Source organism: Steroidobacteraceae bacterium (assembly GCA_041395505.1).
Classification (GTDB): Bacteria; Pseudomonadota; Gammaproteobacteria; order Steroidobacterales; family Steroidobacteraceae; genus JAWLAG01.
Map to the genome: position 1 here is coordinate 1149444 of JAWLAG010000001.1, position 230686 is coordinate 1380129.

General features: G+C 60.8%; 182 protein-coding genes, 11 tRNA genes, 1 pseudogene and 1 riboswitch (1 of these 195 running past the window's edge). Of the genes and pseudogenes, 124 read left to right on the forward strand and 70 right to left on the reverse strand.

The window, feature by feature from the left end; genetic code table 11:
- Positions 1–118: 118 nt before the first annotated feature.
- Positions 119–817: a hypothetical protein gene (locus R3E77_05295; GenBank protein MEZ5498833.1), complete on the reverse strand. Its 699-nt coding sequence runs from the start codon at positions 815–817 to the stop codon at positions 119–121.
- A 169-nt stretch (positions 818–986) separates the two neighbouring features.
- Here R3E77_05295 and R3E77_05300 point away from each other — a divergent pair, with 169 nt between their 5' ends.
- The gene (locus R3E77_05300; protein ID MEZ5498834.1) at positions 987–2204 is read left to right on the forward strand and encodes an ATP-binding protein; all 1218 of its coding nucleotides are present in this window, start codon (positions 987–989) and stop codon (positions 2202–2204) included.
- 141 nt (positions 2205–2345) lie between these two features.
- Here the strand turns inward: R3E77_05300 and R3E77_05305 are convergent, their stop codons facing one another.
- On the reverse strand, positions 2346–2762 hold the full coding sequence (locus R3E77_05305; GenBank protein MEZ5498835.1) for an SRPBCC domain-containing protein: 417 nt from the start codon (positions 2760–2762) through the stop codon (positions 2346–2348).
- Between the two features lie 311 nt (positions 2763–3073).
- Between R3E77_05305 and R3E77_05310 the strand changes: the two genes are divergently transcribed.
- Positions 3074–3505 (forward strand): type II toxin-antitoxin system VapC family toxin, encoded by a 432-nt coding sequence (locus R3E77_05310; protein ID MEZ5498836.1) that lies wholly within the window; start codon positions 3074–3076, stop codon positions 3503–3505.
- Between the two features lie 470 nt (positions 3506–3975).
- Entirely contained in the window at positions 3976–5184 is a 1209-nt protein-coding gene (locus R3E77_05315) for a hypothetical protein (protein MEZ5498837.1), read from the forward strand.
- Positions 5185–5233: 49 nt separating this feature from the next.
- On the opposite strand, the gene R3E77_05320 is transcribed toward R3E77_05315, so the two are convergent.
- On the reverse strand, positions 5234–6295 hold the full coding sequence (locus R3E77_05320) for a hypothetical protein (GenBank protein ID MEZ5498838.1): 1062 nt from the start codon (positions 6293–6295) through the stop codon (positions 5234–5236).
- Between the two features lie 254 nt (positions 6296–6549).
- Here R3E77_05320 and R3E77_05325 point away from each other — a divergent pair.
- The 3 genes and pseudogenes from R3E77_05325 (at position 6550) to R3E77_05335 (ending at position 9658) form a co-directional block, all read left to right on the forward strand.
- A pseudogene (locus tag R3E77_05325) lies at positions 6550–6687 on the forward strand (transposase).
- A gap of 246 nt (positions 6688–6933) precedes the next feature.
- On the forward strand, positions 6934–7641 hold the full coding sequence (locus tag R3E77_05330) for a hypothetical protein (protein MEZ5498839.1): 708 nt from the start codon (positions 6934–6936) through the stop codon (positions 7639–7641).
- A gap of 907 nt (positions 7642–8548) precedes the next feature.
- Complete coding sequence (locus R3E77_05335; GenBank protein ID MEZ5498840.1) at positions 8549–9658, forward strand: class II histone deacetylase; 1110 nt, start codon at positions 8549–8551, stop codon at positions 9656–9658.
- Between the two features lie 246 nt (positions 9659–9904).
- Here R3E77_05335 and R3E77_05340 read toward each other — a convergent pair whose 3' ends face one another.
- Positions 9905–10255 (reverse strand): helix-turn-helix domain-containing protein, encoded by a 351-nt coding sequence (locus R3E77_05340; protein MEZ5498841.1) that lies wholly within the window; start codon positions 10253–10255, stop codon positions 9905–9907.
- A 114-nt stretch (positions 10256–10369) separates the two neighbouring features.
- On the opposite strand from R3E77_05340, the gene R3E77_05345 reads away from it, so the two are divergent.
- The gene (locus R3E77_05345; protein ID MEZ5498842.1) at positions 10370–10909 is read left to right on the forward strand and encodes a hypothetical protein; all 540 of its coding nucleotides are present in this window, start codon (positions 10370–10372) and stop codon (positions 10907–10909) included.
- Positions 10910–11009: 100 nt separating this feature from the next.
- On the opposite strand, the gene R3E77_05350 is transcribed toward R3E77_05345, so the two are convergent.
- The 6 genes from R3E77_05350 to R3E77_05375 all read right to left on the reverse strand — a co-directional run bounded on the left by R3E77_05350 (position 11010) and on the right by R3E77_05375 (position 16042).
- Positions 11010–11636: a hypothetical protein gene (locus R3E77_05350; protein ID MEZ5498843.1), complete on the reverse strand. Its 627-nt coding sequence runs from the start codon at positions 11634–11636 to the stop codon at positions 11010–11012.
- Positions 11633–12334, reverse strand: a complete 702-nt coding sequence (locus R3E77_05355) for a HupE/UreJ family protein (GenBank protein ID MEZ5498844.1) — start codon at positions 12332–12334, stop codon at positions 11633–11635. The genes R3E77_05350 and R3E77_05355 overlap by 4 nt, the downstream gene beginning before the upstream one ends.
- A gap of 4 nt (positions 12335–12338) precedes the next feature.
- Complete coding sequence (locus R3E77_05360; protein MEZ5498845.1) at positions 12339–12725, reverse strand: hypothetical protein; 387 nt, start codon at positions 12723–12725, stop codon at positions 12339–12341.
- Between the two features lie 31 nt (positions 12726–12756).
- On the reverse strand, positions 12757–13443 hold the full coding sequence (locus R3E77_05365; protein MEZ5498846.1) for a DUF4198 domain-containing protein: 687 nt from the start codon (positions 13441–13443) through the stop codon (positions 12757–12759).
- Between the two features lie 276 nt (positions 13444–13719).
- Positions 13720–15285: a carboxylesterase family protein gene (locus tag R3E77_05370; protein MEZ5498847.1), complete on the reverse strand. Its 1566-nt coding sequence runs from the start codon at positions 15283–15285 to the stop codon at positions 13720–13722.
- 28 nt (positions 15286–15313) lie between these two features.
- On the reverse strand, positions 15314–16042 hold the full coding sequence (locus tag R3E77_05375) for a hypothetical protein (GenBank protein MEZ5498848.1): 729 nt from the start codon (positions 16040–16042) through the stop codon (positions 15314–15316).
- 428 nt (positions 16043–16470) lie between these two features.
- Between R3E77_05375 and R3E77_05380 the strand changes: the two genes are divergently transcribed.
- From R3E77_05380 to R3E77_05395, 4 genes are all read left to right on the forward strand, one after another.
- On the forward strand, positions 16471–18198 hold the full coding sequence (locus R3E77_05380) for an aminotransferase class V-fold PLP-dependent enzyme (protein MEZ5498849.1): 1728 nt from the start codon (positions 16471–16473) through the stop codon (positions 18196–18198).
- Between the two features lie 576 nt (positions 18199–18774).
- Positions 18775–20400 carry a SulP family inorganic anion transporter gene (locus R3E77_05385; protein MEZ5498850.1) on the forward strand — a complete coding sequence of 542 codons (1626 nt, stop codon included), beginning with the start codon at positions 18775–18777 and terminating at the stop codon, positions 20398–20400.
- Between the two features lie 546 nt (positions 20401–20946).
- A complete protein-coding gene (locus R3E77_05390; protein ID MEZ5498851.1) occupies positions 20947–22197 on the forward strand; it encodes a hypothetical protein in 1251 nt (416 codons plus the stop codon).
- Positions 22083–23681, forward strand: coding sequence for a hypothetical protein (locus R3E77_05395; protein ID MEZ5498852.1), 1599 nt, complete (start codon positions 22083–22085; stop codon positions 23679–23681). Before R3E77_05390 ends, R3E77_05395 begins: the two co-directional genes overlap by 115 nt.
- 114 nt (positions 23682–23795) lie before the next feature.
- Here the strand turns inward: R3E77_05395 and R3E77_05400 are convergent, their stop codons facing one another.
- Positions 23796–24959 (reverse strand): M20 aminoacylase family protein, encoded by a 1164-nt coding sequence (locus tag R3E77_05400; protein MEZ5498853.1) that lies wholly within the window; start codon positions 24957–24959, stop codon positions 23796–23798.
- A gap of 177 nt (positions 24960–25136) precedes the next feature.
- Here R3E77_05400 and R3E77_05405 point away from each other — a divergent pair, with 177 nt between their 5' ends.
- A complete protein-coding gene (locus R3E77_05405) occupies positions 25137–26567 on the forward strand; it encodes an aldehyde dehydrogenase family protein (GenBank protein ID MEZ5498854.1) in 1431 nt (476 codons plus the stop codon).
- 2 nt (positions 26568–26569) lie between these two features.
- Here the strand turns inward: R3E77_05405 and R3E77_05410 are convergent, their stop codons facing one another.
- From R3E77_05410 to R3E77_05430, 5 genes are all read right to left on the reverse strand, one after another.
- Positions 26570–27895 (reverse strand): FAD-binding oxidoreductase, encoded by a 1326-nt coding sequence (locus R3E77_05410; GenBank protein ID MEZ5498855.1) that lies wholly within the window; start codon positions 27893–27895, stop codon positions 26570–26572.
- 13 nt (positions 27896–27908) lie between these two features.
- Entirely contained in the window at positions 27909–29186 is a 1278-nt protein-coding gene (locus tag R3E77_05415) for an FAD-binding oxidoreductase (GenBank protein MEZ5498856.1), read from the reverse strand.
- A 39-nt stretch (positions 29187–29225) separates the two neighbouring features.
- Complete coding sequence (locus tag R3E77_05420) at positions 29226–30356, reverse strand: alanine racemase (protein MEZ5498857.1); 1131 nt, start codon at positions 30354–30356, stop codon at positions 29226–29228.
- A gap of 38 nt (positions 30357–30394) precedes the next feature.
- Positions 30395–31651 carry a heparan-alpha-glucosaminide N-acetyltransferase domain-containing protein gene (locus tag R3E77_05425; GenBank protein MEZ5498858.1) on the reverse strand — a complete coding sequence of 419 codons (1257 nt, stop codon included), beginning with the start codon at positions 31649–31651 and terminating at the stop codon, positions 30395–30397.
- Between the two features lie 101 nt (positions 31652–31752).
- Positions 31753–32994 (reverse strand): DUF418 domain-containing protein, encoded by a 1242-nt coding sequence (locus R3E77_05430; GenBank protein ID MEZ5498859.1) that lies wholly within the window; start codon positions 32992–32994, stop codon positions 31753–31755.
- 164 nt (positions 32995–33158) lie between these two features.
- Between R3E77_05430 and R3E77_05435 the strand changes: the two genes are divergently transcribed.
- The gene (locus R3E77_05435) at positions 33159–34781 is read left to right on the forward strand and encodes a long-chain-fatty-acid--CoA ligase (protein ID MEZ5498860.1); all 1623 of its coding nucleotides are present in this window, start codon (positions 33159–33161) and stop codon (positions 34779–34781) included.
- Between the two features lie 39 nt (positions 34782–34820).
- Here R3E77_05435 and R3E77_05440 read toward each other — a convergent pair whose 3' ends face one another.
- Positions 34821–35168 carry a hypothetical protein gene (locus R3E77_05440; protein ID MEZ5498861.1) on the reverse strand — a complete coding sequence of 116 codons (348 nt, stop codon included), beginning with the start codon at positions 35166–35168 and terminating at the stop codon, positions 34821–34823.
- A 145-nt stretch (positions 35169–35313) separates the two neighbouring features.
- Here R3E77_05440 and R3E77_05445 point away from each other — a divergent pair, with 145 nt between their 5' ends.
- The 5 genes from R3E77_05445 to R3E77_05465 all read left to right on the forward strand — a co-directional run bounded on the left by R3E77_05445 (position 35314) and on the right by R3E77_05465 (position 38762).
- Positions 35314–36021, forward strand: coding sequence for a DUF6683 family protein (locus R3E77_05445; GenBank protein MEZ5498862.1), 708 nt, complete (start codon positions 35314–35316; stop codon positions 36019–36021).
- 16 nt (positions 36022–36037) lie between these two features.
- The gene (locus R3E77_05450; protein ID MEZ5498863.1) at positions 36038–36421 is read left to right on the forward strand and encodes a zinc-binding dehydrogenase; all 384 of its coding nucleotides are present in this window, start codon (positions 36038–36040) and stop codon (positions 36419–36421) included.
- Positions 36422–36447: 26 nt separating this feature from the next.
- Positions 36448–37776 carry an aspartyl/asparaginyl beta-hydroxylase domain-containing protein gene (locus R3E77_05455; GenBank protein MEZ5498864.1) on the forward strand — a complete coding sequence of 443 codons (1329 nt, stop codon included), beginning with the start codon at positions 36448–36450 and terminating at the stop codon, positions 37774–37776.
- 222 nt (positions 37777–37998) lie between these two features.
- A complete protein-coding gene (locus tag R3E77_05460) occupies positions 37999–38199 on the forward strand; it encodes a DUF2892 domain-containing protein (GenBank protein ID MEZ5498865.1) in 201 nt (66 codons plus the stop codon).
- A 74-nt stretch (positions 38200–38273) separates the two neighbouring features.
- Positions 38274–38762: a hypothetical protein gene (locus R3E77_05465; protein MEZ5498866.1), complete on the forward strand. Its 489-nt coding sequence runs from the start codon at positions 38274–38276 to the stop codon at positions 38760–38762.
- A 36-nt stretch (positions 38763–38798) separates the two neighbouring features.
- Here the strand turns inward: R3E77_05465 and R3E77_05470 are convergent, their stop codons facing one another.
- The gene (locus R3E77_05470; GenBank protein MEZ5498867.1) at positions 38799–40781 is read right to left on the reverse strand and encodes an alpha/beta fold hydrolase; all 1983 of its coding nucleotides are present in this window, start codon (positions 40779–40781) and stop codon (positions 38799–38801) included.
- A gap of 149 nt (positions 40782–40930) precedes the next feature.
- On the opposite strand from R3E77_05470, the gene ygiD reads away from it, so the two are divergent.
- Complete coding sequence (gene ygiD / locus R3E77_05475; GenBank protein ID MEZ5498868.1) at positions 40931–41701, forward strand: 4,5-DOPA dioxygenase extradiol; 771 nt, start codon at positions 40931–40933, stop codon at positions 41699–41701.
- A 126-nt stretch (positions 41702–41827) separates the two neighbouring features.
- On the opposite strand, the gene R3E77_05480 is transcribed toward ygiD, so the two are convergent.
- Positions 41828–42097, reverse strand: a complete 270-nt coding sequence (locus tag R3E77_05480; protein ID MEZ5498869.1) for a hypothetical protein — start codon at positions 42095–42097, stop codon at positions 41828–41830.
- Positions 42098–42496: 399 nt separating this feature from the next.
- Here R3E77_05480 and R3E77_05485 point away from each other — a divergent pair, with 399 nt between their 5' ends.
- Positions 42497–42934, forward strand: coding sequence for a GFA family protein (locus R3E77_05485; GenBank protein ID MEZ5498870.1), 438 nt, complete (start codon positions 42497–42499; stop codon positions 42932–42934).
- 61 nt (positions 42935–42995) lie between these two features.
- Here the strand turns inward: R3E77_05485 and R3E77_05490 are convergent, their stop codons facing one another.
- Together R3E77_05490 and R3E77_05495 are read right to left on the reverse strand one after the other, a co-directional pair.
- Positions 42996–44726 (reverse strand): D-aminoacylase, encoded by a 1731-nt coding sequence (locus R3E77_05490; protein ID MEZ5498871.1) that lies wholly within the window; start codon positions 44724–44726, stop codon positions 42996–42998.
- 72 nt (positions 44727–44798) lie between these two features.
- Positions 44799–45452, reverse strand: a complete 654-nt coding sequence (locus R3E77_05495; protein MEZ5498872.1) for a glutathione S-transferase family protein — start codon at positions 45450–45452, stop codon at positions 44799–44801.
- 587 nt (positions 45453–46039) lie between these two features.
- On the opposite strand from R3E77_05495, the gene R3E77_05500 reads away from it, so the two are divergent.
- Positions 46040–46627 (forward strand): carboxymuconolactone decarboxylase family protein, encoded by a 588-nt coding sequence (locus R3E77_05500; protein ID MEZ5498873.1) that lies wholly within the window; start codon positions 46040–46042, stop codon positions 46625–46627.
- Between the two features lie 54 nt (positions 46628–46681).
- Here the strand turns inward: R3E77_05500 and R3E77_05505 are convergent, their stop codons facing one another.
- From R3E77_05505 to R3E77_05515, 3 genes are all read right to left on the reverse strand, one after another.
- Positions 46682–48388, reverse strand: a complete 1707-nt coding sequence (locus R3E77_05505) for an NAD(P)-binding protein (protein ID MEZ5498874.1) — start codon at positions 48386–48388, stop codon at positions 46682–46684.
- A 264-nt stretch (positions 48389–48652) separates the two neighbouring features.
- Positions 48653–49021 carry a hypothetical protein gene (locus R3E77_05510; protein MEZ5498875.1) on the reverse strand — a complete coding sequence of 123 codons (369 nt, stop codon included), beginning with the start codon at positions 49019–49021 and terminating at the stop codon, positions 48653–48655.
- A gap of 236 nt (positions 49022–49257) precedes the next feature.
- Positions 49258–51480, reverse strand: coding sequence for a TonB-dependent receptor (locus R3E77_05515; protein MEZ5498876.1), 2223 nt, complete (start codon positions 51478–51480; stop codon positions 49258–49260).
- Positions 51481–51595: 115 nt separating this feature from the next.
- On the opposite strand from R3E77_05515, the gene R3E77_05520 reads away from it, so the two are divergent.
- Together R3E77_05520 and R3E77_05525 are read left to right on the forward strand one after the other, a co-directional pair.
- On the forward strand, positions 51596–52285 hold the full coding sequence (locus tag R3E77_05520) for a TetR/AcrR family transcriptional regulator (GenBank protein MEZ5498877.1): 690 nt from the start codon (positions 51596–51598) through the stop codon (positions 52283–52285).
- A gap of 66 nt (positions 52286–52351) precedes the next feature.
- The gene (locus R3E77_05525) at positions 52352–54196 is read left to right on the forward strand and encodes a DUF885 domain-containing protein (GenBank protein ID MEZ5498878.1); all 1845 of its coding nucleotides are present in this window, start codon (positions 52352–52354) and stop codon (positions 54194–54196) included.
- 34 nt (positions 54197–54230) lie between these two features.
- Here the strand turns inward: R3E77_05525 and R3E77_05530 are convergent, their stop codons facing one another.
- From R3E77_05530 to R3E77_05540, 3 genes are all read right to left on the reverse strand, one after another.
- Positions 54231–54392 carry a hypothetical protein gene (locus tag R3E77_05530; protein ID MEZ5498879.1) on the reverse strand — a complete coding sequence of 54 codons (162 nt, stop codon included), beginning with the start codon at positions 54390–54392 and terminating at the stop codon, positions 54231–54233.
- A 339-nt stretch (positions 54393–54731) separates the two neighbouring features.
- Positions 54732–58289 carry a hypothetical protein gene (locus R3E77_05535; protein ID MEZ5498880.1) on the reverse strand — a complete coding sequence of 1186 codons (3558 nt, stop codon included), beginning with the start codon at positions 58287–58289 and terminating at the stop codon, positions 54732–54734.
- 220 nt (positions 58290–58509) lie between these two features.
- A complete protein-coding gene (locus tag R3E77_05540; GenBank protein ID MEZ5498881.1) occupies positions 58510–59778 on the reverse strand; it encodes a chloride channel protein in 1269 nt (422 codons plus the stop codon).
- A gap of 217 nt (positions 59779–59995) precedes the next feature.
- Between R3E77_05540 and R3E77_05545 the strand changes: the two genes are divergently transcribed.
- From R3E77_05545 to R3E77_05555, 3 genes are all read left to right on the forward strand, one after another.
- Complete coding sequence (locus R3E77_05545; protein MEZ5498882.1) at positions 59996–61213, forward strand: hypothetical protein; 1218 nt, start codon at positions 59996–59998, stop codon at positions 61211–61213.
- An 82-nt stretch (positions 61214–61295) separates the two neighbouring features.
- Complete coding sequence (gene tadA, locus R3E77_05550; GenBank protein ID MEZ5498883.1) at positions 61296–61775, forward strand: tRNA adenosine(34) deaminase TadA; 480 nt, start codon at positions 61296–61298, stop codon at positions 61773–61775.
- Entirely contained in the window at positions 61762–63156 is a 1395-nt protein-coding gene (locus tag R3E77_05555; GenBank protein MEZ5498884.1) for an MATE family efflux transporter, read from the forward strand. Before tadA ends, R3E77_05555 begins: the two co-directional genes overlap by 14 nt.
- Here the strand turns inward: R3E77_05555 and mltF are convergent.
- Positions 63135–64535, reverse strand: a complete 1401-nt coding sequence (gene mltF / locus R3E77_05560) for a membrane-bound lytic murein transglycosylase MltF (GenBank protein ID MEZ5498885.1) — start codon at positions 64533–64535, stop codon at positions 63135–63137. The genes R3E77_05555 and mltF overlap by 22 nt on opposite strands.
- A gap of 54 nt (positions 64536–64589) precedes the next feature.
- On the opposite strand from mltF, the gene R3E77_05565 reads away from it, so the two are divergent.
- Positions 64590–64682 (forward strand) — tRNA-Ser (locus R3E77_05565).
- A gap of 802 nt (positions 64683–65484) precedes the next feature.
- On the opposite strand, the gene R3E77_05570 is transcribed toward R3E77_05565, so the two are convergent.
- Positions 65485–66453: a hypothetical protein gene (locus R3E77_05570; GenBank protein MEZ5498886.1), complete on the reverse strand. Its 969-nt coding sequence runs from the start codon at positions 66451–66453 to the stop codon at positions 65485–65487.
- Between the two features lie 88 nt (positions 66454–66541).
- Here R3E77_05570 and R3E77_05575 point away from each other — a divergent pair, with 88 nt between their 5' ends.
- A complete protein-coding gene (locus R3E77_05575) occupies positions 66542–67717 on the forward strand; it encodes a cupin domain-containing protein (protein ID MEZ5498887.1) in 1176 nt (391 codons plus the stop codon).
- Here the strand turns inward: R3E77_05575 and tagH are convergent.
- Positions 67714–69018 (reverse strand): type VI secretion system-associated FHA domain protein TagH, encoded by a 1305-nt coding sequence (tagH, locus tag R3E77_05580; protein MEZ5498888.1) that lies wholly within the window; start codon positions 69016–69018, stop codon positions 67714–67716. The two genes, R3E77_05575 and tagH, sit on opposite strands and share 4 nt — an antisense overlap.
- 109 nt (positions 69019–69127) lie before the next feature.
- Here tagH and R3E77_05585 point away from each other — a divergent pair, with 109 nt between their 5' ends.
- On the forward strand, positions 69128–69472 hold the full coding sequence (locus tag R3E77_05585; protein ID MEZ5498889.1) for a DUF1820 family protein: 345 nt from the start codon (positions 69128–69130) through the stop codon (positions 69470–69472).
- Between the two features lie 17 nt (positions 69473–69489).
- Positions 69490–73407, forward strand: coding sequence for a phosphoribosylformylglycinamidine synthase (gene purL, locus R3E77_05590; protein MEZ5498890.1), 3918 nt, complete (start codon positions 69490–69492; stop codon positions 73405–73407).
- 3 nt (positions 73408–73410) lie between these two features.
- Here purL and R3E77_05595 read toward each other — a convergent pair whose 3' ends face one another.
- Positions 73411–74124 (reverse strand): hypothetical protein, encoded by a 714-nt coding sequence (locus tag R3E77_05595; protein MEZ5498891.1) that lies wholly within the window; start codon positions 74122–74124, stop codon positions 73411–73413.
- Positions 74125–74233: 109 nt separating this feature from the next.
- The gene (gene ettA, locus R3E77_05600; protein MEZ5498892.1) at positions 74234–75907 is read right to left on the reverse strand and encodes an energy-dependent translational throttle protein EttA; all 1674 of its coding nucleotides are present in this window, start codon (positions 75905–75907) and stop codon (positions 74234–74236) included.
- 123 nt (positions 75908–76030) lie between these two features.
- On the opposite strand from ettA, the gene R3E77_05605 reads away from it, so the two are divergent.
- The 10 genes from R3E77_05605 to R3E77_05650 all read left to right on the forward strand — a co-directional run bounded on the left by R3E77_05605 (position 76031) and on the right by R3E77_05650 (position 85248).
- Positions 76031–76993 carry an acetoin utilization protein AcuC gene (locus R3E77_05605; GenBank protein MEZ5498893.1) on the forward strand — a complete coding sequence of 321 codons (963 nt, stop codon included), beginning with the start codon at positions 76031–76033 and terminating at the stop codon, positions 76991–76993.
- Between the two features lie 27 nt (positions 76994–77020).
- Positions 77021–78277 carry a serine hydroxymethyltransferase gene (gene glyA, locus R3E77_05610; protein MEZ5498894.1) on the forward strand — a complete coding sequence of 419 codons (1257 nt, stop codon included), beginning with the start codon at positions 77021–77023 and terminating at the stop codon, positions 78275–78277.
- Between the two features lie 21 nt (positions 78278–78298).
- Positions 78299–78823: a transcriptional regulator NrdR gene (gene nrdR / locus R3E77_05615; GenBank protein ID MEZ5498895.1), complete on the forward strand. Its 525-nt coding sequence runs from the start codon at positions 78299–78301 to the stop codon at positions 78821–78823.
- Complete coding sequence (gene ribD / locus R3E77_05620) at positions 78820–79929, forward strand: bifunctional diaminohydroxyphosphoribosylaminopyrimidine deaminase/5-amino-6-(5-phosphoribosylamino)uracil reductase RibD (GenBank protein MEZ5498896.1); 1110 nt, start codon at positions 78820–78822, stop codon at positions 79927–79929. Before nrdR ends, ribD begins: the two co-directional genes overlap by 4 nt.
- Entirely contained in the window at positions 79929–80534 is a 606-nt protein-coding gene (locus R3E77_05625; GenBank protein MEZ5498897.1) for a riboflavin synthase, read from the forward strand. The genes ribD and R3E77_05625 overlap by 1 nt, the downstream gene beginning before the upstream one ends.
- The gene (ribBA, locus tag R3E77_05630; protein MEZ5498898.1) at positions 80534–81661 is read left to right on the forward strand and encodes a bifunctional 3,4-dihydroxy-2-butanone-4-phosphate synthase/GTP cyclohydrolase II; all 1128 of its coding nucleotides are present in this window, start codon (positions 80534–80536) and stop codon (positions 81659–81661) included. Before R3E77_05625 ends, ribBA begins: the two co-directional genes overlap by 1 nt.
- A 232-nt stretch (positions 81662–81893) precedes the next feature.
- Positions 81894–82343, forward strand: a complete 450-nt coding sequence (ribH, locus tag R3E77_05635; protein MEZ5498899.1) for a 6,7-dimethyl-8-ribityllumazine synthase — start codon at positions 81894–81896, stop codon at positions 82341–82343.
- Positions 82344–82790, forward strand: coding sequence for a transcription antitermination factor NusB (gene nusB, locus R3E77_05640; protein ID MEZ5498900.1), 447 nt, complete (start codon positions 82344–82346; stop codon positions 82788–82790).
- Between the two features lie 9 nt (positions 82791–82799).
- Positions 82800–83759 (forward strand): thiamine-phosphate kinase, encoded by a 960-nt coding sequence (thiL, locus tag R3E77_05645; protein ID MEZ5498901.1) that lies wholly within the window; start codon positions 82800–82802, stop codon positions 83757–83759.
- Positions 83760–83931: 172 nt separating this feature from the next.
- The gene (locus tag R3E77_05650) at positions 83932–85248 is read left to right on the forward strand and encodes a serine/threonine-protein kinase (GenBank protein ID MEZ5498902.1); all 1317 of its coding nucleotides are present in this window, start codon (positions 83932–83934) and stop codon (positions 85246–85248) included.
- A 40-nt stretch (positions 85249–85288) separates the two neighbouring features.
- Here R3E77_05650 and folE2 read toward each other — a convergent pair whose 3' ends face one another.
- The 4 genes from folE2 to R3E77_05670 all read right to left on the reverse strand — a co-directional run bounded on the left by folE2 (position 85289) and on the right by R3E77_05670 (position 89326).
- A complete protein-coding gene (folE2, locus tag R3E77_05655; protein ID MEZ5498903.1) occupies positions 85289–86104 on the reverse strand; it encodes a GTP cyclohydrolase FolE2 in 816 nt (271 codons plus the stop codon).
- 108 nt (positions 86105–86212) lie between these two features.
- Positions 86213–88120 (reverse strand): 1-deoxy-D-xylulose-5-phosphate synthase, encoded by a 1908-nt coding sequence (dxs, locus tag R3E77_05660; GenBank protein MEZ5498904.1) that lies wholly within the window; start codon positions 88118–88120, stop codon positions 86213–86215.
- Between the two features lie 29 nt (positions 88121–88149).
- Positions 88150–89100 (reverse strand): polyprenyl synthetase family protein, encoded by a 951-nt coding sequence (locus R3E77_05665; protein ID MEZ5498905.1) that lies wholly within the window; start codon positions 89098–89100, stop codon positions 88150–88152.
- Positions 89069–89326: an exodeoxyribonuclease VII small subunit gene (locus R3E77_05670; protein ID MEZ5498906.1), complete on the reverse strand. Its 258-nt coding sequence runs from the start codon at positions 89324–89326 to the stop codon at positions 89069–89071. The genes R3E77_05665 and R3E77_05670 overlap by 32 nt, the downstream gene beginning before the upstream one ends.
- A gap of 175 nt (positions 89327–89501) precedes the next feature.
- Between R3E77_05670 and R3E77_05675 the strand changes: the two genes are divergently transcribed.
- From R3E77_05675 to parC, 5 genes are all read left to right on the forward strand, one after another.
- Positions 89502–89915 carry a rubrerythrin family protein gene (locus R3E77_05675; protein ID MEZ5498907.1) on the forward strand — a complete coding sequence of 138 codons (414 nt, stop codon included), beginning with the start codon at positions 89502–89504 and terminating at the stop codon, positions 89913–89915.
- Positions 89916–90021: 106 nt separating this feature from the next.
- The gene (locus tag R3E77_05680) at positions 90022–91359 is read left to right on the forward strand and encodes a heterodisulfide reductase-related iron-sulfur binding cluster (GenBank protein ID MEZ5498908.1); all 1338 of its coding nucleotides are present in this window, start codon (positions 90022–90024) and stop codon (positions 91357–91359) included.
- Positions 91349–91963 (forward strand): DUF3501 family protein, encoded by a 615-nt coding sequence (locus tag R3E77_05685; protein ID MEZ5498909.1) that lies wholly within the window; start codon positions 91349–91351, stop codon positions 91961–91963. The genes R3E77_05680 and R3E77_05685 overlap by 11 nt, the downstream gene beginning before the upstream one ends.
- Before the next feature lie 74 nt (positions 91964–92037).
- On the forward strand, positions 92038–93939 hold the full coding sequence (parE, locus tag R3E77_05690; protein MEZ5498910.1) for a DNA topoisomerase IV subunit B: 1902 nt from the start codon (positions 92038–92040) through the stop codon (positions 93937–93939).
- Positions 93903–96203, forward strand: coding sequence for a DNA topoisomerase IV subunit A (gene parC, locus R3E77_05695; protein MEZ5498911.1), 2301 nt, complete (start codon positions 93903–93905; stop codon positions 96201–96203). Before parE ends, parC begins: the two co-directional genes overlap by 37 nt.
- A 10-nt stretch (positions 96204–96213) precedes the next feature.
- On the opposite strand, the gene R3E77_05700 is transcribed toward parC, so the two are convergent.
- Entirely contained in the window at positions 96214–98271 is a 2058-nt protein-coding gene (locus R3E77_05700) for an EAL domain-containing protein (protein ID MEZ5498912.1), read from the reverse strand.
- Positions 98272–98516: 245 nt separating this feature from the next.
- On the opposite strand from R3E77_05700, the gene efp reads away from it, so the two are divergent.
- Positions 98517–99083, forward strand: coding sequence for an elongation factor P (gene efp / locus R3E77_05705; protein MEZ5498913.1), 567 nt, complete (start codon positions 98517–98519; stop codon positions 99081–99083).
- 11 nt (positions 99084–99094) lie between these two features.
- On the opposite strand, the gene R3E77_05710 is transcribed toward efp, so the two are convergent.
- The 4 genes from R3E77_05710 to R3E77_05725 are packed head-to-tail and all read right to left on the reverse strand — an operon-like array spanning position 99095 to position 102000.
- Entirely contained in the window at positions 99095–99562 is a 468-nt protein-coding gene (locus R3E77_05710) for a GAF domain-containing protein (GenBank protein ID MEZ5498914.1), read from the reverse strand.
- Complete coding sequence (gene epmA / locus R3E77_05715) at positions 99559–100524, reverse strand: EF-P lysine aminoacylase EpmA (GenBank protein ID MEZ5498915.1); 966 nt, start codon at positions 100522–100524, stop codon at positions 99559–99561. The genes R3E77_05710 and epmA overlap by 4 nt, the downstream gene beginning before the upstream one ends.
- On the reverse strand, positions 100517–101383 hold the full coding sequence (gene asd, locus R3E77_05720) for an archaetidylserine decarboxylase (protein ID MEZ5498916.1): 867 nt from the start codon (positions 101381–101383) through the stop codon (positions 100517–100519). The genes epmA and asd overlap by 8 nt, the downstream gene beginning before the upstream one ends.
- Complete coding sequence (locus R3E77_05725) at positions 101380–102000, reverse strand: SCO family protein (protein MEZ5498917.1); 621 nt, start codon at positions 101998–102000, stop codon at positions 101380–101382. The genes asd and R3E77_05725 overlap by 4 nt, the downstream gene beginning before the upstream one ends.
- Between R3E77_05725 and prmB the strand changes: the two genes are divergently transcribed.
- From prmB to R3E77_05790, 13 genes are all read left to right on the forward strand, one after another.
- Complete coding sequence (prmB, locus tag R3E77_05730; protein ID MEZ5498918.1) at positions 101999–102919, forward strand: 50S ribosomal protein L3 N(5)-glutamine methyltransferase; 921 nt, start codon at positions 101999–102001, stop codon at positions 102917–102919. The genes R3E77_05725 and prmB overlap by 2 nt on opposite strands.
- Complete coding sequence (gene aroC, locus R3E77_05735) at positions 102919–104022, forward strand: chorismate synthase (GenBank protein ID MEZ5498919.1); 1104 nt, start codon at positions 102919–102921, stop codon at positions 104020–104022. Before prmB ends, aroC begins: the two co-directional genes overlap by 1 nt.
- Positions 104023–104040: 18 nt before the next feature.
- Positions 104041–105066 (forward strand): aspartate-semialdehyde dehydrogenase, encoded by a 1026-nt coding sequence (locus R3E77_05740; GenBank protein MEZ5498920.1) that lies wholly within the window; start codon positions 104041–104043, stop codon positions 105064–105066.
- Between the two features lie 98 nt (positions 105067–105164).
- Entirely contained in the window at positions 105165–108128 is a 2964-nt protein-coding gene (locus R3E77_05745) for a FimV/HubP family polar landmark protein (protein ID MEZ5498921.1), read from the forward strand.
- 14 nt (positions 108129–108142) lie between these two features.
- Positions 108143–108943: a tRNA pseudouridine(38-40) synthase TruA gene (truA, locus tag R3E77_05750; GenBank protein MEZ5498922.1), complete on the forward strand. Its 801-nt coding sequence runs from the start codon at positions 108143–108145 to the stop codon at positions 108941–108943.
- A gap of 20 nt (positions 108944–108963) precedes the next feature.
- The gene (gene accD / locus R3E77_05755; GenBank protein ID MEZ5498923.1) at positions 108964–109830 is read left to right on the forward strand and encodes an acetyl-CoA carboxylase, carboxyltransferase subunit beta; all 867 of its coding nucleotides are present in this window, start codon (positions 108964–108966) and stop codon (positions 109828–109830) included.
- Between the two features lie 16 nt (positions 109831–109846).
- A complete protein-coding gene (gene folC / locus R3E77_05760) occupies positions 109847–111103 on the forward strand; it encodes a bifunctional tetrahydrofolate synthase/dihydrofolate synthase (protein ID MEZ5498924.1) in 1257 nt (418 codons plus the stop codon).
- Between the two features lie 16 nt (positions 111104–111119).
- Complete coding sequence (locus tag R3E77_05765) at positions 111120–111692, forward strand: SPOR domain-containing protein (protein MEZ5498925.1); 573 nt, start codon at positions 111120–111122, stop codon at positions 111690–111692.
- A gap of 90 nt (positions 111693–111782) precedes the next feature.
- Positions 111783–112289, forward strand: a complete 507-nt coding sequence (locus R3E77_05770) for a CvpA family protein (GenBank protein MEZ5498926.1) — start codon at positions 111783–111785, stop codon at positions 112287–112289.
- A gap of 21 nt (positions 112290–112310) precedes the next feature.
- Positions 112311–113819: an amidophosphoribosyltransferase gene (gene purF / locus R3E77_05775; protein ID MEZ5498927.1), complete on the forward strand. Its 1509-nt coding sequence runs from the start codon at positions 112311–112313 to the stop codon at positions 113817–113819.
- A gap of 8 nt (positions 113820–113827) precedes the next feature.
- Positions 113828–114958 carry a DUF4147 domain-containing protein gene (locus tag R3E77_05780; GenBank protein ID MEZ5498928.1) on the forward strand — a complete coding sequence of 377 codons (1131 nt, stop codon included), beginning with the start codon at positions 113828–113830 and terminating at the stop codon, positions 114956–114958.
- Positions 114959–114968: 10 nt separating this feature from the next.
- Positions 114969–116225 (forward strand): protein kinase, encoded by a 1257-nt coding sequence (locus tag R3E77_05785; protein ID MEZ5498929.1) that lies wholly within the window; start codon positions 114969–114971, stop codon positions 116223–116225.
- On the forward strand, positions 116222–116854 hold the full coding sequence (locus R3E77_05790; GenBank protein ID MEZ5498930.1) for a tRNA-(ms[2]io[6]A)-hydroxylase: 633 nt from the start codon (positions 116222–116224) through the stop codon (positions 116852–116854). The genes R3E77_05785 and R3E77_05790 overlap by 4 nt, the downstream gene beginning before the upstream one ends.
- On the opposite strand, the gene R3E77_05795 is transcribed toward R3E77_05790, so the two are convergent.
- Complete coding sequence (locus R3E77_05795; GenBank protein ID MEZ5498931.1) at positions 116816–117589, reverse strand: UDP-2,3-diacylglucosamine diphosphatase; 774 nt, start codon at positions 117587–117589, stop codon at positions 116816–116818. The genes R3E77_05790 and R3E77_05795 overlap by 39 nt on opposite strands.
- Positions 117590–117635: 46 nt before the next feature.
- Between R3E77_05795 and gltX the strand changes: the two genes are divergently transcribed.
- Together gltX and cysS are read left to right on the forward strand one after the other, a co-directional pair.
- Positions 117636–119036, forward strand: a complete 1401-nt coding sequence (gene gltX, locus R3E77_05800; protein MEZ5498932.1) for a glutamate--tRNA ligase — start codon at positions 117636–117638, stop codon at positions 119034–119036.
- The gene (cysS, locus tag R3E77_05805) at positions 119033–120523 is read left to right on the forward strand and encodes a cysteine--tRNA ligase (protein ID MEZ5498933.1); all 1491 of its coding nucleotides are present in this window, start codon (positions 119033–119035) and stop codon (positions 120521–120523) included. The genes gltX and cysS overlap by 4 nt, the downstream gene beginning before the upstream one ends.
- A gap of 1 nt (position 120524) precedes the next feature.
- On the opposite strand, the gene folD is transcribed toward cysS, so the two are convergent.
- Positions 120525–121382 carry a bifunctional methylenetetrahydrofolate dehydrogenase/methenyltetrahydrofolate cyclohydrolase FolD gene (gene folD, locus R3E77_05810; protein ID MEZ5498934.1) on the reverse strand — a complete coding sequence of 286 codons (858 nt, stop codon included), beginning with the start codon at positions 121380–121382 and terminating at the stop codon, positions 120525–120527.
- A 128-nt stretch (positions 121383–121510) separates the two neighbouring features.
- Here folD and R3E77_05815 point away from each other — a divergent pair.
- From R3E77_05815 to R3E77_05900, 18 genes are all read left to right on the forward strand, one after another.
- Positions 121511–121587 (forward strand) — tRNA-Pro (locus R3E77_05815).
- A gap of 49 nt (positions 121588–121636) precedes the next feature.
- Positions 121637–121713: transfer RNA gene (locus R3E77_05820), tRNA-Arg, on the forward strand.
- A gap of 21 nt (positions 121714–121734) precedes the next feature.
- Positions 121735–121809 (forward strand) — tRNA-His (locus tag R3E77_05825).
- 11 nt (positions 121810–121820) lie between these two features.
- A tRNA-Lys gene (locus R3E77_05830) sits at positions 121821–121896 on the forward strand.
- A gap of 136 nt (positions 121897–122032) precedes the next feature.
- Entirely contained in the window at positions 122033–122449 is a 417-nt protein-coding gene (locus R3E77_05835) for a DUF192 domain-containing protein (protein MEZ5498935.1), read from the forward strand.
- A 21-nt stretch (positions 122450–122470) separates the two neighbouring features.
- On the forward strand, positions 122471–123874 hold the full coding sequence (locus R3E77_05840; GenBank protein ID MEZ5498936.1) for an FAD-dependent oxidoreductase: 1404 nt from the start codon (positions 122471–122473) through the stop codon (positions 123872–123874).
- The gene (locus R3E77_05845; protein MEZ5498937.1) at positions 123858–125369 is read left to right on the forward strand and encodes a glycosyltransferase family 39 protein; all 1512 of its coding nucleotides are present in this window, start codon (positions 123858–123860) and stop codon (positions 125367–125369) included. Before R3E77_05840 ends, R3E77_05845 begins: the two co-directional genes overlap by 17 nt.
- 9 nt (positions 125370–125378) lie before the next feature.
- Complete coding sequence (locus R3E77_05850) at positions 125379–126353, forward strand: glycosyltransferase family 2 protein (protein ID MEZ5498938.1); 975 nt, start codon at positions 125379–125381, stop codon at positions 126351–126353.
- Positions 126346–127341: a lysylphosphatidylglycerol synthase transmembrane domain-containing protein gene (locus tag R3E77_05855; protein ID MEZ5498939.1), complete on the forward strand. Its 996-nt coding sequence runs from the start codon at positions 126346–126348 to the stop codon at positions 127339–127341. Before R3E77_05850 ends, R3E77_05855 begins: the two co-directional genes overlap by 8 nt.
- 39 nt (positions 127342–127380) lie before the next feature.
- A tRNA-Leu gene (locus tag R3E77_05860) sits at positions 127381–127465 on the forward strand.
- Between the two features lie 14 nt (positions 127466–127479).
- The gene (tig, locus tag R3E77_05865) at positions 127480–128790 is read left to right on the forward strand and encodes a trigger factor (GenBank protein MEZ5498940.1); all 1311 of its coding nucleotides are present in this window, start codon (positions 127480–127482) and stop codon (positions 128788–128790) included.
- Positions 128787–129413 (forward strand): ATP-dependent Clp endopeptidase proteolytic subunit ClpP, encoded by a 627-nt coding sequence (gene clpP, locus R3E77_05870; protein ID MEZ5498941.1) that lies wholly within the window; start codon positions 128787–128789, stop codon positions 129411–129413. The genes tig and clpP overlap by 4 nt, the downstream gene beginning before the upstream one ends.
- 138 nt (positions 129414–129551) lie before the next feature.
- Entirely contained in the window at positions 129552–130874 is a 1323-nt protein-coding gene (clpX, locus tag R3E77_05875) for an ATP-dependent Clp protease ATP-binding subunit ClpX (GenBank protein ID MEZ5498942.1), read from the forward strand.
- Between the two features lie 156 nt (positions 130875–131030).
- Positions 131031–133430, forward strand: a complete 2400-nt coding sequence (lon, locus tag R3E77_05880) for an endopeptidase La (GenBank protein ID MEZ5498943.1) — start codon at positions 131031–131033, stop codon at positions 133428–133430.
- 98 nt (positions 133431–133528) lie between these two features.
- Positions 133529–133603, forward strand: a tRNA-Val gene (locus R3E77_05885).
- A 21-nt stretch (positions 133604–133624) separates the two neighbouring features.
- Positions 133625–133701 (forward strand) — tRNA-Asp (locus tag R3E77_05890).
- Positions 133702–133716: 15 nt separating this feature from the next.
- The gene (locus R3E77_05895) at positions 133717–135627 is read left to right on the forward strand and encodes a SurA N-terminal domain-containing protein (protein ID MEZ5498944.1); all 1911 of its coding nucleotides are present in this window, start codon (positions 133717–133719) and stop codon (positions 135625–135627) included.
- A 24-nt stretch (positions 135628–135651) separates the two neighbouring features.
- Complete coding sequence (locus R3E77_05900) at positions 135652–136965, forward strand: dicarboxylate/amino acid:cation symporter (protein MEZ5498945.1); 1314 nt, start codon at positions 135652–135654, stop codon at positions 136963–136965.
- 62 nt (positions 136966–137027) lie between these two features.
- On the opposite strand, the gene R3E77_05905 is transcribed toward R3E77_05900, so the two are convergent.
- The 4 genes from R3E77_05905 to R3E77_05920 are packed head-to-tail and all read right to left on the reverse strand — an operon-like array spanning position 137028 to position 140667.
- Positions 137028–137885 (reverse strand): mechanosensitive ion channel, encoded by an 858-nt coding sequence (locus R3E77_05905; protein MEZ5498946.1) that lies wholly within the window; start codon positions 137883–137885, stop codon positions 137028–137030.
- Complete coding sequence (locus R3E77_05910; protein ID MEZ5498947.1) at positions 137878–138099, reverse strand: LapA family protein; 222 nt, start codon at positions 138097–138099, stop codon at positions 137878–137880. Before R3E77_05910 ends, R3E77_05905 begins: the two co-directional genes overlap by 8 nt.
- Positions 138100–138105: 6 nt before the next feature.
- The gene (locus tag R3E77_05915; GenBank protein MEZ5498948.1) at positions 138106–138900 is read right to left on the reverse strand and encodes an enoyl-ACP reductase; all 795 of its coding nucleotides are present in this window, start codon (positions 138898–138900) and stop codon (positions 138106–138108) included.
- 30 nt (positions 138901–138930) lie between these two features.
- Entirely contained in the window at positions 138931–140667 is a 1737-nt protein-coding gene (locus R3E77_05920) for a LysM peptidoglycan-binding domain-containing protein (protein MEZ5498949.1), read from the reverse strand.
- A 157-nt stretch (positions 140668–140824) separates the two neighbouring features.
- On the opposite strand from R3E77_05920, the gene R3E77_05925 reads away from it, so the two are divergent.
- Genes R3E77_05925 through pgi form a run of 7 tightly spaced genes read left to right on the forward strand, consistent with a single transcriptional unit; the run spans position 140825 to position 147870 of the window.
- On the forward strand, positions 140825–141547 hold the full coding sequence (locus R3E77_05925) for a methyltransferase domain-containing protein (protein ID MEZ5498950.1): 723 nt from the start codon (positions 140825–140827) through the stop codon (positions 141545–141547).
- Positions 141544–141981, forward strand: coding sequence for a ribonuclease HI (rnhA, locus tag R3E77_05930; protein ID MEZ5498951.1), 438 nt, complete (start codon positions 141544–141546; stop codon positions 141979–141981). Before R3E77_05925 ends, rnhA begins: the two co-directional genes overlap by 4 nt.
- Positions 141982–141990: 9 nt before the next feature.
- A complete protein-coding gene (gene dnaQ / locus R3E77_05935; GenBank protein ID MEZ5498952.1) occupies positions 141991–142719 on the forward strand; it encodes a DNA polymerase III subunit epsilon in 729 nt (242 codons plus the stop codon).
- 54 nt (positions 142720–142773) lie between these two features.
- On the forward strand, positions 142774–144078 hold the full coding sequence (gene tviB, locus R3E77_05940; protein ID MEZ5498953.1) for a Vi polysaccharide biosynthesis UDP-N-acetylglucosamine C-6 dehydrogenase TviB: 1305 nt from the start codon (positions 142774–142776) through the stop codon (positions 144076–144078).
- Positions 144078–145127, forward strand: coding sequence for an NAD-dependent epimerase (locus tag R3E77_05945; protein MEZ5498954.1), 1050 nt, complete (start codon positions 144078–144080; stop codon positions 145125–145127). The genes tviB and R3E77_05945 overlap by 1 nt, the downstream gene beginning before the upstream one ends.
- 9 nt (positions 145128–145136) lie before the next feature.
- Complete coding sequence (locus R3E77_05950; GenBank protein MEZ5498955.1) at positions 145137–146306, forward strand: DegT/DnrJ/EryC1/StrS family aminotransferase; 1170 nt, start codon at positions 145137–145139, stop codon at positions 146304–146306.
- A gap of 1 nt (position 146307) precedes the next feature.
- Positions 146308–147870, forward strand: coding sequence for a glucose-6-phosphate isomerase (gene pgi, locus R3E77_05955; GenBank protein MEZ5498956.1), 1563 nt, complete (start codon positions 146308–146310; stop codon positions 147868–147870).
- Here the strand turns inward: pgi and R3E77_05960 are convergent.
- A complete protein-coding gene (locus R3E77_05960) occupies positions 147867–149783 on the reverse strand; it encodes a capsule assembly Wzi family protein (protein MEZ5498957.1) in 1917 nt (638 codons plus the stop codon). The two genes, pgi and R3E77_05960, sit on opposite strands and share 4 nt — an antisense overlap.
- 95 nt (positions 149784–149878) lie before the next feature.
- Between R3E77_05960 and R3E77_05965 the strand changes: the two genes are divergently transcribed.
- From R3E77_05965 to R3E77_06040, 16 genes are all read left to right on the forward strand, one after another.
- Positions 149879–151339, forward strand: a complete 1461-nt coding sequence (locus tag R3E77_05965; GenBank protein MEZ5498958.1) for a capsule assembly Wzi family protein — start codon at positions 149879–149881, stop codon at positions 151337–151339.
- Between the two features lie 2 nt (positions 151340–151341).
- A complete protein-coding gene (locus R3E77_05970) occupies positions 151342–154260 on the forward strand; it encodes an SLBB domain-containing protein (GenBank protein MEZ5498959.1) in 2919 nt (972 codons plus the stop codon).
- Positions 154261–154328: 68 nt separating this feature from the next.
- Positions 154329–155240, forward strand: coding sequence for a hypothetical protein (locus R3E77_05975; GenBank protein ID MEZ5498960.1), 912 nt, complete (start codon positions 154329–154331; stop codon positions 155238–155240).
- A 64-nt stretch (positions 155241–155304) separates the two neighbouring features.
- Positions 155305–157299 (forward strand): asparagine synthase (glutamine-hydrolyzing), encoded by a 1995-nt coding sequence (asnB, locus tag R3E77_05980; GenBank protein ID MEZ5498961.1) that lies wholly within the window; start codon positions 155305–155307, stop codon positions 157297–157299.
- Between the two features lie 167 nt (positions 157300–157466).
- The gene (locus tag R3E77_05985; protein MEZ5498962.1) at positions 157467–159389 is read left to right on the forward strand and encodes a heparinase II/III family protein; all 1923 of its coding nucleotides are present in this window, start codon (positions 157467–157469) and stop codon (positions 159387–159389) included.
- A 218-nt stretch (positions 159390–159607) separates the two neighbouring features.
- Positions 159608–160792, forward strand: coding sequence for an oligosaccharide repeat unit polymerase (locus R3E77_05990; GenBank protein ID MEZ5498963.1), 1185 nt, complete (start codon positions 159608–159610; stop codon positions 160790–160792).
- A gap of 125 nt (positions 160793–160917) precedes the next feature.
- Positions 160918–162123: a hypothetical protein gene (locus R3E77_05995; GenBank protein ID MEZ5498964.1), complete on the forward strand. Its 1206-nt coding sequence runs from the start codon at positions 160918–160920 to the stop codon at positions 162121–162123.
- A 53-nt stretch (positions 162124–162176) separates the two neighbouring features.
- Positions 162177–163406, forward strand: a complete 1230-nt coding sequence (locus R3E77_06000; GenBank protein ID MEZ5498965.1) for a hypothetical protein — start codon at positions 162177–162179, stop codon at positions 163404–163406.
- A complete protein-coding gene (locus tag R3E77_06005) occupies positions 163367–164608 on the forward strand; it encodes a Gfo/Idh/MocA family oxidoreductase (protein MEZ5498966.1) in 1242 nt (413 codons plus the stop codon). The genes R3E77_06000 and R3E77_06005 overlap by 40 nt, the downstream gene beginning before the upstream one ends.
- Before the next feature lie 53 nt (positions 164609–164661).
- Positions 164662–166788 (forward strand): bi-domain-containing oxidoreductase, encoded by a 2127-nt coding sequence (locus R3E77_06010; protein ID MEZ5498967.1) that lies wholly within the window; start codon positions 164662–164664, stop codon positions 166786–166788.
- Positions 166789–166942: 154 nt separating this feature from the next.
- Positions 166943–168448: an alginate lyase family protein gene (locus R3E77_06015; protein MEZ5498968.1), complete on the forward strand. Its 1506-nt coding sequence runs from the start codon at positions 166943–166945 to the stop codon at positions 168446–168448.
- Positions 168448–169704, forward strand: a complete 1257-nt coding sequence (locus tag R3E77_06020; GenBank protein MEZ5498969.1) for a glycosyltransferase family 4 protein — start codon at positions 168448–168450, stop codon at positions 169702–169704. Before R3E77_06015 ends, R3E77_06020 begins: the two co-directional genes overlap by 1 nt.
- 172 nt (positions 169705–169876) lie before the next feature.
- A complete protein-coding gene (locus R3E77_06025) occupies positions 169877–170962 on the forward strand; it encodes a hypothetical protein (GenBank protein ID MEZ5498970.1) in 1086 nt (361 codons plus the stop codon).
- Positions 170963–170974: 12 nt separating this feature from the next.
- Positions 170975–172315, forward strand: a complete 1341-nt coding sequence (locus R3E77_06030) for a UDP-glucose/GDP-mannose dehydrogenase family protein (GenBank protein ID MEZ5498971.1) — start codon at positions 170975–170977, stop codon at positions 172313–172315.
- 30 nt (positions 172316–172345) lie between these two features.
- Positions 172346–173770, forward strand: a complete 1425-nt coding sequence (locus R3E77_06035) for a mannose-1-phosphate guanylyltransferase/mannose-6-phosphate isomerase (GenBank protein ID MEZ5498972.1) — start codon at positions 172346–172348, stop codon at positions 173768–173770.
- Positions 173771–173819: 49 nt separating this feature from the next.
- Complete coding sequence (locus R3E77_06040; protein MEZ5498973.1) at positions 173820–175166, forward strand: phosphomannomutase; 1347 nt, start codon at positions 173820–173822, stop codon at positions 175164–175166.
- Here R3E77_06040 and R3E77_06045 read toward each other — a convergent pair.
- The gene (locus R3E77_06045) at positions 175159–176691 is read right to left on the reverse strand and encodes a putative Ig domain-containing protein (GenBank protein ID MEZ5498974.1); all 1533 of its coding nucleotides are present in this window, start codon (positions 176689–176691) and stop codon (positions 175159–175161) included. The two genes, R3E77_06040 and R3E77_06045, sit on opposite strands and share 8 nt — an antisense overlap.
- A gap of 98 nt (positions 176692–176789) precedes the next feature.
- Positions 176790–176878, reverse strand: a riboswitch (cyclic di-GMP riboswitch).
- A gap of 140 nt (positions 176879–177018) precedes the next feature.
- Here R3E77_06045 and wecB point away from each other — a divergent pair.
- The gene (gene wecB, locus R3E77_06050) at positions 177019–178107 is read left to right on the forward strand and encodes a UDP-N-acetylglucosamine 2-epimerase (non-hydrolyzing) (protein MEZ5498975.1); all 1089 of its coding nucleotides are present in this window, start codon (positions 177019–177021) and stop codon (positions 178105–178107) included.
- A gap of 21 nt (positions 178108–178128) precedes the next feature.
- Here the strand turns inward: wecB and R3E77_06055 are convergent, their stop codons facing one another.
- Positions 178129–182985, reverse strand: coding sequence for a fibronectin type III domain-containing protein (locus tag R3E77_06055; protein ID MEZ5498976.1), 4857 nt, complete (start codon positions 182983–182985; stop codon positions 178129–178131).
- 137 nt (positions 182986–183122) lie between these two features.
- Positions 183123–185426, reverse strand: coding sequence for a PQQ-dependent sugar dehydrogenase (locus R3E77_06060; GenBank protein ID MEZ5498977.1), 2304 nt, complete (start codon positions 185424–185426; stop codon positions 183123–183125).
- A gap of 13 nt (positions 185427–185439) precedes the next feature.
- Here R3E77_06060 and R3E77_06065 point away from each other — a divergent pair, with 13 nt between their 5' ends.
- The gene (locus R3E77_06065) at positions 185440–186639 is read left to right on the forward strand and encodes a VanZ family protein (GenBank protein MEZ5498978.1); all 1200 of its coding nucleotides are present in this window, start codon (positions 185440–185442) and stop codon (positions 186637–186639) included.
- On the opposite strand, the gene R3E77_06070 is transcribed toward R3E77_06065, so the two are convergent.
- Genes R3E77_06070 through R3E77_06085 form a run of 4 tightly spaced genes read right to left on the reverse strand, consistent with a single transcriptional unit; the run spans position 186621 to position 190866 of the window.
- Positions 186621–187532 (reverse strand): NAD(P)-dependent oxidoreductase, encoded by a 912-nt coding sequence (locus R3E77_06070; protein ID MEZ5498979.1) that lies wholly within the window; start codon positions 187530–187532, stop codon positions 186621–186623. The genes R3E77_06065 and R3E77_06070 overlap by 19 nt on opposite strands.
- A 2-nt stretch (positions 187533–187534) precedes the next feature.
- Entirely contained in the window at positions 187535–187906 is a 372-nt protein-coding gene (locus R3E77_06075) for an EamA family transporter (GenBank protein ID MEZ5498980.1), read from the reverse strand.
- Positions 187903–189675, reverse strand: a complete 1773-nt coding sequence (locus R3E77_06080; GenBank protein ID MEZ5498981.1) for a hypothetical protein — start codon at positions 189673–189675, stop codon at positions 187903–187905. The genes R3E77_06075 and R3E77_06080 overlap by 4 nt, the downstream gene beginning before the upstream one ends.
- A gap of 9 nt (positions 189676–189684) precedes the next feature.
- Positions 189685–190866 carry a UbiA family prenyltransferase gene (locus R3E77_06085; GenBank protein ID MEZ5498982.1) on the reverse strand — a complete coding sequence of 394 codons (1182 nt, stop codon included), beginning with the start codon at positions 190864–190866 and terminating at the stop codon, positions 189685–189687.
- 254 nt (positions 190867–191120) lie between these two features.
- On the opposite strand from R3E77_06085, the gene rhlP reads away from it, so the two are divergent.
- Positions 191121–191987 (forward strand): rhombotarget lipoprotein, encoded by an 867-nt coding sequence (gene rhlP / locus R3E77_06090; GenBank protein MEZ5498983.1) that lies wholly within the window; start codon positions 191121–191123, stop codon positions 191985–191987.
- 3 nt (positions 191988–191990) lie between these two features.
- Here rhlP and R3E77_06095 read toward each other — a convergent pair whose 3' ends face one another.
- On the reverse strand, positions 191991–193577 hold the full coding sequence (locus tag R3E77_06095) for an FAD-binding oxidoreductase (protein ID MEZ5498984.1): 1587 nt from the start codon (positions 193575–193577) through the stop codon (positions 191991–191993).
- Positions 193578–193610: 33 nt separating this feature from the next.
- Complete coding sequence (locus R3E77_06100; protein ID MEZ5498985.1) at positions 193611–194495, reverse strand: alpha/beta fold hydrolase; 885 nt, start codon at positions 194493–194495, stop codon at positions 193611–193613.
- Positions 194496–194604: 109 nt separating this feature from the next.
- On the opposite strand from R3E77_06100, the gene R3E77_06105 reads away from it, so the two are divergent.
- Together R3E77_06105 and R3E77_06110 are read left to right on the forward strand one after the other, a co-directional pair.
- Positions 194605–195636 (forward strand): DUF1838 family protein, encoded by a 1032-nt coding sequence (locus R3E77_06105; protein ID MEZ5498986.1) that lies wholly within the window; start codon positions 194605–194607, stop codon positions 195634–195636.
- Between the two features lie 6 nt (positions 195637–195642).
- The gene (locus R3E77_06110) at positions 195643–196971 is read left to right on the forward strand and encodes an MFS transporter (GenBank protein ID MEZ5498987.1); all 1329 of its coding nucleotides are present in this window, start codon (positions 195643–195645) and stop codon (positions 196969–196971) included.
- Here R3E77_06110 and R3E77_06115 read toward each other — a convergent pair.
- The 7 genes from R3E77_06115 to R3E77_06145 form a co-directional block, all read right to left on the reverse strand.
- Entirely contained in the window at positions 196968–198422 is a 1455-nt protein-coding gene (locus R3E77_06115) for an NAD(P)/FAD-dependent oxidoreductase (GenBank protein MEZ5498988.1), read from the reverse strand. The genes R3E77_06110 and R3E77_06115 overlap by 4 nt on opposite strands.
- A gap of 4 nt (positions 198423–198426) precedes the next feature.
- Positions 198427–198858 (reverse strand): c-type cytochrome, encoded by a 432-nt coding sequence (locus R3E77_06120; protein MEZ5498989.1) that lies wholly within the window; start codon positions 198856–198858, stop codon positions 198427–198429.
- Positions 198859–198893: 35 nt separating this feature from the next.
- Positions 198894–199913 carry an alpha/beta hydrolase gene (locus R3E77_06125; protein MEZ5498990.1) on the reverse strand — a complete coding sequence of 340 codons (1020 nt, stop codon included), beginning with the start codon at positions 199911–199913 and terminating at the stop codon, positions 198894–198896.
- Positions 199900–201318, reverse strand: a complete 1419-nt coding sequence (locus tag R3E77_06130; GenBank protein ID MEZ5498991.1) for an MFS transporter — start codon at positions 201316–201318, stop codon at positions 199900–199902. Before R3E77_06130 ends, R3E77_06125 begins: the two co-directional genes overlap by 14 nt.
- Positions 201315–201734 carry a hypothetical protein gene (locus R3E77_06135; protein ID MEZ5498992.1) on the reverse strand — a complete coding sequence of 140 codons (420 nt, stop codon included), beginning with the start codon at positions 201732–201734 and terminating at the stop codon, positions 201315–201317. The genes R3E77_06130 and R3E77_06135 overlap by 4 nt, the downstream gene beginning before the upstream one ends.
- Before the next feature lie 44 nt (positions 201735–201778).
- Positions 201779–202672, reverse strand: coding sequence for a fructose bisphosphate aldolase (locus R3E77_06140; GenBank protein MEZ5498993.1), 894 nt, complete (start codon positions 202670–202672; stop codon positions 201779–201781).
- A gap of 53 nt (positions 202673–202725) precedes the next feature.
- Positions 202726–202800, reverse strand: a tRNA-Val gene (locus R3E77_06145).
- Between the two features lie 114 nt (positions 202801–202914).
- Between R3E77_06145 and R3E77_06150 the strand changes: the two genes are divergently transcribed.
- The 13 genes from R3E77_06150 (at position 202915) to R3E77_06210 (ending at position 218880) form a co-directional block, all read left to right on the forward strand.
- A tRNA-Ala gene (locus R3E77_06150) sits at positions 202915–202990 on the forward strand.
- A 10-nt stretch (positions 202991–203000) separates the two neighbouring features.
- Positions 203001–203076: transfer RNA gene (locus R3E77_06155), tRNA-Glu, on the forward strand.
- A gap of 160 nt (positions 203077–203236) precedes the next feature.
- Positions 203237–204619 (forward strand): TIGR03013 family PEP-CTERM/XrtA system glycosyltransferase, encoded by a 1383-nt coding sequence (locus R3E77_06160; GenBank protein ID MEZ5498994.1) that lies wholly within the window; start codon positions 203237–203239, stop codon positions 204617–204619.
- 2 nt (positions 204620–204621) lie between these two features.
- On the forward strand, positions 204622–206697 hold the full coding sequence (gene prsK / locus R3E77_06165) for a PEP-CTERM system histidine kinase PrsK (protein ID MEZ5498995.1): 2076 nt from the start codon (positions 204622–204624) through the stop codon (positions 206695–206697).
- A complete protein-coding gene (prsR, locus tag R3E77_06170) occupies positions 206697–208073 on the forward strand; it encodes a PEP-CTERM-box response regulator transcription factor (GenBank protein MEZ5498996.1) in 1377 nt (458 codons plus the stop codon). Before prsK ends, prsR begins: the two co-directional genes overlap by 1 nt.
- Positions 208074–210866, forward strand: coding sequence for a tetratricopeptide repeat protein (locus tag R3E77_06175; GenBank protein ID MEZ5498997.1), 2793 nt, complete (start codon positions 208074–208076; stop codon positions 210864–210866). It begins immediately after the preceding gene.
- The gene (locus R3E77_06180) at positions 210866–211504 is read left to right on the forward strand and encodes a polysaccharide export protein (protein ID MEZ5498998.1); all 639 of its coding nucleotides are present in this window, start codon (positions 210866–210868) and stop codon (positions 211502–211504) included. The genes R3E77_06175 and R3E77_06180 overlap by 1 nt, the downstream gene beginning before the upstream one ends.
- A gap of 11 nt (positions 211505–211515) precedes the next feature.
- Positions 211516–213108, forward strand: a complete 1593-nt coding sequence (locus R3E77_06185) for a GNVR domain-containing protein (protein MEZ5498999.1) — start codon at positions 211516–211518, stop codon at positions 213106–213108.
- A 23-nt stretch (positions 213109–213131) separates the two neighbouring features.
- Positions 213132–214034 (forward strand): P-loop NTPase, encoded by a 903-nt coding sequence (locus R3E77_06190; GenBank protein ID MEZ5499000.1) that lies wholly within the window; start codon positions 213132–213134, stop codon positions 214032–214034.
- Positions 214003–215340, forward strand: coding sequence for a hypothetical protein (locus R3E77_06195; protein ID MEZ5499001.1), 1338 nt, complete (start codon positions 214003–214005; stop codon positions 215338–215340). Before R3E77_06190 ends, R3E77_06195 begins: the two co-directional genes overlap by 32 nt.
- A gap of 107 nt (positions 215341–215447) precedes the next feature.
- Entirely contained in the window at positions 215448–216866 is a 1419-nt protein-coding gene (xrt, locus tag R3E77_06200; GenBank protein ID MEZ5499002.1) for an exosortase, read from the forward strand.
- Positions 216859–217737, forward strand: a complete 879-nt coding sequence (locus tag R3E77_06205) for a DUF3473 domain-containing protein (GenBank protein MEZ5499003.1) — start codon at positions 216859–216861, stop codon at positions 217735–217737. Before xrt ends, R3E77_06205 begins: the two co-directional genes overlap by 8 nt.
- Positions 217738–217791: 54 nt before the next feature.
- Entirely contained in the window at positions 217792–218880 is a 1089-nt protein-coding gene (locus tag R3E77_06210; protein MEZ5499004.1) for a glycosyltransferase, read from the forward strand.
- A 6-nt stretch (positions 218881–218886) separates the two neighbouring features.
- Here the strand turns inward: R3E77_06210 and R3E77_06215 are convergent, their stop codons facing one another.
- Both R3E77_06215 and R3E77_06220 read right to left on the reverse strand, forming a co-directional pair.
- On the reverse strand, positions 218887–220206 hold the full coding sequence (locus tag R3E77_06215) for an NAD(P)-binding protein (GenBank protein MEZ5499005.1): 1320 nt from the start codon (positions 220204–220206) through the stop codon (positions 218887–218889).
- A 68-nt stretch (positions 220207–220274) separates the two neighbouring features.
- Positions 220275–221750, reverse strand: coding sequence for a lipopolysaccharide biosynthesis protein (locus tag R3E77_06220; protein ID MEZ5499006.1), 1476 nt, complete (start codon positions 221748–221750; stop codon positions 220275–220277).
- Positions 221751–221969: 219 nt separating this feature from the next.
- Here R3E77_06220 and R3E77_06225 point away from each other — a divergent pair, with 219 nt between their 5' ends.
- The 4 genes from R3E77_06225 (at position 221970) to R3E77_06240 (ending at position 226720) form a co-directional block, all read left to right on the forward strand.
- Complete coding sequence (locus R3E77_06225) at positions 221970–223187, forward strand: glycosyltransferase (protein MEZ5499007.1); 1218 nt, start codon at positions 221970–221972, stop codon at positions 223185–223187.
- 48 nt (positions 223188–223235) lie between these two features.
- A complete protein-coding gene (locus tag R3E77_06230) occupies positions 223236–224267 on the forward strand; it encodes a FemAB family PEP-CTERM system-associated protein (GenBank protein ID MEZ5499008.1) in 1032 nt (343 codons plus the stop codon).
- A 108-nt stretch (positions 224268–224375) separates the two neighbouring features.
- The gene (locus tag R3E77_06235) at positions 224376–225608 is read left to right on the forward strand and encodes an O-antigen ligase family protein (protein ID MEZ5499009.1); all 1233 of its coding nucleotides are present in this window, start codon (positions 224376–224378) and stop codon (positions 225606–225608) included.
- A gap of 389 nt (positions 225609–225997) precedes the next feature.
- Entirely contained in the window at positions 225998–226720 is a 723-nt protein-coding gene (locus tag R3E77_06240) for a hypothetical protein (GenBank protein ID MEZ5499010.1), read from the forward strand.
- Between the two features lie 3 nt (positions 226721–226723).
- Here R3E77_06240 and R3E77_06245 read toward each other — a convergent pair whose 3' ends face one another.
- The 4 genes from R3E77_06245 to R3E77_06260 all read right to left on the reverse strand — a co-directional run.
- Positions 226724–227977: a glycosyltransferase family 4 protein gene (locus R3E77_06245; protein MEZ5499011.1), complete on the reverse strand. Its 1254-nt coding sequence runs from the start codon at positions 227975–227977 to the stop codon at positions 226724–226726.
- Positions 227974–229113, reverse strand: coding sequence for a glycosyltransferase (locus R3E77_06250; GenBank protein ID MEZ5499012.1), 1140 nt, complete (start codon positions 229111–229113; stop codon positions 227974–227976). Before R3E77_06250 ends, R3E77_06245 begins: the two co-directional genes overlap by 4 nt.
- A 66-nt stretch (positions 229114–229179) precedes the next feature.
- On the reverse strand, positions 229180–230289 hold the full coding sequence (locus R3E77_06255) for a glycosyltransferase family 4 protein (GenBank protein MEZ5499013.1): 1110 nt from the start codon (positions 230287–230289) through the stop codon (positions 229180–229182).
- On the reverse strand, positions 230286–230686 hold the end of the coding sequence (locus R3E77_06260) for a DegT/DnrJ/EryC1/StrS family aminotransferase (protein MEZ5499014.1). The gene runs 667 nt beyond the window's last position; the window shows 401 of its 1068 coding nt (coding positions 668–1068); its start codon lies beyond the right edge, outside the window; the stop codon is at positions 230286–230288. The genes R3E77_06255 and R3E77_06260 overlap by 4 nt, the downstream gene beginning before the upstream one ends.

A 230686-nucleotide genomic window follows, 5' to 3' on the forward strand; every position in this document is an offset into this window, starting at 1 on the left:
GAGCGATGTGCAGAGCGGCAATCAGAACAAGGGGTTGCGGGGCTGGGAAATGATTGAGTGGGAGTGAGGGGCGGCACGCTGCGTACCTGGTCTCACCGCTGACGCAAACGGCGCGCGCTCAGTCGCTGAATGACTCCGCGCCGTAGTTGGGGCATTCGGCGACCGCCGCGGGCTCCGCCGGGGCGCGCGCGACTGTCGCCAGCCAGCATTCGTCGTATATAGAGCAGTAGCAGTACTCGAGTGTCGTCGCAGGTGCGTTTGCCAGGCGAAGCATCGCCTTCACCGGTGCGTCACCGCTCACCTTGACCAGTGTGGCCGCCTCGCCGGCGCGCAGCACGCGCCGCGAGACGACGAGCTGGTCGAACGGCACGTCGGGTACGCCGGCGAGCGCCAGCGCCTCGCCCCAGTTGCGCACGACGTGGCCATCGAGCTTCACGCGCATCGCGCGCAGCTTTGCGGGACCAACACCTGCATTCGCCAACTCCAGCGCGAAGGTGGGCGAGCCGTCCTCGTGCCCGGTCCACAGCGTGCTCTGCACATAGGGCCACACGACGGCGGCCGCCTGACGCCGCACGGCTTCGGACTCGGTGATCGCCGCGTAAAGAGCCACGGCGCCAGTGAACACGCCAGCGACCGCGAGCACCGATTGCAACACGGACAGGCGCATAAAAATGCGCTCCGTGCGCTTCAGGTGGCCCGGCTGGTGCGCCGCTGCGCCGCGCAGGCCAGGGACTCCGATGTGATCTGGCGCGGACTCGCGGTTCGTCCGGGATTCGTCGGGTACGCCGCTGCGTGCTTCGGGCTCGTTCTCCGCCAACGGTCATGTGCCCCTGACTGCTACGGTAGGGTGATCATAACGGCCCGGCTGCGCCGGCCACAACCCGGTCCAACGGTCGGGCAGGGAAAGAGTGGGGTCGACGCGGAGGTACTTTGAACTTGCGGTGCGCAGTTGATAATTTACATCGTGAATGATTATCATCCACGGCATGAAAACCCTTCCCAGGCTGGTCGGCACGGCCCTTTCCGAGCGACTGCGGGTCATGCCAGCCGTCGTCGTCACGGGGGCCCGGCAGACCGGCAAGAGCACTCTGGTCGAACAGCTTGTCACCGGAAAGCGGCGCTACGCCACGCTCGATGATCTGGATGTGCTCGACGCCGCGCGGCGCGACCCGGAAGTCCTTGTCGGCGGGCCGGGGCCCGTCACGCTCGATGAGGTGCAACGAGAACCGGAACTGCTTCGCGCCGTGAAGCGGGCGATAGATCGGGACCGAAAGCCAGGGCGATTCCTGCTCACGGGCTCCGCCAATCTCCTGCTGATGCGACAAGTCTCCGAATCACTGGCCGGCCGTGCCAGCTATCTCACGCTCTGGCCGATGACACGACGCGAACAGCGCGGCCTCGGGCAATGCGGCCGCTGGGACGACCTGTTCGCCACGCCCGATGCCGGGTGGCGCGAGTTGCTGGCCGACGAAAAGGGCAGCCCCGAGGATTGGAACATGCTGGCTCGTCGCGGCGGCTTTCCGACGCCGGCGCTGGAATTGGCCACGTCCTCGGATCGGCGTATCTGGTTCGACAGCTACGTTCGCACCTATCTCGAGCGTGACCTTCAGGATCTGGCCGCGATCACGGGATTGCCCGACTTCAGGCGACTGATGCGGGCTGCCTGTCTGCGCATCGGGCAACTCGTCAACCAGACGGAACTCGGTCGCGACGTTGCGCTACCTCAGCCCACCGTGCACCGCTGGTTGAATCTCCTCGAAACGTCATATTTGCTGGTGCGCCTGCCGGCCTACACCGTGAATCGCACCAAACGCCTCATCAAGGCGCCTAAGATCTATTGGGGAGATACAGGCCTTGCGATGCATCTGGCCGAAGTCGAGGCGCCGGCCGGCGCGCATCTCGAGAACCTCGTCCTGCACGATCTACTGGCGTGGCGCGATGCGCGCGTCGAGCGCGCGGAGCTGGGCTATTGGCGCACGTCGATTGGAGAGGAAGTGGACTTCGTGATCGAGGCGGACGGCAAGCTGCTGCCGATCGAAGTGAAGTCGACAGCGCGTCCCAGACTTTCCGATACCGCGCACTTGCGCACGTTCCGTGCCGAGTATGGCAAGAAGTCGCGAGCCGCACTGCTGCTCCATACCGGCAGCAAGATTGAATGGCTGGCACCGCATGTACTGGCCGCGCCGTGGTGGGCCGTTCTGTAGGGAGGATGAGCGCTAACAGGGTCAGTCAATCGGGATCTATCGCCTTCCTTCGCACCCAAGCGGCATTTTGGGATTCCCCCCGTAGTCCAGACACCGTCCTAAGGTAGCCCTGCAGTTTCCGCTGCACCGCGTGTCCAGTGCTCACGGTGTCTCGAGTAGCGACTTGAGTGCACCCAGAATGGCAGGCCACCCTTCGCTGCATGCGGCGAAGACTTTGCTGCTTGGTGGGAAATCACGATGTAAAACTTGCACTCGTGTGCCATTCGCCTCTGACGAGAGCAGTATCGTCAATAATGAAGACGGCTCGGTCTTGAACTCACCGAACATCGGTCGAAACGTGTGCTCTATCAGTCGATTCGGGATCACCTCGCGTAGTTCGTGTTCATCTACCACCTCGCCATCGCGTCGATAAAGAACGGCCGCGCCCTTCTTCCACGCCGATTCGATTCGGGTGCCTCCCCAGTACTTCACCGTGACTTCTGGATCCGTCAGTGCTTTCCAGACCTGTTCGAGTGACGCACTGATCAGCACCTGTTCATCAATCACTTGCGTTTCCATCAGCGGGCTCCAGATGTGCAGAGATTTCGTGTTTGGTGAAGCCGAACGCCCTGGATCGGCGACGCGCCCCTGTCGAGTCCCGATCACCACTCTATTCCCAACCGCCCTCGCTGCATCCAGTTATCAGGCGCCGGCACGTCGCAAGGACCTGCGAGCATCGTCGCTCATGCCTGGAAGCACGTTCCTATCGGTGGCAACAGCCTTGAGTAAATCAAACAGTCGGATGCCCTCAAAGCTCTGGATGCAGGCGTTCAGCATACGGTACACCATAGCGCGCGGATGGGCGAAGAAGCTACCAACGAGTCGCAGCGATCACGCCAGCTGATCGGGGCTCCGGCAAGAAGGCGCAGGCAGAAGAGGGTGACAAACCCACCGCACCTGCGGTGCGCCGTCTGCTCTCCGAGGCGGATGTAATCGTCACTTCCGATCTTACCTTGATCGAGTGTGATCGCGTATTGCTGCGGGCGCTGGCGCTCAAGGAATTGACGGAAGGGGACGCCGCCGATCGTCGAGCGCACCTCGTGGCGGCGGCTGCGCATTGGCAAATCCTGCGAATCGCGGCCGAAGTTGTTGATCGCGCGCGCCAACCCTTTCCCACTGATTCGATTCGGACACTCGATGACATCCACCTCGCATCTCTTCTCGTAGCACGTTCCGCGGTCTTGGGCATGCGACTACTGAGTCTCGACGAGCGAGTGCGCCAGGCGGCAAAAGGGCTCGGCGTCGCCGTGGAGCCAGTGTAAGTCACAGATGCTGTGAACAGGTCAGCGGGTGGACACCGAGCGTTGGCGCGTGACTGCAATTGGTTGCACGCGCCGGTGCGAGTAACCGCGCGCGAACAGGCCTTGTTCGACCAGATAGGTGCCTAACAATCGGTGGCCGGCCGATTCCAATACTCGTATGGATCAGCTGCCGACCAGGCATTCTCTTCAGGTGTCCGCCCAGGGGCGGCAGTCGGCCGTTTGAACTTCCCATCACCCCGTCCTATCCTGTGCGACGGCGGTGAAGCAACATCTCTTGACCGCAACTCGCGGCGAACGTCGCAGGTCGGGGGTTTCCTTCCCGCCAAGGCAGGGCGCTTCAGGTCGCAGCAGAAAGCGCGAGCTGGCTCGCCCCACAAGATCTGCGCGCGGACCTGAGGCGATGCAAGCCTGAGGCCGCAGGGGCAGGGGCAGGGACCGGGAGGAGCACCATGATCGCGGTTGAGAACTCAATGAGGTTGCTTTTAGCGGTCGCAATTGCGTCGGCAGGCTGCGTCAGCGCCGCATTTGCGGCGCCGGGCGACCCAGTAAAGCCTGTCGTGAGGCCCCGGCCTACGCCGCCGGTTGCTTCGCCTAACATCCAGGCGCCGACCGCGCAGCAGGGCGCGGCGAGACTGGTCGCCCCGAAAATCGGCGGTGGGGTTTCGACGCTCGTTACCGCGAAGCAGACTTCGGCGACGAATCGGGTCCTGGTCGCCACGAACGCGCCGCTTGGCGGCGCAGCGCTTTCGACATTCTCGCTCGGTTTTCTGAACGGCGATCACAAGATCCGCGAAATAGCCGTATTGCAATCGGAGGGCAGGGCCTCGGCGACCTTTGCGGACCAGGATTCGAACGATTCTTTCGGCTTCAGTGCCCGCTGGTATGCCGCGGGCTATCCGCTCGCGACCGTCAGCGCGGTCGGCGAGGGTGAATTCGATATCGCGCTGCCCCGGCCGCCAGATGGATATGTACCGCTGCTCGCGGGCTTTTCGTTGACCCGGCAAAACCGGACGGACGCCAACGTTCGCGCAATCGGCGTCCGACTGACGCCGGATCTCAAGTTTGTGCGCGTGACGCTGCTCGACGATCAGGGGCTCGATGTGCGCGACTACGAAGCCTTGGCAGGGGCGGGATTCGCTCTCAGTCTGGCACCGGTTGGCGGTATCGAATCGGCAGTGGCCACTGGAGCCGCGATCACCGGACTGGCGGCGGCGAGAGAGTTTGGCAAGAAGGGGCTGCGGCGTTTCGCCGCGACTGTGCAGATCGCATGGGCGCCCCATGAATCCATCCGGCGGCGCGGGAGCGCATCGGGATCGTTGCCGACGAAGATTGACTCCGGGTCGCTGCCAGCGATAGGCACGTGCCGAAGCACTGCCCCCGGAACAAATTGCCCGAAAACTGTATCTCCTTGGTCTTCCCGACCTGCTTCGAATTCCCCTTCCTGCCCGCAGCAGCTAGAGGAACGGATAAAACTTCGCCAGGAACTTGATCCTGCGAACTGCGCAACGGACGAAAAATCCGCGTTGACCGGCTTCCTATTCCATTTCCAGCGGGACGACCATCACCTCATGCGACTGGCCTCCGGAATCGGTTCCTATTCGACGGTAGCAGTTGAATTCAGGGATTCGAATGGCGACGACCCGATACAGTGGTTGGTCGACTACGCGGTCGTGAAATAGCACATCGTGGCGGTCCGTCTCGTCCGCCGTTCAAAATGGCTAATCGCTCTTACCGGTTCTCGCGCCACTCAGTCACCGATGCTTCATTACCCTCGGCCCGGCGTAGTAGCAAGATGGGCCAGGACTCGGAAAATTGATAGGGGCGGGCGCCTGGAGTCCGGAACAGCGCGGAACTTTGGACCTTCCCATCAACTTCCGCATAAACGGCCACCGATTTCATGTCCCAGTTATCCGACGTGCAGCCCAGACAAAGGTTTTGCTGCAGGTGGATCATGACTTCGCGGATTTCATCGATTGGGACGGGTCGTCGCAGATTGATCGTTACGTCAGACCATTCGCCCTTGCTCCAAGTGGCGTACTCCCGCACCTGGGTGTCCGGATACCCTCCCTCCTTGGCTCGCTCCCACGCCGAATCAGTTCGCACGCCGTATTTCCCAGGCCCACCCAATTCGCCTGACTGACTCCTGTGGCCAGTGAGGAACTCGCCGTTCTTGCCGATGACCGCGACGTAGACAATGCTGCTTTGGCGCGCGTCATCTTCGCCCGTAATAAAACGGAACATGAGTCGCGAAACGATCGTGGGCAGGACGATCTCGGCCTGCATGACATCGGATGCCCGCGATTGCGGAACCGCCCTGGAATTGGTCATGGCACGATCATCGACTGGGCGCTGCATTGACTGCGGTTGTAGCTCAGCCGGTGCCACCTGACTCAGCGGCGGCGCCGGCTGGTTCCACAGACAAGCGCTGCGCGCCGCAGTGTTGTCGAGTCCGGCGGCAATTCTCTTCTCGAAGCAATCGATCGATGCTTGGTGATCCAGCGTGCCGGCACATAGCTCGAGCGCGTCTTGCCAACGCCAGCGATCGCCTTGCGCGTGCTTGACGCCCGCGTGCATGACCGTCTTGAAACAGCGGGCAGGCTCCGTAGAATCCTTCGCGCCGGCACAGAGGCGCTCTATGTTTTGTTCTTGCCAGCGCACGTTGCCCGAATAGTTCCAGGGCACCTGACCCTGCACTGCACTTGCGCAGATCGAGGCCTCCGACGCATTTGTGAAGGCCGGAGTTAGCAGCAAGCCAATCAACGATAGGGAAACAGTCCGGTTAGCCGCCATTGATGTGCCCCTGTGCGAAACACTTGGGTAATAGTAGCAAACGCCCGTACCGCGACGGCACCGCGCACATCGTGCTCGAGCCGATTGACTTCATGGTAAGGCTGGCGGCCATCGCATCAATACAGGAAGCGAAGGCCAGCAGACTGGCTAACGCAGCGACCGCCGTTTGGGCGCATGAATGAAATATTAACGACATGACGTTTGCAGCTCGACACCGCGTTGCCGATAATTGTCGCGACGCAAGGGGTACAGCGTCAATCCATCTGCTGCGCAAGGCCGGCCTCACGTGTTCCAGTGCTGCGACGGACGCGGTGACGCTGGTGCAAGGCTTCGGCTCGGCGCTGGACGACAACGTGCACTGCCACATACTGTTTCTGGATGGGGCTTACCTGACCGTTGGCGGTGGCCAGCTGGTGTTCCGGCATGTCCTCGGTCCCGCTCGCTGCTGCCGAGGATGTTGGACTTGCGAAAGGAATCCTGGGCGATTTGCCGTCCGATGACGCGGAACTCGCGCCCCGCCTGCGAGCGTGACTACGCCCGCCACCTCCCGGCGTGCTTGACTGAACTGTGAAGTCCCTTCCGCCGCAGAGTGACCTGTACATGTCAAGATTCACACGGGTTTCAACAGGGGAATCCCGATGCGTAACCGGGTTGCATCATTCGTGGCCGCCGGGCTGTACCTCGTGTCCGTCCACATGGCTACACCGGTCACGGCCGCGCCGAGTTCCAGCGACCTGGACAATGCGGAGCAGCTGGTTTGCGGACGGAACCAATTCCTCAAGGGCACGATGGCCGCAGCCGAGCAGGATCAAGGAAAATCCGTGCCAATAGGCCAGGCTGCACCAGGGGCAATTAACGACCCGGCCAGGCGGGCGACCGCGCAGCGGGTACTCGACAGCAACATCCGGGCGGCGCAAGCGGGTCAGGTGGAGAACGCCCGGAGGGCATTGGCTGAAAGCCAGGCCGAATATCAGAATCTGACAGGACACACGTTCGACACTTCAAAGTGCGATGGCGGGCGCGTGCGCCTGACGCATGCCGCGCAGGACAGGCAGCGGCATGAGGCCGAGCAGGCGACGCTGATTGCTGCTCGCGACAAGGAGTGGGCGGCAGGCACCGCAGATCAGTTCGAGGCTGCCCGACGCTCGCGCGCATGCGACGCCAGGAAGTCGCTGGATTCGAATCCAAACTATTCCGGCAGCTTCAGGCCGGGCGTTCCCGAGTCGGCGCGCATCCGATTCGAATCGGAGGCGCAGCAGCTCCGGAAGACCTACGAGAATTACGCGCAACAGTACCAGCGCGAACATGGCAGGGCCTTCGATCCCGCCACCGGCTGCCAGAACTAGCAGGACAACCTGCCTCCATGCAAGCGGACGATCGAGGGATCGGGCGCATCACCATTATTTTCAACGCAGAAGTTCTCGCGGTTGCGCCAGTTCGGCCGCCGCGATGCGCTCGACGATGCACTTCTACGCGATGTCCGGCAGGCCCCGCACGGCCCGAACGGTATTGAAACCGATTGTGTCGATGACCAGTGTCCTGCCTTCCCAGTGCCCAATCGAGTCACCGTCGGTGATCTGTTGCTATTGACAGTCTTGCTGATCAACGCAAGACCTGCGTTTGCCGAAAAGCTCGTTGCGCCGAATTGCGACCGGATGTAAGCATGGACAACGGATGTCATCTGTTCACATGCCGCCGGAATCCAATTCGCCGATGCTTCTACCGATCCAAACAAAGAAGCCAGCCTGCGCATCGATTGCTGCGCGGGCGTCGGATGTCTGGCAGTCGGCAAGTCGGCGCGTAACGAAGAACAGAAGACTTGTGCTTTGGCTGATTCGCGTGTGATTCCGTTCTTCGGGTTCGGCTACAAGGAGTGGAGCGATTACGATCCGGCGCTAGGTCACAAGTATATGGTCGATTGCCGCATGGTCGATTACTCATCGACACCGGAGATCGGGCACAATTGCAGTAATAGAGCGGACCATCTGAAGAAGCCAACATGAGAGGGCTCAAATCGGCGGCTTGGCGGAAGAGCGGCTGGCCAGCCTGGTGCGTTGAGTTCGTGGCCGGAGCCGTATTATCATTTTGAGTAGCTGGAAAGGTACCGTGGATCAAAGGCAGACTTTGCGCCCATGCAGAGGCAGTCTGTCCGCGCTCGGCCGAGCCACCGACAATCGAACCGCCCAGAGGGAAACGACCGGCGCTGGCTGATCCGGCTTTCATTCGCTGGTAACTCATTTTAGAGGTTGGAGCATGACCAAGACTAGTTTTCACTCGGCTGAGGAAACCTTCTGGCATTCGGTGGGTGTCCACGCGTTGTTCTTTCCCCTCTCACGCTGGGTGCAGCCGCCAAACAACGGCGGCGGGGCGGACACTTCGGACAGCAAGCGCCGTCTCGTCAATCTCATGGATACGTCCGGACTGTCAAAGCAGTTGCGGCGGCCCGAAGCGGTGCCTGCTACAACTGAAGACTTGTTGCGCGTGCACGGCAAGGCCTATCTTGACGCCTTCAAGAAGGCGAGCGACGCCGGCGGCGGCGAACTGGGTACATTTGCGCCTTTCAGTGTCGGCGGCTATGAAATCGCGGCTCTCTCGGCTGGCCTCGCACTGCAGGCAGTCGATGATGTCATGTCGGGCGCGTCGCGCAATGCCTATGCCCTTTGTCGTCCGGCCGGGCATCACTGCCTGCCCAACGAGCCGATGGGTTTTTGCCTGCTGGCCAACATCCCGATTGCAATCGAACACGCCATTGCCAAGCGTGGCTTGAAGCGCGTCGCAGTGGTTGATTGGGATGTCCATCACGGTAACGGTACACAGAGCATCTTTTACGATCGCTCGGATGTCCTGACAATCTCGATTCACCAGGAAAACTGCTTTCCGCCTGGTTATACAGGCGAGCAGGATGTCGGCACTGGTGCGGGAACCGGATTCAATTGCAATATTCCCTTGCCGGCTGGAAGTGGACACCAGACCTACATCGAGGCGATGGAAAAAATAGTCGTTGCGCGTCTCGAGGCCTTCAAGCCGGAGCTGATCATTGTCGCCAGCGGGCTCGATGCGAGCGCTGTCGATCCGCTTGCACGCCAGTTGTTGACCAGCGAAAGCTATCGCGCGATGACCCGGATCATGATGACTTCGGCCGACAAACTATGCAAAGGCCGATTGGCCGTCGTTCACGAAGGCGGCTATTCAGAAGCCTATGTTCCGTTTTGCGGGCATCGAATCATCGAACAATTATCGGGTGTGAAAACCGAAGTGGAAGATCCCGAGCTGGAATTCTTCAGTAGCTGGCAGCCCAGCCCGAAGGTGCAGGCATTCCAGTCGCAGTTCGTCGATGACCTGAGGCGCCTGCTGGTCGTTTGACGACCAACAATGCAGATTGCCCGGCGCGTGGCATGTTGCCTGCGATACGGGATCCTCAGCGCACGTGCGCTGCGTAATCTGTCGGTTACAGCGCTATCGCTCGAACTGGAATCAGTGCAAATTCTCGTGGCGGCAGTGGAACGCGGGATGCCATCTGGCCAGGAGCGACTAAGAATGCGACAGAACTTGGCGAGATACCTTCCGACAGGTTCGTCTGTCGCGGGCGGTGAGACGTTTTCGCGCGCCCTAGACCAAATCCCCGCGCCGTTGCTCCAGATGGCGCTGCCCCCAGTCATGGATGGCATCGATCAGATGGCGCACGCTGCGGCCGTGGGCTGAGATCGCATAGACGACCGGTTTTTCGTGGATTTCGCGCGCGATCAGCCCTTCCTGTTCGAGGTTGCGTAGCGCCTCGGTCAGCACTTTGTGCGAAATGTCCGGAACAAGGCGCTGAAGTTCGCCAAAGCGGCGCGGTCTCTCATAGAGCCAGTGCAGCAAGATCAATGACCACTTGCCGCCGATCGCCGAAAGCGCTGCACGCATCGGGCAGTCCAACGGTACTGGCTGTCCGGGGATCTTGACGTGTGAGATATTCATCAGGTTACCTCGAGGTGCGTTGCGCGTCGGCTGCCTTGAGAGACATCATGAGATATTCAGGATGGATTTCTCAAGATGACCCCTGGCACCTGGCCTTCGCGACCGCTCCTGTGTTTGCTCCTTCTTGCGTGCTCCCTTGTAAAGACCGTAGCGCAAGCCAGCCATGACGGTGCACGTGACTTCGAATGGGAAATTGGCGAATGGTCCACACGGGTTCGAGTACGCGCGCCGCTGTCCCGGGCAGCGGAATGGATCGAATTCACCGGAACGTCGAAAGTGGTCGCTTTGGCTAACCATCGTGCCAATGTGGTTGATCTTGCTGTGGCAAACGACCAACGGCCGATCGAGGGGGTCTCCTTGCGCCTCTACGATCCTGCGTCGCAGCAATGGACCCTTCATTTCGCCAGTATTGCAGATGGCAAGTTAACGCCGCCGGTGAGCGGCAGCTTTGAGAACGGGCGGGGCGTTTTCTTCGGTTGCGACCAGGTCAATGGTCGTGCGGTGCTCGTGCGGTTCGTAATCTCGGACATCACGGCGAACACGGCCCGGTTTGTTCAATCCTACTCGGACGACGGCGGCCAGACATGGGTCGATAACTGGATTGCGATTGATACCAGGCGCAGTGGTGCGATCGAGTCAGGCGCCGGCAAGTGAGTTGTCGCCAGGGCTGACCATCTGGAGAGTTGGTCTTCCGAATTGCCCGATTGGTGTGGCGCGCGATTTATCAGGTGCGGTCGCGAACCGGGTCGCGAATCTACCGGCTCGGCTCTATGCCGCGCTCGTTGCCGTATTCGCCGGCCGGAATCAGGTCGTAGAATCCCGTAAGCCGCAAGCGCACGGTGATCGGGTCGTCACCGCGGTTCTGCAGGAACCAGCCGTGTACTCCGTCCATCGGAGCGCGCAGTGCGCCGTTCGATGTCAGGCCGGTTGCCTGACGGTATTCAATCACCTGCTCGGGCTCGGCGCCAGGTACGTCGCCGTGGAAGTCAGTGTAGGCGTCGATGGGCGAGCGTGCCCCTTCGATCTGCAGCGAATAGAGCAGGGTCGCGCCCGCTTTCATTCGCACCTTGAATTCCAGCTCGTCGGCAAAATCGAGCGGGATCACGAATTCCTCGCTGCGCGGCGCTGCGGCCTGTTCCTGCAGCGGTGCGGCCCCGCCGAGGGGAACCGCCATCGCGGTGTTATCGTTCGGGATCGCCGACGGCTGGACCGGCGCGCTCAGCGACAGCTTTGTAAGTCCGGTCAATCGGCCAAAGCCAGTCGGGTCGCGGCCGAACTCAGCGGGCAACACCGTGGTCACGAAAATCAGCGTGGCAGCGAGCAACGCAATTGCAGTCGCGCGACCCAGCCGGCGACCGGATACGACCAACCCCTGGTTCATACTGCGCTCCGCGACAGGAAGTAGCCCGCAAGCTGGTACTGCGTCAGCAGAAAGCCCGCACCCATTAGTACAACATTGGCGGCAAAAGCGTGGCGTTTGAAACCCGGTGAGCGCCGCCAACGTGCCATGACCAACACGATCACCGCCAGTGCGCAGAGCTGGCCGAGCTCCACGCCGACATTGAACGACACCATGTTGGCGACCAACCCCTCGCCGGCAGGTTTCAATGCGAGCAGTTTGGTGGCGAGGCCGAAGCCATGCACGAGGCCGAAGCCGAGCACCGCGAGGCGGGCGTCAGGCTGCACACCGAATACGGTGCGGAAACCACCGAGGTTGTCGAATGCCTTGTACGCGACCGACAGCCCAATCACGGCATCGACCAGCCAGGGGCTCGCGCGCACTTGGCCAAACACTCCGGCTAGCAGGGTAATCGAATGGCCAATGGAGAACAGCGTGACGTAAAGGGCCACGTCGCGCATGCGGTAGAGGAAAAAAATGACGCCAAGGATGAACAGAAGATGGTCGTAACCGGTGACCATGTGCTTGGCGCCCAGGTAGATGAATGGTGCCACCTGCGCGCTCGCGCTCTCGGCGACGAAGGACGCGTCTGAACCCGAGACGCCGTGCGCCAGCGCCGCGGGTGCGCTGCTCGCGAGCACCAGCCAGCAGAGGTTGGACTGCCAGCGCGCCGACTTCATCCTGTCAAGGAATAGCGAAGTTGGCAGCGACGCGTGTCTGACCGTCGGCGAGGATCACCTGGACGCTGACGCGTGTGCCGGTCACGAGCTTCACGCCCTTGGCCGTGAGGGCGCCGTTGCCGTCCGGCACCAGATCCGATTCGGACCGCGTGTCTTCGTGGCGCGCAATGAGTTTTCCGCCTGAGCCGCTGAGTGGTGTGCCTTCGGCCTCGTCGCGCAGGTATATGCGCGCGCCGTCAGCCTCGACAACCAGTTCTACGATCGTCTCGCCCATGGACTTGACGAGGCCTCCGTGCATCGCCTTGTGGTTGCCGTGTGCGAGAGACAGTGACGGCGAGGCGAGTGCCAGGCACAGGGCCATGAGCATGATGAAGCGATTTGCGTTTCTCATGGTATGCGTGTCTCCGGGGCCAACTTCGTGCTCACTCCGGAGCATGCGGCAGTGTGATCGTCAGGGTAGCGAGATGCTCGAGGTGGTCGACCTTGCTGCGATCATCCGGTTCCGACTTGTAGATGGCCGTGATGACGTTCTGACCCTGGTTGCGGACACGAAACGTCGCTGTGCCGTCGGCGCCGGTCTCTAGAGGCGTCGCGTCGGGGTCGGTCACGTAGTCGCGAAGCACCTGCGCCCCGGCAACCGGTTTGCCCTGGTACAGCACGCGAACGGTCAGCGGACTGTCGTAGAGCGCGGGGATCTCGCCGACAGGCAGGATCTGCAGCGTCTGGCCCGGCAGGGGTCCGAGCGGCTTCAGCAGCGGCCCGGAAATCGAGACGGCGTACTTGTAGTTCTTTTCCGAGACGGTGGCATCCGGGACTTCATCACGGCCCTTCTTGAGCCACTCGCCGTCCGGGCGTTTGCTCCAGATGCCGTTGAACAACACGGCCGCGACGACGCTGACCGGAGATTCGCTGTTGACCAGCAGCAGCGGGCCGGCCACGCGCAGTTCGGTCGGTACCGGTTCACCAGCCTCATCGTAGCCGTCGATGCGCTCGACGAGCGGCAAGCGCTTGACCGAATCGAGGTCATCGGCGCCGACGCCGTAGATCAGTGCCAGTTGTGTGGCGCGCTGCGAGAACCAGATGCCATGCGCGTTCGCGTCGACAGCCATGAGGCTGATAGTGGCCAACGCAGCGAGCGCCATACGAGTTGCGACCTGTCGACGATATACCATATGTAATGCTCCGCGAGAGTGGCGACTTGAATGTAAGGCTATTATACGTGCCCCGAAGATCGTACTGATTTACCAACAAGCAACGTCGCGAACTGCTGATTCTCTCGGCCCAGACGGCAGAATCTTCGACGTTGCCGGCTGCGCTGCGTTCACCCCGCACCGGGTCGATTCATGTGAGCCTTGGGAGTTGCTCGGCACCCGCTGTCATTCCGTTCAGGGGATGTCCGCGATGCGCTTGAATCGCGTGATGTGAAAGTCGAGTCGTTCCGCAAGTATTCCGGGCTTCATTCCGCTACCCGCTTCGCCGAATTCAAACCAGTTGTCGTCCCCGGTGCGATAGGCGTCCCAGCGGGGCAGGCCGGTGCCATTGGGATCTCCGGTCTTTGCGAAATTCGTCCAGTACGTCGCGATCTGTCGGCTCACTCGGTAGTCCGCAGCAACCGCCCCAGTCTCGAACTGCGCCAAGGCCTCGAAGACATAGGGCAGCTCGTCGGCGTGACGAACACCGGAGTAGAAATCCCGCGCAGCCTCGGTCCGATATGACATGTAATAGAGAAAGGCGGGTGCGCCGACACCGCTGCCTGCCCGCGACATGTTGGCGGCGAGGTACTTTGCAGCAGCCAGAAAACGACTGTCGCCGTACCATTGCTGTGCGTATCCAGTCTCGGATTTCTCGCCATACAGGATCCTGAGTTGATCGCGGGAGACATCGGGCGCGATCTGCGACATGGCATTCGGCTCGGCACGGACGCCGAACCCCTCATGACTGTTGGCGCCCAACAGAAACGGCACAGGGTGCTGGCGGCCTTCGGCGAACATCTTCGCAATCGAGTCCGGAATGACGATGCCGTCGACGAAGGTGACCCCGTGTCTGAGCAGCAGCTTTGTGTCGAGTAGCTTGTCCACCGGCAACGCGCGCAGCCCCTTGGCGTCAATCGTTTCGGGAATGCCCTCAGCGCCAAGGAATGCCTTCGCCAGTACCATCGCCGACGGCCGTCGCGGCAGCGAAGTCTCCATATATGTGTCGAGCGATGTGCCGGTGGCACCAGACTGGCTGATGGCGCGCGCAAACAGATCCTTTGCAAGCGGTGAGACCATCAGTTGCGTGACAGCGCCGCCGCCCGCGGACTCGCCGAAAATCGTGACATTGGCGGAATCACCGCCGAACGCGCCAATGTTTCGCTGTACCCATTTGAGCGCAGCGATCAGATCGAGTATCCCATACAGCCCCATTGGTTCATCGGGATAGTTCGCATCCCGGTCGGCCTTGAGCGCCGGATGCGCGAAAAAACCGAGTCGGCCGAGACGGTAATTGACGGTGATCAGTATGACGCCGCGTTTTGCGAGCATCTTGCCGTCGTAGAGTTTCATCGTGCCTGATCCACTGGTGTAGCCGCCGCCATGGATCCAGATCATCACGGGCAGCTTCGCGGCGCTGCTCGGCACCCAGATATTGAGGTAGAGGCAATCCTCCGACCTGGCGCCCGGTGCGTAGGTGGAGGGGTCGTTCACCTGCGGGCATCTCGGACCGAGTTCGCGGGCATCGCGAATGCCATTCCAGGCGCGTGGTAGCTGCGGAGCACGCCAACGCAGGTCGCCGACTGGCGGCAGGGCGAACGGCACAGCCCTGTAGATGTCGATTCCACCGGATGTCCTGCCGCGAAGCGCCCCGGTGTCGACAGTGACGATCGGATCTTTCGCAAGCGCGATGCCGGCCAACAACCACCCGCCGATTGCCAGTACCAGTGGATGCAGCTTGCTCGCGTAATGCCGGCTCAATGTCGCCCGTTTGTGCATTAGCACCGAGCTAACGCGGCGTGGTTGCGATATCAAGTATGGTCATTTGTTCGGCCATCTCGGTTACCGCTGGCTTCCACACTTCGTAGTAATACTTGAGGAAAACATCGCTCGTTTCGTATGCCCGATTGTGCGCCCAGTTTTTGAACATCATGTTGGCGCAATAAGTGAATTGGGCGGGATACACCAGCCGTTCCATTCGAAGGTCCACGACATAGGGCATCTCGCTGATGCGGCGGTACCAGGTCAGCAGGAATTGGTTGGCCTCGTGCGAATTGGGTGCATATTTCAAGTTGAAGCAAACCTGCAGCCGAATCGGATTATTCGTCGACCAGCCTGGCGGCAGGTCGGCGAGACGCGTCGGGTGGTCCTTGAACTGTTGCTCCGGAGATTTGACTGGCGCCGGGTCGATTGGTGCTTCAGCGTCAACCGCCCAGGTGCCCGAGGCAATACACAGGCAACAGACCGCCAGGCTGGCTGAACGGATTGTCATTTGGGTCACTCTCCAATTGCGATTTCCGAGGCGTCGCGGACAACGTTGGGGGGACTCAATTGAAAAACCGAAGATCAGCATGGTCGCGGCCAAAAGGTACCAGATACCGTGCCTGCGCAGCACGTCCTGCCAGCAGGCGGGCCCGTGCCGGATAGGTCTCCCGCATACGTGGAATCGCTTGGCGATAATGTCGAGCTGCTTTTCTGGGCGTATCGGACGTGACGTGAGGAATACATCGAATGGCACAGAACTTCGAGGGTCGCGTTGTATTGGTGACTGGTGCTGGGAAGGGTCTTGGCCGCGCCTAGGCGCACCGGTTCGCGGCACATGGCGGTACCGCGTTCGCAGACCAGCACGACGTCGTCAATGAGAGCACCGCCGATGCGCTCACTGGAACAGAGCTCGGTCTCTCAAGCAGAAACTTTCTCCTCATCATACTCCGATGGTGCAAGCTTCGCAGAGGAAACGGAAATCGAAAGCTCGACCCCTCGGACGATCACGTACGTTCAATGCACCGACATACGGGTGGCGACGCGTTTGAGAAGGCGCGGCAGTCTGTGCGCTCGCTCAAACTATTGATCTGGCAACCAATTGCTGGAATAAGAAGGTAATATTCCAAGTGGGCGCATTTACCGCCGTGGTGTGATGGCCCGATGTGAGAGATTCCGCCTGCCGTGCTCCCGACCAACCTGAGCTTCGAATTCCTCAGAGACCAAGTCGTTGGCGCTGACTCTACCTTCCATACGCCCTTCGGCGAACGGACGATGGTCTATTGCGATTACACCGCGTCCGGTCGTTGCCTTCATTTCATCGAGAATTACCTGCTCGGCGTGCAGCGAAACTATGCCAATACGCATACCGAGGATGACGTCACAGGTCGGAACATGACCCGTCTGCTGCACGAGGCGGAAGCGGTCATCAAGCAATCTGTCAATGCGGGCCCGGACGGCCGAATCGTTGCGGTCGGAACCGGCGCTTCCGGCGCGATCGACAAGGCGCAGCAGATTCTTGGTATCGCCTGCCCGCCGGCGACCCACCAGCGCATACGCGATATGCTCGATGAGTGCCTCGACGAGGAGGGTTGCCGATGTTTCGATGATCACCTGCGTAACCAGTCGCCTGTGGTCTTCGTCGGGCCATACGAACATCACTCGAACGAGATCTCCTGGCGCCAGGGAATCGCGACAGTGGTCGAAGTGGATCTGGCCGCGGATGGTGGCGTGGATCTTGCGCATCTCGAGAGTCTTTTGAAAGCGCCCGAGTATTTGGGTCGTCCCCGAATCGGCTCGTTCTCGGCGGCGTCAAATGTCAGCGGCATGCGGACACCGGTTCACGACATCGCTCGATTGCTGCATCGACACGACGCAATCGCGTGCTTCGACTTCGCCGCCTGCGCGCCGTACGTGCCGATCGACATGAATCCGCCGAATACGGGCGAGGGCGACGCTTCGCTCGATGCAATCTTCATTTCACCGCACAAGTTTCTGGGCGGGCCGGGGTCGAGCGGGATCCTCGTGTTCAACCGCCGGATTTACCCCGTCGACCTGCCACCGACGGTCGCGGCAGGGGGTACCGTTGATTATGTCGGGCCTGATGACCAGGATTTCATCCGCGACATCGAAGAGCGGGAAAAGGCCGGGACGCCGGGCGTCATGCAAACCATCAAAGCGGCGCTTGCATTTCAGGTCAAGGACGCGCTCGGCACAGAGCGCATCGCAGGACGTGAGCACGAATTGCTTGCGCGCGCCATGAAGCATTGGGCGGCGGAGCCACATCTCGAGATTCTCGGCAATCCCGATCCCGCGCGTCGTATTGGTATTGTCTCGTTCAACGCACGGGACCCGCGCGGACGTTACCTGCATCCAAAGTTCGTGACGGCACTGTTGAATGACCTGTTCGGTATTCAATCGCGCGCTGGTTGCTCCTGCGCAGGTCCCTACGGTCATCGACTGCTGGACATTGACCTCGAGCGATCCCAGCGCTACCGCGAGTGCGTCGGCGCCGGTCATAGCGGGCTGAAGCCAGGCTGGTGCAGGGTGGGTTTCCATTTCACCATGGACGAAGTGGACGCGGACTATGTCATTGATGCGGTCTGCTTTCTCGGTCGCCATGGCTACAAATTTCTGCCTCTCTACAATTTCGACCTGCACACCGGCGCTTGGACACACAAGAACGAGTGCTCAAACTTCGATTCGTTGTCTTTGGAGCAGGCTCTGAATACACCGACAGTCCAGAAAACGGCGATGTCGGCAGACCGACGCAAGCGCCTGTACTGTTCCTATCTGCAGGAAGCGCATGCGCAAGCGGAGCACCTGGGCGACCCTGCCGGTCACGAGAAGCGTTTTGAGGGTGAATTGGGAGAATTGCAGTTCTTCGTGCTGGATAGACGCTCCGTCAGCTGACACAACTTTTCGAACCTTGCAATGGCTGTCTGTTATCTCGAGGCGATATATAGTGTGGGAAAGCGACGGACTAACCGCTTCGCCCGAGCTCGGCGTCGCGCCACCGATACCCCGACTGTCGCATCGCGTTAACGACGCAGTGGGTACAGATTTGGAATTTAACCCCGAGTTGAGTGTGAATCGGGCGCATACGAATAACGCACTTGCGTTGGTTCGAACCCTGGCAGGCCGGCCGGAAATCGAATCTTGTTCTCGATGGGCTCCACAAAGATCTCGCTTCCCTATTTCGCAAGGCTATTGCTGCGACCAGTTGCAGCCGACTCATTGCATGGATGATTTGGATTTCCGGGTTCAGCGGACTCACAATGGCGGGGTCCGTGATTCGATACATTGACGCCGCCAATTTGCGGCGAGTTCTGTTCGCCGCAATCAGGGTAGAGCTCGTGGACTTCGGCTCTTCAGTCTTGACTTGGAAACGTAAGCGAATCGGCCAAGCGAAAAGAGCTGTCAGATGGAATTATACGAAACCAGCGTCCTGTTCAATATTTTCTTGGGGATTCCAAAATTGGTGCCAGCATGCCTGCATTCCTTGTTCCCAATTTTGACCTGACGCACTGGCGTGGCGACCTTTTCGGCGGCGTTACTGCCGCAGTCGTCGCGTTGCCGCTTGCGCTCGCCTTTGGCGTCGCGGCCGGGGCTGGCCCGGTGGCGGGTCTCTACGGAGCCATATTCGTTGGATTCTTCGCCGCTCTGTTCGGTGGTACGCCCACGCAGATTTCCGGGCCGACGGGACCGATGACAGTCGTGAGCGCAGCCATATTCGTGCAGTTCCATGACCAACCCGCGGCGGCTTTCACCGTGGTGATGTTGGCAGGGCTGCTGCAAGTCCTGCTAGGCATGCTCCGATTCGGCCGATTGATCAACCTGGTTCCCTACCCTGTGACCTCCGGCTTCATGAGTGGCATTGGGGTGATCATCATCTGCATGCAGCTCGAGCCCTTGCTCGGACACGCTGTATCGCGAAATGCGGTCGCGGCGCTTGCACACCTTGGCGATGACCTGCGCCATCCTGTCGGGTCTGCGGTCATTGTCGGCACCGTTGCGTTCATCGTCTCGATGTTTCTGCCGAAGTCCATCGGGCGCATCGTACCGGCGACTTTGCTCGCTCTATTGGTCGGAACACTGCTTGGGCTCTTTTACTTTCACGATGCACCACAACTTGGCGCCATACCGAGCGCACTGCCCAGCTTGCACATTCCAGTAGTGCCGTTCGCGCAATTGCGCGACGTCGTGCTGTCGGCTGCGGTGCTAGCGATTCTAGGCTCGATTGACAGCTTGCTGACATCATTGGTAGCAGACAATGCCACGCGAACCTTTCACGACTCCGATCGTGAGCTGGTCGGCCAGGGTATCGGCAATTTTCTAGCGGGACTCGGAGGCGGCCTGCCCGGTGCCGGCGCGACCATCCGCACGTTGGTCAATATTCGCTCCGGTGGACGGACGGCGCTCGCCGGAATGACCCATGCCCTGGTATTGCTGCTGTTGGTACTTGGCCTTGCGCCGCTGGTCGCGCACGTGCCGCATGCCGTCCTCGCTGGCATTCTCCTCAAGGTCGGGATCGATGTGATCGACTGGCCTTTCCTGCGACGAATGCCGCGCCTGCCACGCAGCGCGACCGCCTGCATGTTGGTGGTCCTCGTCCTCACGGTGGTCATCGATGTCATCACTGCTGTGGCCGTTGGTCTTGTCATGGCGAGTCTGTTGTTCATCAAGGAGCTGGCCGATGTGCAAGCCGGTGCGATCCGGGCACTGACGAATGCACCTCAGGAAGGCGGAATACTGACGGACGCCGAAGCTGCGCAGCTCGCCGAGGGCGCCGGGCGCATCCAGTTGCTGCACTTGGCGGGCCCGATGAGTTTTGGCGCTGCCACCGAAATGATGCGCCGCATCTCCAATGCCATGCAGGTGCGTGTTCTGATCGTCGACATGACGGACGTACCGCTTCTCGATGCAAGCGCTGCGCTCGCGATCGAGAGCATTATTGCGCAGGCGGCCCAAAGCGGTCAGCGCGTCGCGCTTTGCGGTTTGCGCCCGCGCGTCGCGGCTGTCATCGACCGACTCGGAGCGGGGGTCCTGGCAGATGCGCCACGATTTGGCGCGCGTGCCGAAGCGCTCGACTTTGCATTGGCGGCGGCCAACTAGAGCGGAAGCGGCTCTTGCCGTACAAGCTCGCAACGCTGCAAAGTTTCTCGAATGTCCGCCGTGGTTCAACGCAGCCATCCCAGCCGAGATGCACGTGGCGATTCCGATCGAGTGCCCGATACACCATGTCATTGAGATCCTGCGGCTCGGTAAGTGCGCCAAGCGCTGACATCGATTCGACGAAAACCATGGAGACGACTCTCGGAATTGCGCAAAGGCTGATCAGCGGAAGCCGCAGGACTCGTAGTGCTCGATTTGCGCATCGTAATCGAGACTGCGGCGCAGTACTTCGTGCATGCCTTCGCCACGTACTGACCTGCGGTGCGATCGTGCAGTCAATCTGGTCGCGGGCTGCGCAGGTGCTGGCGCACTCAGCGCGTCAAGGCAATTTAAACCACTACCCGTGGCCGAATCGTTGAGTATTCGACGTCGCGCCGTGTGCGCGTTTTGCCTGGGAATTCGATGCAGCCGGAGAGACTCCCGAGTCACCGCTGGCGACGTTTCGCTGGCATGTTCCTTTGCTTGCTCGTGGGATTGCATGGGCGTGTGTTGCTGGCGCAGGGCGCACCGTCGACCGCGGTTTCTCCGCAAGTTGTTGGTCCAACCAAGCAACCTGCTGCCGCTTCAGGGCTGTCAGCGCGTCCGCCTCCTGTTGTCGAATCCTGGATGCCCGGGAAATTCGCGATTCAGGGAGATCGTATCCGGGTTTTCGGGACTTTCGTGCCCCGCGAGCTGAGCGCCTGGTTCGCAGTCTCCAAGGTTCCATTGCGTGTGGTTGGCCAGTCCGGATGGCCTGACAGTGGTACGCCTGGCCACGAAAACGTCTATTGGGTCGATTTGCAGGTACCCGCTGACTATGTAACCAGCGGAGAATCTGTTGTCGGTCGTCACGGTACCACTGGTCGCAGCGCAGTGATGATCGATGCGCTGAAAGTACTGAAGCGACCGCGTGTCAAGAGCTGGCGAATCATTGGCGATCCCGTCGTCCACATTTTGAGCGACTATCGCGGCGAGCCCGCGACGCGAATCGAAATTGATATGCTTGATTTCGATCCCGATCTGGCGCGCGAGCAATTCATCGGTCGTCTGCTCGATTTCGCTGCTTGTGCGGGGGACGAACCAGAACCGGGATATGACGTGGTGGTTACACCCTCCCGGCTTACTTTTGACGTTACTTTTCGCCGACCCTACGCGGGGCGCACGTGCCCGATCGTACTCTTCCCGTACGGCGGAAGGTCATCCTTTCCGACGCGTCGCGCATCAATGAACGCTGGCTCAGTGAGGCTGCCGGCCCTGGCAAGCTACACGATCGACAATACATCGGATCTGCTCAGGTACACGACAGCATCTGGAAAACGACTGCAGGCCGGCGCAAGCAAGGGTTTGGTGCCATGTCAACTTGCGTCGATCGGTAGCGCCGGAACTTTCCCGACGGGTGTCGTATTGGAAGGCGGGGATCTGACATTTCAGCTGCGAAACGGTCTTCTGGCCGAACAGTGCACCTTCACCACGACACCAGCGCTCGAGGTGCGCGACGGCTGGCTTGTGGCGGACGTGGTCTGGCAATTTACACGTTCACCGGTCTGCGGTGCGCAGGAATACGGCCAACAGCAACCAAGTCATCAGCTCGTGACTTCACTCAGCGACGAGCGCTTTCTTATTCCGGTCACGTTCGACGCCTGGTGCAGGGTCAACGAAGCGGATCCCGCGCGCAACGGTTACTTGTACGAAGCCCGGCTTGCCCGCGTGGAATTAGTCGGGCCGCCCGGGCAAACCTGGCAAAACGCTTTCAAGTAATTGTGAGTAGTTCGTTCATGAAATTCAAAGTTCCGCCGCTCCTGAAGTTCACTGTCGCCGCGGCATTATTTGTCGGACACCCTGGACATGCAGGTGAGACGTTGCCGCTCCAGCGCAAGCCGCTCCTCGGTGTACCCGCCCCAGCAATACCCGAGCTCGAATTCGCCGCGACAACGACGCACTTCGTGCCCGTCTTGGTCGCACCCAACGGCTCCTTACCGGCGAGCGATTTCCAGGTCGTGACCACTGGGGGAACGGCACCGATACGATTTTCCATCGCAGGTGCCAATGCATCTCTTTTCCAATTCGTCACGGCCAACACCGGCATCCAGGTTACGCAGTCACAAGCGCAGGCTGCGGGGCAGCTTCTCGAGGCGCGGATCAATCCGCAGTCGGCAGGCGTTCAGACCAGGGTGATACGTTTCATTGGTCGAACGCCTGCGAAAACCGTGCCGACGGCAATCAGTGCAATGATTATCGCCACTGATGCCCTCGGAAAGTCCGCCACGATGGAAATACCGGTTCACCCCTATGCACCACGCGTGGCGCCGGTCAGTTTCAATCGAACAGCCAATCAGACGTCGCAATTTCGACTGACGGTGCTCGGACTCGGCGCGGCATCTGTCGCACGCCTTGAGAAGGTTGGAAGCGCCTGCAACTACAGCGAGAATCCACGTATTGTTTATCCGGCCCAATCGGTACAGGGCGGTAGCGTAACCTTCGCGAGGACAGCCAGTTTTCGTAGCGCGATAGACACCTGCAGCGGCCTGACTGCAACACTTTCCGTTCGCTTTCCAGGGTCCGCGGATTTTGGAGCTCCGGTCACGGTTTCGGTGCCACCATTTGGATTTGCGCCGCGCCAGCGATACGTGTTCGAGGACACCTGGGAGCTACGAAACCTGTTCAGTTTTTCCCTTGCCGCAGGTCACATAGGTACCTGTGGAGGAAATTCGCTCGGATTCAATGGGACGCACGCTGTTGGTATAGTTCAATCGTCGAACGACATAGCGTTCAAAATTCGCAGCGGCCCGCTCGGAACAGAATGTGATTTCACTTCAGCAGCGAAACGATTGCCCGATGGATTTGTCCTTGCCGAGCTCGACTTCGTTCGAACCGAAGGGCCAAATGACTCTCCGACCAATGTAACCATGATGGAGCCGCGGCGATATTGCGGTATTGGAGGCTACGGAGGCACGGCAGGTGCACCAGTGAAATTTGATTTCTCGCGCGGTAAGCACGTCCTGGCGTCGGTAGACAACGCGGACGTAAGAGAGAGCGAATTCGTTCTCGAAGGGTGGGACCGGCCCTTGTCAACTCCCGATGATGTGACCTTCGACGTCGGTTCGGATCTTAACTACGCCGTCATGTTGCAGCCTTGGTATCTCAAACTCAAATGCGTCATCACGCCCAGTAATTCCGAATTCATCACCGTGCGTCTCAACCGCGTGGTTTTCACCGGACCGCCGGGGGTGTCATTTCCCTGATTTGACTGCTGGTGATCGTCGGCTCGGACCTGCGCCTTGGCTTGGTCGCCTTCGCTCCGCTCTTGTCATCGCGCTCGCGCTGGCGGTCGTTCAATCGACACGCCTGTTGCACCTTCATGACAGGCGTCTCTCGGCCAGCGTTGCCAGCAAGGATGCCCCGGCGACCAGGACGTCATCATTAAAATCGAATTCAGGGTCGTGTAACGAGGCACGGTGCGATGCGGAGCCCTGGCCGAGCCAGACATAGGCGCCTGGTACCTTGCGCAGCATGAACGCAAAATCTTCGGAAGTGGCTGCCGGTGCGTCCGCGCGCAGAGCTTGGCCGAAGAGTGCGCGGCCAGCCTCGAGTACATGCTCGGCGCATTGCGGATCATTGATCACGGGCGGGTAGTAGCGGACATAGTCCACGACCGCCGTGCAACCCGAGGCTTTCGTCGCCGCCGCCACCAGCTCACGCAGCGCAGCTTCGAGCGTGTCCTGTACTTGCGGATCGAAGCTGCGTACGGTGCCGGTGATTTCAACCTTCGAGGGCAGTACATTGTGTGAATTGCCGCCTTGAATGCGGGTGATCGACAGCACCGCTGGTGCACTCGGGTCGATGCGCCGCGCAACCAGGGTGTGCGCGCCGGTCACGATCTGTGCCGCGCAGAGAATCGTGTCCGTAGCCAGGTGCGGTAGCGCGGCATGCCCGCCGGTGCCCGTAATCTGGATGTCGAAGCGGTCGGCGGCTGCCATGATCGGGCCGGCTCGGGTTGCGACCGTTCCTGCAGGTAGCGCGGGCCAATTGTGCAAGGCGTACACCTCTGCGCACGGAAATCGCTCGAAGAGACCATCATCGATCATCGCCTGCGCACCGGCTTTGCCTTCCTCCGCCGGCTGAAAAATCAGATTTACGCGACCATTGAAGCGGCGCGTATCCGCAAGATAACGGGCTGCACCCAACAACATCGCCGTATGGCCGTCGTGTCCGCAGGCATGCATGACGCCCGGATGCACGCTCGAATAGCTGGCGCCTGTGGCCTCCTGGATGGGCAGGGCGTCCATGTCCGCGCGCAATCCGATCGCACGCGTGGCGCTACCCGCCGTAATTACGCCGACCAGTCCGGTACCACCGATACGCTCGTGCACTTCGATGCCCCAGGAGCGCAAGCGTTCGGCGACCACGCCTGCGGTGCGGCGCTCTTCATAGGCAAGCTCAGGGTGACGATGTAGGTCGCGTCTGACGCGGCGCATGTCCTCAGCCAGTGCCGTCATGCTCGTTATGAGCGCAGTGTTCATCCCATGGGCTCCCGGTGCTTTACCAGCCTGCAGCAGGCGGGCGTGTTACTGGCATTCTATGCTGATTCGACCTCGAGAATCGGCATTGGTACAGATCGCGAAGTCCCGGAATGGGGAAAATGGGTGTCGTGTCTGTGTTGCAGTAGGCAATTGCCGTGCGAAATGGGGCGATGATCGATGACAGTCGCGCATGAGGATCACTTCTATATAGATGGCAAGTGGCAGCCGGCCAGTACGGCCGAGCGCGCACCGATTGTCAATCCTGCGACCGAGCAGGTCATAGCCGAGGTGGCGCTTGGCAGCGCCGCGGATGTTGGCCAGGCGGTGGCCGCCGCCGCGCGCGCCTTCGCGACCTATTCGCAGTCACCCGTTGAAGAGCGCGCCCGGTTGCTCGATCGTGTTTTTGCACTCATCAATCAACGCGCCGAGTTGTTCGTCAATACCATGGTCGCGGAAATGGGTGTTGCGATCAGCTACGCGCGCACAGCCCAGTTGCACTTTGGTGTCGAACACATCCGGGTGGCTGCTGAGGTCGCACGGCAGTACGAGTTCCTGCGGTATCAAGGCACGACTGCCGTGGTTCGCGAACCGATAGGTGTATGCGGCTTGATCACCCCCTGGAACTGGCCGCTCTACCAGGTAACCGTGAAAGTCGCACCGGCCATCGCCGCGGGTTGCACGATGGTGCTGAAGCCTAGCGAGCTCGCACCATTGACCGCAAATCTTTTCGCGCAGGTGCTGCATGATGCCGGTACGCCGCCAGGTGTATTCAACCTGGTCAACGGTTCGGGCGATACGGTTGGCGCAGCGCTCGCGGCACATCCGCAAGTCGACATGGTTTCGATTACGGGTTCGACCCGCGCTGGTGCGCTGGTGGCGCAGGCCGCCGCACCCACCATCAAGAGGGTTGTACAGGAACTTGGGGGCAAATCGCCCAATGTGTTTCTCGATGACGCCGATTTTGGTGCGGGAGTTGCCAAAGGCGTCGCCGCGGCGTTTCGTAATGTTGGGCAATCATGCAGTGCACCGACGCGCATGCTCGTCCCGACGGCGAGGCTGGCCGAAGTCGAGGCGCTTGCCGTCGCGGCTGCTGCCGGAATTCGCGTTGGAGATCCGACGCTTGTTTCCACCGCGCTCGGGCCCATCGCCAATGCGGCGCAATACCGACGCGTTCAGGCATTGATTGCGGCCGGTATTGACGAGGGCGCTCGCCTTCTTTGCGGCGGCCCAGGGCATCCGCCAGACATGGATCGGGGCTATTTCGCGCGGCCGACGATCTTTTCCGATGTGACAACCGAGATGCGAATTGCGCGCGAGGAAATCTTCGGTCCCGTACTTTCCATCATGCCGTATCGCGATGAGGACGATGCCGTGCGCATCGCGAACTCGACGACCTACGGCCTTGGCGCGCAAGTGCAATCCGGAGATTTGGAGCGCGCACGCCGCATCGCGGCGCGCATCCGCTCCGGGCAGGTACATATCAACTATCCGGACTGGGACCCCTACGCACCCTTCGGTGGCTACCGACAATCCGGCAATGGCCGCGAATTCGGTGTGCACGGGTTGGAAGAATATCTCGAGACCAAGGCCATACTCGGCTACCGCTGAGTTCAGAAATCGGCGACTTTTCCCCAGGCGGACTTGTCCAGGCGGCCCGGATGCAGCGGACGCGGGTCGATGAAGGGTTCGCGACCGGTGACGAGGTCCGCGACCAGGTGTCCCGCGCCTGGTGCAATTCCGAATCCATGTCCGCTGAATCCCGCCGCCAGGACGAATCCCCGAAGTCTTGGCAGTTCACCGATACCAGGTACGCCATCGGGTGTTGTATCGACATAGCCTGCCCAGGATGCGGTCACCGGCAGGCCGTGCAAGGGCGGCAATAATTTCAGCGCGCGTTCGTGCGTCAGGTCGATCGCGCTCTGGTCCGGCACGGGATCCAGAATGCGCATGTGTTCCATGGGTGTCGCGCGGTCGATTGGCCAGCGCGACCAGCGTTCGTGACCCGCACGAATTCCAGCTAAGCCGCCCGGCGCGAGATTGCGCCAGCGCCTCGCGAACATGGGCATGAACTGCGTGCTGAATCGCAGCAGTTGCGGCGTCGGATCCACTCGTCCACGCCCGCTGATCGACAGCGTATAGCCGCCGTCATGGCGGCGGGTAATGGACACGAGGCTCGTATGCAACGCTGACGGAAGTCCTTCGGCGCCAGGCGCAACGGCAATGGCCGTCTGTCGCACCGTAGCCTGCGGAAATCGAACGCCCATTTGGTGACAGAACGACGACGCCCAGGCTCCCGCTGCGAGAATCGCAACACTGGACTTGATGACCCCGTGCTCGGTGACGACCGCTGCGACACGGCCCCCGGCGGTCTCGATACCGCGCGCAGCGCAGCACTGAACAACGACGCCGCCCAGGCGCATGACAGCGCGCGCCACGGCGGGAGCGGCACAGGATGGATCGGCCGTCCCATCGGTCGGCGCATGTACGCCACCGCGCCAACTCTTGCCCGTGAATCGCCCGCGCTCGCTGGCTTGCACCGAGCTCAACATGTGCGTGGTAACGCCGATGCCCTGTGCGAATTTGCACCAGTTCGACCAGGTCGCAAGTTCGCGTTCATCGTCGCTGAGATACAGTAGTCCGCAACGCTGAAAGCCGGTTTCCTCGCCGCTCTCGAGTGCAAATTGTTCCCAGAGCTCAAGGCTCCTGGTCGCCATGGGCAGTTCGCGAGCATCACGGTTCTGCTGGCGGCACCAACCCCAGTTGCGGCTCGATTGCTCGGCTCCGATGCGTCCCTTTTCCAGTAGCACCACCTTCATGCCGCGTTGACAGAGGTAATAGGCGGTGAACACGCCGATGATGCCACCGCCAATGATCACAGCATCGGCGGATTCCGGTAGTTTCGTGGTCGATTCGATGGACTGAAGAGGTGCTGACATGACTGGCTGATTTTCAGTGAACCAGATCCTGATAGCGGTAGTAGGCTCCAACCAATGGGAGGAACCACGGCCGGCCAAAGTAGCCCGGTATCGGCGGCCAGTCGAAATCGCGCCATGGATTGAGATCGGCTTTGCCGTCGAGTACATCAGCCATGATCGCGCCCATGTAAGTCGACATCTGGGTTCCGTGGCCGCTATACCCCATGGAATAGAAGAGGCCATTGCGCTCGCCAGCGCGCGGCAGGCGGTCGCGTGTCATGTCCACCATGCCGCCCCAGCAGTAGTCAATTCTTGCATCGGTCAATTCCGGAAAAACGCGGATCATGGACTCGCGCAGAATCACCCCGCTTTTCGCATCGGAGACCTGGTTGCTCATGGCAAACCTCGCGCGTCCGCCGAACAATAGTCGATTGTCCGGGCTCACCCGAAAATAGCAGACGAAATTGCGGGTATCGGTCGTCATGCGTCGTCGCGGCGTCAGCCGGTCGAGCAAATCAACCGGTAGCGGCTCGGTAGCGATGATGAATGCTCCTATGGGCACCATGCGCCTGCGGAACCAGCGCAGTGGCCCTACGGAGGATGTGCCCGTTGCAAGCAGCACTTGCCTTGCGCGTATCGAACCATTGGCCGTACGCACCTCGTAAGCCTGTCCGGAAAGCCTGCGCAGCCCGGTGAGCGGGCAGTGCTGATAGATGAGCGCGCCACGGCGCGCAGCCGCCTGCGCCAGGCCGCGACCGAAGCGACCCATATGCATGCCAGCGCTTTTTCCGAACACCATGCCGCCGAAATAGGCATCCGAACCAATCTCGCTGCGAAGGTCGGAGCGCGGCACCATGTAAGTGTCCGGGTCGGCGTGCTGGGCCAACAGTGCCTGGGCACGGACCAGTTTGTCGTAATGGTCCGGTTTGGCTGCCAGCTTGAGTTTGCCGACGCGCTTGAAATCGCAGTCGAGGGCCTCTTCAGCGACAATCGCTTCTACTTTGTCGACCGCTCGGTCAAAAGCCCGGTAAAGCGTCGTCGCGCGCTCGAGCCCGTATTGCGAAGACATCGAGAAGAAATCCTGGGCAAAGCCGTTGTTGCACATGCCGCCATTGCGACCCGAGGCTGCGCCCACGACGACATCGGCTTCGAGCACGGTCACTTTCGCGCCTTTCTTCGCAAGCGCGAGCGCTGCCGAGAGGCCTGTGAAACCGGCGCCGATGACGACGACATCTGCATCGCCCGACGGCGAACCCTCCGCCGCCATGGTGAAGGGCGGTGCTGTTTCGAGCCAATACGAAGCCAGTTTCATGTCAGTGCGTCAACGAGTGTCATGGGCATTATCGCCAAATTACCAACCGCGCATCCGGGGCCAGACCGCCATGACCTTTCGACTGCCAGTGCGCACTACATGATAGTGCTCGTGCTGTGCGCTGGTCGCGCAGGCGTGATTGGGTAGTATGCGCAGCCGCGTTCCAATGACCAGTTCGGGCAGCCGCGCATCGCTGTCGGCGCGCACGGCGATGATGCCGTGTTCCTGGCTGGCATCCGCGACGATCAGATCATCGAGCGGATGACCGTCGAGGTCGCAGACCAGTCCGTAGCCCTGGTCCACGGCATGATTGGCGGTGCCGCGATCGCGCGATAGCGCCATCCAGCCTGCGTCGATCAGGAGCCAGCCTTTTTCCGGCCGGTGACCAATCACGGTGGCCAGTACGGAAATCGCGATGTCATCGATACGGCAAACGCCGATGCCATTCATGACAAGATCGAAAAATACATACACTCCCGCGCGCACTTCGGTAACGCCGGCAAGGTTACGGGCAAAATGAGCGGTAGGCGTTGAGCCGACACTGACCGTTGGTGCCGGGTGGCCGGCGTTGCGCAGGCGCTCGGCCGCGCGTACGGCGGCGGCACGCTCGGCTTGCGCCGCAGCGACCAGTCCGTGCTCATCGCGACACTGATAGGACTCGCCCGCGTGGCACAGTACACCGCGAAGCTCCAGGTTGGCGGCGCGCAAGACTTCCGCGATTGCCAGCAGGCGCGGATCGTCCGGGACTACCCCGCCGCGATGTCCGTCGCAATCGATCTCGATCAATACCGCTGGCATCGCGGGACCGTGCTGCGCCGCTGCAGCCAATGCCTGGGCCTGTTCAAGTGTATCGATCAGCACGCCAATATTCAGACCGCGGGCCACGAGCGACCGAATTCGGCCGAGCTTTTCGGGAGCAAGGCCAACCGCGTAGGTTATGTCGGTGATTCCACAGTCGGCGAAATACTCCGCTTCCCTGATGGTCGAGACCGTGATCGGACCCTGTTCACCTGCAAACATTCGCCGCGTGACATCGATTGACTTGGCTGTCTTGACGTGCGGACGCAAAATGACGCCTAGCGCCGTCAGGCGATTCGCCAGCCTGCCGATATTGCGGTCCAATTTGTCCGCGTCCAGCACCAGAGCTGGTGTTTGGATGGTCTCGAGCATTGTCTAGACCAAAGACAGACCGCAGCGATTCGCTGGCGTCACAGGTATCTGAGCCACGCGAGATCCCTACGACGTGCTTTCAGTCGCGCGAACCAGGCGGTGGGGTAGTACAACGGCACCAGCAGCGCCAGGTACCAGACCCACACCCAACCGAGACTATCGACGCCATAGACGGCGCCGTGATTCGGGCCCCAAATCAGGTAGGCGCCATGATAGAGAGCGCGCAGTGCGTAGATGTGAAATACGTAGAAGAACAAGGGTGCCGCACCAAATACCGCGAGTACCTGAATCCACTTCGAGTGCTCCGAGCGCTCGAACAGCGCGAGCAGAATGGCGCCGAGTCCAAGCGTTGCCAGGAGGAACAACAGCGACGGCGGGTATTTGGTCAAGGCCAGGAAACTCATCACCGTGCGCAAGGTATCACCCGTATGTACCCAGGGCTTGTCACCGTAGCCATTGAGCGCCCGTAACAGGATGAACGCGACCAGCATGGTAATTCCAATCAAGATGAGGCGGCGCTGCCGCCCGGCCGCATCGATCTGTCGGTCAAACCAGGGGCCAACGCAAAAACCAAGCGCAATGACACCAATCCACGCCAGTACCGGATAGCTCGTGCGGGCCACGGCGCCAAAGGGCAGGGCGATCAGGTCACGTTGGTGCAACATTGCCCAGGGCACATAAAAGGCATCATCCGGTGACAGTCGAATACCATCCAGCAGGTTGTGGCCGCAGACGATTGCCAGTCCGAGCGCAACCAGTGCGCCTCGCGGCAAATACATCAGGACAGCAAGGGCGATCATTGCCACGCCAATGCACCAGATCACCTGCAACCAGATGGTCGGCGGCCACTTGGTCGTCCAGGCCAGGGTCATCAGCGTGACATCGAGCACCATCAGAAAGAGACCGCGTTTGACCAGATACAGTACGGTGTCCTTGCGACTGTGGTTGACACTATATAGATAGGCCCCGGTACCGGTCAGGAAGACGAAGACTGGCGCACAGATTGTGCTGGTCAGGCGCGTGAAGAAAAGCCCCGGATCCACGGTCATTGCATCGACAGGGTCAGAGACTTGCCAGTGCAGGAACCAGTTCTCGCGCACGTGATCGAGCAACATGACGACCATGACGAAGCCGCGTAGCGCGTCAATGCTTTGCAGACGATGCCGAATGGCGCTCTGCGATCGGGCACTTGCGTCCGCAATTAACAATTCGGGTGTCACAGTAGCCGTCATACCGGCCATGGCGGCTCGCTCCCACTGCGCCAGAATACCGTGGCCACTATTTGACAATGACATTTGCAGCAGAACATTGCGTCTTTTGCTGCGCGTTTAAGTTTTTCTGCGGTAGGTGATCCCGTTACACGCAGGACAGAGGCAGGCGCTGTTCGGTTTGCTTGCTACAGTGAGCCTCGGCCATAGGTCAGCATGCGCCACAAATACTCCATTGGGCCGAAACGATGATGGCGTAACCACAGCACGCTGAGTGGCACCTGGACCAAAAAGAACAACCCGAATGCCAGCGCCAGCTCCGTCACCGGCGTGGCTTTTCCCCAGTACCCCATGCCCCAATGGTAGAAGATGGTTGTGCACAACACGGTTTGCAGCAGGTAGTTGGTGAGCGGAAGACGGCCCGCCGCGGCGAGCGGCTTGAGCAGGTCTTGCCAGCGGGCCGAATGCGCCATACGCGCGATGGTGCTCACATAGAAAAGCATGATGCCGACGCGGGCCAGACCATAGCAGATCCGATAGGCGACCCAGACCAAGGATGGCTGTTTCGGATCCAGGGCGCTCTCGGCAACTGTCGCCATTCCAGCGGTAGCGAGCCCGATTGCGAGAGACCACCACTGCAGGCGGCGGATTGCGCCAACGTGGTCGTGATAGTTCTGCAGCCAGCGCCAGCGCCCCGCAAGTAGCCCAATCAGCATGGTCGTGCCAAACACGAAGAACCACATCAGCGTCATGCTCCATGCGGTTGGGTTGATGTAAAACGCTGCGAATTGCCGCGTACTCTCAATGACCGATGCGCCATAGCTGCCTTGTCCAAAGGCAATCTGGCGACCTCTTTCGATTCCGTCGAGAAAATCGACGCGCTGCTGGTTCGCCGCTGGGGATGCGAGCAGGAGCAACGCGAGACTACGCAGGCCAGGCATACTCAGGCTGATCGCAATGAGCATGAAGATCGTACGATCTGAAAAGCCGCGTATTGCGAGCAGTACGAGGCCAAGTACCGCGTAGACATGCAGTACATCGCCGGGCCACAACAGGCAGCCATGCAACACCCCAAAAATGAACAGGACGAGCAGCCTGCGCAGGTAGATCTTGGTTGCGCCGGCGGAATTGCTCCGCTGCAGACGGTCGAGTTGAATGGTAAAGCCGAGGGCAAAAAGAAAGCTGAACAGGCTGTTGAATTTGCCGTCGAAGAACAGACTGCGCACAGTGTCGGCGATGCGGTCCGCCAAAGGCCATGCCGCCTGCGTATCGCCGCCGAAAAAACGAGGCGCACCGGAGAAATCCGGCAGATTCATGACCAGGATACCGAGCAACGCAAAACCGCGAATTACATCGAGCGCAAAAAGCCGCTCGCCCGGGGCGAGGGGTGCGCCGACCGGTTCCCGCCGGTCCAGTGTATTGCCCGACATGGGTCAGAGTTCACGCAAAGTCCAGGTCGAAGTCAAGCGCTGCCAAGCGACATCGCTTAAGTACAGTTTGTGAGATCGAACGCCCACCGATACTTGCGAGGTTCGCCCTCCGGGGCCAAAGTAGCCGGACAGTCATCGCGTCGCGGTGCATTCAGGAGTTGATCGTGCTGGGATTGATGCAGCAATACTCGTTGATGATTTCGGGCCTCATCCGCCACGCTGCCGGGAACCACGGGAAGCGCGAAGTCGTGTCTCGAATGGGTGACGGTTCGATTCATCGGACCACCTACTCGGAGATTGAATGCCGAGCACGCCTTCTCGCTAGCGCACTTGAACGTCGCGGCATCGCGAAAGGCCAGCGCCTCGCAACCCTCGCCTGGAACAACTACCGGCACCTCGAATGCTTCTACGGTGTCTCCGGCACCGGCGCGGTGCTGCATACCGTCAACCCGCGGCTCTTTCGCGAACAGATCGCTTATATCATCCGTCATGCCGAGGATCGTGCGCTGTTCTTCGACGCCGATCTGCTGCCCATTGTCGAAGCGATCGCCAAGGAGGTTCCGAGTATCGAGCGATTCGTCGTTCTCGGAGATCGCGAGCATTTGCCGCCGTCCTCATTGCAACTCGAGGCTTCAGAGGACTGGATCGCAGACGGCGACACCTCATGGGAGTGGCCACAGTTCGATGAGAACCTTGCTTCTTCGCTCTGCTACACCTCGGGCACGACGGGCAATCCAAAGGGCGTCCTCTATTCGCATCGCTCGACTCTGATTCATGCGCTAGCGGCCATCCAGCCTGATTGCTTCGCGCTCGGCAGTCGCGATACCGTCATGCCGATCGCGCCATTGTTTCACGCGAACGGCTGGTCCATGCCCTATTGCGCGCCGATGGTCGGCGCAAAGCTCGTACTCCCTGGCAATCGCAACGATGCCGCGAGCCTGTTCGAATTGCTCGATACGGAGCAGGTTACCTTCGCTGTCGGCGTGCCAACGATCTGGACAATGCTGCTCGCATGGTTGCAGGAGCATGGCAGGCGCCTGGACCACCTGCGGCGCTGCCTGGTCGCAGGCACGGCCCTCCCTGCAGCGATGAAGCAGGCGCTGCACGAACAACACGGCGTCGAGGCCATTCACCTGTGGGGCATGACCGAAACGAGTCCGCTTGGCACAGCTTCAACGCCGACCGCTGAAGTGCAGGCGCTACCAGAGGCGCAGCGCGCGCAAACGCTGGTCAAGCAAGGGCGGGTGTTATTCGGAATCGAGATGCAGATTCGCGATGCAAAAGGCGAGGTCGCGCCACGGGACGGCGCCACGTTCGGGCCGCTCTGGGTGCGTGGTCCCTGGGTCGCTGGCGGCTATTTCAAGGGCGACGGCGGGAAGGTACTGGATACGGAGGGCTGGTTTCCAACCGGTGATGTGGCGACCTGGGATCAATATGGCTACATGAAGATTACCGATCGAACCAAGGACGTCATCAAGTCCGGCGGTGAGTGGATCAGTTCGATCGATATCGAGAACGCGGCGATGGCACATCCGAAGGTGTCGCTTGCCGCGACCGTGGCGGCTTTCCACCCGAAGTGGGATGAGCGGCCGGTGCTGGTCATCGTCCCCAGGGAGGGAGAGTCGCCGACCAAACAGGAGATTCTCGAATTTCTGACACCGCGCATGGCGCGGTGGTGGTTACCGGATGATGTCGCCTTCGTTGCCGAGATGCCGATGACCGCAACCGGCAAAATTCTCAAGGCAAAACTGCGCGAGCAGTTCTGGCGTCATCTGCATCCTGTCTGATGCAGGACATCCAGCGACGCACCGATCGGCAGTTTCGACTCACTCCATCTTGACCGCGATCTTGAATGTGTTATCGGTGTAAAACGCGACCGGGAGTTGTTGTGCAATGATCGCGTCGATCACCTGGCTAGTCGCAGGATGCGGCTCCCCTGCGGCGGCGTCCCTGGAATAGCAAGCGACGGTTGGCGGCGGATCGATGTTGGCGAGGGCCTCTTTGACCGCGTTGACGTCGACGACGTCGCCATTGAGTGTCACTATGCCGGTCGAAGTGACATAAAGCCGGGCGCCTGTCGCGGGACAGGCGCTGCCTTCGGGTTCGCTCGTGCAGCTGGATACACCAATGTTCAGACTCGCAAGGATTGGTGCCATGATCCAAGTGGATTTCATCCGATTTCTCCCTATCTTGAACAAGGTCATCTTTGCGCAGGCTGCGATATAATTGCCCGTGCAGACTGCTCAAGTCTGACATTCCTCGTTGCCAGGTTGCGAAGATGGGACGAGATTGGGACGTTCAGCTGACCTCGGATTGACCATGTTGAATACACTACGCGCGCTCGTTTTTGCCGGACTGTCGCTCACCGCGGTCCAGTCGCACGCTCAGTACGTGCCGATCGACTTCACGTCGCAGACGTTCAATTCGATGAATATCACGGCAGGGTATCTGCTCAACAAGAGCATGTTGGATGGCGCGAGTGCTCAAGCCGCCAAACCGGCACCGGTTTCCAAACAGGTCGCGACGACGACGTCCGGAAACAGCAATGTAGCGCACGAACTCGCGCAGAGTTTCCCGGAGAGCGACCGCGCGGCAGCGGAGGAGAGTTTCTCGAAGCTCCTGCAGGCATTCGCGCAGCTCGAATCCTCGCTGGGCGTGGCGCATGGCGATGCCGCGGTGGCAATGGCATGTCTCGTCATCGGTTCCTACGAGGCGTACCACGATGAGACACTCGATCCGGCGACCTACAAGCCGGTTATCTCGCAGCTGCAAAACGCCATGGCGAAAGATGCCAGTTTTGCCGGTCTCGACGCCGGAGTGCGTCGCGCCCAATACGAGCGCATGGCGATCCTCGGTATGTATGTGCTTGCCACGCGCGATACCCTGCGACGCCAGCCCTCGGCAAATAGGACCAACGAGCTTCGGCAAGCGGCCGCGGGATACCTGCGGCAGCTGCAGCTTGATCCTGAAACGATGTCAATCGACGAAAGCGGCATCGAAGTCGGCGACGAGCCGACCGTTCCTTAGCGCCTCGGGCGAGCGCGTGAATCAGGTGAGTGGTGCGCGCGCCCTGGGTGCCGACGACGTGGTCGTACTAGGCGCAGAGATCCCACCCGAAACCGCCTTCGATCACGTACTCGATACGGTTGGCGGCCCGGATGTGGCTGCGTTGTGTCGTCGAGTCGCCGTTGGCGGACGCATTCGTACGGCGACGACGACGCCTATCGATCCGCAAGGATTGCCGAGAGCGCCGGAATTCGTTGCAGGGCGTCCCGATGGCGAACAGCTCGCAGCGCTCCTCGCGGATGTGTTGCGAGGGTCGGTCGCAGTGCCGATCGCCGAGCGGCTGCCGCTCGATGCAGCGGTCGAGGCCCATTACCTTGTCGAGCGCGGTGGCCTTGGTGGCAAGGTCCTGCTGCAAATGTGATGCAAACTCCGAACGATCAAAAGCCGATGACAAGTCCTGCCTCTCAAGGATCGGCCGCGGCGAATGATCTCATCGAACACGGGGCATCCTTGGTGCGTGCCGGCAGGGTTTCTGAAGCGGAGGCATACTTCCGCGAAGCCCTGCACCATGACCCGAATGCCGTACCTGCACATGCGTTCATTGCGAGTATCGCGTTTCGGGGTAGCCAGTATCACGCAGCTGCGCTTGCTTACGAACGCTGTGTCCAAATCAACCCATCGTATCCGGACCTGTGGTTCAATCTTGCGACTGCGCGCGAGAAGACAGGAGACATTGACGGCGCGGTCGATGCCTATTTGCGCGCACTTCACCTGAACCCCAAAGATGCACGCATTGCGCTGTTCACGGGTGCGGCACTCGAGGCGGCGGGCCGCCGTGAGGATGCCGCCATGGTTTTCTCGCTGGGTAATGACATCGATCCCGCGTTTCTTGCAGGAATGGACCGGGCGGACGCGCATCCGGAGGTGCGTTTTCGCGCAATCACCGCCGACCGGGTCATCCGCCGGCACTTTACGCAGCTGCATGCGGACAGCGTGGCCGAGAGTGCAGGGATGAGCACCGGGCACGCGGGTGCGCCAGCCGAATTGGCTCGCGTTATCAATGCGATCTGGGTGCAAACCCACGACAAGCCGTTTACTTACGGGACTCGCAAGCACGAACCGAGTATTTTCTACATGCCTGATCTCGAAGCGCGGACAATAACGCCTCGTGAAGCCCTGCCATGGGTCGCAGCAGTAGAATCCGCGACCGAAGTCATTCGCAATGAGTACCTCGCGGCCGCAAGCAACGGAGCGCAGTTCGCTCCATACGTTGAACAAAGCGTCAGTGCTCAGAGTTGGCGGGAGCTTCGCGGCAACACCGATTGGTCGTCGATCCACTTGTTCAAGGCGGCGCAGGAGGCGCCCAATGCGCGACTGTTTCCGCGCACATTGCAGGCTCTCGAGGCTGCGGACATCGTTCGCGTCGAAGGCGGTACGCCGATCGAGCTGTTTTTCTCGAGACTGAAGCCGGGCACGCATATTCCGCCGCATTACGGTGCATGTAACAATCGTCTGACAGTGCATTTGCCGTTGATCGTGCCAGAGGCCTGCGCGATTCGTGTCAGGGATGATGTCCACGCGTGGCGTGAAGGCGAGATTTTTGCGTTCGACGACAGTTTCGAGCACGAAGCCTGGAATCGTTCGGATCGTGATCGCGTCGTGTTGATTTTCGAATCCCACCACCCCGAATTGAGCACAATTGAGCGGTTTGCGATTGAGCGTGCCTTCGAGGCGCGCGGGCGCTGGCTCAAGCATCGGCGAATTCCACCAGCCTGAGCCCGGCTGGCTTTGCAAGGTGCGTCGGCCGCTACGGGATGAGCAAACTTTTGCCTTGACCAGGCGTTGGGCCTGGATTCCAGAGACCGCGAGGCCATGACGTCCAAGCAAAATGGTATAGGTGGTTGCCGCAGGGCGCTCCGTGTTTCAAGCTACAGACTTTAGTCCCGAAGCCCCATTATCGTCGCAGTAGTCGTAATCCGAACCGGACGAGGGGCGCAAATGAAGACGAACGTGGGTCGAGTCGATCGTATCCTGCGAGTTGTTGTAGGACTCGGGCTGCTGTCGCTGTTTTTCCTCCTGCCAGCGCCAACGAAATACTGGGGACTTATCGGTCTGGTGCCGCTGTTGACAGCATTCATGGGCAGTTGCCCTTTGTATTCGCTGATCGGCGTGAGTACCTGTCCCGTGCGGAAGCAGTAAGGCGACACGGCCGCCCGCTTTGCGGGCGAATCAAGGCAATGCTTCAATCGCCTGTAACCGGGACGTAGTTCATCATGATCAAACAATTGACAGGCGACATACTTTTGTCACGCGCTGCCGCCATCGCCCATGGGGTTGCGCCGAACGATCCGTTTTCACAGGGTCTGGCCCTTTCGCTCCGTGAGCGATCACCAGCCCTATACAAGGATTTTCGTCATTACTGCCAGACCTACCATCCGAAGACCGGCACGCTCTGGACGTGGGTCGGCGCTGACGGTGTTCGCATCGTGAATCTCTTCACGCAGGAGGGTGCCGAAGGACATCGAGGCGGCAGGCCGGGCCGAGCATCGGCGTCGAATGTCGCGCACTCGCTCAAGTCGCTGCACCAGCTCGCGCGCGACGAGTCACTTGCGAGCCTGGCGCTGCCGCGCCTCGCAACTGGCGTCGGCGGTTTGCAGTGGGAGGTCGTGCAACCGCTGATCGAGCAGCACCTCGGGGACCTGGGAATCCCTGTCTACGTGTACACCACGTTTCGGGCAGGTATCGCTGGCGAAGAGGTCTAGCGCAATTTGCTGGAACCCGCACCGTTTTCGCGCCCATTACTGACCTTGCGACGGGCGGCCGATATATCGAGCAATAAAGCGCCCTGACTCCTCGAGCATGCGCTCGCGCATGGTCGATGTAGTCAGCCAGTGATCCCCTTCGGGAACTTCGACGTACAATGCTTCCTTGCCTGCGGCCTGCATGGCCCGCACCATGGTCTGCGACTGAACAGGCGGGACCACGATGTCGTCGAGTCCATGAATGAGCAGTATCGGGACGCGTACGTTCGATGCCGCCCTGGCTGGCGAGTAGGCGATGACATCCGGATCATCCGGGGGTCCGATATGTCGGCGCCAGTAGGCCAGCGAATTGGATTCGTCGCTGGACATCTTCTCTGTATGCCCAATCATTAATGGCAAATCGGACACTCCGGCAATACTGACCGCACAAGCGTACAGATCCGGTGTGAAAGCGGCCCCGGCGAGCGCAGCGTAACCGCCATAGCTGGCGCCGACGATGCAAATTCGCTTTGCATCGGCGATGCCATCACTGATGAGCTTGCGCACACCATCGGTGACATCATCCTGCATCCGCTTGCCCCACTGCCGTTCGCCAGCAATTCGGTGCGCTTCTCCGAATCCGGTCGAACCGCGAAACTGTGGTTGCAGAACTGCGTAACCGCGGGTGGCGAGGAACTGAACCCACCAGTTGAATTCGAGATCGTCGTCATGGGTTGCCGGGCCACCATGCACGAGGACGATTAGCGGCAAATTCCTGTCCGCAGTACCCGGCGGAAGGGTCAGGTAGGCCGGAATCGTTGCGCCGTCGCGCGATGGATAATCGATGCGTTGCGTTTCTCCCATCGGCACATCGATTAGTTCCGGATATGCATCACCAACAGGCGTCGCTGATTTCCTGGCAAGGTCGACCACATACCAAACCGGCGGGTGCGAGGAAGATTGTGTTTGCAGCAGGACCTTTGTCGCATCGACTGGAGCCGGCGAAATGTCAAGCGTCTGCCCGGGGAACGAACGGCCGAGAAGCTCGGATCGTTGCTCCAGACGGGCATCGAGCCACTGGTATTGTCCTGGCGCAACATGATAAACGCTGAGTGGAGCCCCGGTGTGCGGATCAAATTCAATGCCAGTTATGTCACCGTCCGGATCCTCGGATAGAACCCGCGGCGCGCTGCCGTCAATCGGCAGTATCCAGGCTTTCGAATAGCGGTCGCTGTTCATGGCGCCGGTCGCGAGAATGCCTTGGTGATCAGCCGATACACCCCAAAGTGCAAGGTCGCGGCCATCCGATCGCTCATAGATGACCCGCCAGCCAGCACTGTCTTTCGTCAGTACGCGATAAGTTCTTTCGCCTGGATACCAGTCGGCCCGGGCAGCGGCATTGCCATCGGCGTCAACGACCCAGTCAATGGTGTACTGATTGCCCTGAGCGATCTTGCGAAATTTTCCGCTGCGCGTGTCGACGCCAAATATTCCGGGAACCAGGCCCGAATCACTTCGACCGCCCGCGAGCCGTGAACCGATGGCGTCTTTATGAGCGGTGACCAGATATTCATAGCCGGTCATGACGATTTCGTGCGGTATTTTGGTGTGCAGCGAGATGTAGTGGCCGGCTGCCAACAGGACCCGAGCTTTGCCGGTTGACAGATCCAATGCGATGACGCGTGCGGCGACATATTTGCGCTCGAAATCGTAGTCGATAGACTGGACCTTATTGAGCTCTAGCAACAGCATGTCGTCGTCGGCAAACGCGACACCGGCAAGTATCAGATCGACCGGAATTGAGAACGAAGGTCCTTTTTGCTGCTTGGCGAGATTGAAGGTCTCAATGACCGGGCTTGGCTGATCATGATTGGCCCACGCCAGCATTGTGCTGCCGGGGCTCAGTACGACATTGGAAATCTGCGGCAGACGTGCGAAAGCGCTCGCAGGGGGTGGGTCTGCCGACGCGGTCGGCACAACGAACGATTGAATGGCGGCAAGCAGGCATGAAGCCGAAACCGGCGCGAGCAGACGACGCATAATCACTCCATTGAATGCGACAGCAATCGAAAGCACCTGATTCTAGTATAAAGGCCTTCTGGTCGAGGTGCTCGCGCTGCTATCGCCTGGATGCGGGGTGGGTCAGAGGTTGACAACTTCCCGCGAGGAAATCCATCGTGGATAAGACAATGCCCGCATTGTTCGTCGGTCATGGTAGTCCGATGAACACGTTCGAGCAAAACCAATTTACACGGGCGTGGCGCCAATTCCGGACAGCGTTACCGAAACCAAAGGCCGTACTGGTCATTTCTGCGCATTGGTACGTCGGTGTAACCGCAGTGACCGCCATGGCGAGACCACGCACCATCCACGACTTTCATGGATTCCCGCAAAGTCTTTTCGAGTTTGAGTATCCGGCGCCCGGGGCACCGGATGTGGCTGTCGAGATTTGCGAGCTAGCTGCGCCATTCGCGATGGCGCTTGACCAGGATCAATGGGGTCTCGACCATGGAGCCTGGAGCGTTCTGGCACACCTGTATCCCGAAGCTGACATACCCGTAGTGCAATTGTCGATCAATGCACTCGAGCCGTTGGCCTATCACATCGACCTGGGCGCGCATCTCGCGCCACTTCGAGAGCGCGGCATACTGATTCTTGCAAGTGGCAATGTCGTGCACAATCTGTCAGCAATCGACTGGGGCAGGCCGTACCACGGATTCGACTGGGCGCAGCGCTTCGACGACGCCGTTCTTGCGCAACTCGAAACGAATCCAGGCGATATCCTGAAAATCACCGGTCATGCCGATTATCGAGCGGCGGTTCCGACTCCCGATCATTTCGTGCCGCTCCTTTATCTTGCGGGCCTTGGGTTGAACGGCGCTCGGCTGCAGCCTTTGCTGCGCGGCTATGCGATGGGATCGCTGTCGATGACTTGTTACGGTCTCGATGTCAGGATATGAAGCGCGGAAGTGTCCTGAGTCGCTCCGTGTCGCCGTTCGCACGACGTAACTCGTGTTCTCGAATCAGCCAGCGATGGCTCCGCGGCAGGTCCAAGATGGCGCGCCGCTGATCGTAGACCTGTTGTTTTAGATAAGGCAGCAATGCGCGACTCCGCTCGCAGCTTGCTTCATCGACAGAAAATGCTGCTTCGCAAAAGCCGTGAAAGTAGTCCGCAAGGAGTTGCTCATATCGAAGCATGGGTTCATCAAATGCGCGATGGGGCGCGTTAATGAGTAGTGTTTGCTTTCCCATTTCTGCCACGCGGCGGGGCCTTCCAGCACCCGCGCGGCTATCTGCTGCTGGGTAGCGCTTCCATGTTGCGCGAAGTCCGTGACTGCAAATTCGGATTCCGCCATCAGTTGACCAAGTTTGAGCCCTGATTTGCGCATGGTTGCCCTGATCGACGCGAGTCTTCAAGGGCCGATCGCCAGCCTTTCAAGACAAAGTACCGACCGCGAACGCGTCATGAAATTCGTAGAACTACGAAAATCCTACGCCAGGGACAACTGTACTCACCTGCATTGACTAATCCGTGACATTTCTGTCGATCCGGGCCGCGTCAGGCTGATGCGTCCATGAGCCTGACAATGGTCCGAGCTAAGTCTGTTAACCCAATGATTGTCATCGCGAAATGCCACTCTTTTCCTTACCGTTCGTTCGCGCGCGTCCAGGCGGTTGCGGCCTGATGCTGCTCAAACCTTATAATCCAACCGCTTGAGGGCCTTGGATCATCAACCCAAATAAGGTGCTCAGTCATGTCACACAAGTATGCTGGCGGATGCGACCACATCCATACTCATTCGGACAACGAGCCGATCGACAACCACACCTGCCATTGCTCGGTGTGCAAGCGGGTCACTGGGCAACCGACGACGCACGTCGTCTTCTTCAAGTACAATGACCTCAAAGTTGACAACCTTGCTGGCCTCAAGCGTCAGCCATTCAACAGCCAGAATCCGAACGGACCACTCGAGCTATGTGTATGCAGCACGTGTGGCACGCCAATCATGCTGGATGACAAACAAAAGCGGATTCGCGTCATCGTTCCCAATCTCATGGGCTACAAGACAGCGAAACTGCCCGCGACCTACCACGCCTTCTTTGACCCGGCAACCGGTGTGCCAAAACCGAAGGATGGCCGTCCCGTTCATGCAGGATTGAGGCCCGATTTCGTATGGCCGGCTTCGGCCTGAGTGTCGCGCGTCCAATCGCAGGACGCCGCGGCGGCAGTCGAAATGCCGGGGGGCTTGATCGCTAGCGGCTCCAGGTCCAATCGCTGGCTGAGGACCGGCAGCCACCTCCTGCCTGGCCGGTCCATGCCCGCCCGCGAATCACGCGGCCGCTCCATTGGCGCGTGGCTTCGCCGTCCTTCAGCGCACGAACGCCGTTGATCCAGACGTCGTTGACACCTGTTGACAGCTGGTGTGGTTGGTCAAAGGTTGCGTGGTCCTGCACGGCGGCAGGATCGAACACCACGACATCCGCAAAATACCCGCTTTTCAGCAGTCCGCGGTCGGTCAGCGACAGATTGGCTGCAGGCAGAGCCGCGAGTTTGCGGATCGCTTCCTGCATCGTGATCACCTTTTCGTCGCGTACATACTTTGCAAGCACGCGTACGAAATTGCCGTAAGCGCGAGGGTGCGTTGCCGACTTCAGGAAGTCCCCCTCGGGTGCAGCGCCTTCTGCGTCAGATCCGAAGCTGACCCAGGGCAGGGTGACCTGCCTGCGGATATTTTCTTCCGACATGAGGAAATAGGCCACGCCGACCCGTGTTCCATCCTCGACAACGAGTGACATCATCAGATCTTCGGGCGACTGGTTGCGCAGACGAGCGACCTCCGCGACGGTCCTGCCTGTGTATTCCTTCAGTGCCGGATTCTTGAAGGCAAGAAGCAACATGCCTTCCGGGCCGGCAGCGAGCGCAAGGTTTTCCCAGGTTGGAGCCGGATCGCGCATCTCAGAGCGAACTCGCGCGCGAATTCCAGGGTCCTTGAGGCGCTCGATCCATTTGTCCAGTCCGCCTTCCTGCACCCAGGGCGGCATGGCCGCGTCAAGTCCCGTAGCACCGGCGGTGTAGGTGTACATGTTCGCCGTGATACGTGTTCCTGCTGCGCGGGCGGCGTCGATCCTGCGAACCACCTCATCGAGTTTGTTCCAGTTCTTCTTGCCAGCAAGCTTCAGGTGATAGATCTCCGCGGGCGCCCCGGAACGGCGCGCAATTTCAATTGTTTCATCAATCGCCTCGAACAATCGATCACCTTCGCTGCGCATATGAGCCGTATATATTCCGCCGCACCGGCCGGATTCGCTGGCGAGCGCCGCCAGCTCATCGGTCTTGGCGAAGGCAAGTGGTGCATAGATCAATGCAGTCGTTACGCCGAGCGCGCCTTCTTCCATCGCCTCGCGAACGAGCAGGCGCATTCTTGCCAGCTGCTCCGCATCGGGGACGATGTCGTCGTTCCCAAGGACATACTGGCGTACCGTGCCTGCGCCGACGAACGAGGCGATATTCGGTGCCATACCTCGCTTCTCGAGGATGTCCAGATACTCACCGAGCGTTGTCCAATTGACATCGTAGTGCAGGTCGACTTGTGTCTGCACGAGCTCGCGCTTCATGCGCTCATTCAGCGGCCCCATCGACATCTCGCCCATCACTTCGAGAGTCACGCCCTGGCGCAAGTCCGATAAAGCGCGGCCGTCGACCAGCAGGGATTCCTCCGGATGGGCGAGCATGTTGATGAAGCCCGGTGCCACCGCTTTGCCACGCGCATCGAATTCCTGCGATCCGCGTCCCGGAGCATGCAGACCGACAAAGACTATTCGGTCTCCCTTGATGGCAATATCGCCGCGCCGCGGCTGGTCACCAGTGCCATCGTAAATCGTGCCACCGCGAATCACGGTATCGTAGGCGGGTGGACTTGCCGCCACGACCGACATGGCCATGATGGAAATGACGCCTGCCAGGCATGGGCCGAACCGATGCATTGTTTGCATAGTCTATTTCCTCGAAAGTGCGGCGACCATCAAACGCGCCCGTGGCACCTGTGCAGAGTTTCCTTAGGATGCAAATGATTTCATCAATGCGAGCAATGCATCCCTGTGCTCGGCGCCGAGCGGTCCGGCAACAGGGTGTTGCTCCATACTGCTCCACCACTGGCTGAGTCGCGCGCACCCCTTGAGCTGGTCCGTGATGCCGTAGCTGACCAGCACCAGACCCGTTGTAGTCAAACTTGGATACATGGCGCAGTCGGCAAGCGTAAGGGTCTTGCCGAACGCGAATGGGCCAGGCTCCATGAAGTGTTCGAGGCAGGATTTGTTCTTCTCGAACACTTCAAGCGCGGATTGGACTTCCGTCGGGTTGCGTTTCGCCGGGTTCATGTTGCGAAACAAGGGACCGAAGCCGTTCATCAGATAAAGGTCGGCAATGCGAGCGAGCAGGCTGACGCGAGCCCGGCCGTACGCGTCGGCAGGCCGCAGTGGCGGCTCGGGCACGATATCGTCGATGTACTCGCAGATAACCTGCGACTCGGCGAGGTGGCGTCCTTGGTCGGTCAGCGCCGGCATTTTGCCAAGCGGATTGACCACTGCATACTCAGCTGTCTTGATGCTGCCGCCGGGCGGAGTCGCGATTGGCAGCTCTAGTCCCTTCATGCGCGCCGCAAGTACTACGCGTGCGACATACGGCGAGGCGATGGATCCGAACAATTTCATGGTATGCCTTTTTCCTGATCTTGCCGGGTTCCACTATGCGAGGACTGGCACCGGCGCGTCAACGATTGTCGCGTGCGCAGCGGGTTGAATTGCCTTTGCTTTTTGTCTATAATTATCAAACACTTGCGCTTAAAGTCGCATAGCGACCCTGTACCCGACCGCGCCTTTGGTTGTGGCGCAGAAGCCGTCGATCGGCCGAAGGGGAGAAACTAAATGAATGCAGCTGAATTGTTTCATGTTGAGTACGTAGAGATCACCGAAGCGCCTGACTTTTGGGAATCATCCGATGCACAAGCGCAAGGAGCGTCTGCAAATCGTCGGGGTTCGTGGTATCGCTATGTGGTTGCCAGTCGCAGTTCGCGCGTCGTTGGGCGCTTTCGGGGCACGGTCGAGCAGGCACGTGACAACGCCGAGTGTCTTGCGGCAAGCATCAATGAGCGTAAGCAGGGCAATCGCTCGCTCTGGGTACAGCGCGCAAAGTCGTCAAGGAAGACTAGCGCGAAAGCGGCAAAGTCACCATAGCACAGTCGATCGCGACCCAAGGGGCAACGGCCCAGCCCGTTTCAGAAAAACGTGAGACAAGTGCCATGGCCAACCTGCGCCCGCTTCGCAATGATGAGATAGACGACAAGCGTATCCTGGAGCGTTTCGAGCACTACGCGAGGACACGTGGCTTCACGCCAAACTCCATCCGCACGATGGCGCGGCGTCCTGCAATCGTTCGCGCATTCATGGACCTCAACCAGGCAGTTCTCTATGAGGGCACAGTCGCCAGGGATCTGAAAATGCTGGTCAGCCTGGCGAGCAGCATTGCCTCGGGTTGCCGCTATTGCCAGTCGCATATGAGTAACCTGTCAAGTATTTACGAAGTCCCCGACGAAAAAATAAATGCGCTTTGGTCGTTTGAGTCGAGCGACTTGTTCAATGCCGGTGAACGCGCGGCCATTCGCCTGGCGCTGAAAGCCGGGCAGGTTCCGAACGCTGCTGAACCGGAGGACTTTGCCGAGCTGGGCAGGCACTTCGACGAGGGGCAGATTGTGGAAATAGTCGCTGCCATTGCGCTGTTCGGGTACCTCAACCGCTGGAACGATACGATGGCCACGGAACTGGAGGATCATCCCAGGAGGGTGACGGAGCGTGCTGTACCAGCTTGGCAGCCCGGAAAGCACGCCTGACGCAGGCACTGCAGCCAGTCTCATCCTGGTTGCGCTACACGTTGGCCGGCGTGCTTAGATTTCAAGCATCTGTTTTGCGGCGCGTTCCCCTTCGTGAGCTGCGCCTTCCCACATTTGATAACCAAGTAGTTCAGCATGGGCGAACGCGATGCGGCCATGCGGTTTGCGGATGACATCGCTCACGGGCGTACCACCGTCCTTCGGATAATAAAATCCTGGAGGTGTTACAACGTATGCGTGGCCCTGTCGGTTCACTGTGACGCCCGCAATGTCGCGGTCCGCATCGAATCCGCCTGCGGCAAACATCTTGGTGAATTGCGCGCGTACCTCCGCCTCGATGTGGGCGTAACTCATGGAAAACATGCGTAAACGCGCAGTTGCGGCCTGTTTGTCGACCGGGAGGCCAGGAACGCCAAAGGAGTTGTACATCGTCAGAACCGTGGGCTTTTCTGGGTCGAGCGGCATGGGCTCTTTGCCATCGAGAATCATCTGTCGACGCAACGTCGTGAACCAGCCACCCATGGCATCGCCAAACCAGCGTACGGACGCTACGCCAAGCTTGTCCATGAATTTCCAGTTACGGAGCGCAACGTTGATAGTAAGAATAGGCGAGTGATAGAACTTCGACATCGCTTCGACGTATTTGTCCGGCAGGTCCGAGACCACACGTTTGTTCAGGTGTTGCTGCCCACACATGATCACGCGGTCAGCGGTAGCCTGATGCAGCGTGCCGCCATTGAGGTAGGTGACGCGCACCTTCTTGGAGTTCTCCGGCGAGCCAAGATGACGTACGTTGACGACCAGCGAATTCAATCGAATTCGCGCCGGTTGATTGGGCCGATCAAGCGCGTCCCAGTTGATCGGTTTGAAAATTATATCCGAAAGTGATTTAGCATCGCCGAAGACGTCGGGGATCAGGCGATGTACAAAATGCCGCAGTGTGCCGGTATTCCCGCCCGGAAAACTTGCGAGGTAGACATAGTCGGTGGGATCGCCGATGCCCAGTTGCCGGTTGTACTGGTTGACGCCTGGCTGGATGAAATTAAATGCCTGCAACGCGGAGATCGCATCGACTCCAAGGCCGCAACCCATGGCTGCCGCGAATGGATCCAGATAGTGATCGATGAACTCATTGTCTACGCCCATCTGCGCTTTCATGAATTCCTTGTAGGTCATTGTGTCCAGCCACTGCATCCAGTCGTCGCGCTTGGGTGGTTGCCGGTAGGTTTCCATCCAGATCAGGTCGTTTTTGGTTTTTTCGTCGATTGGTAGGCCTCGGAACCGATTCGACCACGGATTGACAGCCATAGGGTGGCCATCCATATACCAGCCCAGATCGGTCTCCTCCCACGCAAGGTGCATCGGCGTGTATACGTCCTTGGGGATCTTCAGGTTCGAGTTCTTTGCTTCCTGCCACTCGAATTCGCTCGGCAGGCCGAGTTCCCCCCATAGCTCGGAGTACATGCCAATCTTCTTGGCGTCACTGAGCGGCCAAACGCAACCGTTCGATCCCTGGGGTCCCCAAAGGTGGTAACCGTCTACCTCGAATTCATTTTGTCGCGCTTCGCCGCCAAAAACCGCATGGTTGTCGAAAATCAATACCCGCGCATCGGGTTTGTGCTTTAGATATGTATAGGCAGAAGTAACACCTGCAAACCCTGCGCCGACGACAATCAGGTCGAAATGCTCTCCCGTACTCGCTGCACCGCGGATACGGGCATCAAAATCATGATTGCGAAACGAATGCGCGGCATTGACCACGGTGTGTGTATTGCCATTCGCACTTGCATAATCACCGACGCCGCCTGGCCCCGTCCAGGACTCGTCCAACCCCGTCAGTGAGGTCGCAAAATTCTGTGGAAAACTGTGCGGGCCAGAGCCAGCGGCCTGTGCGGTCGGAATGAGGCCTGGCGCTTTGGCCGTCAACAAAGCGGCGCCGCTGCCAATCAGAGTTCCACCGACGAAATCGCGTCGCGATATCGATAGCGGACCATGCTTGTTCGTTCTTCTGGCCATGGGACTTCCCTATTGGCGCGTTAGTTGCGGTTTGTTCGCCATATCGTACTCGCCCAGGACGTACATCTCGCCCTGCGACCACCATTCGCCGTCAATCCGTTCCCAAAGAAACAGCATTTTGAATGTAAACGGATTCTCGTCGACGCCCGGTGGGAAGCTGACATGAAAATTGACCCAGTCCCATCCTGCATCGCCACTGACGAATGTCGCGTAGGATTCGATCCTCACGAGTGATCCAATGACCTCCTCGTACACAGGTCGCAACTGTTCACGACCGATCCGGGTCTTGCCTTCGTTGTCCGTCGAGATTGCTGTCGGTGCATAAAAGCGTGTCAGGATCGGTTCCGGGTCATGATCGCGAAACGCTTGCTCCTTCATATCGTATTTGGCGCGAATGGCTACTTTGAATTCGGCCAGTTCCCGCTCGTGATCAGTCGTTGCGGTTGTGTCAGCACCTGTGTGTTGAGCGCAGCCAACCAGGCAGCCCTCGAATATCAGAAGGACGCAGATTTTTGCAAGTGCGCTAGGCCTCAATGTAGTTCTCCCGGTCGTTACGCGAGCGCCGACCATTGCGCCCCAGGGTCAATTGCATTCGTGCCGCCAACGGCTGTGCATTACCAGGTATAGCGAAGCGTCAAGCCCCATTGTCGCGGCGGCGCATACACTTGTTCAATGAAGCCAGCGAGGCCGAGGTCGAGGTTGTATAGCAAGTATTCTTCATCCGTGACGTTCTTCATCCAGCCGGTGACAGACCAGCTATCCGTTGAATAGCTCAGGCTCAAATTCGCTACACCATAGGATTTCTGCACCGATACGGCCGAATTCGTGCCTTCCATGAACTGATCGGCGCTCCAGGCGCCGTCGACCTGGGCGGCAATCTTCCCCGCACCGACGGGCCACGACTTGCGTACGGCAGCATTCAGGCTAACTGACGGTGCCTGAGGGAATTCGGCATTTGACGTACCCGTTCCTGGGAAAACCGCCGGAACGAATTTGACCTTCGAATCGATGAACGATGCACCGAGATTGATGTTCAAGTTTTCCGCCGGTGTCCAGGCCAATTCGAGTTCCCCGCCCGAGGCGGTCGCGTCGGAGTTCGTTACCTGCGGCGTCAACCCGGTCAGCGAAAATGCCTGATAGTCCTTGTAGTCGTAGTAAAACGCAGTTGCGCTCAATCGGGCACGACCATTCGCGAATGTGGTCTTGAATCCCATCTCGATCGAATTGAGCACTTCTTCCTTGTGCTGAAGTTCGTCGATCGTTACGGCCGCTGCAGCCGTCCAATTGCCGCCCTTGATACCGCGATTCCAGCCCACAAACCACAGGGTGTCCTCGTTCGGGTGGTAGTTCAGTTGCAATCGCGCAGCATAGTCGCCGTAGTCAATGGTGGGTAAATTCGAAAATGGGCCGACGGCCTGAGTGTCTAGATCAAATAGTACGCTACCACTTGGTATGCCTTGGTCTTCCATATTGAAGCTGTACTGCAGGAAGTCGAGTGATTTGTCGTCCTGAGACCAGCGCAGTCCCGCGATCAACGTCAACTGGTCGGTGAAGTCGTATTCCATTTGTCCGAATACGGACCAGTTGGTCGAGTCGATATTGATCAATGATTGTATGATGCCAAGCGGCGAGCCGGTAATTGTCGCGCCTTCCACAACGTTCTGCGTGTCCGATGAAATATCCAGGTAATACGCGCCGACTTGCCAGCGCGCCTTGCCCGCATCGCCTGACAGGCGCAATTCCTGAGACCACTGCCCGAAGTCGGCAATTGTCGTGAACGGGAAAAAGCACAGTCCGCCGCAAGCGTCTTCCTGGTAGAATTTGTCGAGGTTCAAGTAGTTCGAAATGGAGACGAACTGCATTCCGTTGCCGAGCTCGGAATCGACTCTTGCAGTAACACTGGTCACTTTTCGATTGAAGAACGGATTCTCGTCGGACGCATGCCGGTGAACGTCATTGGCAAGTGTGCCGCCATCAAATGGCGTATTGCCTGGCAGAGGAACGCCGAGACCGGTGGCTGGATCGAAGTCCGCAAAACGGACGATGTACATGCCTGTTGGAACGTCATCGTCCTTGGAGTAAGAGACGGACAGATCAATCTTGGTGCGCTCAGTTGCGTCCATCTGGAGCGATCCGCGCATCGCATAGCCGTTTGCGCCGTTGGAGTCGCGTCCTGCGACCTTTTGATCAGTAAATGGGCTGATGCCGGCTTTCGTGTAGCCGTCCGATTGTTCCCAGCGACCGGCCAGGCGACCGCGAACCTTGTCGGTGAACGCTCCGCCCACGGCGCCTTCGATGCTGGTGGTACCAAAATCTGCAGCAGTTGCCGATAGATACCCATTTGCTTCCGTATCGTCGGCTTTATGTGTTACGTAATGAATCAGACCGCCCGTCGCATTGCGGCCAAACAATGTTCCCTGCGGGCCGCGCAGGACTTCGACTCGATTCATGTCGAACATCTGCTGTCCGATCGCATTCATGCTCGCGTAGTAGACGTCGTCCACATACACGGCGACCGGCGCCTCGAGATTGTCGGTGAAGTTGTTCTGCGATACGCCTCGCAAATTGAAAATCGTAAATGCCGGTGTGAATGACTGCAGCTGCAGCCCGGGCACTTGCTGACTGATATCCTGCATGCTGCTGACGCTCATATCGGCGAGAACGTCGGCCGACAGGGCGGTAATCGAAATTCCGACGTCCTGAATATTCTGTTCGCGTTTCTGGGCAGTAACCGTGATTTCCTCGAGCGCCTGTGCAAAAGCGGGCACTGCCAGTGCTGCAAAGAACGAGATGGCAGTGACGATGAGGCCCTTGATCAATCCACGTATCTTTTTCATTCTTGATCCCTCTGTGCGAGCACAACCCGCAGAAAAATCTTAGTACAGTCGCGCGATATATTCTAGTAATATCGTACTAATTGCAGATCGTCGCAATCCGGGGGTGTCTAACGGTATGAATCAGAAGGATTTGCGGACAGAAGCACGCAAGAAAAAGGATTCGCAACCGTTAGCCACGGGGTTGAAATCCGGAACGGCCATCCAGAATCGTGGCAAGGCACAGGCGCGGAAAATTCTCGCGGAAGCGCGGCGGCTACTTATCAACGCGGGCTTTGCAGGTCTGTCGCTGCGCAAGATCGCGAAGAATCTCAACATCAGCCTCGGCAATCTGACCTATTACTTTCCCAGCAAGGATGCCCTGATGCGCGCGCTGATTTCGGATCTGCTCGATGCCTACCACCAGGCCATGGTCTCGGAACAATCGCGGTTTCCAGGCAATCCCCATGCGCGCTTTCGCGCATACATCGACTACCTTATATCCGACTGCCAGAATTCGGACACCCGTGCGCTGTTTTTTCAGATATGGGGTCTGGCAAGGAACACCAAGATTGTCCGCGACCTGCGGAACGAAATGTACGCGCGTTTTCGCGCAGATGTCAGGCCGCTGATAGAACCACTGCTGCCCGGCGCAAGTAGAAGTGGTATCGACTACCGCGTCGGCGTGCTTGCGGCAATGATTGAAGGGTTGCACGTCATTTACGATCTAGACGAAAACGTATTGCAATTGCCAGCTGATTTCGCCAAGCGTTTTCGCGATGCCGCGTGCCAACTCATTGCGCCAAACGACAATCCGGGTACGACTTAGCCTGATCCGGGCGGTCGAAATACATCAGATTTGACCGGCAGCGGGTAGGTTGATCCAATACCTGCCATGAAAAACAAATATTCTCGTCGCGACGTTCTGATCGGGTTCGCAGCCAGCGCGGCACTCGCGCAGGTTGCGAGAGCCGCAGCTGCGGCGGACTCGCCCGCGGACGAATCTGCCAGAGACGTACTGGACGCGCTCGCATGGGAGCTGCTCGAACTCGATCCTACCCAGGCCACGGCGCTCGGAGTCGACACGGGTGTACACGCCGCGCTGCGCGGCCGGCTTGACGACCGTTCGGCAGAGGGCGTTGCGCGTCAGCGCCGATTCCTTGTCGATGGGCTTCGCCGTATCGAGCGCGTGCAGCGCGACAATCTCGATGTTCCGACGCGTGTCAGTCTTGAGGTGGTTGCGAGTGCGTTTGGTACGGCGCTGGAGGGCATGTCGCTGCCTTACGGCGTCGCGACAATCGGCAGCTGGCGCAATACGCCTTACAACGTCATCCAGAATGTCGGCGGTTATCTCGATTTACCTCAATTGCTCGAGGGCGACCAGCCGGTTCAGGACGCCGCCGACGCCGACGCCTATCTCGCGCGACTCAATGCCTATCCAGCGCAGCTCGACGGCGAGCTGGGCCGGATGAAATCGGCACGGTTGCGCGGGCTCGTCCCTCCGGACTTCCTCCTCGACAAGACGATCGTTGCGCTCTCGAAGAGCATCAAGGACGCTGCGCTACCCGACGGTCCACTGATTGGTCCCCTGGCCAGAAAGATCAATGATGCCAAACCTCCAGTCACGGGTCCGTGGGTTCAACGTGCCACGGCATTGGTCAAAGGGCGCGTCCTCCCGGCGCTCGAGCGGCAGCTCGAGGAAATCAAGCGGCAGCGCCAGCGCGCAACCTCCGATGCGGGGCTCCTGAAGCGACCTCAGGGTCCGGAATGGTACGCCTGGGGGCTACGCGCGAGTACCACGACGACGCGCTCGCCCGCTGACCTGCACGCCATGGGCGTGACGCAGCTTGCCGAACTGCAGGCGCGCATGGACGGCATTCTCGTTTCGCTGGGTCTCAGGCAAGGATCCGTAGCCGAGCGCTTGATCGAGCTGCAACGACGCCCCGAATATACGTTCCCGGCAAACGATCAGGGCAGGGCACAAATCGTTGCCTACATGCAATCGAAGCTTGACGCGATTCGGCCGCGCCTCCCCCAGGCATTCCGCCAGCTCGCACGTGGCAACCTGGAGATCAAACGATTGCCGCTTGCTGCCGAACCGGGCGCACCAGCGGCCTATGGTGGTCCCGGATCGATCGACGGCCGGGTGCCCGGCAAGGTCTGGGTCAATCTGGGCGATCCTTCGATACACAACAAGGTCACCATTCCCGATCTCATGTTTCACGAAGGCATTCCGGGCCATGTATGGCAGGGAGAGTATGCGCAGCAGTTACCGCTGATACGGTCGATACTGGCATTCAATGCGTATTCCGAGGGGTGGGCGTTGTACTCGGAGCAGCTCGCCGACGAACTCGGAATGTACGACGATGATCCAGCAGGTCGGCTCGGATTGTTGATGGGGCTGTCGTGGCGGGCGGTGCGATTGGTCGTGGATACGGGTCTGCACGCGCTGGGATGGACGCGGGAGCGAGCGCTCGGAGAATTTGTTGCCGCCACTGGTCTGCCGCGCAGCAATGCCGAGAGCGAAATCGATCGGTATTGTTCCTGGCCTGGCCAGGCTTGCGGCTACAAGGTGGGCCAGACCGAGATACTCGCGCTTCGCGAGCGCGCCCGGACAGAGCTGGGTAAGATGTTCGATCTGCGTGATTTCAATCAGGCGGTGGTCGGAGGCGGGAACGTGCCGCTCGATGTTCTCGCAGCGATCGTCGGTCGATACATCGACGGGGCGCGGTCAGCGTAACTTGCTTGGCATTGAGGTCGCCATCAACGGCGATCTATCGAAACCACTGGCAGAGGCCGAATGTGCGGCTCTCGCCACGCTCCTTCGCACGCGAGTGCATCTGCTCCTGGTGCTCGAGCCGATACGCCACGCGCTCTTCCACGGTTTTCATCGATGCAAGGCGTTTGCGAAACTCTGCGCGCTCGGCGTCGGTCATCAAGTCGCGCGCATAAATGCGGTCCTGATCTCTGACCTGGTCCCGGTCGGGAGCCGGCATCTGGGTGGCGGGGTTTCGTGGTCCGGGTCCGGAGCCCTGTTTCGGACCCTTGTCTTGACCAATTGCTACAGCGCTCAGTAGCGCGCCGGCAACCGCGGTCGCGAAAATAATCCTTTTTGCGTGAATGACATATCTCCAACAAACAAGTGCGGAGATCATCTGCATTGGGCGCCGCCAGGGGAATTCGCGTCAATACCTATGGCGGGTTGTGGTAGCCGCAAGCATCGCGGTGCCTGACGCGACGGCTCCTACTGCGCCAAACCGGAGGTTATCGGCGAATCAATCGCCTCTGTCGAACAAATAGCGCAGTCCGATTGTCGCTGCCCTCTCATCCTTGTCGTAGCTCACCAGCTCCAGCTGCGCGCGCCAGGCTGGCCGGAACTGCCAGATGCCCGCGATACCGACATATATCCCGACGCCGTTGAGCTTGTCGTACTGGATCGTGTCGTTGCTCGTGCTGTTGCTGGTGTATACAAGGCCGGCTTTCAATACTGGATAGAGCTTGGCATCGCGTCCATCGCGGAATGGCGTCCACTCTGTGCCCGCGCCGAAAATCCGGTAGCGCAATTCGCCCAAGTGGCCAACTTGCGGATTATCAGAGGCAATACCGGCTTCGCCGAGTTCCGCAATAAAAGCCTCGATGGACCAGCGCTTGGCCAGCTGATTGCCGAAAATCAGGCGAAAGCCCGCGCTGCTGGTGTCGTCCACGCGGTAACCGCCATTGCGGTTGCGCGGCTTGAGATGTGACGGGCCAAGGTCGACCCCGGCATACCACTCGCCAGTGTGGTCCTCGGCGCGTGCGGCGGGCGTGCTCGTTGAGATCAACGCGACGAATAACACCAGCATTGCGCCGGTTCCCTGCCGCTGCCAGCGCAGTGCCAGCAGCAACAGGGCGCCGAGCAGCCAGAGGGTATCGAGAGCGCCTGCACCGCGCAGGGCGGTCTCGAGATTACCGGCAAGATCGCGATAGTCCGGGATGCCGTCACCATCAGAATCGCCGACACCTTCGCGACTGTCCGCAATGCCATCGCCATCGCTGTCGAGGTCCCGATAATCCGGCAGGCCGTCGCGGTCCGTATCAACAGCGATCTGCGGTACCGCGCCCGGCACATCGCCTTCGACCGAATCGAAGAATCCATCGCCATCGGCATCGATCGTCGAGTCGACCAATCCATCGCCATTCGCGTCGACGCCATTCGATTCGACGATGTCGGCGATGCCATCGCCATCGCTGTCGAGATCGAGGTAATCAGGTGAGCCGTCATTGTCCGTATCGGGCAAGGGCAGGGGGCGGCCGCCAGATGCGGTCTCGACACTGTCGGCTATGCCGTTGGCATTGCTGTCGACATAGCCGTCGATCACTCCGTTGCCATCGGCATCTGCTCCGCCGCCTTCGAGTGCGTCGCTGAGCCCGTCGTTGTCACTGTCGCGATCGAGCCAGTCGGGTACGCCATCGGCGTCAAAGTCACCTGTGCCTTCGACGTCGTTGGGAATGCCGTCATTGTCCGCATCGAGATCGACCGAATCGGGAACGCCATCGCCGTCCGTGTCGGGTGACAGGCCAAAAGTCGCTGGCGCCGGATCGGCGACATCGGGCGCGCCATCGCCGTCGCTATCCGTCGTTGAGTCGATGCGGCCATCATTGTTGCCGTCGAGTGCGCTCTGTCCGGCATCAACGATGTCGAATGTCGCATCGTTGTTCGAGTCGAGATCGCGAAAGTCCGCGATGCCGTCATTGTCACTGTCCGGAGCCGCCGCAACTGGGCTCATGCCGTTGTCGATCTGGCCGTCGCGGTTACCGTCGCCGAGACCCGCTTCGACGACGTCTGCAATACTGTCGTTGTCGCTGTCGAGATCGCGAAAGTCCGGGACCGAGTCGCCATCGGTATCGGGCAAGACGTAGGCATCGTCGATCAGATCCCCATCGAGGTCGGCGCCACCCGTTATGTCGGTGTCGATGGTATTGTCGATGCCATCGCCATCGCTGTCGACACCGCTCATGTCCGCTTCAAGCGTATCTAGCAGGCCATCGTTGTCGCTGTCGACATCACGGTAGTCTTCCGCGCCGTCACCATCGGTATCAGGGGGCATTACGCCGTCTGCAACGCCATCGGCATTGGCATCAGCTCCACCAACAACATCGACGTCGAATGCATCGTCTATGCCGTCCACATCGCTGTCGGTCCCGCTGACTCCACCCTCGAGATGATCGGGGATACCGTCCGCGTCGCTGTCGAGATCGAGATAGTCCGGGCGCCCGTCATTGTCCGTATCAACAGGGAACGCGGGTGCGCTGCCAGCTTCCAGGGCATCGGGGATGCCGTCCTCGTCGCTGTCGCGATCGCGGTAATCAGGCAGGCCATCACCATCACTGTCGAGCGGAGACATGGGATTCGTGCCCGCCTCAACCGCGTCAGGGATGCCGTCGTTGTCGCTGTCATCGTCCGCCGAGTCTGCGAGACCATCGCCATCCGTGTCGCTATTGGGCTCCAGCGCGTCGATGATGCCATCGCCGTCTGTGTCAATGGGCAGGCCAGGATCTGCGCCGACTTCCGCGCCGTCGCTGATGCCATCGCCATCGGTGTCAGGATTGTTGCGATTCGTGCCGAGGGCATCCTCTTCGCCGTTGGTGAGGCCATCGCCATCGCTGTCAAGTGCCAGACAGACTGGGGAATTTGCATTCGGTACACACGGGTCGGTATTTGCTGGATCCGATTCGTCGTCGACGCCGTCGCCGTCGGTATCGGTGAGCGAGGATTCGAGCGCGTCGATGAGTCCATCGCCATCCGTGTCGAGCGGATTGTTGACGTCCGAGCCGATCTCCGCGCCATCGTCTTCACCATCACCGTCGGTGTCGGCGTTCAGCGGGTCAGTCCCGAGGGCCGTTTCGTCGGTGTTGCTGATACCGTCGTTGTCGAGGTCGGTCGGTCCGACGTTCTGCGTGTGATGGAAGTTTGCCGTGGCAACGTCCTGCTGAACCGGAAAACTGTTGCTGTCAAGATAGAAAAGCTGCGACTGAACAGTGTAGGTCCCAGTCGCGCCATTAAGCGGGTAGGTTGGCGATACCGTGCGGGTTACCGAGCTATTCGCTGTAGCGCTGAAATTGTCCGTGAGCACCGACGTCGAATTGCCAGTCGGGTCGATAATGCTTACTTCAAGGCGGTAGTTTCCTGCGACAAACGCGTTGACGGTGGCATGACTGTCGATGCGCACGTTGCCAGTCGCGACCGTGCCGTCGACCGCGCATCCGGCCGTGTTGGCAGTCCGTGTTGCGCAGCCCTGGATGACAACCGAGCCCGTGCTTGCTTTGTCCGCCGCACCGCCGTCGATCAGGATCTGCGCCCAGCGAACCGCAGTCACCCATGCTGTGGCATCACCCGAGGTGTCGATCTGCACTTCGACCAGATTGTTGCCCGTGCTGATCCAGGACAAATCACTGATCTGGAAAACAGTCGTGCTCCACACATTGTTGGCGCCCGTGAGTTTTCCAAGAAAATGTCCATTGATATAAACGTCGTCCTGCTCGCCCTGTTCTTCATCGACGTCCCAGGCTCTGAGTGTGAGCGTTGCCGACGCCGCTGGCGTCGTGTTGACCAGTACGTTGAATTCGATTGGCGCGATCGGGCTCGTGTTTCCAAGTGTGACCGCCGGCGCCGGCTCGGTAACCAGGCTGTCAGTAGCCATATCTCCGTCTGGCGAGCCCGTGAGCGCATTGTTCTCGTTGTCTTCGTAGGTGTAGAACGTTCCAGGCGCTGCGCGACTCGACAGACCCGCCGCCAGTGCAATTATTGCTGCACTAGCCAGCACGCCAAAACGGGACAGCTTGAAGTTGGACATGACCGTATTCACCCTTGACTTGATGTGCGATCCAATTCGCGATGCGGCGCAGGGCCGCGCCCAGGGCCCCCACGCGCCAAATTGATTGCTTGCAGGTAACCTTGCGGTTTGTATCGGCGCGCGAACGCGTGCCTCGCGTGATCCAGGTCTCATTCCCTGAGCACTCCCCTTAGGGATCGATACTAGGGGCGCGGAAAGGGATTATCAATCGGGGCTTGTATCAGGCGACGTGTTGCAATTGGCGGGTGCCCAAAAAAGACTTCGACAGCGACAGGTAAAGCGACTCACGGCACACCAACGCGCTGCTGCCGCGCCCCACAAAGGCGGCGGCCATCAAGGGTAGGGTCAGCGCGCGCTCGCCAACCATTTCACTGACGATGACCAACGCAGTCAGTGGCGCTTGTACGACTCCTGCGAAGTAGGCCGCCATGGTCAGCACGACCACGGCGCCGACGGGCGCTGCGTCCGTTGTCATGCTGATCAATCCCCCGAGTCCTGCGCCAACGGCAAGCGATGGCGCGAAGATTCCTGCTGGAATGCCGGCCGCATAGGACACCAGTGTTGCAGCGAACTTTTCGAGTGCATACCAGGGGTTCGGTAGCGTTTCCTGCTGCAGCAATTCCCTGGCCTGTTCATAGCCGGTGCCGAAAGTCGTGCCATCGGACAGCCAACCCAGTGCGGCCAATATCACTCCGCAGGCAAGCGCTACGGTGATGGGATTCAACCACCGGACGTTGGCGATGAGGTGCGGCACGCTGCGGCGCAGCACAAGCATGCCGCGGGCAAATACGCCACCCGCGAGGCCTCCCGCTATGCCACAGACAGGAACCACGACCCAGTCCTGGATGTGCGCCAACAGCGCGGTCGTACTGCCGAAATAGGCGTAGTTGCCAACAAGCGCAATGGACGTGATGCCAGCAAGGATAACCGCTGCAAATATGATTCCAGACGTCTTTTGTTCGAATGACCGGGACAATTCCTCGATCGCAAACACGACGCCGGCGAGTGGCGTATTGAATGCAGCGGCGACTCCCGCTGCGCCGCCCGCGAGAATCAAGCCGCGGCTGACGCCCGCTGCGGGCAAACGGACCGCGCGACCGAGCGAATGCATGATGGCGGCGCCGATCTGCACGGTCGGTCCCTCGCGGCCGACCGACGCACCGCAGGCGAGCGCGCCAATCGTCAGGAAAAACTTGCCTGCGGCATTGCGCAACGACAGCAGCCGATCACGGGTATCACCGGGGTGTAAATGCAAAGCCGCGATGGTTTGCGGAATCCCGCTGCCGCGGGCCTCGAAAAAGAACCGGTTGGTCAGCCAGACGATCAACGCCAGGCCAAGCGGCGGTGCGGCAAAGGCCCAGACTGCGCTACGTTCCGTCAGCGTCCGGAATAGCGCTTGCGCTTCATCGGCGCCATGCGCAAATGCAACTGCGACTGCGCCAGTGCTGATCGCCCCCACCCAGAACACCAGTCGCCGCAACCACGCCATTGGCCGTGTCCAGCGTCGAAGTTCACGCCGAAGGGGCTGCGAAGAGGGTGCTTTCGTAACGGATTTCTCTAGTTCGGTATCGGCCATGGTCTGTCGTCTGGTTGCCTGGAGGATAACAGCCATCGGTCTCGCGCTGCGAACCGGCGTGCGGCTGCTATAGTGAATTTCGTGAAGTATTGCAGCAATTATCGAGCTGCGTGAGCGGCGCTCAAGTCCCGTGCACGAAACAGCTCCTGTCAATATTGCCGTGTTGCTCGTGAGTGCGGTTTGCGCTGTTTTCATGTTGCGGCCGGCGCTGTTGCGAGCACCAAATTGGCGTGCAACCGTGACGCCGCTGGCATCCATTATCGGTAGCGGATTCCTGGTGCTTGCGCCGATTTTGACGCGACAGTTCGGTCGCGATGCAACCTGGGTCATGCTCGGGCTGTGCGGATTTGCATATGCGATCGGGTCGGCGATTCGCTTCAATATCGTCAGCTTCGATAGTGATTCGGTGCCGGACCCCCGGCCGTCGGCGTTCGAGTTGACCCTGGACAAAACGGCAACGACCGCGCTCTGCTTTGCCTATGTCATATCCGTTTGTTATTACCTCAACCTTTTCGGTGCATTTGCGGTAAGCCTGACAGATTTTTCCGGAAAGACTGCTGGCAAGATCGTCACAACCGCAGTACTGATCATGATCGCCGCGCTTGGGTGGCAAAAAGGCTTCCGTGGGCTCGAGCGCGCCGAGCAATTCACGGTCGGAGTCAAGATCGCGGTCATTTGCGGGCTGTTGGCAGGCATGGCCGCTTTCATCCTGCAACGAATTCCCGATGATCTGGCAAGCAACGGGCACGGCGAATTCGATGCGGCCGCGCTGCGTATGGCTTTCGGTCTGTTGATTACGGTGCAAGGATTCGAGACCTCGCGTTACCTGGGTGGCAGTTATTCGGCCGAGATGCGAGTCGGCACCATGCGCACGGCGCAATGGATGGCGACGCTCATCTACGTCGCCTACATTGGTTTCGCCAGCGTAATTTTCTCTCCGGGCGAGGTCGGCGGCAGCGAGACCGCAATCATCGATATGTCCGCGGTAATTGCGCCTGTCTTGCCGGCCCTGCTGGTACTGGCGGCGCTGGGGTCGCAGTTCAGCGCCGCGGTCGCGGATACGAACGGTTATGGTGGCCTGGTGAACGAGATATCGGGTGCTCGAATCCGCGCCCGGGTGGCCTATATCGTGCTGGCCATTTTCTGTATCGCGATGACCTGGTGGATCGATATTTTTCAGATCATCAGCTACGCATCGCGCGCGTTCGCCGCATATTACGCGTTGCAATGCTTGCTGGCAGCTACCAGAAGCTGGCGAATCGGTGCTGCTGTGCCGCGGACACTGGGTTTTGCGGTGTTATGTCTTTTGTGTGTGGCCATTGCGTTTTTGGGGACTGCGGTCGAATGAGATGCGCCTGGGTCGCTAACCCGGTAGCAAAGGTACAATGTAGAGCCGAGCGCAGCGAAGACACGCTGAAGAAAATCTGCCTATGCCCGTCAACACAGGTCTGGACGAACATTTCATGCGCGCTGCGCTTGAGCAGGCGCAGCGAGCTGCGGCGTCCGGCGAAGTTCCGGTTGGCGCGGTACTGGTGCGCGATGAACGAATCATAAGCGAAGGCTACAATCAGCCGATCTCCACCCATGATCCAACGGCCCATGCAGAAATAATTGCGTTGCGCGCAGCGGGAATCGAGCTCAAAAGCTACCGGCTCAATGACTGCATCATGTATGTCACCCTTGAACCATGCGCCATGTGTGCGACAGCAATCATTCATGCCAGATTGCGCAGGCTCGTGTTCGCGGCCTGGGACCCGAAGGCCGGTGCTGGCGGTAGCGTCGTCGACATTTTCACCGCGCCATGGGTCAACCATCGGGTCGATGTGTTCGGCGGCGTAATGCAGTCGGAAGCCGGTCGCTTGTTAAGCGAGTTTTTCGCCAACCGCAGGGTGCGCAATGCGGCACGTTGATACGGCGCTCGTAAGTGGCCCGGTACCGCGTACCCTGTTGCGCTTTGCACTGCCGATCCTTTATGCCAACGTGCTGCAGTCGGTCAATGGATCGATCAATTCCGTGTGGGTGGGCAAGTTTCTCGGCGAAGCTGCACTGACGGCAACAGCGAACGCGAACATCCTCATGTTCCTGCTGCTTGGCGCGGTTTTTGGTCTGACAATGGCCGCAACGATCCTGATAGCGCAACACATTGGAGCCGGCAACGCTGCCGAGGCACGGCGCGTCGTCGGCAGCAGTGCCGGATTTTTCCTCGCGGTTTCGGCCGTCATTGGCGTCGTGGGCCTCGTTCTTGCGGGCGACATTCTCGCGCTGATGCGTACGCCTGACGAAGCCTTGCCACTTGCGCGCAGTTATCTGCAGGTCTTGTTTCTGGCCCTGCCATTCTCGTTCATGTTTTTCTTCGTCATGGCCGTTTTGCGCGGTGCCGGCGACGCCAAAACTCCATTTTATTTCATGGCACTGGCGGTTCTCCTCGATATCGTACTGAATCCGCTATTGATTTTCGGCTTCGGTCCGGTACCCGGCTTGAAAATCGCGGGTTCGGCGCTTGCAACGCTGCTTTCGCAGGCAATTTCGCTCGCCATGATGCTCCGCGCGATGCGTCGTCGCGGCAGCGTCGTGTGGTTGCATCGCAACGAGCTGCATTTGTTGCGCCCGGTTGCTGCGATCATCAATACGTTGCTGCGCAAGGGGCTGCCGATGGGGCTGCAGATGATCGTATTGTCTTCCAGCATGGTTGCAATGATCGCGCTGATCAACCGCTTCGGCACCGTAGTTACTGCGGCGTTCGCTGCGGGAATGCAAGTATGGGTATACGTGCAAATGCCGGCGTTTGCACTCGGCGCGGCTGTTTCCTCGATGGCGGCGCAGAACATCGGTGCAGGCCAGTGGAATCGGGTTGCCGAGATCGCCCGCAGCGCCGTCCTTTTCAACCTGTTGCTCACAGGCATTCCGGTCATCATGCTGCTGGCGCTGGCGCGGCCGGCGCTCGGACTGTTCCTGCCAGGCGACGTCGTCACGCTCGACGTTGCGCAGAAAATCAACGCGATTGTGCTCTGGTCCTACCCGCTTTTCGGAATTGCGATGGTGCTGAACGGTGTTATCCGCGCCACGGGAGCCGTGATAGCACCACTCGTGGTGCTGTTCGTCAGCCTATGGTTGGTGCGCATTCCTGGCGCCTACTATCTCGCCGACCAGTTCGGTCATCGCGCCATGTGGTGGAGCTTTCCGGTTGCGGCTGCGCTCGCGGCAACCGCGACTGTCATCTATTACCGATTTGGGTCGTGGCGAAAAGCCCGCCTGCTGCCGCAGGCGAGTCACCCGGTCGACTCGCCATAACGCGGTTGCGTGCTGTACCACTCAAGGACATCCAGCATTCGCCGAATCCGGTCGACATACTGCACGGGCTCCCAGCCGCGCGCGTAGCCACGACGCACGCGCGTGTGCCACCTTTCGCGCGCCAGCAAAGGCAGGTTGGTACGCACGTCCTGCCAGCGATCAGGATTGCCGCCACGCATCTGGGTAATGACCCGTGCGTCCTCGAGATGTCCAAATCCGACGTTGTAGGCAGCCAGCGCAAGCCAACTGCGGTCGGGTTCGGCGATGCGTGCTGGCAATCGGTCGCGCAGTTGCGCGAGGTATCGGGCACCGCCCTTGACATTGGCGCCGATATTGAACACATCGTCGACGCCGAGCTGTCGAGCCGTTGCCGGCATCAGCATCATGATACCGCGGGCACCATCCGGCGACACGGCATCTTCACGCCAGCGACTCTCCTGGTACGCGACCGCCGCAAGCAGCCGCCAATCGAGCTGGTTCTCGCCAGCCGCCTGTTCGAACAGTGGCCGAAGCTGCGGCAGGCGATCCAGCACATCTGCGCGCAATTCCAGCGGGGAGAGCTCCGCGTCGTCCGCTCCGGGGACACTGCGTTGCACGATTTGGGCAAGTAACCCGGAAGTCTGTATCGCAATGAAGTAGGACTCGATGCGCTCGCGCAACCTGTTTGCGGAAAGCGCCACGAACCATTGCACGGGACGTTGTTCGTCGAGCGGGAATGCAACGGAAATATCACGGTACAGGGTACGTACGAACGCGAAAACATTGGCATCGATGAGCGCCAGGTCAAGCCGATCACCATGCAGAACCTCGAGGTGGCGCGTGCCATGCGGCGCGTCGAATTCCTGCCACGATAGCTTGGGTAGTTGCGCTGAGCGCAATTGCCGCAATAGGGCCAACTGGTAGCTGGCCGCAGGTACAGCGATGTGGCGTCCATCGAGCGCGGCGATCCCGCGCGGTGATCGGCTGCCGCGCCGGTAGACAATCAGCTGCGGCACAAAATCGTAGGGTGCAGTTGCCTGCACGCCATCCGTAAGGGGCGGCTCTGCCGTGAGTTGCGCACCACCGATGTCCGCATCGCCGCGTGCCACCGCCCGCTGCAACGAATAGCTGTCGGAATAGGTCAATACTTCGAGGTCGACACCGAGGTTCTCTGCAAAATTCCTGGCCAGCAGATATTCGATGCCTTCGGGCCCGTGAGCGCCCACGTAGTAGGAGTGCGGCCGCACGAGTGTTGCAAATCGCAGCACACCGCGCGCGTTGACGCCGCTCAAGTCCTGATCTGGCGCGTTTCGGGGCCGGCAGGCGGGTAGCAGAGCTAGCGCAGCGCAGGCGCAGAGCGCAGGCCAGACAGGTTTTGGGTCGAGCAGTCGCAGAATCACCGTGCCTCTGGCGTCGCCGTTGCGATAGAATACCAATTCCCGCGCTACCGCAACGGAGAGGTACCGAAGCGGTCATAACGGCGCCGATTCGAAATCGGATGGTCGGGTAAAACCGGCACGTGGGTTCGAATCCCACCCTCTCCGCCATAAGAAATGACCGCGTAGCCCGCAGTGGGATGAGAACCCACGTGCAGATGAAGAATAGGGTTCGACGCGAGGCCGCGAGCGGCCGAAGCGAACGCGCAGCGAGCGCAAGCGAGCGAGCGGCCCCCTTGAGGGGCGAGGCGCGAAGCGCCGAGTCATCCCACCCTTTGCGTGTCGATATGTGCACGTTGCGCGGCGCGCAGTCAGCGTGGTGCGAAGCCAGCACTGCGGGCGCGCCGGGGTTCGACGCGAGGCCGCGAGCGGCCGAAGCGAACGCGCAGCGAGCGCAAGCGAGCGAGCGGCCCCCTTGAGGGGCGAGGCGCGAAGCGCCAGTCATCCCACCCTTGCGTGTCGATATGTGCACGTTGCGCGGCGCGCAGTCAGCGTGGTGCGAAGCCAGCACTGCGGGCGCGCCGGGGTTCGACGCGAGGCCGCGAGCGGCCGAAGCGAACGCGCAGCGAGCGCAAGCGAGCGAGCGGCCCCCTTGAGGGGCGAGGCGCGAAGCGCCGAGTCATCCCACCCTTTGCGTGTCGATATGTGCACGTTGCGCGGCGCGCAGTCAGCGTGGTGCGAAGCCAGCACTGCGGGCGCGCCGGGGTTCGACGCGAGGCCGCGAGCGGCCGAAGCGAACGCGCAGCGAGCGCAAGCGAGCGAGCGGCCCCCTTGAGGGGCGAGGCGCGAAGCGCTGAGTCATCCCACCCTTTGCGTGTCGATATGTGCACGTTGCGCGGCGCGCAGTCAGCGTAATGAGCACCCACGGCGCGCGCTGCATAGATCCTGCGTCATTCGCGTGCTTGCCCTGGCGCTAGCTGTGCCCCCGAAAGGAACCACCTATTCCACGCACCTGTGCCTCCAGCGCGAGCAATTGTGGTGATGCATATCGGGCGACGGCATCGCGTAGAACCGGGGCGGCGAGCGAGCGCTTGATGACACTGTCGGAGTCGAACGCGACCGCGCTGCCAACAGGTGCCTTTGAATATAGTCTCGATACCGCGCGCATTGCGTTCTCGGTCGCGGTGTCGGGCGCAAGTGAAAAATGCCCTGCCACGGTCTGCCAAACAGCCTGCGGCAACTCCTCGTAATGGAGCAACCACCCGCGGGACGCAGGCAATCGCGCGGCGGCTACGCAGAAGGCTCCATAGACACGCGCTATATAATCTTCGGCGCAGGTAGCTGCGCCCTGCGGGTCGACAACTGCCGCCAGACGCCGCGCGGGCTCGGACCCGGCGCGTATCCAGGCAGGCGTTTCACGGGCGAGCGATACCGCGACTTCGATCGGATCGCGCAGGCATAGCAACCACGGTGAGCTTGGAAATGCCTCGGCGAGCAGATCGCAGAAGAGCGTGTTCCAGCTGCTGAACTTGATCACATAGTTGGAGCCGGCGTGCCGTGCGAAAAGACCGCCTAGTGCTCGCAATGATGTAACGAGCTGCGCTCGCGGTACTGCTGGCGGAGGTAGCAGCAGCTCATTGAACGGCCCGGGTTCGGAATAAACGACGAGATTGGCGCACTCCTTCAGCATTTGAGACACCAGGGTCGAGCCGCAACGCGCGACATGGAATATCAGGCCGGCCGGCTCCGGCATCGGTGTGGCCTGGGCCAACCGGTCAGGAGTTACATGCACGAGCGAATCCACCGCGCTCATTCGCTCGACGGTCTGTTGCATGAAGGGATCGCGCAAGGCGCTTGCGGGAATGTCACGAACGGCGACATACAATCCGTCCGGGCGCAGGATCGCACGTGTCGGCAAGGCAGACTGCTCGGCAACGGCCATGCGGCGAGGAGATCATTCCCCTGCGGTGCATGTCAACGCTGCCTTATTCTGGACAGTTTCCGCTGGCCGGTGCTACCGTTGAAATCGCATGGCTTTCGCCGACTTCATCGCTCCCTTCGACGCGCGCAGCTTCTGCAGCGACTACTTTGGCAAGCGCCCGGTGCACATGCCCGCCAATGCCGGACGCCATGTCGATGTGCTCGACTGGCCACGATTCAATCGGGCATTGGCGCTTGCACCTTACTGGAACGAGGAAACCCTCAAGGTCTATTACAAGAGCAGGGCGGCGCTGCGCGAGAACTATTGCGACCTGAGTGATGCAAAGCCAGGATTGCCTGCGCCGATCAACCCCGCGAAGGTCAAGTCGCTGCTGGGCCTTGGCGCCAGTCTCATTGCCAACCAGATTCACAAGGTGTGTCCGGAAATCGCCCGCATCACCGGTATTCTGGAAGAGCAATTCGCGGCACGCGTGTGGGCGAATGTCTATTGTTCGTTCAAGGGTGTGCAGGCCTTTCAGACGCACTTTGATCTGCACGATGTTTTTGCCTACCAGGCGGAGGGTGAGAAGACCTGGCGTGTCTACGAAGCACGCGCGGATGCACCTATTGCTCCCTTGCCGCCTGGCGATGAAGTGGAAAAGTGGCTGCAGTCGTCCCGCGGGCGCTTGTTGTTCGAAGTCAAAATGCGACCCGGCGATATCCTCTATCTGCCTCGCGGCCAGTATCACGACGCGTTGACCGGCGCGAGTGCCTCGCTGCATGTGACTTTTGGCGTCGCTCCGGCCAATGGCCTCGCACTATTCAAGCTACTCGAGAGCATCCTGACTCCAGAGTCGCAATTTCGCGCCTATCTGCCGGACGCGCGCGAGGAAACTGCGCTGCGCCAAAGCCTGGTACAGCTGGCGGAGAGGGTGCGCACGGTCATGCTCTCGCCGGCGTTCGGGCTCGATGTGCGCGCGATGCAGGCGCGCCTTGCGCGGTCGACCACGGATTATGGCTTGCCTGAGCAACCCGCGCCGTCCTGGTTTTCGCTAGCCAAGCCAGCGCGACTTTTGCGCAACGATCGGGGCTATTTTGTCAGCTGCGAGAGCGGGGAATTTCCGCTTGCCGATGCGCACATCGCGCTCGAGTGGGTACTCGGACAACGATTGTTCTCGCTCGAGGATGCGCTCGCGCAGCAAGGCGGCCTGGACCGGGCGACATTCCTTGTCGAGTTGCAGAAGCTGATCGACCGCGGCATCGTGGTACCGACCGATATGCGCTAGAGCGCCTGGCTGCGCTTCTCGCTCTGTTGGTTCTCGTCGCTGCGCAGCAGTTCGAGATAGTGATTGGCAAAGGCTTCCACAAAGGCATGGGGCATGGCCGATGAGCTCTGGCCTGCCAGGTTGTGGAAGAACTGCGTGTACAAGGGCCAGTATTCGGCGGGTCCCGCTTTGCCGCCGCGGGCCGCACGCGCAAATCGCGCTTCCAGTTCCGCGGGAGACAGTCGCGCGAGCATTTCGGATAGCGCGTTGCGCATCGCGTCACTGCTGGCAAATTCGTGCTGATTACGCTCTTCGAAGCAACCGCGCAGCCACTGCACCGCATCGACGCGGCGGCTGTCATGGCTTGCCAGCAGTTGCGCCAGCAGATCGTCGACGGCCGTGCGATCGATCGAGAAAGGCTCCGCCTGCTCCGACTTCGGCAACTCGATGCGCAGCCGGTTCAGGGTCTTGTGCTGGTGCCGGGCCAGATCCTTGAGGCCCACCAGGGATTCGCGCAACAACTGACCTGCCAGATGCAGCATGCGCGTGTAGGCAGTTTCGGGTAATTTCTCGACAGACAAGCCGGCACCTCGGCAGAATGCCTCGATACCGGAGCGCACATCCTGTAGCGCGGCGTTCTGGTCCGGGGCCTGCTGGCGCGCTGCGCGGCGCAGTTTCTCCATCCGTCGCGCGACGCGTTCGGCTTCCTCTTCGTCCTGGAGTTCGATGACTTCGTCGGCGGCCGAATTGACAGCTTGCGCCCGGGAGCGCTGACTGCTGGAGATAGCCTGGCCATAGGCATTGACCGCCGGAAAACTGTCGCCGGTCGACGCATCGGGTTTCAGGAGCGACGCGACATTGAGCGATGCGCCGATATCGGTCAGCGTATCGGTTTGCGCTGGAGCGGCTACGATGGACGGTTCCTTCAGCAGGGCGTCGAGCGAGTCGGCTGCGGCCGTCGGCATTTTGTCGTTGGTCGTGCGCTCGACCGCGCCGTCCGGCTCGTCGATAGTCACGACAATCTGGTAGGCGCCAATGCGCAATAGATCACCGTTATTCAGTCGCACCGGCGATTTGCGCTGCATCGGCCGTCGCGAATCGTTCAGGAAGGTTCCGTTGCTGCTCAGGTCCTCAACGTAATAGCCGCCCTCCTGGAACAGGACACGTGCATGGTGCGCAGAGACATAGCGCTGATTGTCCGGGAGTATCCAGTCATTGTCTGTCGAGCGACCGATATTGCCGCCGCCCACCCCCATGATGATGGTTGCGCCGGGGCCCAGGCGGCGGCGGTGGTCACTGACTACGCGTAGTTTCAGAGCCATTAATCAGTATCCTGTCCCGGGCCGCCTGAAAGTTGACGGGCAGCCGACCAACTGGGCCGGTCGCCCCTATAATATTGAGACCAAGTTATCAGTACTGGGTCGGGGGCCGATGGCAGCGAGTCACATTTTCAGGATCCTGTTCGTGAATCAGGGCAAGGTTTACGAGGTATACGCGCGCAAGGTGAGCCACGGCGGCCTGTTCGGCTTCATCGAAGTCGAGGAGCTCGTCTTTGACACCCGCAAGGGCATGGTGCTCGACCCCTCGGAGGAGCGTATCAAGACGGAGTTCAATGAAGTCAAACGGACCTATCTGCCTATGCATTCCGTATTGCGCATTGACGAGGTGAAGAAGCAGGGGACCAGCAAGATCAGCAACTACGAGGGCAGCAATGTCGCCCAGTTCCCGATGCCCATTTATCCTCCGGGCGGCGGCGAGCGTGGACCGGGCAAGTGACGCATGAGCCGAGCTGAATGCTGGTAATCGGCGGCGGTCCGGCCTGGCCGGAGTTTCGCCTGACCCGAGTGCGGGATGCATTGGCAGGGCGTGGCGTCGAGCTGCTTTGCCTGGCCGAGCAACAACCGCAATTCATCCATCTCGTTGACCTCGCGGATCGCCTCGACGAGCGGCAACTCGCGGTCCTCGAGGCGCTGTTGCGCTACGGGCCGCGCTACCGCCCGATGCGCGAGAGCGGCGCCGAGCATGTCATCGTCGTGCCGCGACTTGGCACCATCTCGCCCTGGTCGAGCAAGGCAACCGATATTGCGCACGTTGCCGGTCTCGCTGCGGTGCGACGCATCGAGCGCGGCGTGCGTATTCCTCTGCGCGGCCTGGGAATGCTCGATGCCGAGGCACGTCGCCAGGTGCTTGACCTGCTGCACGATCGCATGACCGAGACCGTACTGGCCGCAGTCGACGAGGCGGAAAGACTTTTTGCGCATCACGCACCGCGCCCGTTGCGAACGCTCGATCTTGCGCCTGGGCGCCAGGTGCTCGAAACAGCCAATGAGGAGTGGGGACTCGCGCTAAGCGCGGACGAAATCGACTACCTGCAATCGTTCTTTACCTCCGTGCGACGCCATCCAACGGATGCTGAGTTGATGATGTTCGCCCAGGCCAATTCCGAGCATTGCCGACACAAGATCTTCAACGCACGCTGGACCATCGATGGCAAACCCTGCGAGCACAGCCTGTTCGAGATGATCCGCATGACCCACGCCGCCAATCCGCGCGGCGTGCTCTCGGCCTACAAGGACAATGCGGCTGTCGTCGAAGGCTCAGCCGCCACGCGCTTCTTTGCCGACCCGAAGTCGCGTGTGTATCGCTGGCTGCACGAACCGGTGCACATGTTGATGAAAGTGGAAACACACAATCATCCAACCGCAATCTCGCCATTTCCGGGCGCGGCGACCGGCTCGGGCGGCGAGATACGCGATGAGGCGGCGACCGGCCGAGGCGCCAAGCCTAAAGCAGGACTGGTTGGCTACACAGTTTCGCATCTTCGCATCCCGGGATTCCTGCAGCCCTGGGAGGATGAAATTTGCAAGCCCGACCGGATTGCGAGCGCATTCGAGATCATGCGCGATGCACCGATTGGTGCGGCGGCGTTCAACAACGAATTCGGACGTCCGGGCATCAATGGTTATTTTCGGACTTTCGAGCTGAAGCTGCCAGATGACCCAGCGGGCACTCGCCGCGGCTATCACAAGCCGATCATGATTGCCGGTGGCGTCGGCAATGTGCGGCCCGGGCATGTCGAAAAATGCGACGTGCCCGCCGGTAGCGCGCTGATCGTCCTTGGTGGTCCGGCAATGCTGATCGGTCTGGGGGGCGGCGCGGCTTCATCGCAGGGTACCGGCAGCGGGTCGGCGGATCTCGACTTCGCTTCGGTTCAGCGCGGCAACCCCGAAATGCAACGTCGCGCGCAGGAGGTTATCGATCGGTGTTGGGCACAAGGAGCCGACAATCCGATCCTGCTCGTACACGATGTCGGCGCGGGTGGGCTGTCGAACGCGCTGCCCGAGGCGGTGGCGCACAGCCGTCGCGGCGCCAACATCGATTTGCTGGCGGCGCCGATCGATGAGCCTGGCATGTCACCGATGGAAATCTGGTGCAACGAATCGCAGGAGCGATTCGTGCTGGTCGTCGCGGCCGAGCGCATTGCAGAATTCGTCGCGATCGCCAGGCGCGAGCGATGCCCGTATGCCGTTGTCGGTCAGCTTACCGAAGATGGTCAACTTCGGGTCACCGATGCGCGCAGTGAGCGCGCAATCGTGGACATGCCGCTCGATGTGCTCCTTGGCAAGACACCGCGGATGCACCGTGATGTCGCCACGGCGAAGCGCAGACTGCAGCACTTCGATGCGGCCGGTATCGATCCCAACGATGCCTTGCAGCGCTTGTTGCGATTCCCGGCGATCGCGGACAAGAGCTTCCTCATTCATATCGGCGATCGCAGCGTGGGTGGCATGGTGAGTCGCGACCCGCTGGTCGGGCCCTGGCAGGTCCCGGTGGCCGATGTCGCGGTCACCGTGGCCGATTACCGGGGTTATGCGGGCGAGGCCATGGCGATGGGCGAGCGGACACCGCTTGCGCTCGTTGATGCCGCTGCCGCTGCGCGCATGGCCGTGACAGAGGCTATTACCAATATCCTCGCCGCGGACATCTCCAGCCTCACGCAGATTCGCCTGTCAGCGAACTGGATGGCGGCCTGTGGTTCGCCAGGTGAGGACGCCGCGCTCTATGCGGCCGTGCAAGCCGTGGGTCGTGAGCTCTGTCCGCGGCTCGGCATTGCCATACCTGTCGGAAAGGATTCGCTGTCGATGCAGACTCGCTGGCACGAGCCTGGCGGCGAGCGCGCGGTCGTGGCGCCAGTCTCGCTGATCGTGTCCGCGTTCGCGCCGGTCGGCGACGTGCGGCGAACGCTGACGCCGCAGCTGCGCCTCGATTGCGGCGAGACCCGGCTCCTTTATATCGATCTCGGCGCACGCCGGTATCGGTTGGGCGGGTCCTGTCTCGCGCAAGTCTACGGGCAACTCGGCGACGTTGCGCCCGATCTGGGAAATCCAGCCGCCCTCGAGTCCTTGGCATTGGCGCTCGCCGAGCTGCGCGAGCGAGACCTTGTGTTGGCCTATCACGATCGCTCCGATGGCGGTCTCGCTATCACGCTGATCGAAATGGCCTTCGCGGGCCATTGTGGTCTCGACGTGCGACTTCCCTGTCCAGCCGATGCCCCGCCCGCAGCAGTGTTCTTCGCCGAGGAACCGGGCGTCGTGTTGCAGGTCCGCTCGTCCGAGGCGACTGAGGTATGCGCTGTATTCGCGAGGCATGGCCTCGAAGGCCTCCTCGACATTGGCACCCTGGTCGCGCCAGAGGCCGATAGCGCGCGCCTGCGTATCGCCTGCGGTGAGGGCGTCATAGATGCCGATTGGCAGACTCTGAAAGGCGCCTGGTCGGAGACGTCATTGCGCATGAAACTTGCGCGCGACGATATCGAGTGCGCACGCGAGGAATTTGCAACCCACACCCGGCTTCGGCAGATGCCAATCAGCGTGCAATTGACATTCGATCCACAGGAGGATGTCGCGGCACCCCACATCGTCGGTAAGGCGCGGCCCGAAGTCATGGTGTTGCGCGAGCAGGGCGTCAACAGCCAGGTGGAAATGGCGGCCGTGCTCGATCTCGCCGGTTTCGAATCGCACGACGTGCACATGTCGGACCTCATTCGCGGCGACGTGTCGCTCGATCGCTTCCATGCGCTGGTCGCGTGCGGCGGTTTCTCCTACGGTGACGTGCTCGGCGCGGGCGAAGGATGGGCGAAGTGCATTCTCTATAATGAGAAACTTCGCGATCAGTTCGCCAGTTTCTTCGCCGATAAACGGAGCTTGGCGCTTGGCGTGTGCAACGGTTGCCAGATGTTTGCCGCTCTGGCCGAAATCATTCCCGGTGCTGATGCCTGGCCGCGTTTCGTGCGCAACCGCAGCGAGCAGTTTGAGGGGCGGTTCACCGAAGTCGAAATCCTGAAGTCGCGCTCACTGTTCTTTGCGGACATGCAGGGTTCCATGCTGCCCGTCGCTGTTGCACACGGAGAGGGTCGCGCGGAGTTCGCATCGGAGCAGCAGCTCGAGCTCTGCCAGGCAAACGGGCTGGTCGCGTTTCGCTATGCAGCGCGCGCCGGCCAGCCGGCATCGGCCTACCCGGAGAACCCCAACGGTTCGCCGCAGGGAATCGCGGCGCTATGCAATCTGGACGGGCGCGTAACCATCACCATGCCGCACCCGGAGCGCGTGTTTCGAAACGTACAGAATTCATGGTCACCGCCCGGCGCGGGTGAATTCAGCGGCTGGATGCGCATGTTTCGCAATGCGCGTCGCTGGATCGCCGGCGTCTAGTACTCAGGCGCTACGATCGTTGTTGAGCGGCGTGATCGTCTCCTGCGCCGCGTCGACGAAGAATCGGCGCACCATCAATGCCTGCTGCAGACGACCGCCTCGAACGAAGGCCTGGTAGAGCAGGTCTTTCATGATCTCGAGCAACACGCCGGCCTGGTAGCTGTCGAGTATCGGCGGCGCATCGCGCGGATCGGCATCGCTGCCAAAGACCACGCGGCGCACGAGCGCGAAGCTGTCATCGTCGAGGTCCGCGAGCAGCTTCAGCTCGTTGAGCTGATCGAAGAGTTTCAACTTGCCCGACTCACCGACCTCGGCAAACGCGGTGTGCGCAACGCGTCGGCACATCATGGCAAAAGCCGTGAACGCGCCGGCGCTGTAACAATTGAGCGCTTCGCGGAAATAGAGCTCGATGCGCTCGGGCAGGTGGGTGAAGGAGAATTTCTCCTGCGCGCGCTCCACTTCCTCGAAGCCAGGCGCAAGCTCGATTCGCTGCGTGCTGTACATGCGTACGGCAAATCGCAGGAACAAGGGCGAGTTGCAGGCATCGCAGCGGAACACGACGCCGATCTTGGCCGGACGATGCCTGGATAGGTCGTCAAAACCGGGCACTGCCATCGGCGTGATGTGCGACACGACCTCGCAATGCGGACAGGTGAGCGCAAGCACTGCCGCGTGGTCGTTGTGCAGCCTGCCGTGAGTGTCGATGTGCACTGACATGTGTTCTTGTTCTGCTTGCACGGGCCCCTGGCGCCGTTGGGAGGAGCCTACCCCAAAGTGGCGCCGGCTGCTCGCCAGCACCACATCGGGCGCTTCACATAATCCGCCGTCAGCGGCTCAGCGGCTTGTAGCGGATACGGTGAGGTTGGGCAGCGGCATCGCCACAGCGTCGCTGGTAGTCCTCCATGTATTCCTGGAAGTTGCCTTCGAACCAGGCGACCTGCGAATCGCCCTCGAAGGCGAGAATATGTGTGGCGATGCGATCGAGGAACCAGCGGTCGTGCGAGATCACAACCGCACACCCTGGAAACGCGAGCAGCGCCTCCTCCAAAGCCCGAAGTGTCTCGACGTCGAGGTCGTTCGTTGGCTCATCGAGCAACAGGACATTGCCGCCGCTGCGCAGTACCTTTGCAAGGTGGACGCGGTTGCGCTCACCGCCGGACAAATCGCCGATTCGCTGTTGCTGCTGCGTACCCTTGAAGTTGAATCGACCGACGTAACCGCGCGATGAGGTTTCGTAGTTGCCGACCTTCAGCATATCGAGTCCGCCGGAGATTTCCTCCCACACCGTCTTGCTGTCGTCCAGCGTCTGGCGGGACTGGTCGACATAGGCAAGCTTGACCGTCGGGCCAACGCGGATTTCGCCGCCATCCGCCGGCTCGGCGCCGGTCAGCATCTTGAATAGCGTGGTCTTGCCGGCGCCGTTAGGACCTATGATCCCCACAATGCCGCCAGCCGGCAAATTGAAATTGAGATTGTCGATCAACAGGCGATCGCCGAAGCCCTTGCGAAGTCCGCGAGCCTCGATGACTAGCTCACCGAGTCGGTCACCTGGAGGGATGTAGATCTCGTTGGTTTCGTTGCGTTCCTGGAATTCGCGAGAGGACAGCTCCTCGTAGCGGGCGAGGCGCGCCTTGCTCTTGGCCCTGCGGGCCTTTGGATTCTGACGCACCCATTCGAGTTCGCGCTCCAGCATTTTGCGCAATCCCTCGCGTTCCCGCTCCTCGAGCGCGAGCCGCTTTTCCTTCTGTTCGAGCCAGGAGCTGTAATTGCCTTGCCAGGGTATACCGTGGCCGCGATCGAGTTCGAGGATCCACTGCGCCACGTTGTCGAGGAAATAGCGATCGTGCGTGACTGCGATGACGGTACTCGGGTATTCCTCGAGATAGCGCTCGAGCCAGGCAACCGACTCGGCGTCAAGATGGTTGGTCGGTTCATCGAGCAGCAGCATATCGGGCGCCGACAACAACAGCCGGCATAGCGCGATGCGGCGTTTCTCGCCACCCGAAAGCGTCCCGATGCGCGCTTCCCACGGCGGCAGGCGCAGGGCGTCGGCCGCGATCTCGAGTTTTCGCTCGAGTTCCCAGCCGCCGCTCGCGTCGATGGCGTCCTGAAGCTGCGCCTGTTCGGCCAGCAGCTTGTTCATTTCGTCATCATCCATGGGCTCGGCAAACCGGTCACTGATGGCGTTGAAGCGTTCCAGCTGCCGGAACTGCTCGCCGATCCCCTCGACCACGACTTCACGAACGCTCAAGGCCGGGTCGAGTTCCGGTTCCTGTGGCAGGTAGCCGATGCGTATGCCGCTCTGAGGCCGCGCTTCGCCATCGATCTGGGAATCGATGCCCGCCATGATGCGCAACAACGTCGATTTTCCCGCGCCGTTGAGTCCGAGCACGCCGATCTTGGCGCCCGGGAAGAAGGACAGGCTGATATCGCGCAGGATCGTGCGCTTCGGGGGTACCACTTTGGATACCCGGTTCATCGTGTATATGTACTGTGCCATAGTGCCGCGCATTATGAGGGCCGCGCATTATGCGGCACCGCCACGCTCAAATCGATGCCCATACCTCGGCCCGGCGCTGTGCTAGGCTTGTCGGCGCATGCGGCAATCCGGAGGCGGTGTCATTTGCAGCCAGCCGATCAACCCGCCGGCCTGATGGTGGTCGCGGGCGCCGAGCTCGCCCGCTATGGCTTCGGCGACGGGCATCCCTTCGGCACCGACCGCCATGATGTATTCATGGCGGAATTCAATGCCCGCGGCCATGCGCGGCGCAGCATGCTCGAACCGCCGCGCATGGCCAGCGACGAAGAACTGGCAAGCTTTCACGATTCCGCGTACCTGCAACGCGTGCGGGAGCAGTCGCGCTCCGGGAGTGGCTATCTTGACGGTGGCGACACGCCGGCAATTCGCGGCATCTACGAAATCGCGGCCACCGCAGTCGGGGCGACGCTGACCGCGCTCGAGGGCCTGATGTCCGGCAAATGCCGGCGCGCATTCGTGCCGATTGCAGGTCTCCATCATGCAGCGCGCGGCCATGCCTCCGGATTCTGCGTATTCAACGACTGTGGCGTCGCGATCGAGCAGTTGCGCAGGCGCTATGGCGTGCGTCGTGTCGCGTATGTCGACATCGACGCCCATCATGGCGACGGCGTGTACTACGCGTTCGAAAACGATCCTGAATTGATATTCGCTGACCTGCACGAAGATGGGCGCTATTTGTTTCCCGGAACCGGCCATGCCGAGGAGTGCGGCCAGGGCGCGGCTGCGGGCACCAAACTCAACCTGCCGCTGCCCCCGGGGGCAGACGATGCACAATTCGCGCTCCTGTGGCCGCGGGTGCTGGATCATCTGCGCAAATTCTCCCCGGAATTCATCATCCTGCAGTGCGGTGCCGACAGCCTGTCGGGCGATCCGATCACCCATCTGGCCCTTTCCGCCGCCTCTCATGCCCGCGCAGCACGCGATCTCGCGGTGCTTGCCGACGAATTTGCCCGTGGCCGGTTATTGGCGACCGGCGGCGGAGGCTACAGCCGGCGCAACATAGCTGTGGCATGGAATGAGGTCGTAGGGGCACTCCTCGATAGCTAAAAGCCGTCCTTTCGGTAGAATTGCGCCATGTTTCCCCGTGACATGACCATTTCGGGATTCGATCCCGATCTCGCCGCTGCTATTGCCGCGGAACAGCAACGCCAGGAAGATCACATCGAGTTGATCGCGTCGGAAAACTACGTAAGTCCCCGGGTGCTCGAGGCGCAGGGCTCGGTGCTCACCAACAAGTACGCGGAAGGCTATCCCGGCAAGCGTTACTACGGTGGCTGCGAGTTCGTCGATGTAGCCGAACGGCTCGCCATCGAGCGCGCCTGCCGCCTGTTCGGAGCCGATTACGCCAATGTGCAGCCGCATTCGGGTTCGCAGGCGAACGCAGCCGCCTATCTGGCGCTCGTGGCTCCGGGAGACACGATACTCGGCATGAGCCTGGATCATGGCGGCCATCTTACGCACGGCGCGAAAGTGAACTTCTCCGGCAAACTGTTTCACGCCGTTCAATACGGTATCCGGCCCGACGATGGCCTCATTGATTACGACGAAGTTGCGCGACTCGCGCGGGAGTCGCGGCCGAAGCTGATCGTTGCCGGCTTCTCGGCATATTCACGCACCATCGACTGGTCGCGGTTCCGGGCGATTGCCGACGAGGTCGGCGCCTACCTGATGGTCGACATGGCGCACGTCGCGGGTCTGGTCGCGGCCGGGCTATACCCGAATCCGGTGCCCCATGCCGATGTCGTCACCACCACGACCCACAAGACGCTGCGGGGCCCGCGTGGCGGATTGATACTCGCGCGCGCCAACGAAACGCTGACCAGGAAATTCAACTCGTTGATTTTTCCGGGAACCCAGGGCGGTCCACTGATGCACGTCATCGCCGCCAAGGCGGTCGCGCTGCTCGAGGCACTGCAACCCGACTTCAAGCGCTACCAGCAGCGTGTGCTCGCCAATGCGCGGGCGATGGCGCAGCGTTTGCAGGAGCGCGGCTTCGAAATCATATCCGGTGGCACCGACAACCACCTGTTCCTGCTGAGCCTGGTCGGACGTGAGATCACCGGCAAGGAGGCGGATGCCGCGCTCGGCCTGGCGCACATCACAGTCAACAAGAATGCCGTACCCAATGATCCGCGACCGCCTGCCATATCGAGCGGCCTGCGGATTGGTTCGCCGGCGGCCACGACCCGGGGCTTCGACACGGCCGAATGCGTGCAAGTCGCAGACTGGATGGCAGCCGTGCTCGATTCAGGCGGCGCGACGTCCGCGGTGGAGCGCGTGCGTGCAGAAGTCACGGCGCTGTGTCGCAAGTTCCCGGTATATACCGACTGATGTCGCAGCTGCCTGTCGTCAATGCACTGCCCCTTTTGCAGTCACGAGGAAACCAAGGTCATTGACTCGCGGCTGGCGGCGGACGGCAGCCAGGTTCGACGTCGTCGCGAATGCCTTTCCTGCGGCGAGCGCTACACGACCTTTGAGGCGGCCGTGCTCGTCATGCCTGTCATCGTCAAGAGCGATAAGAGCCGAGAGCCATTCGACGAGCGCAAGTTGCGCGATGGCCTGCACCGCGCGTTGCAGAAACGCCCGGTTGGCGAGGAAGCGTTCGAAGAGTCCGTCAATCGCATCGGTCGTAAGCTCCGCGTCCTCGGCGAGCGGGAGGTCGAGTCGCGCCTGGTGGGGGAGATGGTCATGGATGAACTTCGTCAACTCGACGAAGTAGCCTACGTGCGTTTTGCCTCGGTCTACCGGCGCTTCCAGGACGCCGATGCATTTCGCGACGAAGTCGAGCGACTGAAGAAACGAGTCGCGCCGGCGAGCGATGAGCGGCAGCTGCCACTGCTGCCCAATGGCAAGCGACCGGGCCGGCGCAAGCCATGAGTTCCTTCTCCGACTTCGATCGGCAGTGCATGCAGCGCGCACTTGAGCTCGCGGCGCGCGGCATCGGCACGACGGATCCCAATCCGCGTGTTGGTTGCGTGATCGCGCGCGATGGCGCCGTCATCGCCGAAGGCTGGCATGAAGCCGCGGGGCAGCCGCACGCCGAAGCGATCGCGCTGGCGGCGGCAGGTACCCGTGCTGCGGGAGCCACGCTCTACGTGACGCTCGAGCCTTGCGCACACCATGGCCGAACACCGCCTTGCACGGAGGCGATCATCGGCTCGCGGGTGGGGCGTGTCATCTACGCCATCGCAGATCCGAACCCGAAAGTGGTCGGTGGTGGCGCGCAGCTTTTGATGCGCGCCGGTATCGAGGTAGCGTGTGGACTGTTGGCGGAGGCGGCAAGCGAGCTCAACGTCGGATTCCTCCGCCGCATGCGCGCGGGCCGGCCCTGGGTGCGTCTGAAGATTGGCGCGAGTCTCGATGGGCGCACTGCGCTCGCCAATGGCGCGAGTCACTGGATCACCAGCGAGGAGGCGCGCGCCGACGTTCAGTTGTGGCGTGCGCGCAGCGGTGCCGTGATGACCGGCGTGGGCACCGTGCTGGCAGATGATCCGCGTCTCAACGTACGCAGTCCGGGCAAGGTGGGCCGACAACCGCTGCGCGTGATCCTCGACAGCCACTTGTCGACGCCGCCGAGTGCCGCTGTGTTTTCGCAAGCCGGCGCCGTGCACATCTTCACCGTGACCAGTGATTCGGCCCTCAGCCGACCGTTACAGGACCGCGGGGCAACGGTCGAAGTGGTGATTCCCGCGGCAGATGGGCGGGTGAACCTTGCCGCCGTCCTGTCACGCCTGGCGGAACTCGAAACCAACGAGTTGTTGGTCGAAGCGGGCAGCCGTCTCGCCGGCACGCTGGTCGGTGCCGGGCTCGTGGACGAGCTGTTGCTGTATATTGCGCCAACCCTGCTCGGTTCAGACGCGCGGCCGTTGGCGACAATGCCGCCGCTCGCTGCGCTGGGCGAGGCGCCGCACTACGCACTGATCGACCACGTCCAGGTCGGTCCCGACCTGCGGCTGCGATTACGCCAGGCGGAGCATGGTTGATGTTCACCGGTATTATCAGATCGATCGGCGAGGTGACGAAGCTCGAGCAACGTGGCGCCGATGCCACGCTCGATTTTTCGGTTGGTACCCTTGACCTGTCGGCGGCTCAGTTGGGCGACAGCATCAGCGTCAATGGCGTATGTCTTACTGTCACTCGACTGGGCGCAGCGCATTTTGCCGCCGATGTGTCGGCCGAGACGCTTGCCTGCACGACGGCAGCCCGATGGCGCGCGGGACGACGCGTAAACCTCGAGCCGGCGCTGCGTGCCGGCGAGGCACTGGGTGGCCATCTGGTCAGCGGTCATGTCGATGGCACCGGCCGGCTGGCGTCTATCGAGGCCGATGGCCGGTCGTTGCGCCTCGAAATCGCGGTACCGGATACATTGCGGCGCTACGTTTGCCAGAAAGGCTCCATTTGCATCGACGGCGTCAGTCTCACGGTCAATTCGCTGTCCGGCGAATGCGTTTCGCTGTGTATCATCCCGCACACGCTGTCGATGACGACATTGGGTGACCTTGAAGTTGGCGATGAGGTCAACATCGAGGTCGATCAGATCGCCCGGTATGTCGAGCGTCTACTTGGTGCCAACGAAAGTGATGCGTGATGAGTGAATTCGATTCCATCCCGGATATTCTCGAGGACATCCGCAAAGGTCGCATGGTCGTCATCGTCGATGACGAGCAGCGCGAGAACGAGGGCGATCTCGTCATGGCGGCGAGCCTCGTGCGTCCCGAAGATATCAATTTCATGGCGCGCTACGGGCGCGGCCTCATTTGCCTGACATTGACGCGGGAACGTTGCCGCCGACTGCGGTTGCCGCTCATGGTGCAGGAAACCGATCGCGATCGGCGCACCAATTTCACGATTTCAATCGAAGCGGCGGAAGGCGTTACCACGGGCATTTCCGCATACGATCGCGCCCATACGGTGCGTGTGGCCGTTGCGGCCGAAGCGCGTCCAGAGGACCTGCGCCAGCCGGGTCACGTTTTTCCGATCATGGCGCAACCAGGCGGTGTACTCACCCGCGCGGGTCACACCGAAGCGGGCTGCGACCTGACGCGTCTCGCGGGCCTGGAACCTGCTGCCGTCATCGTCGAAATCATGAACGAAGACGGCACCATGGCGCGACGCAATGATCTCGTGGCTTTTGCCAGGGAACACAAGCTGCGGATCGGTACGATAGCGGACCTGATCCGCTATCGCCTTCGCAACGAGCGCTCGGTGGAGCGAGTCGCCGACCGGCCGATAGAAACCGAAAACGGAGCGTTCCACCTGTATGTGTACCAGGATCATGTTCACCGCGAGGTGCACCTCGCCCTGGTACATGGTCGTATCACCGACAAGACGACGCCGCTTGTTCGCGTGCATCTCATCGATACCTTGCGCGACGTGGTCGGAGTCAAAGTCCATGACCGCGCCTGGACCCTGCGCGCAGCCCTTGAACGCATTGCCGAGGAGGACGCCGGGGTCATCGTCCTGTTGCGCGGCCTCGAGTCGCCGCGCGATCTCATTGCCTCGTTGCAGGGACTTGCGAGCGACAGCGGCGAGGTCAACGTGACCGAGCATGCTGTAGCGCTCGATGACAACCCGGTGCTGCGTACCTATGGCATTGGTGCCCAGATACTCAAGGATCTCGGCGTGCGCCGCATGCGCGTGCTGTCCGCGCCCAAGCAAATGCTGGGTATAGCCGCCTTCGACCTGGAAATCGTGGGTTACAACGACGAAACCTGACGATCACCGCGACCTGCAGGGCGCCCGTCGGTAAACGCTATAATTGCTGGAGCCCGGCTGCATGACCTCACGTGGCCGCAAAGCGGCCTCGCGAATGCCCCGGAAGGAGCGAGAAGTGAAGTTGGTCATTCAAAATGAGCGACGAGCGACGCCCTGGGGCAACCGCTTGGTTGCGGGCGGCTCACGTGGGATTAATTGAGATACGTTCCAGGTGAACAAGACCTACCACAACCTGCCCGGCCTCGATGCCAGCGGGGCGAAAGTGCACGTTGTCGCTGCGCGCTTCAACGACGAGATCGTCGAACGTTTGCTGCAGGGCGCAACCCAGACTTGGCAACGACTTGGAGGCCGCGCGGACGGCTTGCTGGTCAGCCGTGTTCCCGGTGCATTCGAACTACCGGTCGCCGCCAGCGCCATCGCAAGGCGCTATGCGCCGGACGCCATCGTGGCACTCGGCTGCGTCATCCGAGGCGACACTGCGCACTTCGAATATGTTGCCGGTCAATGTGCGGCAGGTCTCATGCGGGTTAGCCTCGATAGTGGGGTGCCCGTCATCTTTGGTGTGTTGACTGTCGATACCTTCGAGCAGGCCGCCGCGCGTGCGCAGCCGGGTGAGGGCAACAAAGGCGGCGAAGCGATGGCCGCGGCCATCGAGATGATGCAGGTCCTGAGAAAGACCTGAATGACATCTCAATTGCAACTGCAACGTGCACAACGAGGTGCGCTCAGCGTGGCGCGCAAGCTTGCCATGCAGGCACTATATCAATGGCAGTTGAATGTCGTGCCCTGGCAGGACCTGATCAGCGAATTCAGCGCGGCGGAGGAAATGCGCAAGGCCGATGCAGAGTACTTCGGCGAACTGGTCCGCAACGCGGTGCAGATGAACGCAGAGCTCGATCAGAAGCTGGCGGATTATCTTGATCGCAAGCCGGCGCTCCTTGATCCGATTGAGCACGCAGTGCTGTTGATCGCGATGTATGAGCTCTGCGAGCGGCCCGATGTGCCGTTTCGAGTCGTCGTCGATCAGGCGGTGTCGCTTGCGCGTCGCTTTGGCGCAGTCGACGGACATCGTTATGTCAATGCGGTTCTCGATCGCGCGGCGCGCCAACTGCGACCGAATGAGCATTGATGCCTCATCGTGAGCAACTCTGAATTTGCCCTGATCGACAGGTATTTTCGCTCACTTGGGGCGATAAGGGCGGACGTCATCGTCGGTGTCGGCGATGACGGCGCGGTGTTGCGCCCGCCCGATGGCCACGACGTCGTCGCGGTACTCGACACCATAGTCGCCGGTCGGCACTTTCCAAGACAAACAGCGGCTGCATCGATCGCCCATCGCGCTCTCGCGGTCAACCTGAGCGATCTGGCGGCCATGGCCGCGCAACCTGCCTGGATGCTGTTGTCGCTCACTATGGAGCGCGCCGACACTTCGTGGCTCGATGATTTCGCCGCTGCACTCGATGCGCTGGCATTGCGTTTTGGCGTGGCTTTGGTCGGCGGTGACACGGTCCGTGGACCACTGGCCATCACGGTGCAGGCGAGCGGCTTCGTGCCCACCGGCCGGCAACTGACCCGTAGCGGCGCACGGCCGGGCGATCTCCTGTATGTCAGTGGCACGCTGGGTGATGCGGCCGCGGGACTCGCCATCGCCGAAAGCGCTGCTGCGAGCCTGGTGACGGGCGATTATCTGCGCCGGCGTTTCGATTTTCCGGAACCGCGGGTCGAGCTTGGATTGCAATTGCGTGATTTTGCCAGTGCCTGTATCGATGTGTCGGATGGACTGTTCGCAGACCTGTCACGCATGGCGGCATCGAGTGGTTGTGGCGCCGAGCTGGAACTGATGGACCTGCCCTTGTCGGGTGCATTGCTCGATGCACATGGGCGCGAGTCCGCCCAGCGTCTGGCAATGACCGGGGGTGATGACTACGAATTATGCTTTGCAGTTCCGCCGCAGCTGTCGCGGGCCTTCGAGCGCCTGGCAAAGCCCTGTCAGGTAACACGCATAGGCCAATTCGTCACGGGCGAAGGCGTTGTTGTCAGGTCCGCCGGTGCTGTGATCGAGTTCTCGCATTCGGGCTTTGATCATTTCACCAGCTGACATGCCACGCAATCCGTGGCCGCCGCGTTTTACATACGAAAAACCGCAAACCGGGGCGGGGCTTTTTCCGCGAGCTGCTTCACACCGTCGTTGCAGTCCCACCCGTATTCTTTCGGGGAGAACCTTAGCGTTCGATCCGGCCGTGGGCCGGTGCAAGACTGGCCGGCACCCAATGATCGCGGAACCGAAAAAGCAATCCACTGCCAACAGCGGCTCCGGCGAACGCCTGGAGCGTATCGGCAAGTACGACATCATCAACGAGGTCGGGCGCGGCAGCACCGGAATCGTTTACCTGTCGCACGACCCGTATTACGGCCGCGACGTTGCTATCAAGGTGTACAACCTCGACGCCAGCGGTAATGCCGATCGCGCTCGCATTGCGCGCAAGATGTTCCTCTCCGAGGCGCATATGGTGGGCAAGCTCCAGCACCCGCACATCATGCCCATCTACGATGCTGGCGAGGAGAATGGCAAGTGTTATGTGGTCACCGAGCATGTGCACGGTGCGCGTACGCTGGCGGCCTATTGCCGGCCGGATAATCTGCTGCGCATCGACGATGTCGTCGAGATCATCTACAAGTGTGCGCGCGCGCTTCACTACGCTCATTCGCGCGGCGTCATTCACCGTGACGTCAAGCCGTCGAACATCATGCTCACGCAGGATTCCGAAGTGCGCATCATCGACTTCGGTATCGCGCTGGTGGCCGACTCGGACATATCACGCATCGAAGGAATTGCCGGCAGCCCGTCGTACATGTCGCCGGAGCAAGTGCAGAGCCTCGAGCTGACGAATCGCTCGGATCTTTATTCGCTTGGCGCCGTGATGTACGAATTGCTCACGGGCACACGACCATTTCGCGCGGCGAATCTTGCGAAACTCCTGCATCAGATTGTCTATGCGACACCGGCGCCGCTGCACAAGGCGCGCGCGGATGTGCCCGAGGAACTCGAGCAGGTCGTGGTCCGTGCCATGCACAAGAGCCCGGACGACCGTTATCCGACGGGCCTTGATTTCGCGGCAGACCTCACCCGCGTTCACCAGAAGTTGCGCGAAGCCTATGCCCAGATCGACAGGCAGGAGCATTTCGCGCTGCTGCGCAAGCTCCGCTTCTTTCACGAATTCTCCCACGCGGAGATCTGGGAGTTGCTGCGCGCCAGCCAGTGGCAGGACTACGCCGATGGCGATGAAATAGTCAAGGAGGGCGAAATGGACGATCGCTTCTACGTGCTGGTGGCCGGACAGTGCAGCGTCGAGCGGGAAGGCCGGCGCGTAGGGCACGCCGAGACCGGCGACTGCTTTGGCGAAACCAGCTATGTTCCGGGCGCGAAACGAACCGCCACCATTCGTGCCGACGGTCCTGTCACGGTGCTGAAGGTCAGCTCGACCTTGCTCGAACAGGTTTCGACGTCCTGCCAGCTGCGCTTCAACCGGGTGTTCCTGCGCACCTTGATCGCGCGCCTGCAGAATGCAGGCACGCCGGCAAGCTAGGACCTATCTCATGACCTCCACGTGCGCGGCCCGAGCCGGGCTAGTCGCCGCGCTTGTCGCGCTCGATCAATGCATATGCCGAATGGTTGTGGATCGACTCGAAATTCTCTGATTCGACGACATAGGCAACGACGCGCGGCTCGTTGTTCAGCTGCACTGCCACGTCTCGCACGATATCCTCGACGAACTTCGGGTTGTCATAGGCCCGCTCGGTAACGTATTTCTCGTCCGGGCGCTTGAGGATGCCAAACAGCTCGCAAGATGCCTCGCGTTCGGCGAGTTCGATGATCTCCTCGATCCACATGTGTTCGCGCAGCTCCACCGCAATGGTGATGTGCGAGCGTTGATTGTGGGCGCCATATTCGGAAATGCGCTTGGAGCATGGACACAGGCTCGTCGCGGGCACCACGACGCGCACCCGCGTACTCGTAACGCCCGAATGAATCTCGCCGGTAAGCGTCGCGCGGTAGTCCATCAAGCTCTCGACCTCGGAAATGGGCGCCTTTTTCATCATGAAGAACGGAAACGACATTTCGATGTGGCCCGAGTCCGCTTCAAGGCGCTCGGTCATTTCGCGCAGCATGTCCGGGAAGGAGTCGACGGAGATTTCGCGTTCGTGATGCAGTATTTCGACGAACCTCGACATGTGCGTGCCTTTGAAGTTGTGCGGCAGATTCACGTACATGTTGAAGTTGGCGACCGTATGCTGCTCGCCGGCGGAACGGTCCTTGACTCGTACCGGATGATTGATGTCCTTGATGCCGACCTTGTTGATGGGGATGCGGCGCGTGTCGGCGCGGTTCTGTACGTCCTCTACGGGCTCGACACGGGGTGCAGATTTGACAATGCTGTCCACGGTATTTCCTCGGGTAGATTTTCCGCGCCTCGACACTTGCCCCCCGCAGTCAGGAGTCGCGCGCATTCACTTTAGGGCCTGCCGGCCCCGGCGGCAACCCGGTCGGGTTCAGGAGCCGGTTGCCGACCGCGCGCGGGCAGGATTCTGTCGTGTCCACCAGCGGCCGATCCGGTTGCGCAGACTCGCAAGGTCGAGGCCTGCCTCGATCAGGCAGCTCTGTCGTGAGCCATGTTCGATAAAACGGTCCGGAACGCCCAGCATCAACAACGGTACTTGGATATCGCGGGCGGCCAGAAATTCCGCAATTGCGGACCCGGCACCGCCTGCGATCACGTTCTCCTCGAGGCATACCAGCGCCCGGTGCTCGCCGAGCAATCCCTGAATCAGCTCCTCATCGAGCGGTTTGACGAAGCGCATGTTGCAGACCGTCGCGTCCAGCTCGTCGCCGACCCTGAGGGCGCTGTCGAGCAACGTGCCAAAGCACAGGATTGCGAGACCGCTTGCGCCGCGCCTGCGCAGCTCCCCGCGGCCAACAGGCAGCGCACGGAACTCGCGCTCGATCGCGATACCCGTACCGCTGCCCCGCGGATAGCGCACGGCGGCCGGCGACCCGAGTTGCAATGCCGTCGTCAACATCTGCCAGCATTCGTTCTCGTCGGCAGGCGCCATCACCGTCATGTTCGGCAGGCAACGCAGGTAGCTCAGGTCGAAGCTGCCCTGGTGTGTCGCGCCATCGCCTCCGACGAGGCCGGCGCGATCGATCGCGAATACGACCGGGAGATTTTGCAGCGCGACGTCGTGAATCAGTTGATCGTAGCCGCGCTGCAGGAAGGTGCTGTAAATGGCCACGACGGGTTTCATGCCTTCGCAGGCGAGGCCGGCGGCGAAAGTCACCGCATGCTGCTCCGCAATGCCGACATCGAAGTAGCGTTGCGGGAACTGCCGTGAGTATTCCACCAGGCCGGATCCCTCGCGCATTGCCGGCGTGATGGCGATGACTTGTGGATCGGCGGCCGCGGCAGCGCACAGCCACTCGCCGAAGACCTGCGAATAGCTCGGCGTGCCCGGCCGCTCTTTGCGCAAGGTGCCGGACGCAGGGTCGAAAGGTCCCGGCCCATGCCAGGTGATGGGGTCGGCCTCGGCCGGGGCATAACCTTTGCCCTTGCGCGTAACAACATGCAGGAACTGCGGGCCACGGAGCTTGCGCAGATTGCGCAAGGTCGACAGAAGCGTCTTCAGGTCGTGACCGTCGACTGGACCTATGTAATTGAAGCCCAGTTCTTCGAACAACGTTCCGGGCAGCACCATGCCCTTGACGTGCTCCTCCGAGCGACGCGCGAGTTCCCACACCGTCGGCATCTGGCGCAGCACTTTCTTGCTGCCCTCGCGCAATGCCACGTAGGTGCGGCCCGTCAGCAGTCGCGCCAGGTACTGCGACATGGCACCGACGTTCTCGGAGATGGACATGTCATTGTCATTCAGGATGACCAGCAGGTTGGCCGGCAGCGAGCCAGCGTGATTCATCGCTTCGAAGGCCATGCCGGCTGTCATCGCGCCATCGCCAATGACAGCGATGACGCGGCGCTGTTGATCCTTGAGCGCGAACGCGACGGCCATGCCGAGTGCCGCGCTGATCGACGTGCTGGAATGGCCGACGCCGAAAGCATCGTAGGGGCTTTCCTCGCGGCTCGGGAACGGCGCCAGACCGCCCGGTTGCTTGATGCTCTCGAGTTCGCTACGCCGCCCGGTCAGGACTTTGTGCGGATAGGCCTGGTGGCCGACGTCCCAGATGAGACGGTCGTCCGGGGTATTGAAGACGTGGTGCAACGCAATCGTCAGTTCCACCGTGCCGAGGCCCGCCGCGAAATGCCCGCCGCGCGTGCTGACGGTATCGATCAGATAGCGCCGCAACTCGCTTGCGAGCGTACGCAGCTTGGCGAGCGGCAGTCGCCGCAGGTCCTGCGGCGAGTCGATACGCTCGAGCAGCGGATACGGCTTGCTGTCCTTGGAGTTCACGGGCTTGTATTGATATTGCGAGCCAGGGTCTAGTGTCGGCGCTGCACCAGCCAGTGCGCAAGCTCTGCAAGCACTTCGCAGTCGGGTCCGAGCGTGCGGGCAGTCGTGCTGGCCCTGTCCGCAAGCGCGCGGGCACGCTCACGGGCAGCCGCCATGCCAAGAACGCTCGGAAAGGTTGGTTTGGCGAGCGCCTGGTCGGCGCCCGTGCGTTTGCCGAGTGTTGCCGTGTCACCCTCGACATCGAGGATGTCATCCTGGATCTGGAACGCGAGGCCGACGTCGGCACCATAGCTCGACAGCCGTGCGAGCAGCTGCGGCTCGTTCACGTCGGCCGCCGCTGCGCCCAGCATGACGCTGGCTTCGATGAGCGCACCGGTCTTGCGACGGTGCATCGCCTCGAGCTGCGCGGCATCGAGGGGCCGGCCGACGGCTGCCAGGTCGATCGCCTGGCCGCCCGCCATGCCGCCGATACCGGTGGCTCCGGCCAACAGCTGCAGCATGCGTACCCGTGAGCACGCCTGTGCGGCTTCCGTTACGCCGCTTGCCAATGCGCCGAAAGCCAGTGCTTGTAGTGCATCGCCAGCGAGTATTGCGGTTGCTTCGTCGAAGGCGCGGTGGCAGGTTGGTTGGCCACGACGAAGATCATCATTGTCCATGGCGGGCAGGTCGTCATGGACCAGGGAGTAGGCATGGATCAATTCAACCGCCGCTGCGGGTTGGTCGAGGGCGGCGAGCGGCGCCTTGAAACACTGGCCGGTCAGATACACCAGGCAGGGGCGCAAGCGCTTGCCCTGGCCCAAGGTGGCGTAACGCATGGCTTCACCAAGGCGGGTGCAGCCGTCGTCTTCGGCGCTCAGCATGGCAGCGAGCACAGCCTCATTGCGCCGGCGCAGCTCGCCCAGAATTTGGGCTAGCGCGGGCGTAGCGTTTGCATGGCCACTCGCGCCGTCATTCGCCATCCGCTGCGTCGCTGTCATCATCGAAGGGCTCGAGTTCGCTCTTGTTCTGTGCCGCGACCAGGATTTCCACTTTGCTCTGGGCGGCTTTCAGCGCGCTCTGGCACTGCCGGGTCAGGGCAACACCGTTCTCGAAATTCTTCAAGGCCTCTTCCAGGGGCAGGTCGCCTTGCTCCAGTTTTTCTACGAGCGCTTCGAGCGCGGCGATGGATTGCTCAAAATCAGGGGCGCGCGAAGTTTTGCGTGTCAAAATGGCATCCCGGACAGTACTGCGGTAGCGGCACGTTACACAGCGGTGATCGTCATGGTCAATCACATGGCCAGGGCGACCACCGAGGTTCACCACACGGACGCGGCCGTGGCGCTTCCGGTACATTTTGGCTATAATTAGACTTAGTCTAAAATCATTTCCAGGAGTGACTCACGTGAATCTGAAGGGCAGCAAGACCGAGAAAAACCTGAAAGACGCCTTCGCAGGCGAATCTCAGGCAAATCGCCGTTATCTGTATTTCGCAGCCAAGGCGGATGTCGAGGGTTTCAACGACGTATCGGCTGTGTTTCGTTCCACAGCTGAAGGCGAAACGGGCCACGCCCACGGCCACCTCGAGTATCTCGAGGCGGTCGGCGATCCAGCCACCGGCCTGCCAATTGGCGACACCAAGCTCAATCTGAAAGCATCGATCGCCGGCGAAACGCACGAGTACACGGACATGTACCCGGGCATGGCAAAGACCGCGCGCGACGAAGGATTCAGCGAGATCGCCGACTGGTTCGAGACGCTTGCCAAGGCCGAACGCTCGCACGCCAATCGCTTCCAGAAGGCATTGGACGCAATCTGACCTGTCGCGCCGGGTGCAAATCGCCCGGCAGCGCAAGCGCCAGCCATCCGCCTGAGTGCGGATGGCATGGCGCTGCGTCCGTTAACCACTGCGCAATGCGAAACCAATGAACAAATCGACTCGTGAAGGCAGTCTCGACGCGCCTACGCGTCATCCACTCGATTGGCGGAACCCGCAGTTCTACGACACCGAGAACCTCACCGCCGAGCTCGAGCGCGTTTTCGATATCTGCCATGGCTGTCGCAGATGTTTTTCCCTGTGCAACGCATTTCCGACCTTGTTCGACGCCATCGATGAAAGCAGCACCGGCGAGCTCGACGGCGTCGATCGCAAGGTCTACTGGCAGGTGGTCGATCACTGCTATCTCTGTGATATGTGCTACATGACCAAGTGCCCTTATGTGCCGCCGCATGAGTGGAATGTAGATTTTCCGCACTTGATGCTGCGCGCCAAGGCGGCGCGAACGGCGGCCAAACGGCCGACGCTGCGCGATCGCGTGCTGTCGTCGACGGTTGCCGTTGGGCGGTTGGCGGGAATTCCGGTCGTGGCCGAGGTCGTCAACGCCGTCAATCGTTCCGCACCGGGGCGGGCGTTACTGCAAAAGACACTTGGCGTCGCGCGCGATGCGCCTATACCCACCTATCACTCGCGCAGTGGTACTCGCCGAGCCCGCAAAGTGCCGGCGGCGCTGGTGCCGCCTACGGCGGGCAGCACGACGCGCGGCCGGGTGGCACTTTTCGCCACGTGCTATGGCGAGCGCAACGAACCGCAGCTGGTCGAAGATCTTGCGGCGATACTCTCCCACAATGGCATCGAGGTCCGTGTGCTCGATTTGCCAGCGTGTTGCGGCATGCCGAAGCTCGAGTTGGGCGATCTGCAGACCGTCGCTTCTTACAAGGAGCGCAACGTGCCGCTCCTCAAGGCCGCCATCGACGATGGTTTCGATGTGATGGCGCCGATTCCCTCCTGCGTTTTGATGTTCAAGCAGGAATTGCCTCTGATGTTTCCGGAGGATGCAGACCTCGCACTGATTCGCTCGCGCATCTTCGATCCATTCGAGTATTTGATGCTGCGGCACAAGGACGGGCTGTTGAGAGTCGATTTCGCGAACCAGCTCGGCAAGGTCAGCTACCACGTGCCCTGCCATTTGCGCGTGCAGAACATCGGCCTCAAAACCCGCGATGCGCTCGCTTTGGTGCCCGGGACGACCATCGAGGTGATCGAGCGTTGTTCGGGTCACAATGGTACCTACGCTGTCAAGGAGGAATACCGCGCCGCGTCAGTGAAAATCGGCCGGCCAGTCATGCAGCGCGTTGCTGCGGCTGCAGCGGACCACTACAGCAGCGATTGCCCGATGGCGGGCCATCAGATTGAAAGCGGGCTCGAGTCCGGTGCCAAGCCTGAACACCCCTTGAGCCTTTTGCGCCACGCCTATGGCATCTGACGAGGCACGAGTGCAGGGGAGCGGGCGGCTTACCCGCGCCGATCTGCTGCCGCTCGAACGTTATGCGGCCGAGCGACCGGCATTCCGCGAGCGCATCATCCGCCACAAGGCCGACAGGCAGCTCAGCCTCGGTGCGAACATGACCTGGTGTTTCGAGGACCGGCTGACCGTGCAGTACCAGATCCAGGAGATGTTGCGGGTCGAGCGCATTTTCGAGCCCGCGGGCATCGCCGATGAGCTGGCAGCCTACAACCCGCTGATACCTGATGGCAGCAACTGGAAAGTGACCCTGCTGATCGAGTTCCCGGATCCGGCTGTGCGCGCCGAGCGGCTACGGCAGCTGATCGGCGTGGAGGATCGCTGCTGGGTGCGTGTGGGCGATTGCGCGAAGGTCTATGCGATCGCTGATGAAGACCTCGAACGCGAGAACGAGGACAAGACGTCATCGGTTCACTTTCTGCGTTTCGAGCTCGATCAACCTATGGTCGACGCGGCGAAATCCGGTGCAGCGCTCGCGGCCGGCTGCGATCATCCGCGATACCACGAGACCATGGCGCCGCTTCCCGAGCCATTGCGACTGTCGTTGCTCGCCGACTTGCACTGAGCCGAACGCTTGCCACTTGAGGCCGGTGCCCAAGCCGGTCACAATCCGCCCGGCGCTGCACTGACAGGCGGCGTATGAGACAGGTTCTAATGGCGCAGGGCTATTCTGCATCCGACATCGAGGTATTGAGCGGGCTCGAACCGGTGCGCCGGCGGCCCGGCATGTACACCGATACGACCCGCCCGAACCATCTGGCGCATGAAGTCATCGACAACAGCGTCGATGAGGCCATTGCCGGTCACTGCAAGCAACTCGATGTCGTTCTGTACAAGGACGGATCGCTCGAGGTCGCCGACGATGGGCGCGGCATGCCCGTCGACAAGCATCCCAAGGAGAAACTGACCGGGGTCGAGCTCATCCTCACGCGCCTGCATGCCGGCGGCAAGTTCTCTGACAAGAATTACAAGTTCTCGGGCGGCCTGCATGGCGTCGGTGTTTCGGTGGTCAACGCATTGTCCAGTCATCTCGAATGCTGGGTCAAACGCGATGGCAAGGAGTACAACATCGCTTTCCGCGATGGCAAGCTCGCCTCCAGGCTTGAAGCAATTGGCAGCGTCGGACAACGCAACACCGGCACGCGGATTCGCTTCTGGCCCGACGTCAAGTTCTTCGATCACGACAAGTTTGCCGTTCCCCAGCTCAAGCATGTCCTGAAAGCCAAGGCCGTACTGTGCCCCGGGCTTCGCGTGCGCTTTCAGAACGAAGCCACCAAGGAACAGGACGAGTGGTTCTATACGGGCGATCTGGGCGCCTATTTGAGCGAAGAGATCGGCAAGGTCGACACCCTGCCGGACGCACCAGTCTGCGATCGCCGCGAAGATGACCTGCACGTCGTCGAGTACGCGCTGCTGTGGTCCCCGGGGACGGCCCAGGCGATTGCCGAGAGCTACGTCAACCTGATTCCAACGCCGGCCGGCGGCACGCATGTGAACGGGCTTCGCACGGGTACGGCGCAGGCCGTGCGTGAATTCGCCGAGTTTCGAAATCTTCTGCCGCGCGGCGTCAAATTGACGCCGGAGGACGTCTGGCAGAACGTCAACTACGTGCTGTCGACCAAGATTCACGACCCGCAGTTCGCCGGTCAGATGAAAGAACGGCTCGCATCGCGCGATGCAGCGGCGCTCGTCGAGCAGCATGTCAAGGACTCGCTGGCGCTGTGGCTCAACCAGCACCCCGACGCGGGTGAACGCATTGCGGAGTTTGCGATCGCCAATGCCCAGGAACGCCTGAAGGCGGCGCAACGTGTCACCCGCAAGCGCATCGCAAGCGGGCCAGCGTTGCCTGGCAAGCTCGCAGATTGCGCGAGCGATGACCCGGCGCGCTCGGAATTGTTCCTCGTCGAAGGCGATTCCGCCGGCGGTTCGGCCAAGCAGGCGCGCGACAAGGATTTCCAGGCGATCATGCCGCTGCGCGGCAAGATTCTGAACACCTGGGAACTCGAGCCGGGACAGATCGGCTCATCGCAGGAGGTGCACGATATCAGCGTTGCGCTGGGTGTCGACCCGGGCAGCAACGACATCACCAATCTGCGCTATGGTCGTATCTGCATACTCGCCGACGCCGACTCGGACGGACAGCATATCGCCACCTTGCTGTGTGCACTTTTCCTGCGCCACTTCCGGCCGCTGGTGAGCAACGGCCACGTCTACGTGGCCATGCCGCCGCTGTATCGTATCGATGCGGGCAAGCAGGTCCTGTATGCGCTCGACGATTCCGAGCGCGATGCAACACTTGCGCGGCTCGAGACAGACAAGGTCAAGGCCAGGATAGTGGTCACCAGGTTCAAGGGTCTCGGCGAGATGAATCCGTCGCAACTGCGCGAGACAACCATGGATCCGAGCACGCGCCGCCTGGTGCAGCTGACGATCGAGGCGCGGGATGAGACCGACAAATTGATGGACATGTTGCTCGCCAAGAAGCGCGCAGGGGACCGCAAGCAGTGGCTCGAAACAAAGGGAAATCTGGCCGAGGTGTAGGTATCGAAGGCGGCGCGACGCAGGAGCTCAATTTCGAGGGCATCGAGCGTCTGGCACTTGCCAGCTTCACCGAGAAGGCTTACCTCGACTACTCGATGTACGTGATCCTCGATCGCGCACTACCGGCGATCGGCGATGGCCTCAAGCCCGTGCAACGCCGCATCGTCTATGCGATGAGCGAGCTCGGTCTGTCCGCGGTATCCAAACACAAGAAGTCCGCACGCACGGTGGGTGATGTCATAGGCAAATTCCACCCGCACGGCGACAGCGCCTGCTACGAAGCCATGGTGTTGATGGCGCAACCGTTTGCCTATCGCTATCCGTTGATCGACGGACAGGGCAACTGGGGCTCGCAGGATGATCCCAAGTCGTTTGCAGCGATGCGTTACACGGAGGCCAAGCTCACACGATACGCCGACGTCCTGTTGCGCGAACTCGGTGAGGGGACGGTCGACTGGACGGCGAATTTCGACGGCACGCTCGAAGAGCCGGTCATGCTGCCAGCGCGCCTGCCCAATCTGCTGCTGAATGGCACTTCGGGCATCGCAGTCGGCATGGCGACCGATATTCCGCCACACAACCTGCGCGAAGTCGCTGCCGCTTGCATGCATCTTCTCGACGAGCCCGAGGCGACGACGCGCGCGTTGATGAAGCATATCAAGGGCCCCGACCTGCCGACCGGGGCGGAGATCATTTCACCTCGCGCCGATCTGACGGAGATCTACAACAGCGGCAACGGAAGTTTCCGCGCGCGTGCAACCTACATTCTCGAAGATGACAACATCGTCATCACGGCTCTTCCGTATCAGGTCTCGGGTGCCCGCGTCCAGGAGCAGATCGCCGAACAGATGCGTGCCAAGAAGCTGCCTTTGGTCGAGGACCTGCGCGACGAGTCGGATCATCGCAACCCGACCCGCCTGGTGATCGTCCCGCGCGGCAAGCGCACCGATGTCGAACAATTGATGGCACATCTGTTCGCCACGACCGATCTGGAGCGCAACTACCGCGTCAATCTCAACATAATTGGTCTCGACGGGCGACCGCGGGTCATGCCGCTTCGCGAACTGCTGACGGAGTGGTTGCAGTTTCGTACTGCAACGGTGACCAGGCGGCTGCAGTGGCGGCTGGACAAGGTGTCGCGCCGCTTGCACATACTCGATGGCCTCCTGGTCGTCTACCTCAACCTCGATGAGGTCATCCGCATCATCCGGCGCGAGGATGAGCCCAAACCGGTGCTGATGAAACGCTTCAAGTTGAGCGATGCGCAGGCAGAGGCCATCCTCGAGACCAAACTCCGTCACCTCGCGAAGCTCGAGGAAATGAAGATTCGCGACGAGCAGAAGGCGTTGCGTGAGGAGCAGGCGGAGCTCGAGTCCTTTCTGAAAAGCAAGGCCAAACTGAAGAAACTGGTGGCATCGGAACTGGCGGCTGATGCGGAGAAATTCGGTGACGAGCGGCGGAGCCGCCTCGTCGAGCGCGAGGCCGCGCAGGCGATTGACGCGAGCGAACTGGTCGCAAGCGAACCCGTCACGGTCGTGCTCTCCGAAGGCGGCTGGGTGCGTACGGCGAAGGGCCATGATATCGACCCCGCCACCCTCAGCTACCGCGGTGGCGATTCATTCCAGGCGAGTGCGCGCGGCAAGAGCACTCAGCTCGCCGTGTTCATTGATTCCACGGGCCGCGCCTATAGCGTGCCCGCGCATACCCTGCCATCTGCACGTGGTCTCGGGGAGCCGCTGTCGGGGCGTTTCAATCCGCCTGATGGCGCGCGGTTTCGCGGCACATTGATAGGTGAGCCAGAAGATCTGTGGCTCATTGCAAGCGATGCCGGTTACGGCTTTACCGTGAGGCTCAAGGAACTGCACTCACGAAATCGTGCGGGCAAGGCCGTATTGAAAGTGCCAGCGGGCGCGCTCGTCTTGCCGCCCTGTCCCGTTGCGTCCGAGGCAACACAGCTCGCGCTCGCGACCAGTACGGGCAGGTTGCTGGTATTGCCCATCGCCGATGTGCCAGAGCTCGCGCGCGGCAAGGGCAACAAGTTGTTCGGCATCGCAACCAAGAAGGCCGCTTCGCGCGAAGAGGTGCTGGTGGCGATGCTCGCCTTTGCGCCCCAGGCAACGCTTGCCTTGCATGTCGGCGGACGGCGCATGTCCCTCGGGCCTTCGGACCTCGTGCCATATCGGGGCCAGCGCGCTCAGCGCGGTGCGATGTTGCCGCGCAACTGGCGCAACAACATCACGCACATCGAAGTGGCAGGCGGCTAGCGCCGCCAGCTCAGCGCTCGGCGTGCATTACTACTTCTTCGGGCGCGTGCACGAAGAATCCCTGGATGAACTGCACCCCGAGCTGCCACAGCGTAGCCATCGTGTTGGCATCTTCGACGCGCTCGGCGATGGTCTCGACATCGTTCGCTTTCGCCGCCCCAACCAGAGTGCGCACGAGCTGTTGTTGATCGACGTCCCGGCGCAGGTTCTGGATGATGGCGCCATCTATCTTGACGAAATCGAGCGGCATCGAAGAGAGCAGATCCTCCGAGTGACGGCCGCTGCCGAATCGCTCGAGTGCCAGTTGAAACCCGCGTTGCTTCAGAAGCTTCATCAGCATGTGAACGCTCTGCCCATGGCTTTCCGCAATCTGCTCGGTGATCTGGAAGCAGATGCGCTGCGGGTCGGAACGGCTCGTCTTGAGCTGCGCGTCCAACCACTCGGGCAGTGCCGCATCCAGGGTGGAGTCCCTGGACAGCCGCACGAAAAGGCATCGCGGCTTGCGCTGCATTGCAAATGACATCGATGCTCCGATAACCCAGCGGTCGATGTTTTTCATCAAGTTGTTGCGCTCGGCCGCCGCGATGAAATCCGACGGCAGCACTTCCTTGCCCTGGTGATCGAGCATGCGCACCAGCACGTCGAGCATGTGTGACTCTTCGCCTCGCAGGTTCGCGATCGGCTGCTGCACGAGGCGGAAGCGGTTTTCCATCAAGGCCGACTTGATGTGCTTGACCCAGATCTTGTCGTAGGCCTGTACGCGCGAATCCGTGTCGGCGCGATCGTAGAGATAGAACTGGTTGCCGCCACTGCGGCGCGCGCGGCGCGCAGCTTCGATGGCGTCCATGATCGCGGCTTCGGCATCCGGCTCGGCATGCGGCACGACGCCGAGCCCGATGGTGCAGGTTACGCGCACGGTCTTGCTGCCATGGGTGAATACCTGCGCGGAGATTGCCGCTACGAACTGTGTTGCCCAGGTCTCGACATCGTGCTGGTTGCCGCGCTCGATAAGCGCGAGGAATGCGGCACCCGAGAAACGGCCGGCGATATCCTTCTTGTTGAGATGATCACGGAGCACGCCGGCGCTTCGAGCAAGAACCTCGTCGCTACCCCGCAGTCCCAGGTCGCGTTCGATGGTGGCGAACTTGTCCATGCGAATCAATGCGCAATAGCGGACACCGGCCGTGGCAACATTGCCCGCACGTTCGGTTACGGCTTCCAGGACTGCTCGCCGGCCGAGCAGGCCGGTCAGGGGATCGCGCTTGACAGTGTCGGCCAATTCGTCCGCGATCCGGGATACGTCCCGCCGCTGCGCCGGCACGAGCAATCGTACGCAGGGGTCGCCATCGAATTCGCCAGGTGAGAGCACGATCTCGAGCGGCAGGGTGGTCTCATCGGCAAGCGCAGCGCTCACCTGGAGGCTGTGATCGCTCCATTGTCCCTGCAAAGCGGCGTGCAACGCGCCTTTGAGCGCCGCGTGCGACGTCAAGTCGAAGAAATCCATCAGCGGCTGGCCAACCATGGCGGCATCTTCATCGAGACCCCACAGTTCGAGCCATGATTCGTTGACACCAACGACGATGCCCTCCTGAACCTGCGCGATGGCATCGTTCGAGCGTTCGAGCACCGTCTGCAACTGACGGCGATATTCGTGCGCGGACTTGAGGGTGTTGTCGAACGCGCGCTCGAGTCGAAAGGAGCGCAGCTCGCGCATCAGGACCGCTTCGAGCCGTTCGAGATTGCCGGTGGTGACTACGTCGCGGGCGCCGCGCTGCATCGCGCGCGCGATGGTCTCCTCGTCGGCCCTGGAATCGAGCGCAACCATAGGCAATTGCGGCGCTCCCATGTCGCGCACGCGCGCCGCCTCGGCCAATTCCTCAGGGTTCTTGGTCCATGCGACAAGCAGCTCCGGATTGATCTGCGTCAACGCATCGAGCAGATCGTTGAGCGAGGGTATCCAGGTGCAGTGGGCGGGTTGCCCGGCGCGGCGTAACACACTGTTGATGGTCTCGACCGGTTCGCGCGATGGCGCCAGTACAATGACCGGGACGGGTGACGACTCCGACAATTGTCCTCCCTGTAGGCAGTTGCTGTCCTGCAAGCGAAGGCATTCTAGCACCGACCGCCTCGCGCGCCGGAGGCGGCTGGCTCACAGTCTGTCGATGCAGGTTTTGCACCATTCGCATTCGGGCCCTGCGGCGCCAGCATTTTGACGCATGCGGTGACTCGCTCGCGCTCCTTGCGGGCGGTGGTATCATACGCGGCCTTTTTCCCCGGGCGCGGCCCGGAGCACCCGGTATTGAGAGTATTGCGATGGCCAATTACAGCACGAACGAGTTTCGCTCAGGATTGAAGATTTTGCTCGACGGCGATCCCTATGCGATCGTCGAGAATGAATTCGTCAAGCCCGGCAAGGGCCAGGCGTTCAATCGCGTCAAGATCCGTAACCTCAAGACCGGTCGCGTCATCGAACGTACATTTCGTTCCGGTGAATCGGTAGAGGCAGCCGATGTCATGGATGTCGACATGCAATACCTCTACAAGGACGGCGACTTCTGGCACTTCATGGTGCCGGATAACTTCGAGCAGTACACGGCTGGCGAGGCCGCCGTTGGAGATGCCGCCCAGTGGCTCAAGGACGGCACGGTATGCGTCGTGACGCTGTGGAACAACGTGCCACTCGCCATCGCTGCGCCGCCGCACATCGAACTCACCATCGTGCAGACCGATCCTGGCGTGCGCGGCGATACCGCAACCGGCGGTCAAAAACCCGCGACCCTGGAAACCGGTGCGGTCGTACGCGTTCCGCTGTTCATCAACGAAGGTGAGGTCATTCGCGTCGATACGCGCACTGGCGAGTACATTTCGCGCGCCAGATAACGGCGAGTCGGCTAGCGATCCCCCAGCGCTGCCAGCCAGGTCGCCGCGCATTGCTCGAGGCCGCGGCGATCACTGTCGCCGAACCGCGCGTGGCTTGGACTGTCGATATCGAGCACGCCGATCAATTCGGACCCGCGAATCAACGGTATGACGATCTCGGACCGGGATGCGGCGTCGCAGGCGATATGGCCTGGAAACTGATGCACGTCCTCGACCACGATGGTGCGCCGCTCGAGTGCAGCGCTGCCACAAACGCCGCGGCCGAGTGCAATGCGAACGCACGCTGGGCGACCCTGAAAGGGGCCGAGCACCAGTTCCCCGTCACGAAGCAGATAAAAGCCCGCCCAGTTGATGTCCGCGAGTCGCTCGAACACGAGTGCGGCGGTATTCGCGGCATTTGCGATCATGTCGCTCTCGCCGGCAAGCAGATGGGCGAGGTCGCGATTGAGTGCATTGTAGTCGGTCGTTGGCTGGCTCATGCGCGGGCTCCCGCAAAGGGCAATACTTCGTCGATTCGTTCGCACCGCGTTGCCAACATCAGGACACGGTCGAAACCAACCGCGACACCCGAGCACTGGCCGATGCCGGCGGCAATTGCCTCGAGTAATCGTTCGTCCAGGGCATGAGCGGGTTGACCGCGCTCGCGACGCATCGCGAGATCGCGTTCGAATCTTTGCCGCTGCTCTCGGGCATCGGCAAGCTCTTCGAAGCCGTTGGCGAGTTCCAGGCCCTCCAGGATCAGCTCGAAGCGCAATGCGACCTCAGGGTCGCGAGGATCGGTGCGCGCCAGGGCGGCCTGGGTGGCTGGGTAGCGATGTAGTACGCAGATTTCGCCGCGCCCGAGCTGTGGCGCAATGAATTGTCCAAACAGCAGATCGCCGATGCCGGCCGCATCGAGCTCGCCCGCGAGCTCCGCGCGCGCACCTCGGCGCAGCGCCAGCTCGCGCCACTCATCGACCCCGGCGCCGCGCGGGTCGAATTGCAGGAATTGTCCGAAGGCATCGCGGTAGCTGAGGAGACGGACCGGTAGATCGCGGGCCAGCAGATATGTGACGAATGCCGCTGTCTCGCGCGCCATGGCCTCCATTGTATGGTCGCGGCGATACCACTCGACCATGGTGAATTCGCGATTGTGGTGCCGGCCGGATTCACCATCGCGCACGACATGACAGATCTGGTAGATATCGCCACTTCCACCCGCCAGCAGACGTTTCATGGCGTACTCCGGGGACGTGTGCAGAAAAGACCGACCACCTGGCGTCACGACCGCTGCGGATTCGATATTTGCGTCGGTCACCGCATTGCCGACCACGATGGGCGTGTCGACCTCCATGATGGAGCGTGCGCGAAAGAATTCGCGTGCACGGGCCAGCGCGTCGGCGCGTTGGCGCAGGCGCTCGCGCGAAATGCCGCAATGCCATGGTGGATAGGTCTCAGCCATGGGTCCTGCGGCCGATGCGTTGGCCCATGCGCAACTGCATGCTCACCGCCACCTGCGGATCGAGCGCCACCGCGCCCGGCTCGAAGAGACAAATGACCGTCGAGCCGAAATTGAAACGGCCCATTTCATCGCCGGCATTGAGTTGCGCTTCGCCGGGAGCAGGCGACGTGAGCGCGATGGCCGCGCCGCGGCCCCGGGGGCGCAGTTCGCCGTGCCAGATGCTCTCCATACTGCCGACATTGAGCGCACCGACCAACAGCATGACAAATCGGCTGCCATCGGCTTCGGCAAACTCGAAAATCAGGCGTTCGTTGCGCGCAAAGAGTCGCGGCACGGTGGCGGCGGTGCGCGCATTGACACTGAATAGCTGGCCTGGCACATGCGCGCTGCGCAGCAGGCGCGCCGTGCGCGGCATATGCACGCGATGGTAGTCAAAGGGCGCGAGATAAATCGTGATGAACGTACCTTGCTCGAAACGCGCGGACAGATCGGTATCGCCCGCGAGCAGCTCGTTCACGCCGTAGAGTCGTCCTTTGGCTTGCAGCAACCGGCCGGCAGTGATGGCGCCGCATTCGCTCACGCGTCCGTCGCAGGGAGAGAGCACTGCGCGTTGATCGGCATCGAGCGGCCGTGCACCGGGGCGTAAACCGCGCGTGAAGAATTCGGCGAAGGTCGCGTAGTCGCGCGGGTCGGGTCGTGCAGCCTCTTCGAGGTTCGGTTTGAAGACCGCCATGAAGCCCCTGATCAGCCATTGCTGCAGGCGCCTGCAGCGCACCCGGGCCAGCCAGTGCAGCGCGGCAGTCAGCAGCTGTTTTGGCAGCAGGAACTGCAGCAGGACGAACGGGCGCAACGTGGTCAACCGCCTGAGCTGAGCAAAGGCCTGAGGGCCTGCAGATCGCGCACCAGGGCGTCGCGCTCATGTGGTGGCGTGAATACGGCGACCTCGGCGCCACGGTCGTTCAGCACCAACAATGCGGCGGTGTGGTCGACGGTGTAGTCCCCTCCGGGCAAAGCCACTTCCGCAACCGCGATGCCGAGTGCTGTCGCAAAATCGGCCAGCGGCTTCGCCTCGCCGGTCACGCCTGTGATCGCGGCGGCAAAACCATGCAGATAGGCGGCAAGCCGCTGCGGCGTGTCGCGACGCGGGTCGACACTCACGAACCAGATCTGAAGCCCAGGCACCGGCTGGCGGCGTTGTACTTCAGCAATGAGCGCAAGCGTCGTGGGGCAGACATCCGGGCAGTTGGTGAAACCAAAGAAGAGAATCGTCGGGTGACCGTTGAGATCGGCGTTCGCAATTGGCCTGCCGTCGGCACTGCGCAATGCGAATGGCGGCAGCGGGCGGGGCGCCGGATACAGCGTGCCGGATTGCAGCTGCGGTGGCTGCGCGCGGCTTGCGATTCCGACCCAGGCCCCGGCCACGGTACCAAGTACCGCGAGCAAGGCGAGCAACACCCAGTTACGATTGAAAGCCATGAGTCGATTATCCCACAGGCGACCGATCCAATCGCGCCGGCGGCCTGCCCGCGCGCTGACTGTCGCGGACGCAATCGCGTTGGTGCAGGCGCGTTTTCGACGCGCCAGGTTGCATTATGGGCACGGCACCGCGAATGCGGCTGATGAGGCCGCCGCGCTCGTCTGGCACGTCATGCGCTTTCCCTATCCGGCTAAGCCCGGTCACTACCGCAGAACCGTACCGTCGGTCCGGCTGCGCCGGATCGAGAGTCTGGCCATGCTCCGTATCGATGAGCGTTTGCCACTGCCTTATCTAACGGGAACAGCCTGGTTCGCCGGACTGCCGTTTGCCGTCGATCCGCGAGTGCTGATTCCCCGATCGCCGCTGGCCGAGCTGATCGAGGAACGATTTCAGCCCTGGTTTGCGGATCGTGAGCCGCGCCGTTTGCTCGATCTTGGCACCGGCTCCGGATGCATTGCCTGTGCCGCCGCTCGTTTCCTGCCCGATCTTCGGGTCGATGCGGTCGATGTCTCGCGCGATGCGCTGAAAGTCGCGGCGGGCAACGTCCGGCGACACCGTCTGACGCGCAGGGTGAAGCTGTTCGAAGGGAGTTATTTCTCGCCGCTCGGCAGGCGGCGCTACGATATCATCATCAGCAATCCACCCTATGTGAGCAGTGGCGAATTGCGCGGCTTGCCGGCTGAGTTTCGCCACGAGCCAAGGCTGGCGCTTGCGGCCGGAGTGCGTGGACTCGATGCGGTGCGGGTGATCCTGCAGAAGGCTCGACAGCATCTGCGTCCGCGGGGGTTGCTGATCGTGGAGGTCGGCAACTCGCAGCGGGCGGTCGAGCGCGAGTGGCCAAGGCTGCCCTTCCTGTGGCTCGAGTTCGAGCGAGGCGGCGGCGGCGTGTTCATGTTGAATGCGGAGCAGTTGAACTGATGTCGGGTAACAGTTTCGGCAAGTTGTTCACGGTGACCACCTTCGGCGAGAGCCATGGGCCGGCGCTCGGTTGCATCGTCGATGGTTGTCCGCCCGGGCTTCCTCTGCAGGTCGCCGATATCAAGGCGGACGTCGATCGACGCCGTACCGGCACGTCGCAATTCGTGAGCCAGCGCCGCGAGGACGATGACGTGCAGATCCTCTCCGGAGTTTTCGAAGGCCTGACGACCGGTACGCCGATTGGTCTGCTCATCGCCAACACCGATGCGCGGGCGCGGGACTACGACAGGATCAAGGACCGGTTCCGCCCGGGTCATGCCGACTACACGTACATGCACAAGTACGGCCGGCGTGACCACCGCGGTGGTGGGCGCTCCTCGGCGCGCGAGACCGTCATGCGCGTGGCGGCCGGCGCCATTGCACGCAAGTATTTGCGCGAGCGTGTCGGGATTTCGATCCGTGCCGTGCTTCAGCAATGCGGCGAGCTTGAATTCGATCCCATCGATCTCGAGGCAGCCGACAGCAACCCTTTCTTTTGCCCCGATCCGGCACGGGTCGCGGAGCTCGAAGCGCTCATCTGGGAATTGCGCCGTGCGGGTGATTCGGTCGGCGCGGCGATCACCGTGCGCGCCGACGGCGTCCCGCCGGGCCTTGGCGAGCCGGTGTTCGACCGGCTCGATGCTGACATCGCGCATGCCATGATGGGAATCAACGCGGTGAAGGCGGTCGAGATCGGCGCTGGCGTTCGCGCGGCGAGGCAGCGCGGTAGTGAGCATCGTGATGTGCTCACGCCGGCGGGCTTCGCCTCGAACAACGCCGGTGGCGTGCTCGGGGGTATCTCGAGCGGCCAGGCTATCGAGGTCAGGGTGACCTTCAAGCCGACTTCAAGCATCCAGGTGCCTGGTGCAACAATCGATGTCGCTGGCAATGCGGTCGAGATCGTCACGACCGGGCGCCACGATCCTTGTGTGGCGCTGCGCGCGCCACCGATCGCAGAGGCCATGCTGGCGCTCGTACTTATGGATCACTTCCTGCGAAATCGCGCCCAGAATGCCGATGTAAAATGTACGACCCCCGTGATCAAACCATCCAACACCGACTGAGAGTCAGCAGATACCGTTATGAGCAAGAGTTTCAGGGTTGCCGTCGTTGGCGCTACCGGACTGGTCGGCGAGACCATGATGCAGGTTCTGGAAGAGCGCGATTTCCCCGTCGGCGAACTCTACCCGCTCGCCAGCAACCGCTCGCTCGGCAAGACCGTGCAATTCCGCGGCCGCAGCCAGCCGGTGCTCGAACTCGATGGCTTCGATTTCTCGCGCGCCGAGATCGGCCTGTTCTCCGCGGGTGGTGAAATATCGCGCGTTCATGCGCCACGCGCAGCTGCCGCCGGGTGCATTGTCATCGACAACACGTCCGAGTTTCGCTACCAGGACGATATCCCGCTGGTCGTCCCGGAGGTCAATCCCGACGCGATCGCGCACTACAAGAAGCGCGGCATCATTGCCAATCCCAACTGTTCGACGATCCAGATGGTCGTTGCCCTCAAGCCCATACACGACGCCGTCGGCATCGAGCGCATCAACGTTGCGACCTATCAATCGGTATCCGGCGCCGGCCGCGAGGCGCTCGAAGAGCTTGCCGAGCAGTCAGCCGCGTTGCTCTCGGGCAAGGGTCCCGTCACGCCACGAGTCGTCGCCAAGCAGATTGCGTTCAACGTCGTGCCGGAAATCGACCGTTTCGAGGACAACGGCTACACAAAAGAAGAAATGAAAATGGTCTGGGAGACCCACAAGATCCTCGGCGATGAAAACATTCGGGTGAATCCCACGGCAGTGCGCGTGCCGGTGTTCTTCGGCCACTCCGAAGCCGTGCACATCGAAACCCGGAAACCGATCACAGTTTCCGAGGCGACGGATCTGTTGAGAAAAGCACCGGGAATCACAGTGCTGGACGAGCGCAGACGTGGTGGATATCCCACTGCTGCCACCGAGGCAGCGAACCGCGACACAGTTTACGTGGGCAGAATACGTCAAGATATCAGCCACGAGCGGGGGCTTAACCTCTGGATCGTGGCTGACAATGTGCGTAAAGGTGCCGCAACCAACAGTGTGCAGATCGCGGAAATTTTGGTCCGCGACTGGATATAAGTTATATTCGCCGCGCGTGCTTGCGCGGTGTAGCGGTTTATCTCTAACTGCTTGTTTTTTCGTGGGTTAGGTCGCGAATTCGTACCTGGGGAGTGGAAATGGTCGCTAAGTTCTTGGGGCGTGCGATGGTTTTGCTGGCCGGATTGCCGGCAGCGGCATTTGCGCTCGGTCTTGGGGACATCCGCCTCAATTCGACGCTGAATGCTCCGCTCGACGCGGAAATCGAACTTCTCGAGGCGACGCCAGAGGAGTTGAACGGTCTCAAGGCCGGGCTTGCTTCGCGGGACACATTTACACGCTATGGCCTTGATTGGCCTCAGTTTTTGGCTTCCGTCAAGGTGCGAGTAACGCAGGGTAGCGATGGCCGCAGCGTACTCAAGGTTACCTCGGCGCAGACCATCACCGAGCCGTTCGTGACCATGCTCATCGAGGTCAATTGGGCCCGCGGACGGCTGGTCCGTGAATACACCGTATTGCTCGATCCGCCCGTGTTCACACCCAACCAGCAGGCGAGCAGCAGCGCACCGGTGAGCGCGCCTACGACCGGCTCAACCCGCAGCGGCCAGATCGATCGGCCGGCGGTGAGCACGACCGCTGCGGGTGGCGACAGCTACCGGGTCCAGCGGGGCGACTACCTTTCGCGCATTGCGCGCCAATATGCGGGCGGCTCCAATTCGGAGCGACTGATGGTCGGCATCTATCGCGCCAACCCGGATGCCTTCAATGGCAACATGAACGAATTGCGCGCGGGAACGGTCCTGCGCATCCCGGACAGCGGCGCCGTGGCGGCGATCGGCGCAAGCGAAGCGTCTGCGGAAATTCGCAGCCAGTACGCCAGCTGGGCCGGCCGCAACCGCGGCACCGGCAGCACATCGGGCGATCGCCTGCGACTCGTCACACCGGGTGAACCCGGTGGTGAGACGATCAGCGCCGGCGGTGCGGAAGCCGCATCGCTCCAGGCCCGTGTCGCCGAGCTCGAGTCGCAGCTGGCCGAATCGCGCCGGCTGCTCGACCTCAAGAACGCTGAATTGGCAAAACTCCAGTCCCAGCTCGGTGGCGCCGCGGAGGCCGAGGTTTCCGAGTTGCAGGGCGCTGCGGCTGGCGCCGGCCCCGGTGAGACCGAAGCCGCGGTGAGCGAACAGCCTGCGGAGCCTGCAGAGCAGGTTGCAGCCGGGCAAGCTGGCGCGGGCGAGGAGACCACACCCGAGGCGACCGCACCGTCGGAGGCAGAGCAACAAGCCGCCGCAGAGGTCGGGGCGCCGGGCGGAGAACCTGCTGAACAGGCACCTGGCGCGGTGACGCGCCGGCCGACGCCACCGGTTGAAGACAGTGGCGGCGGTATTCTGGACCTGCTGAAGTCCTTCTGGTGGGTTCCCGCGCTGCTGATCGCTGCCTTGCTGGGCCTCTTTGGCTGGCGAAAATATCGCGAGCGGGCTGAGACCGATTCCCTCGATTCACTGGGTCGACTCGGTTCGGCGGCTGCGGAGCCGGTTGGCTTCGGCGATGGCCGCGTCGGTGACACATCCAACATGACCGGTGTGCGCGAGCAGCCGTTCGTGGTCGAGGAGTCAGGCACCCACGAGCAGCCGCGCATCGATGCGACCGGCGAGTTCAAGGCCACGACAGTCCGGGCCGACGACACCATCAGCGGCGAGACGGCGATCAGTCTTGACCAGGGTGATCCGCTCGCGGATGCCGATTTCCACATGGCCTATGGCCTGTATGACCAGGCGGCGGATCTCGTGCGCATCGCCATTGCGCGAGAACCCGAGCGCCGCGATCTCAAGTTGAAGCTCCTCGAGATCTTCTTCGTCTGGGGCAACAAGGATCAGTTCCTTGCGACTGCGCGCGAACTCGATGGCTCCCGCGCCGAAGCGGGCGAGGGCGAGTGGGACAAGGTGGTCATCATGGGCAAGCAGATTGCCCCCGAGGACCCCTTGTTCGCCGGCGCCGCATCGAGTGGCGCAGCCGCCGGCGGCCTGGATATCGATCTCGTCGGCGGCGATGCCGGCGCGCTCGATTTCGATCTCGCGGGCGCGGAGGCGAGCCAGCTGGCACCGGGGCCCGACGTCGATATGGACTTCGCCAGTGCGCTCGGTGACAAGGATCCGACCGGCGAATCCAAGGCAGTCAGCGAAGACGATCTTGATTTCGTGTTCGATGGCGCCCCTGAGTCCACCGGTGACACGGCGCGCAACCGTACCGAGAACCTGCGCTCGGGGAGCACGACCACCAATCGCACCGTCGAGATGCCGGCGGATGAGCTGCCAGCGGGCGGCGACGATTTCGATCTCGATTTTGGCCTCGACGACTCGCAGCGCGGCGACACCGCCGAACAGCCATCGCCGTTCGAAGCGAGCGAGGCGCCAACCGTCGAGCAGCCAGCGCTCACCAATACGGGCGCGACGATTCAGCAGAAGGTCGAGTTCGCGATCAAGAGCAAGTCGAACGCCGGCGATGAGACAGCCGAGCTCGCAATCGACGACCTTGGCCTCGATGTTGGAGCTCTGGAAGCAGAGCTCGCCGGCGACGATGACGATGCCGAAGTCAACGCCGACACGCCAACCATGGTTGCAGGACTCGATGAGAAATCGCGAACGATCATGGAGCGAGCCGCGGCGCGTTCGATGTCAGAGACGGATTTCGATCCGAACGCGACGGCGTCGTTGCGGCAGATGGATGACGCAGACGATGCATCCTCGACTGCGCGGCTTCGCGCCATGGGCGCCAATGGCAGCGACATCGACCTCGACCTTGATGTGGGCGAACACGCCGCTGGCGCGACCCACACGAATGGCCTCGATCTCGATGTTGGCGCTGCGGAGCACACGAGCGATGTGCAGTACACAAAGACGCAACGAGTTACAGCGGACAGTCTGGCACTTCCCGACCTCGATCCGGTGACCATGAGCGAGGTTGGTACGAAGCTCGATCTGGCTCGCGCCTACATGGACATGGGCGATCCGGACGGCGCGCGTAACATTCTCGAAGAAGTCCTGCACGAAGGTTCGGTGTCGCAGAAACAGGAAGCGCAGCGTCTAATCGAGTCGCTTCCCGGCTGAACGCGAGCGCACCCGTGCGCCGCTATGCAGCGGCCATCGAGTATGACGGCGGTGCATATTCCGGCTGGCAGTCGCAAGCCGATGCACCGAGCGTGCAGCAAGTGCTTCAGGCGGCCTTGTCACAGGTCGGCGACGAACCAATCCATTGCACGGTAGCCGGGCGTACCGACGCGGGCGTGCACGCCTTTGGCCAGGTGGTGCATTTCGATACCGCCGCCCGCCGCAGCCTGCGAGGCTGGACGCTCGGGCTCAATAGCGCGCTGCCACCCGATATCACCGTGCGTTGGGTGCGGCCCGTGCCCGGGCACTTCCACGCCCGCTACAGTGCGCTGGCACGCACCTACCGCTACCTCCTCCTGTGTCGCGCAACCCGGCCAGCCATCGCCAGGCAATATTTCTGGTGGCTGCGTGATGGCCTCGATTGCGATGCCATGCGGGAAGCCGCAGCGCATTGCCTCGGCGAGCACGACTTCAGCGCCCTGCGTGCCGCAGAATGCCAGGCCGCATCGCCGGTTCGCCGGGTGGATCGCATCGCGGTCGATGGCAGGGGCGAGTGGGTGAGCGTCGTGGTCACTGCCAATGCATTCGTACAGCACATGATGCGCAATCTCGTCGGCCTGCTCGTTGCAGTCGGACAGGGCCGCGAGCGAAGCGACTGCGTGCATGGCCTGCTGGCGAGCCGCGATCGCAGGTTGGCGCCGCCTACTGCCCCCGCCTGCGGGCTGGCGCTGCAGGCCGTGCACTACCCAGCCGCGTTCCGCCTCCCCGAGGCGCGCGACTTCAGGTCATTGCAATCGGCTATCATGCAGCCATAGGCGTAAGCCGGGGACCAGCCATGTCGTGGTTCGAGAAAATCATGCCCTCGCGCATCAAGACCGAGCGCCGCCGCCGCTCGGTGCCCGAGGGCTTGTGGATCAAGTGCTCTGCCTGCGATGCGGTCCTCTATCGCGCCGAACTCGAACGCAACCTGAACGTCTGCCCCAAGTGCGCGCACCACATGCGTATCGGCGCGCGCGAGCGTTTGGTCATGTTCCTCGACCCCGACGGCATCGATGAACTCGGCGCCGAGGTAGCACCTCTGGATCCGCTGCGTTTCAAGGACAGCAAACGCTATCGCGATCGCCTGAGTGCGGCACAACGCAGCACTGGAGAGAAAGATGCGCTGATCGTGTTCACGGGCACGCTCGAAGGCCAACCGGTCGTCACCTGCGCGTTCGAGTTCCGCTTTCTCGGCGGCTCCATGGGATCGGTCGTCGGTGAACGCTTCAAGCGTGCCGTGGACCTCGCGATTTCCGAGCGGCGCGCGCTCATTTGCTTTTCATCGAGTGGCGGTGCGCGCATGCAGGAGGCGCTGCTGTCGTTGCTGCAGATGGCCAAGACCAGCGCGGCACTGGCGCGATTGGCCCAGGCGCACATGCCCTATGTTTCCGTGCTGACGGATCCGACCACCGGTGGCGTGTCGGCAAGCCTCGCAATGCTGGGGGACATCAACATCGCCGAACCCAAGGCGTTGATCGGTTTCGCGGGGCCCCGGGTCATACAGCAAACGGTTCGCGAGACTCTGCCCGAAGGGTTCCAGCGCAGCGAATTCCTGCTCGAGCACGGCGCGATCGACATGATAGTCGATCGACGTGACATGCGATCGCGCATTGCCGCGTTGCTGCGCCTTCTGATGCGGCGACCGCCGCAGCAGGCTGCCTGACCCTGCCGGTCGTCCGATGAGCGGACTCGAGGCCTGGCTCGAGCGGATCAGCTCGGTTCATAGCCAGGGAATCGACCTTGGCCTTGAACGTGTCGCGGCGGTTGCACGCAGACTCGGGTTGCTGGACGCGCCCCCGCCGTGCATCACCGTGGCAGGCACCAACGGCAAGGGCTCGACGGTTGCTTATCTTGCGGCTATTGCCGCTGCCGCCGGCCGTCATTACGGCGTATTCAGTTCGCCGCACCTTTTGCGTTTCAATGAACGTATCCGCGTCGACTCCCGTCAGGCGGACGATGCCACCATCGTGGCGGCGCTCGAGTCCGTGGACGCTGCGCGCGGCGGAATCAGTCTGACTTACTTCGAATTCAACACGCTTGCGGCGCTTTGCATATTTCGCGACCAGCAGGTCGACCTGATGATCCTCGAGGTCGGCCTCGGGGGACGGCTCGATGCGACCAATATCGTCGCTGCAGATGTCGCCGTCATCGTATCGATCGGTTTCGATCACATGGCATGGCTCGGCAATACGCTCGATGACATTGCCCGTGAAAAAGCCGGTATCGCGCGACGTGGCAGGCCCGTGGTGCTCGGCCCCGAGCCGTTGCCGACAACCCTTCATGGCCAGCTGCGCGAGCTTGGATCGAAGGTAGTGCAGGTCGGCGAAGACGTGAGTTTCGCCTGCGCAGACGGCGGTTGGTGTTACCGCGGCACCCGCACGGTGCGCCGGGGCCTTGCCGCACCACCGCTCATGGGTCACGCACAAGCCGGGAACCTCGCGGCGGCGATGGCGGCATGGGAGCAACTTGGCCGCTGGCCGCTACCCGACGCGAAGCGGTTGAATTCGGCGCTGTCGGCCCTGTCCCTGCCGGGCCGCATGCAGCGCCATGTCGATAGCTGCGAGTGGCTGCTCGATGTGGCGCACAATGTTCCCGCGGCGGAGGAGTTGGCACGGAACCTCGCACAGTTGCAAAGGCCCCGTACTTGCTGGGCAATCGCCGGTTTCCTGTCGGACAAGGACCCGCACGGGTGCGCATCGGCATTGCGCGCTCAGGTCGATCGCTGGGTGCTTTGCGACATCGACGATCCTCGCGGTCTGACGGCAGATGATGTGGCGGCCCGGCTTGGCGATGGGTTCCAGGTCGTACTGCGCTGCACATCCGTCGCCGAGGCATGCCAGCGCGTGCGCGATGAAGCCGAGCCCGGCGATCGCATCGTGGTCTTCGGTTCATTCCATGTCGTGGGGCCGGCGCTGGCATGGCTCGGGATATACTGATCGCGTGGAACCTCACGTGAAATATCGGCTGACGGGTGCGGCAATTCTCATCGTCCTGGTCGTGCTACTCGTACCCGAAATCCTGCGCGGACCGGTGGACGCAAATCGACTCCCCGGGCAGCCAGCGACGAGTGGCAACGCGAATTCCAGCTCCTATACCATCGATCTTTCCGATCAGTCCAGAGCCGGCACCGCCCCGGCCGCCCCGGGCAGTGCGCCGCCGGAGGCAATCGCGGCAAGTGAGCCTGCGCAGCCCGTCTCGACCCCGGGGCCGGACACAGCCGCGCCGGCGGAGACGGCCCAGCGGACAGGCGCAGCGGTGGAGCCGCCGCGGATACCACAGTCAGCTGGCGAGAAAATCGGCTTCGCGTTTCAGGTTGGCAGCTTTGCATCGCGCGACAACGCCGAGCGGGTGGCAGCCGAGCTTCACAAGACCGGCCTGCCGGTTTATCTGTCACCGACAAACTCGGGCAGTCGCCGTCTTTACCGGGTTCGCGTCGGACCCGTCGCGAGCCGCGATGGCGCGACGCAGTTGGGCAAGCGCGTCGTTGCGGCCGGGCGAAGCGGGCAGGTGGTGCCCACGCCCTGATGCCGACTGCGACGCGGTGAACGTCCTGCGCGCAGGCAATCCTGTACAATCGCGTCGCCGCGGCTCGCGGGTCAGACGGTGGGGTCCTGTGTGACGACGTTCGATGCCATCATGTTGGGCATTATTATCGTGTCGGCGGTGGTGGGTGCATTTCGCGGCTTTCTGCGCGAAGCAATCGGGCTTGCGACATGGATCGTCGCACTGTTGCTTGCCTGGCACATGAGCGACCTGGTCGAACCCTATCTCGGCGGAATACTTGCGGACTCCCCGGCGCGACCCTGGGCGGCGCGCGTCGTCGTTTTCTTCCTGGTGCTGCTCGCCGGTGCCGGTGTCGCTGCGCTGGTGTCCATGTTCGTGCGTGCATCTTTCTTCAGCGGCGCAGATCGCATGCTCGGCGTCTTGTTCGGCGTGTTGCGCGGAATCGTGCTGTTGGGCGTCATCGCCATCATCGGCCAGACATTGCGCCTCGATGGCGAGCGCTGGTGGACCCAGTCGCAGTTTGCCCCCTACGCCGAGAGTGTCGGCAACGTATTGCGCGCGGTTGTGGGTGATTCGCTGGATCGTCGCGCCGCCGGCACGGAACCTGTCAATACCTGAGCATGGAATGGTGAGCTAACAATGTGCGGCATAGTCGGAATCGTCGGCACCTCACCGGTCAACCAGCGGATCTACGATGCGTTGACAGTGCTGCAGCATCGTGGACAGGATGCTGCGGGCATCATGACGTCCCATCAAGGCGAGTTGTGCGTGCGCAAGGGCAGTGGACTGGTGCGCGATGTCTTCCAGCAGCACCACATGCTCGAACTACGTGGCAACATCGGCATCGGCCATGTGCGCTATCCGACTGCCGGCGCCGACAATGTCACCGAGGCGCAGCCATTTTATGTGAATGCTCCATACGGCATCTGTCTTGGCCACAACGGCAACCTGACGAACGCGCGTGAACTCACCGAAGTGCTGATCCGCGAAGACCGGCGCCACTTGAACACGACTTCCGATTCCGAGGTGTTGCTCAACGTGCTCGCATCCGAGCTGCAGCGAGTGGGCACGCCGCGCATCACGCCTGCCGATATCTTCGCTGCGGTGAGTGCCGTATACCGGCGTTGTCGCGGCGGATTCGCCGTGGTTGCAATGGTGATCGGGCATGGCGTCCTGGGTTTTCGCGACGCCAATGGCATCAGACCGCTGGTGCTCGGCGAGCGGGAGACGGCCCGCGGGCGCGAATACATGCTCGCCTCCGAGAGCGTCGCGCTCGACATGCTCGGCTTCGCCCTGGTGCGGGACATCGCGCCCGGCGAGGCGGTATTCATCGACGAAATGGGCCGGCTGCATGCCCAGCAGTGCGTGAGCGCGGTGCGGCACACGCCCTGCATATTCGAACTCGTCTATTTCGCCCGACCGGACTCGATCATCGACAATATTTCCGTTTATCGCGCCCGCATGCGCATGGGCGACCGGCTCGCCGAGCGCATCCGGCAATTACGCCCGGAGCACGACATCGACGTCGTCATACCCATCCCGGATACGAGTCGCACCTCGGCCCAACAGGTGGCCCAGATTCTTGGCGTCAAGTACCGCGAGGGCTTCATCAAGAATCGCTACATCGGCCGCACCTTCATCATGCCCGGGCAGGAGCAGCGGGCCAAATCGGTGCGCAGCAAGCTCAATGCGATCGATTTCGAATTCCGGGGCAAGAATGTCCTGTTGGTCGACGATTCCATCGTGCGCGGCACGACCTCGGCACAGATCATCGAACTTGCGCGCGAAGCCGGAGCCCGCAAGGTCTATTTCGCCTCGGCGGCGCCACCCGTACGCTATCCGAACGTCTATGGCATCGATATGCCGGCATCCTCGGAGCTGGTCGCGGCAGGGCACAGCATTGAGGAGATCACGCGGATGATCGGCGCCGATTGGCTCATTTACCAGGAACTTGAAGATCTGGTCGCCGCCTGTCAGCACGACAACGCGCGTATCCATGAGTTCGACACCTCCTGCTTCTCGGGCGCGTATGTCACGGGCGATGTGACGCCGGACTACCTCGCGCGCCTCGAGGCGGAGCGTTCCGACGCGGCCCGCTCGCGGCGCCGTGAGTTGACGGCCGGGTTGCGACTCGCTGGCAACAACTAGCCTGCGGCATGAACCTGCGCACCGAGATCCTGGGTGGACTCGATGCAGCGCTGCGCTCGGTCGATGGCAGGCGTGTTACCGCCGGCTTCCTCAGGGCGCGAGACATCCGGCGGACCTCGGTCGCGGCGGTGGGCAAGGCCGCCGCGGCAATGCTGCAAGGCGCGATCGATGCGCTCGGTCCGTCCATGCGAGCCGCGCTGCTCGTCACCAAGCATGCCCACACTCCTGATGAGCTGCGCGTCGACCCCCGTTGCCAATGTCTGGAAGCCGCTCATCCGCTGCCAGATGAAGCGAGCCTCGTGGCCGGCGGTGCGCTGCTCGAATTCATCGGCCGGGTGCCGCCCGGCGATGACCTATTGCTGCTCGTCTCGGGAGGCGCGTCGAGCCTCGTCGAGGTCTTGCGGGAAGGGGTGACCCTGGATCAGATGATCGCGCTCACGCGCGATGGTCTCTCGAGCGCCCGCGATATCGCTGCGCTGAATGCCGAGCGCGGTCGGCTGTCGCGCCTCAAGGCGGGTGGCCTGACAGCTGCGATAAATCGCGCGGCGCTTGCGCTCTTTCTATCCGATGTTCCGGGTGATGATCCGGCCGTCATCGGTTCGGGATTGCTGGCACCACGACGTGGCGACGAGATTGAACGCCACGTCGTAGCGCGTATCGACGATGCACTTGCCGCGGCGGCGCTGGCGCTGCAGGCCGAGCCGTCCGAAATCCACATCGCGCCACGCGCACTCGATCACGATACCGAAACGGCCGCAAACGGACTGATGCAGGCGCTGCAACGACATCGCATATGCATTTTCGGGGGCGAATCGCTGGTCCGTTTGCCACCAACGCCAGGACGAGGCGGACGCAACCAGCACCTGGGCTTGATACTCGCGGGACGGATCGCCGGGCGCAACGATGTCGCGATACTTGCCTGCGGTACCGACGGGACGGATGGCCCCACAAGCGATGCGGGAGCGCTGGTCGATGGCGGCACATGGTCGCGCATCGAGGATGCCGGTATCGACCCGCTACAGAGCCTCGCGCTGGCTGATTCCGGCACGGCGCTGGCGGCAGCGGGCGATCTCGTCCACACTGGACCGACGGGCACCAACGTGGGGGACCTGTTGATTGCCATGCGACGTTTGATGTAATAGGCACGCAATGCGACTAATGTTCGTTGCCGAGGATCCGCGTTACCGTGCGTTGATCCGGCACCATCTGTCCTGTGAATGGCCCGACGTCGAGGTCGTTGCCTACAACCCGAAGGTGAACGGGCCATTGGCGCAGGAGTTTCTCGCCCAGGGGTTCGGCGCTGTCTTGTTGTGCGATGAGTGGACCGGCGGACAGGGCATCGACTGGCTGCCGGAGCTGACCGCGCGACAAGGGTTTGCGCCGGTGATCTTCATGACCGACCGCGCGGATTCACAGATCGCGCGAGCGGCCCGCGATGCCGGCGCGTTCGCTGTCATCGGCAAGGAACGCCTCAATCACGATCGCCTGATCGCCACGGTCAACTCGGCCGTTGCGGCGCAGGACGCCGCCCAAGCCGAGTGGCGATCGTCGGACGCCGCGCGCGAGGCGGCGACATTCTGCGGAGCGACCATCCGCGGCTACCGCCGCATCAGCAAGCTTGCTTCCGGCTCGGTCTCGGAGCTGTTCCTTGCCGAGAGCGAGCGGGCTGGCTGCCTGGTCGTCTTCAAGGTGACCCGGGATCAGCGCAAGGCCGATGGTGTCGATCAGTCATTCGAGCGCTTCCTGCAGGAATACGAAATCGTCCGCCGCATCAAGCACCCTAGTATCGTCAAGCTATATGACCTCGGCGTCACCGATGAGCACGCCTACCTCGTCATGGAGTATTTCCGCCGCGGTGACCTGCGCTCGCTGATGCGCAATGGAGTCACGATGCGCCAGGCGCTGCGCTTTGCGCATGCGATCGCGAGGGCGCTCGAGGCCGTGCATGCGGCCGGCGTGCTCCATCGCGACCTGAAGCCCGGCAATGTCATGTTGCGCGAGGACGGCGGCGTCGCACTCATCGATTTCGGCATGGCCAAGCACGAGGCGCTCACGCTCGAGATCACCGACGCCGGACTCATCTTCGGTACGCCGCATTACATGAGCCCGGAGCAGGGCCACGCCCAACCGCTTGATGAGCGCAGCGACCTTTACAGTCTTGGAGTCATCCTCTACGAACTTCTGACCGGGCACAAACCATTCGATGCCGACAATCCCATGGCCATCATCTACATGCACGCCAAGCGCGAGCCCGAGCGATTGCCCGAAGACATGGCGATGGTGCAGCCGGTTCTCGACCGGCTGCTCGCGAAGCGTCCGGACGACCGATACCGCAATGCCCGGGCCGTGGTCGACGCGCTCGGCGAGCTCATGCGGCAGACTGACGCTGCCGAACGCGCCGCGTGAATCCGATACTGGCGGCTGCGACGCCGGGTGCATGGCTCGAGCAGGCGGCGCGACGCTGGCGCGAACTACTTATCGACCACGCGAACTGCGAGAAGAAGGCGGCATCAACCGCGCTGGCAATGATTTTCGCCTACCCCGAGGACACCGCGCTGTGTGCACAGCTTGCGCGCCTCGCGCGCGAAGAGCTGCGTCATTTCGAGCAGGTGCTGCGCCTGATGGCGGAGCAGGACATCCGCTTCGAGCGTCAGCGCCCGGGGCGCTATGGCCAGGCCCTGCATGGCCTTTGTCGCAGTGCGCCCGGGCAGCGCAAGCTCGACCTGCTTCTGGTCGCGGCACTGATCGAGGCGCGTTCCTGCGAGCGCTTTGCGGCGCTGGCGCCGCTGCTTGCGGGCGAGTTGCGAACATTTTACGAAGATCTGCAACGCTCGGAGGCGCGGCACTGGCGGCTTTATCTGGATCTCGCGCTGGCGCGGTATGAGGAGGTGCAGGTCAGAGCGCGGCTGGCTGACCTGGCCGCGAGCGAAGCGGCGTTGATCACTTCGCGAGACACCCTGTTCCGGTTCCACTCCGGGCTGCCCGAGTTCGCGGACTCAGTCGATCCGCGGCAGTGTGCACAGCCGGTAGCCTGACTCGTCCCATCGCAAATAGCTCCCCTCGTCATACCAGCTGCCCAGCACGATTCGCGTGCAGAGCCGGCCGTCGACGCGGTGTTCATGTATGCCGGGGCGATGAGTATGCCCGTGAATGAGTATGTCCGCTCCGCTCACCCGAAATGCCTGCGCAACTGCCGCGTCGTTGACGTCCATGATCTGTGGTTGCGTAGCGCCGGTGTGTTCCTTGCTGCCCTTGCGAGCGGCTCCGGCAAGGGCGAGCCGGTGGGTCAGCGGCAAGCGCAAGAACTCGCGTTGCCACTGCCGGCCGCGCACCAGCGTGCGCAATTCCTGATAGGGCAGGTCATCCGTGCATAGCAGATCGCCGTGACTTATGAGCAGCTTGCGTCCATGCAACTCGGTCAGGCTGGGATCGGCCAGCGCGATGCAACCACTGCGATTCGCAAAGTCGCTGGCCAGCAGAAAATCGCGATTTCCGTGCATGATGAAACACGGCACGCCGCACCTGGCAAGATCCGCAAGTGCCGCAATGATCTGTGCCGCGCAGGCGTCCGGATCGTCGTCGCCGACCCAGCTTTCGAACAGATCTCCGAGTATGTACAGCGATGTTGCCGTCTGCGCATCGCGCTCGACGAATGCAATGAACTGCCGGGCAGCTGCCGCGTGATGGGCGTCCAGGTGCAGGTCGGAAACGAACAGGTGCGTCAATGCTGCGCTGTGGGGTGCATGAGCCTGGCCCGATTCTAGCAGCATGCGTTACGTTCTCGTCGGTCACCGGCGATTACCGTAAAATGACCTAATGCATGCCGTCGCACCCATTACGCGTTTCGCGCCGAGTCCCACGGGAGAGCTGCACCTGGGCAATGCGCGTACGGCGCTGTTCAATTTCCTGCTGGCACAGCACTCAGCCGGCGGCCGGTTTCTGCTGCGCATCGAAGACACCGACACAGAGCGCAGCCGGGAGCAACATGTCACGCAACTCCTCAAGGACCTGAATTGGCTCGGGATCCGGTGGCACGATGAGCCGGTGCGTCAGTCGCAGAGGTCTGCAATTTATGCGGGCTATTTCACCGCATTGCTGGATCGCGATGCGGTCTATCCCTGCTACTGCAGTGCGGAGCAACTGGAGCTCTCACGCCGTGCGCAACTCGCCTCGGGTCGCGCGCCGCGTTACGCCGGCACCTGCAGCGCGCTCAGCGCAGCGCAACGAAACGCGCGCGAGGCCTCGGGTGCTGCGGCGGCATTGCGCTTTCGTGTGCCTGCCGGCCGGCGCATCGAGTTCAACGATCTGGTGCACGGTGCGCAGAGCTTCCTTAGCGATGACATCGGTGACTTCGTCATACGTCGCGCGGACGGTAGCGCCGCATTTTTCTTCAGCAACGCGGTCGATGACGCCCTGATGGGGATTACGCAGGTCCTGCGCGGCGACGATCATCTTGCCAATACGCCGCGCCAGCTTCTGGTTCTGCAGGCCTGCGGCCTGCGCGAACCGCAATACGGTCACGTTGCACTGCTCACAGGCGACGACGGTGCACCGCTATCCAAACGCAACGGTGCCTTGTCGCTGCGCGAGCTGCGCGAGGCCGGCTACCTGCCGACGGCAGTCTGCAATCTGCTCTTTCGGCTGGGGCACTCGTCCTCGGAGACAGGCCTGCTCGATGCCGAGGCCATGGCGAGGGCATTCGACTGTGCTCACCTCGGTCGTTCGCCGTCGCGATTCGACCGCCAGCAGCTCGATGTCTGGCAGAAGCAGGCGGCGCACCAGCTCGATGCGGCTGCCGCGAGCGCTTGGCTGCGCGACGATCTCGTGCATTACATTGAGCCCGATCGGCTGGACGAATTCAGCGCCACGATCCTGCCCAATATCGTTCTGCCGCGGGATGCACGATTGTGGGCCGATGTGATTCGTGCGCGCCCACCTGCGCTGAGCGCGGAGTCGCGCGCGGTGCTCGATGCCGCACCCGTTGAGCTTTTCGCGGCCGCCGCCGCGGCACTACGCGACCCGGCGCAGGACTGGCATGGCCTTGTTGAGGCCGTTCGTACTGCCACGGGATTGCGGGGCAAGGCATTGTTTCGGCCGTTGCGCATCGCGCTGACCGGCCTTGATCATGGTCCCGAGCTGGCCTCACTGCTGCCGTTGATGGCGCGCGAGGCCATCGCCGGCCGGATCGACCGATACACGAGGCGCGATTACCAGTGATCCGCATTTTCAATACGCTCACCGGAGAGAAGGAAGAATTCCGGCCACTCAACCCGCCTCAGGTCGGAATGTACGTCTGCGGGCCGACCGTTTACGACTATTGCCATATCGGGCATGCCCGATCGATGCTCGCCTTCGATGTGATCGTGCGTTATCTCACCTGGCGCGGCTACGAGGTCCGTTACGTACGCAACATCACCGACATCGACGACAAGATCATCCAGCGCGCACTCGGCCTGGTGCGCGACCGAGATCGCATCCAGGAACAGGGCGAACTGGCAGCGACAACCGATCTGCGCCAGGCCTGCCACGAGCTCACCGCGAAATTCACCGACGCGCTCCATGAGGATTGCGATGCGCTCGGCATGCTGCGGCCAACGGTCGAGCCCCGGGCCACCCAATACATCCCGCAGATGCAGGCTCTGATTCGTGAACTGCTGAAGCGCGACCTTGCCTATCAGGCCGACAACGGTGACATCATGTTCGCTGTTGCGAAATTCAAAGACTACGGGAAGCTCTCGGGCAAGGTCCTCGAGGATCTGCGCGCCGGTGCGCGGGTGGAGGTCGACGCCAACAAGCGCGATCCGCTCGATTTTGTACTTTGGAAATCGTACAAACCGGGCGAACCGCATTGGGGCTGGAGCGACCAGGCCGCGGCACCAGGTCGCCCGGGCTGGCATATCGAATGCTCAGCCATGTCCCGCGCGGAGCTCGGCGGCAGCTTCGACATCCATGGTGGTGGGCTCGATCTGAAATTCCCGCACCATGAAAACGAAATCGCGCAGTCCTGTGGCGCCGGCGTTGGCGACTTTGCGCGTCTGTGGATGCACAACGGCTTCGTCAATATCGACAACGAGAAGATGTCGAAATCGCTCGGCAACTTTTTCACCATTCGCGACGTACTGGCCGAGCTGCGTCATCCGGAAGTGCTGCGATTCTTCCTGATCTCGAGCCACTATCGCGGCCCGATCAATTACTCCCTGGATCAGCTCGAGCAGGCCGACGCTGCGCTCAACCGGCTGTATCTGACGATGCGCGATTCCCCGCCGGCGGCAGGCGCGAGTGCAGGCGAGGCGGGTAGCGTCGCACGCGCGGCCTTCATCGCGGCAATGGACGATGATTTCAATACACCCGAGGCGCTCGCGGCGCTGCAGGGCCTTGCGCGCCAGATCAACGTGCTGCGCGATCGCGGCGAGCCAGCCGACGCCGCTGCGGCAGCAGCGACGCTGCGAGAGCTCGGCGCGGTGCTCGGCATCTTGCAGCTCGATCCTCTCGAGTGGCTGCGTCGGTCACGACCAGGGGGCGAAGATGCGAAGGGTAAGTCGAAACTGACTGATGAGCAGGTCGAAACGCGAATCGCCGAGCGCAATGCCGCGCGCAAAGCCAGGGATTTCAAGCGCGCCGACCAGCTGCGCGACGAGTTGCAGGCGGCCGGCGTGATACTCGAGGACCGGCCTGGCGGCAAGACGCAGTGGCGTTACCAGTAGCTCAAATCGCCTGGCGCTTGAGCGATGCTTCGAGTGTGTTCTTCATCAACATGGCGACCGTCATCGGACCGACGCCGCCGGGTACGGGCGATATCCACGCTGCGCGCTTTGCCGCTTCATCGAATTCGACATCGCCGACCAGGTGTCCATCGGGCAGACGGTTCATGCCAACATCGACAACCACCGCGCCGGGCTTGATCCACTCGCCACGCACCAGCCCTGGTTTGCCTGCGGCAACGATCAGGATGTCGGCCATGCGCACATAGGGCGCGAGATCGGGTGTGAATCGATGACAAACGGTGGTCGTTGCGCCCATCAATAGCAGTTCGAGCGACATGGGTCGGCCGACGATATTCGAGGCGCCGATGATGACAGCGTGCTGGCCGCGTACCGAGATGCCAATTTTGTCCAGCATGCGAATGATGCCGTAGGGCGTGCAGGGCCGGATCAGCGGATTGCGCTCGGCCAGGCGGCCGACGTTGTAGGGATGGAACCCGTCCACATCCTTCGCGGGGTCGATACGCTCGACAATCGCGTGCTGTTGAATATGCTCCGGAACGGGCAACTGCACCAGGATACCGTCGATCTTGGGATCGTTGTTGAGCCCGTCGATCGTGAGCAGCAGCTCGCTCTCCGTCGCCGACTGCGGCAGATCGACGGCAGCGGAGTAGAGGCCCGCTTCCTCGCAGGCGCGCCGTTTGTTGCGCACATAGATCTGTGATGCCGGATTGTCCCCCACCATGACCACTGCCAGCCCCGGCCTGCGGCCGCCACGCGCAAGCAATCGGTCCACCTGCTGGCGCACCTCGGATTTGACCTCCTGGGCAATTGCCTTGCCGTCGATGATCTTTGCGGCCATGGCGGCATTGTCGCATGGGGTCCGCCAAAATTGACGCTCTTGCGGTCGAAGCCCTATCATTCGCGGCCCCGCGCGGGGCGCGCACCGAAATACGGACGCGATGGCGCGATCGGGCGGAGCTGGTAGGGCGGGGCATGGCGCAGTCTGGTAGCGCATCTGCTTTGGGAGCAGAGGGTCGCAGGTTCGAATCCTGCTGCCCCGACCAGTCAGGGGGACAGGGCTTGGCGCCTGCGATAACCTTGCCGTCGGCTTGAGCGCCCGTAGCTCAGCTGGATAGAGCAACGGCCTTCTAAGCCGTAGGTCGCAGGTTCGAGTCCTGCCGGGCGCGCCAGGGCAGAACGGTTTGATGATGGTGGACGTAGCTCAGTGGTAGAGCCCCGGGTTGTGATCCCGGCCGTCGTGGGTTCGAGTCCCATCGTCCACCCCAGAATTTGCAGTGGGCCATTAGCTCAATTGGTAGAGCAGCGGACTCTTAATCCGGTGGTTGTAGGTTCGAGTCCTACATGGCCCACCAATCACCCCTACAGCAGTCTCTCCAAACCGCAGTCATTGCTGCGGCCGACGGTCGCGCATGCATTCGGGCCAAATGCGGACGCTTGCGAGGCAAATCCGTGAGCACGGCGCGGCCTTGGTCGTTAGCCTTCGTGGCCATGCGATTGCGGCGACTTTGTATCGATGGTCGCGCCACCGATCACTGGGTCGCCGAATGCACCTCAGGCGTGGAACGACTGCGCGGCGTGCTGGGGCGCGGGCCGCTGCCGGATTCGCTGGCGCTTCGGCTGGCGCCCTGCAACGCCATCCACAGCTGCGGACTTCGTTTTGCGCTCGATATCACGTTTTGCGACCGCCAGGGTAGCGTGCTGGCCTGGCGCGCCGCCATGATGCCTTGGCGCATGAGCGCTCACTGGTCTGCATGGCAGGTCTTCGAATTTCGGACCGGTACGCTTGCGCGTCTGGGCATCCGCCACGGCCGACGACTCCACGTCGCGCCGTGCGAATCGATCGAACCACCGCAGCCTGTTAGGCTCTGGTGCGGGCGCTGTCACGGACAATCGTCGCGCGCCTGAGGATTGAATGAGACTGGCTCAATGACGACATTACCGCACATTGCCATTCTGGGAGGCGGACCGGCCGGGGTCGGCGCGGCCTATCAACTGCGCCGCACGGGCAAGGCCCGGGTCACGCTGATCGAAGCTCAGCAAATGCTTGGTGGCAATGCCGGTAGCTTTCGAGCCTTCGATCAGTATCTCGACTATGGCAGCCACCGCCTGCACCACGCGGTCGATCCGCAGATCCTTGCCGACATCAAGCGCCTGCTCGGCAGTGACCTCAAGGACATGCCGCGCCACGGGCGAATCCGCCTGCGCGGCAAGTGGCTGCATTTTCCGTTGAAGCCGCTCGACCTTCTGTTGCGACTCGACAAGCGTTTTGCGGCTGGCATCGTTCGCGACATGATCGCGAAGCGCCTGCGTCGGCGCGACGAAGGCGACAGCTTCGCGAGCGTGCTGCGTGCCAACCTCGGTGCCACTATCTGCGACGATTTCTATTTTCCCTACGCACGCAAGATCTGGGGCCACGAGCCTGCACAATTGTCGGCTATTGCGGCGCGCAAAAGGGTCTCTGCCGGATCATTCGCGAAGATGATCAAGCGTCTGTTGCGGCCGCCTGGCGCAGGGTTTTTTTATTATCCGCGCCGCGGCTACGGTCAGATTACCGATGCGTATGCGGCGGCGGCCAAGGAGCAGGGCGCAGATATCCGGCTCGCGACGCGTGCACTGGCTTTGTCACGCGATTCGGGCGAATCGCGCTGGCGCCTTGAGGTCCGGGGTCCGGCTGGCGCGGCGACCATTGAGGCGGATCAGCTGTGGTCGACCATTCCAGTGACGGTGCTCGCCCGCATGATGCAACCCGCAACCGACGCGACGGTATTGGCCGCAGCAGACAAAATCACCTATCGCGCCATGGTGCTGGTCTATCTGCAATTGCCGATGAGCCAGTTCACCACGACGGATGCGCATTATTTCCCGGAGGCGCATATCGCGATGACGCGCTTGTCGGAACCAAAGAACTACTGGGCTTCGATCGAACCGCGCAACAGTACGACGCTATGCGCGGAGCTGCCATGCATGCATGACGACGAGCTCTGGAGCCTGTCAGACGAAGAGCTCGGCGCGCGCGTGGCCGAAGACATTGAACGCGCCGGCCTGCCGCTGCCGGTCAAGCCGACAGCGGTGCTGGTCAAGCGCCTGCCGCAAGCCTACCCGATCTACCTGAATGGCTACGAGCAGCCGCTGGCCGCGCTCGATCGATGGTGTGAATCGCTGCCCGGCGTCCTCACCTACGGGCGGCAGGGACTTTTTGCCCATGACAACCTGCATCACGCGCTCTACATGGCCTATGCCGCTGTGGACTGCCTTGCGGGGACAGCTTTCGACCACGGCAAATGGCGCGACTATCGCGAAATCTTTGCAACCCATGTCGTTGAGGACTGAGCACGCGGCCGTAAACGAGCCCGCGGATCCGCTGCCGGGTCCGCTGCCATGGCAGTGGCTCATTGGCATCACTGCGCTTGCAGCACTCTTGCGTGCGATTGCGCTCAACAGCGATCTCTGGGTCGACGAAGTGTTTTCGCTCCTCGCGAGCATTCGCCGGCCGATCATCGATTCCTTCGTCTCCTTTACCGGGGATACGCAGCACCCGTTGTACATGCCGCTCGCACAACTTTCGGTAGCAATTTTTGGTGAATCGCCCGCATCGATCAGGCTGCCGGCCATGTTGTTCGGTGTGGCATCGGTGCCCATGCTTTATCGTCTGGGCACCGCTGTCACGACTCGGCGCGAAGCGGCCATCGCCGCTTCACTTCTGGCGCTGTCCTACCACCACATCTGGTTTTCACAGAGTGCACGCGGCTATACGATGCTCGCGTTCTGGCTGCTTTTGTCCACTTGGCTCCTGCTTCGGCTGGTACGGCGGCCCACGGTGTTGCTGCTGCTCGCGTTCGCCGCGAGCAGTGCGTGCGGCGTCTTCACGCACGCGACCATGGTATTCGCCATCCTCGGGCAGGCGCTGGTTCTCGGTGTCTACCTGCTGGCAGTCGCGGCCGACCGCCGAGCTATCAATTGGCCCTGGACCATCGCCGCGTTCGCTTTGGCGGGTGCGTTCACCCTGTTGCTTTACGCGCCCATGCTCGATCAGGTGATCAGCTTCTTCCTGCACCGTCGCTCGCCGCTGGTCGGCGTATCGACGCCGCACTGGGCCCTGGGCGAGGCCTATCGCGTGCTGCAGGCGGGGCTCGGCGCACTTGGGCCGGCGGCCGGTCCGGCGGTCCTGATGGCCTTGCTGGTGCTGATGACGGGGTTCATCAGTTTCGTTCGCCGAAATGCACTCGCGACCGCACTCTTTACCGTGCCTGTACTGGTCACTTTCGCCGGCGCATTGCTTGCGCGCGGCACCATGTATCCGCGTTTCTTTTTCTTCCTCGCCGGTTTTTTTGTTTTGCTGCTTGTACGCGGGACCCTGGTGATCGCCATGGCCGTAGCTGCTTGGCTCAAATGGCGATGGTTGCGCCCGAGCCTGGCGGCCTATCTTGCCGCAGGCCTGATGTTGGCGGTCTCGGCAGCGTCGCTCGTACCCCTTTACCGCTATCCCAAGCAGGACTTCAGCGGTGCCATGCAGTTCGTCGACTCGGTTTCGCGAGATCAGGACCGGGTCGTCGCCGTGGGAACGGCCGCGCGCGTCTACCGCGAGTACTTTGGACGCAACTGGCCGGCCGCAGCGAGCGATGCCGAGTTGCAGGGTCTGCGCGCAAGCGGACAACGGGTGTGGGTGGTCTATACGCTCGCGATGTATATTGCAGCCGAAGATCCGCAGCTGATGCGGGTGCTGAATGAAGACTGTCGGCAACGTCAACGATTTCGCGGCACGCTGGGTGGCGGAGACCTCTATGTCTGTGTGCTCGAACCACGTAACCCGGCATCGGAAGGCTAGGGCAGGCCCATGGCCAAGCTGATCATCCAGATTCCTTGCTACAACGAGGCGCAGACCTTGCCGGAAACCGTGCGCGCGCTTCCCGCCGCCGTGCCAGGCTTCGGTGTCGTCGAGTACCTTGTGATCGACGATGGCAGTTCAGATGGAACCAGCGACGTCGCGATTGGTCTTGGCGTGCACCACATCGTGCGCTTCGCGCAGAACAAAGGACTGGCCGCCGGATTCATGGCGGGCCTGGAGGCGGGCTTGCGCAACGGGGCCGATGTCATCGTCAACACCGATGCGGACAACCAATACCATGCCGGCGACATACCGCGGCTGGTCGAGCCCATACTGGCCGGCCGCGCCGAGATCGTCGTCGGCGATCGCGGCGTTGGCTCGCTGCAGCATTTCTCGCCGCTGAAGCGTTTGCTGCAACGCCTCGGCAGTTGGGTGGTGCGTCGCGCCTCCGGCGTGCACACACCCGATGCGACCAGTGGCTTTCGCGCATTGTCGCGTGAGGCAGCGCTCAAGACACTCGTTTTGCACGGCTATTCGTACACGCTCGAAACCCTGATCGGCGCAGGCATGCGTCGCACTGCGGTCGAGTTCGTGCCGGTTTCGGTCAACGCGAACACACGGCCGTCACGGTTGATGCGCAGCATCGCGCAGTACATCCGCATTTCGAGCGGAACGATCGTGCGCGCCTTTGCCATGTATCGTCCCTTGCTCGTCTTCACGGTCTGTGGCGCGCTGTTGATCACGGCCGGACTCGTACCGGCGGTACGGTTTGTCTATCACTATCTGACGGGCGATCCGTTCGGTCATATCCAGTCTCTGATCCTGGCGGCCATACTGCTGATCGTTGGTTTTCAGGTACTGCTCATCGGGCTACTGGCCGATCTGATCGCCTCGAATCGCAAGATTCTCGAGGAGACACTTTACCGGGTGCGCAAGCTCGAACTGCATCGCGGCAATTCGCGCGAGCCGCCGTCTCGTGACTGAAGCCGACAGCGCCGCGCGTATCGGCCGCGGCCGATGGCGCAAGGCCCTGCTGCGCCTGGCGCTGAGCGCTGCCTTTCTGCTTGTGCTGTTCGCCTTCGTCCCTTTTGGCGAGGTCGCGGCCGCCATGTCGCGCGTTGCCTGGCCAATCTGGGTCGCCGCCATTCCCACCTACCTCGCGCTGCACCTGATCGGTGTCATCAAGTGGCGAGTGCTCAACAACGCCGCGGGTGCGCAACTTTCGTTCACCGTGGCACTGCGCGCCTACTACGCGGGACTGTTCGGCAACACCATCATGCCCTCCATCATCGGTGGCGATGTGCTGCGCGCCGCCATCGCCTTCAATCGCGTGCACTCGCGCACGGCGTTGATCTTCGGCAGCGCACTGGATCGCGGCCTCGATTTTCTGGGCTTGCTCGCGCTGGCGGGCCTGGGTGCACTGTTTGCTCCGCAGGCGCTCGATCCGCGCAGTCGCCAGGTTTTCCTGTGGGTGGTGCTGTTACTGGCCTGCGCAATGGCGATCGGCGCCCTCGCGTTCTGGTCGATATTGCGCCTTGGCGGTATCCGGCGCCTGCGGCGACATCTGGTCCGCCTGCGGCAGGCATTGCGTTCCGCGGCCGGCGCGCCGGCTGCCGTTGCGGGCGCCTTCGTACTGGGGCTGCTGTTGCAGTCGCTCCTGGTGCTGTTCAACGCCTGGCTCGGCCGGCAGATCGGCATCGAAATCCCGCTCTACGTCTGGTTCTTCGTCTGGCCGCTCGCCAAACTCGCGGGAATTGCGCCCACGCAAAATGGCATCGGTGTGCGTGAGGCTGCCCAGGTCGCCCTGTTCGCACCATTTGGCGTCGGTGCGGCGGCAGCGTTTGGCACTGGTCTGGTGTTCGAGGTGATCATCATCGTTGGCGGCCTCATGGCCGGGATCCTGGCCTGGCTGCTCGGCCTCGCATACAAGGCAAAGACCCGATCGACAGCGCTACCGCAGCCGCCGCTTTGATCCGCTATAATTACCGGTTTACCGGGGCGACTCTGTCACGCGAAAGTGGCGGAACTGGTAGACGCGCTGGATTTAGGTTCCAGTGGGGTAACCCGTGAGAGTTCGAGTCTCTCCTTTCGCACCATCGAGGAAGTTTCAATGCAGGTTTCGGTAACCGCGACTGGCGGTCTCGAGCGCAGGCTCGAGGTGGCTGTACCGGCGGCACAGGTTTCGGATCAGGTCGAAGCCCGGCTCAAGCGTCTGGCGCGCACGGCGCGCATCAAAGGCTTCCGTCCGGGCAAGGCCCCGCTCGCGATCATTCGCCAGCAATATGGTGCACAGGTGCACTCCGAGGTCATCGACGATCTCGTGCGCACGAGCCTCAATGAGGCGCTCGACAAGGAAAACCTGCGACCGGCCGCCGGACCGCGGATCGAGCCGAAGTCCATGTCGCCAGGGAGTGACCTCGAATACGTTGCGACCTTCGAAGTGCTGCCGGATGTCACGCTCGCGCCGGCCGAGGATCTCGCCATTGCGCGCCCGAGTGCATCGATCACCGACCAGGACATCACCGATATGGTCGAGAATCTTCGCAGCCAGCGTCCGGTGTTCACCGAGGTGGCTCGCAATGCGGCCGGCAATGATCGCGTCACGGTCGACTATCACGGAACCATCGACGGGCAGCCGTTCAAGGGGAGCGAGGCGAGCGATGTGCCGTTCGTGCTCGGTACCGGGCGGTTGTTGAAGGAGCTCGAGGACGCTGTTCAGGGCGCCGCGGCTGGCGAGCGGCGCGAGGCGAGCGTCCAATATCCCGACGACTACAGCAATCAGGATGTGGCGGGCAAGAGCGCCCATTTCACGATCACTGTGAAGAAAGTCGAGGAGCAGAGTTTGCCGCCACTCGATGAGGCATTCTGCAAGGCTTTCGGTGTGGCGGACGGCAACATCGAGGCGCTACGCACCGAGGTGCGCCAGAGCATGGAGCGCGAGCTGGCACAGGCGATCCGTAACCGGCTGCGTGCCGCGGTGATGGATGCATTGGTTGCCGCCAATCCGATCGAGCTGCCGACCAGCATGGTCGAGCAGTCGATACAGGACTTGCAGATCGACATGGCGCGTCGGCTCAACATTCGCGACGCTGCGCAATTGCCGGGTCGCGAACCTTTCGTCGAGCCCGCGCGCCGGCGCGTGGCGCTTGGGCTGATCCTCGGCGAAATCATCCGTCGCGAGAATCTCGCCGCGGCGCCGCAGCGCGTGGCGGCGCGGATCGAGGAAATCGCGAGCGCCTACCCGGAGCCGCAGCAGGTACGCAAGTTCTATGCCGACAACCGGGAGGCCATGCGGCAGGTAGAGTCTTCCGTACTTGAGGAACAGGTCATCGACTGGCTTGTCGAACGCGCCAGAATATCCGACCAGCCGGCCAGTTTTCGCGAACTGACGGGCTTTGGCCGAACCGAGGAAAACGCATGAAAGAACAGGCCCTTAACCTGGTACCCATCGTTGTCGAACAGACCGCCCGCGGCGAGCGCGCCTACGACATCTATTCGCGGCTCCTCAAGGAGCGCGTCATCTTCGTCGTCGGTCCGGTCGAGGATCACATGGCCAACCTGATCGTTGCCCAGCTTCTTTTCCTGGAATCGGAAAATCCGGAAAAAGACATCGCGCTATATATCAATTCGCCTGGCGGATCGGTGAGCGCGGGCCTCGCGGTTTATGACACCATGCAATTCATTCGCCCGGATGTGAGCACCATCTGTGTCGGCATGGCCGCGAGCATGGGTGCTGTCCTGCTCGCCGGCGGCGAGAAGGGCAAGCGCTACATGCTGCCCAATTCCCGCGCCATGATTCACCAGCCCTGGGGCGGGTTCCAGGGTCAGGCCACGGACATCGGCATCCAGGCCCAGGAAATGATGCGCACGCGCGAGCGACTTAACGAAATCCTCTCGCGCCACACCGGCCAGCCCATCGAAAAGATCAAAACCGACACTGAACGGGACAACTTCATGGGTGGCCGTGAAGCCATCGACTACGGGCTCGTTGACCAGATTCTCGACAAACGGGCGCACGAGGCCCAGACGGGTTCTGCGACCTAGGTAGCAAATACGTAGAACCTTTGGTTGTACAAAGGCTTAGCATTGGCCAGGTCTTTGCGCCCGGCTTCCCGTACATGCTATAAGAGCGCCACAATACAGGCTTCAGCCTGCCTCGCAGGCTAGGGGTGGCTTGGAAACATGACCGAAGATTCGCGCGGGCGCCACGACGACGGCAAGCTGCTTTACTGCTCGTTCTGCGGCAAGAGCCAGCATGAGGTTCGCAAACTCATTGCGGGCCCCTCGGTGTTCGTTTGCGACGAATGCGTCGAGTTGTGCAACGACATCATTCGCGAGGAGCTCGAAGATCGTGCCGAGCGGGCGCGCGACAAGCTTCCAAAGCCACAGGAAATCAAGAAGGTCCTCGACGACTACGTCATCGGCCAGGAGCGCGCCAAGAAGGTGCTGGCGGTTGCGGTCTACAACCACTACAAGCGTTTGCAGACGCGCAGCGGCAGTACGCCGCGCGCCAAGGACGAAGTCGAGATCGCCAAGAGCAACATCCTGCTGATCGGCCCGACCGGCTGCGGCAAGACCCTGTTGGCCGAAACGTTGGCCCGCCTGCTCAACGTGCCGTTCACCATTGCGGATGCCACGACCCTCACCGAGGCCGGCTACGTGGGCGAGGATGTCGAGAACATCATCCAGAAGCTCCTGCAGAAGTGCGACTACGACGTCGAGAAAGCGCAGACCGGCATCGTCTACATCGACGAAATCGACAAGATTTCGCGCAAGTCGGACAACCCTTCTATCACGCGCGACGTTTCCGGCGAGGGCGTGCAGCAGGCATTGCTCAAGCTCATCGAGGGCACGGTCGCCTCGGTGCCGCCGCAGGGCGGGCGCAAACATCCGCAGCAGGAGTTCCTGCAGGTCGACACCAGCAACATCCTGTTCATCTGTGGCGGCGCATTCGCGGGCCTCGAGAAAATCATCCTCAACCGCACCCAGCAGAGCGGCATCGGGTTTACCTCCAAGGTGCGCGAGACCAACGCCAAGCGCCAGGGGAGCGACCTGTTCCATGAAGTCGAGCCGGAGGACCTGATCAAATTCGGCCTGATACCCGAATTCGTCGGCCGCCTGCCGGTCGTGGCCACGCTCGATGAACTCGACGAAGAGGCGCTGGTATCCATCCTGACCACGCCCAAGAACGCATTGACCAAGCAGTACAAGCGACTGCTCGACATGGAAGGCGTCGATCTCGAGTTCCGCGATGACGCCCTGAAGGCCATTGCCCGCAAGGCGATGGAACGCAAGACAGGCGCTCGTGGCCTTCGCACCATACTCGAGAACGTCCTGCTCGAGAGCATGTACGATCTGCCGTCATTGAAGGGTGTCGAGAAGGTCGTGGTCGATGATTCGGTCATCGAAGGCCACAACAAGCCCTATATCGTCTATCGCTCCGACGAGTCTCGCGCGGCGGCTGACGACGTGCCGCGCCGGGCGTCGGGCACGGGCAGCGCCTAGGCTTGTGTCGGCGGAAGCCCGGCGGCTCCCGACCTGCTTGAAATCAGACCTGGTTAACCCCATTTTGCAGGGAGCCGTGTACAGTTTGGGCTGTCGCGGTGCCCTATTTGCCATGAGGCCAATTGCGTGAACGAAGAATCCACACCGGGCTTGCAGATTACGGGGATAGAAAACATACCGGCGCTGCCGTTGCGCGACGTGGTCGTCTACCCGCACATGGTCATTCCGCTGTTCGTCGGGCGGGAGAAGTCCATCCTTGCGCTCGAGGCTGCCATGCGCGCCGATAAGCGCATCCTGCTGGTCGCCCAGAAGCAGGCCGATGTCGATGAGCCCGGCGTCGACGATCTATACCGCGTAGGCACGTTGGCCACGGTACTTCAGTTGCTCAAGCTCCCCGACGGCACGGTCAAGGTGCTGGTCGAGGGCGTGGATCGTGCCCGCATCGATGCGATCGAGGCGGCTGCATTTTTCTCGGCACGCGTCTCGGTCGAGAACGATGTCGATGTCTATGACGACCGCGAACTCGAAGTACTGGGTCGATCGGTCATTTCCCAGTTCGAGCAGTACGTCAAGCTGAACAAGAAAGTGCCGCCCGAAGTCCTGACGGCATTGGCGGGCATCGAACAGGCCGGCCGGCTCGCCGATACAGTCGCGGCGCACATGTCGCTGAAGCTCCCGGAGAAACAGAAGGTCCTGGAGATTTTCGACGTCAAGAAACGCCTCGAGCACATCCTGGTCGCCATCGAGGGCGAAATGGATGTGTTGCAGATCGAGAAGCGCATCCGCGGCCGCGTCAAGGCGCAGATGGAAAAAAGCCAGCGCGAGTACTACCTGAATGAGCAAATGAAGGCCATTCAGAAAGAACTCGGCGACATGGACGAGGGCGGCAACGAAATCACCGATCTCGAACAGAAAATCTCCAAAGCCGGCATGCCAAAAGATGCGCGCGAGAAGGCCGGATCGGAGCTGGCGAAGCTGAAACTCATGTCGCCGATGTCCGCCGAGGCGACGGTGGTGCGCAATTACATCGACTGGCTGGTCAAGGTACCGTGGAAGAAGCGCAGCAAGGTTCTGAAGGACATTGCCCGCGCCCAGGCGGTGCTGGACGAAGACCACTACGGGCTCGAGAAGGTCAAGGAGCGCATCGTCGAGTACCTTGCCGTGCAGCAGCGCGTCGACAAGATCAAAGGCCCGATCCTGTGCCTGGTCGGACCTCCGGGCGTCGGCAAGACCTCGCTCGGCCAGAGTATCGCCCGCGCGACCAACCGCAAATTCGTGCGCATGTCGCTCGGTGGCGTGCGCGATGAGGCCGAAATACGCGGCCATCGACGCACCTATATCGGCTCGATGCCAGGCAAGATCATCCAGAACATGGCCAAGACCGGGGTCGCGAATCCGCTGTTCCTGCTCGATGAAGTCGACAAGATGTCGATGGATTTTCGCGGCGACCCGTCCTCGGCGCTGCTCGAGGTGCTCGATCCCGAGCAGAATGCCACGTTCAATGATCACTACCTCGAGGTGGATTTCGACCTCTCGCAGGTGATGTTCGTCTGTACGGCCAACAGCCTCAATATCCCGGCGCCATTGCTCGATCGCATGGAGGTCATTCGCATCCCGGGCTATACCGAGGACGAAAAACTCAATATCGCCACGCGCTATCTGTTACCGAAGCAGATCAAGTCGAACGGACTCAAGCCGGGCGAACTGAAAGCTGGCGACGAAGTCGTGCTCGACATCATCCGCTACTACACGCGCGAAGCGGGGGTGCGTAATCTCGAGCGCGAAATCGCCAAGATCTGCCGCAAGGCAGTCAAGCAGCTGCTGCTCAACAAAAAGGAAAAATCAGTCACGGTCACGAGCAAGACGCTCGACAAGTACCTGGGCGTGCGCCGCTTCCGTCACGGCCGCGCCGAAGACGCCTCGAGGGTGGGCCAGGTGACTGGTCTCGCCTGGACCGAGGTCGGCGGCGAGCTGCTGACTATCGAGTCGGCCGTGGTGCCGGGCAAAGGCAAGTTGCAACACACGGGCCAGCTGGGCGGCGTGATGCAGGAGTCCATCCAGGCGGCCATGACCGTCGTGCGAAGCCGCGCTCAGGTGCTCGGCATCGAGCCGGACTTCTACCAGAAGCACGACGTCCACCTGCACGTGCCCGAGGGCGCGACACCGAAGGACGGTCCGTCGGCGGGCATCGGCATGTGTACGGCCTTGGTCTCGGCGCTGACGCGCATCCCCGTCAGGGCCGACGTTGCCATGACCGGCGAGATCACCCTGCGCGGCGAGGTGCTGCCGATCGGCGGGCTCAAGGAGAAATTGCTGGCGGCCCACCGTGGCGGCATCGCCACGGTGATCATCCCCCAGGACAACGAGAAGGACCTGGTCGAGATTCCCGACAACATCAAGGGCAATCTCAAGATCAGGCCGGTCAAATGGATCGACGAGGTGCTCGAGATCGCGCTGGTATCGCGCCCTGTGCCGCTGTCAGGACGCCCGGAGGGGGCAGGCAAGCGCTCACGGCGGGTCGCGCGCCGCGCCGGGAAGACCGTGCAGGCACATTGAGGCACGGTCATTTTCCAGCTGGTCTCGCGGCATTTTTTCCACTAGAATGCGCGCCCTCGTTCGCAGCGGCGCTGAATTTCCGTTAACTTCGCGGGTTTGGGTGCTTAGCTCAGCGGTAGAGCGTCGCCCTTACAAGGCGAATGTCGGGGGTTCGATCCCCTCAGCACCCACCAATTGGGGAGCGCCATCGAAACGGAGCGGTAGTTCAGTCGGTTAGAATACCGGCCTGTCACGCCGGGGGTCGCGGGTTCGAGTCCCGTCCGCTCCGCCAATTTGAAAGAAGCCGATGCTGCAAAGTCTGAACGACGCCCTGAAGCGCCATCGCTGGCTCTCAGCCATCCTGCTTGGGGCCATCGCCATGTTCTTCGTGGTCTGGGGCGCCTACGGCGTGGTCAACATGGATTTCTTCAGCCGTGCGGACGAAGCAGCGCGGGTCAATGGCGTCTCCGTCCCGCGGGCCGAGGCCGTGCGCGCCTGGCAGGACCAGCAATCGCAGTGGCAGCGCTTCTTCGGCGGCGAAATCCCCGCAGAGCGCCAGGCCGAGATCAAGAACTCGGTGCTGGAGGGCCTCGTGCGACGAGCGCTCATCAAGGAGCGTGCGACGGATCTCGGCTATCGAGTCTCGCCGCAGCGACTGCGCGAGGCCATCCTGCGCGAGCCGGCGTTCCAGGTCGATGGCAAGTACAATGCCGATGTGGCGCGCGCGCGCCTGGCGCAGGCCGGCATCAGCGAATCGCAGTACGAGCGCGAAGTCGAAGAGTCGCTCCTGCGTGGCCAGCTCGAAGGGGGAATGCGTGTGTCGGCATTCATCACGCCGACCGAACTCGCGAGGATATTCGCGCTCGAGGACGAGCAACGCGAGATCAGCTACCTCGAACTGCCATACGACAAATTCACGGGCGATGGCAAGGTCGACGAAGCCGACATCAGGAAACGCTACGAGGCGGAGCAGCAGCGTTTTCTGACTCCCGAGTCAGTCAAGCTCGAATACGCCGAATTGCGCCTCGATGAGGTCAAGGCGCAGGTCAAACTCGCCGACGGTGCGCTCGAGAAGTACTACGCCGACAATCGCGACAAGTTCGTCGAGCCTGAGCGACGCAAGGCGCGGCATATCCTGATCAAGGTTGCCGAGGCCAAGGACGATGCGGCGGCCAAGGCACGAGCCGAGAAGCTGCTGGCCGAAGTCAAGGGTGGTGCCGATTTCGCGGAACTCGCGCGAGCGAACTCCGATGATGGCGGCTCCGCCGCGCAAGGAGGCGATCTGGGCTGGGCGGAACGCAGCTATTTCGTAGGGCCATTCTCCGATGCTCTGTTCGCCATGCAGCCAGGCGAAATCCGCGGGCCCATCAAGACCCAGTTCGGCTATCACATCATCAAGCTCGAAGAGATTCAGCCCGAGAGGGGAAAGAGTTTCGACGCGGCGCGGCCCGAGATCGAGGCCCGGTTGCGTGAGCAGGAAGCCGCCGATGTATTCGGCGATCGCCAGGAGGCGATCCAGCACGAGCTCGAGTCCGGCAATTCAAAACTGGCGGATGTGGCCGCGAGCAACGGCATGCGCGTGGAAGTCGTCGACGAATATCTCAAGGGCGCGGGTGGCGGAAGCCTCGGTGCGGATCGCGACCTCAATGAGCTCGTCTTCAGCGATGCGGTACTCAACCAGGGGCGCATCGGTGGGCCCGTGTTCCTTGGCGATGACCGCATGATACTGGTGAAGGTGACCCTGCATCGCAAGCCCGAACCGCGCGCTCTCGACACCGTCGCCAACGAGATCAAGGCCGAGATATTGCGCGAACGCGGCACGGCCTCGGCACTCGCCGCCGCCCGGCAGACCGTGGCGCGACTTTCCGCGGGCCAACCATTCGCGGATTCGGCCAAAGCGCTCGGGGTCGAGGCTGAGCCGGCACGTTTCATCGGCCGGGCTGATCCCGCGGTGCCCGCCAAGATCCGCGAGTTGGTCTTTCAGCAGGCTCGTCCCGACGGCAAGCCTCGTTACTTCAGCGTCGAGCTCGACAACGGCGGGGCCGCGGTCGTGCAATTCAGCGCCGTACGCGCCGAACCAAGCGCCGCTGACGGCGCATTGCGGGCTCAGCATGCCGAAGAAATGTTGCGTCGCCACGCCGAAGCTGATGCGGCGGCTTACCTCGAAGAAGCACGGCGCCAGGCACAAGTCACAATTCGCCCCGACGCCTTCAATTAGTCATCGCCGACTGGGGAGGCGCGCATGACGGCAACCACCAGCAAACCTCGATTGGCACTGCATTGGCAGATTCTGCTGGCGCTGTTGCTGGCAGTGGTGGTCGGGTCGCTGGTCGGTGAGAAAGGCCAGGTTTTCGGCATCACCTGGCTCGCGATCTTCGGTTTTGTCGGGCAGTTGTTCCTCAATGCCCTGAAGATGCTCATCGTGCCCCTCATATCGTCGTCGATGATCATCGGCATCGCCGGCATCGGACGCAGTGGCGCGCTCGGGCGGCTCGGCGGCCGGACGCTCGGACTCTACGCACTGAGTGGTGCCCTTGCCGTCATCGTCGGGCTCACCATCGTCAATCTCGTCTCGCCCGGCATCGTGGCAGGCGAGCCGGCGCGCAACGTCCTCTCGCTCGAGGCGGATCAGGAGCGGTTGCAGCAGAGCATTGCCGGTCGCGGTGCCGGTGATGTCGTGCAGATTCTGGTTCGCGCGATACCGCCCAACGTATTTGAAGCCGCATCCGATAACGCCCAGATGCTTGGCCTCATCGTATTCAGCCTGCTGTTCGGCTATTTCCTCACAAGAATCGACGAAGACGACGCCCAGCCCGTATTTCGTTTCTGGAAGGGCGTGTTCGCGGTGATGATGCACATCACCGACCTGGTGATGCGCTTTGCGCCGGTCGGCGTTTTCGCCCTGGTCGCGCAGGTTGCTGCGCGTAGCGGTTTCGCGGCGGCGCAGCCCCTCGTTCTCTTCGCCCTCTGTGTGCTCGGCGGGCTGTTGTTTCACGCCTTGGTGACACTGCCGCTGCTGGTGCGCTGGCTGGGCCGCGTGTCTCCGCTGCCGCTTTATCGCGCGGTCAGTCCAGCGCTCTTGACCGCATTTTCCACGGCTTCCTCTTCGGCGGCCTTGCCTGTCACCATGAGTTGTCTTGAGGAGCGGGCGGGCGTGTCCAACAAGGTCACGAGTTTCGTGGCGCCGCTCGGTGCGACCATCAACATGAACGGCACGGCACTGTATGAATGCGCCGCCGTTATTTTCATTGCCCAGGCGTATGGGATCGACATGAGTCTCGCCCAGCAGATCCTGGTGGTGCTGTTGGCGCTTGTCACATCAATCGGCGTGGCCGGCATTCCCGCTGCATCGCTGGTCGCGATCGCGGTCATCCTGCAGGCGCTGCATCTTCCCGCCGAGGCGATGGCCTTGTTGTTCGTGTTCGATCGCCCGCTCGATATGGCGCGCACCGCAATCAACGTACTGGGTGACTCGGCCGCGGCGGTCATCGTCGCGCGCAGCGACGGCGAGTCCTGGGTGTTGAGCGATGGGGCGAAAGAGGACGCTGTTACGTAGCGACGCGCTGCATTCTTGGAGCTCCGTGGCGCGCATCCCTGCGCGCGCTTCCGCCCAGAGCGTCAAACCGATGCATCCCCGATCTTGCGACTAGTGTCGGCAAGGTTTACGAGTTCCACCGTGGTCGAGGCCAGGCGTATGCGTCCTTGCGACTCATCGACCGCAGCGAGGAAACGCTGGGCGAGCGCGTCCTTGGTCAGCCGCCGCCGGCGATAATCGACGACGTAGCGCCCGGTGAGTTCGATCCAGTTGTCGGTAAGGATCATGCTCACCAGCGGCTCGATGCGCGCATTCTCCAGCGCATATTTCTCACGTGCCTGTTGCCAGGCTGTTGCACTGGCGCGCGCATGTTGCCAGTCGGACCCATAGCGGATCGGAATCTTGATTTCATCCCACAGGAACGGGTAATCGGCCGAATAATTGAACACCGGCTCTTTGAATACGAAGCTGTTGGCGATGCGCACGATGCGACCGTTGTAGAGATCGCCCGCGACCCACTCGCCAACCTCCATCAAGGTGGTGCGCAGCACGCCGATGTCGATCACATCGCCCTTGATGCCGCCGAGCTGCACGCGATCGCCGATGGCGTAGAAGCGTCCGAAGGTCACCGCGACCCAGCCCGCCACACTCGCAATGACCTCCTGCAATGCGAATGCGATACCGGCGCCGGCGACGCCCAGCGCCACAGTGAGCCCGGTCAGTCGCGAACTGAAGGCCGACAGCAGCACCAGGGCTGCAATCAGGTAACCGCTGAAGCGCAGGAAGCGGCGCACGCGGTGCGCGGCGACACCACCGTGCAGGTGGCGCGTCACTGTGCGCTGCAGGAGATTCACGACCAGCAGGATGACGATGACGAGAACGACCGGCGGCAGCCAGTTGCGGAGGCTCTCGGCGGTTACCCACTGTGGCAGTTCAAACATCGAAATCGAGTTTCGCGCGGCGACGTCGCCTGACGGCGAGCCACAAGGACGCCCAGAGCGCGCCGATCACGGTGGCCGAGGCGACGACCACCACCAGCGGTAGTTCCAGATACCAGAGAAACAGGCGCACCTGCACGTCCTGCAGATTCTGCAGGGCGAAAACCGAAACCAGGGTTCCAAGCAGCGCACCGGCGTAGAATCGCAAGCGCGACATGCCGTGTTATTCGCCTTCGTGCGGAAAGCTCATGCCGACGGTGCTGAAGCCGCTGTCGACATAGAGAATTTCACCGGTGATGCCGCGGGCCAGGTCGGAGCAGAGAAATGCGGCGGCATTGCCGACGTCATCGAGCGTGACATTGCGCTTGAGCGGTGCCACCTCCGCGACGCGGCCCATCATCTTGCGAAATCCCGGGATTCCGGCAGCCGCCAGTGTCTTGACCGGTCCCGCCGAGATGCCATTGACGCGCACTCCCTTCGGCCCGAGATCGAGCGCCAGGAAGCGGACGTTGGCTTCGAGGCTCGCTTTGGCGAGTCCCATGACGTTGTAATTCGGTATTGAACGCACCGCGCCCAGGTAGGACAGGGTGACTACGGCCGAGTCGTGGCCAGCGAGCAAGGGCTCGGCCGCGCGTGCAAGCGCAGTCAGGCTGTAGCTGGATACATCGTGTGCAATGCGAAATGCCTCGCGTGTTGTGCATTCCACGAAATCTCCGGTGAGTGCCTCGCGCGGCGCGTAGGCGACGGCGTGGACCAGTACGTCCAACCGGCCCCAATCCTTGCGAAGGCGCGCGAACACCGCCTCGATCTGGCTATCATCGGTAACATCGAGCGGCAGAACGAGCGACGACCCCAGCGAATGGGCAAGCGGTTCTACCCGGTCCTTCAGTTTGTCGTTCGCGTACGTAAAGGCGAGTTCGGCCCCCTCGCGATGCATGGCCTGGGCAATACCCCAGGCGATTGACCGATCCGACGCCACGCCGATGATCAGCGCGCGCTTGCCCTGCATGAAAGCCATGTACGTCCCCTGGTCATTGCCGCCCGACAATCAGCCTTTGCGGCTGACGTGAATCTTCAATCGCTGGCCGGGTCTCAGTATGGACCTTGTGGTCAGTCCGTTCCACTGCGCAATCTGGGTGACGGTGACCTGGAAGATGCGCGCGATCTGCCAGAGGTTGTCACCACGGCGAACCACATAGGTGACCTGGCGTTTCGTGCCGGAATCGGCGGCGGTCGCGTTGTTCGTGCTTGCGGCAGGGGCGCTCGACGCGCGGGCCGCAGGATTCAATACGAGCCGCTGTCCCGTGCGCAACGTCGAACGCGGGTTGATGCCATTGATGCGCGCAAGCGTCGCGACGTTCATGTTGTTGCGGCGTGCGATCGTCCAAAGGGAATCGCCACGGCGCACCACGTGAACGACCGGTCGGCCGCGCACCCGATGCAAACCGCCGTCGACTCGCGCTGCGGCGAGCATCACTTTCTCCGGCAGGGCGGTGGCGCCCGAGGGAACGCGCAAATCACTGCCGACGCGCAGCAGGTCGTTCGGGCCAAGATCATTGAGCTCGCGTATGACATGGGGCTGTGTGTGATACTGCGTCGCGATGCTTGCGAGCGTCTCGCCGGCCGCAATGTCGTGGTGTGAGACACGCATCAGCTCGTCAGGTGAAAGCGTTGCTACGCTTTCGCGAAAGACATCAGCGGTGTCGGCGGGAATCAGCAGGCGATGCGGGCCGGCCGGGTCAGTGGCAAAGCGGTGAAATGCCGAATTGAGCTCATAGAGCTCCTCCGCGCTGATGCCCGCGAGCTCGGCCGCGAGCTTCATGTCGATCTGTCCGGGCAATGGCACAACGGTGAAATAGGGTTCGTCGCGGATTGCTGAAATCGCTATTCCATAGCCTTCCGGATCCGCAATGAGCCGCTTCATTGCCAGCAGCTTCGGGACATAGGAGCGTGTCTCGCTCGGCAGGCGCAGACTGAAGAAATCCGCCGAGCGCCCAGCCGCAAGGTTCTGCCGGACAGCGCGCGCCACGCAGTATTCCCCACAGTTGTAGGCGGCGACCGCGAGCAGCCAGTCACCGTTGAATTTGTCGTGCAGGAATGCCAGGTAATCGAGTGCGCCACGCGTCGCCTCGATGACATCGCGGCGTCCGTCGTACCACCAGTTCTGCTTCAGGCCGAAGCGCTCACCCGTGCCCGGTACGAACTGCCACAGGCCCGAGGCGCGGGCACGCGAATAAGCATAGGGCTGGAACGCGCTCTCGATCAGCGGCAGCAACGCGATTTCCATCGGCATCTGCCGGGCCTGGACTTCTTCGACGATGTGGTAGAGGTAGAGCCCCGCGCGTGAGAACACCCGGTCCAGGTAGTCGGGATTGCGCACATACCAGTAGAGCTGGCTGTCGATGCTGCGCGAGCTGCGATCCTCGAGTGCGAATCCATCGCGAATGCGGTCGAACAAGTCGCTGACGACCCGCGCATTGGCGGCGAGCGGTGCTTCCAGTGGCCGCAGTGGCTCGAGCAGCGGATCGCCCGGCTCGTCATCGCCCTGCGCGTGACCACCAGCGCCAGGTTCGTCGCCCAGGTGGGTTGCCGAGCCATCGGCTCGTGCCGCCGCAGGATCGACAGTTTCGGCTGCCGTCGCGACGGAGCCGTCGGTCGCCGGCGCTGGCGCGAGGGATTCGCCCTGCATGGCCACAGGCGCGCGCAGCGTCGAGCAGGCGCCCATGGCAAACAGGGCCACGGCTGCCAGGACAATGATCGCCGGCTTTGAGGTCTGATCCTTCAAATACGGACCCGCCATATCTGTTTGCGTTTTTTACGGCTCCCGAACCATCCAATGGAATGGCCGCAACGTACTGGCGACGCTACGCGTGACGGGACGCGTATTAAAGCTGTAACTTCACAAAATTGCTATCCTTTTGATTTTACATGCTGACCCCTGCATGAGTTCAAGCACCACCGCCCCCCGCGCCTGGTGGCAGGCCAACCCCGGCGCAGGCCTTCTGCACGTCGAGGCGTCGCTGCTGCGCGACGAGCTGGACAATGTCTTCGGCTGGGAAATGTTGCAGGTCGGCGACTGGGGGCCACCGGGACAGCTCCTGCGCGGGGCTCGCACGCGCCGACAGACGGCAATCGGCGGATTGGGCCAGGTCCAGGCTCGCGCCGCGCAACTGCCCATTGCAAGCGACAGCATCGATGCCGTGCTGCTACCGCACACGCTGGAATACGAAATCGACCCTTACGCCGTCATTCGCGAGGTTGACCGCGTGCTGGTCGGCGAGGGCACGTTGCTGATCCTGGGATTTCGTCCGTTGGGGCCCTGGGGCATGCGCGCCCTCGCGGCGCGACACGGCTTTCCGCCGGGACTGAAGCGCGTGAATCGCGAAGGGCGGTTGCGCGACTGGTTGAAACTCCTGGGATACGAAGTCGCACCGCCGCGTCACTACCTGTACAGCCTGCCGATGCGACGCTGGGGCGAACCTCTGCCGTCCCAGGACAGCCCGGCGGCGCTGCGCCGCGGCTGGTGGTATCCGCTGCCTGCGAGCGCTTATATCCTGAGAGCACGTAAACGGCTGTTTACCTTGACGCCCGTGCGTCAACGACGCAGTGACCGGCGTCGCCTGCTGGGCGGTCTGGCGAACCCCACCACGCAGGCACGACTTTGAATCGCGTCATCATCCACACCGACGGCGCCTGCCGCGGCAATCCGGGCCCGGGCGGCTGGGCGGCCGTATTGCGCTACGGGGAGAACGAACGTGAGATCAGCGGCGCGCTGGCCGAGACGACCAACAATCGCATGGAACTGATGGCGGTCATCGAAGCCTTGCGCGCCTTGAAGCGCAATGTCAGCGCCGACATCTACACGGACTCGCGCTACGTGCAGCAGGGCATCAGCGAATGGCTGCCCGAGTGGAAACGTCGCGGCTGGCGCACCGCGTCACGCAAACCCGTCAAGAACCAGGACCTGTGGCAGACACTCGATGAACTGACCAACGGTCATGAACTGCGCTGGCACTGGGTGAAGGGGCATGCCGGACATCCCGAAAACGAGCGCGCGGATGCGCTGGCCAACCAGGCGATCGACCGCTTGCTCGGTTAGAATGGGCGCATGCGACAGGTCGTGCTGGATACCGAAACGACGGGACTCGATGTCTCCTTGGGGCACCGGGTGATCGAAATCGGTTGTGTCGAAATCGTCAATCGCCGGCCGACGGATCGTTGTTTTCATCGCTATCTCAATCCCGAGCGCGATATCGAAGAAGGCGCGCTTGCGGTGCACGGCCTGACCCGCGAGCGTCTCGCAGGCGAGCCCAGGTTCGCCGACGTCGCCGAAGAGCTGGTCGAATTCATCGCTGGCGCGGAACTCGTCATTCACAATGCCGGCTTCGACGTCGGTTTTCTGGACGCGGAATTCGCTCGCCTGGGCGGCGAATCGCCCAAAGTGAACTCACTGTGCAAGGTGCTCGATACTCTGGCATTGGCCCGGGAGATGCACCCCGGGCAGCGCAACAGCCTCGATGCGCTCTGCAAGCGCTACAACGTCGACAACTCACACCGCGATTTGCATGGCGCCCTCCTCGATGCACGTATCCTTGCCGATGTCTACCTGACCATGACCGGCGGCCAGGCCGCATTGGCGCTGAGTGCGCAACCCCTTGCGCAATCCGGCGTCGGGGGTGCCAACGCCGGCACCACTCGAAAAAACCGTGCGGCAAATCTCATTGTCATCAAGCCGAATGCCGAGGAACGGACCTTGCACGAGCAGTTGCTCGATCGCATCGCAAAAGAGGCGGGCGGGCGCTGCCTGTTTCGCCCGGACAATGCCGATAACGCATGAGGCAGTGCGAACCACGTCCGGTGGCTGAAAAGGCCCTCGGCTAGAATTCCTCGTATGGCAAGAAAAGCAAGCAACGGACCAGCATTCAGCATGCGGCGCTGCCGCCTGGGCGTCGTAGGCCTTGGCTACGTCGGGCTGCCGCTGGCGGTCGAGTTCGGCAAACATTTCGATACCGTCGGCTTCGATGTCAAACCGGCGCGCATCGACGAATTGCGTCGCGGATGTGACAGCACCCTCGAAGTCAGCCGCGCCGAGTTGCGCGCCGCGCATCGCTTGATCATCACCGGTGACCTGGCGCAGCTGCGCAAATGTCGTGTGTTCATCGTCACGGTGCCGACGCCGATCGACGATTACAAGCGGCCGGATCTCACGCCGCTCGAGCGCGCGAGCGAGACGGTCAGCAAGGTCCTCAAGAAGGGCGACGTCGTCGTCTACGAGTCCACGGTGTACCCGGGCTGCACCGAGGAAATCTGCGTGCCTATCCTGGAGCGCCTGTCCGGGCTCAAATTCAATCGCGATTTTTTCGTCGGCTATAGCCCCGAGCGCATCAATCCCGGCGACAAGCAGCATCGCCTTACGACCATCCGCAAGGTCACCTCAGGATCGACGCCCGAGGCCGCGGAGTTCGTCGACAAGATCTATGCGGCCATTGTCACTGCGGGCACGCACAGGGCAAGCAGCATACGCGTCGCCGAAGCGGCCAAGGTCATCGAGAACACCCAGCGCGACGTCAATATCGCGCTCATCAATGAGCTTGCGCTCATCTTCAATCGCCTTGGAATCGATACCGAAGAAGTCCTGGTGGCGGCCGGGACCAAGTGGAACTTCCTCAACTTCCGGCCGGGTCTGGTCGGGGGGCATTGCATCGGCGTCGATCCCTACTATCTGACCCACAAGGCGCAGGAAGTCGGCTATCACCCGGAGATGATCCTCGCGGGGCGGCGCATCAACGACAACATGAGCCTGTACGTGGCGGGCGAAGTCGCGCGCCTGATGCTGAGCCGGCGCATCCATGTGCACGGCGGTCGCATCCTCGTGCTGGGCCTCACCTTCAAGGAAAATTGCCCGGATATCCGCAACACCAAGGTCGTCGATGTCGTGCGCGAGCTTCGCGAAATGGGTGCACAGGTCGATGTGCACGACCCCTGGGCCTCGAGCGCCGAGGCGAAACACGAATATGGCTTCGGCCTGGTGAGTCGCCTCAAGCCGCGCTTCTACGATGCCGTGGTGCTGGCGGTGGCGCATGAGCAGTACCGCGAAATGGGCATTACCGAGGTACGGCGCCTGTGCCGCAAGAGCCACGTGATCTACGACGTCAAGCATCTGTTTCCGGCGGAGCTCGTCGACGGCCGCCTCTGATGGGTATGAAGCTGCTGGTCACCGGCGCTGCGGGATTCATTGGGTATCACACCGCGCTGCGCCTCCTCGAACGTGGCGACGAGGTTGTCGGGCTCGACAACCTCAACGACTACTACGATCCGAACCTCAAACAGGCGCGCCTTCGGCGATTGCAGGATCACGCCGGTTTCAGCTTCGTCAAACTCGATCTGGCGGATCGGTCGGCCATGGCCGAGCTTTTCCGCAGCGGCAGTTTCCAGCGCGTCATCCACCTGGCTGCGCAGGCGGGCGTGCGCTATTCGCTCGAAAATCCATTTGCTTATGTCGACAGCAATGTGACCGGCACGCTCAATGTGCTCGAGGGTTGCCGCTACAATCACATCGAGCACCTGGTCTATGCGTCGACCAGCTCGGTCTATGGCATGAACACCAACATGCCGTTCTCCGTTCACCACCCGGTCAATCACCCGCTCTCACTCTACGCCTCGACGAAAAAGGCGAACGAGTTGATGGCGCATAACTACGCGGCGCTGTTCAAGCTGCCGACGACGGGTCTGCGATTCTTTACCGTATACGGGCCCTGGGGTCGGCCCGACATGGCGCTGTTCCTCTTTACGCGCAATATTCTCGCTGGCAAACCGATCGACGTGTTCAACCACGGTCATCACAAGCGTGATTTCACCTACGTCACGGACATCGCAGAGGGTGTGATACGCGCCTGTGACCGCACCGCTACCGCCAATCCGGATTGGAACAGCCAGGCGCCTGATCCAGGTTCATCGAGTGCGCCATGGCGGCTCTATAACATCGGCAACAATGCACCGGTCGAACTGCTGCGCTACATCGAAGTGCTCGAGGATTGTCTCGGTCGCAAGGCCGAGAAGAACATGCTGCCTCTGCAGGCGGGCGACGTCCCCGATACCGAGGCGGACGTGGACGACCTGATCCGCGACGTCGGGTATCGGCCGGCCACGACGGTCGAGGTCGGCGTACGGCGCTTCGTCGAGTGGTATCTCGACTACTACCGGGGCCGGGATCCTCAGCCGACGCGGGTCGTCAACCTGGGCTAGAATGCGACGATGCGCGTTCCGCTCCTTGATCTCAAGCCTCAGTACCAATCCCTGAAAACCGAGCTCGACGCGGCCATGCTGCGCGTCGCGGATTCGCAAGCTTTCATTCTGGGCCCGCAAGTGCGCGCACTCGAGACCTCGGTCGCCGCGTACTGCCAATGCGACTACGGCATCGGCGTATCCTCTGGCACCGATGCGCTGCTGGTGGCGCTCATGGTGCTCGACATCGGTGCCGGCGATGAAGTCATTACCACGCCCTACACCTTTTTTGCCACCGCGGGCACCATCGCACGTGTCGGCGCTCGACCGGTGTTCTGCGACATCGAGCGCGATACGTTCAATCTCTCACCCACTGCGGTTGCCGACTGGATCGAGACGCATTGCGAGATGCGCGCGGGGAGGCTCGTCAATCGAGACACCGGTGGCATCGTCAAGGCCCTGATGCCGGTGCATCTGTATGGCCAGGTCGCAGACATGGATGGCTTGATGCAGATCGCCCGGAAGTTCGGACTGCGCGTCATCGAAGACGCTGCCCAGGCCATCGGCAGCGCGGACGCCGGCGGGCGCGCCGCCTGCAGTCTTGGCGATATCGGCTGTCTCTCGTTCTTCCCGACCAAGAACCTCGGCGCATTCGGTGACGCCGGCATGTGCGTCACCAACGATCCCGCGCTCGCTCAACGCCTCGAGATCTTTCGGGTGCACGGTAGCAAGCCGAAGTATTACCACGCTTTCGTGGGCGGTAATTTCCGCCTCGATGAAATCCAGGCGGCCGTGCTCAATGTCAAGCTGCCGCATCTCGATGCCTGGAGCGAAGCTCGGCAGCGCAATGCCCGGATCTACGATCAAGCCTTTCAGAAGGCGCAGCTCGGGGCCAGGGTCGTTACACCACCGGCCACAAGCGGCGCACGCCATATCTATAATCAATACGTCCTTCGCGTACAGGAGCGCGACAAACTGCGCGCCTGGCTCGCGGAGCAGGGCGTTGGCACCGAAATCTACTACCCGCTGGCGCTGCATCAACAGGCCTGCTTTGCCTATCTGGGCCACGGCGAGAGAGATTTTCCCGAATCCGAACGTGCCGCGGCCGAGTCCCTCGCATTGCCAATCTATCCCGAGCTGACCGAGGCGCAGCTCCACTATGTCGTGGAGCGGATAGTCGCTTTCTACCAGGGCAGCTGACGTGGTCGCCGCGGCGGCACAACCGGCATGGCGACGGCTGACCGTGCTCGCCAACGAGCGCGGTGCGCGGCATGTGCGCGAATTGCTCCGCGATACGGATCGCTATGCGAGCTTCACGCGATCGTTCGGATCCTGGCTTTTCGATTTTTCGCGCCAACGCGTGGATGGCGACATCCTGCATGCGCTCGTCGACCTGGCCGGCACGGCGGGTCTCGAATCGGCCATACGGGCCATGTGGCGCGGCGATGCGATCAACCGCAGCGAGAATCGTCCGGCGCTACATATCGCGCTGCGCCAGCCACGAGGCGCCAATATCGGCGGCTCCGCGATTCACGATCTGGTGCTCGAAGAGCGTGAACGGATGCTGCGATTTGCCGAGCAGCTGCGCGGCGGCGATTGGCGCCTGGTCATCAACGTCGGCATTGGGGGCTCGGACCTGGGTCCCGCCATGGCGGTCGAAGCATTGCGACCCTATGGCGCCGGCGCGCCGCGCGTCGAGTTCGTGTCGAATGTCGACGGCTGCCGACTCGCGGATTTGCTCGCCGAGGCGGATCCGGCACGCACGCTTTTCATCATTGCATCCAAGACCTTCACCACCCAGGAGACCATGGCCAACGCGCGCGCGGCACGCGAGTGGATCGCCGAGCGGCTCGGCGAGGCGCAGCTGCTGCGTCATTTTGCGGCCGTGTCGGTCAACACGGCAGCGATGAATGACTTCGGCGTGCACCCCGAGCAGCGTTTTTGCATGTGGGACTGGGTCGGTGGCCGCTATTCGCTGTGGTCGTCGATCGGTCTTGCACTGGCGGTGGCGATCGGTCGCGATCAATTCGAGTCGCTCCTCGCCGGCGCCCATGCAATGGATGAACATTTTCGAAGTGCTCCCTTCGCGGACAATCTGCCGGTGCTCGCCGCACTGCTTGGCATCTGGAACATCAACTTCCTGCGGCTGCCGACGCTTGCCGTGCTGCCCTACGATGATCGCCTGCGCCGTTTCCCGGCCTACCTGCAGCAACTCGAAATGGAGAGCAACGGCAAGTCTGTCTCGATCGATGGCAGCCCGCTCGATCACGAGACGGCTGCCGTCCTCTGGGGTGAGCCTGGCAACAACGCCCAGCATTCATTTTTCCAGCTCTTGCACCAGGGTTCGGCGCGGGCGGCGCTCGATTTCGTTCTGCCCGTACGTTCATCCTGCGAGCGTCAGTCGCAACAGGACCTGGCGATCGCCAATTGCCTTGCGCAGGCCGAGGCGTTCGCACTCGGGCAGCAGGACGGGCCCGCGGAAAAGCAGCACGCAGGCAACCGGCCAGCAACGCTCTTGCTTTTCGATAGGCTCGATCCCGCCAATCTCGGTCGACTCGTGGCGCTGTACGAACACAAGGTCTATGCGCAGAGCGTGATCTGGGGCATCAACGCCTTCGACCAGTGGGGCGTGGAGCTCGGCAAGAGAATGTGCGGTGCATTGCTGAGTGCCGTCGCGCCGCGAGGTCCGCGAGCCGATCAGCCCGAGCGCCTGCGCAAGCTCCTGGACTATGTGGACCGCTTCCGCGCGAACGATGGCCGCTAGAAGCGACGGCTGAGAGTCAGGCCGGCGATGCCGATGTCGTAGAAGCTGTCCGGCCGCGTGCTCTGTGGGTCTTCGGGCAGCAGGTGGTCCCGCGCCACCTTGTAGGCGAAACGCAGGTCGAAGCCAAGGTTCCACCCTGGCATGATGTCGATCCATTCGGTGCCGGCCCCGACATAGATGCCGTAGGCGGGCGTTGCCAGGTCGTAGCGGGCCGCGCCGACGAAGCCGCCCAGAGCGAGCGCAGGGCCGATCCGTCGCCGGTAGTCGAGGAGCCGCACGCCGATCAGCCAGTGATCGTCGATGCGGTCGAATTCCATGCGAGTGCCGATGTCGCTGCGCGGCCCGATCGCGCGTCGCGCGCCGAGCGCAAGATAGGGCGTGTACTCCCGGCCTGTGGTGACCGTCGGTACATCGTCGGCCAGATCCACGCGGGTATTCGCTACGCTCGCTCCGGCCGCAAGGAACCACTCGGCGCCATGCTCGCGCGAGGACGAAAAGCTGGCGCGATCCGCCGGGCCTGCGCCCGGGTGCCAGTTGAGCGTCAAGCCGGCATGGCGATAGTGGTTGGCAAACACATCTTCGCCGGCCAGCACTTCGGCGCCGAGCTGGAATTCGCCGAAATTGCGGGCGTAGCTGAGCGCGTATTGATTAGCGCGCTGGTAACCGGCGCTGCCGTAATCCTCGTTTGCAAGCGTGCGATAGCGCAGTTCGAGGCGACCGCCGAACGATGGCCACCAGCCGAAGCGCAGCATGTGCGTCTGCGCACCAATGGCGTCGCCGAATCGACGCAGGTCGCCACCCCAATGGCCGATGACCTGCCCGTCGTTCGTGAGGCCGTCGCCATAAAGGCCGTTGACGTACCAGCCGTTCTGCCACTCCGATGCCTCATAGGTGAAGTCGAATTGTCCCCAAAGCCGTGGTACGTCTATACCGACCGACAAGGCCGAGTTACCGAGCAGGAAGTTCTTCGCGAAGGAAGTATCCTCGCCCGCGTACTCGAAATAAACCGACCAGGGTACGGCACCCGGAAACACGAACCGGCTGCTGATGCTCGCCAGCTGATTGCCAAATTGATTGTCGAGGCTGGCAGGTGATGCGGCATTGTCGAATTTCGACGGATTGAAAAAAGCGCGCAGGATATCGCCAAAGCTCTGCCCGCCGCGGGCGCCGCCGCCGAATTGCAGCAGCCGGCTCGCGCCGATGGCCCAGCCACGCACAGGCTCGATCGAGACGTGCAGCCCCGCAAGCCGCGGCCGTCCGGCCGTATCGCCGCCTTCAAAAGCGATCTGCTGCGAATAGCCCATGTCGGCCAGAAACGCTTCATAGCGCAGCCCGAGGCGTGTCAGGCGCCGTCGATTCGATAGTGTCACCGAGGGCATGGTCGGCGCATGGCTCGAGAACAGCATGGCACTGTCGGCGAAAGGCGATAGCCAGTGCTCCCGAAAGCCGACATCGAGCTGGGCAAAATCCCAGCCGGCGCTGAGCAGGCTGCCCGCGAGGTCGCTACCGCCGTCATAGGCGAGGCCGCCCAGGTTCAGTTGCAAGTGTTCGCCGAGCCGCAGCTGGGTGCGCGCAGCCGCCAGCCAGGGACTGTCGCTCGTCAGGCCGCTCTGGTTGGGCAGGCGGTAGGGTCGGTCGCTCGCGTCGAAAGCCGCGAGTGTCGCGGTGGTCACAGCGAAGCGCGCATCGTAGCGCGCCAGACGTCGGCGCACCGATGCGCACAACGCCGCATCTTTGTCGCAGGCGACATTCAGCGCATCGGCGATGTCATCAACCGCAATGGGTCGGGTCAGCAGGGCTCGATCCGCGAGCAGCATGACGCGCGCGATATCGCGTTCGAAGGCGCCGTCGAGGTAGGCGGGGAGATAGCTGCTGACACCCGCAGCCAGCACCATCAGCACGCCGGCGCTCACGACTCACGCTCCCTCATTGGTCGGGCCCCGTCCTGACGGGCATTAAATATGAAACTCCACTATCATTGCGCGCGGTGCCGGAGTAAGCATCGATTTTGAACATCAGACGACTCCTGATTCTATGTCTTTTCCCCGTGGTGAGCGCGGCCGATCCGTGGCTGCCGCCGGGTGACCTGTCGCTCCGCCACGACATCGAGTTGCTGGCCGACGCCGGCATCGTTCGCGGACCTGTCACGACCTGGCCCATTTCGTGGCCCGATATCGCCCGTGACGTGCTGGCGGCTACGTCGGCGCCAGCCGATGCCGCGCTGCAATCGGCGCTTGCACGCATTCAGCGCGCCGCGCGGCGCGCAGCCGCACCCGGTTGGTCAGGTTGGGCAGTGCGTGCCAGCGCGAGCGAGGAGCCGATTGCGTTGCGTAGTTTCGCTGCGACTTCGCGCGACCAGGGGGAGATCGAACTTGGCAGTGGCTATCTCGGCGAGCGTTGGGCCGCCCGCGTCGTCGTGACCGGAGTTGCCAATCCGGCCGATGATCAAGACGTTCGCTTCGACGGGTCGTATATCGGTATTTCCCTGGGCAACTTCATGATCTCCGCCGGGGCAATGGAGCACTGGTGGGGTCCGGGGTGGGAAGGCAGCCTGGTATTGTCGAACAACGCGCGGCCGATTCCGTCTTTCACTGTCGAACGCAACTACACCGAGGCTTCGCGACGGCCCGTATTGCGCTGGTTTGGACCATGGCGAGCCAGTATCGCGATTGGCCAGACCGATCGAAATCGCGTTGCGGTGCCGGACGTCAGGTTCTTTGCCGCGCGAGTCAACTTCAAGCCCCGACCCTGGCTCGAGTTCGGGTTGTCACGAACGGCGCAGTGGTGCGGCGAAGGGCGACCTTGCTCGCTGTCGGTATTCAAGGACCTGCTTTTCGGGCGAGACAATCGCGACGCGTCGCTGACCGTCAATGATGAACCAGGCAACCAGATGGCTGGCTACGACATGCGCTTGCGATCGCCCTGGCGCCGGCTGCCGGCTGCTTTCTACATGCAAATGATCGGCGAGGACGAGGCCAACCACCTGCCGAGCAAATTCCTGGGCTTGCTTGGCGGCGAAATCTGGGGTGGCGGCGAGTTTGGTTCGTGGCGCCTGCATGCCGAGTATGCCGACACGAGTTGCAGCTTTGCGCGTAACAACCCTCAGTTCGATTGCGCCTATCGCAATGGTCTTTATCCGCAGGGCTATGTGTATCGTGGGCGAGTCATCGGCCATACGCTCGATAGCGACGGTCGCATGACATCGCTCGGGGCACTGTGGTTGCGCCCGAGCGGCGACTCGGTGTCCGTTCTGGTGCGTTCCATCACACTCAATCGCGACGGCGGCGTCGATGCGGCCAATACCCAGAGCACGACGCGTCGCAAGCTCAGCAATGTCGAGCTTGGGTACAATCGCGACGTGGGGCCCGGGCACTTGCAGATCGGCGCAGGTTACGACGATGTCACCGAGGGCGTAGACGCCGGTTCCACGGTGCGCGGATTCATTCAATGGCAGCAGGAGTTCGACTAGCGATGTCAGTACGCGGCATGCCCGGGCGAAGAGTATGGCGTTGGCTCGCGGGGAGATACCTGCCGGTTCTGCTGGCCGGTGCGTTGATGGTCCTGCCATCCACAGCGACCATCGCCCAAAGCGCGTTGCCGAGCGACGCACAGCTCGAGCTGCTTCGAAACCTCACGCCCGAGCAACGCGAAGCGATCATGCGTGAGTTGGGCGCAGGCGGCACGTCCTCTGCTACGCCCGCGGGCTCGTCGGCTCAATCGGGTGCTGTGACGCCGCCCGATCTTGATCAGGCCTTGCGACGAATGAGCCCCGATCAGCTGCGGGCGTTGTTGATTCCGTCGCTGAAGCCGGGCGATACCGTTCTGCTCGAGGTCGATTTCCCGGGGCGTCTCACGAGACTACAGCCCGCGCCGACCGTTGGCGCTCAAGTGCCAAATTCGGCCGGGCCGCCTGGAGCGGGCGATGCGCAATCCATGCAGAGAGCGGACACACAACGAAACGTTGTCGAAACGACACTTACGGTAACGGAGCGTGACAAGCTGGCCAAGCTCATCGAGCTCTTGCGCAGCCGCAATCCCTATGTCCTCGATTCCGAAGGTCGCTTGCTGTTGCCCGGATTTCCGGTCGACGGTATCCAACTGTCCGGTCTCAACGAGGAGCAGGCGACGAAGCGCCTGCAGGCGGTGCCCGAACTTGCGCAACTCGAGGTGCGACTGACCTTTCTGCCGCTCAAGCGCACGGGTGCGAGAGGCCTGCGCCCTTATGGTTACGAGCTTTTCAATAAGGGCGGATCGGCATTTGCGCCGGCGGCCGAGGCACCCGTGCCCGCAGACTATGTCGTGGGGGCGGGCGATCGCATCGATGTCCAGCTCTATGGCAATGAGAACCGCAATCTTGCGCTGGTCGTCGGCCGCGACGGGCGCATCAGTTTCCCCGAGCTCGGTCCGATTCGGGTCGGTGGTCAGCGCTTCTCGGCTGTCAAGAGCACAATCGAGTCTCGAGTCGCCAAGCAGATGATTGGTGTCAATGCCAGCGTATCGATCGGCGAATCGCGTGGCATCCGCGTGTTTGTACTCGGCGAGGCGCGCAATCCTGGTTCCTACACAGTGAGCGGCCTGGCGACAGTCACGACCGCATTGGTTGCCGCCGGTGGAATTACTGAAATCGGTTCAATGCGCGATATTCAACTCAAGCGCCAAGGCGCCATCGTGCGCCGCCTCGATCTATACGATTTATTGTTGCGCGGCGATACCGCCAATGATGCGAAGCTCCTGCCTGGCGATGCGATATTCATTCCGCCGGTCGGCGCGACGGTCGCTTTGGATGGCGAAGTCAAGCGCCCCGCAATTTACGAGCTCAAGGGCCAGACAGCACTTGCCGATGTCATCGCACTGGCGGGCGGGTTCACTGTCGATGCCGACGCTACACATGTCTCGCTGACACGCGTCGATGCCGAGCGGCGACGTGTGGTTATGGATGTCGACCTTACGACGGCCGCAGCGCGCAACACCACGGCAAGTAATGGCGATATTCTGCGGGTCAATCGTCTGCGACCCCAGATCGATGAGGGTGTGGTCACACGCGGGCACTTGCATCGACCTGGTGTACATGCTTGGCGGCCCGACCTTCGCATCAGCGATGTCATTCCAACGATCGACGAGCTTCGGCCGGGAGCGGACCTGCACTACGTCCTTATTCGGCGCGAGTTGCCGCCTGACCGACGAATAGCAGTATTCTCTGCGGATCTCGAGGCCGCCATGCGGTCGCCGGGGTCCGAGAAGGACATCCCCCTCCAGCCACGTGACGAGATCACGGTTTTCGATTTCGAGTTGGGTCGCGCGAGAGTGATCCGACCGCTCCTAGATGAACTCAGATTACAGTCGCAGGCTAGCCAGCCGACCGAAATTGTTCGCGTCACAGGCCGCGTCAAAGTGCCCGGCGAGTATCCGCTGGAACCCGGCATGCGCATCGCAGATCTCGTTCGCGCCGGCGGCGGCCTCGAGGATTCGGCTTACGTTGGCGAGGCGGAACTCACGCGATACGAGGTGAACGGCAGCGACGGTCAGACTGCGGAACTGCGAGATATCAATCTCGAGGCAGCGCTGCGCGGCGATAATACGGCCAACCTGGAGTTGCAGGCCTTTGACAGCCTGATCGTCAAGGAAGTGCCGGAGTGGGGTGTCAAGGAGGAAGTTGCAGTCGAAGGCGAGGTTCGCTTTCCAGGGCGCTATTCGATTCGCAGAGGCGAGACCTTGCGCTCGATACTCGAGCGTGCGGGTGGATTGACGCAGCTCGCGTTCCCGGAAGGTGCTGTTTTCACGCGCGAAGAACTGCGCGAGCGCGAACAGAAGCAACTCGATCAGCTGGGACAGCGATTGCAGGGCGATCTCGCGACACTGGCGCTGCAAGGTGCTGCCGCCAACCAGGCACAGGCCGGCACGGCACTCAGTGTTGGCCAGTCGCTTCTGGCGCAGCTGCAGTCGACCAAAGCCGTCGGCCGGCTCGTCATCGATGTCAATCGCGTGCTCACCGGCCCGGTCGGTGGTGTCGGAGATATTGTGCTTCGCAGCGGCGACCGGTTAATGATTCCGAAGCGTCGCCAGGAAGTCACCGTGCTGGGAGAAGTGCAAAACGCAACGTCGCATTTTTACCGACCGGATCTCGAGCGTGACGACTACATCGCGTTGAGTGGCGGGACAACGCGCAAGGCCGACCGCGGCAGGATCTACGTTGTGCGCGCTGATGGCAGCGTGGTGGGCCGCAATTCCAGTGGCTGGTTCAGGCGCGCGAGTAATATCGACATTCGACCGGGAGATACAGTCGTCGTGCCGCTTGACACGGAACGCATTCCGCGGCTTCCGTTCTGGACCGCTGTCACGCAGATTCTATATAACATTGCTATTGCCGCGGCAGCGGTGAAGACGTTCTAGCATGACATACTGGTTTGAAAGCAATTTTGGTCGCGCATGCGGGTCGAAAGTAGCCAATGGCGGTGTACGTGGCGGACTCTGACAAACCACCGATTCGTCGCGTTGTATATCTGGTGCAACCGGATACAGTAACAAACGCGCATGAGTTGTTTGGAGAATTTCTTTCGATCGTTTCTGAGAAGAGAATTCACTGCGCTTTGATTGTGATCCTCGCTACTTCAATCGGTATCCTTTATTCGCTCGTCGCGCCTGTCATGTATCGCAGCGAACTAACTTTGCTCCCGAATGAGAGCCAAGGGGGCGTACAGATTGGTGGCCAATTAGGCGAGCTTGGTGGACTTGCCAGTTTGGCGGGGTTGAAGCTCGGCTCTACTCGGAGCGAAGAACCGTTAGCCGTACTGCGGTCCAGAGGTTTTGCGGCTCGTTTTATTGAATCACGCTCACTTGTGGAGCCTATAAATACCGCAGCCAATTGGTTTCCGCATTTCTGGTCGAGACGGCAACCCGATATTCGAGACGCAGTGGACGAATTCACAGACAATCTCGTGCAAATCGATGTGAGCACGAAAACCGGCTTGATCACAGTCGCAGTCAGTTGGAAAGACCCGATAGAGGCCGCCAATTGGGCCAACGGAATGGCACGCCAAATTAATGCCGAGATGCGACAACGTGCCCTTGACGAGTCAACTCGGAATATCGGTTATTTGCGAGAAAAGCTGAAGACGGAAACCATAGTATCTTTGCAGCAGTCGATGGGGCGAGTATTGGAATCGGAGCTTCAAAAAGTCATGTTTGCCGCAGGAAGCGATCAATATGCGTATCGGATCGTTGATGCAGCAGAGATTCCAAAAGAGCGCTCTCAACCAAAGCGTGTGTTGATTGCCCTGTTATCGTTTCTGTCAGGTGCCTTAGGCGCGTTTGTCTGGTTGCTGACTCAGTTGACGCCACGGCAGCGGTCTCAAGAAGAAGCAAGTCTGTAATCATCAAGATTCTTCCGTTCGGTTATTGGTGCCTTCTAATCGGAGGTGCCATGGAGTGTGGCCTATGTGCGGAATTGGCGGTGAATTGCGTTTTGGAAATTCGGGACAGGTCAACGAAAGGGGGTTGACCGCCATGTCAAAATCTCTAGTGCACCGGGGTCCAGACGGCGACGGGTTGTGGATCGGGCCGGATCGCAATATTGGCCTCGTTCATAGGCGATTGGCAATCGTCGATCTGACTCACGCCGCTGCACAACCGATGAGCAATGAAGACAAGTCAGTATGGGTATCTTTTAACGGCGAGATCTACAATCACTCCAAGCTGCGTACTGAGTTAGTTGGGTTCGGCCACCGATTCGTAACCGATCATTCTGATACCGAGGTAATCGTGCATGGGTATGAGCAGTGGGGGCTCAACGGTTTGGTTCAGAGATTGTCAGGTGACTTCGCAATTGCACTCTGGAGTCAGACGGAAAATACACTTCATCTGATCCGAGATCGAATCGGTGTAAAACCCCTTTACTTCGCCTTCGTGCCTGGCGGTGTTTTATTTGCATCAGAAATAAGGGCAATACTTGCGCGCGACAACGTCAGCACCAATTTGAATGCCGCAGCTCTGAACCATTATTTGACGTTCATGTCTGTCCCAGCGCCTCTGACGATGTTCGAAGGAGTCCACAAGCTGCCGGCAGGGTTCCATATGTCAATCAATTCCATGGGTCTAAGCAAGATCCTACGCTACTGGGACGCGGTGCCTATCGGTTCGCGGTTTGGACAAGATTGTAAGCACACGAAGCTCAAGAAAAATGAATTGGTCGAGCATGTCAGACAGAAATTCACCGATGCTGTCGCCGACCGTTCGGACTCCGATGCGAAGCAGGGTGTATTCCTGTCCGGTGGGGTTGATTCCAGCGCTATTGTAGCGACACTCGCTAGCCAGTCGCACGAACCAATCCAAACGTTTACGGTGGGCTACAGCGATTATCAAGAGAATAATGAATTAGTACCAGCGCACCGAATTGCCGAGCGATTCGCGACGCAGCACCATGAAGTCGTTATTGACAGCGTCGATATGATGAATTACCTGGGTGCGCTAACCAAAACACAAGATGAACCAATAGCGGATTGGGTGTGTATTCCGTTGTATTTCGTGTCAAAGCTGGCACGCGACAGTGGCGTCAAAGTGGTGCATGTCGGAGAGGGGTCAGACGAGCAGTTTGTCGGTTATCAGCATTACTTCACGTATGAAAAAGTCTATCGTTATTTTTTTCGCGCGTTGGCCGTAGCGCCAAAATGGCTCAAGCGAGCGCTATTGCGCGGCAGCGATGTGGTGTCAAAATGCGGTTCTTCGTTTGACCAGCACGTGGAGTTCCTGCGGCGTGCTGCATTAGGTCAAGAGTTGTTCTGGGGTGGCGCGTCAGTATTTTTGAACTCGCAAAAATCAAGATTGGTCACCGACGCATTGATAGATCGCATACGCGCTCAGAAGTCACAACTAAATCTGAGTGATTTCTCTGCGAACAACGCATTATCTCCGGATACCTATGACGTCGTTAGAGATATCTACGCGGTCTATGGCCGGTCAAACTTCAATGGCGGGTTTTTTGCTCGATTAGCCTACAACGAGCTCAAATTACGACTACCAGAGTTATTGTTGATGCGTGTAGATAAGGTGACAATGTCGACATCAGTGGAAGCAAGGGTGCCATTTCTGGATCACAGACTTGTGGAATTCACGATGAATCTTTGTGATTCCCAAAGAGTCGGCTACGGCGAATCGAAGTACTTGCTAAAACAAGCTCTGACCAATTTGCTTCCAACTGAAACTTTAGCGGCAAAAAAAAGTGGCTTCCAAGCGCCCATGGATAAATGGTTGCGAGGAGAATTTGGACGATACGCTGAATCACGCATTAATTCGAGCCGATTGATCTCGAATGGCTATCTGAATTCTCCCTACATCAAGGGCCTGTTTGATGCACATCGGCGCGGTACGGATCTAGCGGCAAAAATTTGGACGCTTTTCAATCTGGTGGAATGGGAAGCGCATTGGATTGGCTAGAATGATCATGAGTGATGACAAAATCTACCGCTTGGCTGAGTAGGATATTGGCCAAATGCGTTCGCTACAGACGACGCATTATCGAGGCAGGGATATCGCAAAGTCTTTACATAGCCCTGATGCGACTATCGGGACTTATGCTCTTGCCCCTTGCTTATTACGATCGATTGTTTCTTCGAATCTTTCCGCCGCCGAAATTCGCGACACCCACGCTTGGCTCACGGTCCGGAACTGATCGGACATTTGCGTTTCTATGGCATGCCAGAGACCTGGAAAAAATTGCTGCCAGAAATGATAGGCGGCTCGATTCGAATGGCTTCAAACAAGATGCTCTGAATCGAGCAGATAAGGCCTGGGCTGGTGAAATCAACTTCCTGGGCTGGGGCAAGATCGCACTGCCGGTATTTGAATCCTGGCATACAGACACATTCACGCGGACAACTTGGACCTCGCGTTTCCACAAATTTGTCGACACCGTACGTCCGCATGATCGATGCGACGTCAAGCGTCCATGGGAGCTAAGTCGGTTGCAATTTCTTGTCTGGTACGGGCAGGCATGGGTTCATAGCGGCAAGGATTGTTACATAGAATATTTTTGGCGGACTCTCAGGCACTGGTTAATTTCAAATCCTCACGGTTTTGGGGTGAATTGGGCTTGTTCGATGGAGGTCGCTATTAGAGCAATTAACGTTGCCGTTGCTGCGAATCTGTTTGATGGAGCACTAACCAAGAACGAATGTCGCTGGATACGCAAATTGTTATCTCAACATTACAGACACATCAAATTCAATCTGGAGATCAGCGATAAGAACGGCAATCATTATTTCTTTGATTGGCTTGGGTTGGCGCTGTTGGGAACTGTGTTGCATGGTCGATCGGACGCGCAAACGGTGCGAGATATTGAATTATTCATAGACGTTGCGCTCAATCAATTTCACGATGATGGGGTGCACGTTGAGAACGCGTCGGGCTATCACCGTTTCGTTTTGGAAGGACTTGCGATTTTTCTGCTTTGCGAGAAAAGAAATGGTTATGGAGTCCCCGAGAAATTGGCTACTTGCTTTGCCAAAGCCTCCCGCTTCTTGAGTGACATTTGCAATTCTAATGGCGAGTATCCGATTATCGGGGATGCTGATAGTGGCAATCTTCTGCGTTTGTCAGATGTCGCAGGAAATAACGCTGGACCTTTGCTTGCAATTTGCCGGCGACTTTTGGCGGACATGCCGTCGAGTGCGTGTCATCGATTCGAAGAGGAGCTATGGCTGTTTGGCGCGAATGTCGATTCTAAGGAGCCACAGCTGGCAAATGTGCGGGTGCCAAATGACGCCTCGCCGGAACGTCGTGTTGCAGCGTATTCAGATGGCGGGTTTTTCGTTTTCAGAACCGAGGGGTGCGCGCTTGTAGTCAGATGCGGTTCGAGCGGCCTTGATGGTCGCGGAAGCCATGACCATAATGATCAACTTTCAGTGTTTGTAGAGTTGTTTGGTGTGCCCTTTGTCGTTGATCCAGGTACTTTTAGTTATACCGGCCTGTCGGGGTTGCACAAGGCGGATTTGCTTACAAGTCGGCACTCGACCGTGGTTGTTGACGAGCTGGAGCAGGCTCCGATTGTGCGGGGATCTGTAATGAGCACCGTTCGGTCCGTTACGGCAACGTGCGAGCGGTGCGCCCTCGAGGAAAAAAACAAGTTCATGTTTGAAGGCACGATTTGCTGCTACGGAGGAAAAAAGGCGGCCTTTCGACATACAAGGCAAGTAGCAACGTTGATTGAAGAGCTGTGTCAAGTTCGTTTTTCCATAGTGGACACGGTTTGGGCCCCGGTACATGACCAAACACAAATAGCAGCAAGCTTTCAAATCGATCCGCGGTGGCAACTCGACGGCGTAGAGGCAAGGGCGGTTCAATTTCGGTTACGGCACGCTACTGCACGAATTGAGATTGCTGATGCGAATTCGAGCCTTAGCGTACGCAGAGACTATGTATGCCCTGAGTATGGAGCAGCACATGAATCGCATCTTGTGCGTATCTCAACCAGTGCTAGCAAGATTATTACGCTTGAATCGAGAATACAGGCCGCATTGCACAAATAGTATTCGCAAGCGTGCTAGCGAATGGGAGGTGAGAAAACGTGACATTCCTCGGTGGTATCTGTGTGATTGTCACTCTGACTGGAATAGTCGTTTGCTGGCGAGAGCTAATATTGGCGGCAATTCGCCCGACGCCTGGGGGAGCGGTCCTTTTGACTTCGTTTGCGTATTTAACCGGCCTCGCTGTTCTAGCGATACGGTCTGCCAGTCCTGCTCTTGAAATGATATACGCAGCGTGTCTGCTAATGTTTGGCGTGTATTGTGCGGGCTATTTTATCTGCTCGTTGCGATTCAATTTGAAACTGAAATCGCAGCCGACCATCGTGATCGCCAATGGTCATCAACAGTTCTCAGTCTTCAAGAAGTGGTGCTTATTTCTACTAGTGGCTTTGTCGGTTGCATATTCGGTTTACCTCGCCGGTTTAGGTTCACTATTGGCTTCTCTATTGTCGTTCGCGATGGGTAATGGCGACGGCCAAGCGGTACTGGAACAACGACTTCATTATTCGACCGGGGATCAAGGGTGGCTGGCGCCAGGCTACGTGAAACAACTGCGAGACATACTGCTTCCTCTTGTTGCGTTGATTCTTCTATTTACGATTCGGCGCAAAACAGCAACATTCTTGCTGACTAGCGCTATTGTGCTCGCAACTGTGGTGCCGCTGCTGCTGGCAAGTGGACAACGCGGGCCTCTTGTTCTGTTTGCTTTGGGAATGTCATACGCCGCGATAGGCGCGAATAGAAATAGAGTGGTTAGTACAAAAGCAATTTTTGCGCTCGTTGTAGTCAGTCTTTTCGTGATATCAACCGCTTTCATCCTTGTCACTCGTTCGTTTGCATCTCGTGGCTATGACGATTCAACAGTTGGTGTTTTGCTGTTAGACCGGATTGTCACTCGCTTGCCGGAGGAAAATATCGATAGCGCAGGAGTATGGTTGCGTGGCGCGACGTTCCCAGGTGCCGGCTGGGTGTCTGATCTGGCGTCGGTGATGCCCGGTACACAAGAAGGTCTTTCAAATGAACTGCATGCTGAGCTTGGCGGGGGGGCACGTGGGAATTCGGTGCTCGGCCTGTGGATCGATGTATTTTATAATTTTGGATGGGCTCTTTGTTGTCCTGTGGCGTTGGCCCTCGGATTTAGCGTCGCGCTGTTCAATCATTGGGTCAATACGCAGCGCATTAAGTCGGAGATCGCGGAAATTTGCGGCTTATGGATTTCCACGACAATGCTAATGGTGTTGTCGCCGTTCGGGTTTCTGCTGTACGGTCCATTCCTGGTGTCCGCGACGCTTTTCGTTGTCGCAAGATTCTCGAGGCCTAGATTGTGTCTGGTGAGGCGGCCAACCAGCGTATTACCAAGTTTAACTACCGGAGAAAACCCAACGCCAATAAAGTTGGTCAGGTGATTTTGGAATTGCGGAGATGATACGACACGTAAGAAGATCATCCAACGCCCGTATCTTGGGTAGTCCGGGTCGAGTCGATGCGGACTGAGCACGTTGGCGGGATAGGCGCGACGATCCGCAATTTCATGGCACTTCACACGCTCGGCGTGCTCGGCCAAACGGCGGCGGCGCTTACCTATGTAGTGATCACAATTATTTACTCGCGTTCGGACAGCGTCGCTGTGGCAGGCAAGATTGCGGTATCAGTGGGTATGAGTGCTGCTGTTTTTGCAGTGTCACACTGGGCGCTACAGGCAAATATCATGGTGAAGCCGGAAACGAAAGCGTTTTGTACGGAATATTTCGTGCTGCGCTTTGGCTTTCTTTGTATTGCTTGTGTCTCATGCTTGGTTGCGCTTCAGTGGTTGGATATTGCATGGTCGATTGCACTTGCGGTTGCTCTGATGCGATGCGCTGATGGTGTTATTGATTTGGTATTTGGATTCGACGTGGTCGTCTTTGGAGTCAGTGCGGCTTGGAAAAAATACGCATTTGCGCACGTAGCGAAGTTATTGGCAATTGGAATTGTTGGCGCAATCACTCATTTCTATGCCGCGGACTATCTAGGCGCGAGCCTGGCCACTTCGGCGTTTGTATGTGTGGTGGGGGCGATTTATTTGTCTAGGGGCTACGTAAGGCCAAAGACCATTACTCAAGTGAGCATTTCGCGAATCAGGACGCTCCTGAATTCCGCTCGATGGCTCGCTTTGGCCTCAATTTGCAGTGCGTTGATCGTATCGTTGCCACGGATTCTTGCTGCTGAGATGTATAGCGGAACAGAACTCGGGGTAATTGGCGTTGCTCTTACAGTAGTCGGCACGTTTGGATTGATTTTTTACACGTCTTGGACTCGGTTTGCACGGATGTTGAGTGCGACACGGACACGTGCAAGTACCGTACGATCTCTTGCAATTGAGATATTCGCTTGGGCTCTGGTGTTGGCGGTCCTCGCGCTTGGAGTCTTGCCGGAAGCAACTGCATATATATTCAAGATCGATTCCGCAGAGCAAATAGTCGAGATTCGTTCAACTATCCTTGCAGGCGTCATCTTTTTTTCAGGTATGGCTTTTGTCAATCTTTATAAGGTCACTACGGCTCGGTGGATGGAAGCAGTCACTTATCTTATCGCGGCACTTTGCATCACTGTACTTTCATATTGTCCTGGCCCATTGCGCAATATGCCATCGCTACTCGTGCTCGGAGGCATTCTGATGTTTGGCATTTCGATCCCCGCATTGAAGATGGCTCTATTAAGGGTTCCAGATAATTTGCAGCGCGATTGTCAATCGTGACCGCACGGCAACAAATTCAGACAACGATGGCCTTTGCGGGTGCCAATTAGTCGGTGATGGACTCTATTAGGCTTGGTGCTCCAATTGAAGCGATGTGCGCAGATCCAATACTTATGAGTCCAAAAAATCCAAAGGAATCTCGAGAAAATAGCAAAGCCGTTGGCAGACCAGTTGTAATTGTCGTTCAACAAATGACACTAAATGAACGCCCGCGTATTCGAAAGTTATGTGAATTGCTTCGAGAGAAGGGGTTGTCGTTCGAGATTTGGAAATTCGGTGACGATCACGGAAGCGCGCCAGATGATTACGTCGTGAAAAACCTGATGAACGCGAGCTGGCGAAATAGCAATGCTGTAATCCGTTACCTGGTCTGGATGCTCCGCGTGTTTGTACGAGCCGCACAATGCCGGACTGAGGTACGGTACTTTGCTGTTGGCTTTGACTCGGCGTTGCCAATCGCATGTCTTTTAGCGCCAAGGGCATCGCTGTTGTTCGACAATATAGATAATGTTTCCATGAGCTATGCATGGCCTCCGGTAATCAAGAAGCTGCTCATCAAACTAGAGTGCTGGGTGGCGGCGCGTGCGGAGTTACACGTGAACCCGTCTGGGCGGCGCTGGCGTTGGAATGATTCAAATTTGCGAATCGTAACGAACACTCCGAGCTGGTCTGCCGTGCGTGAAGCGCAAAATATTGCAAGCGCGTACAGTAGAGCAAAAAACGGACGGTTTACGATTTATTTGAACGGTTGGCTATCCCAAACCCGCGGCATCGCTACGCTTTTGCGGGCGATCGAAGTTCTCGAAAGTCAGTCAATACAGGTCGAAGTAATTGTTGCTGGGCGACCGAGTTGTACCGACGCAGAAATATTGTTGGGGCGTGAGTATGTTGATTATTTAGGCATGCTTTCGAATGTTGACGCATTGGCGGCGTACTTCAGAGCCGATTTGGCATACATATTTTATGATCCGGCTTTAGAGATAAACAGGTTGGCCGAATCTCAAAAGTGGACCGACTGTTGGGCTACCGGAACTGCATTTGTGTCCAATAGCGAGATTGTCACACTAAAGCCGTTTGTTGAAGCAAACGCGTGTTTCACGGTGCCCTATTCCGACGCCGATAGTTTGGCGTCGTTGCTGAGGGAGTTGGCCGAGAACCGCTCGGCGTTGAAGGAGAGAGTGCACCGTTTGCGGGAAATGAAATTTCGGTATTGGGACGAAGCGATGTCGTCGATAATCGATGAATGGTCGGCAATGAAGTGGCGCCCGCACAGTGGTTTATAAATAAGTCCCTTGGCTACCGAACAGTTGGCAATCAGGTAAATATGGATTACACCCGTCACACGATTTGGTACAAAATTCGAAAGGCGCTCAGGTATGTACGTCTGTACGGCCTTGGCAGGACGGTCAGCAAGATTCGTGCGCAATATCACATGCGTAATGCAGGGCAGCCCAAGGATCTTGCGCATTCAACGGTACCCGCACGGAAGACGCAAGTCGTTGGAATACTTGGGTGCGGCAATTTCGCATACTCGACAATTGCATACTATTTATGCAAGTGCCGAGGCGAAGTAATCCGTGGATGCATGGACATTCACAAGTCTCGCGCGGTTTCGCTCGCGCACCGTTACAGTGCCCACTACGGCACCGATAGTGCTCAGCGCGTAATTGACGATCCACAAATCCAGCTCCTGTATATCGCGTCCAACCACGCGTCCCACGCGGAGTATGCAATTAGCGCGCTGCAAGCGGGTAAAGCTGTTCACATCGAGAAACCCCCTGTGGTGAATCACGATCAATTGCGGCGGCTTTGCAATGCAATTCGGCAGAACAACGGGCTGGTGAGAATGGGTTTTAATCGCCCCTTGTCTCCGTTTGCGAGAAAATTGAACTCGGCGCTTCGCCAACAGAACAGTCTATCAGTGATCAATTGGTTCGTAGCGGGCCACGAACTGCCAGAGAACCATTGGTATTTCAGTGAATCGGAAGGTGGAAGAATTCTCGGCAACTTATGTCACTGGACCGATTTTACACTTCGGATGGTGTCACGAAATCGTCGTTATCCAATCCGGCTGATTCCGGGAAGAGGTAGTGCGTCGGATTCAAATCTGGCGTTAGTATCGGTGTTCGCCGATGGAAGTGTGTCCTCAATAACTTTTTCGGCCATGGGACACACATTCGAAGGTGTGCGCGAGCGACTGTCAGTGCATTGCGGTGACGTAATAGCTTATATGGACGATTTTCATAGCATGACAATTTATGAAAAGGAAAAAACGTCACGTTTTCGATTGATCAATAGAAATCATGGGCACAAGGAATCAATTGTTGGAACATTTGATTGCACCATACCTAACCCCTGCGTTGAAAAATTCGCTTCGATTGCAGACGTTTGGGAGACGTCAGACTATTTTCTCGGAGCCAAGACGGCGTTGGAGACGGGTCGGGAGGTGACAATAGATGAGTATAGTGAGTCAGTTCTCAAGTAAGAGATGGTTTATTGTTCTGCCGATGGGTTCGAGCTCGCCGATTTGGTGATTCAATGAAACAAGTTTTTCAAGATCTGAAAACCGGATCGACGTATGTTTTGGAGGTGCCAACGCCAAATGTAGAACCCGGCAAGATTCTGATTCGTACAAAGTATTCTCTGATTTCATCTGGCACAGAGCGCATGTTGGTTGAATTCGGAAAGGCTAGTCTGGTCGAGAAAGTCAGGCAGCAGCCCGAAAAGGCGGCTCAAGTCATAGCGAAGATAAAGACGGACGGCGTGCTCGCAACGATGCGCGCCGTCGACGCGAAGCTGTCTCAGCCAATGCCTCTTGGCTATTGCAATTCGGGTGAAGTGGTTGCGGTCGGCAAGAATGTTCGCGGTTACTCCGTCGGAGATCGCGTTGTGTCTAATGGTCGCCACGCGGAATTTGCGTGTGTGCCGAGCAATTTGTGCGCGAAACTGCCGGGCAATGTTGCATTCGATGAGGCGCCATTTGCGGTGCTCGGGGCGATTGCGCTTCAAGGCATTCGGTTAATCAGTCCGACGTTAGGCGAAAATATTGTTGTATTTGGGTTGGGCCTCATTGGGTTGATGGCCGTTCAAATCCTGCGGGCAAATGGTTGTCGTGTACTCGGCCTGGATTTCAATCAAGATCGACTGCGCTTGGCTCAATCTATGGGCTGCACGGTTATCGATCTTTCGTCAGTCCAAGATCCGATTCAAGCTGCAATTGAGTTTTCGCGTGATCGCGGCGTCGATGCGGCGTTACTAACGCTGGCGACAAAAAGTAGCGAGCCAATTGCGCAGTCCGCCAAGATGCTGCGTAAGCGGGGCCGAATTGTTTTGGTGGGTGTCGCAGGTACGCAACTTTCTCGAGATGACTTTTACGAAAAGGAACTGTCCTTTCAAGTTTCTTGCTCCTATGGACCTGGTAGATATGACATCACGTATGAGGAGCAAGGCCACGATTATCCATACGGACTAGTTCGTTGGACAGAACAGAGAAATTTCGAGGCAGTGTTGGACCTAATGTCCAGTGGTTCCCTATGTGTATCGCAACTCGTTTCGAGCAGGTTTGAGATCGATAGAGCTCCAGAGGCATATAATTTGATTGCAAGCGACGAACCGGCTCTGGGCGTTCTTCTGCAGTTTGATTCGGCGCCACTTCTCTCTGACGTTGCTGTCAAGCCGATTCAAAAATTGATCGGTAAACCTCGTGAGATCCGCGATCAGCAAAGGGAAAGAGGTGCGGTAGGGATAATTGGCGCCGGCAACTATGCTGCATCGATACTTATTCCAGCGTTCAAAATGGCCAGCGCCGAGTTGGCGGCAATTGGTTCTCGAGGCGGGGCGAATGCCGGATTGCTTGCGCGTCGGTTTGGAATCGAGCGAGCAACGGCTATTTCAGAAGATATACTGAATGATCATACTATTTCGTCGGTCGTGATTGCGACCCGACACGACAGTCACGCCGAGCTTACATGTGCCGCGTTGAATGCGGGCAAGAACGTCTTCGTCGAAAAGCCGCTATGCATTTCCCTGGAGCAGCTTGAGCAAGTTGCGCTTGCCGAACAAAGATCGACAGGTATCCTAATGGTAGGGTTCAATCGACGTTTCGCTCCGCAGATAGTTGAGATCAAGCGGCGACTGGTGGATATGACTTCGCCGAAAGCAATTGTCATGACAGTCAATGCCGGATCACTTGCGGGGGAGCACTGGACTCGTGATAGTGCGATAGGCGGTGGCCGATTGGTAGGCGAGGCATGCCATTTCATCGACCTAATGCGATTTCTCGTCGATCAACCAATTGTAGCAGGTGATGTTCAATCAATGGGCAGCGAGCATCGCGATACATTTGCAATCCAATTGCACTTTGCCGATAAATCACTGGGCACTATTAATTATTTTTCGAATGGCCATCGGGCCGTCCCAAAGGAGCGAGTCGAGATTTTCATCGGTGGGAGAGTTTGTCAGTTAGAAAATTTCCGACGACTGAATCTGTACGGTTTCGGGGGGCGGTCTCAAATCAAGGCGTGGCGCCAAGACAAAGGGCAGGTCTCATGCGCGAAGGCGTTCATGAATGCTGTCCGCCACGGTCTTGAATCGCCCATAAGAGTTGGGGAGCTACTCGAAGTTTCACGGATCAGTATTGAGCTGCAGGCACAAATCGCAGAATGAATATATGCGACGTGCGGACCGGCCGTCGTGCGGTTCAATTGGCCGTTTTCTCCGCACCGTTCGCTATTTGCGGGTTCGGCAAATAATTTGGCGTTTCCTTCGAAAAATACCGCGACCGTCTGCATCAATTACGAGTAAGGCGCCGCAAGTTCGCATGCAACCGAATGTCTGGCGCGTTCCAGCGCGACGGGACAGGTCGTTTCTAGATGACACGCATGCAAGGTTCCTACAGAGTACTCGTGATATCGGTCGAGTTGGATGGGACAATCCATGTATTCCGAAGCTTTGGCGGTACAACCTGCATTATTTTGATGATCTGAACGCGGCGGGGACGTCTTTGCGAACGGATTTGCAAAAGACCTGGGTTGAGCGATGGATAAACGGCAACCCGCCAGCCCGCGGAACCGGTTGGGACCCTTATCCAACGTCGATCCGTATCGTTAACTGGATCAAATGGGCATTTGGCGGTGTACCACTGGATGCATGCGCGAATCAGTCACTGGCAGTGCAGGTACGGCATCTGACGAGAAGGATCGAGTGGCACTTAATGGGGAACCACCTACTATGCAATGCCAAGGCTTTGATTTTTGCAGGGACCTATTTTTCGGGCAGCGAGGCAGAACGTTGGCGAGAAACCGGAATCCGTATACTTGCGAAGCAATTGGATGAACAGGTATTGGCCGATGGTGGACATTTCGAGCTCAGTCCAATGTATCACGCACTGTTCTGCGAAGATTTGCTCGATCTATTGAATCTGTGTATTGCAGCAGACGATCGAGTAAATGGCTTGCAACAATTAAGAACGCGCCTTGCGGTGATCATTCCACGCACGATCTTCTGGTTGCGCGCTTTGAGCCACCCGGACGGTACGCTCGGATTGTTTAATGATTGCGCGGAGGGAGTGGCGCCGCAGCTCGATGAAATCGTCTCATACGCAAGTCGGCTCGGAGTCGTATCAGATGGTGAATTGCAGAGACCCTGCGTATTTCTGAACCATAGTGGATATGTGCGTCTCAGTCGCGGACCTGCTGTGGCCCTTATTGATACTGCTGCAGTAGGGCCAGACTATCTGCCGGGGCATGCGCACGCCGATACGTTGTCGTTTGAATTGTCTTTGCATGGTAGAAAATTGATCGTCAACGGCGGCACGTCCCGCTACGAGGTGGGAAATGTGCGGTCCCGCGAACGATCGACGTCGCAGCACAGCACTTTGGAGCTTGACGGGCTTGATTCATCTGAGGTTTGGTCAGCTTTTCGCGTCGGCAGGCGTGCCTATCCATTCGATCGACGCGTTGAGACGAGTCAAGTTATCTGCAGCCATGATGGATATTCGTATTTGCGGGGTCGACCCATACACACAAGAACATGGAGGCTTACTGAATGCGCGCTGAAAGTTATCGACCATGTTTCCGTTAAGAGATACGCGGCGCGAGCAAGATTTTTGTTGGCGCCTGGATTGACGATCAACGGTAAGATCGACAGATTTTGCATTGTCGACAACGTGGGCCAAGCTGTCGCTTGCGTGCGGATTCACTGTGGATATGCAAAGGTCGAGACGACGACGTACGCTCAACGCTTCGGCGAAGTACAGGAGATAGCGGTGTTGATTGTCGAACTGACGGGAGGACAAGCAATATCGGAATGGAACTGGTGCGGTTGATGAAAATCCTTTTCTTGAGCGATAACTTCGTGCCCGAGGTGAATGCGCCCGCGAGCCGAACATTTGAGCATTGCAAGGACTGGGCATCGGCGGGTCACAGTGTCGTCGTTGTTACTTGCGTGCCCAATTTTCCGGCCGGACGTATTTTCAACGGATATCGTAACTGGCCCTGGCAAAAGGAACTGATAGAAGGGATAAAAGTCATACGAGTTTGGTCGTACATTACAAGCAATTCCGGTTTTGTACGGCGAACTTTGGATTATCTTAGTTTCATGATTACGGGATTCCTGGCTGGGGTATTTGTTCGCCGGCCGGACATTATTATTGGTACATCACCGCAATTTTTCGTTGTATGCGGCGCTTGGTTGATCTCGGCCGTGAAGCGCAAACCTTTTGTGTTTGAGCTCCGCGATCTTTGGCCCGAATCAATTAAGGCTGTCGGTGCAATCAGAGATGGCCTGACACTCCGTTTCCTAGAGAGCGTCGAGTTATTCCTATACAAGCGTGCGCGACGAATCGTTTCGGTAACTCATTCTTTCAAAGATGCGTTGAGTGCGCGGGGTGTTTCGCCCGACAAGATATCCGTTGTCACTAATGGTGTTGATTTGAGTCAGTTTGGTGAAAGGCCGAAAGATCGCGACCTGTTGGGGCAGTTGCGCCTATCCGAAAAATTCATAGTTGGGTACATTGGTACACACGGCATGGCGCATGGCCTTACAACCATATTGGAGGCGGCAAAAGTCGCAAGTGAACGAGACGAGTTGAAAAATGTATTTTTCTTGTTCGTTGGCGACGGGGCGGAGAGACAGAATCTTTTGGAAATGGCCGAGCGGATGCAGCTCAGTAATGTCCTGCTTTTGCGCACCGTACCGAAATGCGACATAGCGAAGTACTGGTCAATTTTGGATGTCGCTGTGATCCACCTTAAAGATCATCCACTATTTCGGACAGTCCTGCCGTCCAAACTTTTTGAATCGATGGGCATGGGAATTCCGGTTCTACTCGGCCTGGCGGGTGAAGCCGCGGATATCGTTTTGCGCGAAAGGATTGGCGCCGTCTTCAGGCCCGGCAGCGCAGTCGACCTTGTGGACCAAATTCAGTATTATCTGAGCGACCCAGTTGCCCTTGAGACTTGCCGGAAATACGCATTGCGCGCAGCATTAAAATATGATCGCTCGAGTCTCGCAGCAAAGATGCTGCGAATACTCAGTGACGTTGTTGTGACAGATCGGGAAAACAAGCAGTTGAGACCATGAAGGGCGGCTACTTGTCGGACGGAAATAAGGATATCTATAATTCTACGATTTTATGGATTTTTCGATATCAAGGACGTCGTGCTGCGCTCGCTTAATGGATGGGCCGTGTAGCTCATGAGCCAGATTGGTCGAATTTGCACGAGCTAAAAGTATCTACCATGGACGTATCACCGTGCGAGACATTTACTTAGCGTTGCTCGCTTTTGTCCTGTCTACGCTTACAATTGCGGCATTGCGACCTTTGGCGGTTGCGGTCGATTTGGTTGACAACCCCGGTGGCCGAAAAACTCATAAAGGTCGGATTCCCATCGTTGGTGGAATTGGAATGTATCTGGGCATCGCTACTTGCATGAGCCTGTTTGAGCCGCAAACATCTTCGGTAAGTATATTTCTGGGGGCTTTGGGGATTTTGGTGATACTCGGCCTCGTCGATGATCGATTCGAAATTTCGCCGTGGTTTCGCTTGCCGGTGCAGATTCTCGCTGTAGTGCTGTTTGTTCTACCAACGAATCTTTTCGTGCAGACTCTGGGCGCACCGTTTTCGGAAAAAATAATTGCGTTGAGTGGTTTCGCCTCGTATGCGACGACTGTCATTTTGATGGTCGGTGGAATCAATGCGTTTAACATGCTTGACGGTATAGACGGTCTCGCGGGAGCAATTGCGATCGTGGCGATGGCGTTTTTGGCGTATTTGGCTTTTGGAACCGGTATGCTTGAGCTTGCTGGAGCGGCGCTCATTATTATCGGTGCGATCATGGCGTTCCTTATTTTCAACGTTCCATTTCGATTCAATCGCCCGTGGTTGTGTTTTATGGGGGATTCAGGCAGCACGTTGTTGGGGTTTTCTGTCGCGTGGATGTCCTTGTCGGTTTCGCAGCACGCGACAGGCGCCGTGCGACCAATAATTGTTCTATGGATTGTTGCCCTCCCAATTTATGAAGTGGTGGCAAGTACAGTGCGCAGGATCGTGAGAGGCGTTTCTCCATTTCGTCCTGATACATTTCACTTCCATCATCAAATGTTGCGAGCCGGAATAGGAGTTCGCGCAATTTTTTTTGTTGCTATTGGGTTGTCCATTCTCTTCGGTTTGATTGGCGTGTCCCTCCATTACCTCGGAGTTAGCGATCAGCAATCTTTCACTTTGTTTTTGATCATGGGGTTTTTGGTCGCCTGGTTGATGTGTCATGCTGAAATTCTGACGCGGCTGATTCCGAAGAGTCTACGTCGAGATTTCGAGGAACGCACAGAGGGTGCATAAGCGCGTGGTTGAATGCGCGTAACCATCTTCGGCTCAGGCTACGTCGGCCTGGTAACAGGGGCCTGTTTGGCCGATGCAGGCAACGATGTCCTGTGCGTCGACGTCGACGCCAAGAAAATCGAGCGACTCAATGCCGGTGAGGTGCCGATCTACGAACCCGGGCTCGAAAACGTCATCGAGCGCAATCGCGAGGCGGGCAGGCTCAACTTCACTACCGACGCGAAGCTGGGCGTCGGGCACGGCCTCTTTCAGCTCATCGCCGTGGGCACGCCACCCGACGAAGATGGCTCGGCAGATCTGAAGTATGTACTCGAGGTCGCCCGGACCATCGGCACGCACATGAGCGAATATCGCATCGTCATGGACAAGTCGACTGTGCCCGTGGGAACGGCCGACAAGGTCAAGGCGGAAATTGCCGGGGTGTTGGCCAAGCGCGGCGAATCGATCGAATTCGATGTCGTCTCGAATCCCGAGTTTCTCAAAGAGGGCGCGGCGGTCGAGGACTTCATGCGGCCCGATCGGGTCGTGGTGGGCACCGACAACCCACGCACGACCGAACTGCTGCGTGCGCTTTACGATCCCTTCACCCGCAGCCGTGATCGCCTCATCGTCATGGACATCCGCTCGGCGGAGCTCACCAAATACGCGGCAAATGCCATGCTGGCCACCAAGATCAGCTTCATGAACGAGATGGCCAATATCGCCGAGCGCCTCGGCGCGGACATCGAGTCCGTGCGCCTTGGCATCGGCTCGGATCCTCGTATCGGCTACCAGTTCATCTATCCGGGCGCAGGCTATGGTGGATCCTGCTTCCCCAAGGATGTCCAGGCGCTGCAACGCACTGCGCAGGGCGCAGGTTTCACGCCGCACATCCTGGACGCCGTCCAGGCGCGTAACCAGGAGCAAAAAGAATTGCTGTTTCGCAAGATCGCCGCCCACTTCGGGGAATCCCTGAGAGGCATCACTGTCGCCATTTGGGGACTGGCGTTCAAACCCAAAACGGACGACATGCGCGAGGCACCGAGCCGCATCCTGATGGAACGGCTCTGGGCGGCCGGAGCCGCCGTCAGAGCCTATGATCCGGTTGCGTTAGGGGAAACCACCCGTATCTATGGAAAACGCCCGGATTTGACCCTTGTAAAGTCTGCCAAAGAGGCCCTGGCGGGCGCCGACGCCCTGGCGATCATGACCGAATGGCAGGAGTTCCGCTCCCCAGACTTTGATCTGATTCGCAAGTCCTTGAAAAATCCGGTGATTTTTGACGGCCGAAACCTGTACGATCCGGCCTTTCTGACCCGGCTCGGGTTCAGGTACTACGCCATCGGGCGAGGGGACCGCGTCCAGCTCGACTGACCGGCGTCCAACGACAACAAAGGTCTGGCGATGCAAATCATTCCGGTCATTCTCTCGGGCGGCGCGGGCACCAGGCTTTGGCCGCTTTCGCGCGAACTCCATCCCAAGCAACTGCTGCCGCTGACGAGTGAGCGCACAATGTTGCAGGAGACGGCGGGCCGAGTCGCCGGGCTTGCCAGCGTCACCGCGCCCATCGTCGTGTGCAACGAGGCGCACCGTTTCATGGTGGCCGAGCAGCTGCGTGCCATCGACATCCAGCCCGTCGCGATCGTGCTCGAGCCGGTCGGCCGCAACACCGCGCCTGCGATCGCACTCGCCGCCTGCGCCGCGCTCGCCTCGCGCAAGGATGACGTCGCGCTCCTGGTGCTGCCAGCCGATCATGTCGTGCGCAACGTGGCCGCATTTCAGGCCGCCGTGCACGCAGCGCTCCCCGCCGTGATGGAAGGCAAGCTCGCGACTTTCGGCATCGTGCCCACGCATCCGGAAACCGGCTACGGCTATATCCGCCGCGGCGAAGGACACGAGCCAGTCTTCAAGATCGCCGAATTCGTCGAGAAACCCGATCGCGCGCGCGCGCAGGCATTCGTGGACGATGGTAGCTATTACTGGAACAGCGGCATGTTCATGTTCGCCGCGCGGCGCTATCTCGAGGAGCTGCGCGCACAGGCACCGGATATCGCTGCCGCCTGCCAGCAAGCCTTTCAGCGGGCGGCACGCGACCTCGACTTCACGCGCATCGACCCCGAATCCTTCGCCAGTTGCCGCAGCGATTCCATCGACTACGCCGTCATGGAAAAGACCAGTGACGCCGTGGTCATCCCGCTCGATGCGGGCTGGAGCGATGTCGGTTCCTGGGCCTCCCTGCACGACGCGGTGCCACAGGATGGTGCGGGCAATGTCACCAAGGGCGACGTCATCGCCGAGGACAGCGCCGGCAATTATCTTTATTCGAGCAGCCGCCTTGTGGCGGCGGTCGGCCTCAAGGATCACGTGGTCATCGAAACCAAGGACGCCGTGCTCGTTGCGCCGCGAGATCGCGTCCAGGATGTGAAACAACTGGTCGCACGCATCAAGAAAAGCGGCCGCTACGAGCATTCGCTCCATCGTGAAGTCTTCCGTCCCTGGGGCAGCTACGACAGCATCGACGCGGGCGATCGCTTCCAGGTGAAGCGACTGACCGTCAAACCCGGCGCATCGATGTCGCTGCAGTTGCACCATCACCGTGCGGAACACTGGATCGTCGTGACCGGTACGGCGCGCATTACCCGCGGCGACGAGGTCTTCCTGCTCGAGGAAAACCAATCCACGTATATTCCCGTCGGGACCCGGCATCGCATCGAGAATCCCGGCAAAATAACCTTGCAGATGATCGAAGTGCAGTCGGGCAGTTATCTCGGTGAGGACGACATCGTCCGCTTCGAAGACGTCTACGGGCGCGAGGGATCGAACAAGTAGTCGTGCCGACACCCGCAACGGGCGCGATGCGCGCTACACTGGCATGGCCATGAATCTCGACAGCTTCAAAGCCTATGATGTACGTGGGCGTATCCCGGATGAAATCAACGCCGATCTCGCCTACAAGATCGGCCAGGCCTATGCGGCATTCGTCAAACCCAAGCGCGTCTGCGTCGGCCGCGACATCCGGCTGACGAGCGCCGATCTCGCCGCCGCGCTCACCCGCGGCTTGCTCGACAGCGGCGTGGATGTCTATGACATCGGCCTTTGCGGAACGGAAGGCACTTATTTCGCAACCTTTGCCGACGGTTACGACGGCGGCATCATGGTGACCGCGAGCCACAATCCACCCGATTACAACGGCATGAAATTCGTACGCGAAGGCGCGCGGCCAATCAGCGCCGATACCGGCCTGCTGCAGATGCGCGACCTGATCGCATCGGGAAAATTGCCGGGACCGGCGCCGGCGCCAGGCACGCGTTCGGCGGTGGATATCAGCGCGCGCTATCACGAGCACCTGCTGGGCTACGTCGATCGCGATAAGTTGAAGCGCCTGAAGGTCGTCGTCAATGCCGGCAATGGCGGCGCCGGCCTCGTCGTCGATGCGCTCGAGCCCATGCTGCCGTTCGAGTTCATCAAGATTCACCACGAGCCCGACGGCGACTTTCCGCACGGCGTGCCAAACCCCATGCTCGAGGAAAACCGCGCGCCGACCATCGACGCCATTGCTCGCCATAAGGCGGACGTGGGGCTTGCCTGGGACGGCGATTACGATCGCTGCTTCTTCTTCGACGAAACCGGGCGCTTCATCGAGGGTTATTACATCGTCGGTCTTCTGGCCGAGACCTTTCTCAAGCGGTTTCCCGGCGCGAGTATCGTGTACGACCCGCGCCTGACCTGGAACACCATCGATGTCGTGACGCGACTCGGCGGCAAACCGGTGCTGTGCAAATCCGGGCATGCCTTCATCAAGGCCAGGATGCGCGAAGTCGATGCTGTCTATGGCGGCGAGATGAGCGCCCATCATTACTTTCGCGACTTCGCTTACTGCGACAGCGGCATGATTCCCTGGCTGCTGGTGCTCCAGACCATCTGCGAATCGGGCAAGTCGCTATCGCAATTGGTCGGCGAGCGCATGGGGCTCTTTCCAGCCAGCGGCGAAATCAACCGCAAACTTGCGGATGCCAGGGCCGCGATCGCAGCGGTACAGCGCCGCTACGAGAGCCAGGCGACGACGGTCGATTTCACCGATGGCCTGTCGATGGAATTCGCTGACTGGCGTTTCAATCTGCGCATGTCGAACACCGAACCCCTGATCCGACTCAATGTCGAGTCGCGTGGCGACGTTGCGCTGATGCAGGCGCGAACCGGAGAACTCCTCGAACAGCTCAGTTGATCGTCTTCGATACGATGCTGGAACGGACGCCTTCGGCACCCGTGGTGGCATAGGCTGCCACCGAAAAATACCAGCTGCCGCTGCCGAGGTTGTTCACGGTGAACGATCTCGCGCTGGTGTCGGCGATGTCGATCGACTGAGTCAACTGCCCCGAGGCATTGCCGTAGTAGATCCTGAATCCCGCCAGATTGTCGAGCGAGCTGCCGTCGGTATTGGTGGTCGGCGCGACCCAGCTGAGCCGCGCACTGCCGACCGTTGCGCCAGTCACGCTGAGCGTGAATGGCAGCAACGACGCGCTCACCTGGCCGTCGCTGACGCTGATGGTGATATTGCGGTAGTCGCCGACATCGGTCGCGCCGGGCGTGCCGCTCAGTCGACCGGTGTTGGTGTCGAATGTGGCCCAAGCGGGCTTGTTGGCGATGGTGAACGTGAGCCTGTCGCCGTCGGGGTCCTGGGCCGACGGTTGGAAGCCGTAGGCGTTGCCCGCCGCGACCGAGCTCGCAGGGGTGCCGGTGATATGAGGTGGTGAATTGCCCGGTGCGGGCGGCGTGGGCGAGGTGACCGGAGCGCTCTGCACCGTAATCGAGAACAGCGGCATGGCTGTCGACGCGATGCCATCGCTGGCGGTAACGCGTATCGATGAGTAGGTACCCACGTCGGCGCCCGCAGGCGACCCGGACAAGGTGCCGCTGCGAGCGTCGAAACTGGCCCAGGCGGGCTTGTTGTCGATCGAAAAACTGAGCGCATCGCCATCCGCATCGCGTGCGCTCGGCGTAAAGCTGTAGTTTTGGCCGGCGGTAACCGTCGCGGGCGGATCGCCGCCAATCTCGGGCGGTGTATTCGCCGGCGTCTGCGGCGCGATCACGTCGATGGAGAATGCGGGCATCGCCGCGCTCTGGCTGCCGTCGCTCACGCTGATGGTCACGTCGCGGAAATTGCCTGCATCGCTCGTGGCGGGCGTGCCGCTCAAGCGCCCAGACCGCGTGTCGAAGCGCGCCCAGGACGGGCGATTGACGATTGCGAAAGTGAGCGTCGCACCCTCGGGGTCGACAGCGGTAGGCTGAAAGCTGTAAACGGACTCAGCGTTGACGCTGGTGGGCGGTGTGCCGCCAATCACGGGCGGTTGGTCGACCGGAACCGGCGACGTGGAGTTGCGTCGCGGCCGCACGCGGATCCGGAAAGGGCCGACGGAGCCACTGCGACGTGTGCTCTTCGCCGTAATCGTAATCTCTGCGGTTTCGCCAACATCGGCATCACTGGGAGTGCCCTTGAGCAAGCCGGTGCTCGGATCGAAATCCGCCCAGGTCGGCGGGTTTTGAATCTCAAAGCTGAATGACTCGTCCGCCGTGTCGGTCACGACCGGCTGGAAGCTGTATGCAGTGCCGGCGATCGCTTCCGGCGGTGCGGTGGTATCGAATGCGATGTTCTGCTGCGTCTTGTCGGCAAGATTCTTGTCATCCAGGCAGCCGGCTGCCACCGGCAAGACACTGGCAATTACCAGTATTCGCAGCACTCTGATATGCATCCGTCTTACGTCCTTTGCCAGAACGCAAAGCGCCACGGATGCGGGACCGAATTGGTCGCATGATTGACGACAGTCGTGCGGCCCACGGCCGCTTGTCTGCCGGCAACCCCGCTATCTGCGCGATCATGTGATCGCCAGACCGGAGGCTTTGCGTCCCCATCTCGCGATGGGTTTGCCCTTGAATAGTGGCCAGTAGATCGCGACTCTTGACGATGCGCAAGATGTCGTAGAATGCCCACGTCGCGCGACAACGACAGAGCAGCCAATTAAGTTCAAATGCCAGGTTCTGCGATCCACCCACGCGCGCAATACAACCGCAACGAATCCATGAAGAAAATCCATCTCATCGCCGCGGCACGACCGAATTTCATGAAGATCGCACCGCTTTATCACGCGCTTGCAAAGGAACCCTGGTGCAAGCCGTTCATCGTGCACACCGGGCAGCACTATGACCCGAATATGTCCGATGCTTTCTTCCGTGATCTGCGCCTGCCGGCGCCGCATTTCCACCTGGAAGTTGGCAGCGGTTCGCACGCCGAGCAAACGGGCAAGGTGATGATCGCCTACGAGAAAGTCGCCATCGCCGAAAAGCCTGACTGGATCGTGGTCGTGGGCGATGTCAATTCGACCGTAGCCTGTGCCATGGTAGGGGCGAAGCTCTGGATTCCCGTGGCGCATCTCGAGGCCGGATTACGCTCGCGCGACCGGCGCATGCCCGAGGAAATCAACCGGCTGATGACCGACGCCATTGCGGACCTGCTCTGGACGCCTTCGGCCGACGGTGATGAGAACCTGCGCGCGGAAGGCATCCCGCCGGAGCGCGTCGAGTGCGTCGGCAATATCATGATCGACAGCTACGAAATGATGCGCGAGGCAATTGAAGCCGACGGTACGCGGGCCCTGTTGGGCCTGCAGCCCCGAAGTTACGGTGTGGTCACCTTGCACCGTCCGTCCAATGTGGACACGCGTGCGGCACTCGAACCTCTGGTAGCGCAGCTATTGTCGGCGGGCGAACACCTGCCGCTCGTTTTTGCGGTTCACCCGCGTACCCGCAAGATGCTGCAGTCTTTCGATCTGCTCCAGTCACTCGAAAAAGCGCCCTCGATCCATTTGATCGAGCCCCTGGGCTATGTGCCGTTCATGAACCTCGTGGTCGGCGCACGTGCGGTTATCACCGACTCGGGCGGTGTGCAGGAGGAGACAACCTACCTCGGCATTCCATGTCTCACCTTGCGGGAGAATACCGAAAGGCCCGTCACCGTCACCCTGGGCTCCAATCGCCTGGTGACCCCCGCGACACTGGTCAAGGAGCTGTCGTCAGTGCTGCAAATTGAAGGGCGTCTCGGACAGCGGCCGCCGTTGTGGGATGGGCATGCGGCTGCGCGTGTGGTCGCGAGTCTCAAATCCCGGATCTGAATAATTCCACCGTTGTGTCGTTCATTGGCAGCTGGCATTCATGGAGGAGATCCATTGGTTTAGCAGGGCGGCGCCCTGGGTATCGACGAGGTTGGTGGCGATGGGCGGCATCTGGTTGGTGCCACGCTGGTTCATGCGCACATAGATGAGCGACGCGGCGGGGTTGCCCGGAGCGATGAGCTTGGCACCGGCGATGCCGAGTGGGTTGGCCGGATCGACATTGCAGGTGTTGGTCGAGGCGATGGTGGTCTGGTAGCGCAGGTCCATGCTGACCGGCGTGCCGCCACCAGGGCGATGACACTGCGAACAATTGGTGTGCAGGTAAGCGCGCGCACGCTCAGCGACCGTGCCGCTGCTGCCGTAAGGGTCGGGATACGCCGGCTGCGCGGCCGGATCGGTGATGGCCGGTGACAGGACGCCGATGCTGTTGAGCGTATAGAGCTGGTTCGCGGTGTTGCCGGTGAAGGGCGGCGAGGGCGAGCTGGGATAGGCGTAGTTGCTGTTCTGCTGCGCGGTCTCGAGCCCGAGGCTGCGTCCGGCGGCACCGGTGTGGCACTGCAGGCACTCCGCTTCGCTCGGGATGTGCCAGCTCTGGCCACTGGCACTGATGTCCTTGCCATTGGTGACGCGGGTCGCTTCGGTCTGTGCGGCATTCCACTCGTAGACGTAACCCGCCCAGACGCCATCGGGATGCTTCATGAACAGGCGGGTCTCGATCAGCTGATTGCCGAGCGAGAAGTCCTTGACCAGCACCGTGCCATTGGGGAAGTCCCAATCGCCATTGCTGCCCGAGGTGCTGATGGTCTGGCCGTTGGGCAGACCGATCCAGCGGCGCTTGACGGCGCCATCGGACCAGAACGGCGCGCCGGGGGCGTAGGGGATCAGGCCCGATGCGGGTTGGGTCGGGTTGCTCGCATTGACACAGCCCGTTTGGCTGAGCTGATCGGGGATGGTGTTGCCGCCGCCGCCGCCCGAGCCCTGCAGGTGATACAGCGAGCCGAAGTAATCGACCAGCAGCAGCTCACCGGCTTGGTCCTCTGCAAAGCCAACCAACGTGACGCCCACATTGACCGGGTTGCTGAGCGTCGTCGTGGGGCTTGCTGCATTGTCGATGCGGTAGAGGCCATCGAAGAAGTCGGCGAACACATACTGCCCGACCAGACCCGGAATGGCGCTGCCGCGATACACATACCCGCCCGTTACGCTCGAGCCGCCCGCATTGCGGTACTGGGCGATGGGATCGAGAAGATTCTGGGCAGAGCCGCAATTGCTGTTGAAGCTGCTCGCGCCCTCGCGACAACGCCACCCGTAGTTGCCACCGACGTTCACGCGGTCGACTTCCTCCCAGGTATCCTGGCCGACATCGCCGACCCAGAGCTGACCGGTCGAGCGATCGAAGGAGCCTTTCCAGGGATTGCGAAAGCCCCAGGCGAAGATCTCGGGACAGTTGCTCGAGCCCGAGCCATTGACGTTGCAGGCCGCGTTGCCGGCAAATGGATTGCCGGCCGGAATGCGGTAGGGCACCGAGCCGTTCGTGCCCGAGATGTCGATGCGCAGGATCTTGCCGAGCAGTGTCTGCGTGTTCTGCCCATTGCCGATGCTGCCGTGTTGATCGCCCGCGCCGCCACCGTCACCAATGCCAAAGTACAGATTGCCATCGGTTGGACTGAACACGATGAAGCCGCCGTTGTGGTTGATTTCGGGCTGATCAATGGTCAACAGTACGGTCTCGCTCGATGCACTGAGCGTGGCACCACCGTCGGTGGTTCGGAACTCGGAGATGCGCGATTGGAACGGGCCGTTTGCGGTCGTCGTGTAGTGAACGAATGCACGCGGATCGGTCGGAAAGTTCGGATGAAAGACCAGGCCGAGCAGACCGCCTTCTCCCTGAGTCGAGACGCGAGATTTGATATCGAGCACAAGCGCTGTGCTGGAAACACTGCTGTTATTGGCGAAACTGCGTACTTCGCCGTTCAGCTGGGTGACGAACCAGCGACTGTTGTCGCCGGGCGCCTGCAGGGCACCGCTGAGGTTGGGGAACGTCAGGTTGGGGAATGCTCGCGGCGCACTCAGGTTGAGTGGTCCACCACCGGTGCCGGGCCGTTGCGGCGCGACGCAGCTCGTGTTGCTCGGCCGCTGACTCATGCCGCTGACTTGGGCGGCCGGCGTAGTCGCCGATGCCGTGTTCGAATCCGCCGATTCGTTGCCGGCGTTGTCATAGGCACGCACGGTGTAGCTGTACTGGGTCGATGCGCTGCGACCCGTGTCGCTGTAGGTGGTCGTACCGGCGCCGACTTGCGCGATCTGCACGCCGCCGCGACGCACGCGATAGCCCGCCAACCCCGAGCCGCCCGCATTGTCGGTCGATGCAGACCAACTGAGGTTGATCTGGCTCGACGACACCGCCGTCGCGGTCAGTCCCTGCGGTACCGTGGGAGCAGTGGTATCCGGTGGCGCCGGCGTGGTGACATTGGCCGTGTTCGAAGGGGCCGACTCGTTGTTGGCGCCGTCCACCGCCGTCACCGTATAGGCGTAGCTCGTTGAGGCCTGCGCCGTGTTGTCTGTATAGGCGGTGGTACCTGCGGGCACGTTGCCCAACTGGCTGCCGCCGCGATAAATGCGATATTGCGCAAGGCCGGAGCCACCCGTATCCGTCGAGGCATTCCATGTGAGTGATACGGACGTCGAGCTGGTCGCGTTGCCGCTCAACCCCGTCGGCGCACCTGGCGCCGTGGTATCGCCTGGTGTGGTGGCACTTGCGGCTGAAGAGGGTGAGGACGCATTGCCGTCGTTGTCGAAGGCGATGACGGTATAGCTGTAGGTCGTGTTGGGCGTGAGCCCACCATCGGAATAATTGGTCGTGCTCGCGCCGACGCTTGCAACCTGTGTGCCGTTGCGCAAGACGCGATAGCCGCCAAGGCCCGATCCGCCAGTGTCGGTCGAGGCCGACCAGCTGATATCGATGCGCTGCGAGGAATTGGCCGTTGCACTCACGTTCTGCGGGATCGACGGCGGCGTGGTATCGCTCGCGGCCGGCGTCGTCACCTGCGCGGGCGTGGATTGCGCCGACACATTGCCAGCGTTGTCCTCGGCCGCGACGGTATAGCTGTAGGTGACATTGCCGCTTACGCTGCTGTCGGCATAGGACGTGCCGGTGACGCTCGTGATCTGCACGCCGTCGCGGAAGACGCGATAACCGGCAAGCCCTGAGCCACCGGCATTGTCGGTTGAGGCATTCCAGCTGAGATCAACCAGCCCGGCGTTCGGCGCGCTCGCCGTCAATCCCGTCGGCACGGACGGCGCCGTGTTGTCGGCAGCGGCTGGCGTCGTGACATTGACCGCGCTCGAAGGGGCCGACTCGTTGTTGGCGCCGTCCACCGCCGTCACCGTATACGCGTAGGTCGTTGAGGCCTGCGCCGTGTTGTCTGTATAGGCGGTGGTACCTGCGGGTACGTTGGCCAACTGGCTGCCGCCGCGATAAATGCGATATTGCGCAAGGCCGGACCCACCCGTATCCGTCGAGGCATTCCAGGTGAGTGATACGGACGTCGAGCTCGTCGCGTTGCCGGCGAGGCCCGTTGGAACACTGGGCGCTGTTGTATCGGCACTGGTCGTGCCAGTAACGGCCGCAGACTGCGGTGACGCGTTCCCCGCATTGTCGAAGGCCGCAATGCGATAGCTGTAGCTGCTGTTGATGGCAAGGCCGGTGTCGTCATAGCTCGTTTGCCCGGAACCGACTTCATTGATCTGGATGCCATCGCGGTAGATGCGATAGCCCGCAAGACCCGACCCGCCGGTGTCGATCACGCTGCTCCAGCTGAGTCGTATCGCAGACGTGCTGAGCGTCTGGGTGCTGAGTCCGCCGGGCGTCGGCGGCGCCGTGGTATCGCCTGGTGTGGTGGCGCTTGCGGCTGAAGAGGGTGAGGACGCGTTGCCGTCGTTGTCGAAGGCGATGACGCTATAGCTGTAGGTCGTGTTGGGCGTGAGTCCACCATCGGAATAATTGGTCGTGCTCGCGCCGACGCTCGCAACCTGTGTGCCGTTGCGCAAGACGCGATAGCCGCCAAGGCCCGATCCGCCAGTGTCGGTCGAGGCCGACCAGCTGATATCGATGCGCTGCGAGGAATTGGCCGTTGCACTCACGTTCTGCGGGATCGACGGCGGCGTGGTATCGCTCGCGGCCGGCGTCGTCACCTGCGCGGGCGTGGATTGCGCCGACACATTGCCAGCGTTGTCCTCGGCCGCGACGGTATAGCTGTAGGTGACATTGCCGCTTACGCTGCTGTCGGCATAGGACGTGCCGGTGACGCTCGTGATCTGCACGCCGTCGCGGAAGACGCGATAACCGGCCATGCCCGATCCACCCGCATTGTCCGTCGAAGCCGACCAACTCAGATTGACCAATCCCGCGCTTGGCGCATTTGCACCGAGTCCCGACGGCACTGAGGGCGGCGTTGTATCGCTCGTGTTCGGTGGATCGGTGCGCACGGCCGCAGTCGTCGTACTCGGCGCCGATTCGTTGGCAGGTGTGGCCGCGTCGAATGCTGTAACGGTGTAGGTGTAGTCCGTATTCGGCGCGAGACCATCATCGTCGTAGCTCAGCACCGATGCGGCGACACTCGCCATCGCCTGCGCCGAACCATTGCGGTAGATGCGATATCCGTTGACGCCCGATTCGCTGTCCTGCGATTGCGACCAGGTCAGACGAATTGTCGTCGCAGCGATCTTGGTGGCGGCAACGCTCGCCGGCACGGTTGGCGGCGTCGTGTCGACTACGGGCGCAGCAAGGGATTCAACAGCAGGACCGCCCGTACAGGCAGCAAGCACGCACAGTGCACTCACGGCGCACACTCGCGTGATCAAAACGGAAATTTTCATTGTTCTTCAGACAGACTGGGCCGGCGAATGCAAGACCCAAATCGTGACACGCCGCACAGATCCAGTGCCAGCGGAAAATCGCGATTGAACAGATTCCTGTCGGTATATGCCGACAGTCACGTTGGCAGATTTTACATCTACTGGCAGGTGCTGTTCATGCCCGCGATCCAGTCGCGCAGCAATTGCGCGCCGCGCGTGTCGACGAGGTTGCTCGCGAGCGGCGGCATCTGATTGGCGCCGCGTCGATTCATCCGCAGGTAGACGATCGAACCATCCGGATCGGACGGTTTGATCAAGCGCGCATTGGCGACACCCAGCGTATTTGCAGGGTCCGCGTTGCAGGTATTGGTCTGATCCATGGCCGTGCTGTAGCGCAGATCCATGGTGGATGGCGCGCCGCCATTTGGCCGATGGCATTGCGAACAATTCGTATGTAGCCAGGCCCGGGCGCGCTCGGCCAATGTCCCCGTGCTTCCATAGGGATCGGGCAGCGCTGGCAAGGAGGCCGGGTCCTGCGTAAGCGCGGGCGCAAACAAGTCGACGGCCGCCAAGGTATGCAGTTGATTGTCTGTCCGACCTGTGAACGGCGGCGAAGGCTGCGAGGGGTAGGAAAAATTCGAGTTGAGTTGTGCGGTCTCGAGCCCGAGGCTCCGTCCGGCGGCCTGTGTGTGGCAAGAAAGGCATTCCGCTTCCGACGGAATATGCCAGACCTGGCCCGCGACCGTGACGTCCTTGCCACCGGTCACGCGCGTCGCCTCCGACTGGGCCGCATTCCATTCGTAGGTATAGCCCGCCCAGCTGCCATCGTTGTGGCGCATGAAGAATCGCGTCTCGACCAACTGGTTGCCGATGCTGAAATCCTTCATCAGCACCGTGCCATTGGGAAAATCCCAATCGCCACTCGCCGCGGAGACATCGATCCTGCTGTTGTTTGGCAGCGCAATCCAGCGGCGCTTGATCGCATCATCCGACCAGAATGGCGCAGCCGGCGCATAGGGGATGAGTCCAGTCGCAGGGGAGCTCGGGTTGCTGGAATCGACGCAACCAGTTTGCGAGAGTTGTGAGGGCAAGCTGGGGCCACTGCCAATACCGGTTGCAGTGAGTTTGACAACCGAACCGAAGTAGTCCGCGATGTAGATTTCCCCGGCCTGGTCTTCAGCAAACGCAACGATCCCGCCGACGCCGATATCCTTGCCGTCGCCCAGGCTGGGATCACCGCCGAATACCTTTGTTACAGTTGGCGTGGCGGTGGCGTCGACAAAGAAAGCGCCCTTCAGGAAATCAGCAAAGACAAACTTGCCACGCAGCAACGGTATCGCCTGGCCGCGGTAGACGTAGCCACCGATCATTGCCGAGCCGCCCGGGTTCGCGAATTGCACGACCGGAGGCAGGAGATTCTGTGCCGTGCCGCAGTCGCTGTTGAATACTCCCGTGCCCTCGAAGCAACGCCAGCCATAGTTGCCGCCAAGAGTGACTCGGTCAGCTTCCTCCCAACGCTCCTGTCCAACATCGCCAATCCACAGCTGTCCGGTCGATCGGTCGAAACTGCCCCGAAAAGGATTGCGGAATCCCCAGGCAAAAATCTCCGGGCAATTGCTGGTGCTCGTGCCATTGACGTTGCACGCCGGATTTCCGGCAAATGGATTGCTGGCCGGTATGCGGTACGGCACTGTGCCCGAGCTGCCGCTGACATCGATGCGCAGGACTTTTCCCATGACGGTCTGGGTTTTCTGGCCATTGCCTATGGGCGGATGGTCATCGCCGTAACCGCCGCCGTCACCGATGCCGACATACAAGAAACCGTCAGGTCCGAATGCGAGGAAGCCACCGTCGTGGTACACGTTGGTCTTCTCGACCTCGAGGAGCACCGTTTCGGAATTTGGGTCGAAGGTCTGGCCGCCATCGTTCGTTCTGAACGACGACACGTGGATAACAAAACGGTTGGGTATCGCAACCGTGTAGGTGATGAATATCCTGGGGTCAGTCGGGTAATTCGGGTGAAAAGTAAAACCCACTGCGCCGGTATCGCTGCCTGGGCCGAGGTCGGAAACGCGGCTGCGAATGTCCATCATCAAGTCTGTCGCGTCCACTGCCGGGTCGTTGGCGAATCGGCGGATAACGCCGCGCAACTCGAGGACGTACCAGAAGTCATTGTCTCCCGGTGCCTGTTTCAGATCGCTGAGAGTCTGGAACGAGAGATTTGGAAACGCGGGCGCGGACTCGAGCGCAAAACTGCCGGTCGCATCGACAGGGCGATCGCCCGCAATACAAGTAGTATTGGAAGGGCGCGCGGAGAGACCAGCGGTGGACGTCGGCGGCGGTGGCGGTGAAATGGTTCCAGCCGAGCCACCGCCGCCGCCGCAGCCAGCAATGACACACGCAATGCAGGCTAGTAGGGCATGGCGCGGCACATTCGACGCGCCGAAAACGCTTGCTGTCATAATGGTGACATCCGTGCGAAACATTCCATCCCGCTGGGCTGCCCTTGTACTGGCAATTGCGTTGATTGTCTACGGGTCGCTGTATCCATTCACCTTCGACTGGCAGTCGCTGTGGCATCCGGACCGAAGCTCGTTTCCGTTCAGCTGGTACCTGAAGCGGCCCTTGCCGGCGGACCTTATTGTCAACATTCTTTTCTATGTGCCTTTCGGCGCGGCTCTTGCGTCGTTTCTGCCGAGACGATGGTCGGTCGGCATCGCCGTCGTCGCGGCAGCTTTCATCGCAGGTATTGCTTCGGCCGCGCTCGAGACACTGCAACATGCGGTCATTGCGCGGGACCCAAGCCTGACCGACGTGGTTCTCAACATCCTGAGCGCCGTCCTTGGGCTCACGATGGCGCGAGTCTATGGCGACATCAATGTCCGCCGACTGAAGTGGGTTCGGCACGGACAGTTGCCGATGCTTCCGGCCGCCCTGGTGTTCCTGTGGCTGGCCATTCATTGCGTACCATTCGTACCCGATCTTGGTCTGTACAAGCTGGCTGTGCATTGGCAGGAATTTCTGGGCTCGGATCTGTCCGGCGCGCAGGTGGCGTATTTTTTTGCCATGACACTCATTGTTGTCACGGCGATCCGTGCCAGTGTGAGCCGCGACTATTTCTGGCGCGCGCTCGCCATCGTGGTTGCAGCCGGATTGGGTGCGCGCCTGCTTGTTCGCGGCCAGGTGCTCGAGTGGAACGAGTGTATTGCCTGGATCCTGGCTCTGCCTGTCGCGGTCACGACGCGTACGATTCCGTGGCGTCAGACGCGACTGCCGATTTTCGTCCTGTCGCTCCTGGCGGTGGCCTTGTATGGACTGCTGCCCTTTGATCTGGAGACCTTCGCGCGGCCGTTCTATTGGAGTCCGATGTCGGGCTTCCTTGAAAGCGATCAGGCGAGCGGTTACCGCAGCTTCATGGAAAAACTGCTCGTCTACGGCGGCTTGCTCTGGGTCAGCTCGGCAACGGCCGGTAGCCTGGTTCTCGGTTGCGCGGCGCTCGTCCTGACTTCGTTGACCGTTGAGTTCTGCCAGCGTTACATGCCAGGGCGTGTAGCGGAAATCACCGACCCGCTGATGGTCCTGTTGCTGGCGTTGTTCATGTTGTCGTCCGCGTTTCGGGGCCGTGCGGGCGGCGCCGAACGCGCCCGGTCGCAGAATCACCCGTCGCAGATATAGCGGGCGATTTCGCGGGCGATCTGTGCATTGCTCCGAAGCGGTTTCCAGCCGAGCGCGAGCGAAGCATCGGTGTTGAGAACATGTCGATGACGCAGCATCTGCAATTGCTCGCGTGCCAGCAGTCGATATCGGCTTGTGACAGCGATCGCAGACACGAGCGGCAGTGGAATGTGCAATCTCGTGACCCGTGATGCGCCGAGTTCAGATGCTATTTCATCGATCCACTGCAAGATGCTGAGTGGCGTCGGGGCGGCCGCATTGAATATGCCCTGGTGATTGCCGAGTGCAATCAACGCCAACAGATTGGCCGCATCTTCGACGTGCACCATGTGCGTCGCATGGCGGCATGGTCCAGGCACGATCGCGATGCCTGCGCGCCGTATGCTATTGACGAATCCGCGAAACAGACCCTCCCGGCCGCGGCCGCCAATTATGCAAGGCACCATGCACGACCAGCGGGGCAACTGCTGGACCCGTCGCAGCCCGGCCAGTTTGCTGTCGCTATAGACTCCCTGACCGGCAAGTGCAGCCGTAGGGAGCAAATCCTCGCCGTTCATGGCCTGGTACATCATGCTGGTGCCGACATAAACGAAGTGAGTCCGCGCATCGGCATATCTATCGCAGAGGTTTTTCGTTGCGAGAACGTTGTTGCGGTGAAACCAGGCGCTGCGGGTTATCAAGGGTATGTCGCGCCGGATGTACTGCACGGCCGCACAATGCACGACGCAATCGACGGCTGGCAATGAGTTGCAGAACGCTATGTCGGCCAGATCCCCACGATGGTCCACGCTGCCTTCGATATCCGTGGTTATCGTCGTGCCACCGCGAGCAGCGATGGCTGCGACAGTGGCGCCGCCAAGGAATCCGTTTGCGCCGGTAACGAGGCAGCGCATGGTCAGCTCTTGTAGAGCAGCGTAACGCCAACCAGGATGACGAAGATTCCGGCGATGCGCGTGGCGCCCAACGATTCGCCGAGCAACCACCAGGCGAAAATGGCATTCACGACATACCCGATGGAGAGCATGGGGTAGGCGACACTGACATCAGTCCGCGAAAGTGCAGCGATCCAGATAGCCACACTGAAGACGTAGCACATGAGGCCGGCCACGATGAATGGCTGGAACGCGACATGCATGAAGCTTCGGATCGACGAGAGGGCGCTGAAACTGATCGTGCCCAGGCTGTTCGTGCCTGCTTTGAGCAGCAATTGTGCCGCCGCATTGAGCAGCACGCCCGTGATGATGAGCAGGAAGTTCGTGGGTGTCATGCGGATCCATTCGGTTCGGTGCCAGGGGTCGCGACGATTCTACAGACGGAAAAGTGTCGAAACTGCGAGAGCGGCGCGGCACCGCCGCAAACCTCGCCGGCAGGGCCGTTCGGCGCGACGAAGATGTGAATATCGTGCGCTCTTGCGTAATCGGCGAGTGCGGGCGCGTCGCGCAGCGGTTCGACGCCGTCCAGTCGCTCACGCCACACATGGTAATACCTGGGTGCCCACATGACCGCGGAGCCCTGTTTCCATTCCACCCACGTTGGCGTGCGAGTGAGCAATTGGAAGCTCTGGTCGGTATTGACGCCCACGTTGGTTGCAAGCGGCACCAGAACGGTTTCGCCGATGTGATTGGCGCGTATCCATTCGGCGGCAGCCAGCCAGTCGGCATCGCGCGCGGCCTGCTCGGGCGTCGGCATCACCTGGTTGCGCCATTGAATGGCCCAGCCGGCAGATGCAAGTACAACGACGACGATCGCCTTGGCCCAGAACGGCGCAGATGGCCAACGCGCTGGTGACGATTGCGCGACCAACAGCAACAGTACCGCCACGGCGAAAAGCATCCCCTCGACTTTACCCGCATGAACGAAGAGGCCGAACATGACAGCAAGCGCGAGCGCTGCAATCCAGACGAGTCGGGCCGGTCTTACCAGCAAGATGGCGATGACTGCGGTCGCAGCCGGTGCCATGTAGCCCGTCGCGACGCCGAGCAGAATCAATAGTGAAAGTGAGCGGTCGAATGCCGAATCGTCGGTACCAGCCAATCGGATAGCACAGGCAGTGGCCAGTGCCAGGCCGATGAACTGTATCGCGCCGTCGACGCGCAACAGATGCAGATTGAAGAGATTTCGCGAGTTGAGCAGATACGGCGCGATACAGCCGATCGCAAAAAGTGCCATGAACGTGAGCAAGACAGTCAACCACGCCCTCGCGCCAAGGCGCCGTGCGGCAAACGAGTAGACGATCCAGCCGCAGAGCATCTGTGCGAGGTCAACCGCCTTGGCATTTTCAATCAGGAAGTGCGCGGCGTAGTGGCCACGTATGTATTCACGGTAGTCAAAGGGTGCCGCGTCGGCCTGGTCATGGGTGGCCTTCAGGATCCAGATGACCACTGGCAGAGCGATCACGGTGAACACGGACGCCGCCTTGCCAAGTACTGTCAAGTTGAAGGTCGTCCGTTGTGAAAATACCAGCACTGCACATGCGCAAACTGTCCAGATACCGACAAATGCGTTGATATCAAATGCGATCGCTGCCATGAACGCCGCCAGAGTCCAACGACTTCGGGTTGCGAAAACCAGCGCCAGCACGACGAAGGGCCAGGCCATTGACGAGTGCGTCAGGTCGTTTACGAACAGGCCGTGAAAACCGACAGGTGTACTGCCATTGAGGAGCGGACTTGCTGCCAGCACGAGCAGCACGACGGCCGATTGCGAATGTCGCAGACCCAATTGCAGCAGCATGTAACCCAGCGCCGCAAAGCCGGCGGCGCGACCAAGATAGTGGAGTGCGAGGAAAACGCTGTCGATGTTTTCGTCGGTCGCGAATTGCCTGACAAGCCACCAGAACGCGGATACAAAATTGGGGAGAGTCTGGTAGAACGGATCCGAATGAAATTGCGGGAGTTCGTCAAGGCGCAGGGAGTAGGCAATATAAAACGCCTGGTTGCCGCCGCCGAAGTGATAGCCCTGCAAGGCTATCGACAGGGCAGCGAGCAACGCGCAATACGCTGTCGCAATCCAAGTTTGCCTTTGCGTCAACGCCATTTGCTTCTTTCAGTATTCTATCCACTCGACCAAGCGGCGTAGCGATACGAACTGTGCAAGCACAGTTATGCCTATCATTGCGGCGAGCGTAACGAGACTGCCGCGATTGCGGAGCGCGAAAATAATCGGATCGTCGTGCATCTCGCCGCGATTCGCTTTGATCCACAGCCGCCCGCACCAGTAGATGAGTGCCACCGCAACGAGCCAGAGCAGTTCAGGCGTCGCGTATCGCGCCTGGGTGTCGGGTTGGCTTATGAAAAGTCCGAAGACGACTACGGCAGCAATCGCACTGCTTACGCCCAAGGGCCAAAGCACGGCGAGATCCTTGACCTGGTAGTCGCGTCCCGCCGCGGACGCGCGTGCCTCGGACTGGAGGTAAATGAGTTCGGAGCATCGTTTCAGCAGGGCGAGGCTGAGGAAGATGAACAGCGCGAACGCGATCAACCACGTGCTGAGCGGAATATCGGCGGCAACGCCTCCGGCCAACATGCGCAGCGCATAGAAAAGTGACAGCGTTACGGCATCAATCAAAACGATGGACTTCAGCACGCTGCTGTAGGTCAAGGTGGCAGCGACATACAGGACGACAATCCAGGCAAAAGTGTGCGACACCATACTTGCGAGCGCGAAGCCCGCGAAAGCGAGAACGACGACCAGCCAAAGCGCTGCAACGACGGATAATTGGCCGCTGGCCAATGGACGCCTGACCTTGCGCGCATGTGCGCGGTCGCTGTCGATATCCCACAGATCGTTGACGACGTAGGTGGCAGAGGCGACGCACGAAAATGCCAGGAACGCGAGGATCATCTTCGGTGCGCGAGTGAGATCGAACAACGAAAACCCAGTGAACAAAGGTACGAAGAGCAGGAGGTTCTTGAGCCACTGATGAACGCGCATGACGCGCAATACAGATTTGAGACGCGATGGCCCGCGGCGCCCTGCGGGCCCGGCAGATGCTGTCGCAGGAGGCTGGGTGAGGTTGCTCTGACTTTCGCCGGCAAAGCTGCATTGCAGTTCGTTGGCCTGGGCCCAGGCGTGGTTCCAGGCATCGTCGAATGGGCTGAGCACGGTAACCACCGCGCCATGGGAAATCTGCTCGCGCACCCAGGCAACGGCGGCGGGATTGGTCGGCAATCGCGCCGGGTCGGGTTGCACATCCTGCGCTACGCCTCCTGGGCGCAGTCGTCGCATCACCCGCGCCTTGAGTCGCCGCCAACCCATCTCGCTTGCCAAGTCGACCGGCGTCAAATCTGGGTGAAGGCGAAGGAGTAGTTCGCTGGCGTCGGTTTGGGAGGGCGGCATTGCCGGTCAGCAACAGGACTGGGATCGACTGCGCGGACATTAGCACGCGGTTCAAGACGCGCACCATGGAACCACGCCACTATTGAGCATTGTTTAATTATCTGTTCTAATTAAACATCGTTCTTTTTCAGGAGTCAATCGCCATGAGTCCGGCCTTACGTCACAGGTTCAAGGCACTGGCAGCCGCGCTGGCAGTCCTGCCCGGTTGCGCGCAACTCGACTCATTCTGCTTTACGAGTTGCCGCTCGCAGCACGCCGCCTCGACGCCACTCGTGAGCTATCTGTATCCAGAAGGCGATGTGCCGAGGGTCGAGGAGAGCGTGCAACTGCGCCTGCCGCTGCGCGTCGGGCTGAGTTTCCTGCCAGCGGGCGAGGGGGCAGCGCCCGATGCTGCCCAGCGCGAGCAGATCGTTGAGCGGGTGGCGGAGCGATTTCGCTCCCTCGAGTACGTATCCAGCATTACCGTCGTGCCGGACTACTATCTGACCGCAGGCGGCGGGTTTGCGCAGCTCGAGCAGGTTTCCGCGCTCTTGCAGCTCGACCTTGTCGGTGTCATGTCCTATGACCAGATCGCGCGTAGTACGGAAAACGACCGATCGCTTTGGTACCTGACCATCGTCGGCGCCTACCTGGTGAGCGGCCACGATCAGTCCACCAGCACCTTGCTCGACCTCGCTGTGGTCGAACCGCACAGCCGCCGGTTGTTGTTGCGTGCCGGGGGCACGAGCAGCGTTGCCGGCGCGACGACGATCAGCGCCGCAGATCGCAAACTGCGCATGCAATCGGCAGCCGGCTTCGAGCAAGCCGCCGACTCCCTCATTGAAAATCTCGCAGGTGAGGTGGGACGTTTCGAGACCCGGGTCAAGGCCGGGGATGCGCCGGTGCGCACTGTCGCGCGCGATGGAGGGGGTGGCGCAATTACCTGCGCTCAGCTCGTCGCAATCGGCTTGCTTCTCCTCGGCGCACTCGCGGCGCGACGCACGCGTGACGACGACGGCCCGGAACGATGATGATCAGGCGTCTGGCAGATCCAGAGCGCCCGGATTCATCAAGTGCTTCGGGTCGACTGCCGACTTCAGCGCGCGGATCAAATTGAGAGCAGCCTTGTCGAGAACACTGCCGTAGGGATAGCTCTTGCCTAGTTGAAAATGTGTCGCGCCATGCCGGCTGTAAAGATCGATCAATCCCCGCTTGAGCTTCTCCACGAATTCATTCACAGCCGCTTCGTCGCGATAGCTCGGGAGGGATGCGAGGTATTCGGCAGGAACGACCTTGCGATGGTAGGCCGTCTGTTCGCCTGGCCAGTAGAGCGCAATTTCATACAGGAACGCTGTGCTTCCGACCGACATGAACATGCCGCCGTGCCAGACTCCCAACTGTTTCATCTCGGTCGCGTGTTGCGCGAAATATGCGGTCAGATCGCGGTGGAAATCCGCGACTCGCGAATACGGCAGATGGCCATGAACAGGCACCCAGCGCTCGCCGTTCGGGCCGAGAGTGTTGATCAACGGGGCGAAGGGCATGCCGCGTACGACGGCCGGGACGGTGTTGACCATCGACCAGCCGCCTGCCGATTCCATCAGCTCCTGCAAGCGCCGGCTCCTTGCGCTCACGTCCTGGCCTGAACATCCGTCAATAATGAAATGGACGCTGTATTCGCAGTTGCGCATCTGGCGCGTGCCGGCCCACGCGGTTCGCAGCAGCTGCGAAATTGCAGCGCCGGTGGAAGGCGCCGTCGCCCAGAGGTTGCGGATGAGTGTGAGCTTCGATGTACGTTCCTGGCGGGCGATCTGGCCGCGCGAGAGCGCCGCGTCGATTGCGAAATGCTCATCCTCGAGCCGCTCCAGCCCGGCGGCGCGTAGCGCCTTGGCCATGTCGTCCAGCTTTGCGAAACCGAAGGACAGGCAGCGGAATTCATCGTAACGGCGCAGCAGCGGCAGGGTAATCCGCGCCTTGACGCCGAGCGTCCCGCAATCGCCGACGAACAGGCCCGCCAGATCGGGTCCGTACCAACGACAGAACGGAGCGCTGCCACGCGCCGCCGCGCCCGTGCGAATCAACTCGCCGGATGCGAGAACGACATCCATCGCGAGCACCGACTCCGCGCTTGTGCCATATCGCGCTGAGCCGTGACTGATGGAGTGCTGCGATACCGAACCGCCTACCGTCGCTGCAAGGCCGGAAAAAGGACCAAAGAACGGCGTTCGCAAGCCCAGCGCGTCCAGCGCAGTCTTGAGCGCCGCCCAGGTCACGCCCGCCTCGACCGTCACGTAACAATCCTCCTGATTGATTTCGACGATGCGATCGAGGCCGCCCATGTCGAGCAGGGCGGATCTGGGCGTCGACGGCAGGTAGCCGTCGGTATAGGAGGCGCCTCCGCCACGGGTGAATACTGCGAAGTCGGCCGACGTAATGGTGGCGACAGCGGCCCGCAGCTCTTCCACGGACTGCGGGCGCACAACGGCAACCGGCAATTCGCGGCGGCGATACACGTCGGTTGCGAAGGTGGTGACGATATCCCCTTGGGCGATGCGGTCCGCTGGCATTGCGCTCGCCAGGCGCTGCATCAGCTCATGCACATCGGGAGCCTGATTTGTCATCCGCGGTATCCCACTCGAGGTTGGTCTGCCGGCTTATTTGCGCGTCAGCACGACGGGTCCCGCCGCGCTGATTTCGGCGTCGAGTCGGCGGCGCGCCGCGGCGTCATTGGCGCCGTAGGCCTTCAGGAACAAAGTCGACAATCGTACCGCGACGTCCAGTTGCCGTCGTTGCTGTGGTCCCTGCGCCTCGGGTCGGCAGATCAGTCCACCGAAATAGTGATCGACCCCCTGCAAAGTCAGCGCATATCGATTGCCGCCGGGTGCCGAAGCGTCATAGGCCGCGAGGTGCGAGCGCCAATCCTCGGCCGCCGCGCCGGGTGGAATATCCAGGTTGCCGGTTTGAATCAGGGCGGGCACGGCGAGCGTCGCATAGCCTTCGACATCGATCAGCGTGGGAATCGGACCCGGCGGCGAGAAGGCGATCGCGGCAATGGTCCTGGCATCGCGCAATGCGCCGGCGTAACCGGGCGGCGCAATGGCTGCCGCGCCTGCCAGCGTAAGCGCGACCAATCCACCGTAACTGTGGCCGGCCGCGAGGCGCTGTGTATCACCAAGCTGGTCGGCGAGCAAATGCATGTCCTCGAGTCGCGCCTTCCAGCTGGCCAGGCCCGGGAAGTCGGCGATCTTCGGGTGATCGGTCGAATCGACATGCAGCGGGGCGTGGACTTCGAACCCGCCGCCCACCCAGGGCTTGATCAGCTTCAAATACTTCCAGGGTGCCGAAGCGGCGCCGTGCGAAAACAGGATGGTTCCGCGCCGCTTGCCGCGAGGCCGCCAGTGCCAGACGGAAATGGCCCGTCCTTCGGTCGTGCGCAGCGTATATTGTGGCGCGCTCGCCCCTGCGTAGGCCATGCTCGCCGCGCCGCTTGCGATGAGCAGTTGCATGATGTGGCGACGTGTGAGGGTATTCTGAGGCATCGGTTCTCATGATCTAATCACGCGCGTCGGCCATGCTGCTCGCCGCGCGCAATGGATATCCGACAGTTGGTCGGCTGAATCGCTCTGGTGAACTCGAGGAGATGACTCAATGGTTGAATCTAGGATTACCCGACGCGCCACGCTCGGTCTCGCGGCAGGCGTTGCCGCAGCCTCTGTCGCACCGAAGCTCGCTGCCAAACCCCGTGTCAAGTTCGTCACGCGAGTCGATTTCAAGAACCCCAAATGGAACCGCGACACGTTCGCCCGCATCGACGGCGAGCTGGATCCGACCAAGCAGAAGCTGGGCTGGCTACGCGGTACGGTCTATGGCGTTCGTGAGAACGAAAAGGTCCGGCCGCTATTCATTGCCGAAGGCTTCAGCTTTACGCGCACCAAACTGCTGGAAGACGGCAGCTGGCGCCGCCTGTTGCGCGAGATCGTGTTCTACCGCGATATCGCTACCGGCAAGATCATGGAGACCTGGCACAATCCCTACACCGACGAGGATGTGCGAGTCGTACCCATCGCGAATGACCCGTTCAATTTCACGATCAGCGAGTGGGCGCCAGAGCCGCCATCCTACGGCGGTCTCAACAAGGAAAAACCCCCGCGTCGACCGCTGCTGCTCGACTGGAACTACGGACCCAACGGCACACTGATTCTCTCCACCGACATTCACCTCTATTACCCGAGCGCCCTTCAGCCGGACAAATGGCCGCGAGAGTCTGCCGGTCCCATGAGTCGTGTGTCCGAGCTTTTCAAATACACGGTCCAGCAAAAAGACGTCGAGAATCCGAATATCACTTCGCTGCCTATCGTCGGATCCTGGTCGCGCATCACGCCTTGGCTGCCCTGGATGTTGATGGGCCAGGCGCCGGGTCACTGCAGCTATTTCACGAACTTCGCGACGCTACCTGGCGGCATCAAGGACTTGCCTCAGGACCTGGTGGCTGCGGCACGCGCCATGGACGAAAAGTGGCTCTCGGCGCCGACCGAGGACTATGGGCCTTCTTTGTCCAGTCTCGAGAACTATGCGCGCGAGCAAAAGCCGGCCCCGGTGCCGCCAGGCTGGACACCGCCGCAACCGCCACAGGCGCCGCCCGCCTTTGGCGGAGGTGGCGCGAAGCCGCCGTTGCGCTGACACTCAATGACGCAAACTGGCGGCATTGGCCTCGCCGGCCAGATTGCCTACGGCAGCGGGCAGGTCGCGGGGCAGGTCTTTCGCGATCTGCCATCGCTCCTGCTGCTTTTCTTCATGACCAATGTGCTGGGTATCGCGCCTGTAATTGCCGGCTCGGCGATATTCGTGCCGAAGCTCGTCTGGGGCGTTCTATGCGACATGGTGGTTGGCATCCAGTCGGACCGTTTGCGCAAACGCGTGCCACGGCACTGGTGGCTGCTTGCTGGCGCCCTCGCATCGCCGGTCGCCATGTACCTTCTTTTTCATGTGCCGGCCGGCGGCACGGTGACCCGCGTTGCGTATCTGGCCGTTGCCTTCAGTCTTTACATGGCGGTGTTCGCAACTTTCTCAGTGCCTTACCTTGCCATCGCGAGCGAACTGACCACGACACCGCAGCAGCGCACCGTGTTGATGGCCTGGCGACTTGTGTTCACTGCCGGCGGCGTGCTGGTATCCGGTGCGCTCGCGCCTGCGATCGTGCAAAGCCATGGAGGCGGTCAGGACGCCTATGAATTCATGGCGCGCGTTCTGGCGGTCATCTGCCCGGTTGCCTTGTTGATCACGTTTTTCGGTGTGAACCGGTTCGTTCGCGCCGGCACGCCGGCCGCGGATGCAAGCCCGCAAACCACCCTGAAGCCTCGCGAAGCGGCCGAACTGATCAGCTCGCGGCGATTTGCGCCGCTTTTCTACGCGAATCTCATGCAACTTGCCGGTTCCGGCATGGCTTACGCGTCCATGCTGTATTTCCTCACTTACAACATGGCGCGCCCGGATGCTTTCCAGCTTGTCGGTGTCATCGTGTTCGTCATGTGCGCCGGCATCATCCTTGCGCAACCCATGTGGGTGCGCCTTGCCGCGAGTGTCGGCAAGAAACCCGCCTACGTGATGGCTACCCTGTGCTATTCCATCATGTACCTGACGTGGGGTTTCAGCGCTCACGCCAGCAATGCGGTGACATTTCTCATTGCGTTCCTGGTCGCCGTGGGCAATTCCGGATGGGCGTTGCTTGGTTTTTCACTGCTCGCCGATCTTGCGAGCCAGGATCAGCGTCGAGCGGGCCTATACTCCGCGGTCTGGATCGCATCCGACAAGATCGGCTTTGCAGTCGGTGGCACCTTGCTGGTGGGACTCGTCCTGTCGGCCTTCGGATTCGATGCAGGTCGCGCGGTCGCGGGCCTGCCCCAGTCCTCGTCGGCCATGACTGGCGTCATGCTGGCGTTCGCTGTCTCGCCGGCGTTACTGAATCTGTTGGCGCTGCTCGTGTTCCGGCGCCTGCCCGACCCGCAGGCGGCCTAGAGCCGCTGCACCAGTTCCATCGCGGCGCGTTCGCCCGATTCCATGGCAGCCTCCATGCCGCGGTTGGCCGTCGCCGTATGCTCGCCGCAAAAATGCATCCGGCCGTGTGGCAGGGCCAGTACGGACAGGTCGGCCTGCAACCGGCCTGGTTGAAATACCGCCCAATCCCCGCCTGCGAAAGGATCAAGGGCCCATGAATGGTATCCGGCCGGCTTGAGCGCTCCGCGCGCAGCGGGCCGTGCTTTTTCAATGTCTGCAATGACCAGCCGTTGCGCCGTTTCCGCTCCCAGGCGGTCCATATAGGCCGCTTTCCAGCCGCGCAGGCTGCAGACGAAATTCGTTACCTCATCGTCGCGGTCGCCGAAATGCTGGGCCATGACCATTCCAGCGGGGCCGTCGCTCCACATGGATGCGCTGAGGCCGTCGGCCTCCCAGAACCGCTTGCGCACATTGAGGAAAACGAGCGAGACCTGCATGTAGGGCAATGTCTGCACGGCGCGCGCCTGCCCGCCGGGCAAGACGGGGTCGAGCCTGACATTTCGCAAAGTCGCTGCCGGCAGGGAGGAAAGTACGTAGCGTGACCGGAAACGACTACCGTCGCGGCAGCTCAACGTCACCTGGTTCTCGTCCTGGTCGATCGCCACGACTTCGCTGCCGAGGATGACCGGTCCCTTGAGCGCGGCCGCCATGGCTGTCGGCAATTTCTGGTTGCCGCCGCCGACCACCGGCGCCGTCGGCGCGACACGGGCCTGCGCCCGGCTCCAGGCGTCGACGAAATAGAACATCAGCGCGGACACGTCGTGTGCCGAGTTGCCGTAACTGACGTTCTGGTTATATGCGAGTTCTATCGCGGCCTCGTTCAGACCAAGTGCCCGTAACGCCTCGAACATCGAAACATCGAGCGCGGCCTTGTCTGCATCGAGCCACTGTGTTGGCGACTGCAATGGGTTGTGCTTCGACATGAGCACCGGCACCACGGCGGGCGGGAGTAATTTGCGCAAAGGTTCAGGAAACGGATTGAGAGAAGACCGGGACCAGGTTTCCGGATCGATGCGCTGGCCGCGCAGCAGCACTTCGCTACGCCCCAGCGCGGCGCGAAATCGCGGTGCCATGTCGATCAATGGCAACCCCATGCGCCCGGCAATGTCGATCGTCCGGCCATAGCCGCCACCCATGCTGTTGGCGCCCACTTCGGGGTGACCGGGCAGGTCGAATCGCGTGTAAACCCGTCCACCGACGCGCGACCGGCCCTCGAGCACGCGAACGCGCGCGCCAAGCTCCTCCAGGATCAGTGCGGCATTGAGGCCGGACAGGCCGGCGCCGATGACTGTGACATCGACGGGGGTCGTTTCAGTTGTTGCGGACCATAGGTTGCCCGCAAAAGGCGCAAGGCTTGCAGCGGCGATCGATTTGCATGCATCGCGACGTGATAGTCGCGCCGGGGGAGACATGAAGCTACTCCCGCGCTGTCGTCTGCGGCCGGGTTTCGCGCTCGAGATACAAAAGCAGCGACTGCCTGTCATCTGCGCCCGGAATGCCCATGAAGGTCATGGTCGTGCCGGGAACGACTTCGGAGGGATGCTGAAGCCATGCATCCAGTTTTTCCATGGTCCAATTCCAGTCCGCCGCACGAAGTCCGGCCGAATAGTTATAGCCAGGGACGGTGGCTGCTTTGCGATCGATGATCGCAGCGAGATGAGGTCCGATCTTGTGCTCATCGGCGATCGAGTCGGTGCGGTGGCAGGCGCGGCATTGGGTGATGAAGAGCAATTTGCCTCGGCGCAGCGCTGCGTCGTTGTCATTCGGGGCAGGCTCGACACTGTGGACCGTGTTTGCGGTCAAGGCTCCAAGGATGGTCAATATCAATGCCGGGTAGATGGTTCGCATGGGCAAATTCGACTCTTTTTCGGTGCGGAGTGCAATTAGCGGGACGCGGTCGCGGCCAACTGGCGGGCGACCTGTTCGAGACGGATAGCCGGGACAGCTTCGAGAAACTCGCGGGTGGCGCCGGCCACCTCGTGCGGGGCCTCGAGTGGCGGATAGTGACTGACGTCATCGAGATAGACGACTCGCTTGCTGTCCGAACCGACGCGCGCCGCCAGCAATTCGGCCGTGGCACGCGGCAATACCGGATCGCGGGCGCCCCAGAGGATCAGCGTCGGTGCGCTGACGGCGGCCAGGAATCGCCTGACTTCGGCATCGCTTTTCATGATCGCCGTCATGCTAGTGAACTGCGTGGCGCCGGGGCGACGATTGAGGTCGAAGTACTCATCCACCAACGCGGGTGTCACGCGCTCCCGGCGTTCGAAGTGCGCCCGCAGAAAGTCCTGCCAACAAGTGCGCGACCAGGGTCGTGATTGCATGCAGGTTGCGATGGACCAGCGCAGCAGGAGCGGCAGGCGCTGTCGTGCCGCATTGTTGTCAACGGGTGCAGACGGCGGGACATTCGAGAGCACCAGCGCTGTCGTTCGCTGCGGATAGGTCGCCGCGAATCGATAGCCAATGATGCCGCCGCTCGAAGTGCCCAGCAGCGCTGCCTTGTCGACGTGCAAGGCATCGAGAAAATCGGCAAGGAATTGTTCGGGACTCAACGCGAAGCCTTCAGGTACGGCGCCCGACAGTCCTGATGGCGGCTGGTCATATCGAATAATGCGGAACCGATCATCTAGCTCGGCCGTCACATCATCGAACATGCGCAGGCTGCCAAACGAACCGTGCAACAGCACCAGCACCGGGCCGTCGCCGTCGTCGCGATAATTCACCCGGACGCCGGCTACGACGATCTGTCGGGAACCATGGCCGTACTGGCTGCGCAAAGTTTCGTAGTCGCTCGGCGCTGCGCTGCGGCGTGCGGCAATGAAATTGCCGACGACCAGGGCGCAGGCGCAAGCCAGCGCGAGGAGCGACAGCAGGACCCATTTCCTTCGACTATGAACTGGCACGGTCAGCTGCCACGTGCGATTGATTCAGGTCATCGTCGAGCCTGTCGGCTTCGGAGCGGCGCGATTCGAGCAGGTCTTCGGCGTTGAGGCGATACCTCACGATGGCCAGCAGGCTGATCAGCATGGCAATCGCCGGGATGACCGCGAACCCAATGTAGATGGCCTGGATCGCACTGTCCGATTGTGCCTGCAGCCCACCGGATCTGGACTCGACATAGCCCATGGCACTCATCAGGATGCCAACGCCAGCGATGCCGGCGGCGGCGGATATCTTGTCCAGCAGGCTCGTGATGCCCGCAAAAGCGCCTTCGCGGCGCAGACCGGTCTGTATATAGTCGAAACGAATGGCATCTGAAAGCATGGAATAGGCGAACAGGATCAATCCGGCCGAAAAGACGCCGGTAACTAGCGCTCGCGCAACCAGCAGCGCATACGCCTCGCCTGCTCCGGCGCTCAGCCACGTCAAATGGGCAAGACCGAACCCGAGCATCGCGACCGCATAGCAACGCTTCTTGCCGGCGCGGCGCGCGGCGCGCAGCCAAAGCGGCATCGACGCGAATACGCCGATGGTTGCGAGCAGATAGTAGTTCCCCAGCCAGTTGTCGGTGCGCTGGAGAACGTAACGCGAGAAATAGGCATTCGTCACCGAGGTCGTTGCGGTGCCTATCAATACGAATATATGGGCGAGTGCCAGCATTCGGAATGGCTGGTTCTGCCAGGCAAGCCGCAATTGCCGCCCGAAATCCCGGAGGCGCAGCCGGTCCTTGTCCTGCATCGTCGTGCGTGGTGCGTTGAGCAGCATGACCGTTGCAGCTACGCCAGCCAGGGCAACGACCGTGGCAACAACGACCGCGACCTTGATATGACCCGATCGATCTGCGCCCCAGTGGGCCAGCAGCCAGGTGGGCAGCGTCGAGCCGACCAGCAGACCGACGGTGTTGCCAATCACACGATAGGACATCAACGTCGAGCGCTCGTGATAGTCATTGGTGACTTCAACCACCATGGCCATGCCCGGAATCGTCAGGGCTGTGTAGGCAGAAGCATGTACGACCAATATCAGCGCAACGTAGAGCCAAAGTCCGGGGCCTGACAGCGAACTGGGTGCGGCGAAGAGCAGCACCACGGTGATCGCCATCAACACGCTGCCGATCAGCAGGTAGGGCAGTCGTCGTCCGATCGGCGAGCGGGTACGGTCGCTTGCAGCGCCGAGCAGGGGATCGAGTATGCCGTCGTAGATCTTGACGACGGCAAAAAGCAGGCCTGCGACGGATGCCGCCATTGCGAGATTGTCCGTGAAGTACCGTAGCGCGAGGACAGTCACGATATTCATCCCGGCGGAGTGCGTCAGCGACGCCAGCACGAATGCAAGACGGATCTTCTTCGGCGATCCTTGCCCTGTCATGGCGACTGTCCCGGCGGCACCAGTTGATTGGGCCAGCCCGTGAATGCATCGCGAATCGATGGCCAGTCTTTCGGTGCAAAAGCAACGCCGATCGTGCGCAGGGCGTCGGTCCCGGTGATCGCGGTGGCATGGCCGCTGCCATGGGTGTCGAGAAGGATCAGTACATCACCCGCGACCAGCGCCACGCGGCTCAAGTCGCCGGCGGTGACGCTGATTTCCATGCAGCCGCCGAGCATCATCGTGAGCCCGGCCACTGGGGTGTTATGCGCGGCCTGGGTGACACCGGGGTCGCACTGGAATGGTCGCCAGCCACTCGCCGGAAGCAGCTGGGCGAGGGAAGGTGGCGGGTGGGCGATCTCGAGGACGCAGATGCGCGTCGCGCCATCAGTCGCCGTGACTACCCCATAGATGCTCATCGAACGGGATCATACGGCAAGTGCCACTGCGGCGAAGGTCTGCCTCAGGTGATGGACGCCTGGTAGATCGTCTCGATGGAGTGATCGAGCTTCGCGTCGAACTCGGCGTCCGACTGTTTTGCCGACAGACCTTCGGCCAGCGCGCGCGAAAAACTCGCGACCATGCGATGGTTTGCGGCAAGGCGACGGTTGGCTTCATCCTGCGAATAACCGCCGGACAGCGCGACGACGCGAACGACGTTGCGGTGCTTGATGCAGTCCATGTAGAAGTCGGGTTCCTCAGGCAGGGTGAGCTTCAACATCACGAGCTGCTTCGGCTGCAGGCGATTGAGTTCGGCAAGGAGGGCAGTGCGCAGCAGCGCCTCGGCCTTGGCCTTGTCCGGGCAATGAATGTCGACTTCGGGCTCTATGATGGGCACCAGTCCGGCGGCGATGATCTGCTTGCCGATCTCGAATTGCTGTTTGACGACGGCCTCGATGCCGGCCGCATTGGCCTGCTTGATCACCGAGCGCATCTTGGTGCCGAAGATCCGTTTGGCTTTCGCGCGCGCGAGCAGTGCATCGAGTCCCGGCATGGGTTTCATCACCTGCACGCCGTCGGCTTCCCCTGCCAGGCCCTGGTCGACCTTCAGGAACGGTACGACGTTCTTTACATCCCAGAGGTAATCAGCGGTGGGCTTGCCCGCGATGTCGCGATCCATGGTGTTCTCGAACAGGATTGCGCCCAGAATGCGCCGGCCACTAAAGGACTTGCTCGTGATGATGCGGCTGCGCATCTTGTGTACGAGAGCGAACATTTCGTCATCATTGGACCATTCGTCCTTGCCGATCCCGTAAAGGCCCAGTGCCTTCGGTGTGCTGCCGCCGCTTTGATCCAGCGCGGCGATGAATCCCGGCGCGTTTTTTACCTTGTCCAGTTGCTGATCGAAATTGCTCACGTTGATGTCCTCGAGTGCTGGGCCCATTACCCGGACCGGTCACCGACCTGCGATGGTGGGCGGTACTGGGATCGAACCAGTGACCCCTGCCGTGTGAAGGCAGTGCTCTACCGCTGAGCTAACCGCCCGGAAACCGGGAAGGGGCGCAAGTCTAGTGGCAGGTGCCGGACCCCGCAATCGTCAGCCGCGACCCACCTTCTTGACAGCGCCCAAGGCCTGCCTTACCGTCGCGCCCCTTTCGTGGGGCTATAGCTCAGCTGGGAGAGCGCTTGCATGGCATGCAAGAGGTCGGCGGTTCGATCCCGCCTAGCTCCACCAATTCTCCGAGGTCCCCATCGTCTAGAGGCCTAGGACATCGCCCTTTCACGGCGGTAACAGGGGTTCGAATCCCCTTGGGGACGCCAACTTGCGCGAACTTCTTCACAGTTTTGACCTACTGTAAGATTTCTCGACTCTGCATCGTCTAATATCCCGACGCTCGGTGTAGCCAGCTGACCCCCTCAGGTGTCGTTCAGCTTGGTTGACCTAGCATCCTGGATTCGGGCGCTTGCAGGGACCATACGGGTGAATTTCAAGTTCTTTGGCACACATGTGCATGTGCCATTTCTGATCCTGGCCATTTGCGAATCGGCTGCGCTCTGGGTTGGGGCGACTGCGGCCATTCTCCTGCTCAAGGTCGATGCCAACCTGACGGATACCTGGCACGGGCCGGCGACTTTCGCGGTACTGAGCCTCATCGCCATGTTCGCCATGGGCATGTTCAGCCGGCGGTTGCGCGAGCGAACCGCGGGCGAACTGTTGCGCCTGCTGTTCGCGGTGATCGCTGGCGTCATTGCGACGGCCTTGCTGTCGCGTCTGGTCGGCAACCACGTTCTGCCTGTCTATCTCTATTTCGTCGCCGCCGCAATGGGCTTCGTACTCGCCGCGCTGGTGCGCATCGCGCTCGGGCGCGTCATCAACGAAGACGTGTTCCGTCGCAATGTGCTGGTCTATGGCAGTGGCGCACGCGCGCAGAGCCTGGCCGGTCTGCGCCGCCGCGCCGACCAGCGCGGTTTCCGTCTGGTCGGATTTGTCCGTCCGGAAGGTGAACCCGTATCGGTCGAACAACATCGATTGCTCACCGTCAGCGATACCTTGCTGAACCTGGCTTATCGACACGACATCGACGAAATCGTCGTAGCCATGGAGGATCGACGCAAGAATTTCCCGGTAGCGCAATTGCTCGAATGCCGTCTCGCAGGCGTCGAGATCACCGAGGTCGTGACATTTTTCGAACGCGAGACGGGCAAGGTGCGCCTCGATGTGCTGCACCCCAGTTGGCTCATATTCTCCGAAGGCTTCCGCCAGGATCATGTGCGGCGCCTGTCGCAACGAGTGTTCGATCTCATCTTCGGTTGCCTTTTTCTGGTTTTTCTCTGGCCGTTCATGCTGCTGGTTGCATTGGCCATCAAGGTGGAAGATGGCCCGGGCGCGCCCGTCCTCTACCGGCAGCGGCGCGTTGGCCTGCTTGGTAAACCCTTTGAAGTCCTCAAGTTTCGCAGCATGCACACGGACGCTGAACGGGACGGCGCGCCGCGCTGGGCCAGTGAGGGCGATTCGCGCATTACCCGTGTCGGCGCGTTCATCCGCAAGGTTCGCCTCGATGAGCTGCCGCAGATATTGAACGTGATTCGCGGCGACATGAGTTTCGTGGGGCCGCGGCCGGAGCGGCCGGAATTCGTCTCGCAACTCGAGAATACGATCCCGTATTACCGGGAGCGCCATTGGGTCAAGCCCGGTATCACTGGCTGGGCACAGCTTTGCTACTCCTATGGCTCGAGCGAGCGCGATGCGTTCGAAAAGCTGCAATACGACCTTTACTACGTCAAGAACCACACGCTGCTGTTTGATCTCGTGATCCTGCTGCAGACGGTCGAAGTCATCCTCATGGGCAAGGGAGCCCGCTGAGCATGCGTGCCGACCTGTTCCTGATCAGCGGACAGGCTCTGACGGTCGCCGTGTTTGCGGTGCTCGCCGTGTTGCTACGCCCGGCCACGGCCAACTGGCGAAGTCCGGAGCGGCGCCTGTGGCTCGCGATCATTGCCACGACCATTTGGGCTGCCGTGGACCTTTGGCAGCTCCTGGACCCTGCGGTCGCGCCTTGGCTGCCGATGGTTTGCGAGTCGCTGATGCTCGCCGCCTGGGGCTGGATGCTAGGGGCTGCGCTCGCGCTCACGACCGGTAATGCGCTGCTCGCGCGTCTTGCGGCGTGGTCGAGTGCACTCGCCGTCCCGGCGGTCATTGCGTCGGCCCTGACGCCCTCACGCGCAAATGTCGCGATCGTCCTGATCGTGCTTGCAACTGTGTTGTTGCTCGCCATCGAGAATGTCGTGCGCAATTCGACGAGTGAAGCGCGGCCGGCCACGCGTCTGCTGGCCTTGGGTATCGGCGGAATTGCTGCCCTGACCCTCCTGAACAACGCGAGTTTCGCGCTTTTTGGCGAGCCAGAGGCTTGGTTGCATGTGACCAGGTCGTACGTTAGCGCCGCCTGTGGCGCTTGCCTAGCGCTCGCGGCACGGCGCATGCCCAGCTGGTCGGTCGGGTTGTTCGTTTCGCGCCAGGTTGCCTTCTACGCGACCTCTGCGGTGCTGGTCGGGGCCTATCTCCTCATCGCAAGTGTCGGCAGCTGGGCGCTCGCGCAGCGCGCCGGTGACTGGTTGCGCCCGGCACTGCTGGTATTTTCCGCCATGGCAGTCATTGCGCTGGCGGCGCTGCTGGGTTCCAGGCCTCTGCGTCAACGCCTGCGGGTATTTCTCAGCAAACATTTTTATCGCAATCGTTACGACTACCGGCTCGAATGGCTGCGATTCATCTCGACACTGTCCACGGCCACCGATGCCGATACGGTACCCGCCACCGCGATGCGCGCGGTTGCGCAGATCGTGGGTAGTCCGGGAGCGCAGCTATGGTTGCTGGACCGTGAATCACGCCAGTTCGCGCCGGTCGACAGCTGGCGGATGGATTCTGGCGCACCCTCAACGGCGCTGGTCCGTGACGAGCAACCCGTGGCCGAGGAGGCTGCGCTGCCACGTTATCTGCGTGACAGCGGCTGGCTGATCGACTTTCAGGAGCTTGCTGCTCGAGCGCAGCTCTATAGCGGACTGGAAGAGGGTGAGCGAACCCGCCTCGCCGAGACGCACCGCGGACTACTCGTGCCGTTGCTGCATGTCGAGCAGCTGGTGGGCTGGATGTTGCTCGAACGACCGGCTTCGCTTGGAACGCTCACATTCGAGGACCGGGATCTCCTCAAGATTGCCGGTCGCCAGGTTGCCGTGCATCTCGCCCAGGTCGACAGCGACCGGCGGCTCGCAATGGCACGCCAGTTCGAGGCATACAACCGCATGACGGCCTTCGTCATGCATGACCTGCGTAATCTGCTCGCCCAGCTGAACCTCATTGCGCAGAACGCCACCCGCCATCGGCGCAATCCGGATTTCGTCGACGATGCCATGAGCACGATTTCGCATTCGGCTGACCGCATCAGCAAATTGCTTGCGCAACTGCGCCAGGGCGATGCGACCGGCGAATTGCGGCGCTTTGATCTCGCCCAGCTTATCGAGCGCTCCCTGCTGCGACTCGGTTCGCGTAATCCGGTACCAGCGTTCGAGTGCCGGGAGTTTCCAATCGTCGATGCCGATCCGGAGCGGCTGGCTGCGGTGTTCGAGCACGCCGTGCGCAATGCGCAGGATGCGACGGCGGAATCGGGCGCGATTGCCGTAGCGGTCGGTTTCCGGGAGCGCCGTGCCTACATCGAAATTGCCGATACCGGCGTTGGCATGAGCGATGAGTTCGTCCGTGAGCGACTCTTTCGCCCGTTCGACAGCACCAAAGGATCCCGTGGGATGGGCATCGGTGCGTTCCAGATACGCGAATACATGCGCTCGATTGGTGGTGATGTGCAGGTCAATTCGCAACCCGGCGTGGGTACCCGTTTCCTGATGTTGTTTCCGGTCAAGGAGGCTGCCGAAATTCGGCAGAGCGCGTGATGGCAGACTCGTCTGGCAAGTTGTTGATCGTCGAGGACGATGCGGGTCTGCGTGCCCAGCTGCGCTGGTGCTTCGAAGGCATGGACGTCGGTTTTGCCGAAAATCGCAACGAAGCAGTGACCTATGTGCGCCGTCACGAGCCCGCCGTCGTGCTGCAGGACCTGGGGCTTCCGCCCGATGAAGCCGGTACGGCCGAGGGCTTCGCAACGCTTGCGGAAATTCTCTCGCTGGCGCCACGAACCAAGGTCATTGTCGTTACCGGCAACCACGAACGCGAAAGCGCCCTGCGCGCTATTGAAATGGGCGCGAGTGATTTCTACGAGAAGCCCGTCGATGTCGATGTCCTGCGGCTGATCGTCAAGCGCGCGTTCCATGTCGCTGCACTGGAGGAGGAACTGGCCCAGTTGCGCGGCACGAGCGGGCGCGGCGCCATCGAAGGCCTGATTGCCACCGATCCGGCCATGTTGCAGGTCTGCCGCATGATCGAAAAAGTGGCTCCGGCCGATGTGGCCGTGCTCGTGCTGGGTGAGAGCGGCACAGGCAAGGAGTTGATCTCCCGGGCGGTGCACGATTTGAGTCCGCGCCGCGAGGCCCGCTTCCAGGCAATCAATTGCGCGGCCATACCCGAACAGCTTCTCGAAGCTGAATTGTTCGGCTATGAGAAGGGGGCGTTCACCGGGGCGGTGCGCCAGACGCTGGGCAAGGTGGAGCTCGCTGACAAGGGCACGCTGTTTCTCGACGAGATTGGCGATATGCCGCTTGCGCTGCAAGCAAAGTTGCTGCGTTTCCTGCAGAACAAGGTCATCGAGCGGGTCGGCGGCAGGCAGGAAATCCCGGTCGATGTGCGGGTTGTTGCGGCAACCAATCAGGATCTCGAGTCGCTCATTCGCGAACAGAAGTTTCGCCAGGACCTCTACTACAGGTTGAGCGAGGTCAATATTACGGTGCCGGCATTGCGTGATCGTCGCGAGGACATCATCGCCATCGCGAATTTCATGCTGCGCAAACACAGCGCGCTCAGCGACAAACCCAAGCGCGGTTTTTCGGACGATGCCAACCTCGCCATGACTCACTACAGCTGGCCGGGCAATGTTCGCGAGCTCGAGAACAAGGTCAAGGCCGCAGCGCTGCTCGGCGATGGTACGTTGATTACTGCGCAGGACCTCGGCCTGAGCGGGCCGGCGGCCACCTCGGTTCCGCTCAATCTCAAGGAAGCGCGCAATCGTGCCGAACGGCAGGCGGTCGCGCTCGCAATGTCGGTATGCAATGGCAACATATCGAAGGCATCGGAGCTCCTCGGGGTGGCGCGGCCGACGCTCTACGACTTGCTGTCACGCCATGGCGATTGCGATACGCGCCAGGCGGGCGAGGGATAGATGAGCATGTCGGTTCAGGGCACACAACCGCTTCGGCTGCTGCTCCTCCTGCTCGCCGCCGGTGTGGTCGCCAGTTGCGATGCGGTCCGAAGCCCGGACGAGATCGTCGCACGGGCGCAGACCTTGATTCAGGACGGCAAACCGCTCGAGGCGCGTGTGCGGCTCAAGAGCCTGCTGCAGCGAAATCCCGACGCGGATGCGGCACGGTTGCTCCTGGCACGGGTTCTTTTCGATCTGGGTGAGGTCGAGGGCGCCGCAACCGAGCTGTCGCGATTCTCTCCGGAGCGCATTGCGGCGCTCGGCGCAATGCCGCTGCATGTTCGCGTCCTGCTCGCGCAAGGTGCATCGGCTCGTGTACTTGGCCTGCTGGATGAGGGCAAGGTCGAGTTGCCTGCAAGGGAGGCACTGATCGTGCGTTCCGAGGCGCTGCGTGCCGAAGGACGCGGTGTGGAGAGCCTGGCCGCCTTGCGCCAAGCGGCCACGGAGCAACCCAAGGATGCAGGCATTGCGGTTGAACTCGGCATGGCGCTCGCCGATAGCGGCAATTTCCCGGCGGCTCTCGAGGTGCTCGACCAGGTCCTGAATACAGCTCAACCCGATGCGGATGCCTTGGTCGAGCGCGGCCTGCTCAAGCTACGTGGCGGCCAGGCGGACTCAGCCGGGGCCGATTTTTCCCGCGCTCTCGACACCGCCCTGCCGGCATGGCCCCTCGCGCGTCGCCAGCGCGCGGAGCTGCTGGCGCTCGATGCAGAAATCGCGGGCGGTAATATCGACGAAGCCAGGGCGCGCCTCGAACGCTTGCAGGGGTCGGGACCTGCGAGTGTGGGTGTCGTGCTTGCAGATGCACGTATCGCGTTGTTCGAAGGTCGTGCGGGAGAGGCGGTCGATCAACTGCAGCGCGTTCGACAGGTCGTGCGCGGCAACGTGGCGGTCGATTCGCTATATGCACGCGCGCTCCTCGACAACGGCAACGAGTCGCTCGCGCGGGATGTGCTCGAGTCGCTCTACAAGGAAAACAGCCGCGACGTCGGCGTGCGCAATTTCCTGGCGCAGGTCTTGTTCAGGCAACGGCGTATCGATGACGTCGTGCGACTCCTGAGCGATGGCGACTGGGCGGACGATACGCCTGATGCATTTGCGGCCGGCCTGCTGGCAACTGCCCGCGCGAGCCAGGAGCGCTATGCGGTCGCGGTGGCGAAGCTCGATGCCAGGCGCGAATCACCTGCACGAGACACCGAAAGCCAGCTGCAGCGCGCTGCGGCCGAGCTCGATGCCGGCCACGCCGATCAGGCGCTGAAAATCCTTGGCGGCGCGACCAGCACCGCCGAGCCGCAATTCGCCTATCTCAAGATGCGCGCAATGATTGCGAGTACGCGACGGGCCGATGCAGTCAAGTATGCCGCGGCACTGGCCGAATTGCCGCAAACCGGCACCGGTTCCCTGATTGCGGCCGCGGATGCCGCGATGTCGCTCGGCGAGGAGGAAATCGGCGCCGGCTTGATCGATCGCGCCTACGCATTGGCGCCAACGAATGCGGACGTACTGCTCCGGCGCGCTTCGCTGGCTTTTGTGCGGCGGGATCTTGCCGGCGCGCGCGCAGCGCTGCTGGCGATACCGTCGAGCGCTGCGACGCTCGAGCGGGTACAGCTGGGGCTGGCACAGATTGCCCGGGCCCAGAAAAATTACTCCGAGGCCCGTCAGCTGCTTGCAGCTGCCGCCGAGCGCGCACCACGAAGTGTTGCTGTCGCATTGGCCCGCGCCGATAACGAGGCGGATGCCGGTCAATTGCAGGTCGCCGCGGAAATCTTTGCCCGCTTGCTTGAAGTCGCACCCGCCGATGGCATGGCCGCCCACGCGGCGGGCCGTTGGTGGCTACAGCACCGGCAATACCCGCAAGCGGTGGCCTTGTTGCGGCTTGCCTGCGAGCAGGATGCGGGGAACGCAGCCTATTGGGTTGACATGGCGCGTGCGCAAATGACCTCGGGCGATACGGCGGCGGCCCGCGACGCGTTGCGTCGTGCGGGTCTCGCTGATCCAGCCGCATTGCCGCCGCGGCTGGTTCTCGCCCGCCTGGATCTGGCCGCGGGCAACGCGGTCGCCGCCCTCGAGGACGCAAAACGTCTCGCTGCAGGGTTCCCGAACCAGGCGGATGCATGGCTGCTCTATGGCGATGCCGCGCAGGCAAGCGGCGCACCGGCCAAGGCGGCTGAACTTTTTGCGCGCGCCTACGGTCTGCAACCGAGTCGTGCGGCGGCCGTACGGGGTTTCGTGGCGCGCCGGGCCGCCGGGTTGGCCGCTCCGACGCAGCCGTTGCAGGAATGGCTGGTAGCGCACGAAGACGACGCTGCTGCGCGCTCGGTGCTGGCCCAGCATTGGATGCAAACGGGCGCATTGCAGTTGGCGAGGGACGAATTCGCGCAGGTGGTTGCGCGTCAGCCGGGGGACGTCGTGGCTTTGAACAATCTCGCCTGGCTTCTGACCGACGAATTCCCGGCGAAAGCCGAAGAATACGGCCGCCGCGCGCTGGCGATCGAACCTGGCAATGCCGCAATCCTCGATACGCTTGGTTGGATCCTCGTCAAGACCGGCAAGATACCCGAGGCGACACAGCTGCTTGCCGAGGCCGTGCGTATCGATGCAACGGACAGCGCGAGTCGTTATCACTACGCGGTCGCGTTATCGCGCGCGTCTCGCAAGAATGAAGCCCTGTCCATCGCCAGCGCCTTGCTCGGCGGGAAGTTGACCACCGATTTGCGACGAAACACGGAATCGCTATTGAAGGAGCTGCAGTGATGTTGGGAAAGACCATTCGCGTAACGACTCGCACCCTGGCGCCATTGCTCATATTGAGCTGCCTCGCAGGTGCCGTTGTCGCGCAAGATGCGCCGCCGCCACCGGCCGCAGCGCCGGACGCCAACAAGGCAAATCGCACCGACTACATCATCGGCCCGGGTGATTCGCTGCAGGTGTTCGTGTGGCGCAATCCCGAGCTGTCCGTCACCGTGCCGGTGCGGCCGGACGGCAAGATATCGACGCCGCTCGTCGAGGATATGGTTGCGATCGGCAAGTCGCCGTCGCAACTCGCCCGCGATATCGAAACCGTGCTGTCCGAATATGTCAGAACGCCGCAGGTCAACATAATCGTAAACCAGGCCGTCAGCGCCTACAGTCAGGTGCAGGTCGTGGGTCAGGTGCGTTCGCCGCAATCCATTGCGTTCCGCGAGGGACTGAAGGTGCTGGACGTAATCCTCGCGAGCGGCGGATTGACCGAATTCGCATCGGGCAACCGCGCAAAAATTGTGCGAGAAGTCCAGGGCCAGCGTAAGGAGATTCGCGTAAAATTGGCGGATCTGATGAACCGCGGGGACATGCGGCAAAATCTCGAATTGCGGCCCGGGGACGTCCTGATCGTGCCGCAGACATTTTTCTAAGTGACCAACACATGAACCAACAAGTCGCCGAGATTCTTCACTATGTGGCGGGCGTATGGCGGCGTCGGCGCCTGGCGCTCATAGTCGCCTGGGCAATCTGCGGACTCGCCTGGTTCGTCGTGCTGTTGTTGCCGAATGTCTACGAGGCATCGGCACGGGTCTTCGTTACCACGCGAACGCCATTGCGACCGATGCTGCGCGGTATCGCCGTGGATGATGACCTGCGCTCGCAATTGAACATGGTGCAGGAGGCATTGCTGTCGCGGCCGCAGCTCGAAGCCGTGGTCCGGAAGAACGATCTGGATGCCGGCGTCAAGTCGACCGCGGATATGGATGCAGCTGTCGCGTCGCTTCGCAAGTCGATCGTGATCGAAGTGCGCGGCCGGCAGCCTGACCGACCCGAACTCGACGACAGCGGCTTGTATGCAATCAGCTATCGCAACGCGAGCCAGGACAAGAGCGTGGCGGTCGTGCGCACGCTCCTTGACAACTTTCTCGAGAATACCTTGCAAGGCAAACGCGAAGGGACCGACGAAGCGCAGAAGTTCCTGCGCCAGCAGATCAAGGAATATGAGACCCGCTTGTCGGAAGCCGAAGCGCGTCTTGCCGAATTCAAGAAGAACAACCTCGGCATGATTCCGGGCGAGGAGGGCGATTACTTCTCGCGGCTCGACAAGGAAATGGATGGCCTGCAAACCGCGGAAACCAACCTCGCTGTTGCCCTGAGCCGACGATCGGAATTGCGACGCCAGCTCTCCTCGGCCACACCCTACGTGCCCGGCACATCCGGGAGCGGCGGTTCCTCATCCGGAGCTGTCAGCGATGTATCGCTGCGCCGTCAGGAAGCGGAGGCCAAACTCGAAGAATTGCTGTTGCGCTTCACCGAGAAGCACCCCGAAGTCATCGCGCTTCGCGGCACCATCGCCGAGCTCAAGGATCGTGAGGCGAAGGAGCTCGCGGAGCTGTCGCGCGGCGGCAAGGGCACGGGCGCCATTCGCAGCTTGAGTGCGAACCCCGTGTTCCAGAACATCCAGGTGCAGCTCAATCAGGCCGATGTCGAAATCGCCTCGCTCCGTGGCGCCATTACGCAGCACAAGAGCGAAATCGCGAAGCTGAAGGGTGTCGTCGATACGGCGCCGGAGGTCGAACAGGAGTTGGCGCGATTGAATCGCGACTATGGCGTGACCAAATCTCAATACGAAGCGCTGGTGGGTCGTCTCGAGCAGGCACGCGTGTCCGAAGATGCCGCGAAGAGCGGCATCGTGCGATTCGATGTGATGGAGCCGCCCAAGGCAAGTTCCTCTCCGGTCTGGCCCAACCGGCCGCTGCTGGTGCTGGCGAGCCTGCTCATCGGACCAATTCTCGGTATCCTCGTTGCGCTGGGGCTCAATCTCCTGCACCCGACTTTCAGCAGTGCGCGCATGCTCGAGCGTGTCACGCAACTACCCGTACTCGGTGCCATCAGTGCATTGAAGCGCGAATCGGACGCGGTGTTGCAGCGCGCTGCGGCGCGGCGCTATGTGATCGCAGGTGCAGCGTTGGTCGTTTGCGGTGTGGTCTTTGCGCTGTTCGCCAATTTTGGCGCGCGAATGATTTACGGATAGATTCGTACCATGGAAGTTGTCATATGAGCTTCATAGAACGTGCGCTCGAGAAAGTCCGCAACGCCGAGCGGGACACGACGGGCAAAGGCGGGGCAGCGCGTTTGGACCGACCGGGCACCCAGGAGCCTGGACAGGCGCGTGCACGCAGCACGCAGGCGCCCGAGCCGGTTCGACCCCGCGTGGTGGTCAACCCGGCGGTTGCCGTCAGCGATGAGCTATTGCGAGAGGCCGGTGTTCTTGCTGCGCCGGACGATGTCCATCAGCAGGCGGCCGAGTTCCGCAGCATCAAGCGAGAGCTGCTGAACGATATCGCCGACGGCGATGGCCGGCGGCGCCTCGTCATGGTCACGAGCGCGCTCTCGGCCGAGGGCAAGACCTTCACCGCCGTCAACCTGGCCTTGTCGCTTGCGCTCGAGCAGGACTGGTCGGTCTTGCTCGTTGACGCCGATATCATCAAACCGGCGCTGTCCAAAATGCTCGGCCTGCAGGGTCGACAGGGACTATTGGACGCCGCGCTCGACTCATCCGTCGATGTCAACTCCCTGATCCTCACGACCAGCGTTCCGGGTCTGTCGGTCATTCCCGCGGGGCGGCCCGATCCGCATGCTTCCGAGTACTTCGCCAGCGAGCGCATGGATGTCATCTGGCGCGCTTTGCTCGCCGATCCGCGGCGCATCGTGGTCATCGACTCCTTGCCCGTGCTGCTCACATCCGAAGCGCCGGCGCTCACCCAACATGTGCACAACGTCCTCATGGTCGTTCGCGCCGAACGTACGCCCCAGGCCGCGGTGCGCGATGCGATAGAACGACTCGGTGAGCGCGCCGAGATCAGGCTGGTGCTCAACGCAGAAGAAAAATTCGGTCCCAAGGACGGCTATTACTACGGTTACAACTATGAATACAACTACCGTGCGGACAATCAATAGCGGCGCAGCCCTTGGCTTGATGCTGGGCGGCGTACTGTCTGTCGCTCAGCAGGCCGCGGCCGCGGATTTCGACTACGCCCTGAGCGCCGGCGCCTATTACTCGGACAACCTGGGACGCACACCGACGAATGAGAATGGCACGTTTGCTGCGGCACTGGGGGCAGATGTCAGCGCGAGGGAGCGGGCCGGACGATTTCGCTACGATGTGCTTGCCGATCTGACCTATTTTGAATACACCGATTCCTCCTACGATGGCGAGCTGCTGGGGACCGGTCGTGCGAGCGGCAGTTTCGCCTTTGTTCCGGAACGCTTCATCTGGAATGCGTCGGCCGGTCTTGGCCAGGCCAGGCAGTCCTTGCTTTTGCCCTCGACGCCTTCCAACCGTCGCGACCGTATCGATATGTCCACCGGGCCGGAATTCATTCTACGGCTGGGTCTTGCGAATGAAATCCGCGCAAGTGCGCAATATGCGCGTACCGATTACTCGGGCGGCGGCGCGGAGGATCAGGAGTCGACAGGCGGTCGTGTCGTCTACAATCGCCGCCCATCTCCTCGCCTCAGTTATGGGCTGGGCGCGAGTTTCGACACCACCAAATATCCGAACAATGGCGCGTTGACCGCGTCGGATTTCGATCGCAAGGAAGCATTCGCCGTATTCAGCGGCCGTGGACCCCGCACGTTCGTCGAGGCGGAGGTTGGCTACAGCACGCTCAAAGGCGGTACAGTCGACTCGAACGGCTTGTTGACCCGCGCAACCCTGGCGCGGCGCCTCACGCCATCGTCCACTTTGAGCGTCTCGGCAGAGCGGGAATTTGCAACGGCCGAGCCGGGCTATGGCCGGGAGTTTTCGACACCAGTCCTGCCGAGCACGGGCTCCACGAATGACTTCGCCTTCGGCGTTCCGCAACAGCGAGACAATTTCCAAGCCGCATACGCTTTCGTTCGACCGCGCACCACGGTGGATATCAGTCTCGGCACGCGTCGCGACCGCTTGCTGTCGGGCCCCAGCGCGACGCGACGATTCGATAGCCTTCGCGGCAGTGTCATGCGGCGTATTTCGCCGACAATCGACGGCGCATTGTTTGCGGAGCGCACGTCGGATCGATTCGAGCTTCTGGGCGTCGATGCCGACGAGACTTCGTTCGGTACGCGGGTGTCGGTAGCGCTGTCGCCCCGATATTCGATCGATTTTTCCTTGCGCCACAACGAGCGCAACTCGAATGTCGGTGGCGCGGATTTCACCGAGCTGGCAGGTGGCGTTTTCCTGCGGTATGGCTCCGTACCGCGACGCGACTTGTTTGAGTAGCCCGATACCTGGTGGTTTCGCGAACTGAGCGTCTGGTTTGGCCGCGAGCAGCTGGCACTGGCCTGCTGAGTCCGCACAGACTGGGGCCCGTCCTCATCGCAGCCACGGTGACGGTACTCCTCTGGCCTTCTGCGCGCGAGTTGCCAGTCGTGTGGCGATTGTCCTCGGACAATGATCAGGCGCACGCGTGGCTGCTTTTGCCCGCGATACTTTGGGCGCTCGTGCGCGCCGGCAATTCAATGCCGGACCGGTCGCCAGGCGCAGGCAAGATCAATCTTTGGTGGATCCCCATCCTGTTGTTGAGTCTTTGCTGGGCCGTCGCTGTGCGGGGCGCAATGAGCAGCGTGGGCTTGGCGTTGTGGCCGCTTGTCATCATGGCCTGCCTGGTCGGCGCATTTGGATTTCGCCGCGCCAAGCCGGCCGTCCTGCCGGTCGCGCTCCTGTACCTGACGCTGCCTGTATGGGACGTGCTGGTTGACCCGCTTCGGGGACTCAGCACTGCAGTGACGACCATGGTATTGCGAGCGCTGGACATTCCGGCGTTCGTCGAAGGGCATCGCGTGACATTGACGCACGGTGCAATAGAAATCGCGTCCGGGTGCTCGGGTGTCAATTTCTTCGTTGCAGCGTTGTCGCTGGCGGGGGTCGTGGGCCTGATGAATCGGGCGAGTGGCCGGCAGCTGGCGCGCTTGATGACGGTCGCGGCGGGGCTCGCGCTCGTTTGCAACTGGATTCGAATCATTGTCATTGTCATTGCCGCGCACCTTACCGAGATGCGGACGTTTCTGATAACGACCGATCATTACGTTTTCGGCTGGCTGTTGTTTGCGCTTGCCATGGCAGTTTTCTGCTGGTTCGCCGTGAAGCCAGGACCGGAATCGAAAGCCGCAACCCGCAAGGGCGGTGGCGTGCCGGTAATGCCCGCAAGCATGTTGGCTGCGCTGGCTGCGGCGGCAGTCGGTCCGTTGCTTTGGTTTCGAAGCGAATTCTTCGCTGCCAAGGCTGGCCCTCCTGCTGCATTGGCCCAGCTACCGCAAGCACTGGATCGCGTGGATGCCAGCATGAATGTTGCCTGGCGACCTGCGTTCGCCGGCGCACATGCCACCGACTTTGTATTGTCCGACCGGGATCCGGATGTCTATGTCTACCGCGCGATCTATTTCCAGCAGCAGCAAGGAGCGGAGCTTGTCGGTTACAGCAGCCGCTTGATTGCCACCGGTGACTGGAACACGACGGAGCACACATTGCCCGATTCAGTCATGGTGGCGGCGACCGCACCCGATGGCGCGCAATGGCGCATACGCTATGCCTATCTGGTTGGCAATAAGCAAACCGCGGCTGCCCGCCGTGCGCAGCTCACCTACGGTTGGCAGGCCCTTTGGGCTCGGCCCGCCAGTGCCATACTGGCCGTTGGCTCACCGTGTGCGCACGATTGCGCCGCCGCGGAGCGCGCCATATCGGCCCGGTGGCAGGCATCATTCCCGTGGTTTGCCGCGGAAGTTGCCGAGGCTCGCACCAATGGCTGAGTCGACCGCCTTGGTCAACGCGATGACGGTCGACGTGGAGGACTACTTCCACGTATCGGCGCTCGCGAATGCGATCGATCGGCAGGACTGGTCCAGCATGGAATTGCGCGCAGAAGCGAGCACGCGTGCGTTGCTCGAGTTGTTTTCCGCGCATGAGGTCAAGGCCACGTTTTTCGTCCTGGGCTGGATGGCGGAAAGATCGCCCGCGCTGGTTCGCGAGATCGCCAACGAGGGCCACGAAATCGCTTGCCACGGCTGGAGTCATCGGCTCGTCTACGAGCAATCGCGCCAGGAGTTTCGCGATGAGGCACTGCGCTGCAAGCAATTGCTCGAAGACCTGACCGGAACGAAAGTGCTTGGGTATCGGGCGGCCAGCTACTCGATTACCCGCGCATCACTATGGGCGCTCGACGATCTGATCGATCTCGGTTTTGTTTACGACTCGAGCATCTTCCCCATACGTCACGATCGCTACGGCATTCCCGATGCCAATCGCGCACCTGGACCGGTCGTGGCACCGTCCGGTCGGCCGATCGTGGAGTTTCCGCTGACAACGGCGAAATTGGGCGGCCTGCGCGTACCCTGTAGCGGCGGTGGGTATTTTCGATTATTGCCGTATTGGTTCACACGCAATATGTTGCGCCGGGTCAACACGCGCGATGCCCTGCCTTTCATTTTCTACCTGCACCCGTGGGAGATCGATGCCGGACAGCCGCGTTTCGATGCGGGTTGGTTGTCGAACTACCGGCACTACACGAACCTGAAGGCCTGCAAGCAGCGCCTGGAGACGCTGCTGGGTCAGTTTTCGTTCGCACGGGTCGATCGGGTTCTCGAAAACCTGGGGCTGATCGCATCGGGTCGGCCAGCCTGATGCGATAATTTCGAGGGCTGTTGGCCCGCGCACGCATCCACTCGAGGGGGGGAATTGGCCGACCTTCAGTATGAAGTGACCTGGCGAGTCTACCCGCACCAGGACCTCGTGCAGATGTCCGGTCTGCTGTGTGGTCTGGTGGCGTTGCAGCGAGCGGGCGTCATTTCGCTCGCCGTTGAGCGACATCCCGTACCGATCGGCATCAACGTGCCGTTGACCGATCTTCGCGTCATGCAGAAATCCACCGGTCGAAGCTGTCGCGCGATCTGGGAATTTCGTGATCAGTCAGACGTGCTCTATGCCGAACAGTTGGCGGGGGCGGACTGGTACTTCAAGCGCCAGTTCACCGAGCAGTCGTTGCGCGTAGCTGGTACGGCGAACGCCCACAAGGTGAGACCGCTCGGGCTGACGATTGCGGCCTTCTCCTGGCCGGCATGGCGCTGCGTCGCCGCCGCGATCAGGACTTCACTCGGTAGCGCAACCGCACGGCGGGCACGCGGTGGCGCCTGGCGCGCCTTACGCAAGGCGAGGTCCGACTTCATGCTATGGGCAACGCTGCCCGATACCGCCAGCGTGGAAGTCGGCGATGAGCACCCGCGGGAGCCGGCTATTGTTTTCCAGCCACGGTTGTGGAATGCCGAGTCACAGGGGAGCGGCGATGTCTTCGATGTCGCCAACGCGGATCGCATCCATAGCGTACAGGTGCTCCGCGCCGCCTTCGGTCAGCCGGAACGCATCGGGCTCATACATACCGCCGACGCGGTTGCCCTGGCACCCGACCTCATGCTGCAGCCCAAGGTCAGCGTGCGCCGCTATCATCGCCAGCTGAAATCATCGCTGATCGCGGTCAATTGCATCGGCCTCAGTGGCAGTGTCGGCTGGAAGTTCGCCGAGTACCTCGCGGCGGGTGTGGCCGTCGTCAGCCAGCCGATCGACAAGATTCTGCTGGCGCCGATCAATCCCGATGAGCATTACCTCGTCTACGAATCGATCGAGCAGGCTGTCGAATTGTGCCGGCGATTGCTTAAGGAGAGGCATTTGGCGAGCGCCATGTCGCGCCGCAATCGTCTGTACTACCAGACCTGGGTGCATCCGCCCGCTCACGCCCTGCACCTGCTGAAGAGCTGTTTCGAGAGAGGCTAGCGGGCGCTAGGCCGCTTTTGATTCGATGGCCTTCTGCGCGGCATTCTCGCCGCTAAGGAATGCCTGATCGGTCCAGAGATAGCCCCAGTCGCCATAGCGACCGCAGTAGCCAATGCCGATATCGTCGAGATAGCCATGAACGGTCGCCAGTGCACGCGCGCGATCAAGATCGAAAATGATATTGGCGTAGTCGATGAGCATCGCAGCCTTGTGCAGCAGGCGATCGTTGTCGCGGAGCACGCCGCAACGGATCAGGCCATCGATGCAAGGCTGGATGAGTGTTTCCGGGGCGCTGCTGAGGGGTCGGTACTTGCGCGAGAAATACACTTCGCACTGGATGCTGCTGGTCCCTGGTGGACAGGTGTGGGCCGACATGTTGCGCGGGTAGCTGACCCGGCTGAATGGATATTCATCGTCGTAGAAATACGTCCAGCTCGATGGCGAAACATCCTCACGGGCGACGCCCAGATTGACCAGCACGACCGAGGTGCAGGCAAGCTGTGCCGCGGCAGCGACCACGTCCCGTGGTGTCCCGGCGATCATCGGTATGAGCTCGGTCAGCGGCACGGACGATATGAGACGGCGATAGGTCTTGCTGGAGCCGTCGGAAAAGCCTGCCAGATTGCGTTTTGGCTCGACGGCGGTCAGGCGCTTGTTGAGCTCGATCGGATGCTGGCGACACCAGGGTGCGAGAAATTCGGCAAAGCCGCCACGCTTCGGGTATCGGTAGCCCTGGACGTAGTGGATGTTGGGCGGCGACTGCGCCAATGCACCCGTGAGTATCTCGGCAAGCTTGGCCTGGTACAGGCGCGGGCCGACCCATTCCGTGCTGAGATTGCGCGCTTCCGTCGTGTGGTACTTGCGCGTGTACTGCATGGGAAACGTCCTGGCATAGGTCGTGCCATAGCTCGCAAGCAGCCATTGCTCGTAGTTCACAACCGATTCATTCGGACGATTCTGTGCTTCGACGAAGTCGCAGATCGTTTCGGTCACGAGTTGTTCCGGTAGCCCCTTCAGGTTGGTGATGCCTGGGTGGCGAAAGCGATGGCCCTGCCAGTAGTTGTCGATATAGGCACGCACGTCTTCGTACTCGCCGCCGAGGTTGGCCAGCAACAGGTCCCGGATGCGTGCGTCCGCAGTAAAGGAGACATGCGGACCCTCGTCGAAAACGAAGCCGTCCGCGACGTGGGTCGCCGTGTGGCCGCCGGCATAGGACTTCTGGTCGACGAGCGAGAACCGCGCCCCCTCCGCCTGCAGGCGATGGGCGGCCCCCAGGCCCGCCATGCCGGTGCCGACAATTAGGATGTCCTGGTTGCTGCTCGTCACGTACGGTCCGCCTGGAAAACCGCAGGTTGGCTTATGTTACCTGCCAAGTCCGTGAACAAGGCCGCAGTTCAAGCCGGCGCTTGGGCGCCGGGACGCGCGACGCTGCGGACGAACTCCCAGGAATCAAGCAGATAGGCGCGCGCAATGATGGCCATGACACCCAGAAAGGTCGCGCCGCCGAGCACCACCTGCGCGCCCAGGGACAGCCAGCCATTCAGGGCGCCCGCCCAGGCCGAATCGGCCCACAGGCGGCAGGCGCCGAACATGGCGATAGCGCTCACCAGGGGCGGCGCCAGTGTGCCGAGGATGGTGCGCAGCGGTATGGCCAGGGCAAAAGCGACCTGCCAGGCCGAATACAGGTAGCAGACCGGGAAGGTCACAATCCAGCCCCAGGCCGCGCCGGTCAGGCCCCAGTGGCTGCCGACCCAGACGCCGAGCGGTACCAGGACCGCGGTCAGGGCGAGGTCCCGGGTCGCGAGGGTGGGCCGCCCGACCGAGGTCACTACAGTGTGATGAACGAAGGCGAGCATGCGCAGGGGCGCGATGGCAGCCATCAGGGTCAGCACCGGTGCTGCATTGGACCATTTTTCGCTGAGGACGACCGGCACGAAGACCGTGGCGATGGCGGCGATGCCGCCGCAGGCGGCAAAGGCGTAGAGCGAGACCAGCTTCGCGAGCCGAAGGTAAGTCTGGCGCAATCGGTCCATGTCGTCCTGCATGCGTGCGAAGGTGGGGAAGCTGACTTTGTTGAGCGCCTCCATGGCCTTGTCGACGGGCATCAAGGCGATCAGGCCAGCGACGGAATACGCCCCGAGCAGGGCGCTACCCAGGACCCGACCGACGATGGCCGAATCCGCCTGGCCGCTGAAGTACCAGAGGAGTCTCGCGCCAACGATGTTGGAGCCAAATCCGGCAAACGGCTTGACCTCGGCGAGGTCCCACCGCGGCCGCACCGGCCCGCGGTGGAAATAAAGCGTCATCGACAGGCGCACGACGAGATTGGCGAGATTGCCTGCGACCAACGCCCAAACACCCCAGCCGGACCAGGCGCCCGCAAAGGTGGTCGCGAGGCTCGCGAACTGGCCCGCCATCATCGCTACGCTTACTTCACGAAATCGAAGTTCGCGCTCCATCAGCGCCTGCGGAACCACCATCCAGCCGGCGACCAGGAGCTGCAGGCCCAGCATGCGAGTGACCAGCACGACGCGCGGCTCTTCGAAGACGTGGGCCAGGAGGGGCGCCAGCAACCACAGAGCGAGCAGCAGGGCCAGGTTCAGAAACAACACGGCTCCAGAAATCGCTTCGATGGTCTGGCGGGACATGGACCGGGCCTGGACGATGGCGGCTCCGAGCCCGAGCTCGTTGAACAACGCCAGGAATCCGGTCACGATGGTGGCCATGGCGACCAGACCGTAATCGGTTGGCGCCAGCAGCCGCATGACGACGATGGTCATCGGCCAGGTCGTCAGCTGAACCAGAGCGCGTGCTGCGACCGTCCAGCGTATGCTGGAGAAAACACGATCCCGTAATTGCTGGTCGCTCATGGAGTCTTATGGTTTATTGACATACCGCGGCCCGCCGCCGACATCGAAAAACGCGAACTCGATTCTGGCTCGGACGCCCGCAAATCGGCGACAATGGTATGCCAAATAACAACAAACAAACGGCATGGATATCACAGGGACCGGGTGAGTCAGCAGCGATCTTCAATTTTATGCGTTCTTCCGTATTGGCCGTGGCCGCCACGGCGCAACGGCGCGGCCGTGCGCTTTTTCCCGATACTGGAGCATCTGCAGCGCGAGCGAGGCGTGGACCTGGTCGTCATCAACGATAGCCCGGCGGCCACCTCTCCGCGCGATGTGGCGCGATTCTGCAGCCGCTACGCGGTGATCCCGGCACGCGGCATGGGGGATGCGGGCATTGTCGAGCGCGGCTATTTCTGGCTGCGCGGGTTGTTGCCCGCGACCGCACCGTACGAATACGCCGACCCCTTTGCGCATGAGCTCAGCGAGCGCATTCTCGAATTCGTGGGCGAGCGGCGGTACGACATTCTCTATTACGCCGGTGTGTCGCGCGCCGATACTTTTGTTCGACTGAAGGCCGCGCGCATCGCTCGGCGTGCCGTTTTCGATTTCGTCGATTCGCCCTACCTCAAAGCGGTACGCGAATCGGCAACGGTGATGGGGCTAAGCCGGGCCAAGCACCTCGTGCATACCGTGACCACGCGCAACTGGGAGCGCCGGCTGCGTGCCAACACGGATTGCAGCATCTACATATCCGCCGCTGATGCGGCGGCCGCGGGAATGACCGATGCGAGCACGGGCAAGGTCGTCGTCGTGCCGAACGGCATATTGGCCGAGGCAGACACGGGTGAGCCGTTACCCGCGGATTTGACCTCCGGGAAGACGATCGGTTTCCTGGGCAACATGGGCTATGAGCCCAACTACCTGGCTGCGCTTCGCCTGCACGACCGCATCTTCAGGCCGCTGAAGGCGCGCTGCGCGGACTTGAAGCTGGTCATTGTGGGCCGGGACCCGGTCCCGGCCATCCAGCGCCTTGCGTCGGAGGATGTCATCGTCACGGGAACGGTTGACAACATCATGCCCTATATCGATGCCATCGACGTTTGGGTACTGCCGATGTTCACGGGCGCGGGCCTTCAGAACAAGGCGATAGAAATCATGTCGCGCGGTCGGCCGGTCTTGATGTCATCCATCTGCAATTCCGGAATCGGGGCGCGCGACGGGTTCGAGGTCTGTCTCGCGGATTCGGACGAGTCGTTCGTCGACACCGCGCTCCAGTTGTTGAGCGATCCCTTGATGCAGCGGCGGATTGGCGAAGGTGGTCGATCGCTGACCGCGCGTGAGTTTGACTGGGCGGCGATCACGGCGCGTCTCGAAACTGTGATCTACGGCGAGCTATTGCCATCTGCCAGGCCGCAGGTGATGCGGGTAGGGGCACCAACCCGCGACGCCATGTGACAATATCGCCTTGAAGCCCGACTCCCCGGGCGGGGCGATTCGACTATCGTGCAGCTGATCGAGACCACCGAGTTTGCGCCGCAGGACTGGGCTGCGTTCGTCACACGCAGTCCCAATGCGGCGGCCTATCATGACCCGCGCTGGCTCGAGCTATTCGCCCGCGTTTTCAGCGTCAAGACGTACTTTGTGAGCGCGCGGAACGCTCAGGGTGGGCTGCTGGGTGGCCTGCCGCTGGTGCTGCAGAGCAGCCTGCCGTTCGGTCGGTACATGACGTCGCTCCCTTTCGTCAACTATGGCGGGCCGCTGGCGCAATCCGGGGAGGTAACGTCGCGACTCGCCAGCGCTGCGGCCGAGTTGGCGCAGACGCACCGCGCGCGTCACCTCGAGCTTCGTACGTTTGAGGCGGACGTCCTGGGCTGGCCACAACGCATCGACAAGGTGACGATGATTCTGTCCTTGCCTGATTCGGCAGAGGCGCTGTCCAAGCAGCTTGGTGCCAAGCTCAGGTCGCAAATCAAGCGCATGGATCGCGAAAGCCCGCGCATACGCATCGGCGGAGTGGAGCTGGTCAACGATTTCTATGGTGTATTCGCCGTCAACATGCGCGAACTCGGGACGCCCGTCTATTCGCGCAGCTTCTTTCGCGAAATCCTGACCTCGTTCGCCGATGAAGCGCGCATTGTCGTCGTGGAACGCGGCGCCCAACCAGTCGCCGCCGGACTGGTGTATCAACATCGCGATTGCATGGAGATACCCTGGGCGGCGTGTCTGGCGGAGCAGAAACGCGTAGGCGCGAATATGCGCCTTTACTGGGAGTGCCTGAAATTGGCCATCGAACGTGGCGCTCGCCGTTTCGATTTTGGGCGATGCACTCGCGACTCGGGTACCTTTCGCTTCAAGAAGCAATGGGGCGCCGAGCCGACGCAACTTTATTGGCACTATTGGCTGGCAGAGGGCCGCAACGTGCCGCAACTGCACCACGGCAACAAGCGGCTGGGCCTTGCCATACGTGCGTGGCAGAAGATGCCGCTCGCGGCCTGCAACTGGCTTGGGCCGAAGATAGTTCGTAACTTGCCGTAACGTGCCGCAAATCAAGTAGCGCGTAAGCCACCGCAATTGACTATGCCTTCCACTAGTTCAGCCAGAGCGCGAAAAAACCACGCAAACACCGAGGGCACGTCATCCACGGTGGCTCCTTCGAAGGCGGTGATGTTTTTTACGGGTTTGTTCTTTTTCTTCGAATTCTTGCGGCCACAGGACATGTATTCTTTTATCGCGCCGCTAAAAATCCCATTAATATCCGGCATTGTTCTGATATTTCTCTGGCTAAACCAGGGCAAGCGTTACGGTTGGAAGGATAGACGAATCCGTCTGATCATCTACTTCACCGTGTTCTGCGCCGTAAGTATCCTTTGGTCAAACAATCAATATTGGGTCTGGCTAAGTTTCCAGGATATGGCCATCACCTTGTTGGGCGGCATATTGCCGCTAGTAGCGTTCTATGCGGCGAAAAACCGCTTTCGCAATTTTCTGGTCTTCTACATTTTTCTTCACTGTATTTTGGCGGCTTGGGCATTCGCACATAAGGGTACGGGGCCCGGCGGATCCATTGGCGACGAGAACGATCTAGCGCTTGTGCTTAACGCGGCGATCCCAATCGCATTCATGGGTCGACACGCTTTGAGCGGCAGAGTCATTGGTCCAAAACTTCTGGTCATTGCAGCTGCAATTCTTGGGTTCGGCGTTATTGCGACAGAATCCCGCGGCGGATTTGTCGGGCTAGCCATCGCCTTGTGCGGGATCATCATGATTGGTAAACACCGCATAAGGAACTTTCTGATACTTGGTGTTCTTGCAGCGATTACTTACCAGTTTCTGCCAGCGGAATATGTCGGGGACGTAAAGTCAATCTCCGATCCGAATGATATTACTCGCGTGGAGCGGATCTACTCCTGGCAGCTGGCTTGGAAAATGTTTCTGGCCAACCCGATTCTCGGCGTATCTGCAGGCAACTATGCATGGTCGGTAGCCGATTACGAGGTAAATCAGGGTATAGATTCACCCATCAAGCGTTCTTTGGCCGGTCGTGCAGCGCATTCTCTGTACTTCACCCTCATTGCGGAAACCGGCCTCGTTGGCACTACGATCTACTTCTTGTTGATTTTTCGAATTATTGCGACGTTATGGAAATGCATACGATGGCAGCCTTTGTCGCCCGCACTTCCAGGCAAGTTTATCAGTGATCTTGCGGCGGCTATCTTGACCTCGTTACTGAGTTACCTTGCGTGCGCATCGTTTATTACAGTTCTTTATTACCCGCATTTTTGGTACCTGTGCGCGTTCGCTGTCGTCCTTGACGAAATTCGTCGCAAAATGGAAACACAAGACAAACCTTCCCTGGAAATCACCACATCGCCGTAATTTGTCGCCGCCGCGCATATCACGCTATGTCGCGGATCGATGACATGTGTCTCTCAATTGTTCGGTCGTGTAGTGTGACTTGAGTCGGATAAAACGTCCGCAAATGCATTTACGATGACCTTGTCGCGAACGGGTATTTAATTCGGAGTCATGTCATGCAGGTCGCATTTCGATCGTTATTGTGTCTAGCGTTATGCCTGTCGTATGTAATCCCGGCGTCGGCTCAGCAGAGCTTGATGGCTGGCGCGACTGCGGAACGATATACGATCCCGCAGGGTTGGAAATTAGCGTACGCACAAGGATTCGAAGGTGGGCTCAATGCATCGATTGAGCACATTGATGCAATCGCGTCTCCGAGCTCAGCGATAGTGCACTCAGGATCGCGCGCATTGATTGGAACGATAAGAGGCGATGACCAGGGTGTCCGTTGGGTACTGTTTCCAAGTGCGATTGGCGATGCGAAAGAAATTTACTACTCGTGGTGGGATTACCTTAGCCCGGAAACCCGGCAAAATGACGAAATGTGGATCTGGCAGGCGCATGTGCGAGATCCGGCGTTTCAAGAAGTTTTCTGGGCCTACTGGAATACACCAAACGGGGAATTCAATTCCAACAGCTCGAATCTGGTTGGTGTGTCGCAGGGATCACCTGCACAAGGTGCCCGGGAGAACGCCGACTATATGGGGATTGTGCCAATCCATAATACCGGATGGACACAATTTGAAGTGCATTATCGAGCAAACTCGCCGGGGCAAAGCGATGGCTTCTTGCGCATCTATCGCAACGGTGCACTTCTGGCGAAACTCGAGAACAAGAATCTGAATGGTCAGTTTTCGATGCAGGGTATGCAAACGCAAGTTGGCGGTACCTACACCAAGTTACTTTGGAAGGATAGCACCGGCGCTTGCACGCAAGGCATCGGATGGGGAACGGGTTACGACCGTTGCCCGGATTTCAATAATTGCGGATGTGCACCGAATGTCCCAATTCACCAACGTGCTCTGGATGACATCATTGTCATGGTTCCATCGAGCACAAATCTTTCGGCGCCACCGCCGACTCCGGCACCGGCGGCGGTACCAGCTGCCGTGGGTGAGCTGCGCGTGGAATAGGACTTACGATTTCGCCTGCCGGTGGAGAGTCGAGACAGCGCGGGACAATTCGTAAATTTTCTCGAGTCTTTCGGCCAAGCTGTCCCAGGAGTATCGCGAAACGGCGAGTTCTCGTGCTGCGCGGCCAAGGGATATCGCGAAGTCCGGGTTGCTTCTGATTTTCTTGATTGCCTGGACAAAATCCTGCACATCGTCCGCGATCAGCGCATGCTGGCCATGAATAAGGTCCAGACCTTCCGCTCCTACGCTCGTGGTGACGATAGGGAGCCCAACTGCCATCGCCTCAAGCAGTTTCAGTTTGGTTCCCCCTCCATGGCGGAGAGGGCAGATGCAAATATCCGCGTGCCTGTATTCGGCCAATAGATCATCTACAAATCCGGTGGCAATAACGCTGCTGTCGAGGCTTGCAACATTCGAAACAAGAGCTGGCGGCTTCGCTCCAACCACGCGCACCCGTAGCCCAGGAGCATCGACCTTCAGTACGGGCCAGATTCGATTGAAGAAATATTCCACTGCATCGACATTCGGTGCCCAGCCAAAATTGCCAACAAAAATCAATGTACATAGCTGCTCTGCGGGCTTCTCATGAGGAGTAAAGTGCTGGACATCGCATCCGTTTTCGCACACTTCTACGCGCGATTGCGGCGCGAGTCTGCGGAGAATGGCAGCATCTGCCTCTGAGACCGCAACATTGCAGGAGACCAAGCGGCAGTATTCTTGCTCCGCGTCGACCAAACGAGACGACTCTAGCCGGTAAATCGTTCGGTGAATCAATCGATGTTCCACGTTGCAGCGCGTGGCCATCACTTGAGACTCTACGTTGTGATGATTGAGGACTATCGGGTAATCACGAAACAGCGGAACAAAAATTGCAAGGCTGATCGTGTCGAGATGAATTACATCATATTGACCCTTTGCTACTAGAATCGTGATGATCTGAGCCATTTCTCTCGAGCGAAGCCAATTCATGGAGTATCCGCCCTTGGAGATTACCGCACGTAGATAGAGGAGCAGTCTGGGCAATGTATGGCGCTCGGCGGGGATCGAAACGATCTCAACCGATTTGGCGAACTTCCGCAACTCGGCCGCTGCAAGCTCAATCTGTTTGTTGGAAGATAACAGGGCAGACTGATTGAAGCACAATAGGTCGACCGCGTGGCGGTTTGCGATACGGCGGAACAAATTATAGTTGCGTACCAGTGCGCCGGTGACCGGCGGAAAAGGAACATTGTGTGAAATCCAAAGTATACGCATCATGCACGCCGGCTAGGCTGCCAGGTTGTGAACTCTGCGCCAGTAAGAAATCTGTACCAGGCAGTCAGGATCGCGACATTTGCGGTAACGAAGAAAGCTGCAATTCTGAGGGCAGCGAACGCACGCCTGTTTGAAAGACCCCCTCCAAACGTTGCTGCTGCGTAAAAACCGACCTGCAACACAAACAGCGGTAATGCATAGTTCGTTTCGCTCTGAGCTACCAAAGCGGCATTGGAAACAAGGGCTGTAATCATGAAGATTGGCACCAACCAGCGCAGTAGCTTGTGTTGAAGGAGTTGCAGGGCAAAACGTCCATGCGTCAGTGGATTGATAGCCGAAATATTTCTAAAAAATGCTCGCATACCCCGGGCAACCGTACGGACTTTTCGCGCATATTCGGCTTTCGGAGATTCCAGACTTCTGTAATACCCAATCGTTCGCGGGTCGGCGATGGCTCTCATCCCTCTTTGAACCGTGTTCGCTGCGGCTAGAAAATCACTGTCGCGATCGGTCGCCCAGTTGTCGCAAAGAATCTTGCGGATGGCGAAAAAGGACCCACTGAGGCCGATCAAGGATCCAAGGCGGCTCTCGAGAGTGCGCAGCCACATTTCGTATTTGACGTACAAGCCTTCACCGTCGATTTCGCCGTTGCTCGTCAAGACCTTGTCGGTACTACTGACACATCCGACACTCGTATCCGCAAAATTCTCCACCAATGTGCCAATAGCGCTGCTTTCAAATGTTGTCCCTACATCGGTGAACACCAGCACTTCGCCGTTGCTCGCATCGATAGCCTGTTTTTGGCAAGACTCCTTGCCACGACGGTCCGTGTTAACAATGACACGTAGCACGCTGGACTCGTAGCGACGCAATATTTCCGCAGTGTTGTCGGTAGAGCCGTCAGAGACGCAAATGTACTCTATCGGTCCGCGCGCGTAATTGGTGGCAAGCAGATTTTCAATCTTGCGCTGAATATTGGTGCCTTCATTGTAGGCTGTGACTATGATCGAGACGCTTATAGAGTCTGGACGGCGCGCGCAGTCCTTGCCAAACAATGCAGCGGCGGTCCAAATGACGACAGCGTACCCAAAATAGGCATATAGAATTGCTGCGACGGAAAACCAAAAAACAAACGTCATGTGTGCTGTTCAGTCCGGAAGCGCCTGGCGAACATGGCGTAGAGTGTAGTCGAGTGTGACCGGTTATTAACTGGCAGCATTTAGCAATTCGGTATACAACGAGTCGTACCGGCTTCTCATTATGTCGACGCTATATCCTGTTTCGATCCGGGATCGCGCTCGCCGTTGGGTGTCTTCGAGTGCACCTTGGTCATCGAGAAGTCCGTTGATTTGTGTGGCGAGTTGCCCCGTATCGGTCCCAGGAGCCAGTAATCCGCAACCATCGTCAAGCAAATCTGTAAGGCCACCTACGGATCGCGCGGCAACAATCGTGCCTTGTGCCATGGCCTCCAGCGCAGTCATGGGCATTCCCTCGTGATCGGACGTAAAACATACGACATCAACCTGCCGTAAGAGCGCAGGAATATCATCGACGAATCCGGTGAAATTGAGGTGCGACACCGATTGTGCATCACTCGATGATTCGAGTATGTCGCGAAGCGGACCGTCCCCTACGACGAGAAACCGGTAACATCCGGGACGCATGTGCTCAAGGTGGCGAGCAACTTCAAGAAAGAGGTCGACGCGCTTGACGGCGACAATTCGGCCAATGAATGCAACGGTACGGACAGGTAACACAGCACGGGGTTCGAACGGCCTCGATGCGATGTCTATACCATTCGGTATGACGGTAATTCGGTTTGGCGGTAGACCTTTTGAGAGTACCTTGGCGAGATCATCTGAAACCGCAACAGTCTGGTTTGCAACAAATTGGGCTGATAATCGGTTCAGCACGTCAGTTGTTCGCGCGGCTAGACGGATGAATGACGGGAAATGCTCGGGCGCTCCATGTTCGGTGCGGACCAGGACTCGTCGAAAATCCAGCCCACGCGATAGCGCAGCAGCAATGTGCTCTTTTTTTCGATGAGAGTGGAGAACGCGAACGTCATGGCTTTTTTGAAGCTCCCGCAATCGGGTCGTTATGGAAAAAAAGGACAGCCGCTTTTCATCGAGAATAAAGGTTGATACGCCACAGTGGTCCAACCGCGATCGCAGCAGGCCGTCGTTAAGTAACGCGACGATAGGTTCGTATGCACCGGCAGTATTCTGGTTCATCGCGAGATTGAGAAGCATTTGTTCCGCGCCTCCCCACAAGTCGCCGGACGCCACATGTAGAACATGTTCGCGAGCTGTCACGATTCGGGCATTCTCGAAGCAATTAGGTGGAGGCGATCGCAAATAATTCTTGCCGTCTCTTTGCTGATGCGCGAATGCAGTGGCAACGTGATGAGCCGCTCAGCGTAATTGTCTGCGTTCGGAAATCCAGAATTCGCGATTACATGGTCTTGAAGTTGCGGGTAGTCGGCAAGCAATTGTGGATACATCGTGCTTATTCCAAGTTGTCTGCACAATCGATCGTTCATTATGTGTTCGCGCAATCTGTGACTGCGGCACAGTACGGGAAGGCGCAGGAGCGATTCGTTTGTATCTTGCCGTGCCATTGAATGGTATCCCCTCAGATAGGCCGATTCTGGAGCAAATAGCGCGGAGTAAATAGACGGTGCCGGTTTGGGCAGAGCCCGGGAGGCAAGCC

What these genes read in the sequence shown, in the direction of transcription:
- R3E77_05300 (MEZ5498834.1), top strand. Translation starts at nt 987, where the DNA reads ATGAAAACCCTTCCCAGGCTGGTCGGCACGGCCCTTTCCGAGCGACTG.
- R3E77_05305 (MEZ5498835.1), bottom strand. Translation starts at nt 2,762, where the DNA reads ATGGAAACGCAAGTGATTGATGAACAGGTGCTGATCAGTGCGTCACTC.
- R3E77_05315 (MEZ5498837.1), top strand. Translation starts at nt 3,976, where the DNA reads ATGAGGTTGCTTTTAGCGGTCGCAATTGCGTCGGCAGGCTGCGTCAGC.
- R3E77_05320 (MEZ5498838.1), bottom strand. Translation starts at nt 6,295, where the DNA reads ATGGCGGCTAACCGGACTGTTTCCCTATCGTTGATTGGCTTGCTGCTA.
- R3E77_05330 (MEZ5498839.1), top strand. Translation starts at nt 6,934, where the DNA reads ATGCGTAACCGGGTTGCATCATTCGTGGCCGCCGGGCTGTACCTCGTG.
- R3E77_05335 (MEZ5498840.1), top strand. Translation starts at nt 8,549, where the DNA reads ATGACCAAGACTAGTTTTCACTCGGCTGAGGAAACCTTCTGGCATTCG.
- R3E77_05340 (MEZ5498841.1), bottom strand. Translation starts at nt 10,255, where the DNA reads ATGAATATCTCACACGTCAAGATCCCCGGACAGCCAGTACCGTTGGAC.
- R3E77_05350 (MEZ5498843.1), bottom strand. Translation starts at nt 11,636, where the DNA reads ATGAACCAGGGGTTGGTCGTATCCGGTCGCCGGCTGGGTCGCGCGACT.
- R3E77_05355 (MEZ5498844.1), bottom strand. Translation starts at nt 12,334, where the DNA reads ATGAAGTCGGCGCGCTGGCAGTCCAACCTCTGCTGGCTGGTGCTCGCG.
- R3E77_05360 (MEZ5498845.1), bottom strand. Translation starts at nt 12,725, where the DNA reads ATGAGAAACGCAAATCGCTTCATCATGCTCATGGCCCTGTGCCTGGCA.
- R3E77_05365 (MEZ5498846.1), bottom strand. Translation starts at nt 13,443, where the DNA reads ATGGCTGTCGACGCGAACGCGCATGGCATCTGGTTCTCGCAGCGCGCC.
- R3E77_05385 (MEZ5498850.1), top strand. Translation starts at nt 18,775, where the DNA reads ATGCCTGCATTCCTTGTTCCCAATTTTGACCTGACGCACTGGCGTGGC.
- R3E77_05400 (MEZ5498853.1), bottom strand. Translation starts at nt 24,959, where the DNA reads ATGAACACTGCGCTCATAACGAGCATGACGGCACTGGCTGAGGACATG.
- R3E77_05405 (MEZ5498854.1), top strand. Translation starts at nt 25,137, where the DNA reads ATGACAGTCGCGCATGAGGATCACTTCTATATAGATGGCAAGTGGCAG.
- R3E77_05410 (MEZ5498855.1), bottom strand. Translation starts at nt 27,895, where the DNA reads ATGTCAGCACCTCTTCAGTCCATCGAATCGACCACGAAACTACCGGAA.
- R3E77_05415 (MEZ5498856.1), bottom strand. Translation starts at nt 29,186, where the DNA reads ATGAAACTGGCTTCGTATTGGCTCGAAACAGCACCGCCCTTCACCATG.
- R3E77_05420 (MEZ5498857.1), bottom strand. Translation starts at nt 30,356, where the DNA reads ATGCTCGAGACCATCCAAACACCAGCTCTGGTGCTGGACGCGGACAAA.
- R3E77_05425 (MEZ5498858.1), bottom strand. Translation starts at nt 31,651, where the DNA reads ATGTCATTGTCAAATAGTGGCCACGGTATTCTGGCGCAGTGGGAGCGA.
- R3E77_05430 (MEZ5498859.1), bottom strand. Translation starts at nt 32,994, where the DNA reads ATGTCGGGCAATACACTGGACCGGCGGGAACCGGTCGGCGCACCCCTC.
- R3E77_05440 (MEZ5498861.1), bottom strand. Translation starts at nt 35,168, where the DNA reads ATGAAATCCACTTGGATCATGGCACCAATCCTTGCGAGTCTGAACATT.
- R3E77_05445 (MEZ5498862.1), top strand. Translation starts at nt 35,314, where the DNA reads ATGTTGAATACACTACGCGCGCTCGTTTTTGCCGGACTGTCGCTCACC.
- R3E77_05455 (MEZ5498864.1), top strand. Translation starts at nt 36,448, where the DNA reads ATGACAAGTCCTGCCTCTCAAGGATCGGCCGCGGCGAATGATCTCATC.
- R3E77_05460 (MEZ5498865.1), top strand. Translation starts at nt 37,999, where the DNA reads ATGAAGACGAACGTGGGTCGAGTCGATCGTATCCTGCGAGTTGTTGTA.
- R3E77_05465 (MEZ5498866.1), top strand. Translation starts at nt 38,274, where the DNA reads ATGATCAAACAATTGACAGGCGACATACTTTTGTCACGCGCTGCCGCC.
- R3E77_05470 (MEZ5498867.1), bottom strand. Translation starts at nt 40,781, where the DNA reads ATGCGTCGTCTGCTCGCGCCGGTTTCGGCTTCATGCCTGCTTGCCGCC.
- ygiD (MEZ5498868.1), top strand. Translation starts at nt 40,931, where the DNA reads ATGCCCGCATTGTTCGTCGGTCATGGTAGTCCGATGAACACGTTCGAG.
- R3E77_05480 (MEZ5498869.1), bottom strand. Translation starts at nt 42,097, where the DNA reads ATGGCGGAATCCGAATTTGCAGTCACGGACTTCGCGCAACATGGAAGC.
- R3E77_05485 (MEZ5498870.1), top strand. Translation starts at nt 42,497, where the DNA reads ATGTCACACAAGTATGCTGGCGGATGCGACCACATCCATACTCATTCG.
- R3E77_05490 (MEZ5498871.1), bottom strand. Translation starts at nt 44,726, where the DNA reads ATGCATCGGTTCGGCCCATGCCTGGCAGGCGTCATTTCCATCATGGCC.
- R3E77_05495 (MEZ5498872.1), bottom strand. Translation starts at nt 45,452, where the DNA reads ATGAAATTGTTCGGATCCATCGCCTCGCCGTATGTCGCACGCGTAGTA.
- R3E77_05500 (MEZ5498873.1), top strand. Translation starts at nt 46,040, where the DNA reads ATGGCCAACCTGCGCCCGCTTCGCAATGATGAGATAGACGACAAGCGT.
- R3E77_05510 (MEZ5498875.1), bottom strand. Translation starts at nt 49,021, where the DNA reads ATGAAGGAGCAAGCGTTTCGCGATCATGACCCGGAACCGATCCTGACA.
- R3E77_05515 (MEZ5498876.1), bottom strand. Translation starts at nt 51,480, where the DNA reads ATGAAAAAGATACGTGGATTGATCAAGGGCCTCATCGTCACTGCCATC.
- R3E77_05520 (MEZ5498877.1), top strand. Translation starts at nt 51,596, where the DNA reads ATGAATCAGAAGGATTTGCGGACAGAAGCACGCAAGAAAAAGGATTCG.
- R3E77_05525 (MEZ5498878.1), top strand. Translation starts at nt 52,352, where the DNA reads ATGAAAAACAAATATTCTCGTCGCGACGTTCTGATCGGGTTCGCAGCC.
- R3E77_05530 (MEZ5498879.1), bottom strand. Translation starts at nt 54,392, where the DNA reads ATGACCGACGCCGAGCGCGCAGAGTTTCGCAAACGCCTTGCATCGATG.
- R3E77_05535 (MEZ5498880.1), bottom strand. Translation starts at nt 58,289, where the DNA reads ATGTCCAACTTCAAGCTGTCCCGTTTTGGCGTGCTGGCTAGTGCAGCA.
- R3E77_05540 (MEZ5498881.1), bottom strand. Translation starts at nt 59,778, where the DNA reads ATGGCGTGGTTGCGGCGACTGGTGTTCTGGGTGGGGGCGATCAGCACT.
- tadA (MEZ5498883.1), top strand. Translation starts at nt 61,296, where the DNA reads ATGCCCGTCAACACAGGTCTGGACGAACATTTCATGCGCGCTGCGCTT.
- R3E77_05555 (MEZ5498884.1), top strand. Translation starts at nt 61,762, where the DNA reads ATGCGGCACGTTGATACGGCGCTCGTAAGTGGCCCGGTACCGCGTACC.
- R3E77_05570 (MEZ5498886.1), bottom strand. Translation starts at nt 66,453, where the DNA reads ATGGCCGTTGCCGAGCAGTCTGCCTTGCCGACACGTGCGATCCTGCGC.
- R3E77_05575 (MEZ5498887.1), top strand. Translation starts at nt 66,542, where the DNA reads ATGGCTTTCGCCGACTTCATCGCTCCCTTCGACGCGCGCAGCTTCTGC.
- tagH (MEZ5498888.1), bottom strand. Translation starts at nt 69,018, where the DNA reads ATGGCTCTGAAACTACGCGTAGTCAGTGACCACCGCCGCCGCCTGGGC.
- R3E77_05585 (MEZ5498889.1), top strand. Translation starts at nt 69,128, where the DNA reads ATGGCAGCGAGTCACATTTTCAGGATCCTGTTCGTGAATCAGGGCAAG.
- purL (MEZ5498890.1), top strand. Translation starts at nt 69,490, where the DNA reads ATGCTGGTAATCGGCGGCGGTCCGGCCTGGCCGGAGTTTCGCCTGACC.
- R3E77_05595 (MEZ5498891.1), bottom strand. Translation starts at nt 74,124, where the DNA reads ATGTCAGTGCACATCGACACTCACGGCAGGCTGCACAACGACCACGCG.
- ettA (MEZ5498892.1), bottom strand. Translation starts at nt 75,907, where the DNA reads ATGGCACAGTACATATACACGATGAACCGGGTATCCAAAGTGGTACCC.
- glyA (MEZ5498894.1), top strand. Translation starts at nt 77,021, where the DNA reads ATGTTTCCCCGTGACATGACCATTTCGGGATTCGATCCCGATCTCGCC.
- nrdR (MEZ5498895.1), top strand. Translation starts at nt 78,299, where the DNA reads ATGCACTGCCCCTTTTGCAGTCACGAGGAAACCAAGGTCATTGACTCG.
- ribD (MEZ5498896.1), top strand. Translation starts at nt 78,820, where the DNA reads ATGAGTTCCTTCTCCGACTTCGATCGGCAGTGCATGCAGCGCGCACTT.
- R3E77_05625 (MEZ5498897.1), top strand. Translation starts at nt 79,929, where the DNA reads ATGTTCACCGGTATTATCAGATCGATCGGCGAGGTGACGAAGCTCGAG.
- ribBA (MEZ5498898.1), top strand. Translation starts at nt 80,534, where the DNA reads ATGAGTGAATTCGATTCCATCCCGGATATTCTCGAGGACATCCGCAAA.
- nusB (MEZ5498900.1), top strand. Translation starts at nt 82,344, where the DNA reads ATGACATCTCAATTGCAACTGCAACGTGCACAACGAGGTGCGCTCAGC.
- R3E77_05650 (MEZ5498902.1), top strand. Translation starts at nt 83,932, where the DNA reads ATGATCGCGGAACCGAAAAAGCAATCCACTGCCAACAGCGGCTCCGGC.
- R3E77_05665 (MEZ5498905.1), bottom strand. Translation starts at nt 89,100, where the DNA reads ATGATGACAGCGACGCAGCGGATGGCGAATGACGGCGCGAGTGGCCAT.
- R3E77_05680 (MEZ5498908.1), top strand. Translation starts at nt 90,022, where the DNA reads ATGAACAAATCGACTCGTGAAGGCAGTCTCGACGCGCCTACGCGTCAT.
- R3E77_05685 (MEZ5498909.1), top strand. Translation starts at nt 91,349, where the DNA reads ATGGCATCTGACGAGGCACGAGTGCAGGGGAGCGGGCGGCTTACCCGC.
- parE (MEZ5498910.1), top strand. Translation starts at nt 92,038, where the DNA reads ATGAGACAGGTTCTAATGGCGCAGGGCTATTCTGCATCCGACATCGAG.
- efp (MEZ5498913.1), top strand. Translation starts at nt 98,517, where the DNA reads ATGGCCAATTACAGCACGAACGAGTTTCGCTCAGGATTGAAGATTTTG.
- R3E77_05710 (MEZ5498914.1), bottom strand. Translation starts at nt 99,562, where the DNA reads ATGAGCCAGCCAACGACCGACTACAATGCACTCAATCGCGACCTCGCC.
- epmA (MEZ5498915.1), bottom strand. Translation starts at nt 100,524, where the DNA reads ATGGCTGAGACCTATCCACCATGGCATTGCGGCATTTCGCGCGAGCGC.
- prmB (MEZ5498918.1), top strand. Translation starts at nt 101,999, where the DNA reads ATGAGTCGATTATCCCACAGGCGACCGATCCAATCGCGCCGGCGGCCT.
- R3E77_05725 (MEZ5498917.1), bottom strand. Translation starts at nt 102,000, where the DNA reads ATGGCTTTCAATCGTAACTGGGTGTTGCTCGCCTTGCTCGCGGTACTT.
- aroC (MEZ5498919.1), top strand. Translation starts at nt 102,919, where the DNA reads ATGTCGGGTAACAGTTTCGGCAAGTTGTTCACGGTGACCACCTTCGGC.
- R3E77_05740 (MEZ5498920.1), top strand. Translation starts at nt 104,041, where the DNA reads ATGAGCAAGAGTTTCAGGGTTGCCGTCGTTGGCGCTACCGGACTGGTC.
- R3E77_05745 (MEZ5498921.1), top strand. Translation starts at nt 105,165, where the DNA reads ATGGTCGCTAAGTTCTTGGGGCGTGCGATGGTTTTGCTGGCCGGATTG.
- accD (MEZ5498923.1), top strand. Translation starts at nt 108,964, where the DNA reads ATGTCGTGGTTCGAGAAAATCATGCCCTCGCGCATCAAGACCGAGCGC.
- folC (MEZ5498924.1), top strand. Translation starts at nt 109,847, where the DNA reads ATGAGCGGACTCGAGGCCTGGCTCGAGCGGATCAGCTCGGTTCATAGC.
- purF (MEZ5498927.1), top strand. Translation starts at nt 112,311, where the DNA reads ATGTGCGGCATAGTCGGAATCGTCGGCACCTCACCGGTCAACCAGCGG.
- R3E77_05780 (MEZ5498928.1), top strand. Translation starts at nt 113,828, where the DNA reads ATGAACCTGCGCACCGAGATCCTGGGTGGACTCGATGCAGCGCTGCGC.
- R3E77_05785 (MEZ5498929.1), top strand. Translation starts at nt 114,969, where the DNA reads ATGCGACTAATGTTCGTTGCCGAGGATCCGCGTTACCGTGCGTTGATC.
- R3E77_05795 (MEZ5498931.1), bottom strand. Translation starts at nt 117,589, where the DNA reads ATGCTGCTAGAATCGGGCCAGGCTCATGCACCCCACAGCGCAGCATTG.
- gltX (MEZ5498932.1), top strand. Translation starts at nt 117,636, where the DNA reads ATGCATGCCGTCGCACCCATTACGCGTTTCGCGCCGAGTCCCACGGGA.
- folD (MEZ5498934.1), bottom strand. Translation starts at nt 121,382, where the DNA reads ATGGCCGCAAAGATCATCGACGGCAAGGCAATTGCCCAGGAGGTCAAA.
- R3E77_05835 (MEZ5498935.1), top strand. Translation starts at nt 122,033, where the DNA reads ATGCGATTGCGGCGACTTTGTATCGATGGTCGCGCCACCGATCACTGG.
- R3E77_05840 (MEZ5498936.1), top strand. Translation starts at nt 122,471, where the DNA reads ATGACGACATTACCGCACATTGCCATTCTGGGAGGCGGACCGGCCGGG.
- R3E77_05845 (MEZ5498937.1), top strand. Translation starts at nt 123,858, where the DNA reads ATGTCGTTGAGGACTGAGCACGCGGCCGTAAACGAGCCCGCGGATCCG.
- R3E77_05850 (MEZ5498938.1), top strand. Translation starts at nt 125,379, where the DNA reads ATGGCCAAGCTGATCATCCAGATTCCTTGCTACAACGAGGCGCAGACC.
- tig (MEZ5498940.1), top strand. Translation starts at nt 127,480, where the DNA reads ATGCAGGTTTCGGTAACCGCGACTGGCGGTCTCGAGCGCAGGCTCGAG.
- clpP (MEZ5498941.1), top strand. Translation starts at nt 128,787, where the DNA reads ATGAAAGAACAGGCCCTTAACCTGGTACCCATCGTTGTCGAACAGACC.
- clpX (MEZ5498942.1), top strand. Translation starts at nt 129,552, where the DNA reads ATGACCGAAGATTCGCGCGGGCGCCACGACGACGGCAAGCTGCTTTAC.
- R3E77_05895 (MEZ5498944.1), top strand. Translation starts at nt 133,717, where the DNA reads ATGCTGCAAAGTCTGAACGACGCCCTGAAGCGCCATCGCTGGCTCTCA.
- R3E77_05900 (MEZ5498945.1), top strand. Translation starts at nt 135,652, where the DNA reads ATGACGGCAACCACCAGCAAACCTCGATTGGCACTGCATTGGCAGATT.
- R3E77_05905 (MEZ5498946.1), bottom strand. Translation starts at nt 137,885, where the DNA reads ATGTTTGAACTGCCACAGTGGGTAACCGCCGAGAGCCTCCGCAACTGG.
- R3E77_05910 (MEZ5498947.1), bottom strand. Translation starts at nt 138,099, where the DNA reads ATGTCGCGCTTGCGATTCTACGCCGGTGCGCTGCTTGGAACCCTGGTT.
- R3E77_05915 (MEZ5498948.1), bottom strand. Translation starts at nt 138,900, where the DNA reads ATGGCTTTCATGCAGGGCAAGCGCGCGCTGATCATCGGCGTGGCGTCG.
- R3E77_05925 (MEZ5498950.1), top strand. Translation starts at nt 140,825, where the DNA reads ATGAGTTCAAGCACCACCGCCCCCCGCGCCTGGTGGCAGGCCAACCCC.
- dnaQ (MEZ5498952.1), top strand. Translation starts at nt 141,991, where the DNA reads ATGCGACAGGTCGTGCTGGATACCGAAACGACGGGACTCGATGTCTCC.
- tviB (MEZ5498953.1), top strand. Translation starts at nt 142,774, where the DNA reads ATGGCAAGAAAAGCAAGCAACGGACCAGCATTCAGCATGCGGCGCTGC.
- R3E77_05945 (MEZ5498954.1), top strand. Translation starts at nt 144,078, where the DNA reads ATGGGTATGAAGCTGCTGGTCACCGGCGCTGCGGGATTCATTGGGTAT.
- R3E77_05950 (MEZ5498955.1), top strand. Translation starts at nt 145,137, where the DNA reads ATGCGCGTTCCGCTCCTTGATCTCAAGCCTCAGTACCAATCCCTGAAA.
- R3E77_05970 (MEZ5498959.1), top strand. Translation starts at nt 151,342, where the DNA reads ATGTCAGTACGCGGCATGCCCGGGCGAAGAGTATGGCGTTGGCTCGCG.
- asnB (MEZ5498961.1), top strand. Translation starts at nt 155,305, where the DNA reads ATGTGCGGAATTGGCGGTGAATTGCGTTTTGGAAATTCGGGACAGGTC.
- R3E77_05990 (MEZ5498963.1), top strand. Translation starts at nt 159,608, where the DNA reads ATGATATACGCAGCGTGTCTGCTAATGTTTGGCGTGTATTGTGCGGGC.
- R3E77_05995 (MEZ5498964.1), top strand. Translation starts at nt 160,918, where the DNA reads ATGGCACTTCACACGCTCGGCGTGCTCGGCCAAACGGCGGCGGCGCTT.
- R3E77_06005 (MEZ5498966.1), top strand. Translation starts at nt 163,367, where the DNA reads ATGGTCGGCAATGAAGTGGCGCCCGCACAGTGGTTTATAAATAAGTCC.
- R3E77_06010 (MEZ5498967.1), top strand. Translation starts at nt 164,662, where the DNA reads ATGAAACAAGTTTTTCAAGATCTGAAAACCGGATCGACGTATGTTTTG.
- R3E77_06015 (MEZ5498968.1), top strand. Translation starts at nt 166,943, where the DNA reads ATGCAACCGAATGTCTGGCGCGTTCCAGCGCGACGGGACAGGTCGTTT.
- R3E77_06020 (MEZ5498969.1), top strand. Translation starts at nt 168,448, where the DNA reads ATGAAAATCCTTTTCTTGAGCGATAACTTCGTGCCCGAGGTGAATGCG.
- R3E77_06030 (MEZ5498971.1), top strand. Translation starts at nt 170,975, where the DNA reads ATGCGCGTAACCATCTTCGGCTCAGGCTACGTCGGCCTGGTAACAGGG.
- R3E77_06035 (MEZ5498972.1), top strand. Translation starts at nt 172,346, where the DNA reads ATGCAAATCATTCCGGTCATTCTCTCGGGCGGCGCGGGCACCAGGCTT.
- R3E77_06040 (MEZ5498973.1), top strand. Translation starts at nt 173,820, where the DNA reads ATGAATCTCGACAGCTTCAAAGCCTATGATGTACGTGGGCGTATCCCG.
- R3E77_06045 (MEZ5498974.1), bottom strand. Translation starts at nt 176,691, where the DNA reads ATGCATATCAGAGTGCTGCGAATACTGGTAATTGCCAGTGTCTTGCCG.
- wecB (MEZ5498975.1), top strand. Translation starts at nt 177,019, where the DNA reads ATGAAGAAAATCCATCTCATCGCCGCGGCACGACCGAATTTCATGAAG.
- R3E77_06055 (MEZ5498976.1), bottom strand. Translation starts at nt 182,985, where the DNA reads ATGAAAATTTCCGTTTTGATCACGCGAGTGTGCGCCGTGAGTGCACTG.
- R3E77_06060 (MEZ5498977.1), bottom strand. Translation starts at nt 185,426, where the DNA reads ATGACAGCAAGCGTTTTCGGCGCGTCGAATGTGCCGCGCCATGCCCTA.
- R3E77_06070 (MEZ5498979.1), bottom strand. Translation starts at nt 187,532, where the DNA reads ATGCGCTGCCTCGTTACCGGCGCAAACGGATTCCTTGGCGGCGCCACT.
- R3E77_06075 (MEZ5498980.1), bottom strand. Translation starts at nt 187,906, where the DNA reads ATGACACCCACGAACTTCCTGCTCATCATCACGGGCGTGCTGCTCAAT.
- R3E77_06080 (MEZ5498981.1), bottom strand. Translation starts at nt 189,675, where the DNA reads ATGGCGTTGACGCAAAGGCAAACTTGGATTGCGACAGCGTATTGCGCG.
- R3E77_06085 (MEZ5498982.1), bottom strand. Translation starts at nt 190,866, where the DNA reads ATGCGACGACTGCGCCCAGGAGGCGTAGCGCAGGATGTGCAACCCGAC.
- rhlP (MEZ5498983.1), top strand. Translation starts at nt 191,121, where the DNA reads ATGAGTCCGGCCTTACGTCACAGGTTCAAGGCACTGGCAGCCGCGCTG.
- R3E77_06095 (MEZ5498984.1), bottom strand. Translation starts at nt 193,577, where the DNA reads ATGACAAATCAGGCTCCCGATGTGCATGAGCTGATGCAGCGCCTGGCG.
- R3E77_06100 (MEZ5498985.1), bottom strand. Translation starts at nt 194,495, where the DNA reads ATGCCTCAGAATACCCTCACACGTCGCCACATCATGCAACTGCTCATC.
- R3E77_06105 (MEZ5498986.1), top strand. Translation starts at nt 194,605, where the DNA reads ATGGTTGAATCTAGGATTACCCGACGCGCCACGCTCGGTCTCGCGGCA.
- R3E77_06110 (MEZ5498987.1), top strand. Translation starts at nt 195,643, where the DNA reads ATGACGCAAACTGGCGGCATTGGCCTCGCCGGCCAGATTGCCTACGGC.
- R3E77_06115 (MEZ5498988.1), bottom strand. Translation starts at nt 198,422, where the DNA reads ATGTCTCCCCCGGCGCGACTATCACGTCGCGATGCATGCAAATCGATC.
- R3E77_06120 (MEZ5498989.1), bottom strand. Translation starts at nt 198,858, where the DNA reads ATGCGAACCATCTACCCGGCATTGATATTGACCATCCTTGGAGCCTTG.
- R3E77_06130 (MEZ5498991.1), bottom strand. Translation starts at nt 201,318, where the DNA reads ATGACAGGGCAAGGATCGCCGAAGAAGATCCGTCTTGCATTCGTGCTG.
- R3E77_06135 (MEZ5498992.1), bottom strand. Translation starts at nt 201,734, where the DNA reads ATGAGCATCTATGGGGTAGTCACGGCGACTGATGGCGCGACGCGCATC.
- prsK (MEZ5498995.1), top strand. Translation starts at nt 204,622, where the DNA reads ATGCGTGCCGACCTGTTCCTGATCAGCGGACAGGCTCTGACGGTCGCC.
- prsR (MEZ5498996.1), top strand. Translation starts at nt 206,697, where the DNA reads ATGGCAGACTCGTCTGGCAAGTTGTTGATCGTCGAGGACGATGCGGGT.
- R3E77_06175 (MEZ5498997.1), top strand. Translation starts at nt 208,074, where the DNA reads ATGAGCATGTCGGTTCAGGGCACACAACCGCTTCGGCTGCTGCTCCTC.
- R3E77_06180 (MEZ5498998.1), top strand. Translation starts at nt 210,866, where the DNA reads ATGTTGGGAAAGACCATTCGCGTAACGACTCGCACCCTGGCGCCATTG.
- R3E77_06185 (MEZ5498999.1), top strand. Translation starts at nt 211,516, where the DNA reads ATGAACCAACAAGTCGCCGAGATTCTTCACTATGTGGCGGGCGTATGG.
- R3E77_06190 (MEZ5499000.1), top strand. Translation starts at nt 213,132, where the DNA reads ATGAGCTTCATAGAACGTGCGCTCGAGAAAGTCCGCAACGCCGAGCGG.
- R3E77_06195 (MEZ5499001.1), top strand. Translation starts at nt 214,003, where the DNA reads ATGAATACAACTACCGTGCGGACAATCAATAGCGGCGCAGCCCTTGGC.
- R3E77_06205 (MEZ5499003.1), top strand. Translation starts at nt 216,859, where the DNA reads ATGGCTGAGTCGACCGCCTTGGTCAACGCGATGACGGTCGACGTGGAG.
- R3E77_06220 (MEZ5499006.1), bottom strand. Translation starts at nt 221,750, where the DNA reads ATGAGCGACCAGCAATTACGGGATCGTGTTTTCTCCAGCATACGCTGG.
- R3E77_06245 (MEZ5499011.1), bottom strand. Translation starts at nt 227,977, where the DNA reads ATGATGCGTATACTTTGGATTTCACACAATGTTCCTTTTCCGCCGGTC.
- R3E77_06250 (MEZ5499012.1), bottom strand. Translation starts at nt 229,113, where the DNA reads ATGACGTTTGTTTTTTGGTTTTCCGTCGCAGCAATTCTATATGCCTAT.